The sequence below is a fragment of the Paenibacillus glycanilyticus genome, assembly GCF_030161375.1.
In the GTDB taxonomy this organism is placed as follows: domain Bacteria; phylum Bacillota; class Bacilli; order Paenibacillales; family Paenibacillaceae; genus Pristimantibacillus; species Pristimantibacillus glycanilyticus_B.
Window position 1 is genome coordinate 172,146 of record NZ_BSSQ01000011.1, and the last position, 183,070, is coordinate 355,215.

General features: G+C 47.3%; 137 protein-coding genes and 1 tRNA gene (1 of these 138 running past the window's edge). 102 read left to right on the forward strand and 36 right to left on the reverse strand.

Features of this window, described 5'->3' with window-relative positions:
- A protein-coding gene (locus QQK89_RS13380; protein ID WP_284239067.1) for a hypothetical protein crosses the window boundary here: on the forward strand, positions 1 to 629 show its 3' portion. It extends 175 nt beyond the left edge of the window; the window shows 629 of its 804 coding nt (coding positions 176–804); the start codon falls outside the window, past its left edge; its stop codon occupies positions 627 to 629.
- Between the two features lie 341 nt (positions 630 to 970).
- On the opposite strand, the gene QQK89_RS13385 is transcribed toward QQK89_RS13380, so the two are convergent.
- Positions 971 to 1,043, reverse strand: a tRNA-Val gene (locus tag QQK89_RS13385).
- 145 nt (positions 1,044 to 1,188) lie between these two features.
- Here QQK89_RS13385 and QQK89_RS13390 point away from each other — a divergent pair.
- Positions 1,189 to 1,527, forward strand: a complete 339-nt coding sequence (locus QQK89_RS13390; RefSeq protein ID WP_284239068.1) for a cupin domain-containing protein — start codon at positions 1,189 to 1,191, stop codon at positions 1,525 to 1,527.
- Positions 1,528 to 1,577: 50 nt separating this feature from the next.
- On the opposite strand, the gene QQK89_RS13395 is transcribed toward QQK89_RS13390, so the two are convergent.
- The 4 genes from QQK89_RS13395 to QQK89_RS13410 form a co-directional block, all read right to left on the reverse strand.
- A complete protein-coding gene (locus QQK89_RS13395; protein ID WP_284239069.1) occupies positions 1,578 to 2,315 on the reverse strand; it encodes an anti-sigma factor in 738 nt (245 codons plus the stop codon).
- Positions 2,312 to 2,884, reverse strand: coding sequence for an RNA polymerase sigma factor (locus QQK89_RS13400; protein WP_284239070.1), 573 nt, complete (start codon positions 2,882 to 2,884; stop codon positions 2,312 to 2,314). The genes QQK89_RS13395 and QQK89_RS13400 overlap by 4 nt, the downstream gene beginning before the upstream one ends.
- A gap of 96 nt (positions 2,885 to 2,980) precedes the next feature.
- Complete coding sequence (locus tag QQK89_RS13405) at positions 2,981 to 3,655, reverse strand: cupredoxin domain-containing protein (protein WP_284239071.1); 675 nt, start codon at positions 3,653 to 3,655, stop codon at positions 2,981 to 2,983.
- A gap of 10 nt (positions 3,656 to 3,665) precedes the next feature.
- On the reverse strand, positions 3,666 to 4,925 hold the full coding sequence (locus QQK89_RS13410) for a plastocyanin/azurin family copper-binding protein (protein WP_284239072.1): 1,260 nt from the start codon (positions 4,923 to 4,925) through the stop codon (positions 3,666 to 3,668).
- Positions 4,926 to 5,133: 208 nt separating this feature from the next.
- On the opposite strand from QQK89_RS13410, the gene QQK89_RS13415 reads away from it, so the two are divergent.
- Positions 5,134 to 5,298 (forward strand): hypothetical protein, encoded by a 165-nt coding sequence (locus QQK89_RS13415; RefSeq protein WP_284239073.1) that lies wholly within the window; start codon positions 5,134 to 5,136, stop codon positions 5,296 to 5,298.
- 55 nt (positions 5,299 to 5,353) lie between these two features.
- Here QQK89_RS13415 and QQK89_RS13420 read toward each other — a convergent pair whose 3' ends face one another.
- Both QQK89_RS13420 and QQK89_RS13425 read right to left on the reverse strand, forming a co-directional pair.
- Positions 5,354 to 5,587 (reverse strand): DUF3892 domain-containing protein, encoded by a 234-nt coding sequence (locus QQK89_RS13420; protein ID WP_284239199.1) that lies wholly within the window; start codon positions 5,585 to 5,587, stop codon positions 5,354 to 5,356.
- Positions 5,588 to 5,756: 169 nt separating this feature from the next.
- Entirely contained in the window at positions 5,757 to 6,473 is a 717-nt protein-coding gene (locus tag QQK89_RS13425; protein ID WP_284239200.1) for an MBL fold metallo-hydrolase, read from the reverse strand.
- Between the two features lie 142 nt (positions 6,474 to 6,615).
- Here QQK89_RS13425 and QQK89_RS13430 point away from each other — a divergent pair, with 142 nt between their 5' ends.
- From QQK89_RS13430 to QQK89_RS13440, 3 genes are all read left to right on the forward strand, one after another.
- Positions 6,616 to 6,828, forward strand: a complete 213-nt coding sequence (locus tag QQK89_RS13430; RefSeq protein ID WP_284239074.1) for a hypothetical protein — start codon at positions 6,616 to 6,618, stop codon at positions 6,826 to 6,828.
- A 162-nt stretch (positions 6,829 to 6,990) separates the two neighbouring features.
- Positions 6,991 to 7,560 (forward strand): stalk domain-containing protein, encoded by a 570-nt coding sequence (locus tag QQK89_RS13435; protein WP_284239075.1) that lies wholly within the window; start codon positions 6,991 to 6,993, stop codon positions 7,558 to 7,560.
- A 122-nt stretch (positions 7,561 to 7,682) separates the two neighbouring features.
- Positions 7,683 to 8,003, forward strand: a complete 321-nt coding sequence (locus QQK89_RS13440) for a DUF1292 domain-containing protein (protein WP_284239076.1) — start codon at positions 7,683 to 7,685, stop codon at positions 8,001 to 8,003.
- 60 nt (positions 8,004 to 8,063) lie between these two features.
- On the opposite strand, the gene QQK89_RS13445 is transcribed toward QQK89_RS13440, so the two are convergent.
- Entirely contained in the window at positions 8,064 to 8,474 is a 411-nt protein-coding gene (locus tag QQK89_RS13445; protein WP_284239077.1) for a DUF1885 family protein, read from the reverse strand.
- A 113-nt stretch (positions 8,475 to 8,587) separates the two neighbouring features.
- Positions 8,588 to 10,057 (reverse strand): aminotransferase class I/II-fold pyridoxal phosphate-dependent enzyme, encoded by a 1,470-nt coding sequence (locus QQK89_RS13450; RefSeq protein ID WP_284239078.1) that lies wholly within the window; start codon positions 10,055 to 10,057, stop codon positions 8,588 to 8,590.
- 198 nt (positions 10,058 to 10,255) lie between these two features.
- Here QQK89_RS13450 and QQK89_RS13455 point away from each other — a divergent pair, with 198 nt between their 5' ends.
- Together QQK89_RS13455 and QQK89_RS13460 are read left to right on the forward strand one after the other, a co-directional pair.
- Positions 10,256 to 11,446, forward strand: a complete 1,191-nt coding sequence (locus QQK89_RS13455; RefSeq protein ID WP_284239079.1) for an MFS transporter — start codon at positions 10,256 to 10,258, stop codon at positions 11,444 to 11,446.
- Positions 11,447 to 11,568: 122 nt separating this feature from the next.
- Positions 11,569 to 12,177 (forward strand): YitT family protein, encoded by a 609-nt coding sequence (locus QQK89_RS13460; protein ID WP_284239080.1) that lies wholly within the window; start codon positions 11,569 to 11,571, stop codon positions 12,175 to 12,177.
- Between the two features lie 56 nt (positions 12,178 to 12,233).
- Here QQK89_RS13460 and QQK89_RS13465 read toward each other — a convergent pair whose 3' ends face one another.
- From QQK89_RS13465 to QQK89_RS13475, 3 genes are all read right to left on the reverse strand, one after another.
- A complete protein-coding gene (locus QQK89_RS13465) occupies positions 12,234 to 12,893 on the reverse strand; it encodes a TetR/AcrR family transcriptional regulator (RefSeq protein ID WP_284239081.1) in 660 nt (219 codons plus the stop codon).
- A gap of 63 nt (positions 12,894 to 12,956) precedes the next feature.
- On the reverse strand, positions 12,957 to 13,973 hold the full coding sequence (locus QQK89_RS13470; protein WP_284239082.1) for an ABC transporter permease: 1,017 nt from the start codon (positions 13,971 to 13,973) through the stop codon (positions 12,957 to 12,959).
- A complete protein-coding gene (locus QQK89_RS13475; RefSeq protein ID WP_284239083.1) occupies positions 13,970 to 14,716 on the reverse strand; it encodes an ABC transporter ATP-binding protein in 747 nt (248 codons plus the stop codon). Before QQK89_RS13475 ends, QQK89_RS13470 begins: the two co-directional genes overlap by 4 nt.
- Positions 14,717 to 14,960: 244 nt before the next feature.
- Here QQK89_RS13475 and QQK89_RS13480 point away from each other — a divergent pair, with 244 nt between their 5' ends.
- The gene (locus QQK89_RS13480) at positions 14,961 to 17,978 is read left to right on the forward strand and encodes an efflux RND transporter permease subunit (protein WP_284239084.1); all 3,018 of its coding nucleotides are present in this window, start codon (positions 14,961 to 14,963) and stop codon (positions 17,976 to 17,978) included.
- A 248-nt stretch (positions 17,979 to 18,226) separates the two neighbouring features.
- Here the strand turns inward: QQK89_RS13480 and QQK89_RS13485 are convergent, their stop codons facing one another.
- Positions 18,227 to 18,871, reverse strand: a complete 645-nt coding sequence (locus tag QQK89_RS13485; protein ID WP_284239085.1) for a DUF1054 domain-containing protein — start codon at positions 18,869 to 18,871, stop codon at positions 18,227 to 18,229.
- Positions 18,872 to 19,273: 402 nt separating this feature from the next.
- Here QQK89_RS13485 and QQK89_RS13490 point away from each other — a divergent pair, with 402 nt between their 5' ends.
- The 3 genes from QQK89_RS13490 (at position 19,274) to gndA (ending at position 23,438) form a co-directional block, all read left to right on the forward strand.
- Positions 19,274 to 20,989, forward strand: coding sequence for a proline--tRNA ligase (locus QQK89_RS13490; protein WP_284239086.1), 1,716 nt, complete (start codon positions 19,274 to 19,276; stop codon positions 20,987 to 20,989).
- A 181-nt stretch (positions 20,990 to 21,170) separates the two neighbouring features.
- Positions 21,171 to 21,767 (forward strand): hypothetical protein, encoded by a 597-nt coding sequence (locus tag QQK89_RS13495; RefSeq protein ID WP_015845381.1) that lies wholly within the window; start codon positions 21,171 to 21,173, stop codon positions 21,765 to 21,767.
- A gap of 258 nt (positions 21,768 to 22,025) precedes the next feature.
- Positions 22,026 to 23,438 (forward strand): NADP-dependent phosphogluconate dehydrogenase, encoded by a 1,413-nt coding sequence (gene gndA, locus QQK89_RS13500; RefSeq protein WP_284239087.1) that lies wholly within the window; start codon positions 22,026 to 22,028, stop codon positions 23,436 to 23,438.
- A 10-nt stretch (positions 23,439 to 23,448) separates the two neighbouring features.
- On the opposite strand, the gene QQK89_RS13505 is transcribed toward gndA, so the two are convergent.
- Entirely contained in the window at positions 23,449 to 23,745 is a 297-nt protein-coding gene (locus QQK89_RS13505; RefSeq protein WP_284239088.1) for a hypothetical protein, read from the reverse strand.
- Between the two features lie 143 nt (positions 23,746 to 23,888).
- Here QQK89_RS13505 and QQK89_RS13510 point away from each other — a divergent pair, with 143 nt between their 5' ends.
- The 5 genes from QQK89_RS13510 to ptsP all read left to right on the forward strand — a co-directional run bounded on the left by QQK89_RS13510 (position 23,889) and on the right by ptsP (position 30,044).
- Complete coding sequence (locus tag QQK89_RS13510; protein WP_284239089.1) at positions 23,889 to 24,401, forward strand: shikimate kinase; 513 nt, start codon at positions 23,889 to 23,891, stop codon at positions 24,399 to 24,401.
- A gap of 51 nt (positions 24,402 to 24,452) precedes the next feature.
- The gene (gene aroA, locus QQK89_RS13515) at positions 24,453 to 25,745 is read left to right on the forward strand and encodes a 3-phosphoshikimate 1-carboxyvinyltransferase (protein ID WP_284239090.1); all 1,293 of its coding nucleotides are present in this window, start codon (positions 24,453 to 24,455) and stop codon (positions 25,743 to 25,745) included.
- 30 nt (positions 25,746 to 25,775) lie between these two features.
- On the forward strand, positions 25,776 to 26,210 hold the full coding sequence (locus QQK89_RS13520; protein WP_284239091.1) for a CoA-binding protein: 435 nt from the start codon (positions 25,776 to 25,778) through the stop codon (positions 26,208 to 26,210).
- A gap of 202 nt (positions 26,211 to 26,412) precedes the next feature.
- Positions 26,413 to 28,299 (forward strand): glucose PTS transporter subunit IIA, encoded by a 1,887-nt coding sequence (locus QQK89_RS13525; RefSeq protein ID WP_284239092.1) that lies wholly within the window; start codon positions 26,413 to 26,415, stop codon positions 28,297 to 28,299.
- Entirely contained in the window at positions 28,296 to 30,044 is a 1,749-nt protein-coding gene (gene ptsP, locus QQK89_RS13530) for a phosphoenolpyruvate--protein phosphotransferase (RefSeq protein WP_284239093.1), read from the forward strand. The genes QQK89_RS13525 and ptsP overlap by 4 nt, the downstream gene beginning before the upstream one ends.
- An 18-nt stretch (positions 30,045 to 30,062) precedes the next feature.
- Here ptsP and QQK89_RS13535 read toward each other — a convergent pair whose 3' ends face one another.
- On the reverse strand, positions 30,063 to 30,590 hold the full coding sequence (locus QQK89_RS13535) for a type 1 glutamine amidotransferase domain-containing protein (protein ID WP_284239094.1): 528 nt from the start codon (positions 30,588 to 30,590) through the stop codon (positions 30,063 to 30,065).
- A 56-nt stretch (positions 30,591 to 30,646) separates the two neighbouring features.
- On the opposite strand from QQK89_RS13535, the gene QQK89_RS13540 reads away from it, so the two are divergent.
- From QQK89_RS13540 to QQK89_RS13555, 4 genes are all read left to right on the forward strand, one after another.
- Positions 30,647 to 31,063, forward strand: coding sequence for a VanZ family protein (locus QQK89_RS13540; protein WP_284239095.1), 417 nt, complete (start codon positions 30,647 to 30,649; stop codon positions 31,061 to 31,063).
- Between the two features lie 120 nt (positions 31,064 to 31,183).
- On the forward strand, positions 31,184 to 31,597 hold the full coding sequence (locus QQK89_RS13545) for a hypothetical protein (protein ID WP_284239096.1): 414 nt from the start codon (positions 31,184 to 31,186) through the stop codon (positions 31,595 to 31,597).
- 131 nt (positions 31,598 to 31,728) lie between these two features.
- Positions 31,729 to 32,739 (forward strand): catabolite control protein A, encoded by a 1,011-nt coding sequence (gene ccpA / locus QQK89_RS13550; RefSeq protein WP_284239097.1) that lies wholly within the window; start codon positions 31,729 to 31,731, stop codon positions 32,737 to 32,739.
- Positions 32,739 to 33,437 carry a 5'-methylthioadenosine/adenosylhomocysteine nucleosidase gene (locus tag QQK89_RS13555; RefSeq protein WP_284239098.1) on the forward strand — a complete coding sequence of 233 codons (699 nt, stop codon included), beginning with the start codon at positions 32,739 to 32,741 and terminating at the stop codon, positions 33,435 to 33,437. Before ccpA ends, QQK89_RS13555 begins: the two co-directional genes overlap by 1 nt.
- A 46-nt stretch (positions 33,438 to 33,483) precedes the next feature.
- Here QQK89_RS13555 and QQK89_RS13560 read toward each other — a convergent pair whose 3' ends face one another.
- Complete coding sequence (locus QQK89_RS13560) at positions 33,484 to 34,659, reverse strand: acetoin utilization protein AcuC (RefSeq protein WP_284239099.1); 1,176 nt, start codon at positions 34,657 to 34,659, stop codon at positions 33,484 to 33,486.
- Positions 34,660 to 34,685: 26 nt separating this feature from the next.
- On the reverse strand, positions 34,686 to 35,321 hold the full coding sequence (locus QQK89_RS13565; RefSeq protein WP_284239100.1) for a GNAT family N-acetyltransferase: 636 nt from the start codon (positions 35,319 to 35,321) through the stop codon (positions 34,686 to 34,688).
- 246 nt (positions 35,322 to 35,567) lie between these two features.
- On the opposite strand from QQK89_RS13565, the gene acsA reads away from it, so the two are divergent.
- Entirely contained in the window at positions 35,568 to 37,292 is a 1,725-nt protein-coding gene (gene acsA / locus QQK89_RS13570; RefSeq protein WP_284239101.1) for an acetate--CoA ligase, read from the forward strand.
- 263 nt (positions 37,293 to 37,555) lie between these two features.
- Here acsA and QQK89_RS13575 read toward each other — a convergent pair whose 3' ends face one another.
- A complete protein-coding gene (locus tag QQK89_RS13575; protein WP_284239102.1) occupies positions 37,556 to 40,636 on the reverse strand; it encodes a transglycosylase domain-containing protein in 3,081 nt (1,026 codons plus the stop codon).
- A 262-nt stretch (positions 40,637 to 40,898) separates the two neighbouring features.
- Here QQK89_RS13575 and QQK89_RS13580 point away from each other — a divergent pair, with 262 nt between their 5' ends.
- Positions 40,899 to 41,435 carry an NfeD family protein gene (locus QQK89_RS13580; RefSeq protein WP_349816729.1) on the forward strand — a complete coding sequence of 179 codons (537 nt, stop codon included), beginning with the start codon at positions 40,899 to 40,901 and terminating at the stop codon, positions 41,433 to 41,435.
- A 32-nt stretch (positions 41,436 to 41,467) separates the two neighbouring features.
- The gene (locus tag QQK89_RS13585) at positions 41,468 to 43,003 is read left to right on the forward strand and encodes a flotillin family protein (protein WP_284239104.1); all 1,536 of its coding nucleotides are present in this window, start codon (positions 41,468 to 41,470) and stop codon (positions 43,001 to 43,003) included.
- A gap of 50 nt (positions 43,004 to 43,053) precedes the next feature.
- Here the strand turns inward: QQK89_RS13585 and QQK89_RS13590 are convergent, their stop codons facing one another.
- Both QQK89_RS13590 and rpsD read right to left on the reverse strand, forming a co-directional pair.
- Entirely contained in the window at positions 43,054 to 43,827 is a 774-nt protein-coding gene (locus QQK89_RS13590) for a class I SAM-dependent methyltransferase (RefSeq protein ID WP_284239105.1), read from the reverse strand.
- A 153-nt stretch (positions 43,828 to 43,980) separates the two neighbouring features.
- Complete coding sequence (rpsD, locus tag QQK89_RS13595) at positions 43,981 to 44,580, reverse strand: 30S ribosomal protein S4 (protein WP_284239106.1); 600 nt, start codon at positions 44,578 to 44,580, stop codon at positions 43,981 to 43,983.
- Positions 44,581 to 44,930: 350 nt separating this feature from the next.
- On the opposite strand from rpsD, the gene QQK89_RS13600 reads away from it, so the two are divergent.
- From QQK89_RS13600 to QQK89_RS13620, 5 genes are all read left to right on the forward strand, one after another.
- Positions 44,931 to 46,874 (forward strand): sensor domain-containing diguanylate cyclase, encoded by a 1,944-nt coding sequence (locus tag QQK89_RS13600; protein ID WP_284239107.1) that lies wholly within the window; start codon positions 44,931 to 44,933, stop codon positions 46,872 to 46,874.
- 124 nt (positions 46,875 to 46,998) lie between these two features.
- Positions 46,999 to 47,679, forward strand: coding sequence for a hypothetical protein (locus QQK89_RS13605; protein ID WP_284239108.1), 681 nt, complete (start codon positions 46,999 to 47,001; stop codon positions 47,677 to 47,679).
- 95 nt (positions 47,680 to 47,774) lie between these two features.
- Entirely contained in the window at positions 47,775 to 48,890 is a 1,116-nt protein-coding gene (locus QQK89_RS13610) for an aminopeptidase (protein WP_284239109.1), read from the forward strand.
- Between the two features lie 102 nt (positions 48,891 to 48,992).
- Positions 48,993 to 49,235 (forward strand): HPr family phosphocarrier protein, encoded by a 243-nt coding sequence (locus QQK89_RS13615; protein ID WP_284239110.1) that lies wholly within the window; start codon positions 48,993 to 48,995, stop codon positions 49,233 to 49,235.
- 140 nt (positions 49,236 to 49,375) lie between these two features.
- On the forward strand, positions 49,376 to 49,663 hold the full coding sequence (locus QQK89_RS13620) for a YlaN family protein (RefSeq protein WP_251651536.1): 288 nt from the start codon (positions 49,376 to 49,378) through the stop codon (positions 49,661 to 49,663).
- 37 nt (positions 49,664 to 49,700) lie between these two features.
- Here the strand turns inward: QQK89_RS13620 and cax are convergent, their stop codons facing one another.
- On the reverse strand, positions 49,701 to 50,759 hold the full coding sequence (cax, locus tag QQK89_RS13625; protein WP_284239111.1) for a calcium/proton exchanger: 1,059 nt from the start codon (positions 50,757 to 50,759) through the stop codon (positions 49,701 to 49,703).
- A 183-nt stretch (positions 50,760 to 50,942) separates the two neighbouring features.
- On the opposite strand from cax, the gene QQK89_RS13630 reads away from it, so the two are divergent.
- A complete protein-coding gene (locus QQK89_RS13630; protein ID WP_284239112.1) occupies positions 50,943 to 51,326 on the forward strand; it encodes an Asp23/Gls24 family envelope stress response protein in 384 nt (127 codons plus the stop codon).
- 72 nt (positions 51,327 to 51,398) lie between these two features.
- On the opposite strand, the gene ftsW is transcribed toward QQK89_RS13630, so the two are convergent.
- Together ftsW and QQK89_RS13640 are read right to left on the reverse strand one after the other, a co-directional pair.
- Positions 51,399 to 52,571 carry a putative lipid II flippase FtsW gene (gene ftsW / locus QQK89_RS13635; protein WP_284239113.1) on the reverse strand — a complete coding sequence of 391 codons (1,173 nt, stop codon included), beginning with the start codon at positions 52,569 to 52,571 and terminating at the stop codon, positions 51,399 to 51,401.
- Between the two features lie 2 nt (positions 52,572 to 52,573).
- Positions 52,574 to 52,918: a YugN family protein gene (locus tag QQK89_RS13640; RefSeq protein WP_284239114.1), complete on the reverse strand. Its 345-nt coding sequence runs from the start codon at positions 52,916 to 52,918 to the stop codon at positions 52,574 to 52,576.
- A 189-nt stretch (positions 52,919 to 53,107) separates the two neighbouring features.
- Here QQK89_RS13640 and QQK89_RS13645 point away from each other — a divergent pair, with 189 nt between their 5' ends.
- The 9 genes from QQK89_RS13645 (at position 53,108) to QQK89_RS13685 (ending at position 61,739) form a co-directional block, all read left to right on the forward strand.
- Entirely contained in the window at positions 53,108 to 54,289 is a 1,182-nt protein-coding gene (locus tag QQK89_RS13645; RefSeq protein ID WP_284239115.1) for a M20 metallopeptidase family protein, read from the forward strand.
- 62 nt (positions 54,290 to 54,351) lie between these two features.
- Positions 54,352 to 54,774, forward strand: a complete 423-nt coding sequence (locus QQK89_RS13650; protein WP_284239201.1) for a CBS domain-containing protein — start codon at positions 54,352 to 54,354, stop codon at positions 54,772 to 54,774.
- 119 nt (positions 54,775 to 54,893) lie between these two features.
- Positions 54,894 to 56,558, forward strand: a complete 1,665-nt coding sequence (locus tag QQK89_RS13655) for a DNA repair helicase XPB (protein ID WP_284239116.1) — start codon at positions 54,894 to 54,896, stop codon at positions 56,556 to 56,558.
- 17 nt (positions 56,559 to 56,575) lie between these two features.
- Positions 56,576 to 58,351, forward strand: coding sequence for a hypothetical protein (locus tag QQK89_RS13660; RefSeq protein ID WP_284239117.1), 1,776 nt, complete (start codon positions 56,576 to 56,578; stop codon positions 58,349 to 58,351).
- A gap of 74 nt (positions 58,352 to 58,425) precedes the next feature.
- The gene (locus QQK89_RS13665; RefSeq protein ID WP_284239118.1) at positions 58,426 to 58,902 is read left to right on the forward strand and encodes a YlbF family regulator; all 477 of its coding nucleotides are present in this window, start codon (positions 58,426 to 58,428) and stop codon (positions 58,900 to 58,902) included.
- Between the two features lie 37 nt (positions 58,903 to 58,939).
- Positions 58,940 to 59,203 carry a YlbG family protein gene (locus QQK89_RS13670; RefSeq protein ID WP_284239202.1) on the forward strand — a complete coding sequence of 88 codons (264 nt, stop codon included), beginning with the start codon at positions 58,940 to 58,942 and terminating at the stop codon, positions 59,201 to 59,203.
- A gap of 234 nt (positions 59,204 to 59,437) precedes the next feature.
- Positions 59,438 to 59,875, forward strand: a complete 438-nt coding sequence (locus tag QQK89_RS13675; protein WP_284239119.1) for a hypothetical protein — start codon at positions 59,438 to 59,440, stop codon at positions 59,873 to 59,875.
- Between the two features lie 101 nt (positions 59,876 to 59,976).
- Entirely contained in the window at positions 59,977 to 60,888 is a 912-nt protein-coding gene (locus tag QQK89_RS13680; protein WP_284239120.1) for a selenium metabolism-associated LysR family transcriptional regulator, read from the forward strand.
- Positions 60,879 to 61,739, forward strand: a complete 861-nt coding sequence (locus QQK89_RS13685; RefSeq protein WP_284239121.1) for a PHP domain-containing protein — start codon at positions 60,879 to 60,881, stop codon at positions 61,737 to 61,739. Before QQK89_RS13680 ends, QQK89_RS13685 begins: the two co-directional genes overlap by 10 nt.
- Before the next feature lie 49 nt (positions 61,740 to 61,788).
- Here QQK89_RS13685 and QQK89_RS13690 read toward each other — a convergent pair whose 3' ends face one another.
- Positions 61,789 to 63,531 (reverse strand): Rqc2 family fibronectin-binding protein, encoded by a 1,743-nt coding sequence (locus QQK89_RS13690; RefSeq protein WP_284239122.1) that lies wholly within the window; start codon positions 63,529 to 63,531, stop codon positions 61,789 to 61,791.
- 158 nt (positions 63,532 to 63,689) lie between these two features.
- On the opposite strand from QQK89_RS13690, the gene QQK89_RS13695 reads away from it, so the two are divergent.
- The 11 genes from QQK89_RS13695 to QQK89_RS13745 all read left to right on the forward strand — a co-directional run bounded on the left by QQK89_RS13695 (position 63,690) and on the right by QQK89_RS13745 (position 75,585).
- A complete protein-coding gene (locus tag QQK89_RS13695; RefSeq protein WP_284239123.1) occupies positions 63,690 to 66,464 on the forward strand; it encodes a calcium-translocating P-type ATPase, SERCA-type in 2,775 nt (924 codons plus the stop codon).
- 138 nt (positions 66,465 to 66,602) lie between these two features.
- Positions 66,603 to 67,433, forward strand: coding sequence for a diaminopimelate epimerase (dapF, locus tag QQK89_RS13700; protein ID WP_284239203.1), 831 nt, complete (start codon positions 66,603 to 66,605; stop codon positions 67,431 to 67,433).
- 19 nt (positions 67,434 to 67,452) lie between these two features.
- On the forward strand, positions 67,453 to 69,351 hold the full coding sequence (locus QQK89_RS13705) for a bifunctional homocysteine S-methyltransferase/methylenetetrahydrofolate reductase (protein WP_284239124.1): 1,899 nt from the start codon (positions 67,453 to 67,455) through the stop codon (positions 69,349 to 69,351).
- A 303-nt stretch (positions 69,352 to 69,654) separates the two neighbouring features.
- Positions 69,655 to 69,915 (forward strand): extracellular matrix/biofilm regulator RemA, encoded by a 261-nt coding sequence (gene remA, locus QQK89_RS13710; RefSeq protein WP_005548256.1) that lies wholly within the window; start codon positions 69,655 to 69,657, stop codon positions 69,913 to 69,915.
- A gap of 13 nt (positions 69,916 to 69,928) precedes the next feature.
- Positions 69,929 to 70,546, forward strand: coding sequence for a guanylate kinase (gmk, locus tag QQK89_RS13715; protein WP_284239128.1), 618 nt, complete (start codon positions 69,929 to 69,931; stop codon positions 70,544 to 70,546).
- Between the two features lie 17 nt (positions 70,547 to 70,563).
- Positions 70,564 to 70,773: a DNA-directed RNA polymerase subunit omega gene (gene rpoZ, locus QQK89_RS13720; protein ID WP_284239129.1), complete on the forward strand. Its 210-nt coding sequence runs from the start codon at positions 70,564 to 70,566 to the stop codon at positions 70,771 to 70,773.
- Positions 70,774 to 71,138: 365 nt separating this feature from the next.
- Entirely contained in the window at positions 71,139 to 71,897 is a 759-nt protein-coding gene (locus QQK89_RS13725) for a DeoR/GlpR family DNA-binding transcription regulator (RefSeq protein ID WP_284239130.1), read from the forward strand.
- Positions 71,898 to 71,925: 28 nt separating this feature from the next.
- A complete protein-coding gene (locus QQK89_RS13730) occupies positions 71,926 to 72,654 on the forward strand; it encodes a (Fe-S)-binding protein (RefSeq protein WP_284239131.1) in 729 nt (242 codons plus the stop codon).
- The gene (locus tag QQK89_RS13735) at positions 72,651 to 74,165 is read left to right on the forward strand and encodes a LutB/LldF family L-lactate oxidation iron-sulfur protein (RefSeq protein WP_284239132.1); all 1,515 of its coding nucleotides are present in this window, start codon (positions 72,651 to 72,653) and stop codon (positions 74,163 to 74,165) included. Before QQK89_RS13730 ends, QQK89_RS13735 begins: the two co-directional genes overlap by 4 nt.
- Positions 74,158 to 74,898: a LutC/YkgG family protein gene (locus QQK89_RS13740; RefSeq protein ID WP_284239133.1), complete on the forward strand. Its 741-nt coding sequence runs from the start codon at positions 74,158 to 74,160 to the stop codon at positions 74,896 to 74,898. Before QQK89_RS13735 ends, QQK89_RS13740 begins: the two co-directional genes overlap by 8 nt.
- Before the next feature lie 87 nt (positions 74,899 to 74,985).
- Positions 74,986 to 75,585: a hypothetical protein gene (locus QQK89_RS13745; RefSeq protein WP_284239134.1), complete on the forward strand. Its 600-nt coding sequence runs from the start codon at positions 74,986 to 74,988 to the stop codon at positions 75,583 to 75,585.
- Between the two features lie 50 nt (positions 75,586 to 75,635).
- Here the strand turns inward: QQK89_RS13745 and QQK89_RS13750 are convergent, their stop codons facing one another.
- Entirely contained in the window at positions 75,636 to 76,547 is a 912-nt protein-coding gene (locus tag QQK89_RS13750; protein ID WP_284239135.1) for a DnaJ domain-containing protein, read from the reverse strand.
- A 207-nt stretch (positions 76,548 to 76,754) separates the two neighbouring features.
- Here QQK89_RS13750 and coaBC point away from each other — a divergent pair, with 207 nt between their 5' ends.
- The 12 genes from coaBC (at position 76,755) to spoVM (ending at position 89,631) form a co-directional block, all read left to right on the forward strand.
- On the forward strand, positions 76,755 to 77,990 hold the full coding sequence (gene coaBC / locus QQK89_RS13755) for a bifunctional phosphopantothenoylcysteine decarboxylase/phosphopantothenate--cysteine ligase CoaBC (protein ID WP_284239136.1): 1,236 nt from the start codon (positions 76,755 to 76,757) through the stop codon (positions 77,988 to 77,990).
- Entirely contained in the window at positions 77,987 to 80,488 is a 2,502-nt protein-coding gene (priA, locus tag QQK89_RS13760) for a primosomal protein N' (RefSeq protein ID WP_284239137.1), read from the forward strand. Before coaBC ends, priA begins: the two co-directional genes overlap by 4 nt.
- Positions 80,489 to 80,521: 33 nt before the next feature.
- On the forward strand, positions 80,522 to 81,007 hold the full coding sequence (gene def / locus QQK89_RS13765; protein WP_284239138.1) for a peptide deformylase: 486 nt from the start codon (positions 80,522 to 80,524) through the stop codon (positions 81,005 to 81,007).
- A gap of 4 nt (positions 81,008 to 81,011) precedes the next feature.
- Positions 81,012 to 81,962: a methionyl-tRNA formyltransferase gene (gene fmt / locus QQK89_RS13770; RefSeq protein ID WP_284239139.1), complete on the forward strand. Its 951-nt coding sequence runs from the start codon at positions 81,012 to 81,014 to the stop codon at positions 81,960 to 81,962.
- Entirely contained in the window at positions 81,959 to 83,455 is a 1,497-nt protein-coding gene (rsmB, locus tag QQK89_RS13775) for a 16S rRNA (cytosine(967)-C(5))-methyltransferase RsmB (protein WP_284239140.1), read from the forward strand. The genes fmt and rsmB overlap by 4 nt, the downstream gene beginning before the upstream one ends.
- A gap of 98 nt (positions 83,456 to 83,553) precedes the next feature.
- The gene (gene rlmN, locus QQK89_RS13780; RefSeq protein ID WP_284239141.1) at positions 83,554 to 84,600 is read left to right on the forward strand and encodes a 23S rRNA (adenine(2503)-C(2))-methyltransferase RlmN; all 1,047 of its coding nucleotides are present in this window, start codon (positions 83,554 to 83,556) and stop codon (positions 84,598 to 84,600) included.
- Between the two features lie 6 nt (positions 84,601 to 84,606).
- Positions 84,607 to 85,377 carry a Stp1/IreP family PP2C-type Ser/Thr phosphatase gene (locus QQK89_RS13785; protein WP_284239142.1) on the forward strand — a complete coding sequence of 257 codons (771 nt, stop codon included), beginning with the start codon at positions 84,607 to 84,609 and terminating at the stop codon, positions 85,375 to 85,377.
- Positions 85,374 to 87,545, forward strand: coding sequence for a Stk1 family PASTA domain-containing Ser/Thr kinase (gene pknB, locus QQK89_RS13790; RefSeq protein ID WP_284239143.1), 2,172 nt, complete (start codon positions 85,374 to 85,376; stop codon positions 87,543 to 87,545). Before QQK89_RS13785 ends, pknB begins: the two co-directional genes overlap by 4 nt.
- Complete coding sequence (gene rsgA / locus QQK89_RS13795) at positions 87,535 to 88,461, forward strand: ribosome small subunit-dependent GTPase A (protein ID WP_284239144.1); 927 nt, start codon at positions 87,535 to 87,537, stop codon at positions 88,459 to 88,461. The genes pknB and rsgA overlap by 11 nt, the downstream gene beginning before the upstream one ends.
- 5 nt (positions 88,462 to 88,466) lie before the next feature.
- A complete protein-coding gene (rpe, locus tag QQK89_RS13800) occupies positions 88,467 to 89,111 on the forward strand; it encodes a ribulose-phosphate 3-epimerase (RefSeq protein WP_284239145.1) in 645 nt (214 codons plus the stop codon).
- Between the two features lie 5 nt (positions 89,112 to 89,116).
- Positions 89,117 to 89,407 (forward strand): hypothetical protein, encoded by a 291-nt coding sequence (locus QQK89_RS13805; RefSeq protein WP_284239146.1) that lies wholly within the window; start codon positions 89,117 to 89,119, stop codon positions 89,405 to 89,407.
- 143 nt (positions 89,408 to 89,550) lie between these two features.
- Positions 89,551 to 89,631: a stage V sporulation protein SpoVM gene (gene spoVM / locus QQK89_RS13810; protein ID WP_010345573.1), complete on the forward strand. Its 81-nt coding sequence runs from the start codon at positions 89,551 to 89,553 to the stop codon at positions 89,629 to 89,631.
- Between the two features lie 305 nt (positions 89,632 to 89,936).
- Here spoVM and rpmB read toward each other — a convergent pair whose 3' ends face one another.
- The gene (rpmB, locus tag QQK89_RS13815; RefSeq protein WP_015845317.1) at positions 89,937 to 90,125 is read right to left on the reverse strand and encodes a 50S ribosomal protein L28; all 189 of its coding nucleotides are present in this window, start codon (positions 90,123 to 90,125) and stop codon (positions 89,937 to 89,939) included.
- 297 nt (positions 90,126 to 90,422) lie between these two features.
- On the opposite strand from rpmB, the gene QQK89_RS13820 reads away from it, so the two are divergent.
- The 5 genes from QQK89_RS13820 (at position 90,423) to QQK89_RS13840 (ending at position 95,958) form a co-directional block, all read left to right on the forward strand.
- Entirely contained in the window at positions 90,423 to 90,782 is a 360-nt protein-coding gene (locus QQK89_RS13820) for an Asp23/Gls24 family envelope stress response protein (protein WP_284239204.1), read from the forward strand.
- A 57-nt stretch (positions 90,783 to 90,839) separates the two neighbouring features.
- On the forward strand, positions 90,840 to 92,639 hold the full coding sequence (locus tag QQK89_RS13825) for a DAK2 domain-containing protein (RefSeq protein WP_284239147.1): 1,800 nt from the start codon (positions 90,840 to 90,842) through the stop codon (positions 92,637 to 92,639).
- A 34-nt stretch (positions 92,640 to 92,673) separates the two neighbouring features.
- Positions 92,674 to 93,528, forward strand: coding sequence for a DegV family protein (locus QQK89_RS13830; protein ID WP_284239148.1), 855 nt, complete (start codon positions 92,674 to 92,676; stop codon positions 93,526 to 93,528).
- Positions 93,529 to 93,539: 11 nt separating this feature from the next.
- Positions 93,540 to 95,594: an ATP-dependent DNA helicase RecG gene (gene recG / locus QQK89_RS13835; protein WP_284239149.1), complete on the forward strand. Its 2,055-nt coding sequence runs from the start codon at positions 93,540 to 93,542 to the stop codon at positions 95,592 to 95,594.
- Positions 95,595 to 95,670: 76 nt separating this feature from the next.
- The gene (locus tag QQK89_RS13840) at positions 95,671 to 95,958 is read left to right on the forward strand and encodes a stage VI sporulation protein F (RefSeq protein ID WP_284239150.1); all 288 of its coding nucleotides are present in this window, start codon (positions 95,671 to 95,673) and stop codon (positions 95,956 to 95,958) included.
- 253 nt (positions 95,959 to 96,211) lie between these two features.
- Here QQK89_RS13840 and QQK89_RS13845 read toward each other — a convergent pair whose 3' ends face one another.
- Positions 96,212 to 96,910: an SOS response-associated peptidase gene (locus QQK89_RS13845; RefSeq protein ID WP_284239151.1), complete on the reverse strand. Its 699-nt coding sequence runs from the start codon at positions 96,908 to 96,910 to the stop codon at positions 96,212 to 96,214.
- Positions 96,911 to 97,097: 187 nt separating this feature from the next.
- On the opposite strand from QQK89_RS13845, the gene QQK89_RS13850 reads away from it, so the two are divergent.
- Complete coding sequence (locus tag QQK89_RS13850) at positions 97,098 to 98,468, forward strand: DUF2515 domain-containing protein (protein WP_284239152.1); 1,371 nt, start codon at positions 97,098 to 97,100, stop codon at positions 98,466 to 98,468.
- A 47-nt stretch (positions 98,469 to 98,515) separates the two neighbouring features.
- Here the strand turns inward: QQK89_RS13850 and QQK89_RS13855 are convergent, their stop codons facing one another.
- Both QQK89_RS13855 and QQK89_RS13860 read right to left on the reverse strand, forming a co-directional pair.
- Positions 98,516 to 98,992 (reverse strand): hypothetical protein, encoded by a 477-nt coding sequence (locus tag QQK89_RS13855; RefSeq protein ID WP_284239153.1) that lies wholly within the window; start codon positions 98,990 to 98,992, stop codon positions 98,516 to 98,518.
- Positions 98,989 to 100,242, reverse strand: a complete 1,254-nt coding sequence (locus QQK89_RS13860; RefSeq protein WP_284239154.1) for a DNA polymerase IV — start codon at positions 100,240 to 100,242, stop codon at positions 98,989 to 98,991. Before QQK89_RS13860 ends, QQK89_RS13855 begins: the two co-directional genes overlap by 4 nt.
- Positions 100,243 to 100,943: 701 nt before the next feature.
- On the opposite strand from QQK89_RS13860, the gene QQK89_RS13865 reads away from it, so the two are divergent.
- Both QQK89_RS13865 and QQK89_RS13870 read left to right on the forward strand, forming a co-directional pair.
- Complete coding sequence (locus QQK89_RS13865; RefSeq protein ID WP_284239155.1) at positions 100,944 to 106,940, forward strand: hypothetical protein; 5,997 nt, start codon at positions 100,944 to 100,946, stop codon at positions 106,938 to 106,940.
- Positions 106,941 to 107,572: 632 nt separating this feature from the next.
- Positions 107,573 to 109,117: a serine/threonine-protein kinase gene (locus QQK89_RS13870; RefSeq protein ID WP_284239156.1), complete on the forward strand. Its 1,545-nt coding sequence runs from the start codon at positions 107,573 to 107,575 to the stop codon at positions 109,115 to 109,117.
- Positions 109,118 to 109,256: 139 nt separating this feature from the next.
- Here the strand turns inward: QQK89_RS13870 and QQK89_RS13875 are convergent, their stop codons facing one another.
- On the reverse strand, positions 109,257 to 109,589 hold the full coding sequence (locus QQK89_RS13875; RefSeq protein WP_284239157.1) for a helix-turn-helix domain-containing protein: 333 nt from the start codon (positions 109,587 to 109,589) through the stop codon (positions 109,257 to 109,259).
- Positions 109,590 to 109,739: 150 nt separating this feature from the next.
- Between QQK89_RS13875 and QQK89_RS13880 the strand changes: the two genes are divergently transcribed.
- From QQK89_RS13880 to QQK89_RS13915, 8 genes are all read left to right on the forward strand, one after another.
- The gene (locus tag QQK89_RS13880; protein ID WP_284239205.1) at positions 109,740 to 111,398 is read left to right on the forward strand and encodes a TniQ family protein; all 1,659 of its coding nucleotides are present in this window, start codon (positions 109,740 to 109,742) and stop codon (positions 111,396 to 111,398) included.
- Positions 111,399 to 111,833: 435 nt separating this feature from the next.
- Positions 111,834 to 113,909, forward strand: coding sequence for a helix-turn-helix domain-containing protein (locus QQK89_RS13885; protein ID WP_284239158.1), 2,076 nt, complete (start codon positions 111,834 to 111,836; stop codon positions 113,907 to 113,909).
- A 222-nt stretch (positions 113,910 to 114,131) separates the two neighbouring features.
- Positions 114,132 to 115,823 carry an extracellular solute-binding protein gene (locus QQK89_RS13890; protein WP_284239159.1) on the forward strand — a complete coding sequence of 564 codons (1,692 nt, stop codon included), beginning with the start codon at positions 114,132 to 114,134 and terminating at the stop codon, positions 115,821 to 115,823.
- A gap of 80 nt (positions 115,824 to 115,903) precedes the next feature.
- A complete protein-coding gene (locus QQK89_RS13895; protein ID WP_284239206.1) occupies positions 115,904 to 116,851 on the forward strand; it encodes an ABC transporter permease in 948 nt (315 codons plus the stop codon).
- A gap of 39 nt (positions 116,852 to 116,890) precedes the next feature.
- Positions 116,891 to 117,790: a carbohydrate ABC transporter permease gene (locus QQK89_RS13900; RefSeq protein WP_284239160.1), complete on the forward strand. Its 900-nt coding sequence runs from the start codon at positions 116,891 to 116,893 to the stop codon at positions 117,788 to 117,790.
- A 56-nt stretch (positions 117,791 to 117,846) separates the two neighbouring features.
- Positions 117,847 to 119,829 (forward strand): alpha-amylase family protein, encoded by a 1,983-nt coding sequence (locus QQK89_RS13905; RefSeq protein ID WP_284239161.1) that lies wholly within the window; start codon positions 117,847 to 117,849, stop codon positions 119,827 to 119,829.
- 420 nt (positions 119,830 to 120,249) lie between these two features.
- Positions 120,250 to 128,886 carry an immunoglobulin-like domain-containing protein gene (locus tag QQK89_RS13910; protein WP_284239162.1) on the forward strand — a complete coding sequence of 2,879 codons (8,637 nt, stop codon included), beginning with the start codon at positions 120,250 to 120,252 and terminating at the stop codon, positions 128,884 to 128,886.
- A gap of 206 nt (positions 128,887 to 129,092) precedes the next feature.
- Complete coding sequence (locus QQK89_RS13915) at positions 129,093 to 130,574, forward strand: RICIN domain-containing protein (RefSeq protein WP_284239163.1); 1,482 nt, start codon at positions 129,093 to 129,095, stop codon at positions 130,572 to 130,574.
- Positions 130,575 to 130,665: 91 nt separating this feature from the next.
- On the opposite strand, the gene QQK89_RS13920 is transcribed toward QQK89_RS13915, so the two are convergent.
- Genes QQK89_RS13920 through QQK89_RS13930 form a run of 3 tightly spaced genes read right to left on the reverse strand, consistent with a single transcriptional unit; the run spans position 130,666 to position 135,602 of the window.
- A complete protein-coding gene (locus tag QQK89_RS13920) occupies positions 130,666 to 132,189 on the reverse strand; it encodes an exo-alpha-sialidase (RefSeq protein ID WP_284239164.1) in 1,524 nt (507 codons plus the stop codon).
- A 24-nt stretch (positions 132,190 to 132,213) separates the two neighbouring features.
- Positions 132,214 to 133,797, reverse strand: coding sequence for a response regulator transcription factor (locus QQK89_RS13925; protein ID WP_284239165.1), 1,584 nt, complete (start codon positions 133,795 to 133,797; stop codon positions 132,214 to 132,216).
- Positions 133,779 to 135,602: a sensor histidine kinase gene (locus tag QQK89_RS13930; RefSeq protein ID WP_284239166.1), complete on the reverse strand. Its 1,824-nt coding sequence runs from the start codon at positions 135,600 to 135,602 to the stop codon at positions 133,779 to 133,781. The genes QQK89_RS13925 and QQK89_RS13930 overlap by 19 nt, the downstream gene beginning before the upstream one ends.
- A 216-nt stretch (positions 135,603 to 135,818) precedes the next feature.
- Between QQK89_RS13930 and QQK89_RS13935 the strand changes: the two genes are divergently transcribed.
- The 18 genes from QQK89_RS13935 to QQK89_RS14020 all read left to right on the forward strand — a co-directional run bounded on the left by QQK89_RS13935 (position 135,819) and on the right by QQK89_RS14020 (position 171,598).
- Positions 135,819 to 136,706, forward strand: coding sequence for an ABC transporter permease (locus tag QQK89_RS13935; protein ID WP_284239167.1), 888 nt, complete (start codon positions 135,819 to 135,821; stop codon positions 136,704 to 136,706).
- Between the two features lie 18 nt (positions 136,707 to 136,724).
- Entirely contained in the window at positions 136,725 to 137,624 is a 900-nt protein-coding gene (locus tag QQK89_RS13940) for a carbohydrate ABC transporter permease (protein ID WP_284239168.1), read from the forward strand.
- 26 nt (positions 137,625 to 137,650) lie between these two features.
- A complete protein-coding gene (locus tag QQK89_RS13945; RefSeq protein ID WP_284239169.1) occupies positions 137,651 to 139,384 on the forward strand; it encodes an extracellular solute-binding protein in 1,734 nt (577 codons plus the stop codon).
- A gap of 35 nt (positions 139,385 to 139,419) precedes the next feature.
- Positions 139,420 to 141,540, forward strand: a complete 2,121-nt coding sequence (locus tag QQK89_RS13950) for an endo-alpha-N-acetylgalactosaminidase family protein (RefSeq protein ID WP_284239170.1) — start codon at positions 139,420 to 139,422, stop codon at positions 141,538 to 141,540.
- A 25-nt stretch (positions 141,541 to 141,565) separates the two neighbouring features.
- On the forward strand, positions 141,566 to 142,882 hold the full coding sequence (locus tag QQK89_RS13955) for an alpha-L-fucosidase (protein WP_284239171.1): 1,317 nt from the start codon (positions 141,566 to 141,568) through the stop codon (positions 142,880 to 142,882).
- Between the two features lie 49 nt (positions 142,883 to 142,931).
- On the forward strand, positions 142,932 to 144,914 hold the full coding sequence (locus QQK89_RS13960) for an alpha-amylase family protein (protein ID WP_284239172.1): 1,983 nt from the start codon (positions 142,932 to 142,934) through the stop codon (positions 144,912 to 144,914).
- A gap of 51 nt (positions 144,915 to 144,965) precedes the next feature.
- Positions 144,966 to 148,682 (forward strand): glycosyl hydrolase, encoded by a 3,717-nt coding sequence (locus QQK89_RS13965; RefSeq protein WP_284239173.1) that lies wholly within the window; start codon positions 144,966 to 144,968, stop codon positions 148,680 to 148,682.
- Positions 148,683 to 148,773: 91 nt separating this feature from the next.
- A complete protein-coding gene (locus QQK89_RS13970; protein WP_284239174.1) occupies positions 148,774 to 152,985 on the forward strand; it encodes a LamG-like jellyroll fold domain-containing protein in 4,212 nt (1,403 codons plus the stop codon).
- Positions 152,986 to 153,238: 253 nt separating this feature from the next.
- A complete protein-coding gene (locus QQK89_RS13975) occupies positions 153,239 to 155,356 on the forward strand; it encodes an AbfB domain-containing protein (protein ID WP_284239175.1) in 2,118 nt (705 codons plus the stop codon).
- 179 nt (positions 155,357 to 155,535) lie between these two features.
- Entirely contained in the window at positions 155,536 to 156,420 is an 885-nt protein-coding gene (locus tag QQK89_RS13980; RefSeq protein WP_284239207.1) for an ABC transporter permease, read from the forward strand.
- 19 nt (positions 156,421 to 156,439) lie between these two features.
- Positions 156,440 to 157,321 carry a carbohydrate ABC transporter permease gene (locus tag QQK89_RS13985; RefSeq protein ID WP_284239176.1) on the forward strand — a complete coding sequence of 294 codons (882 nt, stop codon included), beginning with the start codon at positions 156,440 to 156,442 and terminating at the stop codon, positions 157,319 to 157,321.
- Positions 157,322 to 157,386: 65 nt separating this feature from the next.
- The gene (locus QQK89_RS13990; RefSeq protein ID WP_284239177.1) at positions 157,387 to 159,150 is read left to right on the forward strand and encodes a sensor histidine kinase; all 1,764 of its coding nucleotides are present in this window, start codon (positions 157,387 to 157,389) and stop codon (positions 159,148 to 159,150) included.
- Entirely contained in the window at positions 159,128 to 160,798 is a 1,671-nt protein-coding gene (locus QQK89_RS13995) for a response regulator transcription factor (RefSeq protein WP_284239178.1), read from the forward strand. The genes QQK89_RS13990 and QQK89_RS13995 overlap by 23 nt, the downstream gene beginning before the upstream one ends.
- 101 nt (positions 160,799 to 160,899) lie before the next feature.
- The gene (locus tag QQK89_RS14000) at positions 160,900 to 162,573 is read left to right on the forward strand and encodes an extracellular solute-binding protein (protein WP_284239179.1); all 1,674 of its coding nucleotides are present in this window, start codon (positions 160,900 to 160,902) and stop codon (positions 162,571 to 162,573) included.
- A gap of 74 nt (positions 162,574 to 162,647) precedes the next feature.
- Positions 162,648 to 165,377 (forward strand): alpha-L-rhamnosidase, encoded by a 2,730-nt coding sequence (locus tag QQK89_RS14005; RefSeq protein WP_284239180.1) that lies wholly within the window; start codon positions 162,648 to 162,650, stop codon positions 165,375 to 165,377.
- Positions 165,378 to 165,401: 24 nt separating this feature from the next.
- Positions 165,402 to 167,771, forward strand: a complete 2,370-nt coding sequence (locus QQK89_RS14010; RefSeq protein WP_284239181.1) for a glycoside hydrolase family 95 protein — start codon at positions 165,402 to 165,404, stop codon at positions 167,769 to 167,771.
- A gap of 148 nt (positions 167,772 to 167,919) precedes the next feature.
- Entirely contained in the window at positions 167,920 to 170,676 is a 2,757-nt protein-coding gene (locus QQK89_RS14015; protein ID WP_284239182.1) for a family 78 glycoside hydrolase catalytic domain, read from the forward strand.
- 298 nt (positions 170,677 to 170,974) lie between these two features.
- Complete coding sequence (locus QQK89_RS14020) at positions 170,975 to 171,598, forward strand: alpha/beta fold hydrolase (RefSeq protein WP_284239183.1); 624 nt, start codon at positions 170,975 to 170,977, stop codon at positions 171,596 to 171,598.
- Positions 171,599 to 171,770: 172 nt separating this feature from the next.
- Here QQK89_RS14020 and QQK89_RS14025 read toward each other — a convergent pair whose 3' ends face one another.
- Entirely contained in the window at positions 171,771 to 172,646 is an 876-nt protein-coding gene (locus QQK89_RS14025) for a helix-turn-helix domain-containing protein (RefSeq protein WP_284239184.1), read from the reverse strand.
- Positions 172,647 to 172,765: 119 nt separating this feature from the next.
- Here QQK89_RS14025 and QQK89_RS14030 point away from each other — a divergent pair, with 119 nt between their 5' ends.
- A complete protein-coding gene (locus tag QQK89_RS14030; RefSeq protein WP_284239185.1) occupies positions 172,766 to 174,268 on the forward strand; it encodes an L-fucose/L-arabinose isomerase family protein in 1,503 nt (500 codons plus the stop codon).
- Positions 174,269 to 174,430: 162 nt separating this feature from the next.
- On the opposite strand, the gene QQK89_RS14035 is transcribed toward QQK89_RS14030, so the two are convergent.
- Both QQK89_RS14035 and QQK89_RS14040 read right to left on the reverse strand, forming a co-directional pair.
- Positions 174,431 to 175,219 carry a response regulator transcription factor gene (locus QQK89_RS14035; protein ID WP_284239186.1) on the reverse strand — a complete coding sequence of 263 codons (789 nt, stop codon included), beginning with the start codon at positions 175,217 to 175,219 and terminating at the stop codon, positions 174,431 to 174,433.
- Complete coding sequence (locus tag QQK89_RS14040; protein ID WP_284239187.1) at positions 175,194 to 176,813, reverse strand: sensor histidine kinase; 1,620 nt, start codon at positions 176,811 to 176,813, stop codon at positions 175,194 to 175,196. Before QQK89_RS14040 ends, QQK89_RS14035 begins: the two co-directional genes overlap by 26 nt.
- Before the next feature lie 325 nt (positions 176,814 to 177,138).
- On the opposite strand from QQK89_RS14040, the gene QQK89_RS14045 reads away from it, so the two are divergent.
- The 5 genes from QQK89_RS14045 (at position 177,139) to QQK89_RS14065 (ending at position 182,748) form a co-directional block, all read left to right on the forward strand.
- Positions 177,139 to 178,098: an ABC transporter permease gene (locus QQK89_RS14045; RefSeq protein WP_284239188.1), complete on the forward strand. Its 960-nt coding sequence runs from the start codon at positions 177,139 to 177,141 to the stop codon at positions 178,096 to 178,098.
- An 11-nt stretch (positions 178,099 to 178,109) separates the two neighbouring features.
- Complete coding sequence (locus tag QQK89_RS14050; RefSeq protein ID WP_284239189.1) at positions 178,110 to 179,000, forward strand: carbohydrate ABC transporter permease; 891 nt, start codon at positions 178,110 to 178,112, stop codon at positions 178,998 to 179,000.
- Between the two features lie 58 nt (positions 179,001 to 179,058).
- On the forward strand, positions 179,059 to 180,714 hold the full coding sequence (locus tag QQK89_RS14055; protein ID WP_284239190.1) for an extracellular solute-binding protein: 1,656 nt from the start codon (positions 179,059 to 179,061) through the stop codon (positions 180,712 to 180,714).
- Between the two features lie 161 nt (positions 180,715 to 180,875).
- Positions 180,876 to 181,379, forward strand: coding sequence for an RNA polymerase sigma factor (locus QQK89_RS14060; RefSeq protein WP_284239191.1), 504 nt, complete (start codon positions 180,876 to 180,878; stop codon positions 181,377 to 181,379).
- A gap of 373 nt (positions 181,380 to 181,752) precedes the next feature.
- Positions 181,753 to 182,748: a nucleotidyltransferase domain-containing protein gene (locus tag QQK89_RS14065; RefSeq protein ID WP_284239192.1), complete on the forward strand. Its 996-nt coding sequence runs from the start codon at positions 181,753 to 181,755 to the stop codon at positions 182,746 to 182,748.
- Positions 182,749 to 183,070: the final 322 nt, after the last annotated feature.

Genomic DNA, 183,070 nt, shown 5'->3' on the forward strand with positions numbered 1-183,070 from the left:
AACAAAAAGGTGCAGGCGGGTATACGCTTTGTGAAAAATGCAATAACTTAACAGGAACATGGTACGCTGATGATTTTGCTGATTGGGCTTATGAGGGAATGAGATTACTTACCGTTTCAGATGGTAATTTAAGTTTGCATTATCCCTTCAAGATTTTTCCATTAAGAGTAATAAAACAAATCATTACAATGTTTTTCTCTGTCGTCAGTGCAGAGTTTCGGAAAAAGAATTTTGAACTTGAAAAATTCGTTTTAAATAAAGAGGCAAAGTATTTGCCCCCATCATATAAAATTTATTGTTCATTTATGAAAGGTAATTGGGCTCGATCGAGTGGTATAACGGGGAGAGGAGGATTATCTTTATCGGGCGAAATACTTCAACCAATTATAATGAGTGAGATCGCTTTTCCTCCATTTGTATACGTTATGACAATAGATTCTCCGCCACCTGATGAAAGATTGACGGATATTACATGGTTTTCGCGTTTTGAGTACGACGAATTTGAAATTGTTTACCCAAAATTCACAGTACTTCCTATTAATTATTATTTGCCTGGTGACTATCGAACTATTGAACAAATGGAGAAGGATAGGGTTAGAAACCAAATGTACGAAACGTTTGAGGAATAATTTTTTTGTATGATAAACTAACTTTTAACCATAGCTTAAAACCGCCTTTTCAACAAGGTGGTTTCTTTTTTCATATGGTCAAAAATCAACATTAGAATTTAACAAGCCAATAATTAATAGCATGAGAAACCTTTGGTGTATTAGCCCCGGTTTTTTTAATGTAAATGCAATTGAAAATGAATTTTCAAGGATCATAAATTGGAGAGCGTTAGAGTGTAGGTATAGTCTGAAGGGGTTCCGTGACCAATAGGTGACCAATCGAACAAAATGCCACTATTTTGTTGTATAACAAAACCTATAAAAAAGGAAAAAACCCTTGGTTTCCCAAGAGTTTTTCAGTATGATCTGTAGTGGGCTCGAACCACTGACCCCTACCCTGTCAAGATAGTGCTCTCCCAGCTGAGCTAACAGATCGTGTGAAGTGATGAATATTAATATAACAGCATGTAAAATGATTGTCAATAAATTCTTTGCATATTTTTAGGACGAATGTCCTTTCGCTATTCAGATAAATCCAATAAAATATTAACCACATTAATTCATACAAGGAGTGGCAGCTATGATCACTAGCAAACAAAACGCGGAGCATTACATTTGGGGCGACCAATGCGACGGCTGGCATCTGCTGAAACAGCAGGATTTGAGCATAATACATGAGCGCATGCCGGCGCATACCGCCGAAACGAGACATTCTCATGAGAAGTCCCAGCAGTATTTCTTTGTGCTTGAGGGGACGGCGACGATTGAGATTGCCGGCGAATCGTTTGAGCTCAAGACGCATGAAGGGATTCATGTGAAGCCGAATACGCCACATCAGATGTATAATCGATCAAGTGGGGACATTCAGTTCCTCGTGATCTCAGAACCTACGACTAGGGGAGACAGATTCCCAGCATAATCTAAAAACCCGCCGTTCACATGACTTCCTGCGAACGGCGGGTTTTTAGATTACGACACGGAACTATACATTCGGGTTCCCCTCGGCTGATTGCCGTGTTCATCCGGCTCAAGCGTTATGCCTATGGAATCGAAAGCAAGCGTATTGCCGGAAATCGGCATCGCCAGCACGCCTATTCCTTGCTCGTCTACCCGGAAAGTGCCAGCGCTGTCTTTTTGCCCGGCATGATTCAGCCATACTTGATAGACGGAGCTGTCCTTGGAGGCTGGCGCGCCAAATACATAGACGACAAATTGCTTGTTGCTACCGTTATCCACAATACAAGCGACAGCGTAAGAAGTAGCGGCATCCTCCGATACGGGTTTCAGCGAGATGAGCTCGCTGATTTGAGAGGCTGAAACCGATAACGCCTGTTCAATAGGAACTACAGCCGATTCGGAGCGGTTGTTATACAGGTTAATATTCCATGCGGTTCCCGCGACTAAGACGGCCAATACGGCTGCGGCAACGGCACCGTAAGTCAGCTTTCGGAATGAGCGAATAACGGCTGGTGGGGGAGTAGCGGCAAGCGCGGCGTCCATGACCTGCTGCTTCAATTCTGCAGGAGGTTCGATCAACTCCATGTCGGAAGGGAGGGAGTCCCATACAAGCCGGAGCTCTTCGATCTCGGACTGGCAAGCCGGGCAGCCTTGAAGATGCCGTTCGAAAGCTTTTTTCTCTTTATCGGAACAAGCGCCGGAAATATAGTCAAGGGCATTATAGCAAACCGTCACGTTTTGCTGTTTCATGATTGCTCTCCTTCGGCCACGAGATGCCTGCGTAAAATTTTTAACGTCTGGTGCAGACGGTTTTTTACCGTTCCTATCGGTTGGTTATAGATGGCCGCAAGTTCGCTAATGCTGTAGCCCTGCCAGTAGAAATGCTCCAGCAGATGGATTTGCTGAGCGGATAAGTCGCGGTATGCGCTCCTGATTTGATCCTTGATCAATCCGTTAAGGGCAGCGGTCTCTGGCATTGTGGTAGCATCGTCCGGAATTTTGGCGAGCTGCTCAGGCTCAATCTGGACGATGGGAGCCGAATCTCTCCTTCTTTTGCGCAGCCAGTCGGTTGTAATATTGCGAGTAATCGTCAGCAGCCAACTGGAGAAGCGCCCTTGTTCGGGATCAAAAACGGATTTTGTCGTCCATAACCGCATAAATACGGCTTGAACGATTTCTTTTGCAACGTTCTCGTCTTTCAATGTTTTCCAGGCAAAGGAATATACGAGAGAAGAGTAACGGTCATATATAATAGAAAGCGCCTCGCTTTGCTTGCTCTGGATGAGCAGCATCAATTGGTGATCCGTAAGCTCCCGCATTGGATAATAACCTCCAAAAAGTTGAGGATAATATAACTCTATTCTACCAAGCATTGCGATAAAGGGATAACCGAATTTGGTTATCCCTTCAATCGTTTATTGGTCCGAGACGACAATCGTTGCCTTCATTCCCGGGTGCGGCGTGCAGTGAAGGGCAAATTCGCCCGCTTTATCAAAAGTTACCGTCTCGTCTTCGTTCTCCGCGAGCAGACCTGTGTCGAAGGAGCCGTCATCGGCCGTTGCGCTATGTTTGATGGCGTCCTTGTTAATAAATTTGACGCGATCACCGGCCTTGATCTCGAGCTTCGCTGGAGCAAACGCGAAATTCGAAATCTCGACGACATATTCCTTTCCGCCATCTTCAGAAGCCGCGGATGTCGCTGCAGCAGAAGGAGTACTCTTCGGAGGCTTTTGGCTGACAGCAGGGGAAGCCTTCGAATCATCATCGTTAGAATGACCGCCATGATGATCATCATGGGAGGGAGATGGCGAAGGATTGGGAGATGGCTTAGCCGTTGCCTGCGGCTTGGCGGTGGATGAAGCTTCCGGCGCTGTTGTTGGAGATGCTTCCGGCGCTGCCGAAGGCGCAGCAGACTCGTGCTGCTCATGCTCTTGGCTTGCTGCCGCCGTTGCAACTTCCTCGGGTGTCGGAGAAGCGGAGTTGCCCGAGTTGCCCGAGTTGCCCGTAGAATTGCCGCATGCCGCCAATACCCATACAAATAGCACTCCGGCCAACGGCAACAAAAGACGTCTGTTCGTTATGAACCTCATGGTAAATCCCTCACTTCACAATAATCTGTCCGGTCATAAATGATTTGTGCAGCTCGCAGTAATAGTTGTAGGTACCTGGTTTGTCGAGGGTAATGGTATAGGATTCGCCCGTTTTCAGCACAGGGATTTTAAAGCTGCCATCGACGGCTACCGCGTTATGCTCCATCTCGTCATAATTGGTGAACGTAATTTTGGAGCCTGCCTCAACGGTCAAAGGCTCGTTCCCGAACGAGAATTGTTTAATGTCTACTTGATAGGTTTTGGTATCTGGGGTATTTCCCTTGAAAGTAGACGGGTTAATGACAAACCATACTTTGTTTACGTTCTGGCCAAGCACATCGCCTGCTTGTTTATCTTGGATGAAGGAATAGAGCGGGTAACCTTTGTAAGCCCATTGCTTTGTTCCGTCCGCACGGGTAATACTCGAGAAATCCGATTTGTTCAGGAAAGCGGGAATCTGAAGCTCGTCGGACGAGAAGGTCGGCCAGTTCACCAGGCATTGCCCTTGGCAAGCGTTTATATTCTCGGCATCCTTCGTGAAGTAGTACAAGGTCATGCCTTTATCGTCAGTCAAATATGTGCCCAGCTCTTGATGGCTGCGCAGCTCGATTCTTTTCCCTTGAGGAAGAGCGGCCGTTTGCGGAAGCACGCCTGATTGCTGAAGTTCAGCAAAGAAGGAATGACCTTCCGGTGTCGGGACCGTTAATGCCTCGATCAGCGCAGTCGCAAGGTGGGCGTTAGTAAGCGGACTGGCAGTCGCTATGGAAACCATGCCTTTGGTAGCGGCGAAAGCAATCGTATCCGCATAAGCAAAATCTTTGCCGGAACGGAAACCGATATTCTCGAGCAGTACTTTGTACAATTGTTGAGGGCTGACGGGGTCATTCGGATGAAAGGTGCCGTCCGGATTGCCGGACCAACCAAGCTCGGAATGCTGCTTCAAATAAGCGAGGATAGGGAGATTAGTTTTTCCTGCTTGATTCGCATCTTTAAAGTTGGAAGAGGTACCGCCTGCCATTGCCTCCTTTAAGTGGCCGTTTAATCGCAAGGAGATTATTGCGGCTTGCATGCGTGTTGTCCGTTTGGCCAAGTAAGGTTCGTTAACGCCGCTTCCGTCTCCGAGCAATAGACTCAGTTTGGCCGCGGTGTCCGCATCGCTCGTTACGGAAGCGGGCTGGGGTTCGGCTGCGGAAGCTCCGATTACGGACGATAACAGCCCCGTTAAGAGTAAGGAAATGAACATAAACATCGTTAATTTTTTGCTTATCATGAATAATCCTCCTTCAAGAATAATGGTCTCTTATAGGAGGTAACGACGGAAATGGCGAAGCGGTTTGAAGGGATACCGTTTTTTTTAGGCGGATTATGCTTCGAGTCTGGAATTATGATGGAAACTTGTGACAAAATCAGCATATTTGCATGAAGCCGCTCATATGAGTATAGAAAGCACTTGCATAACTTATAGGAGGCGGTATCGTTTGGCAGAGGAGATGGCCTATCTGGCCGTATGGCTTCTAGGCTTGTTTGGCATCGTGGGTACGGTAAGCGCTTATGTGGCAAAGTTTGTCGTGAAGGATTCCTTGTCGTATGATGAAGCATTTGTATGGCGTAGAAAGCTGCCTCCTGAAACGAAACAAAAATAACAAAAACAAAAACAAAAATCGGCTGTCCGCTATTGCGGCAGCCGATTTGCTGGTATTAGAAGGTTGGCAGATTATCGAGATTGTTATCTGTGCGGCCATCGGGGTCGGAGCGGAGATGCTCTTCGTGATCGCGGCCTCTAAAGACGTTCAATCCGGCAATTTCATTGTTTTTAACCATGGATTGGGCGGTTTTGTAGTCGACTACCCGTCCAGACGTTAACTGCAGTTCTACAATAGAACCGTCGCCGTTTTTTCTTACCGCAACGACTTCTTCTTGCGTGTGATCCATCATTGTATCATCCTCCCATTGGCTAGTATGGTTCGATTCGGTGCAATAAATGCACGAATAGGGAGATGAACGTAAGGACCTGTTGGCTGCGGGTTGCATAAACTATACCAAGAGCGGATGTTTGCAGCGCCAGTAGCGCGGTGAATATCTGCTTGTTTTTGTTAGCGGCTCAAGGAATCGGATAGATAGCGAGCTGCTGCACAAATCTCATTTTGCCGGTATGGCCCGTGTACTCTTCCATATTATCGTTGTAATGCATAAGCCATATCTTCTCTTGAATTTCCTCGGGCAAGGTCAATAATTCGTCCAGGCAAGCATGGACTACGCCGGGAGTGATTAACTGGCAGTCGTGGAAGATCGTCGTTACGCCTTCCGCGATCAGAGAGTGAAGCAATGCCCCGTTAAACTTCATATCCGCGGAGTAGAAGAAGGTGTTGTTAAATAGGAAAGAATAGCTTAGCTTGCCTTCAATATGTTCGGTTCGAATGAGCTTGACGTTCAAGCCGGGATGAAGCTCGTAAATCTCGCCTTCTTGAATCGGCCGCACATCAAAGAAATCGGCTAGGGAATTTAACGGATCCTGCGTAAGGCCTCCTCTTAACGTTTGTTCCCATAGAGGCTCGACTAGCGTGTCCGCGATAAAAAGAACAGGTTTCTTCCCATAGCGGAACATCATCTGGAACGCGTATTCCTCCAAACCCCCGACATGGTCCCCATGCATATGGCTAATTAATACGGCATCCAAATCATCAAACGAATAACCCGCATCATGCAGCGACCGTGGCAGCGTAATGCCGCAGTCGACTAGCAGCTTGAAGCCGTCCATTTCGATCAGCGCGTTGTTATTGGCGTATTTTTTCGCAAAAGCGTTGCCGGTGCCTAACATTTGAATTTGCAACTATAACGCCTCCCATTCACATTTGCTTTCACTTTAACAAAAGCCCATCTTGTTGACAAACAACAGATGCACATTGACCTCAGCCTACATATAATGCTTAAAGCATAAATGCGGGAGGATGGAAGAAGCGATGAGTGCAGCAGCGGCTAAAGGAAAAGGTAAAGTAGTTAAAAAGAAAACGACCTCGGAAAGAAAGCAGTATCATTACAAACTTGTCATGTCTAGTACATGCGCGGTATGCAAAACGCCATGCGAGCGGGGCATGCGCTATTGGAAAAGGATGCAGGAGCCAGGCGCAATGGGGAAAGGCGTTCCGTGCATTTTGACCCGCACGTACGGGTAATAATCCGCTTTTCATTTCCCGGGCAAGCGCATGATTCAACAGCTTTTGACAAGGCTTTCCACTTGAAAGCGGCTCAAAAAACTTTTATTGCTTGCGCGCAACTTTGGGCCAAAACCCGAGTATAACCAAACATCCAGACAAACCGGATGGAGGTTAACAGCAATGAAAGTCAGATTTAAGAAAGTAGCCATTTTGCTCACGATATTGTCGGTGTGCGGAGGCACACTCATGTTTGCCGACGCGGCGTCCCAGAAAGTACGGGTCATTGTTAACGGCAGTGAGCTGGATGAGGGCGGCATTATTGTGGACGGCAAAACCTACTTGCCTCTTCGCCAGGTGGTTAACAGCCTGAATGCGCTTGTTGACTGGGATAATACGAACAAGAAAGCTACAATTAATAAGCCTAATGTTCATATGATTTTGTTCCAGGATAAAGTAATCTTTGGTAATGTGGACAAAGGCAATAAATATACGTTTAATGTCTTCTCCCAGATTGACAATTTGAAGACATCGATCTCGGCGGTCAAAGTGTCGATCACAGACCCTTACGGCACCGAAAAAGTGATTCAATCCCAAAATGTAAGCATCTCGAAAGATAACTTCTGGTACCGCACAGAGGACATCAAGTACAACTTTGAGTATGCCGGCAAGTATGCAGTCCGGTTCTACTTGAAAACATCTCCAACGGATGATTGGGCGGTTGTATCCGAGAAACTTATAACCTCTCAATAGTCTTATCGAACCTCACGCCATCCGCTCGCGAACGCAGCAGGATGGCGTGTTTTGTTTGACCGACGTTCCTTCGCATGGTACGATACGTAAGTATGTATAACTAACTGAAATGGGGTAATTCCATGAGCGAGCATCAACATCAGCACGGCGAAGACTGCGGCTGCGGACAAGATCATGAACATGATGAGCATGTGTTCATCGTGACAGACGACGAAGGCCAAGAGCGTGAAATGGTCATGGTCTATACATTTGAATCGGAGAATAATGTATATGCGGTATTGCTGGATCGTAACGATACGGAAGCGGACGGCGTAATCTTCCGTATCGAAGAAGAGAACGAAGAGGCATTCCTCGTTGGGATCGAAGACGATGCGGAATGGGATCGCGTAACGGCGATTTACGAAGAAATCGCACGTACGGAGAACGAAAGCAAAGAAGGTTAATACCATAAAACACCCGTCTTTCCGGTAGGCTGCTGAAGCCGACGGAAAGACGGGTGTTTTTCATTTGCGCGGGTTATAGTAGATGGTCCGACCATTAAACAGGGTAAGTTCGGCCTGAAGTTGTTTAGCTAAATATTTGCATAACTCGTTTGCTTTCGCTTTGTCGCCATGGGTTGAACCGTCGGGCAGCACCACTTGAATCGTGGAGAGGCCGCCTTCGCCATTGCTATTGCCATTGCCGAAAATAATGTACTTGTACTGCGGAGTAGTGCCTTGCAAGTAAAACCAGCGGTCGTCTTGCTTGGACTCAATCGTGTAAGGGAACGCCGCTTCCGCATAATTCCAGTCGAGCTGCTTGCCCGTCAAGGCAACCTGCTCGCGATAATGCAACAGTTTCTCCTTCAACTGGTCAAGCGGAAGCTCGCTTACGGCAGATCCTTGAACAAGCTTTATCGTTGCGCTTTGACTCATTCGTCCCACCCCCAAACTCATAATAGCATGCCTATGAGAAGGTTTACAATAAGTGGAATCCTGCGAAAAAAAGCCAACAGCATGGCCTGAAGGCTCTGCTGTTGGCTTTTCGTTTAGAAGATCGCGTTTTCTTCCACGATGACTTTGACAAATTGAATGCTGCGGTCTTCCGGCCCTTTGACAGGCAAGCCTACCTCAACATGATCAACGATATAGTCGATGTTCTTCTGTGAAATAACCTCACCCGGGAGCAAGATTGGAATACCCGGCGGGTATACGTAAATAAATTCAGCGATAATCCGTCCGGCCGATTCTTTGAACGGAACAATCTCCGTTTCGCCGTAGAAGGCATCGCGCGGCGTCAGGGAAAGCTGCGGAATGTCCGGAATTTTGACGACCAGCTCGCGGGCTTCGGCGCCTTCATGATACGTTTCCGACAGACCGCGAAGAGAATGAAGCAATTTATCGATGGATTCGGACGTATCTCCAGGCGTAACAAGGCAAAGAATGTTATACATGTCGCTCATCTCGATCTCTACGTTGTAGTGATCGCGAAGCCAGTTCTCCACTTCGTAGCCGGTAACGCCCAAATGGCGGACATGAATCGTAACTTTGGTCGGGTCATAGTCATAAGTTGCTTCATCGCCGAGAATTTCTTCTCCGAAACAGTAGAGACCCGGGATCTGATTGATTTGCTCGCGCGCGTATTGGGCGAGTTCAATGGCGCGATCCGCGATCTCATGGCCGTTAATGGCCAAGTTGCGGCGAGAGGTGTCAAGCGACGCCAGCAAGATGTACGACGTTGACGTTGTAGTCAGCATGCTTAGGATCGTCTGGATGCGGAACGGGTTGATTCTTCCTTTGCGCACGTTCAGAACCGAGCTTTGCGTCATCGAGCCGCCAAGTTTATGTACGCTTGTTGCCGCCATGTCGGCTCCGGCTTGCATAGCGGACATCGGAAGTTTCTCGTGGAAGTGAATCAGCACGCCATGCGCTTCGTCGACAAGAACCGGAATATCGTAGCTGTGAACGAGATCCACGATTTCTTTCAGGTTTGCGCAGATCCCGAAGTAGGTAGGATTAATAACGAGCACGGCTTTCGCGTCCGGATGTCGGTCAAGCGCGCGTTTAACCGAACGGGTCGTAATGCCATGATCGATCCCGAGGTTGGAATCGCGCGCTGGCGAAATAAAGACCGGACGCGCTCCCGCGAATATAATGGCTGACATGACCGATTTGTGGACGTTGCGCGGTACGATAATTTTATCGCCCGGATTGCAGACTGTCAGAATCATCGTAATAATCGCGCCGCTGGTGCCTTGAACGGAGAAATAGGTGTAATCCGCTCCGAAGGCATCCGCCGCAAGTTTTTGCGCTTCTTCAATAACGCCGGTTGGTTGGTGCAAGTCATCAAGCGGAGCTATATTTATAAGATCGATCGACAAGGCGTTGTCGCCGATAAATTCGCGAAACTCAGTATCGCTGCCGAGACCTTTCTTATGCCCCGGAATATGAAATTGTACCGGATCGTTCTCCGCATGGCGGCGGAGTGCGCTGAAGAGCGGGGTTTTGTTATGATCCATCGCTTTCGTCCCTGCCTTTCGACTTTCGTCTAATGTCTAATGTACAAACAAAGTTGAGTATAGCAAAAACAAGTCGGAATGCAAGCAACAATTTATTATTGAAGTCCGGCATTCAGAAGCTGGACAAGCAATGTTCTCCATTTGTTCATAACTTGGGGTCAACTTGATATGTTACGATTAGGGATGGGGTGAAACATAATGCGAGACAAACGACTTCTTATAGTAATGGCCATTCTAATGACCACTTTCATCGGGTTTGGGATTATTATTCCTGTTATGCCCGAAATGATTAAACACGTTAACCCGGGCAATGCCGAAAAACATACAGGCTATATGCTGGCGCTGTATTCTGCGGTATCGTTCATACTCTCTCCATATTGGGGCGGCTTATCCGACCGGATCGGCAGAAGACCCATTATTATCATTGGGGTAACAGGCTTTGCAATTAGCTTCCTGCTATTTGGTCTATCCGCGGACAATTTGACGTTGATGTATCTATCACGGGTGCTTGGTGGATTGTTCTCCGGAGCGGTCACTTCGGTAATCGTCGCTTATGTAGCAGATATTACGCCGCCTGAGCAACGGACGAAAGGGATGGGACTTGTCGGGATGTCCATCGGCTTTGGCTTCACGATTGGTCCGGGCGTTGGCGGTCTGCTTAGTCAGATTTCCCTGGCTGCGCCTTTCTATGCAGCATCCGCAATGGCGTTAATTACATTGTTTTTTGCGGTGACGATGCTGAAGGAATCGCTGCCGCCCGAGAAGAGAAGACAAGCAAGCGAGAAGCGGGAATCCCGTTGGACGGCGTTTACCGGTCCGCTTAAGTTTCTGTACGTTCTTGCGTTTTTCGTAACCTTTACCTTGGCGGGCATGGAAGCAACGCTTCAGTTTTTTGGCATTCAGCGCTTTGACGTAACGCCGCTTCAGGTAGGGATCTTGTTCTTCGTTTGCGGTTTTGTTGGTGCGCTTGTACAAGGCGGCGTTGTCCGCCGCAGAATCAAGAAGGGACAAGAGCCGCAATATATTGCGATTGGACTTGTCATCTCGGCCATAGGATTCTTTATGCTGCTGGCTGCCCATTCCTTATGGTGGGCGACGCTGTCGCTTGCGGTATTTGGAATTGGCAACTCGCTCATTCGTCCTTGCGTCACTTCCTTGATTACGCAGAAAACAACCGTGGGACAAGGAGTCGCCTCCGGCCTCAGCTCTTCGATGGACAGCTTGGGACGAATTCTTGGTCCGCTGGTTGGAACTTTCTTATTTACGCTCGATTTGCGATTGCCTTATGTATCAGGCGGCATTTTGTGTTTGGCAGCTCTATTCCTGCTTATGCAATTCCGGAGAATGGACAGCGCCTCTGGCGCAACAAATACGGTTGTACAAGAATAAATGGCGACTCGCAGCCGGCTTCTCATCATTTGATGGGTAGCCGGTTTTTTGTGTTTTTCCAAAGAATGGCATGTACAAGTCCGGCATATAGATAAGGTAGTGCAAAAGAGGTGAAAGAAAGAATGGGAATCCTGTCATGGCGCAGATGGGCGGCCATTATATTGGGGAGCTTGCTCATATCGGTCGGAATCAATTTTTTTCTAATTCCGTTGATGATCTTGGATGGCGGTCTTATCGGAATTGCCCTAATCGTCAATTATCTGCTTCATGTTCAAGTTGGATTAACCATGTTGTTATGCAGCATTCCGATCTTCGCGTTGGTATGGTTCCATAGCCGGAACATGATTTATCAAAGTCTAAACGGGCTGTTGTTATCCAGTTATGTGATTGACTTGCTTGGTCCTTACCGGTTTCATTTCTTGTATTATATCGAGTGGACGCCGTTCACAAGAGCCGTCCTTGGCGGCTTTTGCATCGGGACAGGCATCGGCATCATGCTGAGGAATGGCGCCAGTACGGGCGGGACCGATCTGCTTGCGCATTTTCTATCCCGCTACATCCCGTTAAACGTAGGCGTTATTATATTTATAACGGACTTCCTCATCATTGGAACGGGGGCTGTCTTGCTTCCTGAAAATACGTTTGTGTTGTCTCTAATTACCGTAGCGGCAGGAGGGGTAGCGACAAGCTTATGCACTTGGAATGTTCCTCACAACCACCATTTTGCCTAGAACGCAAAAGGCCGTTCCCGTTCAGCCATTGGCTTTCCGGGAACGGCCTTTTGTTGTTAAGGAGCCAGACCTTTCATTATAAAGGCGATCGTTGCTTCGCGCTCTTGCTCGTCATCCCAAATGCTGCCTTCCCGTTTGCCGTATACGGTTCGAATGGCCACATAACCGATCAAAGACGAGATTGTGAGACGGATAATCGTATAAGGCGACCAGTCCGCAAGCGTACCTTCATTCTGAAATCGGCGAATGTTAGGGGTAATTTTCTCGAATACCTTTTGCAGCACCAGCTTTTCGAATTGCTCCTGCAGCTCCGGATGAAAGGGGATTTCCTGGATAAAAATTTTGAGCACATGCATATGTTTCTCCAGAAAAACCAGCCTGTTCTCGAGTATGGCGCGCAACATCTGGTCAAAGCTGTCGTATTGGCTGTCCAATACTTTGTAGAACTCCCGCATGACAAAAGGGGCGACCAGTTTGGCCATGACCGGGGCTACGATGGATACGAGAAGATCCTTTTTGGTTTTATAATGCCGGAATATGGTGCCTTCCGCGACGCCGGCACGTTGGGCGATTTCATTCGTGGATGAAGCGGCGAAACCTTTTTCGGCGAAAATCTCAGAGGCGGCTTTTACGATTTTCAGCTGCTTATCCGTCATGTTTTTTTCGTCGCTTAGCTTATTTAGCTCCTCGAGCCATTCCTCGATTGGTTCTTTCATGTCTTACACTCCCTTTGCCGGCACAACCCATTTCCAGCATTATAACAGAAAAATATAGGCTGCTTACATTCGGCGATGCTTTTTGAGCGCGATCACATTAAGTATGGCAAATAGAATGGACAATCCGGCTAGCACGTAAATATCAAGCTGAATATCGGATATCCCTTCGCCCCGGATCATGATGCCGCGCATGGCGTCCGCTCCGTAATAGAGAGGCATGATGTAACTGAGTTTTTGCAGCACCGGGTTCATCGCATCCAGATTAAACAATCCGGAGAAGAAAGCTTGCGGCACGATAATGACCGGAATGAACTGAATGATCTGAAATTCGCTGCTTGCAAACGACGACAATAAAGTTCCAAGCGTTAGTGCGGTCAGCGACAACAGCAGGTTAATGAGCAGCATGTTGACGATATGGCCAGTCATGGACATGCCGAGCACCTGCACGGAGAACCAGGCAATCAAGGAAGCTTGAATGAGAGTGAAGATGCCAAAGCCTGCCAGGTAGCCAAGAACAATCTCGGACCTTCGAATGGGCGTCGCGAGCAGGCGTTCCAAAGTGCCGCTTGTTCTCTCGCGCAGGAACGATACTCCGGCCAGGAGAAAGACGAAGAAAAACGAGAAAAAACCGATGAGTACGGGACCAAAGGAATCAAAAGAAGCCATATTAGGTCCGCCATATAAATAATGAACGGCTGGAGCGTCGCCAGTTGCGCTCTGCTGCATTGCTTTCTGCAGAACGAGCTGCGTACTGCGGCTGACAGAAGGATCGCTGCCTTCCAGCGTAACGTCTGGTTTGTTGTCCTTGAGCTGAATAATAGCATCGAGTTTGCCGTTCTTAAGCTGCTGGTCGGCTTCTTCGAACGTATCGAATACCGTAATGTCTGCCTGCTCCTCGAGCTTTTCGGCAAGTGCCGAAGCAGAGCCAACCAGACCAATATCAGGGGATACCGTTCTCCCGTCAAATACAAGTTTGGTTAAGCTCAAGATCAGAAGCGGGGCTAGGAATAGCAAGGCAAGCGTCCGTTTATCGCGGACGAATTGGCGAATAATCCGAATGACAAGAGCGCGAATTCTCATGACCGTTCCTCCTGTCTGCCGCCTAGGGTGATGAAGGCTTCTTCAATGGTTTGAACGCCTGCCATGTCTATTATGGCTTGAGGAGTATCCACCGCAATCAATTTACCGTCGCGGATCAGGCCAAGCCGATCGCATTTCTCCGCTTCGTCCATGACGTGGGTCGTTACGATAATCGTAACGCCTTGTTGCGTCAGGGCAGTAAGTTCATTCCAGATGGCTTTCCTCAGCACCGGATCAATCCCGACGGTAGGTTCATCCAGGACAAGCAGCTGCGGTTCATGCAGCAGAGCAATGGCAAGCGATAAACGCCGTTTCATTCCGCCGGAATACGCGCTTGTCTGTTTATTCAAATGGTCAGTTAAGTTAACCAGCGAAGCTGCCGACTGAATGCGGGATGCCAGCGATTTGCCGGAAAGCCCGTATAGGGAGCCGTAAAAAGCCATGTTTTCCTTACCGGTCAACTCTTGATAAAGCGCATCGGATTGGGCCATATAACCGAATGTTTGCAGCATCTTGAGCTGCGGCATCAGTTCGCCAAACAATTCGACCTTGCCGGAGTCGGCCTTGTCTATGCCGGTTATCAGCTTGATCATGGTCGTTTTGCCGGAGCCGGACGGACCAAGAAGGCCAAACAATTCTCCGCGCGGGACGGTAAGCGTAATATCGTCCAATACCGTACGGTCGCCAAATCGTCTCACGATGCGCGATACGTCAACGGCTGGCTTTGTTTCGGATTTCTCCATCTTGAAACACCTCTTTTTTAGAGTGAGTAATTACTCATTTTCAGTATATTTCCGTTCTTGAAGGATGTAAAGTGAGTACTTGCTCACTTTTGTATACTGGACTTAAGTCGTAGAAACCCTCCGACTTGGGGCGAGAGCAAAGAACCGCCTCGAGACGTTTTTACATTATTTTGGATGCAGGTATGCTTAGTACTGTCAAATACACAAAAAAGAGAATTCCGAATAGGGAGAAGGAGTAATCGTAATGAACAAGTTAACCGAATGGTCGTTCCGCAACAAGGCGGCCGTTATCCTGATCGTCATCATGTCTTTGACGGTTGGGGTCATCAGCTACTTGAAGCTGCCAATGGAGTTTCTGCCGGAAGCGGATAATCCGCAAGTTATGGTTACCGTGATCGGACCAGGCATCGATGCCAAATCCATGGAGCAGCAAGTAACAAACCCGCTTGAAGAAGCGGTTATGTTCACCAAAGGGAAAACAGACATGTTCTCAACCTCAGGGAACGGATATGCTCAAGTCAATGTCAATTTCGATTCAAATACGAATATGAAGGAAGCAAAAGCCGAGATTGAGCGTTCAGTCGATCAGGTGCAGCTGCCTCAAGGCGTAATGAAGCCGTTTGTCGTTCAGTTCAATACGTCGATGATTCCGATATCTTGGATTGTCTTAACCTTTGACGAAGGCTTAAGCGAACAGGAGAAGGAAGCAAAAATCAAGCTTGTGAACACGGAATTGCAGAAATCCGAAGGCGCGGGACAAATAAGCGTAAACGGCAAAACTACGCCGACGGTTCATATTACTCCCGACACTAGCAAGCTCGCGCAAAAAGGTCTCCCCGTGCAGTCGCTGCTCGGCGTGCTTCAAGGACGCGGCGTTTCGGCTTCGATCGGCGAACGCAACGTAGACGGCGCGGCAGGCAATATTAACGTTTATGACGAGATTACGAGCATCGATACGCTCCGCAATCTTACGGTTGCCCCTGGCGTGAAATTATCCGATGTTGCAATCGTCGAAGAATCCAAAGACCAAGAAAGCATCAGCCGGATGAACGGGAAGGACGCGATTTTGTTCACCATCTCGAAATCCGCTAACGCCAATGCCGTATCCACGGGCAAAAATATCGAGAAAACCGTTGAACGGTTGAACAAGGATGTAAAAGGCGTCGAAGCCGTTGTTCTATTAAGCACGGCAGAAACGGTTGTACATTCGGTCGACAGCATGCTTCGTGAAGTACTGTTGGGCGCATTGTTCGCCACCATTGTCATCTTGCTCTTCATGCGTAATTTCCGGGCAACCATCGTAACGATCGTATCGATACCATTGTCGCTTGGCATTACGCTCTATCTTCTGGATCTGTCAGGGGTAACGCTTAACATCATCACGCTTGGCGGCGTGGCCGTAGCGGTTGGCCGTCTTGTTGACGACAGTATCGTTGTCATCGAGAACATCTATCGCAAACTGCAAAAGGAACCTTTCTCTGTCGCGGTTATTACGGGCGCTACGAAGGAAGTGGCAACGGCGATTACTTCGTCCACGCTCGTTACGGTAGCCGTATTCCTGCCAATGGGCTTGCTTCGCGGCTCCCTGCAGGCGTTCTTGTTGCCATTCGCGCTGACGGTTGCATACTCGCTGCTGTCCTCGTTGCTTGTCGCTCTAACCGTTGTACCGCTGCTTAGCTCGATTCTGCTGCGGGGCACCAAAGAAAAGCCGCATAAAAGTTCCGAGAAATTCTCTTCGTTTATTCGTTGGAACCTGCAGCACAAATGGATTACGCTTGTCATTGCTTTGCTCCTGTTTGTAGGCTCGATTGGCGCATACGTGATGATGCCCAAAGGCGCACTCGATTCCTCCAGTGCGGAGAACTTGAACGTTTCCCTGCAATATCCTAGCGATACGCCTGCAGAGAAGGTAGAGCAGGGCGGAACCCAACTAGAAACGTATCTGAAAGATAACAAAAACGTGGAATGGGTCATCATGCAGCTGGGGAACAGCTCGGACAACGCGCAATACGGCGGCGTTTCATCGCCAACGCTTGTCACTTATATGATTGATTTGAAAAAAGGCGTAGACGCCGAGTTGTTCATGAATGAAGTGAAGCAACAAAAAACGAACTTTACCGATGCCGAATTGTCCGTTAACGCAACGGATTTGATGATGGGCGGCGGAGGTTCGCAAGTATTCGTCGATATTACCGGCGATGATCCGGAGAAGCTAACGCAAACTGCCGATCAACTGATGGCCAGCATCAAACCGATTGAAGGCGTTCTGAAAGTTCAAAGCAACCAGGAAGAGAAGAAACCGGTGTATACGTTCCAGGTTGATCCTGCGAAGGCTAATGGCCAAGACGTATCGATGCAGCTCCAGAGCATTCTGAACCCGGTTCCGCTTGGCAACATTCAGGTAAATGGCCGTGATACGGCAGTTGTCATGCAGCCGGTCGTTAATCCCGCAACGGAAGCTGATCTTAATAAGTTAACGATTGCTACCGAGTCCGGTGCCGTGCCGGTATCGAGCGTTGCGAAGCTGGTTCGTACCGAAGAGCCAAGCTTGTACTACCACAAAGAAGGTAAAGTCTATGTCCGGATTACGGCAGAAGCCGACTCGGAGAAGTTGTCGGTCGTGGGCAAAGACATTCAGAAAGCCGCGGATAAATTGACGCTACCGGACGGCGTTGAGCTTTCGGTTGGCGGCGCGTCTGCCGATCAAGCAAGCGACTTCGCGGACATTGGCATGACGGCTCTGATCTCCATCGGCATTGTATACTTGATCATGGTGCTCACGTTCAAAACGTTGCGAGCTCCGCTTGCCATCATGTTCTCCTTGCCGCTTGCAGCCATCGGCGCGATTGTGGGTCTGATGGTCTCGGGCGTAACGCCTGACTTTACGGCGATGTTTGGAGCTCTCATGCTCATAGGTATCGTTGTCACCAATGCTATCGTATTGATCGACCGAGTGAAGCAAAATGAAGAAACGATGCCGATCCGCGATGCGCTGGTGGAAGCTGCGACAACGCGTATGCGTCCAATCATCATGACAGCCGTGGCAACAATCTGCGCGATGCTGCCGCTCGTATTTGGTTCAAGCGAATCGGGCAGTATCGTATCGCAGAGCCTTGCGATCGTCGTAATTGGCGGCCTGGCCGCAGCGACTCTTCTGACTCTGATCGTGGTCCCTTGCATGTACGAATTGATGTTCTTCCGCGCTTCCCGCAAACAGCGCCGTGCGAAAGCGCAAGCTGCCAAAACGGTTTCAGCGGTCTAATAAATTCAATCAAAAAAAGCTGTGCGGACTTTCATCCGCACAGCTTTTTGGTCTTCTCCAGCCTTTGAATCGTTTTTTGCTTCTGTTTAAGGTTAATCGGCAAACGAAGCATGAAATGATTCTGGAGAAACGCAGTGGTCGCTTTTGTGAGTGGATTCCCTCCATGTACAATCTAATCGAAGGAATCCACGAGCAATGGCGATCGGAAGAACATTTCATGCGTAGTGTGCCTTATTAACCTGATCTTCCTAAACAGTAGCAGCCAAACGATACAAAGGCATCAACGTTTCGTAGGTGTCCTGAGCCAGCTTGTACAGCGCGTCTCCATCCTGAAGCAGCGGGTCGCCGGCGGGAAGGTGGCGGCCGATCAGCAGCTCGGCTTTTTGCACGTCGCGCAGGCGGGTCAAAGCGTTGGTCCAATCCTGCCTGTTCATGTCGCTGACCGGCTTGGATTCTTTCTTCATATGGTCAAGGGACAGCACATAATCGGAAGGGACGGCAGCAATGACCTCGTCCAGATGTTCCAAATAGGTTGAAGCGATTTTCGATTTGTTGGGCGCTTCATAAATAAGGGCAAACCACAAAAACAGGTGGTCGTCAAACAATCCCATTTGGAAATGCGGATGTGCTTTGTAACCGCGTTTATTGTTGCAGATGGCTAGCCAAGTGTCTTTTGGCGGATTAACGGTGCGGCGCGCGTGTTTGGCAATGTGCAGGAACATTTCATCGCCTGCCTGCACGGCGATATCGCCCGTCAATTTTTCGCCCAGATAGCGGAATTTCGGACGGATTCTTTCCTCGATAGCGGTCATCCGCTGTTCCAGGCCGTCAATTAGAAAGGTATCAAAGTCCTTTTGTTCAAAGCCGGTAAAGCCGGTTGTCGTAGTTGTCATCTATATTTTCTCTCCTCACAGGTAATAATCGATAATAGTAAGGTTGATTATAGCACATTTGTTCCTATTCAAACATCTATTGACGGGATATGTCCACTTGTTATAAAGTTATCTAAATATTCAAACAGCATTGAACGAGGTCGATTTCCTAAGCATACGTTCATTCCAGAGAGGGAGCCCTCGGCTGCAAGGCTTCTATGATCGCTTACTTCATCATCCTGCCTTGGGAGCTGCAGCGGCTGCTTATTGTATTGCCAGCCGGTTGCCGGGATCTATTCCCGTTATCAGTTAAGAGCCGATGGCAGTAGATCAACTATTCGGCTAATTAAGGGTGGTACCACGAGCACATTCGTCCCTTGCGAATGTGCTCTTTTTTTTCACATAAGTCAGGAGTGAGAACCTATGCGTCAAAGTCAACTATTATTACCAACCTTGCGCGAAGCGCCGTCAGAAGCGGAAGCCGTAAGCCATCAGCTTATGCTACGGGCGGGATTAATCCGGCAACTTGCGGCCGGGATTTATACGTATCTGCCGCTTGGACGGCGCGTGCTGCGAAGGCTGGAGACGATTATCCGGGAAGAAATGGACAAGACCGGCGCGCAGGAAATTTGGATGCCGGCGATGCAGCCGGCGGATCTATGGCGCCAGTCGGGCCGTTACGAACGATACGGTCCCGAGCTTGTCCGGCTAAGAGATAGACATGACCGTGAATTTGCGCTCGGGCCTACGCATGAGGAAGTTATTACGGATCTCATGCGCGGAGAAATCAACTCCTACCGGCAGCTTCCTTCCACCTTGTATCAGATCCAGACGAAATTCAGGGACGAGAAACGGCCTCGGTACGGGCTTCTTAGAGGCAGAGAGTTTTTGATGAAGGATGCCTATTCCTTTGATGAATCGTGGGAGGGGCTCAATACCAGTTACGACAAGATGTATGAAGCGTATCACCGGATTTTCTCGCGCTGCGGCTTACGCTTCCGTCCGGTAGAAGCGGATGCGGGGACGATCGGCGGAGAGGGCGGCACTCATGAATTCATGGCGCTGGCGGATATTGGGGAAGATACAATTGCAGCATGTACGCATTGTCAGTACGCGGCCAATCTGGAGAAAGCCAGTTACAGATTTGTAGAACTGCCTTTACAAAACGAAACTTCGGATATCGCGGAGCTGGAAAAAATCTATACGCCAAACGCGAGGAAAATAGAAGAGCTCGTTCAATCGCTGAACATTCCGTCCGATCATATATTGAAGACGTTGCTATTCCAGGCTGACGGCAAGCCGGTTGCCGTTGTTGTCCGCGGAGACCATGAAGTCAACGAGATCAAACTAGCCGGTTTGCTCAAGGCAAGTGAGCTGGAGCTGGTTGACCAGGCAACGGCGGAGCAGTTGACGGGCGCAAAGCTTGGCTTTGCCGGTCCAATCGGACTCTCAATTCCGGTTATCGTGGATTATGCCGCTGCCCAAGTGCAATCTGGCTTGGCAGGGGCGAACGAAACGGATTTTCATTGGAAGAATGTCCGCGTAGGCATCCATTTCCAAATTGCTTTGCTCGGGGATATACGAAATGCCGTCCCGGGAGATGGTTGTCCGAATTGCACGGAAGGCCAGCTCCAAATGTACCGGGGGATCGAGGTTGGGCAAGTGTTCAAACTCGGCACGAAATACAGCGAAGCGATGAACGCCTCCTTTCTGGATGCAGAAGGGGTAGACAAACCAATCATCATGGGCTGTTACGGAATCGGCATATCGAGAGTCATGTCCGCCGTTGTAGAGCAGCATTATGATGAGCAGGGGATTAGATGGCCGCTGGAACTTGCCCCTTACCAAGTTCATATCGTACCTGTGTCCGCCAAAGACGAGACGCAAATGAAAGCAGCCGCCGAGCTTTACGGCAGCCTGATTGCGGCAGGGATTGAGGTATTGCTGGATGACCGGGACGAGCGTGCGGGAGTCAAGTTCAAGGACTCGGATCTCATTGGCATTCCGGTTCGGATCGTGGTCGGAAGACAGGCGGCGGAAGGTGTGCTGGAGCTGAAATACCGGCACGAGAAGGAAGCGCAGCAGTTATCTTCGGAAGAGGTACTGGCCGCAATCACAAACTTTTACCGTTCCAAATAGCTTTTGGAGGGCGGTCAGGTCGGCCAATTGGACGGCTTGACCATTTTTTTTTCGAAATAGGCGAGCAATACTTTAAAATTAGTCAATAATCCAAGTTGCCAGAACATAAGATGGAGTATAAGATAGAGGTAAGAACAAATTGTCAGACTATTTCGTCAAATGCTTGAAAGGAGGGATTGCCGTGAATAAGAGCTACGAAGTCGAATATTGTAATTTGGAGCTGCGTTTTGACCGCCGGCAAATCCAGAACCTCATCCGTGATCTCATTCAGGAAGGGTACTCCTTGTATTGGAGCGAGACGGAGGGGCAGTTCCTCATTTCTATTCGTACAGGTCGTAAGCTCGTAAAATTAAGGTTTCAGCGGATGAAAAACCGTTACAAGATCGTTGGGGATTACACCATTAAGGACGAGAAGCTGTCGGAGTTGCTTGAAAAGCTTATTAATGACACACGTGGGCATGCGATAGTCAAGCGGATCAAAGATCGTCAGATCGTCATTGAGAACATCATGTTTGGTGAAATAATACGACTTGTGGAGGTGTCCGGAATGGAACATCGGATCATTTATCAAAAGAAGCCATTCGTAACAATAGAGGAAATGATTAAGGCTTTTCAATCGAAACGCGCCGAGGAACGCGCAGTGGTGCTGCGTTATGAGCTGGATTACGAACTGACCGTATTGTATGACGCGCTGCAGGAGAATAATGAAGAAGCCATCGCAGAGTCGAAGGAAAAGCTTGCGTTGCTCCGTTCGGAGATGCTGCAACTCGAACTTTAGAGCTCTTGATATAAAAAAATAACCCTTAAAAATGCGAATCCATGGATTGATTCTTTATGAATCACGAAATGGGTTCGTTTTTTGCTTTTTCTGGTTAGCATTTCTTCGCAATATAAGGTAAACTTTCTAAAGCGGTCAGGAAATCTAATGAGAGATTAGCGACAAATTCCGCGCAAATGGTTTTCATCTCCTTGCAAAAGGAGTAATATAAGACTATTGAAGACCAACATATTATAAAAAAAAGGATGGAAGAACCAAATGGCAAAACAGCAAATCGGCGTTATCGGCCTTGCAGTCATGGGTAAAAACCTTGCCCTGAACATTGAGAGCAGAGGCTTCACAGTATCGGTTTACAACCGTTCCCGCGAGAAAACAGACGAGTTGATCAAAGAATCCGCAGGCAAAAACCTTGTTCCTGCTTATACGGTTGAAGAATTCGTGCAATCGCTCGAATCCCCGCGCAAAATCCTGATCATGGTACAAGCTGGCGCAGGTACTGACGCAACAATCGACGCGCTTGTTCCTCATCTGGACAAAGGCGACATCATCATCGACGGCGGCAACGCATACTTCCCTGATACGGTTCGCCGCAGCAAAGCTCTTGAAGAGCAAGGCATCCGCTTCATCGGTACCGGCGTATCCGGCGGCGAAGAAGGCGCGCTGAAAGGTCCTTCGATCATGCCTGGCGGCCAAGAATCCGCGTACAAGCTGGTTGAGCCTATCCTTACTGCAATCTCGGCAAAAGTCGGCGACGACGCTTGCTGCACATATATCGGTCCAGACGGTGCCGGCCATTATGTAAAAATGGTTCACAACGGTATCGAGTACGGCGACATGCAGCTCATCTGCGAAGCTTATGACCTGCTGAAAAACACGCTTGACCTGAACGCTGAAGAGCTTCACAGCATCTTCACGGAGTGGAACAAAGGCGAACTCGACTCCTACCTGATCGAGATCACTGCTGACATCTTCTCCAAATACGATGCTGAGACTGGCAAGCCTATGGTTGACGTGATCCTTGACTCCGCCGGCCAAAAAGGCACAGGCAAATGGACAAGCCAAAGCTCCCTTGACCTTGGCGTGCCACTGTCGATCATCACAGAATCCGTATTTACTCGCTTCCTGTCCGCTATGAAAGAAGAGCGTATCGCAGCTAGCAAAGTTCTGAACGGTCCTGAGAAAAAACCTTTCCAAGGCGACAAAGCAGCATTCATCGAATCCGTTCGCAAAGCGCTGTTCGCTTCGAAAATCTGCTCGTACGCACAAGGCTTCGCTCAAATGCGCGCAGCATCCGAAGAGTATGATTGGAACCTTCGTTACGGCGATATCGCTATGATCTTCCGCGGCGGCTGCATCATCCGTGCACGCTTCCTGCAAAACATCAAAGACGCTTACGACCGCGACGCTAACCTTCGCAACCTGCTTCTTGATCCTTACTTCCAAGGCATCGTTGAGTCGTACCAAGGCGCATGGCGCGAAGTGGTTGGCACAGCAGTAGCAAACGGCGTTCCAGTGCCTGCATTCGCAAGCGCTCTGTCGTACTTCGACAGCTACCGCACAGAGCGTCTGCCTGCGAACTTGCTTCAAGCGCAACGCGACTACTTCGGCGCACACACGTTCAAACGCGTGGACAAAGAAGGTTCGTTCCACCACAACTGGATGAATTCCTAATCCGGATCAATTATTTTAGTCCGTATGAGGCTTCAATGAGACATTGGCGCAGGCGACTTGCTTCCTGATCGGAGTAATGCTTGCGCCGAATGAGCAACATGGAAGCTTCGGCGAAATAATGAAAGTTTCTTAATAAGCGTGGCTGCGAAAGGCTCCTTAATGCAGGGTCCTCGTCAGCCACCTTTTTTTTAATGTATTCCAGCATCCAAATCACGTCTTCGCGGCATAACGGGTGATCAGGGCTTAAGATTCGATCGATTCTAGCGCTCGTTGGGTGGGAAGCATGCAAATTCGATTCACTGGTCATGCCATCTTCACTCCTATTTGTGATATAAGCATCAGTATCATCCATACGGCATATGCAACATTTTTATACCCTATTCCTGAGAAAAAATGATATGATGTTGTGAGGCCGTTAACCGTGAAATGACAAACAGGGGAGTTCTTGCATTGGAACAGCGCATAAGCAAAATTATATTGGTAGGCTTTATGGGGACAGGCAAGTCAACCGTCAGCCGATTGCTTGCGGAGCAGCTGGGCTGGTCCCGATATGATTCGGATGAAGTGATCGAAGAGACGGAAGGAACCATTTCCGTGTTGTTCGATACGCATGGCGAGTCCGGATTCCGCAACATTGAGAGCAAAGTGCTCGTCTCGCTGCTGGAGTCGGAGGAGCGTTCGATTATCGCGACAGGCGGCGGTTGCGTTCTAATGGAGCAAAACCGCGAAGCTATGCTAAAGCATGGTTTTGTTGTCGCTCTTACGGCAGATGCCGGGCATATTATTGAACGAGTAAAAGCCGATACGTCCCGCCCGCTGTTACAAGGGGATATTGCGGGGAACGTTCACCGGATCATGGAGCAGCGCAAACATGCGTATGATTTTGCGCATCTCAGACTGGATACGACGTCATTATCGCCGCAGGACGCGGCAGATATGATCATACAAGCTTTGCAGAAATAATCAGCATGCCCTAGCAACCCTAACCTATACGAGAAGGAGAAATGCTGCACAATGGATGTTATCGTTACACCTACTCCAACACTTCAAGGGGAAATTCAAGCGCTTTCCTCTAAAAACTATACGACTCGCTACCTGCTAGTTGCCGCGCTTGCAGAGGGGACAAGCACGATCTACTATCCTGCTCATAGCGAAGACAGTGACGCGATGCGCCGTTGTATTCGCGATTTGGGAGCGATTGTAGAAGAAGATGACGAGAAAATCGTCATTACCGGTTTTGGCAGAAATCCGAAAGCAGTGGATCAACTGGATGTAGGCAACGCCGGCGCCGTTCTTCGCTTCCTCATGGCGATTGCTTCGCTGTGCCCGGATGTAACGTTTATTAACCGTTACCCGGATTCGCTTGGCAAACGTCCACATAACGATCTGATCGATGCGCTTGGCCAAATGGGCGTAAAGATTGAACATAATGAAGGCAAGCTGCCGATCCGCATTCAAGGCGGAGCGCCAAAAGGCGGCAAAATTCAAGTGTCCGGCAATGTTAGCTCGCAATTCTTAAGCGCGCTTCTGTTCCTTACTCCGCTGCTTGAGGAAGACAGCGAGATTGAAGTGCTTCATGACCTGAAATCCAAAGTTGTCGTTGGACAAACGCTTGAAGTGCTGGAGCAGGCGGGTATCGTCATCCATGCAAGCGAAGACCTGATGCATTACCGCGTGCCGGGCAACCAGAAGTACGCAGCGAAGAATTATGTTGTTCAAGGCGATTATCCGGGCTCCGCGGCTATTCTCGCAGCAGCTGCCGTAACCAATTCGGATGTTATCGTACACCGTCTGGAAGAGAACAGCAAACAAGGCGAACGCGCCGTAGTTGACGTGCTTCGCATGATGGAAGTGCCTATGACGCATGAGAACGGCATTGTGCACGTGAAGGGCAACGGCAAGCTTAAGGCTGTCGAGTTCGACGGCGATAAAGCTACGGATGCGGTACTCGCTATGGTTGCTGCGGCTGTATTCGCTGAAGGCACGTCGCGGTTCTATGATGTTGAGAATCTTAGATACAAAGAATGCGACCGGATTACGGATTACCTGAACGAACTGCGCAAAGCAGGCGCAAACGTGGAAGAACGCCAAGCGGAAATTATTGTTCACGGCCGTCCGGAAGGCGTGGAAGGCGGCGTGGAAATTAATGCGCATTATGACCATCGTGTCATTATGGCGCTTACCGTAGTTGGACTGCGCGCCAAAAATCCGATCCGGATCCGCGACGCGCATCATGTTGCTAAATCTTATCCGATTTATTTCGATCATTTGAAAGCGTTAGGCGCTAACGTGGAATGGGTAGAATAAAGGAAAAAGGATGAAAGCGAGGCGCTGATTATGGCATTTGAGAATCCGACCCGAGATGAGATTAAGGAAATCCTGCTGGCAAGCCATACGATTGCCGTAGTTGGTTTGTCCGACAAACCGGACCGAGTGTCTTATATGGTATCGGAAGCGATGCAGAAGAAGGGCTACCGCATTATTCCGGTAAACCCCGGGGCAGAGACGATCCTTGGCGAAAAAAGTTACGCAAGCTTAGCGGATATTCCAGAGCCGGTGGACATCGTTAATGTATTCCGCCGTCCCGAGCATACGCCGCCGATTGCCGAGGAAGCAGTAGCGATCGGAGCGAAAGCTTTATGGCTGCAATTAGGCATCGCTAATGATGAAGCGGCCAAAATTGCGGCAGAAGGCCGACTTCGAGTAATTATGGACCGATGCATTAAGGTAGAGGATTCCAATCTGCTGCCAAGCGGGAAGCAAACGTCATAAACAGTGTCTTTACGTTATACCTTTTACAATGGCGGGCCATCTGGCCCGTCTTTGCTTTGACAAAAAAGCATGAACACCGTACCATCGATATAGAGATTACGATGCTTACGAAGTAAGAATTGCTTTGCAATTCTTTAAGTCCATGCTTACGAAGTAAGAATTATCGCAAAGAACGCGCTAATTCTTTTCAGGAGGTGACAAAGTGAATTTTCTAGGAAGGTTTCAGCAGCTTGGACGCGCGTTTATGCTGCCTATGATCGTACTACCGGCTGCGGCAATCTTTTTATTCCTAAGCCAGCTGCCTTGGGATCTTCTTGGCATTCCGGATACGGCCGATTATTTGCAGGCGGCAGGCCATGCGATTTTTACCTTCCTGCCTTATATTTTTGCGCTTGGCGTATCGCTAGGTCTTACTGGCAATGCGCTAGCAGCCGGTATGGCTGCGCTTGCGGGCATGGTTATTTATGTCGGAGTAACCGGAACGGCCGATGCGCAGATTGAACCAACCGTGTTTGTAGGCTCGATAATAGGTATGATATCCGGTTTCAGTTACGAACGTTTTAAGAACTTGCGATTACCGGAATACATACAGTTTTTCGGTGGGCCGCGATTTGTGCCTTTATTCGTCAGCGTTGTAACGGTCATCCTGTCGATGGCGATGATCGGCGTCGCCCCTTTAATCCAGCGAATGCTGGAGGGACTTGGTGATATCGTCGCTTCCGGCGGCGGCTTTGGCGTGTTTTTGTTCGGGTTTCTATACCGGATTCTTGTGGTCTTTGGCTTGCATCACTTGCTCAGCCATGTGTTCTGGTTCCAGGTGGGTGGCTATGAGACCGCTGACGGAACGATGGTATATGGCGATTTGCCGCGGTTTTTCGCCGGAGATCCGACAGCAGGGGCGTTTATGGCCGGCATGTACCCGATCGTGATGTTTGCTTTGCCGGCGATTGCGTTCGCCATTATTCACGAGGCTAGGGAAGATTTGAAGCCGAAAATCCGGAAAACGTTTCTATACGCTTCGCTTGCTTCGTTTCTGACAGGCGTTACGGAGCCGGTGGAGTTTGCCTTCTTGTTTGTTGCGCCTTATTTGTTTGTCGTGCATGCGTTGCTCTCCGGCATCATTATGTGGATCACTTATGAGCTTGGGATTCGGCATGGCTTCTCTTTTTCCGGAGGAGTCATCGATTACATTATTAATGAACATCTGGCGACCAGAGGCTGGCTGCTTATTCCGATTGGTATCGTGGTTGGCGTTGTTTATTACGTCTTGTTCCGCTGGGTCATTAACCGTTTCCGCATTCCGACTCCGGGACGCGAGGAAGGTTCGCAGCTGGATGAATGGGCCGGAGATATTCCTTACCGCGCTCCCCTAATCTTGCAAGCGATTGGCGGCAAAGACAACATCGTTCAGATGGAATCCTGTATTACAAGGCTCAGGTTAAAAGTAGCCAACGAGAAGCTGCTGGACAACAACGCGTTAAGAAATCTTGGCGCTGCTGGTGTTCTTAGACTTGGCGGCGGCAATGTTCAGGTCGTATTCGGCACTTATTCGGAGCTGATCAGAGCTGAAATGCTGAAAGCCATTGAGCGGGATCAGGAGCAAGTGCTCTTCAGCTCGCCGGTTCAAGGCCGGATGATTCCATTAGAGGATGTTCCGGATCCGATATTTGCAGGGAAGTTGGTCGGACAAGGCGTTGCGTTTATTCCGGACAAAGGGGAACTTGTGTCGCCGGTAAAAGGCACGGTTATCATTGTGTATCCAACGATGCATGCGGTAGGTTTGCGTACGCAGGAAGGTTTGGAAGTTCTGCTTCACGTCGGAATCGACACGTCCAAACTAACGGGGAAACAGTATTTCAAAGCGGTGGTACAGGAAGGGCAAGAAGTGATGCCAGGCGATATGCTAATTCGCTTTGATCTGCAGCGCGTGCGCAAGGAAAGCAAGTCTCTTGCCACGCCAATGGTCATTACGAATTCGGATCTTGTTCATTCTTGGAGGTTTGCACCATTCAAAGCAGTGAAGAAGGGGCAGTCTTCGGTATTGTCGGTTGTACTTAAAGAGAGAAATGGTGGAGGGGAAAGACCATGATACAAGGAATTGGAGCTTCGGCGGGCATTGCGATCGGGAAATCGTTTGTGCTCCCGAACTGGGAGTGGGAATTTCCTGAGCAACCTGTGGATGTAGCTGATTTTGCCCGTGAGTTTGAACGGGTCTATGAAGGGATTCGCACATCCAAACACGAGATTGAGCAAATCAAAGACGAACTGAGAGAAGTGGTCGGCGCGGACGAGACGCAAATTTTTGACGCTCATCTGGCGATTTTGGACGATCCGGTCTTCATGAATGAAATCCAGGGCATCATCCAGCGTCAGTATAAAGCGGCGGAGGTTGCTGTAAAAGAAGCCATTGACCATTTTGTAACGATGTTTGATTTGCTTGATGACGAGTACATGAAGGAACGCGCTCTTGATATTAAGGATGTCGGCAACCGACTGCTCAAACATTTGCTTGGGGCGCCGGAAATTACGCTGCCATCGGATACCCAGCCTTTTATTCTTATCGCAAGAGAACTTTCTCCTTCCCAGCTTGCCCATATTAATCCGAATAACGTGCTGGGCATTGTAACGTTGGCGGGCAGCTCAACATCCCATTCCGCTATTATGGCCCGGGCTTTGGGCGTGCCGCTTGTTGTTGGAGTGGAGAGCAAGCTGGAAGAGCCGATTCAGACAGGGCAAACGCTGATCATAGACGGTACGGAAGGCCTTTTGTTCCTTGATCCTAATGATTCCTTGATCGATCACTACAGTGAACTTCAGAACCGCCAGGCGGAGGACAGACAAAGGCTGAACGTAATAGCCGACATTCAGTCGGTAACCCCGGACGGCAAGGTGCTTGGGCTTGCCGCGAATATAAGTTCTCTTAAGGAACTTGATGTGGCGTTGTCTAGCGGAGCCCATGGCGTGGGCTTGTTCCGGACGGAGTTTCTTTATATGGACCGGAACCGGTTTCCGAAGGAAGAAGAGCAATTCGAAGTGTATAAGAATGTTGCGGAAAAGCTGGCGGGAGAACCGCTTATAATCCGGACGCTTGATATCGGCGGGGATAAGCAACTTGATTATTTCAATATTCCGGAAGAAGATAATCCATTTCTTGGTTATAGAGCGATCCGGATCTCGCTGGACCGTAAAGATTTGTTCAAGACCCAGCTTAGAGCTATTCTGCGTGCAAGCAGTTACGGACAAGTGAAGGTGATGTATCCGCTAATTTCATCGGTTGAGGAAGTTAGAGCCGCCAATCAAGTGCTGGAAGAAGCGAAGCAGGAGCTGGAGCAAGAAGGACATCCTTTTGATGCTCGAATCCATGTGGGCATTATGATTGAAGTTCCCGCGGCCGTTATGCTGGCGGACCTGCTTGCCCAGGAGGTTGATTTCTTCAGTATTGGAACCAATGATTTGGTTCAATTTACGCTGGCGGTTGACCGGATGAACGAGGAGATCAGCTATTTGTATGAGCCGTTCCATCCGGCGGTGCTAAGAATGCTGAAACAGACGGTAGAGGCAGCCAAAAGAAACGGGATTAAAGTGGGGGTTTGCGGCGAGCTGGCAGGCGATTTGCGTGCCTTGCCGATCTGGCTGAGCCTGGATGTGGATGAGATCAGCATGTCTTCCCATTCCATTCTCCAAGTAAAAGAGCGGCTGCTCTGCACTTCGCAGAAAGACAGCCGCCTGTTGCTGCCGCAGCTGATGGAATGCCGCACGAGCGCGGACATTCATCAGAAGTTGAAGCAATTTATGGATTCGGTGGATGAACAAGGGGCAGCCTCCGCTAGTTAGCGGAGGGCTCCTTTTCTATTAGGCCTGCTGTTCCAATGCGTCAACGAAAGCCTTTGCATATGGAGGGAGATCCGGCGGCCTGCGGGCGGAGATTAGGTTGCCGTCTACAACAACGGCTTCATCGAACCATTCGGCGCCGGCGTTTTCCATATCGTCCCGAATGCCAGGCGTGGAAGTAACTTTGCGACCGTTAAGAATCTTCGCTGAGATCAAAACCCAGCCGGCATGGCAGATTTGCCCAATCGGTTTGCCCGCGGCGTCAAGCTCCTGAACAAGCTGGAGAACCTTCGGATAACGGCGGAGCTTGTCCGGTGCCCAGCCTCCGGGAACGAGAATGCCTGCAATATCGGCACTGTTTACTTCGTCAAAGGAAAGATCCGCAACGGCAGGAACGCCATATTTGCCGATATGCTTCTTGCCTTTCTCAGGGCCGGCATACAAGACCGTTGCTCCGGCTTCGCGAACGCGATAGACCGGATACCAGAGTTCAAGATCTTCGAACTCGTCATCAAGAAGACAGATAACCGTTTTATTATGTAAAGACATTTTTGATTTCCTCCTGTACTTTATTATTTCTTTTCCATTGTAGCGAAGGAGAACCTATGAATCAAACAAGCAAACGACGTTTTCCCCGATTTGCGCCAGCCGTGATCTGGATGATCGTCATATTCGGATTTTCTTCCCGGACGGGCGATCAAATGAACACCATGCTGCCGTTTTTCCAAAAGTTATTCCCGCATATGGCGAGTTTTGACTGGGGCCATTTCCTGGCCTACTTCATCCTGGCTGCTGCCATTGATTACGGAATAGGGAGAAAGGCAAACAAAATTTCTTATAAGTTGCTGATTATTATCGCCTGCGGAGTTTACGGCATAACCGATGAGTACCATCAGTCCTTTGTTGGCGGCAGGATGACCGATATTATGGATATCCGAAATGACATGATAGGAGCGGCAATTTGGGTCATTCTGGCATCGATTCCAATGATCAAGAAACGTTGGCGGAAAGCTGCTCCATAGTAAAAATTACATAGTGCGGATAAGCAGGATTTTTTGCAGAAAAGGTCGAATCCATTACGCATCTCGAAATAAAAAGAAATAGAGGAACGGAAGAGAAGCGCGTAAAGGGAGTGGACCAAAGTGCAGAAAAGGTGTCATTGCGGTGACATCATGAAGATGAAACTGCGTACAGTGATCTATTCGGGGAAGGTCGAAATCGATAATGTCCCGATCTATTCATGCTCGGTATGCAGCCGCAGCGAAGTACTTCCCGATGTGAAGCCGGATCTGACCGGTCTCATCGCCAAGCTTGGACAGGAGCCGCCGAAGCAGACATTTCTATTTAATGAATGCAACGAATGGGCCGACCTGCTCGTAGAAGCTAGCGAAGACAAAAATCATCCGGATTCTTATCAACTCGAACGGCTGACAGAGGAGCGGATTAATAATCTGCTGGATTTGCATCTAATTGCGCAATCACTTCATGATGAAGAATGGATTGCTGATATTAACAAAAGGCTATCTCAACTTAGCAGGCGGTCTTTGCATACATAAGCCACGGCCTAATATCACTCTCCATTCTGCTGCAACTATGCGCTAACATTGCGAAAAGTAATATTTTGTCGTATGATTACGTTAATATGCAGCGAACGTAAATAAAATTTGAGATATTGGAGAGAAGTACCGTGACGGTTACCATTTATGATGTAGCAAGAGAAGCAGGAGTATCGATGGCTACGGTTTCCCGGGTTGTAAACAACAATCCGAATGTGAAACCGGCAACGCGAAAAAAGGTGTACGAGGCTATTGAACGACTCGGGTATCGTCCAAATGCGGTAGCGCGAGGCTTGGCAAGCAAAAAAACAACTACGGTAGGCGTCGTTATTCCGGATATTTCGAATGCGAATTTCGCCGAAGTTGCACGCGGTATCGAAGACATTGCGAATATGTATCACTATAATATTATCCTTTGTAACGCGGACAAGAAAAAAGACAAAGAAATCCGCGTTATTAACACGTTACTCGAGAAGCAGGTGGACGGGCTTCTCTTTATGGGCGGCGCTGTGACGGAAGAACATATGCAAGCTTTCAAGACGGCTAACGTACCGATTGTTCTTTGTGCTACAACGGATGAGAACGGTCAAATTCCGTCTGTTGACATCAACCACGAAGAAGCGGCTTTTGACGCTGTGCGCAAGCTGGTTCAACAAGGACACACGCGCATTGCGATGATCAGCGGAACGTTGCAGGATCCTGCGAACGGTTTTGCCCGTTTCCAAGGGTACAAGCGTGCGCTTGAAGAATCGGGTATTCCTTATGAGGAGACGCTTGTCCGTACAGGGAATTACCGTTACGAATCGGGCGTAGAAGCGATGAAATATTTCATCGAGCTGTCCGAGCGTCCAACAGCCGTATTTGCGGCAACGGATGAGATGGCGATTGGCGCGATTCATTGCATTCAGGACTCTGGCCTGAAAGTGCCGGATGATATCTCGGTTATCAGCGTTGACAATACCCGCATGGCTTCGATGGTTCGTCCTCAGCTGACGGCGGTTGCCCAGCCGATGTATGATATCGGTGCGGTATCTATGCGACTTCTAACGAAGTTGATGAAAAAAGAAGTAGTAGAACACGCCAAAGTGGTTCTGCCGCATGAAATTGTCATTCGACAATCCGTTGGAGGTTTGCAAGCATAATGGCTTTTAACAAAATCGGAATTATTGGTGCAATGGTTGAAGAGATTGAACTGTTGCATCAGAACGTAAACGTAACAAACAGCGTAACCAAAGCAGGCATTACTTATCATGAAGGTCAACTTCATGGCAAGACGGTTGTCTTTTGTAAATCCGGCGTAGGCAAAGTCAACGCTGCTGTATGCACGCAGATTCTAATTGATCTTGGTGTTGATAGCGTCTTGTTCACCGGTGTTGCGGGAGCGCTTGATCCGCGTCTCAATATTGGCGATATCGTGGTTTCTTCCAGCTGCGTACAGCATGATATTGACGTTACGCCTCTAGGTTTTGCAAAAGGGGTTATTCCTTTCCACGAGCGTTCGGAGTTTGTGGCTGACGGAGAGCTTGTTAAGCTAGCTTCGGAAGCTAGCGAGCGTTTATTTGAAGGACGCAGCCTGATCGGCAAAGTATTGTCCGGTGATCAGTTTATCGCTAGCCGCGACGCGGTTCGCGAGTTGTACGAAACGATGCAAGGCGCATGCGCGGAGATGGAAGGGGCATCGGTCGCCCATGTATGCGATATGAACGAAATTCCGTTTGTTGTCATCCGCTCGATGTCGGACAAAGCAGACGGTTCGGCTCATGTTAACTACGCGGAGTTTACGGTAACTGCAGCGAATAATTCGTATGCGATTATTGATGATATGGTTCAGCATATCTAAATAGAATGAACGTCCGTACCTGTGGGTACGGACGTTTTTTTGCTTCTTATAGATCTTGAATCGCGATGGCGGCTGTTTGCCGGTTCTTGAGCTCAATTTCCGCTCTGCGCGGGATGGGGAGGACTTGGCTCAAATCATCCAGCCAGCAAGACGGCAGTGGTTCAGGGCTTGCGGATGACCATTTCTCGAGCCAGGCTGTAGGCAACGGAACCTCTTCACGACGATTGAGTTGTTCAATGATAGGATGGTCCGTCATCGTCAGCCAGACAAGCGACCAGGCTCTAGGCACGACACGCCACCAATCATAACCGCCGCCTCCTAGAGCCATCCAACGTCCTTCTGTATGCTCATGAGCAAGATCATGTATAATGCCTGGCATCTCATGATAAATTCGCATGCTGCAGTGTATATGAGACAAAGGGTCGTAAGCATGGGCATCGCAGCCATGCTGACTGACGATGATGTCGGGCTTGAAAGCTGCTGCGATTTTTGCAATAGAACTGCGGAAGCACTCCAACCAGGAATCATCCTCCGTATAAGGTTCCATCGGTACGTTAAAGCAGGAGCCAAATCCGGCATCCGTTCCTTTTTCATGAACAAAGCCTGTACCCGGGAACAGAAATTTACCGGTTTCATGAATCGAATACGTACAGACGTCGGGGTCGTTGTAGAAGCTCCATTGTACGCCATCCCCATGATGGACATCCGTATCGATATACAGCACGCGAGCGCCATAAGTTTTGCGTATGTATTGGATAGCAACCGCTGCGTCGTTATAGACGCAAAACCCGGCTCCTCGGTCGGGAAAAGCATGGTGCAGCCCGCCAGCCATATGATAAGCATGTGTAGCGGCACCGCTCATCACAAGCTTGGCAGCATAGACAGATCCGGCCGTTATGGTCGCGGCTGCGTCATGCATGCCTGGAAAATATGGCGTGTCTTCGGTATCCAGTCCGTATTTCCCAGCGGCAGAAGCCGTTTCCTGCGCAGGGTTGTCCAAGCTTAGCTGCTGAACGGCCTGTATGTAATCCGTCCTGTGGACGAGCGACAGTAGCGCCTCATCTGCCAGTTCGGAGGGAGATGTTGTCTGCTCCTCTTGCAATGCGCCTGCCGCATACAGCAGATCCATCGTTAAGGTCTGGCGGACCGGGCTGAATGGGTGCTGATCGCCAAATTGATAACGCGTACTGTCAGAATGATGAACAAATATAGCGTTAGTCACTTCTTAACCTCCCAAATAGAAACACACTAATACATGAAGCGCTGCCGGAAACGGATCCGGTCGAACTGCTCCTCGGATTGTTGCGGGACTTCCTTGCCGATTCGTACCATCAGACAATTGGCGGGATGCGAGCAAATCTCGGGATCATCCGTGGCGTACCAGACCATACCGACGGATTTCATAAGCTTCTCCATAATGCCCCGGTATTCCCATACGCTCAGCTTTGTCCCTTCCAGATCCCAATGCCAATAATATTCGGTTGTAAATACGATCATATTTTCAAGCTGTTCATCAGCAAAAGACAATTGAATCATCTTTTTGCCAAGCCCGTAGGATCGGTACTGATCTGCTACCTCGATGGCTCCAAGCTCGATTAAATCCGGCATCCCGGCTTCATACCAGCGTTCCAGTTCATCCGGATAATGAAAGGTGACGTATCCGACGATCACTTCGTCAACACGGGCCACAATAATTCGCCCTTCTTCCAGACCGGCAATCTCAACCAGCGCTTCATGTTGGTCCTTCGGCCGCCGGAAGGCGTCCAGATCGGCATGCATCCTAAGCAGTTGCAGGTCTTCGGGCGGAATCGGACCTTCAATAATACAGCATTGTCCATCATTTAAATCGATCTGCTGCCGGTGATACATTTTGCGATGCTCCAATAACGAGATCTCCTTTCCGAGGCTGCGTGCTCCCATACCTTTTATATTTATGGTTATATCAGACATCGAGAGAAATGAAAAGCATAGTCGAACGGAAAGTCGTTATGCTATAATTGTTGTGGCGGTTGAGTAACTGTAAGAATCGTTTGCGAGATATCCGGCTTGTTTGCCTGCAAGTAACGGTTAGTATTTGTAAGCGTATTCTTGACGGTTAATGTTTAACAGATTTGATGGGAGAGTGATAGAATGATCAACTTGCATCAAGAACGAATTCCAGCGGTGGCAACAAATCCGAACCTCAAAAATTATGAACAAGCAACGGTTGATTTTGATTGGAAAGAGATCGAGAGCCAATTCAGCTGGCATGAAACAGGGAAAGTAAACATGGCGTACGAAGCCGTAGACCGTCATGTGGAGTCCGGTAAAGGAGCTAATATTGCTCTTTATTACAGCGACAACACGAGAGATGAATCTTATACTTATGAACAAATGAGCAAGCAGTCGAATCGTTTCGCAAACGTATTGCGCAAATTCGGCGTCAGCAAGGGCGAGCGGGTATTTATTTTTATGCCGCGGACACCCGAGTTGTATTTTGGGGTTCTTGGCGCTTTGAAGGTAGGCGCGGTTGTTGGTCCGCTCTTCGAAGCATTTATGGAAACAGCGGTGAAAGACCGTCTGCAGGACAGTGAAGCAACTGCAATTATTACGACTCCAGCTTTGCTGGGACGCATCAAACGCGACGAGTTGCCTAACCTGAAGCATATTTTTGTATTTGGCGACAATGTGGCAACCGACGATGTGATTGTCGACTTCAATGCGGAAATGGCACAAGCTTCGGAAGAAGCGGAGATTGAATGGCTAGAGCGCGAGGACGGCTTGATTCTGCATTACACTTCCGGTTCAACCGGCAAGCCAAAAGGCGTGTTCCATGTCCAAAACGCCATGATTCAGCATTACTACACAGGTAAAATCGTGCTTGATCTCAAAGAAGGCGATATTTACTGGTGTACGGCTGACCCAGGTTGGGTAACGGGAACATCGTACGGGATCTTTGCGCCATGGCTGAACGGAGCGACCAACGTGATTCGCGGCGGACGCTTCAGCCCAAGCGACTGGTACGGCACGATCCAGAAATACGGAGTAACGGTATGGTATAGCGCTCCAACCGCGTTCCGCATGCTGATGGGCGCCGGCGATGATCTGGTTCAACAGTTCGATCTGTCGAGCCTTCGTCATGTTCTTAGCGTTGGTGAACCACTGAATCCTGAAGTTGTACGCTGGGGAATGAAAGTCTATAACCAACGTATCCACGATACTTGGTGGATGACGGAGACGGGCGGACAATTGATCTGCAACTATCCGTCGATGGATATTAAGCCCGGCTCCATGGGCAAGCCGCTGCCTGGTGTCAAAGCAGCAATCATTGATGATCAAGGCAACGAATTGCCGCCTTACCGAATGGGCAATTTGGCGGTACAAACGCCATGGCCTTCGATGATGCGCAAGGTTTGGAACAATCCATCAAAATACGAAGAGTATTTCCGGATTCAAGGCTGGTACATTTCCGGCGACTCCGCTTATATGGATGAAGACGGCTACTTCTGGTTCCAAGGCCGGATTGATGACGTAATCAACACGGCAGGAGAACGGGTCGGTCCGTTCGAAGTGGAAAGCAAGCTTGTAGAGCATCCAGCGGTCGCTGAGGCGGGAGTAATCGGCAAGCCGGACCCAATGCGCGGTGAAATCATTAAAGCGTTTATCGCGCTTCGTGAGGGCTATACGGCGACGGACGAATTGAAGGCGGAAATTGCCCAATTCGTCAAAGTCGGATTGTCCGCCCATGCCGCTCCGCGCGAGATCGAGTTCAAAGACAAACTTCCGAAGACGCGCAGCGGCAAAATCATGCGCCGCGTTCTGAAAGCCTGGGAACTTAACCTCCCAACGGGCGATCTCTCCACTATCGAGGACTAATATATATAATAAAACGGCTATGATGGTTGTTATCCATCATAGCCGTTTTTCGTTCTTCCTTAATAAATACCGTTTAATGTGAGCGAAGCAATTCGAATGATTCTGTAGAAGCGATAGCATATGCTTCCGAAGCAGCTTTCTTGCAGAAAGCTTTCAAGCGGTCGCTTTTGCTCGGGGATTCCGACAAATTTGCTTGTTCATGGAATCCACGAGCAATGGCGATCGGAAGAACATTCGAATGCGTAGTGAACAATTAAACGAATTTATGCTCCCACCTTCACATTTTGCGAAGGAGGAGATTTGCCCGTATCATTTTCCGCGAGTACATAGAATGTACCGGTTGTTAATGGCGATGCGTATTCGAAGCTTGGATGTTTCGTTGTGCCAACCTCGACAAATTGCCCATCGTTATTGGCGCTGAAATAAACATGGTAAGTTGTGACGTATTCCGCATCCGGGTTAGCGTTCCAGCTAAGCAGTACGCTTAAATCCGTCGGCGTTGCGACTAATCCGTTAGGAGAGGACGGAGGAGCTAAATCCGGATGCTCCGTCCCCGAGTTGCCGCCATTGTTATCGCCAGGCAAGCCTGGGATTTCCGGGTTAACCGGACCTTTGCCAAACGTCGCGACCAGGCTAGGCGCAGATTCTTTGCCAGCCACGTCTACCGCAGTTACATAGAAGCTGTAGCCTTGGTTGCCGGATACGTTGATTTTGGCTTTCAGTTCTTCGCCAACCAGGATCGATTCTCCAACCTTTTGAGCCGGCTGGCCATTGACGGATTGATAAATCCGGTAGCCGACAATATCTTTCTCCGTGCCGCCCGTAAAGGTCAGCATGACTACGCCGGAGCCGATGGATTGAAGCCTCACATTGCTTGGAGCATTTGGTACATTGCCGTCATCGACGCGCGGATCCACTTTGGAAGGCGCGTTGGAATCGGCATCGGCTGGCAGATACGATTCCATTGGTTTTCTGCTGCTTGCAGGAAGCTTTTCTTGTGCCGCTCTTATCTCATCCATCAATTGATCAAGCGGTTTCTTCCGTTTGATGACGATTTGTTCGCGAACCATATCTTGCGGCGTAGAAGGTTTCGGTACATAGTTGACGCCGTTGAACGGGATATAAGCCATTTTCACTAAAGCGTCATCCGTTTCTTTCGGCAAATATTTCTGATTGAACCAATCTGTTACCAGCATGCCGGACTCTTTGGTCAACTGGCTAGGAAGCTTGCCGCTCGCGCTCGATACGGTAGCTTTCACAAGGCCGGAAGGACGTTCGAATTCCTTTGTCGGGAACAAATCAGGTTTTGCTTTTGTAATTTGATTCATCATAAGAGCCCAAATGGAACGCGCGCGTTTCTTGCCCGGGTCGGAGAGGGTGTGAATCTGCTCTTCGTAACCGGCCCATACGCCAAGGGTAACATCCGGAGTAAAGCCCATGAACCAGACGTCGCCATAACTTTGCGTTGTACCGGTTTTGCCGGCGATCGCGATTTTACCGTATTGTTTGAAGTCTGAAGTCAAGGAGTGAGCCGTACCTTGGCTGCTCGAAACAACCGTCTTCAGCATATCGGTAACCAGGAATGCCGTTTGCGGCGAGAATACCTGCTTAGGCGTAGCCTTATGCTCGTAGACCGGTTTGCCTTGCGCATCGGTAATCTTCGAGATCATATACGCATCGTTAAAGACGCCTTTATTCGGAATTGCGCCATACGCATTCGTAAGCTCTTCAACCGAAACCCCGATGCTCAGACCTCCGATTACGCCGGTTTGCGCGCTGTCGTCTTGCGGCTGCAGAGTCGTTATGCCAAGGTCGCGGGCAAAGTTCCAAGCCCCTTTGATCGTTACGTCATCCAAGAATATCTTGATGGCCGGCAAGTTAAGCGAGCGGTTAAGCGCTTCGCGGGCCGTTACAAGTCCTAGGAATCTGTTTGTCGAGTTTTTCGGGATATGGAAGCCTTTTTGTCCGTCCTTGAGCACGACAGGTGCATCATCCACGATACTTGCCGGCTGGATGAGTCCCTTATCAATGGCTGGCAAATATGCTGCTATGGTCTTCATCGCCGAACCCGGTTGGCGCGTCATCTGAGTGGCAAAGTTCATTTGCTCCTCGTAGAAGTCGCGGCCTTCCAACATACTGAGAATGGCGCCTGTCTTGTGGTCGATCATGACGGCTGCAGTCTGCTCGAGACCTTTCTCCTTGCTAAACGCGGAGAAGTTCTTAGGATCCGCTGCAATATCGTGCATGATCTTGTAAATATCCTTGTCTATCGTTGTATAAACATGGTAACCGCCATTGAGAAGACGAAGGCGAGCATCTTCGACAAGCGAAGAGTTTTCCTTTTTCTTCAGGTCAGCCTGGGTAAGTTTCGGGTTTTCTTGAAGCACCAGAATCTCGGCTGCCTGACGTTCGGCTTCCAGCATCAGATAAGGGTAAGTCGTATAGGCTTTTTCTGATGGCGGCGCTAGGGAAGAGCGAAGGTCGAAGGCTTTTGCCTCGTCATATTGCTCTTTCGTAATCCGGCCGAATTTCAGCATCTGCGACAAAACAATGCCTTGGCGTTCGACTGCCAACGTGAAGCCTTCTTCATCGAATTGTCCTTTGCTCGTAAACGCGGTATAAGCGGAAGGCCGCTGCGGCAAGCCGGCCAGATAAGCTGCTTGCGCAATGTTTAATTGATTGAGGTCCGTAATGTTGAACAGACCGCGCGCCGCTGATTTAATACCGTATAAATTATACCCGCTGGAGCCATTGCCAAATGGCACTTTGTTCAAATAAGCGGCGAGTATTTCGCCTTTGGTCAAATATCGTTCCATGCGTAGCGCCAGGAACATCTCTTTTACTTTGCGGCTGTCGGTCTTGTCCAAGCTGAGGAATACTCGGCGGGCAAGCTGCTGGGTCAATGTACTGCCGCCTGTCTGCGTATCTTCGTTAAGCAGCTTCTGCTTGACAGCCCGTCCAAGGCCGCTGATGTCTACGCCTTTGTGATGCATGAAGTTGTTATCTTCAATAGCCAGTACAGCATCGATTACCTGCTGAGGCAGATCCTCGTATTCGATTGGCGTCCGGTCTTCTTCGGTCCGGAGTTGTCCGACCAGCGTCTCGTCATTGAAATACACATATCCTGTAATCGAATTTTCGTTTACTTTATCCTCAATTAATGTTCGAGGACGTACGACTTCATCCTTAACGAGCGAGGCGACGTAACCGGTAACGGCACCGCCTGTCAATAAACCAATAAATATGCCGAAATAAATGAGCCATTTGACAGTCATCAAAGATATGATTCCGAATGTACGCCATCCGCTCCTGCGGGGCGGCGATTTGCGATCTTCTTCTTGCATATGTATAAATTCCCCCTCTAAATGACCAAATCCTATTATAGCACAGAACGTGATTTTGAAGCACTAGCAGGAGTGAACCGGCATAGGCACTACGGTAGGATACGAATATTGCCGATTTTGTCGATTATGGATATATAATGCCCAATCCTTGGCCGAGTTTGAGCGGAATCATCAGCTGAATGAGAATTATGATAAAATTTCCGCAACAAAATGGGTGGTCCTTGCGTATGAATTAGCAGCATATGGATGCTGTGAGAGGAGGATGGAATTGGAGGCGATATTTTGGGGATGTTTCGTTGGCGGAGCTTTATATGCCATCATCAGCGCTTTGCTCGGAGATTTAATCGGCCATGCGCTAGGCGGCATCCTTGACTTCTTATCGCTGGATGGCCATCCGTGGCTGAATCCAACTACGCTGGTAGGCGGGCTAACCGCGTTTGGCGGTTCGGGGCTGCTGCTCGTCCATTACACGGCACTGAGTTTGGCGATTGTATTTCTGCTGGCTGTATGTTGCGGGGTAGTCGTTGGAGGCGGCGGTTATTTTCTGTACGTGAAACCGATGAGCGAAAGCGAGAATTCCGTCGCGTTCTCCGAGAAGGATTTAAGCGGCAGGATTGCGGAGGTCATTACGGCGATTCCTTCAGCGGGATATGGAGAAGTTCTGGTGAAGGTTGGGGCTGGCCATACAAACCAGATCGCTGCAAGTTTTGACGGCGAAGAGATTCCCGGCGGGTCTCGGGTTGTCGTCGTGGAAGTAAAGGACAAAACGTTGTATGTATCAAAGCTTGACCCTTATTAATGTAGAAACGAAAAGCTGAGAGGAGAAAGTTCATGCCAGAATATCTTATTATTCCCATTATTGTCGTAGCTGTATTAGTAATCCTCGGTATTGCCTTTTGGGCCCGTTACCGGACGGTTAGTCCGGACGAAGCCATGATCGTAACCGGTTCTTTCCTTGGCAGCCGGAATGTCAGCACGGACGAATCCGGCCGGAAAATAAAAATCGTTCGAGGCGGGGGAGCTTTCATCCTGCCGATCTTTCAAAAGGCTGAATTTCTATCGCTGCTGTCCCATAAGCTGGACGTGTCGACGCCGGAAGTATATACCGAGCAGGGCGTTCCGGTTATGGCGGATGGCGTAGCGATTATTAAAATAGGCGGTATTGTTGAAGATGTCGCAACGGCAGCCGAACAATTCATGGGTAAACCAACGGAAGCGTTGAAAAGCGAAGCGCAAGAAGTTCTTGAAGGCCATCTTCGCGCGATTCTTGGCACGATGACGGTAGAAGAGGTGTATCGGAACCGGGATAGATTCGCGCAAGAGGTTCAAGGGGTTGCAGCCAAGGATTTGAAGAAGATGGGACTTCAGATCGTCTCCTTCACGATCAAAGATCTGCGCGATAAGCACGGTTACCTGGATGCCCTAGGCAAACCGCGGATAGCTGCCGTTAAGCGCGACGCGGACATCGCGGAAGCCGAAGCGGTGAGAGATTCTCGGATTAAGAAGGCGCTCGCCGAAGAAGAAGGGCAAAAAGCCGAGCTTCTACGCGATACGAACATCGCCGAAGCCGCAAAAGAAAAAGAGCTGAAGGTAGCGGCGTTCAAACGCGAGCAGGACATGGCCAAAGCCGAAGCCGATCAGGCTTATTCCGTTCAGGAAGCACGCGCGAAGCAAAGCGTTGTCGAAGAGCAGATGAAGGTAGAACTGGTGCGCAAGGAGCGCGAAATCGATCTCGAAGCAAAAGAAATTTTGCGCCGCGAGAAACAATATGATGCGGAAGTGAAGAAAAAAGCCGAAGCCGACCGTTATGCGGTGGAACAAGCGGCTGAAGCGGACAAAACAAAAAAACTCCGCGAAGCGGATGCGTTGCAATACCGCATTGAATCGGAGGCGAAGGCACTTGCGGAGCAGAAGCGTCTGGACGGTCTTGCAATCGCTGAAGCGGAGCGGGCGAAAGGTACGGCCGAAGCGGAAGTTATCCGTCTGCGCGGTTTAGCGGAAGCCGAAGCGAAGGAGAAGCTGGCGCAAGCGTTCGAAAGCTTTGGCGAAGCGGCGATTCTCGATATCATTGTGAAGATGCTTCCAGAGCTTGCCGGCAAGGTTGCTGAGCCAATGAAAGGCATCGACAAGCTGACTGTCGTCGATACCGGCAACGGTGAAGGCGCTGCGCGCCTTAGCAATTACGTAACAAGTCTGATGGCGACGGCACCGGAAATGCTGAAAAACGTATCGGGTATCGATGTTAATTCCTTAATGAAAAGTTTAACGTCGAAGGTATCCGGCACATTAACGGCTCCGGCGGCAGCGGCTTCCGAGCTGCCTGTCCAAATTCCTCAGCCTGCAGAGCCCGTAGAAAAGAAAGAGTAGCTGAAAGTTGAAATCCCGGAGAGGATCCGATCGTCCTCTCCGGGATTTTTTCATTTCTTTACCGCATAGACGCGAATACGTCTGTAATCCGCTTGATAAACGCCATCGATGGCCTGAAGTTTTTGTTTGGCATTCTCATATACCTGTTGTTTGGCTGACTGCCTGTTTTCTTCATCCAATCCTTTGAAAAAAGCATCTCCAAAACCGTCCAGCCAATGCATGACTCCTTTTTCGCCTTCAGGGAGTGGTGTCGGCCGGTCAAAATGTTCGGCGATTCGCACCTCAAAGCCATATTGTTCGAGCTTGCTCGAATACTCGCCGATAGATGGGAAAAACCAAGGATTTCGTTCTGCCGGATCAATGCCGTAATGGGGCATCACTTCGTAAAAAGCCTGCACCAAACGATCAACATTGCCTTTACCGCCAAACTCGGCGACAAATCGGCCTCCGGTTTTTAAACCATTTCTAACGGACTTGATCACGCCATCCGCATCCTTCATCCAATGAAGCGCCGCGTTCGAGAATATGGCGTCAAAGGGATGATCGACTTCAAATTGTTCGCCGTCTCCTACGAGGAAATCGATGCCGGAAAACTTCGTTTTGGCGGTTGCGATCATCGATGCTGACTGGTCCATGCCAATAACCTTGGCGCCTGAACCCGCGATTTCAGCAGCCAAATCGCCAGTGCCGCAACCCAAATCCAGAATGAATTCATTAGGCTGCGGATTCAGCCATTCCAGAATGCCTTTGCCGAGCTTGGATACAAATCCAAGTTGAGTGTCATAGGTTCCGGGATTCCATGCTTGTGTGCCTTGTTGTTCCATTTCAACCGCCTCCGTTCTAGTTATATCTTAGTTGTACTCCTGTTAGAGATATAAGTAAAATATATAATAACTATTCACTTTATAGGTTTAAACTATGAACAGGCGCAAAAAAACCTCGGGAGAATAAGCTCTCGAGGTTTTCCGGTCAAACGATTAGCGGCTGTAGAACTCGACGATTTGTTTCTCGTCGATATCTTGGGACAGCTCAGCGCGTTCTGGAAGACGGATGTATTTGCCTTCAACAGCAGCATCGTTGAATTCCAGGTAGTTAGGCAGGTGATGACGGCCTTCCATAGCTTCTTTGATCGATTTTTGACCGCGGCTGCGCTCGCGCAGGCCGATTACGTCGTTAATCGATACAGTGTAGGAAGCGATGTCGACTTTTTTGCCGTTAACTGTTACGTGGCCATGGGAAACCAACTGACGTGCGCCTGCACGGGAGTTAGCGAAGCCAAGACGGTAAACGAGGTTGTCCAGACGGCTTTCAAGAAGGATCATGAAGTTCTCGCCGGAGATACCTTTCAGTTTAGTCGCTTTGTCGAACAGGTTGCGGAATTGCTTCTCGTTCAAGCCGTACATGTGACGAAGTTTTTGTTTTTCTTGCAATTGAACGCCATAACCGCTAAGCTTTTTGCGTTGGTTAGGACCGTGTTGGCCTGGAGGGAATGGACGTTTCAATTCTTTGCCAGTACCGCTCAGGGAAATACCAAGACGGCGGCTGAGTTTAAATTTAGGACCTGTATAACGTGACATGAGTTGTGTAACTCCTTCAAAATTGTATTTTTGAGGATGGGGTTGTGTTTCGCGGAATACGCTCTATGCTTGATTTCTCAAAGCCTGATATACAGTTCAGCCGCTGGTCTATCAGAGAACGTATTCTCGAGGGTGACACAAAACCGTTCGCCCATGCATTCATTAATAGATAATAAATGAAAATGAGGACCTTTGTCAAGGCGCTTGGTACTTGTCTCATTAGGTTCTAAAGACCTAAATACTGGCATTTTGAGTAGTGCAAAATTCTCACAAATAAAGTATTATTATTTATAATAGAATAGCTTGATAGACTCGTCTCCTTTGATGCAGGGAAGGGCTGGGTGTTGCTGATGGCGGATCTATATAATTATCGTCAGGCGTTAGATGAGGCTGCCTTCGCAGCCCATCTTGTAGAAGAAGATACAAGAACCATATGGTTTGAACACGAAGATATTCAGGCTGCGGACGAGCCGTATTTGCTGCCGCTGCTTGGCGAGACTTTTACAAGCTGGCGGAAAGATACCGATGAACAGGGAATGTCGGCGAACGGATTTTTTGTATTGACGGATTTGACCGGCAACGTGATCGGATCAGCCGGAACGTTAGGAATGGACCGGTTATCGGAGGCATTAGCAATTGCTAAGCGAGCTGCGTCGGTTGCTACAAAGACGGCGGGAACGACAGAAGATGAGCAAGGGATGGTTGCCGTTCCCATCTTAACTCGTTCGGATCGTCGACCTTTTTGTGTTCTTGTATATGTAACGGAACACATCGCTAGCCAGCAAGCTGACACGGTGGCACAGCTAAGCGCCATGCATTTTCGGACATGCTTTTACCGGAGATTTGAGCAGCTGTTTATTAAAGACCTTCTATTATATCAGAAGCGAACCGATAAGGAAGCAAGCAGGCGCGATGCTTTGTTTCTGGCCGCGAAGCGGCTGTATGACCAGTTTGACGTGTCATCGGTCTTATCTGAAATGCTCAGCAGTCTGGAACAGTTGTATCCGGAATCGGTAGCCCAATTATATCTGTCGCAGGATCATGTGAACGGAGATCCCCGCGTGAAGCCGCTTGTATTCAAGAACGCTGCCCATGATCTCGTCGCCAAATCGTTCCTGGAAGGCAAACTGGTGACCGAGCTGGACCGGGACGGGACAAAACGGCTTGCGGTGCCTATGACAGGCAAGCAATCGGCTTACGGCGTATTATGTTTGACCGTTAACGCTACCCGTTGGGACGATGCGGATTTGCCGGCCTTTCTATTATTGGCCGACACGGCAGGCTCGGCCTTTGAGAATGCGAAGTTATACGAGCAGTCGAATCTTCTTATTAATGAGCTTAGGCTGATTAATGAACTGACGAAGAGGCTTAATCAGTCGCTGAAGCTGAAGGAAATTTTTAAATTTGCATCATCCGAGCTTCTTAACGTATTTAAAGCGGATTATTGCTGCGTGCTACAGCTTAACAAAGAGAAAAATCAATTTGTCGTCACGGCAAGCAACATTCCGGTCATGGCAAATGAACACTTCTCGCCGGAATACGGGTTCTGCGGGATCGTCTATCGGACGAAGGAACCGCTCATTATTTCGGATTATTGGCACACGAGAGTGGTAAGCTCTAAGCTTATGGATAATACGGGTGCCCGTTCGCTCATCGCGACGCCGATTATGGTCGATTCAGAAGTTGTTGGGGTCATAATGGTTGCCCATAAGAGCGCGAATTACTTCTCTTACGACAATTATAAACTTCTCCAGGTGATGTCTACCCATATTGGACTTGCGATCACGAACGCTTCCCTGCACGCCGAAGTGCGAAGAATGGTTATTACGGATAATTTAACGGGGCTGCATGCACGACATTACTTGAACGAGCAAATTCAAAGCCGTCAACGGAAAGACCCGCTTGGAGCGCTTATTCTCGTAGATATCGATCATTTCAAACAAATTAATGATACGTATGGCCATCAGGTAGGCGATCAAATTCTGGTGCATGTTAGCAATATCATCCGGAATTCTATCCGACAGGGCGATATCGCGGCAAGGTGGGGCGGGGAGGAGCTGGCAGTATATCTGCCAGGTATCCGTTCCGACCAGGCTTATCGCATTGCCGAGCGAATCCGGACACATGTAGAAGCAGAGACGCAACCGGTTGTAACGGTATCTTGCGGTGTGTCCGAATGGACCTTCGAGAACGAGAAGATCAGTGTTGAATCCTTGTTCTACCGAGCCGATATGGCGCTGTACGAAGCGAAGAACAACGGCAGAAACCGAATTTATATCGGACAGGCTAATTAAATCCACAATGGAAGGACACCTAACGGGTGTCTTTTCTTTTTTTGTCAGCATTCGAATAAGGCTCTGTCCGTTAAGGGGACGCTAAGATCATGCGTAATGTTTCAATGAAAGGTGATGTGGTTAAATGAGAATCATCAAACATACCCTTGCTGGCTTGCTTCTTGCGGCACTTGCTTGTTCCTTGGCAGGGTGCGCAACATCCAGCCGCCCGCCGGAGGAATGGCTGAACATGTCGATCGCAGGTTTGGCGGGCACGGATCAGTATGCTTTTTCCGGTCAAACGACCATATACTCAGCAGAGGGCTGGGCATATGCTCCACGTACCTTTCAAGGACGCATCGAAGAGCATACGAACCTTCATGCCAAAGGGGATGATGGCAAAGATCTTGCGTGGAGTCCGATTGAATTGCTGAACAAGGTGAAAAGCGCGGATAAAAAAGTAAGCTTCAACAAGGCGGCTACAACTGCGGATACGGTAGCTTTGCTCGTTCAACTAAATGAAGAAGATGCTAATAAGCTTTGGAAAGAGCAACTTCAACAGGAGATGAATGTGCTTGCGGCCAAAGCTCCTTTGGAGGATGGCGCATACAAGAAAGCCTGGACGAAGGAGTATAACCAATCCCGCGAGCAGATGGAGCAAATGCTGAAGTCACTGCAAGTTCAGTCCCAATATGAAGTTTTGATCGACCGCTCTAGTCTTGTTCCGCTTAAGCTGGCTGAGCATACTTCGTTTAAATATTCTCTTTCCGGGCAAAAGAAGCAGGAGAAACGGGATACAAGCGTTACATTTGGTTCTTTTCAATAAAGGAGAACTGTTCAACAAAGAAGCAACATGCTAATATGTTCGAAGGCTGTTTTTTGCAAAAAGCAGCGCTGATAAGTAATGGAGGTTAGAGAAAGATGCGTGATGCAAGACTACAGAAGCTGGCGGCTAATCTTGTCGGCTACTCAATTGATGTACAGCCTGGTGAAAATGTCCTGATTGATTTGATCGGGCTTGAGCTTGAGCTTGGGAAATGTTTGATTGAAGAAGTGACCAAACGCGGCGGAAGACCGTTTGTAGAGCTGAGCGACCGTTCCGTTCTCCGGACGATGCTGACGCATGCAACGAAGGAACAGATTGAGATCTGGTCGAAGCATGATCTAGCCCGCATGGAGCAAATGCAAGGTTATATCGGCGTGCGTTCGGGTTCGAACGTAAATGAACTCTCCGACGTGCCCAAAGAGAACATGCGTTTATACGAGCAATTATATACCCATCCCGTACATATGGAGGAGCGGGTGAAACGGACGAAGTGGGTTGTACTCCGTTATCCGACTCCATCGATGGCGCAGCTGGCGAATATGAGCACAGAAGCGTTTGAGGATTTCTATTTTGATGTTTGTAATCTTGATTATGCGAAGATGGACCGCGCTCAAGATCCGCTGCAAGCTTTGATGTCCCGTACGGATAAAGTCCGCATCGTATCGCCGGGTACGGATTTGACGTTCTCGATCAAAGAGATCGGCGCGAAAAAATGCTCCGGCCAGCGCAATATTCCGGACGGCGAAGTATTCTCCGCACCGGTTCGGGATTCGGTGAACGGTGTCATTACCTATAACGCGCCTAGCGTATATTCCGGCACTACGTTCCAAAATATCTCGTTTACTTTCGAGAACGGCAAGATCGTTCAAGCAACAAGCAACGATACGAAGAAGCTGAACGAAATTTTGGATAGCGATGAAGGCGCCCGTTATATCGGGGAATTTGCGATCGGCTTTAACCCGTACATTATGCATCCGATGAATGATATTTTGTTTGATGAGAAAATCGCGGGAAGCCTGCATTTCACGCCAGGCCAGGCTTACGAAGAAACGGATAACGGCAATCGTTCTTCCATTCATTGGGATTTAGTATTGATTCAACGTCCGGAATACGGCGGCGGTGAAATTTATTTCGACGACGTATTAATCCGCAAGGACGGCGTATTCGTGCTTCCAGAGCTGGAAGGCCTAAATTCCGAAAATTTGAAATAAATGAAAATGAAGCGTTTTTGAACTTTACACTTGATGGATGATATATTTCAGGTTATCATGAGTTCAAGGAAAGCTTTACTAATTTATCTGGAGGGATTACCCATGTCCAACAATGCAGCTATCGTAGAAATTTCTCAAGCGGCTAGCCAATTCCGCTCCTCAATCGTTCTGCAAGCCGACAACAAATATATCGATGTGAAGAGCATTCTTGGACTGTTTACGACGCTGGTAGGCGGCCACGCTTACGAGCTTCATGTTCATGGTCCGGATGCTGAAGAAGCAAAAGCAAAGATGGCTGAAATTTTCGCCAAACATAATTTGAACATTACGGTTATTAGCGAATAGTACCGTTTAGATTCACAAAAAAAGCGTTTCTTCTTCTGAAAAGAAGAAACGCTTTTTTGTTTTGTCCTTGTGTATTAGCTCTTTTTCGTCTAATATAAAAGATATAGACGACGGCGGGTACACGCACAGGGGGGAAAACGATGTCTTCACCGGAAGTCACGATTCAATTGCATGAGAAAGCGCTTCGTCTCCTAACGGAAGATGCAAGTAAAATAGAAAAACTTATCGAAGTTCAGATGGAGAACTTGACGACCCGTCAATGTCCGCTGTACGAGGAAGTTTTGGACACGCAAATGTATGGATTCTCGCGGGAGATTGACTTTGCTGTGCGCGCGGGATTGATTGCCGAGCAAAGCGGGAAAGAGATGTTAAGCCGGTTGGAACGTAACTTGGCTCAATTGTATGAAGCACTAAATAATAAAGAGTAGACTCCAACGGGAGCCTACTCTTTTTTTGTTTATTCGATCATACGAGATAGAAAGCAACGCCCAAAATGACATATACCATAAGAAGCAGGAAGCCTTCATACCAGTTGGTCGTACCGTCACGAGATACGGATTTGGCAATAAAGACGGATACGCCAATCGCGGTTAGCTCGATCGGTGTGAAGATTATGTCCATCGTATTGCCCATAAACGTACTAATGAGGATCAGAACAGGGGCTACGAACAAGGCGATCTGCAAGCTGCTGCCGATGGCAATCTCTACGGCTGCGCCGATTTTGTTCTTCATCGCGAGCATAACCGCTGCGCTATGCTCAGCCGCGTTACCGATAATCGCAATGACAAACGCACCTACAAACAGTTCAGAGAGACCAAACTTCTCCGTAAAGCTGTCAAGCGTATGAACAAGCCATTCGCTGACGAAAGCGACCATTACGGTTGCGACAATCAGCATGATGACGGATACGCCTTTGGACCAGGCTGGTTCTTCGCCATGATCGGCATTCATATCTTTATCCGCAAGGACATCCTTGTGCGTGATCATAGAGAAAACAAGCCACAGCAGATAAGAAACGATCAGGATGCATGCAACCGTAATGCTGAGGAAATGATCTTTGTTCAAGGTGAAATGCTCTGCGCCAACAAATACAGCGGGTACAAATAAACCAATGACAGCCATAATCATAAGCGTCGCGTTATGTTCCGCCAATTGATTATTGAAAAATTGCTGTTTAAACTTGATGCCGCCCGCTAAAAGACTAATACCAAGTACAAGCAAGAGGTTGCCGATAATCGAACCGGTAATACTTGCTTTAACGGTTTCAAACAAACCTTCTTTGACAAGGAAGATCGCGATGATCAGCTCAGCCGCGTTGCCAAACGTGGCGTTAAGAAAGCCGCCAAGCCGCTGTCCGGCGTAATGGGCAACACTTTCCGTCGCTTTGCCAAGAAAACCTGCTACAAATACAACGGCGATGGCGGAAATGATAAATTGGAGCGTCATGTCCCAGTGGGCAAAATGCCCGAGGGCGCTCAGGGCGAACGTCAAGATTAATCCGCCAAAAAACAGTTTCTGTCTCACCAATTCCACCTCTTCAAATTATGTAGATCTAAAAATCATTATTAATCATAACGAAAAAAGACAACCATGTAAACTTTTCCAAAAAATATGAGAGGAGGTTCGTTTAGTTGAACTTCCTTTCTTGCTTCAAGTTGAACCATCCATTACAATAATGGTATATGGCAAATTGAGGAGTGGAATAACATGAACGAGGACCTTCAAACAGGCATTATCCGTATTTCAGACGATGTAGTGGCAACGATTGCAGGACTCGCTGCGCTTGAGACTCCAGGCATTGCCGGAATGTCGGGCGGTATTTCCGAAGGACTGGCGAAACGCCTTAGCGGTAAAAACGTGCAAAAAGGTGTTTCCGTGGAAGTTGGCCAGCTGGAAGCGGCAATCGACCTTCGCGTTATCGTACATTATGGCATTCCGATTCAAGAGGTCTGCAGACAGCTGCAGCTGAATGTTAGAGAATCGGTTGAGAATATGACCGGTCTTAATGTAGTGGAAGTAAACGTAAAAGTTGAAGGCGTAGCTTTCAAAGAAGAGGAAACATCGGAAGAACCGCAGCTTCGTTTGAAATAATTAAACATGCGGGACTACATAAAAAAGGCTGAACCGTTATTGCTAACGGGTTCAGCCTTTTTTAATTTCAACTTAGTTGCGTCTATTGCGTTCGGGCTTGTCCTGCTTGTTAGCCTCGCGCGAAATACTGAGAAGCACGCCGATACACATCAGGCAGACTAACAGGGAGGACCCCCCATAGCTGACAAAAGGCAGCGTAACGCCGGTCAGAGGAATCGCGCCGGTCACCCCGCCGACATTGATAAAGGCCTGTATGCCGAACAAAGCGACAATTCCAACGCCAACAATGGTTCCGTAAGTATCCGGACAGCGCAGTGCTACGATAAGGGCGCGCCATAGGAACAAGAGGAAGAATAGGAGGAATAGACTCGCTCCAATAAATCCAAGCTCTTCCGCAATGACAGAGAAAATAAAATCATTATAAGGATAATCCAGGTAGTGCAGCTTTTGAACGCTTTCACCAAAGCCGGCTCCCGTAAATCCTCCATGACCAAGCGCCTGAAGGGAAGATACGAGCTGAAACCCGGTATTTTGCTGGTCGGCCAGCGGATCGGCGTATGATGTAAACCGTGCTATCCGGTATCCCCATTGCGTCGGATTGGTCGCCATTCCAATTGCGGCAAATATAATGGCAAAGATACCAAGTATTCCGCCTGTTACCGCTACTTGCTTCAGATTGGCCCCGCCGGCAATGATCATAATGCCCGCGCATGTAACGAGAACGAGACATGAACCTAAATCCGGTTGTTTCATAATAAGGACAACGAATATCCCTACCACGACCATGACCGGAACGAGTCCTTTCTTGAAGTCCCGGAATTTCTCGCCCTTCTTGGAGATCAGCGCTCCGAGGTAGAGAATCACTGCCAGCTTGGCCATCTCCGTTGGCTGGATCCCAAATGAACCGATGTAAAACCAGCTATGGGCGCCGTTAATATCGGGAGCGGTGAATGGCACGATCATCATCATGATGAGTACGGGAATAAAAAAGAAAATATATCCCCGTTTAAACACCTGATAAGGAAGGTTCATCAGAAATAACATGGTAAAGACCCCGATAACGGTCCACATCAGCTGTCGTTTTGTAAAGTATAAGGCATCATTGTTGAATTTTGAGTTAATAAGGGCAATGTTCGAGCTTGCGCTGAACACCATGACCAGTCCAAATCCAACAAGCAATAGCGTTAAGATAAGGAGCAGAAAGTCCGGCCTGCCACGACTGCCATTCTGCTGAGTTTTCTTCATCGTTAGGCAAGCAGCTGTTTCAGTTTCTCAAGTCGTTGATTCGCAACAGACATCAGCGGCTGAGGAATTGGCGATTCGTACTCAAGGCCATGAGGGAATGTAGCTTTGCCGATGTATACGTGTTCAATCTCAAGTACGGTATTCGGATTCTCCAGCTTTCCTTCAACCGCACGCGTATTGATGCGCAGGAAGTACTCCGATTTCGTTGCTGCGTCTTCCAGTTTCAGATCGTATGTAGCGCGATAGTACTCCCACTGCCAACGTACAAATCCAAGTTGCTCGGCAGACTCGTCCAGATGAGCCAGATCGCTTTGAAGGCCGTTAAGACCCGTATTCTCAATAATCATCGTCATTTCCTCCTAAAAGTTGCTTGTGTACATTCTTTTCCCATGATAGTATGTTTCCCCAGTCAGCGCAAGACTTACTCTATCCCCAGACCATGCATTCCCTATGCCTCGCCGTTTCATTCTGTTAAAATAGAAGGTAATCGTTCTAACCTATTAAGTTAACCTAACTTTGCTGGAGGTGTTCTCTATATGAAGACAAGTGGCTATATCGAAGAGAAGCTGCAGCGTCTTTATCCGGAGATGGTCCGGTGGCGCAGACATCTCCATCAGAATCCGGAGCTGTCTTTTCAAGAGGTACATACATCACGCTGGATTGCGGAACAATTAAAGTCATTTGGCTGCGAAGTGCGGGAAGGCGTAGGCGGGCATGGACTGCTCGTAACAATTAAAGGGGCGTTGCCGGGACCCGTAGTTGCTCTGCGGGCCGACATTGACGCTCTGCCGATTCAAGACGAGAAGGAATGCGAATACCGTTCGAAGGTGCCCGGTGTCATGCATGCCTGCGGCCATGACGGGCATACGTCGGCTTTGCTTGCGGTAGCTAACTATTATCAGCAGCATAAGGATGAGCTTGCCGGCGAACGCCGGTTGATCTTCCAACCCGCCGAGGAGCAGACGCCAGGCGGCGCCATCCGGATGATCGAAGACGGAGCGTTGGAAGGCGTAGACGCGATCTACGGAGTTCATCTGTGGTCGCCGCTTGCATATGGGCAAAGCGCAACGAAGGCGGGACCGTTTATGGCTGCAGCGGATGAATTCACGTTAGAAATCGTTGGTCTTGGCGGTCATGGGGGAATGCCCCATAAGACGGTAGACACGATTGTAATTGGTTCGGCATTGGTGCAGTCGGTGCAATCGATTGTTGGCCGCAACGTTGATCCGCTAAAGCCGGCAGTTGTTACAATCGGCTCTTTCCAAGCCGGAACAACAAATAATGTCATTGCTGAACGTTGCGTCATGAAAGGCACGGTCCGCACCTTTGACGACGAGACTCGCAAGTTGACCCATGACCGGCTTGAGCAGTTGATCAAGTTTACTTGCGGGATGCATGATGCGGAATATCACTATCATATGCGGATCGGATATCCGTCTGTCGTGAACGACGAACAGGAAGCAGACCGTTTCTTCCGCGTGTCAGGCGAGCTGTTTGGCGACGATAACACCATTCATTCAGAAGCAATGATGGTTGCGGAAGACTTTTCTTATTATTTGGAGAAAGTACCGGGATGTTTCATGTTTGTTGGAGCAGGCAATAAGGAAGCAGGAATTGTGCATGCCCATCATCATCCCCGGTTCGATATCGACGAGCGGGCTATGGTGAATTCAGCCCGGCTGCTTATCCAAATGGCGGAAGATTTTGCGGCAGGATGATGGAGCTTAAGGGAGGACACCCTAACGGAACAGATTGCGATAGGGAGGGTTCCGCCTTGGGCTTGAATAAACAGATCAGCGAAGTGATGTCCTCGCCGTGCATTACGGCGACATTATTGGACAACGTGTACGAACTTGCCGTATTAATGAAAAAGCATGATATTGGATTCATACCTATTATCGAAGATTCGAAATTGATTGGCGTTGTAACGGACCGCGATCTGGTTGTGCGGGGTTATGCCGATAAACATTCCGGCTCCACTGCCGTGGAGAAAGTCATGACTGCCGATTTCTTGACGATTACGCCGGACGCTACGGTAGCAGATGCAGCGGAGCTTATGGCCAGGCATCAAATACGACGCCTTCCTGTCGTGGAAAGCGGCCGGCTAGTAGGCGTCGTTGCGCTTGGAGACTTGGCTGTGCGGGATGCCTTCATTCATGAAGCAGGTGCGGCGCTAAACGAAATATCCGAACATATCCATTAGTTTGTTGAACGGGATTCTTCCGGGGTTACCCCATGGGAGAGTCCCGTTTTTTCGTATAAAAAGGTGGATAATTCTGCATACTGGGAGGTGAATGTCTTATCGACGCAGGAGGAGATATCATGCTGGAACGCCAAAACGGTCCGTTAATCGTCCAATCGGATATGACAGTGCTCCTCGATTACGAGCATCCTTTGTCGGAGGAAGCACGGAGCAAGCTGATTTTGTTCGCGGAGCTGGTGAAGCGTCCGGGTAATTGGCATACGTACAAAATATCCTCATTATCCCTATGGAATGCGGCTTCAACGGGCATGGACCCGTCTTCCGTTATTGAATCGCTTAGAGCTTACGCAAGATACGGCATGCCTGGTGTGCTGGAGACGAATATTCGTGTTCTGATGAACCGTTACGGCAAACTGCGGCTCGAAATTCATGAAGAGGTCCTTCTGTTATACGGAGAAGAGAGTCTTCTGAATGAACTTGCGGGTCATGTCGCGATCGCGGAATGCCTTGCGGAGCGAAGAGACGGCACGGCTTGGGAAGTAAGTCCCGCTCACCGCGGACAGCTGAAGCAGGAGTTGATCCGGCTCGGGTATCCCGTAATTGACTTGGCCGGCTATCACACGGGGGAAGCGTTGTCGGTGGAACTAGCACCGGTAACGAGACGCGGACAGCCATTTGGTCTAAGGGATTACCAGCGGCAAGCCGTTGATCTTTTTTATAAGGAAGGAAGCATTCAAGGAGGCAGCGGCGTTGTTGTTCTACCATGCGGAGCAGGGAAAACCATTGTCGGGATTGCCGCGCTCGCGCGGTTAAACAACGCAACATTAATTTTGACTTCGAGCGCTACCAGCGTACAGCAATGGAAGGAAGAACTTCTCGACAAAACCACGCTCCAACCTTCCGAAGTAGGGGAATATACCGGAGCTACGAAGGAAGTTCGCCCGGTGACGATCGCCACGTATCAGATTTTGACCCACCGCAAGTCGAAAAACGATCCGTTCAGCCACATGAAGCTGTTCTCGGAGCGGGATTGGGGACTCATTATTTATGATGAAGTGCATTTGCTTCCAGCACCCGTATTTCGGATGACAGCCGATATTCAAGCAACGAGAAGGCTTGGCCTCACGGCAACGCTGGTCCGGGAAGATGGCTGTGAAGAAGATGTATTTAGTCTAATCGGGCCCAAGCAATTCGAATTGCAATGGAAAACGGTTGAAGCGGAAGGGCATATCGCTTCCGTCAAATGCACGGAGATCCGCGTACCGCTTGACCAAGGGATTTCAGAGTTGTACCACTCTGCAGAGAAACGGTCGCGACTTAGGCTCGCTGCGGAAAATCCGGGGAAAGTCACGATCGTGCGCCAGCTGCTGGAACGGCATCAAGGTACGCCTACCTTGATCATCGGGCAATATCTGGATCAGCTTCATGCGATAGCCGATAGTTTGGAGGTGCCCGTTATTACGGGAGAGTTGCCTCAGAAGGAACGCCAATCGTTATATGAGCAATTTAAAGCAGGCGACGTGCGGGTACTTGCCGTATCGAAAGTGGCGAATTTCGCCGTGGACTTGCCGGATGCCGCTGTTGCCATTCAAATATCGGGAAGTTATGGCTCAAGGCAGGAAGAAGCGCAGCGCATCGGCCGGATCCTGCGGCCTAAAGAAGGACTTAATGAAGCCTGGTTTTATACCATTGTGACAGACGATACGAAAGAAACCGAGTTTGCGGCCAAACGGCAAATGTTCCTGCTTGAACAAGGCTACCAGTATGAGCTTGAGAGAAGATAGTTGAGGGGAGGCAATACATGATGTTAGCAAAAGAATGGTCAGAGAAACTGACAAGCGTTGCGAAGCAGCAATACATGAGGTCTCCCTTCTGGCTCGAAGCGGCAAGCCGGAAGCTGACTTGGGAAGAAGCGGTTATGGACAAGCCATCGATTCAAGAAGCCGTTAACCGATTGGACGAAGCTAGCGCCGGCGTCCTGCGCGCCTTTTATATTTGCTTTGGAGCCGGTCCTGTTTCGGAGGAACGGCTTTTTTCATCAGGCGTGCAGCGGGCAGGACTGTCCGGCGCGGAATTCCGTTACGGGCTGATCCAATTGCAGAACGCAGGAATCGTATTTGCGCTGCGCAAAGGTTGGGGCGAGAGGCTGTACGCGCTGCCAAGCGACGGCTATATGCTCTGGCATGCGGCATTGTTTCCGATCCCGCAACTGTCGGCGGCTGACACCGGATATGGACAATGGGAGCAGCGGCAGGAAGATACGCCGCATAAATCCCTTGGCAGACAGCTGCTTAGCGTATGGGCGGAATTAGCCCGCAGCGGCCTTGGTCTTACGGCTAAAGGAACGTTGCCCAAAAAAACGGCAACCAAGCTCATGCAAGCCGTTACGATCACGGAAGAAGAGATGATGTCGGCTGGCTGGAAGACAGAGCCCGAAGCATCCTACAATATCGTATTAACTTTTATACTCAAGCTCAGCATGCATCTTGGCGTTGTGACAACGCAAGAGAACCGGATGGGCTGGAACGAACAAATTTTGACCAAATGGCTGTCAGAGCCGGATTATAGGCAGGAATTTTTGTTGCTTCAATGGTGTCAGAAAGAGCGGTTTGAAGGGAAGCCGGGGATGTGGCATGCCATGGCTGTGCTTGCTCGTCTTGAGCCGGGCATCTGGTATGCTGAGCGAGATTTAACGGAGCAGATCAAGCGGCATGGCTTGGATGCAATAGACTGGGATCGCCATTTGCATAGCTGTTTGGATTTTCTCCGCCTATTCGGATGGATGGAGCTGGGGCGAACGGAACAGGGGACAATGATGCGGTTTACGATGATGCCTCTGTTATTGCAAGAGCCATTCGTAAATTTAAAGGCGGTACACGAGCCTATATTCATCGAACCTAACGGAGATTTGTTTGTGACGCCGGGTTGTTCCCCGCTTATTCGCTGGGAGCTGGAACTTATTGCGGATAAGAAAAGCGATGATTTGTTGTCCATTTGGCAAATAAACCGTCAATCGGCCATGAGGGCGCTCGCGCACGGCCGGACAACGGACCAGATCCTAGCCTTTTTGCATGCGGCTGCCGGCGGCGTGCCGATTTCTCCCTTGCTGGAATCCAGTCTCTTAGACTGGGGCAAACAGGAAGACGGCTTGAAGGCTGCCGCGGAACCGTATCCCCTGTTGCCATTTGATCCTCCTGCCGATTGCCAATTCCTACTTCGATCCTCGGCAGGCGCGCTTGCTTCTTGCGAGCTGATGAACCACGAGGACTTCACCGTTGAGCGGTTCCTTCCCGAGCTGGACCGGGTACCTTTAAGTTGGCTTCAACAGTTAAGGTCCTACCATCATTCAACTCGTCTCGAGATCCTCGAACAGGCATTAAGCTGGCAGGCACCGGTCCAATTAAGCATGGATGAAGCTGTTGTTGCGTTTGTCCCGGCGAGAGTAGACAAATCGGACAACGGCTGGAGAGTGACCGGCTTGTTGCGGGAAGCGGCGACCATCCGGGAGGTTTGCTTGACGCCGGAGATGTGGCAGGGGATGAAGCTGGTTGCGCCGGGAGTGAGTGGATTTGTGTAAAATTGTATCTATTCCTTGAATGATTATGATATGATAGGTTTAAGCAAGTTTATAAGAATAAAGAGGGTGAACAAATGCCAATGACTTCAGTACTGCCTAACCATGGTGCAGACGGCGTTTCTTCGCTGGATATGGCGTCGCTGCTGCTGTGCGCGTACGAGCTAGGTGACTTTATTAATCAGTCGGCGGAAGTTGCCGATTATCTATATTGGAAAGAAGCTGTAAACGAAGACGAGCAAGTGAAACAGCTGTCGAAGCAATTCGCGAAAGCGAAGGAGCTGTTCTCGGAATGCGAGCGCTTCGGCAGATTCCATCCGGATTATCATGCGGCTAAGGATAAAGTGAAGCATATCGAGCGTGAACTAGACCAGATTGATGCCGTGAAACGGTTTAAGCTGGCGGAACAGCAAGTGGATACGATGCTCTTCGACGTATCGCGCATGATTGCGGAATCGGTATCCGATACGATAAAGGTGCCGAGTAATGAAGGGAAAACGGGCGGCTGCGGAGGCGGCGGATCCTGCAGCTGCGGAAGCGGCGGCTGCGGCTAGCCCTTTGCTTGATTCGACTCGACGGAGGGAATAGATGTTGTTACCGGAACGGACAGGTTATATCATATGGGTCAGTGATCTGAAAGCGGCCAGAACGCTGGAGAAATACGGCACCGTTCATTATATGTCGCGCAAGATGCATTACGTAGCGATGTACATGAACGCAGAACGTGCCGAAGAAGCGGTGAAGACGATTAGCCGCTTGCCGTTTGTACGCAAGGTTGAGCGATCTTACCGCAATGAACTAAAGACAGAATACAGTAAAGATACTGAGGATAAAACTAGATTCTATAGCATGTAACAAGGTTTTATCGATCAAGTGTGGAATATAATTGAATAATTATGCGGAAGATCGCCAGTACAAAAATTAGTCCTTGTACGGCGATCTTCTTTCTTTTATTATATTTTACATATAATTACATTTATGGGCTGAGTTTATTTTATTGTTGAAATCTCGGACAATCATGGTTAAAATAACCTTATACATAATTGTGGTAAAAAAGACCTGGTTCCTAAGACGGAGGTGTGGTTGGCGATGAAGGACAAAATGACTAGAAGATGGAGCACTTATGAAACTTTTTATGTCGAGTTGGGAGATAAGAAAGTAGCAGACATCGTGATTACAAACCATGCCAGGAGCCGGTGGGTAGATAGGGTTGAAAGCGAGAAGACCGGTTACGAGGATATCGCGGAGTTTTTATGGGAATGCCTGAAACAAGGGCGGGTCGAGCCTTATTACAGAAATGAAGAAGATGTCTATTTAATTGATGACGATCTGGTGTTTGTAGCTGAGTTCGCCGCATCCGAAACCGATATTGATCTGCTCGGAAATCCGTTGCACAAGATGATTGTGGTTACTTTTCTAGGACGTATGTCTGAGACGATCGAGCTGCGGGATTTGAAATCTTATTATTCGTGGCTGCGCCATTCCAGACGTATGACTTTGGTAAAAAACAGTAGAAAAAGAAAATAAGCTAAGCATTGACAAAGCGTGGCATCCTACTAAAAGGGGCTGCGCTTTTTTGCGTTTATTTGTAGTATAATAACCGCTAAGAAGAGAGGATGGTCGGTCAGATGGCGCTTAATTTTCATCAATTGCATATCTTTTATACGGTAGCGGAACGGGGAAGCTTCTCGGCGGCTGCCCAATCGCTTCATATGACGCAGCCGGCCGTTACGATGCAGGTTCAGTCGCTTGAAGACTATTTCGGAACCAAGCTGCTGCAGCGTTCAACGAAACGGATTGACCTAACCGAAGCGGGCAAGGCGTTAATGCCTTATGCGCGCAGAAGTATTGAGCTCATCCGCGATACCGACCAGGCGATGTCGGCATTTACCAAGCAGCTAAAAGGAAGACTGCAGCTTGGAGCCAGCCTGACGATAGGAGAATACATACTGCCCCGGCTGCTTGGCCCTTTCGGGCAGACATACCCGGATATATCAATTAGCATGAAAGTCATGAACTCTGCGCAAATCATTGAAGAAATTATGAATCATCAGCTTACCTTCGGGTTGATCGAAGCACCGGTGAACCATCCCGATATGCAGATGGAAGCAGTAATGAGCGATGAGCTCAAATTAATCGTACCGAAGGATCATCCCTTGTCGAAGCAGCCGGCAGTTATGCTGGACGAAGTAAAGGAGTATCCATTTGTGCTGCGGGAGCAGGGATCTGGCACGCGCTTAGTCATGGAGGAACAGCTGAAGCGGAAAGATATCGACCCCGCAGACCTGAAGATCGTGATGGAGCTGGGCAGTACAGGCGCGGTCAAATCGGCGGTAGAGGCAGGGCTTGGCGTTTCCTTCCTGTCGGAATCTTCCGTAAAACATGAAGTCGCGTTAGGTTTACTGCATGTCGTGCCGATTGAGGACACCCGGTTCAAACGGCAATTTTATTCGATCTACTTGAAATCAACGCTTTTGCCGATTTCGGCCGTAACGTTCCTCACTTTCTTAAGAGAGAAGGATTTGCAGCAATGGTTGTAGGAAAAGCGGATTTGCACAATCACACGACCGCATCGGACGGAACGATGTCTCCGGCTACCGTAGTTGCTCGCGCAAAGGCCGCCGGCCTTGCCGCCATCGCGATTACGGACCATGATACGATGGCTGGAGTAGAGGAAGCGATGGCTGAAGGCTCGAAGCTTGGCCTAATCGTTGTGCCCGGGGTCGAGTTAAGCACCGTGGCGGACGGACGGGATATTCATATATTAGCCTATTATCCGGATTGTCAGGATAACAAGTGGCAGGAGCGATTAGCCGGCCTGCGCGCGACACGCGGCAAACGCAATGAAATGATTGTTGAGCGTTTGGTCCAGTTGGGCATAGCTGCCACGATGGAGGAAGTAGAGCAGATTGCCGCTGAGCAAATGCGCGCCGGAGGCGGCACAAGCAAAGGGAAAACGATCGGACGGCCGCATATTGCAGAGCTGTTGATCCGTAAAGGCGTTGTTGCCACAATGGCAGAAGCTTTCGACCGCTATTTGGCGGAAGGCGGTGCGGCATACGTAAATCCTCCTCGCCTCCATCCGTTTGAAGCGCTGGAATGGATCCGTGAAGCGGGAGGAACAAGCGTGGTCGCCCATCCGGGCTTATACGGCCGTGACGACCTTGTGGAGCAGCTTATCCAGAAGGGCGTTCAAGGAATCGAAGTCTATCACTCCGATCACGGACCCGAGGAAGAACATCGCAATGCGGAGCTTGCAAGGCGCCATGGGCTCATAATGACTGGCGGATCGGACTTCCATGGGGAGCGCCAAGGAAAAGTGTTCCACGGCGAGATTGGCAGCAGAACGGTAGATCTTGCCGTGCTAGACCAGCTCAGCAATAAAAGATAACGAAATAGGGGCAGCCCTAAGCCATTGGCTTGGGGCTGCCCCATTTGTTTTAGTTCACGCTGCGGGATGGCAAGGCTTTGATCCGTTGTTCGTCCGGCGTGATGAATAGCGTTTTCTGGTGGTCATAAATGACGAATCCGGGTTTGGCTCCGCTTGGCTTGCGGACATGGCGGATGAACGTGTAATCCACGGGAATCAGGCTCGACTCTCTGGCCTGGCTGTAATAGCCGGCTAGCATCGAAGCTTCCTCAAGGGTGGAATCGCCAAAATCGCCGCCGCGGATCACGACATGCGATCCCGGAATATCTTTTGTATGCAGCCAGACGTCCGAAGGAGAAGCCAGGCGGTTCGTCAGGTATTCGTTTTGCGTATTGTTTTTGCCTACATAAATACTTGCGCCTTCGGATGAGGTATAACACATTAAAGTTGGCTTTGCGGGTTTTTTCCGTTTCGGTCCCCGTTTAACCCTGCTGCGAAGATAACCTTGCTCGACAAGCTCGTCCCGAATCTCCTCGATGTCCGCAAGAGAAGCATTGTCCAACTGCTGCAGAAGAGTCTCCATGTAGGCGATCTCGTTCCGGGCAATGGTCATTTGCTCCTCGACAACGGCAATGCTGTTCTTCTGCTTCGTATATTTGCGGAAATAACGCTGGGCGTTATCGGATGGAGTAAGCTGCGGATCCAGTTCGATCGTGACCGTTGCTTGTTCTTCATCATAGAAATTGATTAACTCCACCGACTTGTCCCCTCTGTTGATCTGATGCATGTAGGCGGTCAGCAGCTCGCCAAGCACCCGGTATTTATCGGAGTCTTGTGCTTCCTCGATCGTTTCTTTATGCTTTTCCATTTTCTTTTCGTTTTTGGCTTTTTCGTTCTGAACAAACCGGATCAAATCTAACGCGCGTTGTTTGACGGTATCGCGCTCTGCTTTATCGCCGTAATAGGCTTCCAGACATTCGCTTATCGTGCCGTAAGTCTCGGAAGAACCTTGAACGTGGGTAAGCGGCGTGATAGAAAAATAAGCTTTGCCGTTTGCGTCCGTTGCGATCGTCGGGGTATAAGAATTAGCCCGCACATCGTTCATTAGCGCCTGGAAGCTGTCCCAGAGGCTGCCGCTGCCATGATCCGCGCGGTACGCGATCTCCCTGGCTAGCAGGGGGCTTAGACCGCTGAGCGCGTTTACGAGCTGCTTTTGCGGAGCAAGAGCCTCTGCGCCTTCAGTTGCAGCAGAATGCTCGAGCGCCGCGTTAAACGCCGCTTCGCTGGCGAGACCAAGCGGATCCGTTTTTCCTTGGTCGGGAGGTGCCGTGTATTGGCTGCCGGGCATGACAATCCGGAAGGTGCTGATCGCCGGCGTAACATGATGGATCCCGTCATGAATCGTTCCCGCCACAGGGTCCATCAATATAATGTTGCTGTGCCGTCCCATAATCTCAATGACGATGGTCTTAAGGGAAAGATCGCCAAGCTCGTCGCGGTGGCGGACATCGATATGAATGATCCGTTCGCGTCCAATCTGGCGCACGGCCTCGATGGTTCCTCCTTCGCAATATTTGCGCATAAGCATGCAGAACATCGGCGCCTCAAGAGGGTTCACATAGGTCGCATTTGTCCAATGAACGCGCGGATAGGTCGGGTTAGCGGACAGGAGCAGCTTGCCCTGCACTCCGTTGCCGCGGATGCTGAATACCAGTTCATTGTCCGTCGGCTGATGAATTTTATGAATGCGTGCTCCCGTGCAGCGCTGAAGCTCGTCAACAATAGAGTGAATAACAATGCCGTCTAAGGCCATGGGGTATGTATCTCCTTTTGATAATGTCACTTACTATCATGCCATAGTTAAAGCAAAAACTTAAGTCTTTAGGTGGGATATTTTGCGGTTTGTCCGAATACATTTAGGCTTGAGAGGCTGTCCGAGAGCGCTCGGCATATACGGGAGGGAGTCGTACAATGGAACAAATGAAATGGCACCAAATGGAAGCGGGCGATCTGGCGAATAAGCTGAGCAGCTCACTTGGGCAAGGGCTGTCTGCATCGGAAGCAGATGAAAGACTGTCGAAGAATGGGCGAAATGAGCTGGCAGAGGGCGTACGGGTTTCACCGGTTGTACTTTTTCTAAATCAATTCAAGGATTTCATGGTTCTTGTGCTTATGGGCGCAACTCTTATATCTGGCCTTCTTGGCGAATATTTGGACGCCGTTACGATTGTAGCGATTATTGTCATTAATGCGGTTCTTGGATTCATTCAGGAATTCCGGGCAGAGAAATCGCTGAGTGCCCTTAAAGAATTATCAGCTCCTACGGCTAAGGTGATCCGAAACGGGGAGCAGCTCATGATCGCGGCAAAAGAATTGGTCCAAGGGGATATTATTCTCCTCGAGAGCGGCGACCGGATTCCGGCAGATATCCGTCTGATCGAGGCGAACAGCTGTTACGCGGAGGAATCCGCGCTTACCGGGGAGTCCGTGCCCGTTGGCAAACATGCTGCTGCCATTAGGGAAGACGAGCTGCCGCTTGGCGACCAGCGCAATCTTGGCTTTATGGGCACGATGCTGACCCGCGGAACGGCAAAAGGCGTCGTTGTCCGGACAGGCATGGAGACGGAAATGGGCAAAATCGCCGGACTCATCCAGCAGACCGAGTCGATGGAAACGCCGCTGCAGCACAGACTGGAGCAGCTTGGCAAAATTCTGATCGCGGTTGCGATTGGTCTAACGATTATGGTCGTTGTTGCCGGCATATTGCATGGACAGCCTGCTTATGGCATGTTCCTTGCCGGAGTTAGTCTTGCGGTTGCCGCCATTCCGGAAGGGCTTCCTGCTATCGTGACCATTGCGCTTGCCCTTGGCGTTCAGCGGATGATTAAACGAAAAGCAATTGTCCGTAAGCTGCCGTCCGTAGAAACGCTGGGATGTGCTTCGGTAATTTGTTCCGATAAAACGGGTACGCTGACGCAAAATAAAATGACGGTTACCAATCTATGGCTGGGCGGCCGCCATCTACAGATAACAGGCGAAGGATATGAGCCAAGCGGCGCTGCCTACGAAGACGGCGCATTGGTTGACGTCAAGCACGATATATCCTTGAAACGCCTTCTGCAAGTTTCGGCGCTTTGCAATAACGCAATTGTCACGCAAACCGATCAACAGGACCAGAAGAAACGGAAGAGCAAGGAAGTTCAGGAAGAATGGGTGATGAAAGGCGATCCTACGGAAGGGGCTTTAACCGTCCTGTCGGCCAAGCTGGGGATGTCCGCCAAATCGCTGGAAGGTTTGTATAAGAGGGAGAAGGAATATCCGTTTGATTCCGAACGGAAGCGGATGAGCGTTCTTGTCTCGCATCAAGGCGGGCGGGCTGTCTATACAAAGGGCGCTTCCGATGTGCTGATGGATTTGTGCAGCTATGTGTTATGGGACGGGAAAGTGGTTCCATTCACGGCTACCCTGAAGAAAAAATGCGCCGAAGCCGCCGAAGGCATGGCTCAAAACGCTTTGCGCGTGCTTGGCCTTGCTTACCGCGATATCCGCAGCGGCGATGCAACGGAGACGGAAGCCGACGTGGAATGCCAGCTTATATTCGTTGGCTTGACCGGCATGATCGACCCGCCGCGCCGCGAGGTGCGCGATGCGATTGCGACCTGCCGCCGCGCGGGAATCAAGACGGTCATGATTACGGGGGACCATCAATTGACGGCCGAAGCCATTGCAAACCAGCTGGGCATTATGCCTCGCGGCGGCGTTGCGATGAGCGGCCGCCAGATTGAGAATATGACGGACGAACAGCTGGACCGCCATGTCGATAACGTATACGTGTATGCGAGGGTATCGCCGGAACATAAGCTCCGGATCGTCAAATCGCTGCAACGGCAAGGTCATGTCGTTGCGATGACCGGCGACGGCGTGAACGATGCTCCCGCGATCAAAGCGGCGGACATCGGCATCGCGATGGGCATTACCGGCACGGACGTCTCGAAGGAAGCTTCTGCGCTCGTGTTAAGCGATGATAACTTTGCAACAATCGTATCGGCCATCGAGGAAGGCCGGAGCATCTACGAGAATATCCGCAAGTTTATCCGTTATCTCCTTGCCTCCAATGTAGGCGAGATTCTGACGATGTTCCTGGCGATGATGGCGGGACTTCCGCTGCCGCTTGTGCCGATTCAGATTTTGTGGGTTAACCTGGTTACGGATGGATTGCCGGCCATGGCGCTTGGCGTTGACCAGGCCGAGAAGGATCTGATGCAGCAGAAGCCGCGTTCGGCAAAGGAAAGCGTGTTTGCGCGAAGACTCGGTTGGAAGATCATCAGCCGCGGCGTCTTAATCGGCGTTTGTACGCTAGGCGCTTTCTGGATTACGCTGAAGATGGCTCCGGGCACCGCCGCGGAACAGCTTACGAAGGCGCAGACGGTTGCTTTTGCGACTCTCGTTCTCGCTCAATTAATACACGTCTTCGACTGCCGCAGCTCGCGTTCGATTTTCCATCGTAACCTGTTGCAGAACCGTTATCTCGTGCTAGCCGTATTGTCGTCGCTGATTCTGATGATCGGCGTGTTGTATATTCCGATGCTGCAGCCAATCTTCAAGACGGTTCCGCTTAACTTCCGCGAATGGTGCCTTGTCTTTGTAGCCGCGGGAATCCCGACCTTCCTGATGGGTATCGGCAGCGTGCTGGGCACAACGAAACCGAAGAAAAAACCGGCTAAAATGGCGTTTAGAAACGTATAGTTTAACGGGGCTGCAATTGCGCAAATAGTACAAATCATGATCGGAATTATGAATAGCGTTTCCCATTGCTTTGCGGTATGCTAAGGGAAAAATGATAGCTTATTTATCCATTGGCTGCAGCAAAGGGGGAACACCATGATGAACTTTACAAAAATGCATGGTTTGGGAAACGATTTTATCGTCATTGCAGGCGAACGGGAGCTGCCTGTCAATGTTGCAGAGCTCGCCGTTAACAAATGCAACCGGTATTTCGGGATTGGAGCAGATGGGCTGGTCTTCATTCTGCCTTCGGACGTCGCGGATTTCCGCATGCGGATTATTAATTCCGACGGCTCGGAAGCCGAGCAATGCGGCAATGCGATTCGCTGCGCGGCGAAATACATCTATGACAACGGGCTGACGGATAAGGATGAGCTGACGATCGAAACGATTGGCGCTGGCGCGCAAGCGGTTCAGCTGCAGGTGTCGGACGGCAAAGTGCGGCAGGTGCGGGTGGACATGGGAGAGCCGATACTGAATGGTTTGCAGGTACCCACGACGGTTGACGCAGAGCGTGTCGTCGAGCACCCGATTGAAGTGGACGGCCGGGAATTCCGCTTCACGGCGGTATCGATGGGCAACCCCCATTGCGTCATTTACGTTGACGATGCGGCAAACTTCGATCTTGCGACATGGGGGCCAAAGCTGGAGACGCATCCGATGTTTCCGCGCAAAATCAATGTCGAGTTTGCAACCGTAACATCCCGGCAGCATGCGGAGATGCGTGTCTGGGAGCGCGGTGCAGGACCTACGCTCGCGTGCGGTACCGGCGCATGCGCAACGGTTGTATCCACCGTGTTGAGCGGATTGACAGACCGTACCGCCGTTGTGACGCTTAAAGGCGGGGACCTGACGATTGAATGGAACGAAGCGGATAATCATGTATACATGACCGGACCCGCGGCTGAAGTGTTCCGCGGCGAGTGGTAAAAAGGTGAGATGAATAAATATGAAACCGGATCTAAGTGCAATGCTTAAGCAGCGTATCTTAACCGGGGACGGCGCAATGGGAACCTATCTGTATCAGATGGGGTTCCCTGTCGGCGTTTCTTACGAAGAATTAAATATGACCCGTCCCGAAGTCATTGAGGCTGTGCATAGCCGGTATTATGAAGCAGGCGCCCGGGTGCTGGAGACCAACACGTTCTCGGCTAATCTCGTTAAGCTTGCCAAATACGGCCTCGAGCCTGCGATGGAGGCGATTAACCGCGCCGGAGTCCGGATTGCGAAAGCGGCTGCAGGCGCAGACGCTTACGTTGTGGGGGCTGTTGGTTCGATTCGGGCAGGCAAGCTGAAGGATGTCAAGGGCGTAGAAGTTGCGGAAGCCTTTGAGCGTCAACTTGATGCTTTGCTTGCCGAAGGGGTAGACGGAATTCTGTTTGAAACGTTTTATGAGGTTGACGAGATGCGCCTTGCATTAGGAATCGCAAGAAAAATGACAACCCAGATGCCGGTAATCTGCCAGTTTGCGGTCGAAGATGCCGGTCGTACCCTGGACGGTACCGGTTTGATTGACGCTTTCGCCATGCTCAAGGATGAAGGGGCTGACGTCATTGGTTTCAATTGCCGCAGCGGTCCAAACGGGATCATGCGCGCGGTAGACGCAATTGGCGGTTCTATAGAGCTGCCGTTGTCCGTTTTTCCGAATGCCGGCATTCCGGATTACGTAGACGGCAAATACGCGTATACGGCAGGACCGGAATATTTTGCCGAGACCGCATTGCGGTTTGCGGACCGCGGAGCTCGGATTATCGGCGGCTGCTGCGGAACGACACCCGAGCATATAGCGGCGATGGCAAAAGCGCTGGAGAACTACAAGCCGCAGCATGACGCAACCGCCGTAGTTGTCGCGGATGCACCTTTGGCAGAAGTCATTGTAATTGACGAACCGTCTGAAGTGGTGATGAATGCGACAGGAGACCGCACGGGCGAGGCGAATTTTCCGGAACCATCTCTTATAGAGCTCGTACAAGTAAGGCATACGGTCATCGTTGAGCTGGATCCTCCGCGCGATCTGGATATCTCGAAGTTTATGGACGGAGCCGCTGCTATCAAAGCTTGTGGTGTCGACGCCATCACGATGGCGGATAATTCGCTTGCGGTTACGCGCATGAGCAATATGGCATTGGCCGCGCTTGTGAAGGAAAAAGTCGGGCTTCGCCCGCTTGTTCATATCGCCTGCCGCGATCGGAATCTGATCGGCACGCAATCCCACATGATGGGGCTGGACGCGCTGGGCATCGATCATGTGCTGGCCGTAACGGGTGACCCTGCCCGGTTCGGAGATTTGCCGGACTCGAGCTCGGTCTATGATCTTACTTCATTTGAGATGATCCGGATGATCAAGCAACTGAACGACGGGATTGCCTTCTCGGGCAAGCCGCTTAAGCAGAAGGCGAATTTCGTCGTTGGCGCCGCTTTTAATCCTAATGTCAAGCATCTGGACAAGGCTGTGCAGCGGCTCGAGAAGAAAGTGGCTGCCGGTGCGGACTACATAATGACACAGCCTGTCTACGATCCGGTACTGATCCAGAAAATCGGCGAAGCGACAAAGCATCTGCCCATTCCCTTGTTTATCGGCATTATGCCGCTGGCTAGCGGCCGCAATGCGGAATACCTGCACAACGAAGTTCCCGGCATTCAATTATCCGATGAAGTCCGGAAGCGGATGGCGGGCTTGGAAGGCGCCGCGGGCAGGGCGGAAGGGATACGGATCTCGCAGGAGCTGCTCGATGCGGCCGTCCGGCATTTCAAGGGAATTTATTTCATGACGCCGTTTATGTTCTACGATATGGCCGTTCAATTAACGGATTATGTTTGGGCAAAAACAGGGGTACAAAGACATTAAATCGTCCGTTTTCGCATTTTCTCTTGTTCGTTTCTTCAAAATCCATTAAAATATATAACAATGGATCGGGCTGCCTGTTTGGCCCACTTCTTTGTTTGCGGGACAGGCAGTGAACAGAGCAGCGGGGGAGCAGGCGTGAAGGCGCGGCGCGAAACGTATGCTCCGGACTTTTTTCGTCAACAATAGTGCAATGGTTCTGTCGTTATTTGGCAGGATGCAGCAATTCATCAGGGTCCAATACATTTATAAATAGATCTAATTCATTCGGGAGTTGCACGAGGAAGACCGGAGGGGGAACCTGACTTGGCTATTAAACTTATTAATATCGGCTTCGGCAATATTGTTTCGGCCAATCGCATTATTTCAATTGTAAGTCCGGAGTCGGCACCAATTAAAAGGATTATTCAAGAAGCACGTGACAGACATATGCTGATTGACGCGACTTACGGAAGACGCACGCGTGCTGTTATTATTACGGACAGCGACCATGTCATTCTATCGGCCGTGCAGCCAGAGACGGTTGCACATCGTTTGTCGACCAAGGATGACGATAACGACGAATAGTACGGGGAGTAATATGGATAAGGGATTGTTGATTGTATTGTCCGGGCCTTCCGGTGTGGGCAAAGGAACGGTATGTTCCGTTCTTCGCCAGAAGGTGTCTGAGCTTGTCTATTCCGTATCGGCAACGACGCGGAAGCCAAGACAAGGCGAAATCGATGGCATTAATTATTTCTTCAAGTCAAAAGAGCAGTTCCAGGAAATGATCGCTAATGATGCCCTCCTGGAGCATGCCGAATACGTCGGCAACTGCTACGGCACTCCGCGCGATTTCGTGGAGAGCACGCTTGCAAGCGGCAAAGACGTTATTCTAGAAATCGAAGTGCAGGGCGCTCTGAAGGTGAAAGAGAAGTTCCCGGAAGGCGTGTTTGTATTCCTGCTTCCGCCTTCACTTGACGAGCTCAAGTCGCGTATTACGGGTAGAGGAACGGAAACGCAGGATACGATCAATAATCGGATGACGGTAGCCGTTGAAGAGATGAGCTTGATCCGTCATTATGATTATGCGGTTGTCAACGATGAGATCGATGCAGCCTGCCATCGTATTCAAAGTATTATTGTAGCTGAGCATTGCCGCAGAGACCGGTATTATTCGCACTTGGCGGATTTGCCGGCTGCTACCGAGAAAGTCTGAGCGAGAGGTGAAGAATAATGTTATATCCATCGATTGATGAAATGGTGAAAAAAGTCGACAGCAAATATACGCTAGTCGTTGCTGCTTCGAGACGTGCGCGCATGTTGCGCAACGGCGAGAAATCCGAGCTTCGCAATCCAAGATCCCGCAAATTTGTCGGTGTTGCTCTGGAAGAGATTTTCCACGATATCGTGATTGTTGAACAAACAGAGGGCAATCAAGACTAATAAGACCAAATGAGAAATAGGATGGAGCGACGAGCTCCGTCCTATTTTTTTTACCATTATAGAATTTCAACTTCTAAACGCGGTCGCTTATCTTCGAATGGCCTCGGTAGAGGTTTTCTCATTTTAATCGCCTAAGACATGTCCGTTTTTGTTTGAAATAGATGTTTTCAAAAATAAACAAACATGTTAACATATAAACAAACATAAACAAATCTAAATCGGAGGGAAAACAAAATGACTCGCAAGTTATGGGATTCCTGTTAATCCGGCACCATTTCCTTTTGATTTCGTTGTATATTGGGCAGCTTGGCCTTAAAATATCGATAGGTGTGGAAAATATAAGAAGTTAGAGAAAGAGGTAGGCTATGCTGGTTGCGGAACGGTATGAAACGATAGTTCGATTGGTGAATGAGCGGGGCAGCATCCGGGTATCGGAATTGAGTGAGCTTTGTCAGGTAACGGAGGAAACGATCCGCCGCGATCTGGATCGTCTGGAGCAAGCGGGACGGCTTCGCCGCTCTCATGGCGGTGCGGTAAGCGTCAAGGATACGCAGCCGGAAACGCCGGTAGCGGAGCGCGAAATTATGCACGCGGACGAGAAGCGGCGCATTGCGGAAGAAGCGGTCAAGTTGATTAAGCCAAATGACCGGATTTTGCTGGACGCTAGTTCTACTGCTTGGTATATGGCATCGATTCTGCCGGACATTCCGCTTACTGTCTTGACCAATTCGATTAAAGTTGCCATTGCGCTGAGTAACAAGGAGAAAATCGAAGTGATCTCGACCGGCGGCATATTGGCTTCGCGTTCTTTATCTTATGTAGGGCCGCTCGCGGAACGGTCGCTCGAAACCTATCATGTAAACAAGCTGTTTCTATCTTGCAAAGGCGTACATCTGGAGCGCGGAGTCAGTGAATCCAATGAGCTTCAGGCGCGCATTAAACATAAGATGCTAGGTATTGCGGAGCAGGTGATCCTGCTTGCGGATTCCAGCAAGTTTGGCGTTCAGGCGTTTACCCATGTAGGCGATCTATCTGAGGTGGACGCCATTATTACGGACCGCAGGCTTTCCCAGGAAGCAGCAGCTCTATTAGCTGAGCGTTCCATAAGTGTAACGATGGTATAAAGAATAGATACGTTTGTGAGGTGACGAGGTGAAGGTATCTTTATTTATCACCTGTCTTAGCGACACGATATATCCCCGCGTGGGAGAGGCAATGGTTAGATTATTGGCCAAATACGGGATTCAACTTCATTTTCCAAGCGTTCAAACCTGCTGCGGCCAGCCCGCATTCAATAGCGGGTATTGGAAGGAAGCGCGGGAGAGCGCCAAGACGATTCTGGACGCGTTCGAGGACAGCGACTTTGTCATTTCGCCTTCCGGATCCTGTACGGGCATGATTCATCATTACCCTAAATTGTACGAGACGGATTCCGTGATGCGCGAGCGGGCGATTAAGCTCCAGCGCAAATCTTACGAATTCACCCAATTCCTGGTTCAAGTGCTTGGCGTGAAAGATATAGGCGCCGTATTCCCGCATAAAGTAACTTACCATCCTTCCTGTCACGGGAGTAGGCTGCTTGGCATCAAGGAGGAGCCTATGGAGCTTATGCGCCATGTGAAGGGCCTTGAATTGGTACCGCTTCCGTTCGCGGAGGACTGTTGCGGCTTTGGCGGTACGTTTGCGGTGAAGATGGCCGATATTTCCGGGGCGATGGTCACCGAGAAGGTCGATCATGTGCTGGAGACGGAAGCCGAAGTGCTGGTTGGGCTGGATTTGGCTTGCCTGATGAATATTGCAGGTAATTTGCATTACCGCAATCAACCTGTTAAGGTGATGCATTTGGCAGAACTCTTGTATGAAGGAGTGAAGCAGGCATGAGTACGGCTCATACGGCATCAACGGTGAAGGAACGCGCCGATTTGGCGCTGAACGACGAGTTTCTGCGCAAAGCGGTAAAGTTTACGACCGAACGGCTTCGAAATGGTAAAAAGCAAGCTTCTGAAGAGCATGGCAACTGGGATGACTGGCGGGAGAGAGGCAGGCAAATTCGGCTGCATACGATTGCCCATCTGGATTATTATTTAAATTTATTCGCAAATAATGCGCGGGCAAACGGCGTTCATGTCCATTTTGCCGAGACGTCCGCCGAAGCGGTTAAGCTGTCATTGGAAATTGCGCAGCGGAAGCAGGCAAAGTCGGTTGTGAAGTCCAAGTCGATGGTTACGGAAGAGCTTCATTTAAACCATGAGCTCGAATCCATCGGGGTAGAGGCGATCGAGACGGATCTTGGCGAGTACATTATTCAGCTTGCCGGCGAGACCCCGTCCCATATTATTATCCCGGCGATTCATAAGAACCGTTATCAGGTTGCGGATCTGCTGTCGAAAGAGGCCGGGGAGACATTGGCGCCGGATACTTCGATTCTGGCGGGTTTCGTGCGGAAGAAGCTTCGCGAGAAGTTTCTAGAAGCGGATATCGGAATGACGGGTTGCAACTTCGCGATTGCCGAGACTGGCTCGATGGTGCTCTTCGAGAACGAAGGAAATGCGCGGATGGTTACGACCGTTCCCAAGACGCAGATTACGCTGATGGGGATGGAGAGGATTATTCCGTCCTGGGCGGACTTGGAGGTTATGGCTACCTTGCTGCCGCGTTCGGCGACCGGGCAGAAGCTTACCGTCTATATGTCCGGTATTACCGGTCCTAGACGCCAAGCGGATGCCGACGGTCCGGATGAGATGCATATTATCATCGTGGACAACGGCCGTTCGTTGCAGCTTGGCGATCCGGAGTTCCAGGAGCTGTTGAACTGTATTCGCTGCGGAGCTTGTCTGAACGCTTGTCCGGTATACCGTCACATCGGCGGACATGCGTACGGCGGCACTTATAGCGGTCCCATCGGAGCCGTACTGACGCCTGCTCTGCAGAAAAACGTAGCGGAGTGGGATGATATCGCGAATGCTTCGAGCTTGTGCGGTGCCTGTTACGAGGCTTGTCCGGTCAAAATTCCGCTGCACGAGATGCTTATTTATTTGCGCCGCCGGAAGCTGGAGCAAGGCCATGGCAACGCGGCGGAATCGATTGGCATGAAGGGGTTTGCCGCCGTGATGGGCAATGCGAAGCGTTATGCCGGCATTGTAAAGCTGGGCAAGCTTGGGCAAAAGCTGGTTGTGCGGGATGGCGGAATCCGCCTGAAGTTAGGTCCGCTGAAAGGCTGGAACACGTACCGGGTAACGCCAAGTTTGCCGAAGAAGTCGTTCCGCGATCAATGGGGGACGCTTGAGCAGGAGTTGCGGCACGGGCTGCAGGAGCTGGATCCAAACGTGCGCAGCCGGATGGAGTCCATCATGCGGGAGCGAGACAACAAGGGAGGCAACGGTCATGGCTAAGCAGGTTGATTCCCATGAGGAATGGTTGAAGCAGCTTGCGGAGGAGTCGAGGCGCAAGCAGGAGACGTTTATGAACGGGATTGCAGAGAAGCTGAGACGTCCTAGGATCACATCGGCGCCGGAACATCCGTTTCGCGGCGCTCCGGATTTCTGGAAGGCGTTCGAGTGGCCGCTTGAAGAGCGGATTGACCGGTTCGAGGCGAACTTCAAGGCCGCTGGCGGTCATGTGGAGCGGCTTGCCGACATGGAGGCGGCGAAGCGGTTTATCGCGGACAAAGCGGAAGCGCTAAGCGCGAAATACGTCATCCGGCAAAATCAGCCGGAGCTAAACGAACTTGGCCTAGAGGGAGCGCTTGAGCCATTAGGAGCAGCCGTTCGCGTCTGGAACAACGATCCGGAGGAGAATTGGAGGGCGCGCGCAGCGGAATCGGATTTCGGCGTTGTCATCGCCGATTACGCGGCCGCTTATACCGGCTCCGTAACCGTATTGTCTTCCAAAGACAAGGGGCGCTCGGTAAGCCTGTTGCCGACAGTGTTGTTTGTGCTTATTCCGCTGGAGCGTCTGAAGACGCGCCTTGGCGAGATATTGCCGGACTTTGACGCCGCAGGGCGCGAAGCGTTGCCCGCAGGGATTCATTTTATATCCGGCCCAAGCCGTTCCGCCGATATCGAGAATGATCTCACCATCGGCGTTCATGGACCGGGTGTCGTTTACGCGCTGATGATTGGATAATGGCAGTTAAAGCCCGCAAACTTGGCTTGGCGATTATTGCGCCGCGAAGAGCTGCGGGTTTTTGATTTAGACAAGGAGTGTTTTCTCGTGAAAGTAAAACTGGAACTGGTTCTTGACGCAGCCGGTGTTATCGTCTCGAATTTTTCTCCGCTGTTTTGGCAGGGTCTTGTAACGAGATATGGGCTTCCTTATGACAAGCTTACTACGTTCAAACATGAAGTCCGGGCAAGATTGTGGACTGGGGAAATAACAGAGGAGGAATTTTGGGATGACTTTTGTGCGCTATTTCCGGCGATCAATAAGAATGAGGCCAGGACGGCGCTGCTTTCCCAGATTACTCCATTGCCAGGCATGCAACGGATCCCAGCCTGGAGCCGGCATGCAAATATCCATCTGCTAAGCAATCATCGGGAGGAGTGGCTGGAATCGGTAATTGCTCCGCTTCGACCCTATCTAAGCAGCCTGACCATCTCGAGTGCCGCTCGGTGCCGCAAACCGGATGCTCCAATATACGGAGTTGTTGAGCGGCATTTCAATAGTGAAGCTCCGGTACTGTTTGTTGATGATCAAGCGAAAAACTTCAAGGAACCCGCATTGCGCGGCTGGACCACCCTGCTGGCGGATGAGCAAGGGGAATGGATCAAACAAGTGAATCATATGCTATCCGATAATAACGAAAACGCGTAAAAAAGAAGCAGCAGACTCATTTGAACTTGAGCCTGCTGCTTTTATTATCCCTACTGTTCCTTTGTCGTTAGGAATTTCTCGATAAACTGAATGGCTTTGTCGGTGTTCTTCGAGCCTTCGCGGACGCTGGCGATATAATTGTCCTTCGCTTGGATTGGAACGTTTCCAATGATGGAGCTGCCCGATATTTTGACGCCGTACGTGTGCTCATCCGGAACATCTTCCGTCTTCTGTTTGTAGGCGTCGCCTTGCTTAAGAAGCTTGGTGAGATCCGTTTGCGAATCCAGATTCATAAACGCGCCTTGCGGGCCAACCCAGTTGAAGGCCGCGGTGTCGGTAATGTAAATATCCGGACGTTCGGTTGCGAGCACGACCATCGCTTTTTGCTGCGAGGCAATGTCCATTTGATCTTTCGCATCAAGCGGAACGTACGTGAAGTTGACTTTGAAGCGCTTAAACTCAGGGAATTGCTTCAGTAAAGCTTCTTCAATATCAGCCTCCGTAGATTCCTTGCCCGTGCTGTCGCTCATGTAGTACTCGCCCAAATACATGATGGACAGATCAACCGGAGGAAGCTTGGCAAGACGTTCCTGCTCAGCGCGGTGATCCAAATAACTGTTAATGCCTACAATAACAAGAATGATAGCAATAATGCCGCCTAGCACGTGGAACTTGTAGTAGCGCCAGAAATGGTCCACTTTCTCCGCGGAGCCGGCCATTTTTTTATACTTGCCGTATTCCTGCTGGTTGAATGCTTCATTCGCTTTCCGGTTATCCTCGTCCAGGATATAGCGGTAAGCACGGTTTACTTCTTCGAAATCTGCTTGATCGGTTCCGTTCGGGTTTTCTCTTTGTCTTGCCCGAGATTGACGCATCAGGGTGGTGTAACGCTTCTCGACCTCTTCTTTAGAAGCGTTTTCAGGAAGACCCATCTTGTCGTAGGCTCTCTTCAGTTCGTCCATGGAGTTGCTCTCACCTCTGTTAGGAATAGAAAAAATAATAGCTACTCTCTAGTATACGGATTTGAATAGAAGATTTCCAATCCTCCATCTGGTAATGAGGCAGGCTACAAATTGCGATGACCTATGGTATGATAGGAAAAAGCGCGAATGGGCCTCACAGAAACGGTCAATACATAGATTAACAGCATTGTATCGGGGGAAAAAAGCATGTTGAGAGGGAAAACGATTGTACTAGGCATTACCGGCGGCATTGCAGCTTATAAAGGAGCGGCGCTGTGCAGCAAACTTGTGCAAGCAGGGGCTGAGGTCCATGTGATCATGACGGAGTCGGCGACTCAATTCATTACGCCGCTCACGCTGCAAACCTTGTCCCGCCATCCGGTACATATCGATACGTTTGATGAGAAGGATCCGTCCGTCGTGACCCATATCGATCTGGCCGATCGTGCCGATCTGATTGTCGTTGCGCCGGCAACAGCCAATATTATCGGAAAAGCGGCGAATGGCCTTGCGGACGATATGTTAAGCACAACCCTGCTTGCCGCGACAAGTCCGATTCTGGTTGCTCCGGCGATGAACGTGCACATGTACGAGCATCCTGCGGTTGTCCGCAATCTGGAACTGCTCGCATCCCGCGGCGTGATGTTCGTGGAGCCGGGCACCGGTCAACTTGCTTGCGGGTATGTGGCAAAAGGCCGTCTAGCGGAACCGGAGGATATCGTCATTGCGGTCCATTCCTTGCTGAAGGCGAAGGAGAATGGAACGCTTGCGGGCAAGCGCGTATTGGTGACGGCCGGCGGAACGGTGGAACGGCTGGATCCCGTCCGGTACTTAACGAATGATTCTTCGGGCAAAATGGGCTTTGCGATTGCCGAGGCGGCCAAAGTAATGGGAGCGGAAGTAACGGTTGTTGCAGGGAGAACATCGGCTTCTCCTCCTGCCGGCGTGAAGGTAGTACGGGTGGAATCGGCGCAGCAAATGCTTGAGGCGGTGCTGGAACGGTTCGACGAGGCAGATATCGTTGTCAAGTCGGCAGCGGTTGCCGATTATCGCCCAGTGACCAGACATGGCCAGAAGATCAAGAAGTCAGGCGAGACGCTGACGCTTGAACTGGAGAAAACGACGGATATTTTGCAGACGCTTGGCGAGCGGAAGACGCATCAGCTGTTGATCGGGTTTGCCGCGGAAACGGAGCAATTAGAGAAATACGCCATGGATAAGCTGAAGCGCAAAAACGCGGATCTCATCGTGGGCAACGATGTCAGCCAGGAGGGCGCCGGCTTTAACGGCGATACGAATATCGTACAGCTGTATGGGCCAAGCGGTCTGATTGAAGCGATGCCGCTCTTATCCAAGCGGGAGACGGCGCAGCGCATTATGACGATTGCCGCGCAGCGCCTCGCGGAGGGAGATGTCCGCAGCGGAGGTCGGGGCGTAGAATGATTGCCAGAGTGATCGTAGACGTGCCGAGCCGCCAGACGGACCGGCCGTTTGATTATAAAGTGCCTGCCGACATGGAGAACTGGATTGAGGTCGGCAGCAGGGTAGGCGTTCCTTTTGGTCCTAGGACGCTGCAGGGCTTTGTTATTGAACTTGCCGAGACGGCGGATGTTGATCCCATGAAGCTGAAGCCGATAGCCGAGCTTCTGGATCCGGTTCCGCCGCTGCTGCCCGATTTGATCGGGCTTGCCAAATGGATGAGCGACAAGTATTGCTGCTCGTGGACAACCGCGCTGCAGGCGATGATTCCGGCAGCTTTGAAAGGCAAAGCCGAGCGGTACATCAGCTTAAATGACGATCCCGAGTTTGAGGCCGCTGATTATGGTCTCACGGCGCTTCTGCCGGAGGAGATGCTTGCGTGGATTGGCCGACAGAAGCAGCTTAAGCTGGATACTTTGCAGCAGCGTTATCCCGAACATGCCGCGGCAATCAAGGAAGCGCTTCGGGATGGGCTGCTTCAGGAACAGACTTCGATTCGCGACCGGCTGGCGATCCGCAAGGTATTGACGGTTTTTCCGCCGGATGACAAGACCGCGGCGCGTGAGGCACTGGAGTCATTCCCGGCAAGATCGGCGAAGCAGCGGGAGCTGCTCGCCTTCATGCTGGAGCGCGGGGAGGCTATGCCGCTGCAGGCGCTGCTTGCGGAAGCGGGCGGCTCTCCCGCGAGCGTCCGGGCGCTGGCAGACAAAGGCTTGCTTGGGCTTCGTGAAGTCGAGCAGGAGCGTGATCCATACGCCGGCCGGGATTTCGAGCGGACGGAGCCGCTGCCGCTCATGCCGGGCCAGCAGGACGTGTACGAGCGAATTGCCGACACGGTGAGCCGAGGCGAGCCGCAAGCCCTTCTCCTGCACGGTGTTACGGGAAGCGGCAAAACCGAGGTCTATATGCAGTCGATTCAGCATTGCTTAGAATTAGGCAAGCAAGCGATCGTGCTTGTCCCGGAAATCTCGCTTACTCCGCAAATGGTGGAACGGTTCAAGGGGCGCTTCGGCGATGCCGTGGCGGTGTTGCATAGCCGATTGTCGAACGGTGAACGGTACGACGAATGGCGCAAGATTAGAAGCCGCCGAGTGCAGGTAGCCATCGGCGCGCGTTCGGCTATATTTGCGCCTTTCGAGCGGATCGGGCTCATCATTATTGATGAGGAGCATGAATCCTCGTACAAACAGGAAGAGAGTCCGAAATACCATGCGCGCGATGTGGCCGTAAGACGCGCAAGGCAGCATGGAGCGGCCGTGGTGCTTGGCTCCGCGACGCCGTCGCTCGAATCGTTCGCGGCAGCCAGCCGACCGCCTGCTCCCGGCAAGTCGTCGGCGCTCTTGCCGATGCCGGAGCGGGTAGGCAGCCGACCGCTGCCGCCGGTTCAAGTGATCGACATGCGCAGCGAGTTGCAGGACGGCAACCGCTCGATGTTCAGCCGGAGGCTGCATGCGGCGCTTGCCGAGCGGCTGGAGCGCGGCGAGCAGTCGGTGCTGCTGCTGAACCGGCGCGGGTATTCGACGTTTGTTATGTGCCGCTCGTGCGGGTACACGGCTGCTTGTCCGCATTGCGATATTTCGCTGACCTACCACCAGAAATCGCGCGCGCTGCGCTGCCACTATTGCGGGCATGCGGAGCTAGCTCCGAAGGAATGCCCTTCCTGCAGCAGCGAGCATATCCGTTATTTCGGCACCGGTACGCAGCGGGTGGAAGAAGAGCTTGCGAAACTGTTTCCCGGAATCCGGGTCATCCGGATGGATGTGGATACCACCACCGAGAAGCATTCCCACGAGAAGCTGCTGAAGCAGTTCGGCGAGCGGAAAGCGGATGTGCTTCTCGGTACGCAGATGGTCGCGAAGGGACTTGATTTTCCGTTTGTCACGCTCGTAGGCGTTATTGCGGCTGACACCTCGCTTAATTTGCCTGACTTCCGTTCGGCGGAGAGGACTTTCCAGCTGCTTACGCAGGTGGCGGGACGCGCGGGTCGTCATCATTTGCCGGGTGAAGTCGTGATCCAGACGTATTCGCCCGAGCATTATGCGATTACGACCGCCCAGCAGCATGATTATGCCGCCTTTGTACGGGAAGAGCTGAAGCACCGGAGCGTCATGGGGTATCCGCCTTATTGCCGGCTTGTGCTGGTGACGATGTCGCATGAGCAGCTGCCGCTGCTTGCTTCGGTCAGCGAACAATTCGCGGAACGTCTCCGGGGACTGGCGGGAGATGAAGGAGTTCTGGGTCCGCTGGAAGGCGGGCTGCCAAGGGCGATGGACATTCTTGGACCGGTCGCTTCGCCGATTTCAAGAATGAAAGATCGCTACCGTTTTCAATGTGTGATAAAATATCGTGGAAACATCGACGTACCCCTGCTGCTACGGCAGGCTATGGCGCCTTTTGTGGAGGGATCCCAGGCAAAGCTAGTGCAGTTTAGTATCGATGTCGACCCACAAGTCATTTTATAAAATAGATAACGATTGTAAAGGAAGGTAACGGCTATGGCCATTCGTATTATTGTGAAAGAACCCGATCCGGTGCTCCGCGAGACGGCTAAGGAAGTAACGAAATTCAACTCCAATCTGCAAAAACTTCTGAAAGACATGGCGGAAACGATGTATGACGCTGACGGCGTAGGACTGGCGGCTCCGCAGATCGGCATCTCGAAACGCGTAATTGTGGTGGATGTCGGGGACGAGACGGGACTGGTCTCGATGGTCAACCCTGTCATTGTGGAAAAAGAAGGCGAGCAGGTTGGTCCGGAAGGCTGCCTCAGCATTCCGAATCTGAACGGCGACGTCAAACGTTACGAGCGCATCGTAATCAATGGCCAAGACGGCGAAGGCAATCCGTTCACCGTTGAAGCAAGCGGTTTTCTTGCGGTTGCGTTCCAGCATGAGATCGATCATTTGAACGGCATTTTGTTCACGGACATCGCGCAAAACGTATATGACATCACGGCAAGACAAAGAAAAGGCGGCGAGTAAAGGAATGCGTATTGTATTTATGGGAACGCCGGAATTCGCCGTTCCTTCCCTTCGTCTCTTGATGGAGCAGGGCTACGATGTAGTCGCTGCCGTCTCGCAGCCGGACCGCCCGAAAGGCCGCAAACGCGTATTGACGCCGCCTCCGCTCAAGGAAGCGGCTCTTGCGTTTGGTCTGCCCGTTTTGCAGCCGGAACGTATGCGCAGCCCCGAGGCTGTTGCGGCCATTGCCGAACTCGAGCCGGATCTGATTGTTACAGCCGCTTACGGGCAAATCCTGCCGAAAGCGCTGCTGGACATTCCGCGCCTTGGCTGCATTAACGTGCATGGTTCGCTGCTTCCGCGCTACCGTGGAGGAGCTCCGATCCAGCGCTCGATCATTAACGGCGAGGCGGTTACGGGGGTAACGATTATGTACATGGCGGAAGGCCTCGACACCGGCGATATGATCAGCAAAGTAGAAGTGCCGATTGCCGATGAAGATACGTCGGGTACGTTGTTCGAGAAGCTAAGCGCCGCCGGCGCTGAACTGCTGGGACGTACGCTTCCCGCTCTCCTGGCAGGCGAACTTCAGGCCGAGCCTCAAAATAACGAACTGGCTACGTATGCGCCTAACCTGACGCGCGAGGATGAGCGGATTGACTGGAGCAAGACGGCACGCGGCATCTATAACCAAGTCCGCGGCTTATCCCCGATGGCAGGCGCTTTTACATACCTGAACGGTGAAGTATTCAAGGTGTGGTCCTGCGCGAAACCGGAAGGGCGGAAAGGTTCGGCTTCTTCTGCGCCAGGCACCGTAATCGGCGCAACATCTGCCGGAATTGAAGTGCAGACGGGTGACGGCGTATTAACGTTGCTTGAGATTCAGCCTGCGGGCAAACGCGTTATGACGGTTGCCGATTGGCTGCCGGGTGCGAGACTGTCTGACGGCGCGGTATTTGACGGAGGCGAAGCATGAGCGATCGTAATCAAGTAAAATCGAACCCTTCCGCTGGGAAGCCAAAAAAGAAGCCTGGCGGACAAGGCCAAGGCAATAGCCGTGGACAGCAGCAGGGGCGCAAGGAACAGCGCCCAGCGCGGATCCGCACGCCTCGAGAGCTTGCGCTTGATACGCTGGTGAAGGTTGCGGAGACTGGCGCTTACAGCAATCTTCAGCTCAATCGCGTCCTGCAAGACGCGCAGCTTCAGCGCGCAGACGCAGCTCTTGTAACCGAGCTTGTGTACGGCACCATTCAACGCCAATTGACGCTCGACCATTGGCTTGGCAAATTTGCCTCCAAAGGGCTTCGCAAGCTGGAGCCATGGGTGCATCAGCTATTGCGCATGAGCGCCTATCAATTACTGTATCTTGACCGTATTCCGGCCCATGCTGCGGTGAACGAGGCGGTAACCATTGCAAAACGCAGAGGACATCAAGGAATTTCAGGCATGGTGAACGGCATTCTTCGCAGCATTGACCGGAACCGTGCAGAGCTGACGGTTGACGCTATTCACGATAAGAATCCGGCCTTGCAAATTGCGGTTAGACATTCTTATCCGGAATGGCTCGTAGAGCGCTGGGTCCAAACATACGGCGCGGATATAGCCGAAGCGATCTGCGCGGCCGGCAATGAACCGCCTCATGCAAGTATTCGCGTCAATCCGCTTCGCGCAACAAAAGCGGAGGCGCTTGCGATGCTGACCGAACAAGGCGGCGAGGCGGAGACGTCGAAGCTTGCGCCTGCAGGCATTGTCGTACGGCGCGGCGGCAACTTGGCCGACACGGCGGGTTTCCGCGAAGGCTTGTGGACGATGCAGGATGAGAGCTCCATGCTGGTAGCCGAAGTCGTTGCGCCGAAAGCCGGCATGCAAGTGCTCGACTGCTGTGCGGCGCCAGGCGGCAAAACAACCCATATGGCGGAGCAGATGGGCGGCAAAGGCAAGGTGTACGCCAACGATCTTCATCCCCATAAGCGTCAGCTTATCGTAGACCAGGCCGTTCGTTTAGGCCTTCAGAATATTGAAGCTATTACCGAAGATGCCGGTGAGCTTGGCAACCGCTTTGCGCCGGCATCCATGGACGCGGTGCTGCTGGATGCTCCTTGTTCGGGCTTTGGCGTCATCCGCCGCAAGCCGGAGATCAAATGGACGAAGACAGCGGGCGACGTTGGCGAGATCGCTGCCATTCAGCGCCGCCTGCTTCAGGCGGTTGCCGGTCTCGTGAAACCGGGCGGCACGCTTGTGTACAGTACATGTACGATTGAAACGGCGGAGAACGAAGCTCAGGTTAACGCCTTTCTTCAGGATCATCCGGAATATGAGCTTGATGCCGCTTGGCCGGAGGAAGCAATTCAGCCCCTGCTCGAGAGAGGCGTTGTTGACGAGGCTTCTTTTAGGGGCATGGCACAGATACTTCCGTATCATTTTGGAAGCGACGGATTCTTCATTGCCCGTCTACGCAAACGCTCCTAGGGCCGCTTGTGGCTCGACATGGGCGTTTGTGGTAAAATAAATCATCAGCGCAGGCATAACAGGCGCGCTAGTTCAGAGTCAGGTGTGATAATAAGAAGATGAAACCAATAATTTATGACTATAACCTCGACCAGCTTCAAGACTGGATGAAAGAAAACGGGGAACCTGCTTTCCGCGGAGGCCAGCTGTTTGACTGGCTGTACGTGAAGCGGGTAAAAAGCTTTGAAGACATGTCGAACTTGCCGAAGTCGCTTCGCGATAAGTTGGAAGAATCATTCCAATTCGTGACGCTGTCGGAAATTACAAAATTCGAATCAAAGGACGGCACGGTCAAATTCCTGTTTGGCCTGCATGACAACCATGCGATCGAAACCGTTATTATGCGCCATGAATACGGCAACAGCATCTGCGTAACAACGCAGGTTGGCTGCCGAATCGGCTGTACCTTCTGCGCTTCAACGCTTGGCGGTCTGAAACGCAATCTGACCGCGGGCGAGATTGTTGCCCAAGTCGTAACAGCCCAGCAAATGCTGGATGCTACCGGCGAGCGCGTATCGAGTATCGTCATTATGGGATCCGGCGAACCGTTCGAAAATTATGACGCCACGATGACATTCCTGCGTATTATGATCCATGAGAAAGGCCTTAACATCGGCCAGCGCCATATTACCGTCTCAACGAGTGGTATCGTGCCGAGCATGTATAAGTTCACGGAAGAGAATACGCAAATCAACCTTGCCATCTCCATCCATGCGCCGAATGATAAGCTCAGATCCAAGCTGATGCCGGTTAACCGCCGCTTCCCGTTCGAGGATGTAATGGCTGCATGCCGCAACCATATCGCGAAGACCGGCCGCCGCATTACGTTCGAGTATGCCTTGATCGGCGGCGTCAACGACCAAGCCGAGCATGCGCAAGAGCTTGCGGACGTGCTGCAGGGCATGTTGTGCCACGTTAACCTGATCCCGGTCAACCATGTACCGGAGAGGAATTACGTCCGTACGCCGCGCAATGACATTTTTGAATTCCAGCGCATTCTGGAGAAGAACAAAATCAATTGCACGATCCGCAGGGAGCAAGGTCATGATATTGCCGCTGCATGCGGCCAATTGAGGGCGAAACATATGGAGTCCACGACGAGGTGATCATGGTTGATTACGGCAAACCGAAGCGATGTCGGACGAATTCGTCACATTAACGAAGACCGTTCGTGGGTAGGACAGCTGGATAACGGCATTACGCTGGCGATTGTCGCCGATGGGATGGGCGGCCATCAAGCCGGGGATGTAGCGAGCCAGCTGGCGGTTAATACGTTTAGAGACATGCTTGAGAAAAGCGCGTCGAAGGCGGATTTATCGATGCAAGAGGGGAAGATGCTAATTCGTCAAGCGCTCGTCATGGCTAATGACGTCGTGTACGATATGGCATCGCGCAACGAGCAGTACTACAATATGGGAACGACAATCGTTGCCGCCTTGTACAAAGAGCAGCAATTGATTATCGGGCATATCGGGGACAGCCGCGCCTATCTCATTACCGCAGATGGAATTGCGCAACTGACAGAGGATCATACGCTTGTTAACGAGCTGGTCAAGTCCGGCCAGATCAGTATCGAAGAGGCGGCGCATCACCCGCGCCGCAATGTAATTACGCGTGCTGTAGGTACAGACGCGCAGGTAGAGGTTGATATTTATACCGCAGCTTTGTCCGACAACGATGTGCTGTTGCTCTGCAGCGACGGATTGACCAATATGGTCAGCGACGATGAGATGCTGCAGACCGTGCGCGAGGATGGGCTGGGATTGGATGATAAAGCGGATCGCCTCATTCAATTGGCGCTTCAAGCCGGAGGGGACGACAATATTACGGTCGTTCTGCTTCAGGAGGAAGGCGCTGTTTTACGGGGAGGTGACAACGGATGATCGGACATCAACTTGGTGGACGCTATGAAATTTTAACGAGAATTGGCGGAGGCGGCATGGCGCTTGTCTATAAAGCGCATGATATTCTGCTGAACCGCAACGTCGCAGTAAAGATACTGAGGCAGCAATTCGTCCATGACGAAGAGTTTATTCGGAGATTCCGCAGGGAAGCGCAGTCGGCTGCGTCGCTGTCCCATCCGAATGTCGTCAGCATCTATGATGTAGGGCAGGAAGAAGATACGCACTACATCGTGATGGAATATATCGAAGGCCATAATCTTAATGAAATTATACATGAGCGTGCGCCGCTCCAGGCAGACGAAGCGGTGCGGATTGCCATGCAGATTTGCGATGCGCTTGAACACGCCCATCAGAACCATATTATTCATCGCGATATTAAGCCTCATAACATACTGATTGGCAAGAACGGCAGAGTAAAGGTGACGGACTTCGGCATTGCCCGTGCCGTTACCTCCTCTACCATTACGCAGACGGGCTCCGTTGTTGGATCTGTCCATTATTTCTCGCCGGAGCATGCCAAAGGGATAAGCACGGGGGAGAAATCCGACCTGTATTCCCTCGGGATCGTGCTCTACCAGATGTTGACCGGGAAACTTCCGTTCTTCGGGGAAAGCCCGATCAGCGTTGCGCTCAAGCATTTGCAAGAGGAATTCGAGGAGCCAAGAAAGGTAAATCCTCATATTCCGCAAAGCGTGGAAAATGTCATCTTGCGAGCGATGCGCAAAAATCCGAATGAACGTTACCAATCGGCTCGCGAGATGCTGATAGATTTGGATACTTGCCTGAAACCGGAGCGCGTCAACGAGCAGAAGGTCACCTTCAACAGCGGCAGCGATCTCGACGAGACACGCGTAATGCCGGCTATTCGGGGCGATCTGCGTCCATCCATGCCGCAGGCTGAATTAACTCCCATTCCGCCTTCCCCGCTTGAGCGGGCGAGTAAGACGGCAGCGGCCTCCAGCCAGCCGGAAGTCGAATGGAAAGACGAGACAACGGCCGGAAAGCAAAAAGGTTGGAAACGTCCCACTACGATTGTAGCGGGAACTCTGGTTGTGCTTGCTTTGATTATATGGGGCTTCTTTGCCCTGTTGAACAAGCTCGACGTGCCGGAAGTGGACGTGCCTTATGTTGTCGGCGAACAATTGGAAGATGCCCGGGCTATTCTTGAAGCCAAAGGACTTAAGGTCAAGGAGCCGGTTATCCATGAGTTTATGGGGGATATCCCTGCCGGACAGGTGTTTGAGCAGGATAAGTCCAACATGAAGGTGAAGGAAGGCTCCTTTATTCAACTGTCTGTCAGCGATGGGGCTGTGCTTGAGAAAATGGCCGATTACAAAGGCAAACAGATTCAGGAAGCCAAAGATGACCTGACTGCTCTTGGCGTGGCTGCGGATGGTCAGATTGCCGTTGAACAAGTATTCAGCGATCAGGATCCGGGCACCATTCTTAATCAGACGCCGGAATTTGGCGCGGAGTTTGATCCGAAGTCGGCTACCTTCACATTTATGGTGAGCAAGGGACGGGAAACCGTCGAGATGCCGAATTTGATCGGCCATACCGTAGCCGAAGCGAAGGACATGCTGAAGGCGAGCGAGCTGACGCTTGACGATGAGGATATTCTGGAAGAGCCAAGCTACACGCAGAGCAAGGGACTTGTTATCGACCAAGACCCGTTCAAGCCTAAGGATTCCGTGCCTAAGGGTTCGAAAATCACGCTCCGCGTCAGCTCCGGTCCTCCTAAGGATGCGAAGAACCATACGTTTAACGTAACGATCTCGCCTGCCGAGGCAGGGAAAACAAGCGAGATCCGGATCGTGTATTCGGATGCGCGCGGTCAAGACATTGAGTGGGGCAAACGTCAAATTCAAGATACGCAGTCTTTCCCTGTCCAAGTTATTCTTGCGCCAAATTCGGAAGCTAGAGTGACGGTATACCGGGACGGCCAGTTTGTAGATACGCGCACGATAACCTATGAAGAGCTTGCCCAAGGTTCGGATTCTTCATCGCTAACCATTCCGGGAACCGGCGGTACGGATCCAAGCAATGATCCAGGTACAACGCAGGAAACGAAAGAACCGGATCAGCCTGCAGACGCTGATCCGAAAGAAAGCACTGACAATAACGGAGGCACCCAAGATGAGCAGTAATAGTGAAGCCAAGGGGAGAATCGTCAAGGCGCTTAGCGGTTATTACTACGTATTGCCGAATGAGGCGGAATCGACGGAGCGAACGGTGCAATGCCGTGCGCGCGGCGTATTCAAGAAGAGGGGATTAACACCGCTTGTAGGCGACGATGTGGTGTACAGCTTAACTGAGAACGGCGAGGGCACGGTGGAAGAACTGTTGCCCCGCTCTTCCGAGTTAATTCGTCCGCCCGTTGCTAACGTGGATCTGGCTATTCTCGTCTTCTCCGTGACGGAGCCAACCTTGAATTTGCAGCTGCTTGACAAATTCCTCGTCCATATCGAGCATGCCGGGATTGAGCCCGTGTTATGTCTTAGTAAGCAGGATCTGGAGCAGGATGGCGAAGAGACGGAAGAAGCGATTGCCGCTGCCGCGGCAGTGAACCGGATCTATACGGCCATCGGCTACGAAGTGTACGGCACAAGCTCGCGGCAAGGGGTTGGCGTAGAAGAGCTGCATGGGCGTCTGAAAGGGCATGTAGCGGTCTTCGCCGGCCAGTCGGGCGTAGGGAAGTCTTCGCTTCTGAACGCGCTTGTTCCGGGCCTTGAGCTTGAGACGAACGCGATCAGCAACAGATTGGGCCGGGGCAAACATACGACGCGTCACGTTGAGCTCGTTGAGATTGGCGGCGGTTATGTGGCCGATACGCCTGGCTTCAGCCAACTCGACTTCACGGAGCTTGGCATTGAGGATTTGGGGTATTGCTTCCGTGAGATGCGCGAGCTTGCGCCGGAATGCAAATTCCGGGCGTGCACCCACGTTCATGAACCGGGATGCGCAGTGTTGAAGGCGGTGGAGGAAGGCCGTATTGCCGAAAGCCGCCATCAGAATTATTTGACGTTTATGACGGAAATGAAAGATAGAAAGCGGAGGTACTAAGAATTATGGCAATTATCGCACCATCTATCCTGTCGGCGGATTTCGCCCGGCTGGGTGAAGAGATCAAAGCAGCGGAGCAAGCTGGAGCGGACTGGATTCACGTTGATGTTATGGACGGTCACTTTGTGCCTAACTTGACGTTTGGACCTCCGGTTATTGCGGCTGTACGCTCGGCAACAAAACTTCCGTTCGACGTACATTTAATGATAGAACGCCCAGAGCTCTCCATTCCGGCTTATGCGGCTGCTGGAGCGGACCGGATTACGGTCCACGCCGAAGCGACCGTACACTTGCACCGTACGATTCAACAGATCAAAGATCTGGGTCTGCCTGCCGGCGTTGCCCTCAACCCGGCTACGCCGCTATCCGTGCTCGAGCATATTATAGGCGACGTTGACCTTGTTCTGATCATGACGGTTAACCCCGGTTTTGGCGGACAAGCGTTTATCGAGGAGTCGCTGAACAAGCTTCGCCAGCTGCGCAAGATGCTGGACGAGCGGGGGCTTAGCCATGTGCACGTTCAAGTGGACGGCGGCATTAACTCCGTTACGGCGAAGCAGGTAGTTGACGCCGGCGCTAATGTGCTTGTGGCAGGCAATGCCGTATTCGGGGAAAGGGACCGCGCGGCTGCGATTGCTGCGCTTCGGTAACGGCGATGGAAGAAGATTACGAGTTAGAGGATAGCGTCTGGAAGAAAATCATGTGGATTGCTTTTTACGCGATATCGGCAGGCATTCTGCTTGGATTATTTACGGCGATCAGTTCGCCGATCAAGTACGTTTGTTCCTTGGTGGCCTTGTATATCGCCATTAAATGCTTCAAGCGGTTTTCCGCTTGGGGACCGCGTATTTCCTTTATCGTTTCTGCCATAATTGTTTATTTTGCTACAGCTCTCGTGATCGCAATCGTTATCTATATGCGGGATAATCCGATGCCCGCGGGTTAATAGAATACGAGCTGGCTATTGGAATAGGACAGCTCAGCATCGCATAGGATGGTTACATGAACGAAGGTTCGTGTAGCCATTTTTGCGTTTAAATTGATTGGTACACTTTCCATTTCGATGAGCGTGTCTGAGGAGGGATGGGCATGAAATTTTACACGATCAAACTGCCGAAATTTCTGGGCGGATTCGTAAAAGCAATATTGAATACCTTCCAAAAAAACTAGGTCCGATGCACGGCTTAACGAAGATCGTGGGTAAGAATCCGGGGAGGATCGTCCTATGGCAGGGGGCAGATTTGACTATCGGAGCAGGTCCGCCAAATAGAATTTCAGTTATCGGCTGACATTTGACATCTATAAATTCTATGCGGTAAACAAAGAAAAGCACCTGAGCTCAGGTGCTTTTTGTCTAAATATAAGAAAGTATAAACAATTATACGACGCTTATATTTCATAGCGAAACGTTTGCTGCGCCGCCAAATTGACGGCGTCAGCCGTTTGCGCTAGACCGCTTGGTTGGAATCGGGCAATTAAACGCGAGTTACTTTGCCGGATTTCAGTGCACGTGTGCTGACATAAACGCGTTTCGGTTTGCCGTCTACCAAGATGCGAACCTTTTGCACGTTTACACCCCAAGAACGACGGTTTTTGTTGTTTGCGTGGGATACATGGTTGCCTGTACCAGGCGATTTACCAGTAATGAAACATTTGCGGGACATGAGTACACCTCCTTAAGTTTGTGCTGCAAAAAAGTCGGACTTTCTTGCAAGCATGCGCTTAGAGTTTGCTTTAGCTATTAGCTGCATAGTTAGCACAAGCCGTAAATAAAAGACTTTGGTCAAGCCTGCACAAAAACATACTTGATTATCGTATCACAATTGTCGTGTATCAGCAACTTAAAAGTAAATGAAATGATGGATTTTGTCATCGTTTTTGCCTGTACCCTTCTATAATGTGACGGTTTATAGTACAATAATCCTTAGTCCATATTATTTACGGTAAAGGAGTGTATTCCCATACCACTGCAAATTAAGAACGAGCTTGGACAGATAATTGTAAATGATGACTGCCTTGCAGTGATTGCAGGCTCTGCAGCCATGGATTGTTATGGGCTTGTCGGAATGGCTTCCCGCAAACAGCTTAAAGATGGCATCGCTGAGTTGCTCGGCAGAGAGAACATGTCGAAGGGCGTCGAGGTACGACGGGAGAATGACGAGCTTCATATCGAGTTGCATATTATCGTAAGCTACGGCACGAAAATTTCCGAAGTAGCGCATAATATACAAAACAAAGTTAAATACGTCCTAAATGATGTAATTGGTCTGCAAGTGGACCAGGTCCATATATTTGTTCAAGACGTAAGGGTATCTACTTAGTCATTGCTTACGAAGTTAGAATTGCTTTTGCAATTCTTTTAGGAAGGGGAATTGTCGTTGAGTAAGCGCTCCATTAACGGATCTGATTTTACCGCCATGGCACTGCTCGGTGCGGAATATTTAGAAAGAAATGTAGACCGGGTGAATGCATTAAATGTGTTTCCGGTGCCAGACGGAGATACGGGTACGAACATGAATCTAACGATTGTCTCGGGGGCTCGCGAACTGCGGAACAAGCCGTCCGCTCATCTGGGTAAGGCTGCTGAAGCATTGTCCAAAGGACTTCTGATGGGAGCAAGGGGCAACTCGGGCGTAATTTTGTCCCAGTTATTCCGCGGCTTTGCCAAATCGCTCTCTAACCTTGAAGAAGCAGGGACGCTGCAGATTGCCGCCGCATTCCAGAATGGCGTCGACATGGCTTACAAAGCGGTCGTAAAGCCGGTAGAAGGTACCATTCTTACCGTAGCGAAAGAAGCGGCCAAACATGCCGTTCAATATGCCCGCAGAACGAGCGATGTCGTAGAACTGATGCAAGAGATTCATGCGAAGGCGAATGAAGCGCTGCAGCGCACGCCGGATCTGCTGCCGGTATTGAAGCAGGTTGGCGTCGTTGATTCCGGCGGACAAGGTCTCGTGTTTATTTACGAGGGCTTTGTTCAGTATTTAACGCATAGCGGTACGATTGACGAGAAAGTATTCGCCTTCCATTCGGAAGCGGCAGCTCCGGAAGAAGTAGCTGCGCCGTCCAGACCGGCGGTAGCTCTAAAACCATCTGTGCCCGCATCGGCACAATCGAAGCTGGCGACAGAAGACATCGAGTTCCTGTATGATATGGAATTCTTTATCAATCGCAAAATTAGCGGAAAACCTACGACGTTTTTTAATGAATACGCTTTCAAAAAGGCGCTTGAAAAAGACGGCGATTCGATTCTCGTTATTGCCGACGACGATATTATCAAAGTACATGTCCATTCCCGCAAGCCTGGCGACGTATTGAACCTTGCTATGGCTTACGGCGAGCTGACGGACTTCCACATCCTTAACATGCGCGAACAGCATCGTGATCTACTCACGCATGAGGCACCGGCTGCGCCATTTGCTCCACTGCCTGAATATGCGCTTACCGGCGATATCTCGTCGACGGAACTGCTTGCTGGACCGGCTGCCCAAGTTGTGGCGCCCGAGCAGCTTCACGAGCTTGCGCCGTTTGGCATTGTGGCTGTCGCGCTTGGCGAAGGCATTGCGAACATCTTCCTTAGCAACGAGGTAGACGTCGTATTGTCTGGCGGCCAGACGATGAATCCAAGCACGGAGGACTTCGTTAACGCGATTGAATCCTTGCCTGCCGGACATATCTTCCTGCTGCCTAACAACAGCAATATTATTCTCGCGGCCGAACAAGCTGCCGAGCTGAGCGGCCGTCAGGTAACGGTCATTCCGACCAAGACGATCCCGCAGGGGCTTGCGGCGATTCTGGCCTTCAAGGAAGAGGAATCCGCTGAACGCAACGCGGCATGGATGAAGAGCGCGGCGGAGCAGGTTGTCTCCGGCCAAGTGACGCAAGCGGTACGGAATACGTCCATCGACGGCGTTGATATTCAAGAAGGCGATTATATGGGGATCAAAGAGAAGACGATTGTCTCCTCGAAGCCGACTTTGCTCGAGGCTTGTCAGCTGCTGATGTCCGCTATGGCCGAAGAAGGCGGCGAACTCTTGACGATTCTGACCGGCGAGGACGCCGTGGGATCCGACACGAGAGCTTTGTGCGATTGGATTGAAGAAGCCTTCCCGGATATCGAGATTGAGGTTCATGACGGCGGCCAGCCTTTGTATCCTTACTTGTTCGCCATGGAATAGGCATTATATGCATGAATAATGTGGGAGGGGACGTATGGGGAGCATACGCATCGTGACCGACAGCGCATCGGATATTCCACCCGAGCTGAGACAAGAGCTTGGCATAGAGATGGTTCCGCTGAAAATTCTGTTCGGAGAAGAGACTTACTATGACGCCGTTACGATCAATACCGAGCAGTTCTTTGAGAAGGTAGCGGCGGCAACGGAAATGCCTACTTCGTCCCAGCCTTCACCGTTGGAGTACCAAGAGGTCTATGAACGTATTTTGCAGGAAGACCCGGGGGCATCGATTATTTCCATCCATTTGTCGGGCGCGGTAAGCGGGACTTACCAATCGGCTGTCATTGGCAGTTCGATGGTGGACGGTGACCCGGACATTACGGTTATCGATTCCAAAACGGCTTCTTATGCTATCGGCATGCGTGTTGTCGCAGCGGCCAGAATGGCTAGAGAAGGCGCTTCGAAAGAAGCGATTATGGTCGAGATCGAGCGGATGGAGCGGGAAACGCAGCTGTATTTCCTCGTGGATACGCTCGAATATTTGCAACGGGGCGGACGGATCGGCAAAGCTTCCGCTCTTATCGGATCTATTCTTAACATTAAGCCGATTCTGTCGCTCGACAAAGAAGGCATGGTATATGCGGTAGACAAAATGCGCGGTACAAAAAAAGCAATGGCGCGGATTATGGATTTGCTGAGCGAGTCTTGCGGTCAGGATCCGGTTATTGTGACAATCGCCTGGAACACGAACAAGGAAGCGGCATTGGAATTCCTGGAGCTTATCAAAAGCCGCTTCAACGTCCAGGGGGTTGAATATGCAACCGTTGGCGCCGTAATCGGAACCCATGTGGGTCCGGGCACGATGGCTGTGTTTGTGCGCAGAGTGTGAGGTAGAGAACAATGACGCTGGAACAATATCCGGTCCGGCAAATTAAAGGCGTGAGCGCTCCTAAGGAAGAAGAGCTTCACGCCTTTGGCGTTCAGACAGTCGCCGATTTGCTGGACTATTTTCCATTTCGATATGAAGATTATCGCATTCGAGAGCTTGCCGATGCGAAGGACGGCGATAAGGTAACGGTGCAAGGGACAATCCGCGGGAACGGGATTTTGCAGCGTTACGGCAAAAACAAATCGCGCCTCACCTGTAAGATAGAGGTGGAGCACATGCTGGTGACGGCGGTGTGGTTCAACCGCCAGTTTCTGCAAAACCAGCTAGTGCCCGGCCGTGAAATCGTGCTTACGGGCAAATGGGAGCAGCAACGCCTGCAGATGACCGTGTCGGAGTCCGAATTTGCGGACAAGGCGTCCGGTATGGTGAGGTCCGGTTCGCTGCAGCCGGTCTACTCGGTAGGCGGAGGCATAACGCAGGCCTGGATGCGCAAAACGATCAAGCAGGCGCTTCTTCAGTATGGCGCCATGATTGAGGAAGTGCTGCCGCATGAGCTTGTTGAGCGTCATCGGCTGATGCCAAGACGCGACGCGGTACAGCGGATTCACGATCCGGGAGAAGTGAAGGAAGGGCTGGAGGCTCGCCGGCGGATGGTGTACGAGGAGTTGTTCCTCTTCCAGCTGAAGCTTCAGGCTTATCGCTCCTTAACGCGCAGCCGCGGGGACGGGATTGTTCATCAGGTGAACGGAGAGACTATCCGGAACTTTGCCGCTACGCTTCCTTTTGAACTGACGGACGGACAGAAGAAAGTGGTTAACGAGATTATGTCGGACATGCGCCAGCCTGCTGCGATGAACCGTCTGCTTCAAGGCGACGTGGGATCCGGCAAGACGGTGGTTGCGGCTATCGCGCTCTATTGCACGATCAAAGCGGGGCATCAAGGGGCGCTAATGGTGCCAACGGAAATTCTCGCGGAGCAGCATTTGCGTTCGCTGCAGAAGTTGTTTGCGGATACGGGGATTGAGGTTGGGCTGCTTACCGGCAGCCTGACGGAGAAGAAAAGGCGCGATGTGCTCGCGGGACTACAAATGGGCATGATCGATATTATTGTAGGCACGCATGCGCTTATCCAGGATGATGTCTTCTTCCGTAGCTTAGGTCTTGTAGTAACCGATGAACAGCACCGGTTCGGCGTGAATCAGCGGAGCGTTTTGCGTCGCAAAGGGATGAATCCCGATGTCTTGACGATGACGGCTACCCCAATCCCGAGAACGTTAGCCATTACGGCTTTCGGAGATATGGATGTCTCCACGATCAAAGAGCGTCCGCATGGACGGAAGCCGATTAAGACCTATTGGGTCAAGCATGGCATGATGGACCGCGTGCTTGGTTTCATCCGGCGCGAGGTTGGCGAAGGGCGGCAGGCGTACGTGATTTGTCCGCTGATCGAGGAATCGGACAAGCTGGACGTGCAAAATGCGATTGATCTGTACGTGCAGATGCAGCAGGCTTTTCCGGATATGAAGGTAGATCTTCTGCACGGAAGGCTATCGGCCTCGGAGAAGGATGAAGTTATGCGCGGCTTTGGCGCTAACGAGACGCAGCTGCTAGTGGCGACGACGGTCGTGGAGGTTGGAGTAGACGTGCCGAATGCCACGCTGATGATCATTATGGACGCGGAGCGGTTCGGTTTGTCTCAGCTGCATCAGCTGCGCGGGCGCGTCGGCCGGGGGGCGCATCAGTCGTTTTGCGTGCTCGTGGCGGATCCGAAGTCGGAGAACGGCCGTGAGCGGATGAAGGTCATGACGGAGACCGATGACGGCTTCGAAGTGTCGCGCCGCGACTTGGAGCTTCGGGGGCCCGGGGATTTCTTCGGAACGAAGCAAAGCGGCTTGCCGGAGTTCAAGGTCGCCGACATGGCGGCGGATTACGAGATGCTGGAGCTGGCCCGCGATGATGCGGCGGAACTGGCCAGGCGGGAAGATTTCTGGACGAATCCCGCGTTTGAACGGGTGCGTGTCCAACTGCTGAAGGATCAAATTTTTAAAGGGGAACAGCTCGACTAAGCAATATCTCACCTCTTGCGGCATATAGTTAAACGATCGAATCATCATCGGAATGCCGGATGGAGGTGTCAGGCGAGTGAGTTACCAAAAGTACGGCATTCGGCCGCAATTGGTCGAACGCGTCAAATTCAAATTGAAAAATCCGGTCGTCAAAGACCGGATACGGCTGTTGCTGGGCAATGTCACGAAATATGATCTGCAGGACCGGGTAAAGGTGCGGAAGCTGGTGAAATCAGCGACGTCTATTTTACAGGAACCGATGACGGATATTCAGGAAGAACAGATTATTGATTTTGTCCTTGCGCAAAAAATAGATCCAAACAACACCTTCCATTTGCTGAAGCTTTGGGGGATGTTCCGCTGACCGCTTGCGGTCGGCTTTTTTTTTATTGGTCTGGGGAAGACGCCTGCTGCCTACGCTGGAGGTTATACAGCAAATTGGTGCGTTTAGGCCGATGAGTGGAGGCTACGTTGGATTTCACGAAATCCTGACGTTTGAACAAAAATAAGGAGGATCGAGGGATAGTTACTGTAACGAATCCAATCTAGTACGGAGGAGCCTGCCACGGTGGCATTGTACACTGGATGATATCCAGCGTACGGCGCCCACTATAGTTCTACCACAGATGAAGCTGGCCTCCGGGTGTTATCGGTTCAATGCATTCGGCGGTGTCGTTCTTGACGCTCCCGACGACCGAGGATACGGGGTATGCTTCGAGCTCTTCCGCTGCAAACGGATGGAAAAGACGCTGCAAGGCCTGCGGGTCTTGTACGTTACGATCAAGCCAGAAGGGCTCGTCCTCCTCACGCAAAATGACCGGCATCCGGTCATGAATCGGAGCCATCAATTCGTTTGGCGAGGTTGTCATAATGGTACAGGTGCTGACCGTTGTTGTGCCGTCCGGCGCGAGCCATGACTCATACAGACCTGCCATGCTGAAGATCGAGCGGTCTTTGCGCACAATGCGCATCGGCTGCTTGCTACTGCCTTCCTTTTTCCATTCATAAAAGCCGTCTGCCGGGATCAAGCAACGTTTCTTGCGGAGCGGCGTCTTGAAAGCCGGCTTCTCGGCGGCCGTCTCGGAGCGGGCGTTCAGCATTTTATTACCGATCTTAGGATCCTCCGCCCATGGCGGAATCAAGCCCCATTGCAGTTCGCCGAGCCGGTTGCGCTCTCCGTCGCTAATGATGGCAAGAACCTGTTGCCCGGGCGCTACGTTATATTTGGGACGGTGGTAGGGTACCTTCGTCTCCCCGATCATATAACGGATCATCAGCTCCTCCAGCGATACGGTGATGGTGTATCTTCCGCACATGGTGAGTCCTCCTACAAAGTTTTTTGGATTATTTGAGTATTGTGAAACAAAAACACAGCTCCAAAAAACTTTGCATCGAAAGCATACGCTTAAAGTTTTTTGATTGAAGCGAGTTTTGCTTCTATTATGCATGAATAGGCGGTCAGACGGCAAATACTTGTGTTACCAGGACGAAGGAGGGCGGTCGATGCATAGTAGCGGGAAGAGGCGCGGCCGCTCCGGTTTTCGATTCGGCAAGATCAAGCAGCTCTTCTTGCTGCCGGCTGCCGCATGGGATTATGCGGTAGGCAAATGGCATGGCATGGAGGCTTCGCAGGAAATGCTCGCCGAGGCCGCTCCGCTGCAGTTAGAGAAGGATGCCATTGCCGAATTGTCGGCGGCATGGCTGGTGTTGGAGCGACAGTCCGCGGGGGCGGGGGTGAGCCAGGGAGACGGCCATGCCACAAAAACGACTGCGGGAAGCGGGTATATGGCAGGAGCGAGCTGGAACGGTAGCGGAAGCGGAAGTCAAGCTGAACAACCGTTAATCGAACGCATTATTGCAGAGACAGCCCGCCATAACCGTAATAACGTGACTCGCACGGAAGCCTACCGGCAGATGTATCTGCGCCATTCGGAGCTGCATTGGTCCATGTTGGCCCATCTTGTCTCCCGAAATGGCGGCTGGAATATGACCGATCTGGCAGGGGAATGGCTGCCGCAGCTGCTTACGGGCGATAAGCGCCGGTCGGTTTTTCTGCTTCTGGAGCATGCGAACTCGTTTATATTTGCCGATGCTTATCCGCAGCTGCTCTTGTATGAAGAAAGTCTCCGAGTACAGCGGCCACTGTTCCATTTGCTGCCGGCCTTTGGCGTGACGCGGTTTATGAGGCCGGTATGGGAACAGTTCTGGAGAGAGCGTGACCCTGTGCCGCTTACGGTTGCGCTTATTGTGAATGAGCAGCATTTCATTGAAGAGCGGGTTGTGCAAGACGAGTATTTTCGCAAAGAAGTAATCGATACCTTCTTCTTCGGGATGCAGTCGCTGCTGCAGCTGAACGCGGTTATGTTCCCGTACCATACGGATGGTCAGTTGCGGCTGGCAGGGCTGATCATGGAGCATTTCGACGATTTGTCGGAACGAATCGAGTTCGGCAAATGTTTGTATGCGATTTTGTTTGGCGTGCCGCGCGTGCGCGAAGGGACGTTGCAGTTCGTAGCGAAGATGCGCCATACCGGCTCCAGGGCGGACTATGTGCCGCATCTCTTTACGCGAGTTCGTCGCGACTTGCCAACAACGCTGTACAAGGAGCGTCTGCTCGGCGGCAAGTTGCTGCCCGGGGCTATGCCTCTCTACAGCCCGGAGCTCCGCGATGCATGGGCGGATCAGCAGCTTGAGAAGGCGAAGCGGGAAGACTGGTTCCGCTCGGCCGCGGACATCGCGCCTTATTTCCGCAAGCTGAAGCTGCCGCGCAGCTTCGAGCTGACGAATGAATATAGCCTCTTGCTCAACAAGATTGAACTGGCCGTACTTGCTGCCCAGCAGCTTAGGCTCGATGAACTCGGCAAGCAGAAATAAAAAGCACCGCCCCGTACGCCAGCGGGCGGTGCTTGCCGGAAAGAAGGTTACTTAAACAGGAGCGATATATATTTGGCGATCCGCACGCTAATCTCGGCGCGGGCGGCGTCGCGGATCATGGAGAAGCGGTCCTCGTAGCCGCGGCAGATGAACTTGTAATGAATCGCGCCATGCTCGCTGTCGCTCTCCTCGAGAAAGACGCGGATGTTCCGTTCCTTAAGCGCTTTGCGAACCGCGGTCAGATCATTATGAATATGTCCCATTAAGACGCGGGAAGCTTTCATATACAGTTGCTTCATGGTGTAGAAGGACAGCTCGATGTCCTTGCAGTTCTTATCTACGATGGTGAGTATCATGGGAAGCAGCACGTAATCCCGGATCAGCTCAAGCTCCTCTTTGCTTGGGACGGGGACAGGTCCGGAAGCTTTCGCCGGCTCGCGCCGTTCTAAATATTGCTCGCGGTGTTCGGGCAGCATCATGCGGCTCGACTCCCAGCGGCCGTTGCCTTCGAGTTTCTTGCTCATTTGTAGTGTCCTCCAATTTTGACGCTGCGCTCACGGGCCTGGGCTGATTCGAGCAGCGAGGACGCCCGGAGAATCGAGGTCGTTCCGAATTTATGGCGGATCGCATCCGTAACGCGGTCCAGCTTTCTTTCCTTCTCCCTGTTGCCGAACAGAGTAAGCTGATATTGATCGTCGGGCACCAGCTTTGATAAGGTCACGCCAAGCTTGCGAACGGGGAGGCGGTCCCAATGGTCGTAAAATAACGTTCGTGCCGCGGCAAATACTTCTTTCGTAATATTGGTCGGATCGGGTACCGTCATTTGACGGAAAAAACCCGTCGGGCGGTCGAAGTCCGCTCCTTGCGCGCCCGCGGCCACAACGCTGCCCATATAGCCCTTCGCGCGGCTGCGGCGGCAGACCTCTTCGCTTAGCTCCAGCAGCACAACGTCGATTTCATGCGGCTTGCTGTAATCTCGCGGCAGCGTCATCTGGTGGCCGACAGCTTTCTGCGCATCATGCGTGCTTGGCTTCACCGGACTCGGGTCAATGCCGTTCGCCGTCTGCCAGAACAGTTCCGCTTGAATATCGCTGTTGCGGCCCATCCGGGCTTGCAATTTGCGCTTGAAGTCCGGAAGCGGGAGGCGGCCAAGATCGCCAATCGTGTCAATCCCCATTCGCTGGAAATGTGCGGTCATCCGCGAGCCAACGCCAAACATTTTGCTCACGGGAAGCGGCCATAAGAGAGGTTCTACGTCGGTCTTGGGGAGCGTGAACACGCCGGTCTCGTTTTTTTTCGCCCAAATATCGGTGGCCATCTTGGCTAGAATCTTGTTGGAGCTGATGCCAACCCGCGCCCATACGCCGGTGTAGAGCATAATCTTGGTCTGGATCTGCGTTGCAATCTCATCGGGCGAGCCGAAGTAAGACAAGGAACCGGTAATGTCCAGAAACTGTTCGTCGATGGAGAAAGGCTCCACCAGATCGGTAAACGAACGGAAGATGTCGGTGATCATAAGCGATACATCGATGTAGAGCTGCATACGTGGTCTAATAATGACAAGATGCGGACATTTGCCAAGCGCTTCGCCCAGGGTCTCGGCGGTCGTGACGCCGTACTCTTTCGCAAGCGGGCAAGCTGCAAGAATAATGCCCGAACGCCTCGAAGGATCGCCGGCTACAACAACCGGATCATTCTTATATTCGGGATGTGCGGCCTTCTCAACGGACGCGTAGAACGACTGGCAGTCAATCAGCATAATGACACGTTCCATAATCCCCACTCCAATACAAATACGAATGTATGTTCTTATATTATTATATACCGAATGTACGTTCGCTATGCAAGGGATATTTGGAGGTAATTTCAAACAGTTGGGGGCAGATTGTGATTTTTCATAAATAGCTGTAAATGTTTCAACTTAAGCTGTAAGTATTGTTTCAAGAAACTTGATATTCACTATTATGTATATTTATACAATGATCAACCCGGCATAACGGTAAGGGGAAGGGTAATGCTTGCTCCGGATTGGGAGAAAAACCGACAGTCTGGAATGCGAACCGGCCTGACGTCGGTTTGATACAAGGTTAATGAGTGACTCGGACAGTACTGATAATTGGGGCGAGAATGCAGGTATTCACAACTAGTGAAAACCAGGCGTTATTTAAGTTTAAATACTTATGATAAAAGGAGCCGGTGACGAGCTCCTTTTTTAGTTGTATTTTCAGGAAGGCTGGTTAAGTAATGAAATGAGTCAACTCTTTTATGGTTGCGTCCCATATTATTGAAATAATTTTTATGATGTTCTCTCTTGTATTGGTATTATGATGCGCGGTGCGTTTTTACCTTTGTATAATAAAGATATTTATATGCAACTATGCACATCGTATCGGTATAATGAAGATATGTATAAATTTTCAAATTAATCTGTTCTAGTAGATTAAATATGGACTAAAAAAAGTAAGAGGTGATTGAATGACAATAGGTGATCGGAATCCAACAGCAGGCATTGGCGATCCTTACTGGTACGAATGGACTGTTGGTCAAAGCTATGTAATTGATATGCTGAATCCAGATAACAACATCACATCAGTAACGCTGCAAGCTACACAAGCACAAGGTCTCGATGATGTTGTAGTTGGATACATCAATAATAGTTCCGAATACGTTCAGGTAAAACATACACGTGTGGAAGATACGATTACATTTGGAGAAATGTTACCTCTATTACGAAGTATGTCTAAAGCTTGGGCATCTCAAAAAAGTAAATGGGATAGATGTGTGCCAGTTCTATTTACTAATCGAATAGTCAGTACTAGTTCTACAACTATGCGACCTGGGAGGGCGAATTCATATATTAGACCAGCATTAAATGTTTTTTTGGAGGATATGAAGCTGAGGCTCGACGCAGCTACCACACTTACAGACATTCAAGTACCGCAGGTCTGGGAAACAGCATGGGAAGAATGGTGTGAAGAGTTAACTGATTTACCAACTGACGAAGAGAGAGTGGATTTTCTAAAACTATTAGAATTAAGAGGGAATCAACCTGAATTAGATCAGCTAACTAACAATGTCATGGATAAGATAGCCAGTACTTTTGCTGTCTCGATTGAAAAAGCGCAGACTGTATTTAGTCAGTTAGATCATGCACTAAGGATATGGGGGACAACGTTTCGCGGTAGCAAAGAATTAATCAATATTGAAGATGTTTATGAGGCATTGAGTGTGAACTCTCGTGAATTGGTAGGAGATCATATGCTTAGACCTCCTGCGCTGTTTTTTCCCAGCCGTGAACAATTTATTGAAGAAATAGCACAGGAACTGTTAAGCGGTCCTAATCCAATCTTATTTCTAAGTGGTTTACCAGGACAAGGTAAGACGAGTATTGTAAGTACCTTAGCCAATCGTAATGATCCAGTTGTGGACTTAAGATATCATGCATTCAAACCAATAACACCGCAAACTAAATGTCTCCCAGCTGATGCAGGTCTTACAACAAAACCAGAAGTGCTCTGGGGTGATTTATTGACCCAACTACGCACGTACTTCTTTAGAGGACGCCTTGCAAAGTTCAAAGTTCCTGTAAAAAATGAATTCTTGAACCTTGAACAACTTATCACTGAAGTTTTGAGGCTCGCAGATATCTTAGGTAAGGAACGCGGCCGACCAACCGTAATTGCTATTGATGGGATTGATCATGCTGCACGAGCTGGAGTAGATCATTATTCATTTTTGGATACGTTAATTCCACCTGATGATGTACCAGAGAATGTAAGATTCTTAATTTCAGGACAACCAACTGAAGCTTACACTAAGTACCCATTTTGGTTAAGGCAACAGACAGATGGAGTCTTACATCGGAATGTTGAAGGCATCCAAGAGGAAGATATATCTCAACTCATTAAAGCAGAATGTGAATTGTTACCTGCAGACCAAGTGGATACGACCATACGATTAATACAAGAGGTTGCTCAAGGTAATACTTTGGCAGCTATATTTGCAGTTGAAGAAGCAAAAGTATTTCGTAATGTTGAGGAGTTATATGAGCGATTAGAGAGCCGAAAGCTGAGTAATGGCGTTTCTGCGTATTACGAAAACATATGGTCAGCCGCGATTGATCGTTTAGATAGACGATTCACTTTTTTCGGATATAGATTGGCTGGTTGTATGTCTTTAATAAATGAGCGAGTTACCGGTCATGATTTAACGGCAATCTTTACCGATCTGCATAATGTTACTTCGCATGACTGGACCGAGGCTCTTCGCGGTTTACGCCCGCTGGTAATTGAAGAGCCGGGTGGGTTTCGTGTAACGCATAATGATGTCAGGGTTCATTTAACCAAATTAGTACATTCCCAGCCAGAAAGACTTCGTGAAACAGCAAGTCTGATTGCAGACTACTATTGGAGAGAACCTGATATGGTAATGGCTCGTCATAATAGTCTCTTTGAGTTGCTTCGAAAGAGCGAACGCCATGAGGATCAGGCAAGAGCTTTCACCCCTAAGTATGTAATGGAGGGGTATGCAAATGATCAATCACTATATGAACTCTATGGGCAGTATGCATTTGCTATTCAAAACGTTGTTGATACTAGAGACTGGGAGTGTGTACATACATTATCCTGCGCCGCAGCGACACTTTCTCAATTAGATAAGTCAATTGATTGGATTGGCGGTAAAAAACGTCAATACTTATCAGATGTGCCACCAATGCTTTTCTCAGAAGGTAGGGTTCAAAGTAAAGACATATGGACTGTTGATTTAGTGTATCAGGTGATGTCAGATGTGCTCTTTCTTTTGAAAAATAGGCAGCAAGATCGTGCTTTTGGATTAATACGTCGATGGTTTACTGGTATTACACCAGTCGAAATGAGAAAATTACTTAATAAGGAACTGATGGAAGATTCGCATTTAGAGAGTGCTTTCAAAGATAGCTTACATATGTGGGGACAAGTTAGCTATCACACTGGACTATTGTGGGAAGGAAATAGAGAAGAATTTGAGACGCCGGACAGGACAGAGAAAGAGCAATGGACATATATCAGTAACGGCATGTTAGAGGAAGCAATACGAGTAGGGGGAGTAAGAGATTGGATTAGATCGAGTAAGCTTTCAGTTTATCACTCGGTTGTTAAGTTAGAGGCCAATCTGATGACTTTAGTTGACAAAAGAAGATGGATTGAAATTGCTTACAGCTTAAAGATTTGGCAGGAGAGTAGGAGCAGTTTACCTATTTCATTAAAAATAAAAGCAGCCGCTTTGAGTTTATTTACAGGTCGGCTGGATTTATTTCGCACATGGGTTCAGCCATTAATAAAGGAAAGATACACCAATTTAGAAAGCATTGATCTTAAAGATCAGACTCTTCTATACTGCATGGTTAGTTTTGTTCTTGGTTGGGTTGAACCCCATCGTGAAAACAGTGGGATTGGGCAAGAGGCTCTTGAAGCGTTCTATAATAAAACCAGAGTAGATAATCGAAGAGCACATTTTGGCCTATTACTTAGTGGAAGTGCGTTAGTAGGCAAGTGGATGGGGACTTATAAAAGGAAAGGTGACGAAACGGCAAGTTTAATTGTAACATCAACAGAAGTCAAGATATTGCTAGAAGGATTACTGCTACAAACAAGGAGCTACAATGATTCGGCTCATTATCATAATTCTGCAACAAAACTAATTGTCGAGCTGTTAATCGAATGCTCCAGTGGTATCGGCGGTGAAGTTGATCAGATAGTATACACATTAATCAGTACACACTGTAAAACACATCCTGCTAATTATATGATGGAAATCGGTTGGCGTTATTTATGGAATCGAGGAGATGTAGAGTTACTTAAGGACTGGTTTGAAGCATTATGTGGACCTGAGGGGGAAGCTTGGCACATCGAGCTTGCTAATCGGGTGGATATAGTGAATCGTTTAGTCGAGTTGGCAAATGAAGTTGGATTCGAAGAAGAAGCAAAAAATGCTCGTAGCTTACTAAAATGGGGAATGATTGGTTATTCAGGGCACAAAGAGTATGTACTAGATAGCCCGGTTGAATGGTATAAGGACCTTACAAAGGTTGACTCAAATATATGGGAATATGAAGGCAAATTATTATTAGAGATCAACCAGCAGGCAACAGAAGTTGGAGATAATAGATCAGCATTGTATGCAGAGACAGCCGTAAGTAATTCAGTTGCTAGTCAAGGTCCTGGAGCTTTATGGCGACTCTTGCATGCAACCAATATGAGAGTATCTATGATTGACAACGAACTAATGTTATTCAACGGAGTAATAATGGCTCTTGAAACATTAAATGTCTCAGAGGAAGATCTTTTGTCAATCTGGTCATTTGGGATTGGGATCTTAAACTGGCAAGATGGAAATGAACGTTGCTACCTAGAGGACTTAAGAAAGGCTATCGTTTTGGCGGCAAACAGAGCTAGTATAGTTTCAATTGAACAAAAGTTAAAAAGCTTAGGAGAGGCAGAGTTTGAAACAAAAGGAGATTCCGATCGATATCGAATACCGGGTAGGTGGTTTGAGGACACAAGTAGATCAGATAATAGTGATGCGCCATCAGGATTTTTAGAGTTTATCAAAACACTTCCATTTGATTCAGCTAAGCTAAGTCTAGCTGGCTTGTCAAATTCGAGCGATGATTCTGTAAAGTTCTCTAAGGGAATTGAATTTTTAGCGGATAGATTGAAAATAGAAAAGCCACATGGTTATCCAATTCATCTCCAAAGCTTGGTGAGTTATGTTCTTACTCGGGACAATTCAAATTCTTGGGGTAAATATAAGTTAGACCTTGCCTACAAAGCGCTTATTCCTCTTGTGAATGACAGCGTAAAATTTGATTTACTAAGTAAAATTATCTCAGACTTAGATATAGAACATCAAGAAGCTTATACCCTTAATGCTACTGCAGAAATTTTGGATGATTTTTGCAGATATAGGTCAACTACTATTGAAGATCTGACAGAAGGTCTACGCAGGACACTGTTAACAAATGAGGTTTGGATTCTCGGAAATGGATTTTTGCCAGATATGCCTCGTATTGTAGTTCCTACTCTTGATGAAATCGGCGAACGGCCTGAAAATTGGTCAGGTTTAGCTGTTCGGTACTTCTTTAAGATTATTAATTCAAATAACCTGACAAGGATTAATCTTGCGCTTCGTGGATTGTGGAGCATTGCTAAATGTGCACCAGATGATTTGAAGTATATCGCTGATCGGTGGGGTGAACTAAACACAAGTGCAAAGGAGCGAGTCCTGTTATTAGTTGAACGACTAGCGGCAGAAGTCCCGTCAGCTTACGAATGCTTTATCGGTGTAGTAAACGAATGCTACAAAGGGCACGATCTTATTTTGAAGTTACAAGCTTGGGTAATTCTCCAAACAGTAGAACTAAGTACCGGGGAGGAGTGTCCAGAGTTTCAAATATCGGAACATCCCGATCACCAGAGACTAGCAACACTTATGCGGAGGGATAAAGGTCTTCTAGATGTTCCTAGTATTGCCCGTGGATTAACTTACGAACTTCGAGGGAATGATATTGTTCGAAGTTTGCTCAATAAACTCGAAGTAGTTACCATGGAAGACCTCAGTGACGTGGAACGTAAAGTTGCAGCATTTATTCAAATAGAAGATACTATTTTGGACGAGTATTACGAACCTATCGCTTGGAAACGAGGGCAAATGAAGGCTCGTAACTTGCCTCAAATAGCTAGCGTTATGAGGGTGCTTTACCATGAAATGTCTAGAGGGAGATGGGGGGATATCCCGGTAGGATTATTTGCACAAGCTTTATTGAGATCTGACGAGCCATTTGTATTATTGAATAGTTCCCCTTCTGCATCAGATGCCGAGATGTGGCCTGTTGATTACGAGTTAGAGCAATTCGATGGAGACAAGAGAAAAATTGCAGAGCGTATTATACCTCATATTCATTCAGGCTTGTCAGACGATGAGATAGTGATTGGGGCAATATTGCAAACTTACTCTAGATCAATGGATGTCGAACTTGTCTACGAAAGTGTTCTTCGTAGTAAAGGATTCGAATTATTCAATGTGGATGGAAAATCAACTATGAACGGCAGGTCCTTTTCTCTTTATGATATCGATCGCTATGATCCGCTCGATGTAACAGACCCTGTGCTAACTATGACATGTAAATCAGGTGGCTACGGTGAGTTCGTAAACCAGAGTATATTGTGCTATCCAACTCTAATATGGAGCGAATTGTTTGGATGGTATCCATCAGATAACAATCCATTTGTATGGCTAGAGGATGATATACCGGTAGTACGATTTGAGCAACTGCATGGAAAGGTACGGAACATTATACAGGATCAACTGTACAGACAGCCATTCATCCAGAGATGGGTATGTAAAAAACAGACGCTTGAAAAGCTTGAATCTAGATTAGGAGTTCCAGTCAATTCAGTTAGTCGAGTTAATATTAGAAGAATTGAACAGTAATGTATTTGTAGAAATAGTACTGATAATATCAAAGCATGATACAGAAAAACCGGAGCCCTTTAAAGAGAGCTCTGGTTTTTATTTAAATCCTTAAATCAGACCGATCCATTCGCATAGCATCATTGCCAGCAGTTTATGAATAGTTAATTCTTTGCTTATGTCTATTCCTTTGAGTAAGAGAAGAAATAATGTACCTTCACATCTAATGCCTCTGCTATTTTTTGAGGTTGAGCAGGTACTATACTATTCACCGCGTTCGACACTTCCGATATACGAAAACTTAACGCCGGCTCTCTCTCCAAGCAACTCCGAGAGCAGTCAAATTGTCTGCGAATCTTACGAATCTATTGCTGCTAATGTTGAGATAATGACTTGTACGTTACGTCTAGTCAATTTTTATACAAGATCGTCAGCCCTAACCGAAATTGTGACTCCTAGTGTAACAGCTCAGAGGATGAGCTTGTGTGATTTTCGTTGAAAAGTAGCGAAGCGACACAACTGATGATGCTAGCAACAATATATTGAGTGACACTCTCATATCTATCAAAAGCTAAGTTAATATTTTACAATTTAATGGTGGAGAGCTATAATCGTTTTGGTGCTTAATACCTAAAAACAGGAGGTTTTAGTTAATGATTATACAACCAAACTCTATTGTATATGATTCAGAAAAAAATGATTACCAGGTTCTAGAACCGCTGGGGAATGGAGCATTTGGTTACGTTTATAAAATTCAAAAGCAATCTGATAATTCTATGTGGGCTTTAAAAACCCTGCCTTCTAATTTCCCTAGTAAAGAACAGTTGCAGGCATTTATTAATGAAAGTTCGATGGCTTTAAATGTTAGTGGAGAAAATGCTGTAAAATACGTCTATGTACATGATGGAAGTACATATTCACAATTGCCACCTTACATAATTATGGAGTTTGCCAACGGTGGTACATTGTTTAACGTAATAGAAAATGCTAAAAAGAAAGGTGATTTTTTTTCCAGTTCAGAATTATTAAATTATTATAATCAGCTTATCAATGGAATGGAACAAATAAACTCTGTTCTTGTACACCGTGACATAAAACCAGATAACATTCTTTTGAATGAAGGTGTTGTTAAAATTTCTGATTTTGGATTATCCAAAATAGTTCACGATAGCACAAGACAGCTTACCTTTAAAGGTTTTGGGGCTTTAAAGTATATGTCCCCTGAAGGATGGAAAAATGAAAGAAATACGATTCAGATGGACATTTATGCAATGGGAATTACTTTTTTTGAATTGGCTACATTACAACATCCTTATAATCTAAAACCAGATGCAGATATGCAACAATGGCAACAAGCACATTTATTTTCTACTGCGCCTTCTCCAAAAACAATTAATAATGTAATAAACTCAACAATTGCTCAAGTTATTTTAAAAATGATCGAAAAGAGCCTTGTTAAGCGGTATAAGACTTGGGATGAAATTAGAAAAGATTTGATGATTCAAGATATACCTGTTACTGAGAATACTGAAATTATAGAAAACATGTTAAATATCCGATTAGCTAAGGATAACTCAATTAGAGAACGGCAATTGGCAGAGCAAAAAGAGCGTGAAGAGAGGCTTCTACACTTAAATACAATAAACTATCAATATACAAGTGATATTTATAATCCACTGAAGAGTTTTATTGATGAGTTTAATTGGAGGTATACTCAAGGAAAGATTAGAATGTCAGATGTAGGTTTAATGGATTCTGATGAAAATACAACAAAGATTCATTTACCATCTGGCAATGTTTTAACAATTAATTTAAGGGCGCTGCTTGATGAGAGTTTTATGAGAGAAGTGCCTACGGAATTTTCTTTTCCTGGAGAAAGAAGTACTTTTAGAAAATTGGCTAGACCTCAACTGGACAATAAGAAAGTGCTTGCATGGGGGTATTTAAAGGATCATAGTAGTAGAGGATTTAACATTCTTCTTGTTGAGAATCCAGAGGATAGTACATATGGTGAATGGTATATTTTAAAAAATACGAATAGTGGCTTAGGGAGATCGAATAGACCAGAGCCATTCCCATTTGAATTTAATGAATTAGAAAAGGAACTAAAATTAATAAGAGCATTGCATATATATAACACAGAGGTTCTTGCGATGAATCTTCAAGTATTTCAAGAGTTTATAGTTCTGAACGTATAAAGTAGTTAGTTTTAGTGAGTATGTTCAAATTAGAAAAGCAATTGCTGAGAAAGCAAAGAGGAAGCAACGGTAACCTCAGTTAGTAAAAACTATAAACATAAAACAGTAAAAAAATGGAGCCTATCAAAAGCTCCATTTTTTAATTAAACTCTTTAATAATGTTCCGTATCTTCTTTAAATCAGACTGATCCATTCTCAGCATCATTTCAAGCAGCTCATGAATGGTCGATTCTTTGCTTATGTCTATTCCTTTGATTTCCCTCGAGTAAGAGAAGAAATGATGTACCTTTACCTCTAATGCCTCTGCTATTTTCTCAAGGTTGAGCAAGGTGATGTTCTGCTCACCACGTTCGACACTTCCAATATACGAAAACTTAACGCCGGCCTTTTCGCCAAGCAGCTCTTGAGACCAGCCTTTTTGCCTGCGAAGATCACGAATCTTAGCCCCAACTAACTTTAAAATTGAAGTCATATCCTACACCTCTTGGGAAAAGTGTAGTCAATGCGGAAATGAATAAACACACCTATATAACTTTCAAAATAAAAATTGAAATCTATAAGTTTCAATTTGATAGATTTGGTAATACTACTAGTATGGCAGAAGCCAAATCATTTGATAGAGGTGATGAAAGAGATGTATCTCATCAGGCCTTCCATCATACCGGTCGAGAGTCTAACTAGTTATTTATTTCGATTAGGGAAAGAGAACGGCTACGAAAGTGCATGTGATTTATTTAATACGTACAAGAATACTGCGGAAGCATTTACTTGGTTTTATCTAATCCGAAACACCTTCACAGAAGAAAGCCTTGATGGCATTAGCCGAATGACAAGACGGTCAGTATCTGAGCTAAATTCTTTGACGTTTAACCGTTTGCTGCAAGAAATAGGTGCAGATAGCTTGAGCAAGTTAACCTATCGTGAAACGGCACAGTTTTGTTCAATATGTCTGAACAAGACATTTTTGTTGAACAGGATGTGGTCCTATCGTCCAGTAGATATGTGTTCTCTGCATCATATTGAATTGACTAGTACTTGTACCCAGTGCGGCTGGCGAATTAACTTAAGGGACCTGTATAAAGAAGAATGTAGAAAATGCGGTGCTCCTCTAAATGAGGGTAGTGTAAATAAGAGATTCGATAGAGCTACAACCGAGCGTAAGATTCGGTTAAATGAAATTATTGCTGAAAATGATGCATTTAGATTAACTCCCGAGGGAAGAAACTATAAGCTACAGGAGTTCATGACCCTTGTTCATCGAAGCCTCTTTCTTATGCGTGGAGCGGGAAGTCTAACAGAAGACGCGGATGATAATGCCGCTGCAGAACAGAGAGTGTCAACGCAATACTGTAATGTCATCTGGATGTATGATAACTTTCCGAGGAACTTCATTACCGTATTAGAAGGGTTCTATAGTCGACGAAGTGCGCCTGAGCGATACGTTGAAAAAGGGGAGTTTGAACAGTTATTTCGGACGAATCTATTTCCCGAGGTGAAAGAAGCTTATTTTAATTTTTGGGATAAGACTACACGAACAACTGTGAAAGTAACAAAACATCTTGCAGATAGTTATATTTCAAAACAAAATGCCGCGACAATATTAGGCATTAGTTATCGCTATATAAATGCGTTAATAAGAGTGGGTATTATTCAAAAAGTTAATCAGCAGCAAGTGAGTCAGAAGGAAATCAAACAGCTTTTGACAGCCTGCACTGGTAGAAGATCGGAAAACCCGCAAGGTAGGATTACGATAAGGGATATGCTCAGGAAGTATCCAATTAGAGGGTTCAGTCTTGTAAATATCATCAGTTTTATCGTCAGCGGTTTTCTGCAGCCAGAGAAGACTGATCAGTTAGCGACAATAATGGAAGCTACATTCAGTGAGCAGGAAGTGAATTATTGTCTGCAATTGTTTCGAATGACTCCAACAATAAAATTATATGAGGTGAGCGTAATGCGTAATGATCATGTTCACATGGGGATGGCGACAATCACAGCGAAGGGTTTAATTCATAATGGCAAAGCGTATTCAAATCCGGCGATGATTAAGTATCAATGGTTCGAGCATGCAGAGAAGTTTGGGGAGTGGCAGTGTCCCGTTGGGTACTTCCCAGAGAATCCTGATCATATTGTATTGTTTGATGCTCAGGGCTTGGAGGTTGCTTCAAGTATTGAGAATCAGCAGCATCCAGATGCTGCTGTGCTCGAGGCCTATTACGATGCCATAAATAACTTGAAGGAAAGGTTGTCACAGGCAAGGGGACAGTTGAAGAGTGAATGAAGAAAGGAAGACCTTTGTTTTGCGTTAATTATAATATAGAGGTTTTCACAATGACTCCTGAAGGAGTCATTTTTTTGTATTGCTTCGGTTCCGCGCGGGGCAAGCTTTCTTTGCGCAAGCATGGAAATATGCATGCATGAAGAAAAATGTTTGTTCCGGTTTTATTCAAACGAATTCAGTTTGTATAGTACAATACTAGGCAGTGATGGCTTGAAATATTGGTTGGTGCATGGAGACGTTCATCGTCCACAAAAGAAGAAGGGAAGATAATGAATGAAATTCGCAGTTGCAGCTAACAATCGGCAAGGAAAAAGAACGCATAAGTGGTTCTTTCAGCTTCTCTTTTCATATCTTCCTCTTTTCATTATTGTTCTAGCACTGATATTTACCTCCTTTTTGCAAACGTTTTCACAGCGAAATCAGAAAGAGGTCCGAATGGTAAGTCAATACATCAACCAAAGCATTATGCAGACGATAGACAATGATCTGAAGTCGATTTTTCGACAGACAAGCAACGAATTGATCGTAAATAACGCGATTATGAAATTTTACTCATCCGACAATGCAGAGAATGAGCTAATCAACTACGAGGTCATGACAAGACTACAGGATATCAAGAATACATACCCGCTAATCGATTCGCTTTATACTGTCCGATATTCCGACAATACTGTCGTAGGTGAGGATATCATTACGGACGTTATGGATCACCCCGATCATGCTTTTATCGAACAGCAAAAGAACGTACCATTTGCATCGGGATGGTCTTCCGTTCGCCATGTGGAATCCGTCGAAGGAGCGGGCGGGAAATGGGTGATTTCTCTCATTCGAAAAGGTAATCCGTTCTCGGGAGATGCAGGCTTGCTCATCATTAATATTACGCTCCCTACTGTCAATAACATAGTGGAGGAATTGGTTGGAACTAATTATCCCTATGTTTCTATCCAGGATAAAGATGGCCAATCAATTGTTGGAGAAGGGCGAATCGGAAGCGCCAAATCTACTCTTTCGGAAGCGACATCGAATTATACGGGTTGGGTATACAACATTCAATGGATGGATAGTAACGCGCCGTTTGTCTACAATACGATACCGATGTTATGGATTCTCGTCATGGTGATCGTCGCGTTGGCTGGCATTGCGGGCATGATCTATATGACTTATCGCAACTATAGGCCAGTAAAGGCGATTACGTCCATGATTGATGATTTCATGCGTAATGAAACCATTCGAATAGCGAGAAATACGAATGAGATCAAATTCATCGAGAATGCGATGCACACGTTAATCGATAAGTCGCTCCAAAGTCAAGAACTTGTGAAAGCGGACAAGCAGTCGAAGAAGCTGCGCTTTTTTCTCGATATGCTGTCTGGCAGCGAATTCGTTCCAAGTAACTGGATGAGCGAGTTGAATTCTCTGAACGCAGTTTCCTTTGATAGCAGGTTTAAAGTAATTGTGATTGAAATTGACCACGCTGCCAAATTTGCTAAAGAATACTCCCAGCGCGATCAGGAGTTATTGAAATATGTGCTGCGGAGTATGGTGCAGGAAACACTTCAACAACATGATCGGGTAAATTGGGCGGAATGGACGGATCATCGTCAGTTGACATGCGTAATTGCCTCTGCAAGCAAGCAAGACGAGGACGCTTTTGGGGAATATTGCGGTATCGTGGATTGGGTCCAGCAACATTTGAGTTTCACAGTTACGATTGGTGTGGGCCTCGAGGTGATTCAAGCAGATGGGATCCCGCGCAGCCTTGAAGCTGCAACAAGAGCGCTGTCCAGCAAAACAGCAATGGGCATTAACCGGGTGCTCGAAGGGGAGGGAATTGAGTTCTCAAATGCCGCACCACTTAGCCTCTATTATACTCTAACCAAGGCAGTGGCCGCATCGCTCCGCGGAACTCGTAAAGAAGGGGAAGAGAAGCTTCAAGCATTGTTTGTGGAAATCAGACGCCACTTTGTCGATCATCATTCCCTGAAGTGGATTATTCACTATTTTTTCATTCAGCTCGATCAAGAAATGAGCATGTTATCGGAAGGTTACCAAAGCGCATGGTCGGATATTCGGAGCGGCTTCCAGTTGGAGGAAGCGGAGACGGTAGATGAGGCGCAAGATTTAATTGCTTTAATGATGAATTTAATTTACAACCAACTGGAGAAGATGCGGGATTCCCGCCTCCACCGAATCCAGCTGGATCAAATACGAAGTTACGTCATGGAGCATTTCGAGGATCCCGCTATGTCGCTCGATTTGCTCAGCAGTCATTTCAATTTGAATGGGAAATATATCAGCAAAATGTTTAAGGATGAATTTGGTATCAATTTTATGGATTTCGTGATCGGATTGCGGGTAGATAACGCCTGCGAGCTACTAGTGAAGACAGATAAACCGATACAGGATATTGCGGAGTTGTCGGGGTATACGAATTCCATCTCGTTCCGAAGGACATTTAAAAAGGTGACAGGCTTGACGCCAGGCGAGTACCGACAGCAGAAAAGATTGTGAATATTCGGCCCCCTCACTCTCATAGAAAACAGTGCCCATGACGAAAGATGTTTGTTGTGCAGTAGATTCATTAGCAACAATGCTGTCCTTATGCGCCTGTTGAATTTAGTTTGCCATCCCGAAACGTATTTGTTGTGAGCTCGGTGAGATTGCTTTACATTGAGAACGTCATCGGTAACGGCCGTCCGAGCGACAGAAGATTCTATCCAAGGGGGTCATGTATTGAAGGCAATAACGAAGAAGTGGGTGCTTGTTAGCGTTCTTGCTATTCTAGTTTTGTTGATCAACGCTTGCTCTAATGCGAACAGTACGGACAACGGGACTCCTTCAACAACAAATTCCGGTACAGACGGTAACAGCGAGACCAAAGCGGCTGTCCAGAAAATTACGTTCCTGGCAGCTCCTTCAGGAGACATCGTTGATCTGAAAACGAATTCGTTTACTAAACTGGTCGAAGAGAAATTCGGATTAAAAATTAATTGGAATATCACAACAGGCGCCGACATGGTCACCAAGCAGAACCTTATGCTAGCTAGTGGGGATTATCCGGAAGTGATCTGGAACGGAAACTTCAGCCCATCAGATATTCTGAAGTATTCCAAACAGGGGCTTGTCGTTCCGTTGAATGACTACATCGACAAGTATGCGCCTAATTTCAAGAACGCACTCGAGGAAGCGCCAGGATTAAAGGAAGCATCAATTGCGCCAGACGGAAACATATACGGGGTTCCCAACTACAACTGGTGTTATCACTGTTATTGGATGTCAAAATTCTGGATTAATACAAAATACTTAGATGAGTTGGGCCTAAAAATGCCGACGACGACCGAGGAGTTCGAGAATGTCCTGCAAGCCTTCAAGGAGAATGGCTACGTTCCACTGACTGGAGCGATTGACGGCAATTATCCGGACCCGACGACGTTTCTGATGAATGCGTTCGTCTACGACGACCGAAGCACCTATTTTAACGTAAACGACGGGCAGTTGTCTTTCGCGCCGGTAACGGATGAATGGAAAGCCGGCTTGTCCTACATTAACGGACTATACACCAAGGGATTAATTGATCATGCCGCATACACGCAAAAATGGGATGATCTCAATAAGGAGCTGCAACAGAAGAAAGTGGCGGCATTCTCGACGGGGGGAAGCTTCTTCATTCTACCGCAGGGGACGGCCAACCCGGATTATAAATATTGGAAGACCGTTCCTCCGCTTAAAGGGCCAAGCGGCGTCCAATATGCCGCCTTTTATGGTAATGGTCCGGGTGGAGCGACCTTCGTTGTCACCAATAAAGCAACGGAAGAGCAGAAGATTGCTCTTGCCAAGTTGCTGGATTACATCTATACGCCGGAAGGAACGCAAACGCTAGACTTCGGCCTGGAAGGGAAGTACTGGAAGAAGTCTGATGCTGGTCAGGTTGGCTTAAACGGTCAAGCGGCGCTGTTTCAAACGGACTTCGGCGCTTTCTATGCAAACGGAGCCAAGCAAAACGAAGGATGGAACCAGATGGGACCCATCTTCCAATCGGCCACATGGCGAAACGGACAGGCGGCAACGTCGGCTGACATACCGGAAGGTCAGGAAACCATGCTCCATCTGGAGACGCTCAAGAACTATACCGGCAAACAGCCGGCGCAGGTCTATCCGGGTGCTATATGGATCTCAGAGGAAGAGAATCAGAAGTATTCCATGCTCAGAACCAATATAAATAAGTACGTCAATGAGTGGATGGCTCAATTTATTGTAGGCTCCAAGTCCATCGATAAGTCCTGGGATGAATACAAGAAAGGGTTGAATAAGCTCGGTCTCGACGAATATCTTAAACTTTCGCAGCAGTATATGGGTAAGCCATTTGATACAAGCCCGTTTGCTCCAGATCCGCAAGCGGTAGCGGCGCTCGAAGCCTTGAAATAAAGCTTCTTCTTGTGGCGGCGGCATAGCGCTTCGCGCTCTCCCCGCCTTTTCATTCTCGTAGTAAGGGAGGACTTACGTTGGTGGAAGCTTCTGAGAGACCGCAACGATATCATAGAAAAGGGCGAACGCTCGGTCGGAAGATCGCGATGAATTGGCAGCTCTATGTGCTTCTTGTCATTCCGACGTCATTTCTTGTCCTGTTCAATTACTTGCCTATGCTCGGAGCGCAAATTGCGTTCAGAAATTTCAATCCGATAGATGGAATTTGGCACAGTCCTTGGGTAGGCTTTGATCAATTCAACCAGTTTCTCAATTCTCCTTATTTCTGGCCGATTCTCAAGAACACACTGCGTATCAGTCTGTATAGTTTGGGAGTCGGTATTCCGTGCGCTATAATACTGGCCATCGCGATAAATGAGGTCAAGCATGTTAGGTTCAAGAAGCTCGTGCAATTGGCCACATACGCACCTTATTTTATATCGACAGTGGTTATGGTAGGCATTCTCCAAATTATTCTGAATCCCAGCACGGGGCTTTTCGGACAGTTCGGCCATGCACTGGACATTAAGAATCCGTACGATATGCTCGGCAGTCCGGGGGCATTCCCGTCCGTATACGTATGGTCAGGCGTCTGGCAGGAAACCGGTTATGCTGCGGTCATTTACCTGGCTGCCTTGTCGGGCGTGAACCCGGAGTTATACGAAGCGGCGAAAATAGACGGGGCTACTCGTATACGTAAAATCTATCATATCGATCTGCCTTCTTTGATTCCCACGTTTACGGTCTTACTCATCTTAGGCGTTGGCGGAGTTCTGAGCGTCGGCTTTGAGAAAGTATTCCTCATGCAAAATATGTTAAACATTAGCTCATCTGAAATCATCTCCACGTATGTATACAAAGTTGGGCTTATCGATACGAATTACAGCTTCGGTGTAGCGGTTGGATTGTTCAATTCTGTAGTGGGACTGATCTTGATTCTGATCGTCAACACAGTGGCAAGGAAGATATCCAATGCCAGCTTATTTTAAGCATGAGGCTACGGCCGGTTTGAAGGAGGATACCTTTACATGCAAAAAGCAATCATTCGCGAATCGCTGCCCGATCGGATTTTCCTGCTGTTTATCTACCTCATGCTGATATTAATTCTGATTTCCGTAGCGTATCCGCTTATATTTGTTATAAGTTCGTCGTTCAGTTCGTCGAGTGCCGTCATCGGAGGGAAAGTCTGGCTATGGCCGGTGAATCCAACGTTAAATGGTTATGAAGCAATTTACAATTATCCGGAAATCTTAAAAGGTTTTCTGAATTCGGTATTTTACACCGTACTAGCTGTCTTGATTACCGTTTCGCTAACGGTTCTGATGGCATTTCCGCTGTCGAGGCCCAATCTGCCGGGCAAGGGAATCTGGATGTACGCGCTTCTCTTCGCGATGATATTTAACGGGGGACTAATCCCATTTTATTTGGTAGTGAGAGACCTTCATATGATTAATACAATTTGGTCGCTGCTTATTCCCGGCGGGCTGAATATATTCTCCGTGTTAGTGGCAAAGACATTCTTTCAGAACGGTATACCCGGGGAGCTTTACGATTCTGCCCAGGTTGATGGCTGCAATGATTTCCGTTTTCTTGGGATAATTGCGCTCCCGTTGTCCAAGCCTATCCTAGCGGTTCTTGTCCTATGGGCGGCTGTAGGGCAATGGAATTCCTATTTCAACGCCATGATTTTTCTGAATAATCCCGATCTGTTCCCGCTGCAGCTCATTTTGCGAAAGATTCTGATCTTGAACAACGTGGAGATGACCTCCATGACGTTGTCGCCTGAACTTCTCTTGAAATTTGAGGACATGAAGAACCTACTGAAGTATGCGCTGATTGTCATAACAAGTGTGCCAATGCTCCTGCTTTACCCGTTTGCGCAAAAATACTTCGTGCAAGGTGCCATGATTGGTTCCATTAAAGGATAAACGGTATTTAGCAATGAAATGTACCAAATTAGTGAAAAGGGATGTGTATTGTTGCAATGAATGAGAAACTGGATTTTCCTAAACGAACGATTCATTTGGATTTTCACACCGGTCCATGGATACCGAATGTCGGCAAGGATTTTGATCCTGAGGCTTTCGCACGGACTTTCAAGGAAGCACATGTAGACAGCGTAACCGTGTTCGCGATGTGCCATCACGGCCATCTTTATTACAATACGCCGCATGAAGCGCGTCATCCCGGGTTGGAAGCGGACTTCGGCTTATTGGAGCAGCAAATTGATGCGTTGCATAAGGTTGGCATTCGCGCTCCGATTTATATCAGCGTCCAATGCAATGAATATGCCGCCAACGAGCATCCGGATTGGATCGCGCTCACGCCGGAATTGCAGCAGGTGAAATGGGGAAACTCCGCGTATAAGGCTGGTTGGCAGATCATGGATATGTCGAGTCCTTATCAGGATTATTTGGCGGATATTCTAGCAGAAGTACTGCAGCGCTTTGCACCGGTTGACGGCATTTTCATGGATATGACCTGGGATCAGCCGAGCTCATCAAAGTGGGCGATTGAAGGCATGCTGAAGAAAGGTTATGATCCGAGAAAGGAAGTTGACAGGCAACTTTATGCACGAGAAGTAGCCCACCAGTATATGGCCCGCTATCGAAATATGGTCGAAGAAGCACAGCGCAAGCATCGTCCAGCAGGCATATGGTTTAACAGCCGTCCGAAGACAAACCTGCATGTGGAGAAGAAGTTTCTCAGGCATGTCGAGATCGAAGCGCTGCCCACTGGCGGTTGGGGATATGCTTATTTTCCTTATGTATCGAGGTTTGTGCGGCCGCAGGGTTTGCCCACGCTTAGCCATACGGGGCGCTTTTTCAAGAGCTGGGGGGACAACAGCTCCTTGAAGCCGGAGATGGCTTTGAAATACGAATGTTGCCAGATTTTAAGCCAAGGCATGACGAATGGGGTAGGAGACCTTTTGTATCCCAACGGTGTGCCGAGCGAGGCTGTTTACGATTTAATTGGTAACGTTTACAGGCATGTTGAGGCTTGCGAACCGTATGTGGATGGCGGGGTATTAGTAAGCCAAATCGCTGTCATCGTCAATCCCGAGCTCGGCGACAATCCGGGTCCATCCGGGCTAGGCGTCGTACGCGCGTTTCAGCAGCTGCGGCAGCAATTTGATATCGTACCGCCTGAAACGGAATTGAAGGATTACGAATTGGTCGTTATTCCGGAGTCGACGCCTGTCACGGAAGAATTGAAATCCAAGCTGCAAGCTTATGTGGCTGGCGGAGGCGCATTAATACTGAGCGGCCCAGCCGCAATTGATACTAACAGGCAACCAGTGCTTGAAGAACAGGGCATAACGGTTGAGGGACCCTCCCCGTATTCACACACATTCCTGCATGCTTTAGGCGAGGTATCGCAGGGCTTGGCAGACTACGGCTATGTCATGTACGAACCTGGCTTCCGGATGAAACCGAAGACAGGCGCTATGAGTCTTGTGGCAATAGGAGAGCCATATTTCCAACGGGAGTATAACCAGTTTAGCGGACATGAGTATACGCCTGAGGCACGAATCTCAGACTATTCGGCGGTCGTTAAAAATGGCAAGGTGATCACATTCTCCGTACCGATTCTGGAAGCTTATGGTAAGCATGCTTCGCCCAATTATCGAATTCTGCTTGGTAATTGCATCTCGCAGCTTTTACCGGAGCCGATCATTCGCGATGAAGGTCCGACAAAGCTTGAAACTACGGTCATTCGTACGGCAGAAACCACGGTCGTTCATCTGCTGAGCTTTATACCGGAACGGCGGGCAGACGGTCTCGATATAGTGGAGGATCCGTTCCCGCTAGTCGATATGCCGATTGCAGTCAAATTGGATCAAGCGCCTTCGAGGGTATTTCTGGCACCAACGGAGATGGAGTTGCCTTTTGAATATCGCGATGGTTACGCCCATACGCGTGTAACTATGATGGAGGGTCATGCGATGCTGGTTCTCCAGAATTAAATGAGCGCTCACGAGAATTGATGGAATGGCTTACAGAGCACCTATATTAAAAAACATATCAAATAAAAACAAGAAAAACCCGCGTAACTTTTCGCGGGTAATTGGGAGAACAGGTTTTATGATTATTATATGTCGTAAATAAACTTTAGGTGAATAGGGAAAGAGGCAAGTAAAATAGCTAGTATTCTTATAGAACGCGGTATCATAGTTCAATGTATACGACGGCAGTTGACTAACTTCATAGTCAACTGCCGTTTTTAATTGCAATAATTGTAAAGGTAATAAAATGATACCGTAAAGTAAACAATGCCCACTAGCTGGAGAGGCAGCACTAGCCATACAATTTAAATAAAGCGCTTACATATATTCAGTCATCCTAAATATAGCGCCTACCATTTTGGTTAGGGAAGAGGGAATCTCATGTACAGAAGATGGTTTACTATGCTCATGGTCGTCACTTTACTTGCAAGTATGTTTTCAGGGATGACGGCGAACAAGGCAATTGCAGCAACAGACCCTAGTTTGAAACTGTGGTATGAATTCAATGAGAGTTCAGGCACAGTTGCTGCTGATTCATCGGGGAATGGTAATGACGGAACATTATCTGGAGGAGCTACTTTATCGGAAGGTGCAGTCAATTTAGATGGTTTGAACGGAAATGTTCACATGCCGAATGATATATTAGCTAATATTTCAGAAATTACGGTTATTACGAACGTTTATGTTGACCCGGGTAATCAAGATCCCTCATGGTTCTTCAGCTTCGGTAACAGAAGTACAGAGAACACGGGATGGGGCGCAAACTACTTGATGGCTACATCGTCTGAAGGCAATCCCAAGGCCGCCCGGTTTGTTATATCAAAAGATAAATGGACAGATGAACAGTCCGTTAGGAAGCAGGGGACTATTCAGTCAGGCAATTGGAAAAACATTGCCATTACAATTAAGAAGAATAGCAATGATGCGAAATATACAGGTACATTCTATGAAGATGGAGTTGTAGTAGGTACAAAATCAGATATCGTCACTTTGCCTAAAGATTTGGGCGGGGGGAAGACAACGGAGAATAATATTGGCCGCCCGGCGTATAACGCAGACAAATACTTCAAAGGTAAAGTCTCAGATTTTCGCTTATATGACAGAGCGCTTAGCGAGTCTGAGATTAATACAATTGTTTATGAGAATTTGTCAGACAATGAAGCAGTTCAGCGGTTGAAGGAGAAACTTAGCCTTGGTGATTTATCAGCGGTTACAGGAAACTTGCAACTGCCGAATTCTTTCCAAGGCGGCATGGAAATTACTTGGGAATCAAGCAACACAGCGATAATTGAGAATAACGGAACGGTACATCGCAGCCCGGATGCAAACACAGTGGTTCAATTAACCGCAACAATCAGCCGCAATGGTGTCAGCGATACAAAAACTTTTCAAGCTACGGTCTTAGAGGGTAAAACAATCGTAACGGTAGATTCAACCTCTTACACACTTCCTTTTATCCATGCTACTCATAATACCGTGCTGACGGCATCCTATGTGGACGGAACAACTTCAGATGTAACAAGTCAAGCCACTATTACATCTTCAGACCCGACGATCGCTACCGTTTCAGAGAATGGAATTGTAGAAGGGATAAATGAGGGTAGTGCAACCATTTCTATTGATTACCTAGGAACGGTTTATAACGTGCAGGTCAATGTCGTAAAAGAATCAAACTTGAAATTATGGTACAAGATGGACAACAAGACCGGCTCAATTGCAACTGACTCGTCTGGTAATGGTAATGATGGCGTTTTAAGTGAAGGTGCTTCTTGGACTTCTGGTAAAGGGGGAGTAGGAGCGGTTGCGCTAAACGGTTCGACCGGGTCGATTAAAATGCCGGATCAATTATTAAAAGGCATGACCGAAGTTACTGTATCCGCAAACGTATTTGCTAATTCCGTCAGCCGTCCTTCGTGGATTTTCGGTTTCAGCAGTGTAACGGACGCAGCTGTCAATAATTCAAAATATATGGGGCTTTTGGCGGCGGATAACCAAGGTAGTAATGGCAACTTCCGTTTTGCTATTTCTACAGATAAATGGACGTTAGAGCAGTCCGCAACTCGGACGAATGTACCTTTTGGTGCTGGTGATTGGAAGAATGTAACGGTAACGATTGCTAAGAATAGTTCTGATGCTAAGTATACAGCCCTCTTATACGAGAATGGAGTTGAGGTTGGCCGTAATACAGGACTTACAATCTTACCAAAAGACTTAGAAAATACACTCTTTAACTATATCGGTAGGCCTCCATATGCAGGAGATCGCTGGTTTAACGGTAAAGTTTCTGATTTCCGACTTTATGATCGAGCTTTAAAAGCAACAGAGGTTCAAGGGCTTGCGGGGCAATTGACATATCAAGATATTCTAGAGGATGCCGAAGCGCTTACTTTAGGCGATATAAAAGAGGTGAAATCGTCACTTGAGCTGCCACATACAGGCGGCAATGGCACAGTCATTACATGGGCTTCGGAGAACGATATTATCGTCAACGGATTAACGGGGGAAATTAATCGTCCAGAAGCAGGTGCAGGTGATATTCAGGTCAAGCTTACGGCCACTTTGAGCAAAGAGGGAATGTCAACTACAAAGACATTTGTAGTAACGGTTATTGAACAAGTAAGTGATGAGTTGTCTGTAGAACTGGATAAAGCTGCGCTTAGCCTAGGCGATGATTTACATGCATTAAAGCATGATCTGTTATTACCGGCAAAAGGTAAGGAACAATCGACGATCGTCTGGTCTTCGAGTAATCCGGAAACGATTAATACTGAGACAGGTGTAGTAATCCGACCAGCACAGGGTTCACTTGATGCGCAGGTTACACTTACAGCTACTATCAGCAAAGGGAGTATACAGGATCAGAAGACTTTCGTAATCACTGTGAAATCGAAAGATAGGTTTGCAGGATATCTGTTGTCTTATTTCAAGACTGCCGATGAATCGCTTTATCAAGCATACAGCAGGGACGGTCTTCATTGGACGACATTAAATAAAGGCAATCGTATCCTTAAACCAATCATTGGTAATAAATCGATTCGTGATCCATATATCATACGTGATCAAGAAGGCAAGTATCACCTTTTCTCCACAGACTCTTGGACGAGCAAAAACCTATTAATCTATGATTCTGAGGATTTGGTGAACTGGACGAACGGACGCGCGGTCCCATTCTCTCCAGAAAATAGTACGGACGCGTGGGCTCCAGAGGTTTATTATGACGCTGCGAAAAACAACTACGTTGTTATTTATTCTGCTAAGGTTCCAGGTAATCCAGTATCTAGCGAGCATCGGCCCTACTATCGGACGACAACGGACTTTGTAACCTTCTCAGCACCGAAGATGCTCTTTAACCCAGGGCATGATGTTATCGATCCAACTGTCATCGAGGATGGTGGCAAATTCTACACGTATTATAAGGATGAGAGGGAGAATAGCTCCGCAAATCCTACGGGTAAAAGAATTAAAATGGCAGTATCCGGAGATGGATTAATCGGAACATATGACACTGCAAACTATCCAAATGCAGTAATCCCGGCTGAAGCAGAAGGGCCGACAATTCTTAAGTCTTTTAAGGATAACAAATGGTACATGTATACCGATGAGTATAACAAGGGGATTTATTCGGGATACAGCGCAACTGATCTTGCTTCAGGAGTATGGACGAAACTTGAAGCGGGAGAATATCAGCTTCCAATAAATGTCCGCCACGCAAGCGTTATGGAGATTTCAGAGGATGAAATTGCAAAGCTGCTTGACGGCTACGCAACAATGACGAAAATAGAACCAATTGAACTGGCGATAGATACAGGAGAACAATTAAAACTGCCAGCAGAAGTTGATGCTCAGTACAGTGATGGCACAATCGATCGCGTTAAAGTGCAGTGGGATGAGGTCGATCCACAAATTTATGCGGTGCCAGGTACGTTTGATATTTACGGAGTTATAACGAATAGCGCAATTAAAGCGAAAGCTACGGTCACGGTTGGAGGAAGTGCAGTCAAACGTCCAAGCGGTGTTATCGTAATGGAGAATGGCACCCACACGATGAATTTAAAGTGGAATGCCCTTTCAGGTGCAGAGAGTTATAACATTTATAGATCAAATTTGCTATTTGGAACTTACACGAAGCTTAATAGTAATGAAATAAAGGATACTTCTTTCAAAGATACGGGATTAATTGAAAATACGACTTATTATTATGCGGTAACTGCTGTAACTTCTGAAGGAGAGTCTGCGAAATCAGATCGGGTTACGGCAAGAACGGGAACTGCCTTAATTACGAACGGAGATTTCTGGTATGCTGACAACGGGGATAAGATTCAAGCTCACGGGGGCGGCATGATTAAAGTAGGAGATACGTATTACTGGTTCGGTGAAGACAAAACGAAGGATGAACCCCACTTCTACAATATTAAAGTGTACGCCTCAAAAGATTTGAAAAGTTGGACATTTCGGAATAATGTGTTGACCCAGACCTCCAAAGGAGAAAATGGTCAACCAGCACCTGATTTGGCAGACAGCAATATTGAACGTCCGAAAGTGTTGTATAACGAAAAAACGAAGAAATACGTATTATGGATGCATTACGAGAATGGTAAGGACTACGGTCTAGCTAGAGTAGCGGTTGCTACTTCAGACACTATTGACGGCGATTATACGTACATCGCTAGCTTCAGACCAAATGCTGAAGATCCGTATCATACTGGAGATCCGAATATTGGAAAAGATTCGCGTGATATGACGGTATTCAAAGATACCGACGGTACAGCTTACTTATTCTCCTCTTCCAGTGTCAATGCGGATATGATTCTGTATAAGTTGACAGATGATTATACGGGCGTGGCATCTGAACTTGGGAAAATTTATTCGGGACCATACCGAGAAGCGCCTGCAATTGTGAAAAAAGGCGAGATATACTACTTAGTTACTTCTGCAGCAAGCGGTTGGTATCCAAATCAGGCGATGTATTCGACAACCAGGACGATAGCGGATGTGTCGTCGTGGTCACCATTGAAAAACATTGGTAATACATCTGCTTTTTATACGCAGTCTTCTTATATTTTTACCGTTGAGGGAACAGAAGACACTTCATACTTCCTTCATGCAGATAGATGGAATCCAGCAAAACTTGGCGATTCCAAATATATTTGGCTGCCGTTAACACTTAATGGAACTGAAGCTTCTATGGATTTCTATGAGCAGTTTGATCTGGATGCGGAGAAGGGAACTATTGTTGTACCTCCTGCCAACCCGCTTATTTCTCAAGGGAAACCTGCTATTGCGCAATCAACCAAGCCAGTAACGGCTCAAGAGGACTATTCAGCAGGAAAAGCAAACGATGGCAACTATGATACTTCGTGGATGGCATCCGCAGGAACTTGGCCGCATTGGTGGCGCGTTGACCTTGGAGCTGAATACGATCTAAGCAATATACAAATTTCATGGTTCATGTACAAAGGATCAGAAGCTTACTATCAGTATAAAATTGAAACTAGCGATGATGACATTAATTATAAAGTGACTCTAGATCGTACTAATAACTCAATATACGGCTTTACGTCCGATAAATTGACCGGCAAAGCAAGATATGTAAGAGTAAACATGGTCAATGCGGTATTGTTTAACAATCCAAACAACTGGTATACGCCTCAATTATATGAAGTTAAAGTATACGGTACGCTGCGCACGCCTTCCGTACCACAAGGGCTCGGAACGATTGGAGTCCAAACTCCAGGCGCAGATGTGTCCAAGATTAATGTGAAATGGAATTCAGTTTCGGGAGCTACGCTATATAAGCTCTATCGGGCGGATAATGCGGTAGGTCCATTCACGGAAATCTATAGCGGAAGCACCGTTGCGTATACAGATGTAGGATTGCAGTCTGGTAAAACTTATTATTACAAGATTCGTTCACAGAACGACGCAGGAGAATCAGAGCTATCGAGTGCAGTAAGTGCAACAACGTTCAGTATTCCTACAGATTCGATGACATTTACGAACGGAGAGAATTGGTGGAAGGATGACGAAGGAAAAAGTCTGGGTTTAGGTGGTTTCTTCAAAGCAGGTTCAGCTTATTATTTTCTCATAGGTTCTAAGGAAAACGGAAAATTCAAGAAACTGGATATGTATAAATCGTTAGATTTGAAGACCTGGACGTTCAGCAACACTGTCCTCGAATCAGAGGATCATCCAGAGTTGGCACTGGCCAATCTGGAAGGCGTACAAATTGTATATAACAAGAATACGAATAAGTATATTATGTGGATGCATTACGAGAATGGAATCGATTATGGCTTGGCAAGAGTGGCGACTGCTTACAGCGATACACCTGACGGAAAGTACACGTTTACTAAAAGCTTCCGGCCAAACAACAATGAATCTAGAGACTTAACGGTTTATGTGGATGATGACAATTCCGCCTATTTAATTTCTACAGCCAATGTAAATTCAGATATGAAGCTCTACAAGCTGACATCAGACTATTTATCGGTTGAGAAAGAAATCACGACCATTTACAGCGGAAAGTTTAGAGAAGCGCCTACTGTTGTTAAAAAGGATGGTGTCTATTTCCTGATTACTTCAGGTGCGTCGGGCTGGTATCCAAATCAAGCTATGTATTCAACAGCAACATCGATGAATGGTCCATGGTCGGAGTTGAAAAAGTTGGGTAATGGATCTTCATTCAGCGCTCAGAGCGGTGGTGTCGTCACGATTAAAGGAGATACAACGACCTCTTATATTTGGAACGTATATAGATGGCTAGGTGATGCAAAACAAATGTGGATGCCTCTTGTATTATCTGGTACGACAGCCTATGTGGATTACACGGAACAACTGTCAGTGGATTTTCAATCTGGTGTAGTGGCGCCTATCTCGAACGGGGATCTCTTATCCCAAGGCAAAACGGCAACAGCCGAGAATGAAACACTGGCTAACCCAGCAAGCAGCGCAAATGACGGAGATTATTCGACCAACTGGTCGGCGACAAGTAATTATTCATGGCCAAAATGGTGGAAAGTAGACCTTGGTGCAAATTATGATCTAACGAATGTACAAATCTCTTGGCCGATGGTGCAGGGTTCTGAGGGATATTATAAGTACCGAATCGAAACGAGCAATGATGATGTTCATTATGAAGTGGCATTGGACAGAACCGGCGTCACGGAATATGGCTTCACTACAGATAAGATTGCAGGGAATGCGAGATATGTAAGAATAGTTCTAGTAGATGCCGTGCTCCAGAATAATCCGAATAACAATTGGTATACGCCGCAAATATCGGAAGTGAAGGTTTTCGGTTATCTCCCTGGTAAAACTGAAGGACTAACAGCTGAAGCATTAACGGCATCATCTGTACGGTTAGACTGGGCTGCGTCTTCGAATACGCAAAGTTACAATGTATACCGCAAGGAGGCGACGGACGCCAGGTTCAAGAAAATTAACAGCTCTCTTGTTCGTTCGGGAACCTTTATGGACACTGGATTAAATCCTGGTACGGACTATGAATATAAGATAACTGCAATAGAAGCTGGTGTAGAATCGGTCCTCTCGGACGTTGCTGAGACAAGGACGAAAGATGCAGTCAAGGTAACCTCAATAACTGTAAAAGGTAAGGATGACCAATTAAAAATTACTACAAATAGAGGCTCATTGCAGTTGATTGCAGAGGTTCAGCCGTCTAAGGCAACAGATCCTACAATTCTTTGGTCTGTCAGCAACGAAGAAGGTACATCGACAGACGTGGCTGTAATTAATGAAGATGGATTATTAACAGCAAACAAAAACGGCAAAGTAAGGGTTACGGCGGCAGCAAGAGATGACTCGGGTATTACGGGCAGTGTTGTAGTAACGATTAGCGGACAGGGAAGTGAAGGTGGTTCAGGCTCCGCTACCAATCCTGGAGTTGGACTAACGGATGTGAGCGAGCAGGAACTTCGCAACTTAGAGAATGGCAGCATTGCTGAGATTAAGCTGAACTCAGGCAAGAATGAAATTTCGTTACCTGGGAACACAGCTGCTATTCTCGGCCAAACTCCGTTAACTCTTAGTACTGAAGACGTTAAGATAATAATCCCGTCTGAAGTGTTGAAAGCATTGCATACATTAGCGGCACAAGCAGGAGAATCTGCGGGGGCTCAAATCATTGTTAGTTTAAAGCCATTAAACGAACCGATGGACGATAGCAGTCATCCTGGTTTAGCAGCCGCAGGGCATACTTACGATCTTGGTCTATTCCTTCGTACAGCAGAACGGAAGGAATACCGTTTAAGCGAATTTGATAAACCAATAAGGGTTGTATTCAAGTATGAAGCCGGCAAGGTAGATGATCAATTAATTGGAGTATACTTATACAATGATGTCACTAAATCATGGGATTATGTTGTTAGTACGACTAATAAAGAGAACACTGCAATTACAGCAGATTTAACTCATTTCAGCAAGTATGCCGTGTTTGAATTCAAGAAATCGTTTAAAGACTTGCCTAGCGATCATTGGGCTTACCGGACAGTGCAGGTACTGGCGGCTAAACATATTGTGACCGGTGTGACGAAAGAGGAATTTAAACCTGATGGATCTACAACACGCGCGGAATTTATTGCAATGCTGACCAGAGCGCTTGGACTAAGCAGTTCGGTTACTACAAATGCTTTCTCTGATGTTAGGCCGAATGCATGGTATGCTACTTCCATTGCGGCAGCCTATGAAGCGGGATTAATTCAAGGTACTACGGATAATGCTTTTGAACCAAATGCAGTCATCACAAGGGAGCAGATGGCGGTATTGCTGGTCCGTGCTTATATTTATATGTCTGGTAATACCCTTCAATCTGAAGCTGGTCTTGGCAGTATCAAAGACACAAATAAAATATCCGCATGGGCATTTAACGAAGTTACCCAAGCAATTTCAGCGGGGCTTATGAAGGGAGATACGAATCGAATGTTTAATCCGGGGACATTTGCTAGCCGGGCAGAAACAGCCCAAGCTGTATATAACTTATTGCAGCTTGTTGTGACTTAATCTAATGCGTGCAAGAAAAAGAAGACCAGGGTTCCTGGTCTTCTTTTTCGCATTTTTTAAACGATTTCCGAAATTTTTAGTGTATATGGCTATCTTGTCCTAGAGTTACACTAAGTTTGCGCGAATACAGATGCTTGCCGGCAAGCGATATCGTACATGATTAATGTTATTGGATACAGTTAACCAATGAAAGGTGGCAAACCGTCATGATAAGAATGGGTACAAGGAAAATATTTATGTTTATCATCGCATTTATGTTAGCGCTCACATTTTTTGTTCCTTCAATAAAAGTTGATGCTTATGGTCCTTCCGTGATGTACACCGGAACGAATCCGGCTCCAGGCTACCCAAGAGCAATACAACTTCAATATAACGGTGCCAATAATGGTAAGATGCTCGCTGTATTTGATCACAACGTGGCGACTATGCCTACTTTCAAAGTGTTTGAAAGCACTGATAGCGGGGCTAACTGGGCTCAAGTTGGTTCTGTGTCCGATACACAGAATGGTTGGGGGATGAGGTACCAGCCGCATCTGTATGAGCTTCCTCAGGCTATAGGCAATATGCCAGCGGGTACACTCCTTATTGCCGGAAACTCCATTCCTTCGGATTATACTGCAACCAAGATCGATATTTATAAGAGCAATGATCTGGGGAGGACATGGTCCTTCTTAAGTTCGGTAGCAACGGGTGGAGACGCTAACCCGGACAGTCTCCATGACCCGATATGGGAGCCATTCCTTCTAGTGGCTAATAATAAACTGATTTGCTACTATTCTGACGAACGTGATCCAGCTTATGCTCAGAAGCTTGTTCATCAGACTTCGACCAATGGTACATCTTGGGGCAGTGTTGTCAATGATGTTGCTTTAACGACACAATGGTATCGACCTGGTATGGCTACGATTGCCAAAATGGCTAATGGGAAATATATTATGACCTACGAAATGGCGCCGTTAAGTGGATGGCCGGTTCATTATCAAATCTCTTCAAATCCTGAGGTATGGGACACTGCAAATATGGGGACATATATTGGGGCTGGTGGAGGCACACCGTATGTCGTGACGATGCCTAACGGAAAAATCATAGTGTCCATGCTGGAACATCCTGAAATATTCGTAAACTCGAATAATGGGACCGGAAGCTGGACAACACTTTCAACTCCAATGGTAGATTCCTATAGTCGAAGCATGACCCCTTTAGCAAACGGCCGATTATTCATTATTACGTCCAATGGCAATAACATTGAATATGGAGATATGGATGCAGGTGGGACTTTGGCGAAATTTATTAATCGGAGCACAGGTAAAGCATTAGATAATACGGGATCCATAGTCGATGGGACGGACGTAGCTCAATGGACAAACGTAGCCTCCAATAATTTAGTCTGGGAGGTACAGAGGGGGAACGATGGCTATTATAAACTTAAGAGTGTAACAGGCCAAAGAAATTTGGATTCGTTGAATCGTACAGCAAACGGTCAGAATGTGGGGCAATCTACCAATTCCAATTCTAATAACCAACAGTGGAGAATTAACTATACGAGTGACGGATATCTCAAGCTGGTCAACCGGGCTAATGGCTTAGCTGTGGATACAGGGGGACTTAATTATAATGGAGCGCTCATGCAAATGTGGACTTTATCATCGAATTTCAATCAGTTCTGGACAATGGTTCCACAAAACTAAAGAATAATTAAGCACCTTCTAAAAGAAATGGCTTTCCTTAGTTGTTTATCAACTTAAGGAAAGCCATCTTTTTCTATTATTCTGACTAAGCTTAACCTTCCTGATCTATCTCAATACAATCAATCTCAACTTCACCAAATGTAGTATTGAACTGCAAAGTATTCACACCTTGGTTAAGAGAAATGAAGAGAGAAGCCCACAAAAATCGTTCCCAGTCTACAGCTGGAGGATAGCTTATGGGTAGGTTGACTTCATCATTTATTAAAACCGTTTGAATACTGTCTGTCTTAGTACCATTTGAGTATCGTATACGCAACTTATACGTTCCGCTAACTGGTACATGAATGTGATCGAAGCGAATGGAGCTGTCCAGAGAGATGAACCGAACTTTTTCGCCGCAAGAAGCATCTATATTGGATAAAATTTGCACGTTGCAGGTTTTGGCATGTCTGGCTTCATATCTTTGAGCGTGCAGAGGCCTGATTCCTACACGAATTTCATTGAGGTTAGTAACCAGATTTTCTACAGACGTTGCTTGATAAAGAATTCTATGGTCAAGACTAGTATCAAAGCTATGGCTATAACCTGCCAACTGATGATGATAAGTAACGGCCAGGGGTAACCTCTCCCATTTACCTTCGCCTAAATTGTAATTGACAAAAAAATTCTGTTCTCCAACAATGTTGCCATCGTTATTTACGCCCCATTTTGCTGAAACAATAATCATCCCATTGGGATGTTCGGTAGGAACCCATTTGCAATAAGGAGCAGCACCTATACCTACTCCATCCTCCAGAAGTAGTGGTGTTCCGATATCATCAGCATTCCATGTTAATCCATCATCAGAAAATTTAAAGTAAATCGGCCCAACATTATGGGCGTTACTTGGAAGATTAACGACCTCGTATGCAGCAAAAAATCGTCCATTGGGCAATCGGGTAACAGTAATCATACCTGGTCTATCGTTATTATTCGCTATTGCTACATCATTTACCAGCTCTCCCCAGCTCAAGCCGCCGTCTAAGGAAACGCGGTGTACCAGCGCTTGGTGAATACCATTGCTCTTCTGGCGTTCGTCGGAATAATAACAAACGAGGTTATCATAGGCATCAATTCCAAAGAAGGGTTCCCAAATGGAGGTTGTAGCCGCTTCTGCGCTTGCGTCACAAATAGCAGGTCCTCCGTGATCGACAGTGCTTAAGTATGTCCAGGAAGCACCGCAATCTTGGCTCATATAGACGACAATAGAGGTACTTGAACCGTCATTTGGAATACAATCTCCAGCGAGAAGGAGCGTGCCTGCAGGCAAATTTCCCAATTGAACGGGCAATTCAAATAAAACCGGCTGAAGTTTGTTTCCCAGTCCATATTGCGTGTCTCGAACGTTAGTAACAAATTGCCAGGTCGCGCCATTGTCCGTGCTTTTGTAGATGGGCCATACCGTCTCCTTATTAACAAAAGCATATAATTCATAGGTGCATAATAAAGTGCCGTTGCTAGGTCCATTGTGTCGTAAGCATAGGATGCGCGGATAGGCGGCACCTCCTTCTGCATAACTATGCGAGGGATCTGGCGTACCGACTAAGGATCCATTCAATGAGTATGGTAATGGCATAATCCTATAACCTCCCTGTACTTGTTAAGGTACGCTTCTTCTGAATTCCGCCGGAGAGATATTCTCCGTCTTTTTGAAAGTTGTGAAAAAATAATTCGCGTTCGTATATCCTACCTGCTCTGAAATTTCCGTTATCCTCAAGTTCGTCTCGATAAGGAGTTTTTTAGCCCATTCAATCCTAAGTCCATTGACATAGTTGGTGAATGATTCTCCCGTTTCTTTTTTGAATAAATACCCGAGGTATCCTGGACTGACATTGAACTTCTCCGCAAGAGTGGAGAGATTGATGTTTTCGGAGAGATGCTCGTCGATGTAACGGATTAATTTAGTCGTTATAGGGCTTACGTTCTTAAGGGCATGTTCAAACAAATCGAAGGCTTGATGAATCAAGCCTATTATGTCTTCCCGTATCTGATAGACCGATTGATTGACATATAGGGCAGTAAGCAGCTTAGGAAAAGAATCGAAAATAGGGAAGGAATCATGCTGCTTCTTTCTTATGGCATATTTAATCTGGTACACAATATCGATCACTAATTCTTTTACATCCGAAGGTTCATAAATCGTACTGTCTTGTAATTGGGAAAAAAAACTCTCGACGAAACGAATAGTCCGTTCACGGTCCAAAGCCATGATAGCGTCCTGAAGTTCTGTTCCATCGAAGGTAAACCTTTTTTTCATGATAGCTGCTGCTTGCATAGTCTCATCGTAGAAAAGAATACTGTTGGATGGACGGAGCATTTGATAATCTTGCAGTTGTTTGGCGCGGGTATAGCTCAGGTGGACATTCTGAAACATAGTCTCCAGACTGCCGACGGTAATAAATACGTCAACTCCAAGCAGTCTATTAATAACGGACACGCTTTCTTTGAGAATGGCTTTAATAGCATCAAAGTCTTGCTTCTTGGCGTTCGAGATAATGAGAGTGACGTCTTCTTCCGGACCGCAAAAGATTTGGAATTGGAGAATGCTGCCGATGATGTCCGTGCAAATGTTCTGAATGGCGAAACGCAGCAAATTTTTCTGTGGGATTTTGCTTGCTGCATGGTGCTCGTTTTGGCCAGCAACTTTTATGATCACCGTGATAAAGCTTGAGCTGTCGATGGACATATGGAGCAAAGATGCTCTCTCCAAAAACTCTCCCTTTTCGATATCGCCTGCTACCCACCGGTACAATATGTTATCTTTCAGAATGTTCATTCCCTGTCTAAAGTCGATCTGCTTATAGATTTCACTTTCAATTTTTTGAATGATATTTTGCAGGGTAGATTCAAGTTCAATTACGGACACGGGCTTCAGTAAATAATTCTCAATACCAAGGGCAATCGCCTTCTTGACGTATTCAAAGTCATCATAGCCGCTTAACACGATATATTTGACGTTCATCTGTTTCTCATTCATAGTCTCGATTAATTCAAGTCCCGTTAGAACCGGCATTCTAATATCAGTAATAAGGATATGGGCTGATGTGCGAGACAATAACTCGAGCGCTTCTGCGCCGTCCGAGCATTGACCGATCACCTCCAACCCCATTTCATTCCAGTTAATTAAATTGACTAAGCCGAGTAGAATGAGCGGCTCGTCATCGACTAGGATGACCTTGTACATTGCTGCACCTCCTGAAGAGTTAAGACTGGGATAATAATGGTCACTGTTGTGCCTGTTGCTTGATCGCTTTTAATGGACAAGCCGTAATGTTGACCGAAGGCGATTTGTATTCGCTCATTTACGTTAATTAATCCAATGCTGTCAGAAGGCAGAGGTTCTCGCTCTAAATTGCGATTGATTTCATTCAGCTTGGTTTCTGTAATGCCGCTGCCATTGTCTTCGATTGTGAATAGTAAGTGATCGCCTTCCCGAACTCCTCTCAGTAAGAGGTGATTGTTTTCTTTTTTAGGAAGAAATCCGTGAATGAGGTAGTTCTCAAGCAAGGGCTGCAAAAGATGTTTTATTATGCCGAGCTCAACAATATCACTATCAATCTCAAAGGTATAATCAAAGTTGTTCTCGTACCTGATTTTAAATAAGTTAAGATACAGGTCGCAAAATCCGATTTCTTCCTCTATGGTAACCGCCATCTGTTCCTTGGCGGAGCTTCGGAGCAGCTTCGCGAGAATATAGATCATATGCGCCGATTCCCTATCGCCCGACAGGACGGTCTTCATTCGAATGGCTTCCAGCGTATTGTATAAAAAATGCGGATTAACTTGAGCTTGAAGGGCTTTAAGCTCCGAGCTTTTTTGCTTTAATTCGAGTACGTAGAACCGGTCAATATAATCGACTAATTTCTCGCTCATGCGGTTGAAGCTAATCGATATTTCATCAAACTCATCCACATTCTGATTTTTGACAGGAAGGCGAATAGACAAATCTCCCGCTCCGATTTTCTTCAGATGTTTCGTGATGCGCAAAACCCTCTGAGAGAATATCTTAGAGCCAATATACATAAGCAGCATGCATCCCGAGATGCAAGCCAACGCAAGGAGAAGGATTTTGTCTCTAATCTCGTTCGCTTGGGAAAGTAGCAACTTCTCGGGAATGAGACTTACAACCATATTGCCTGTCTCGGGATCTGTTAATTTATACATGACGGTTGGCGTATGGTCGATGTTCACAGTACTTGAGCTAGTGACTTGTTGGATCTGATTAAAGGAAGTAAATTCTTTACCGTAATAGCGGTTAGAGGAATCGAATATCACCTCGCCGGAACTCGTTAATACAATGAAATCGCTTGCCAAATCATTTCTTTGCGAGGAAATGATATCCTGGAAGCTTTGCGTATCGAAATCGACCAGTAAAATACCGGCATCGTCTACAAGGTTATCCGCTTTTAATTTCATGGAAACCGTAAAAACAAAAGAATTCGAAATGCTGAGGTAAGCCGGATAATGAGCGGGATAGATTTCCGAAAACGATGACGACTGTCCGCTATGTCTAATAAGGTCCGGATAGCGGTATTCGTTGAGCAGATTATTCGTTACTGCTGTCTCAGAGTACTCATAGATGCGCTGATCTCTAATCTTGTAGACGGAAATACCGGTTATATCCCGGTCACGGCTTAGAGCAGAGGACATATAATCGTCGAATACCCACTTGGTTTCAATGTAATCCATGTTGAACGGACTGTAATCCTGCTGCAAAAAGTAATAAATATCCTGCACGAATTCCTTATCGATTAGAGTCTGCTTCAGCATCGTTTTTACGATATCGTATTTGGAATCAAGATGTGCCATTATTCGGTTTAACACTACGTCGTTATATTTAAGTTCTTTTTCTTTGATGAGGTCGGAGGTGTTGTTAACGGTTACATAGGCAAGGGTACAAAAAGTTACGATCGTGATAAACATATATACGAACAAAATTTTGTTGAAATATTTACGGCTGAAATAGCTTCGGTAAAGGTTTTTTATCATCGGCTTCTTCCTTCTTGGGTCCGTATTATGGTGATGATGATTATAAACGGAATTATAACACGCGTGCGCTCGTTGAGAGGCGGAATGAATGAGATTAATTGGATTCGTTACTAAATCGTGTATTTTTAAACTACAAGAAGGAAGAAACGGGAGGTAGAATGAAGACGAACAAGAGGTCGTTGAAGCGGTGTTGAATATCAGGAGAGGAGGGAATCTATGAAACCAAGAACGTCGCTGTTATTAATGGCTTTGCCCTGTTTTATTCTACTGATTGCATTCTCGTATGTACCGCTTTATGGGTGGATTTATACATTTTTTGAGTATAAGCCCGGTGTTTCACTGTCTGACAGCGCTTTCGTAGGCTGGAAATACTTTGAGATTGCTTTCTCTGACCGTGAAGTATTCAATGTGCTCCGGAATACGTTAGTCATTAGCTTCTTGTCTATTATATGTTCTCCTTTGCCCGTATTTTTCGCGATCCTGTTGTCTGAAATCCCTGGAAAACGGTACAGAAATTTTTTGCAGACCGTCACGACTCTACCGAACTTTGTCAGCTGGGTGCTGGTGTATTCTATTTTCTTCTCTATATTTGCGGTAGACGATGGTTTGCTAAATCAGCTTCTGTTCCAGTTAGGTATAGTGAACGAGCCAACCAATCTTCTCGCTAATGCGGATATTGCCTGGTATTTTCAAACGGCGGTAGGGATATGGAAAGGATTGGGCTTCTCGGCCATCATTTACTTTGCTGCGATAACCGGCATCGACCCCGAACAATATGACGCTGCAAAGGTAGACGGAGCCGGGTTATTTCAAATGATCAGGCATATTACGATTCCTGGCATTATCCCGACCTATCTTACCCTGCTGCTTCTCGGAATCGGCTCTCTTCTCTCAAACGGGATGGAACAGTTCTATGTGTTTAACAACGCGTTAGTCGAAGACAAAATACAAGTACTCGATCTTTATGTTTACAAAATCGGGCTCACGCTTAGCGATTATTCGTATTCAATTGCAATCGGTATGGCAAAGACTTTCGTGAGTCTGGTGTTATTGTTTATAGCTAACTGGATCGCCAAAAAAGTAAGAGGCGAGTCCATTCTGTGATCTCGAGGTGAGCCTGAAATGAATCTGAAAATGACGTGGAGACTCCGGTTATTTCATTTATTCAATTACGGTATTCTCAGTCTGTTTGCCCTGCTCTGCATGTATCCTTTTTATTATATTTTTATCTATACGATCAGCTCGCCGGATGCAGCGGGGAGAGGCAAGGTGACCTTGCTTCCGATTGAACCTACTTTGAACAATTACATTCTGATGTTTCAGAACGATGGTATTGTGTCGGCATTTGCCGTTTCGTTATCAAGAACGGTTATCGGTACCTTATTAAGCGTCTTTGTTAGCGCTCTGTTCGCTTATGTATTAAGTCGCAAACAAACGCCTTTACGTTCCTTCATGTACCGGGTAACGATCGCGAGCATGTACTTAAATGCAGGATTAATTCCTTGGTTTCTCGTCATGAAGGCTTACGGTTTGAACAACAACTTTCTCTTGTATGTGCTTCCTGGCGCGGTTTCCGCTTATTTCGTTCTATTAGTAAAGGTGTATATTGAGCAGCTTCCCTCTTCGCTTGAGGAATCAGCTATTATTGACGGAGCAGGTTATTTTACCGTGTTTATTAAGATTATTATTCCGCTGAGCATGCCCGTGCTTGCCGCAATAGGCGTATTTGCTGCCGTAGGCCAGTGGAATTCCTGGTTCGACAATATGATACTGGTAGATAATCAGAAACTGCAAACCTTGCAATATTTGCTATGGAGAGTGCTCAATCAATCGGAGGCGATCGCTCAAGCGATGCAAAGGCTGGATACATCGAACTTGAATAAAATGGACCAAGTTGTCATCACGCCCATGTCCATCAAGATGACGATTACGATGATCGTAACGCTCCCTATTCTATTGGTGTATCCGTTTATGCAGCGATTTTTTGTTAAAGGAATTATGCTAGGTGCGGTCAAGGGATAATTTATTAGAAAATTGGAGGTTTTCCTATGAAAAAGAGGGGTTTGATTCGTGTCAGTCATCTTCTAATTTTTATTATGCTGTCAACGCTGGTCGCTTGCTCGGGAAACAATGCCGTTAATTCTCCCCATGCGCAGAATACCGGCTCTGATCCTGCAGTCACCAATACGACCGGAGACAGTAATGCTGCTCCACCAACGGATTGCACCCTCAAATTATGGGGCATGATCGGCAATGGCAGCGTGAAGGAACCGGGCATTCAAGATGATGCGGTTGCCAAAGAAATCGAAAGAGTGGTAGGCTGCAAAATCGAGCTGTATCCGCATGAGAGCGACGAGATATTCGCAACGAAACTTGCGGGCGGGGAAATGCCGGATGTATTCGCAGTCAACCGGAAGTTCGCGAAACAATTAATTGATGCCAAAGCGGTCAAACCTTTGGACGAATTGATTGAAGAGCATGCGCCGAACATCGCGAAGCTAGACAAAGTTTTACAATATGATAGGGATTTTATGAGCGACGATTCCAAGCAGATTTATTTTACGACGAGAGCGGCGGAAGACTTCGTCTACAACTTTGACGTGGGCATGATGATCCGTTGGGATTACTACGAGGAAATGGGAAAACCGCCAGTCAACAATGTAGACGATTATATTAATGTGCTTGCCGAGATGATGAAAAAACATCCTACGACGGAAGACGGGAAAAAGGTTTACGGATTATCTCCTTATTTTGATTGGGGAATGTGGAGCTGGACGACGCCAGCCTACATTTACGGCATGTGGAATCATGGCATTCTGGATTACGACATGGCCAACAATCTGCAGCCAAGCAATGTGGTAACCAATGAGCAGAGCAGCTTCTGGAAGACAGTAGAAATCTATTATAAAGCGAAGCAAAAAGGGATACTGGATCCGGATTCCTTTACCCAGAAATTCGATAATGCGATGCAAAAAAACCGCGATTTGCGGGTATTGGGTGGTTTTGCTTCTTTCTGGTTCGGAGATCCGAATACGAAATTCCAGACTGCCGGCGAAGCCAAAGGCTTCATGCCAATCCCGCCTGCTGAAGGGACAAAAGCTTTTTGGGCAGGCTACTGGCAGCCGCTTGGCGCCGATTCTCATTACGCGATTTCATCCCATACCAAATATCCAGAGCAAGCGATCAAGCTGCTCGACTATTTGTACAGTCCCGAAGGCAACCGAACGCTTCGTTCGGGTGTAAAAGGCGAGCATTGGGACGAAGTGAACGGGGAATACGAGATTAAACCCGAGGTGCTTGAGCAGCGGCAGAAAGATCCGGATTTCAGCTTGAAAACGGGAATCGGCCGTTACGGCTTCCTGACGGGACTGCCCAATGAATTCCGCGGCGAGCAATTCGATTTGTTCAGCTTGCCGAAGTATCAAAAGCAATCTCCGCTGCAAAAAGAGTATTATGCGGAATACGGCGTCAAAGACGGCAAAGAGCTGTTGGACCAGCGGGTTGAGAATAAGGTTGTCAACACTGCCGTTCTGTTGCTGCAACCTCTGCAACCGGACGATACCAAGCGGATTGACGATAAAATTATCGACTATATTACCAAAGCAGCCGTAAAGGTTGTGTTGGCTAAATCAGATAAGGAATACGAGCAATTAAAGAAACAAACGATCGAGGAAGTCAAAAAGATGGACTTCGATCAGTCCGATGCTTACTGGACCAAGGTATCTCAAGATATCAAAGACTATATGGACAAGAACGATCTATCGGGAGTACCTGCTAAGTAAGGTCGGAAGCTAAGAACGTAATCGGAGGGATAGACATGGGCGAAACATTAGATCGAATTGGTATTGGAGTTCGAGGCGCTCCTTCAGAGCCTTTGTTCATACAATCAGACGAACTTGAAATCTTACTGGACAATAGGGATGGACTCCCTTATTCCTACAGGATGAAGCTGCAAGAAGAAACTTTCTGGGGAGAGCCGTACGGCTCTCCTATCCAAGCCACCTTATGCAGGCTGCAGCCTCGCCGATATGCAACCATGGAGGTGTCCGTCGCCAGATCGGAAGCGCATGAATCAAAGGTTGATTTTTATTTCAACGCTTCTATGGAGGGGAAGCTCGCGGCTACGTTCGCGATTCGTTATTGCCTTCAAGGGGCGACGGTCACGGTGACGTTGGAAGACGTTAAGGAACAGCCAGGCTACGAACTCATAGATCTCTCCATCCCCGGACTTGTCAGCATAAGGGAGACAGACGGCCATTCATGGCTCGCGCACGGCAATGAAGGAGGAAATCTGGTATCGCTGCATGAGGCAAAGTCAGGTACGCTACCTGAAAATAGCTATTTCGGCAAAGTGCTGGCTACGCTGCCTGTCGTTATGGCCGGAAAAGAGAAAGGCGCTTGTACCCTTGAGGTTCAATCTTTTCTCGATGGCACTCTGCTAAGCGTGGAGGAACAGAAGCAGCAGCGAACGGCGCTTCTCGGTACCGTGAAGACCTATAGGGTGAACGGCAGCCTTTCTTACAATATGAATGACGGCGGAGAGCGTATTTCAGGCAATGATCAAACGCCTAATCTGCTTGCTGACCAGCCATCCGTTTGCCGTCTGGATTTTGTCGGGGATTATGACGGAAACGGCGAAGTCGATTGGCTGGATGGGGCCAAGTCGGTAAGAGACCGGATGCCCCGCCGCCCGACAGACTTTTACAATGATAAATTATTGTACTTAATCGGATGCGACAATCCGACCTATGATCGGCCGAGGACGACTTTTGCCGAGTGTGAAGAACTTATCCGCAATATATCCATGCTGACCGATAACGCGCCGCAGATTGCATATTTGGCAGGGTTCCAATATGAGGGGCACGATACGGGATATCCGGCCGTTGATAAGGTCAACGAACGTTTGGGCGGTCATGAGGGTTTTCTTCGCTTGCAGCGTAATGCTCTCGAGCGGAATTGCTTGGTTAGTCTTGACGATAATTATGACGATGCCTACATGACAAGTCCGCAGTGGGATGAAGCGTATATTGCCAGACGTCCGGACGGCCAATTGTGGAGCAGCAGAAAGTGGAGCCGCGACATGTCCTATATTATCGGGCTTGCCAAATACATGAAAGGACCTGGCCCGGAACGCATCCGGTTTACGTCGGAGTTCTACAACCTCCAGCAGACGGTATTGGTGGATGTGCTGTCGTGGTTCGGAATTCGCAATGACTGGGACCCCGAGCATCCGGCAAGCGGAGTGAAGAACTTTATGGAAGGCAGAAGCAAGGTGTTTGATGAATATGCCAAATATGGCATTAATGTCGTGTCCGAGCAGCTGCGCTATCCTTGGGTAGGTAAAATGTCGTTAAGCGTAGACGGCGTACACGGCAGCCCATGTCCGTTCGGGGGGAAAGCCATTCCGATGCTTCCGCTTATATACAGACATTCCGTTGTTTATGGAGGCGAAAGCGGTCCTGCGCCTAAAGATCCTGCTTCCATTCTGTTCTATAACAGCCGTCCGGGGCCTTGGTTCGGAGCGGATTCCTCTTATGGCGATATTACCGATTTCTACTATTTAAACTTGATTCCATGGATGAAGCTTCATGATCTGGATATCGAGACGTTCTCACGCAATGGAGAGCTTGCTTCTATCGGATTATCAGGAGGAGCGGGTATCTTGATTGATGAGGAGCTTCATCAGCATGAAGCGATCTATAACGGCGCAACCATTTTGCAGAATTGGAGCTTGACCTGCCCGCTGGACGACAATCGCATCGTCTTTTATTCAAGGGAGGAGAAAGAGCTGAATTATCCTCTTCCGCCGGGCGCAAGGGTCGTTGACGTGCAGGCGCTCTATTCGGGCCATAGGGAAACGGCAGCTTACGCGATTATCGATAATCGCATTCTTATTCAAGTGCCTGCGCAGCGTCCAATCTTTGTTTATATAGACTAGTCATTGGATAAGAGAGGGAATAGCCATGAAGCAGCATAACACGGTTGAAGCAAGCAGAGAACGTACACGTTGGTTCCAGCGGGACCGGTTCGGCATGTTTATCCATTGGGGGCTTTATTCCATCCCTTCACGGCATGAATGGGTCCGCAGCCATGAGAAAATGACGGTTGACCAGTACCAAGTCTATTACGATGAATTTAATCCGGTAGATTATAAGCCGAAGGAATGGGCACGCCTTGCCAGAGAGGCGGGGATGAAATATGCGGTTCTGACGTCCAAGCATCATGACGGGTTCTGCCTGTTCGACAGCAAGCTGACGGAATATAAGTCTACCAATACGCTTGCCGGGAGAGATCTGGTAGCCGAGTTTGTAGAGGCATTCCGGGCGGAAGGCCTGAAGGTAGGCTTATACTACTCATTGATTGACTGGCATCATGAAGATTATCCGGCGTATGGCGATCGATATCATCCGATGCGCGACAACGAGGAGTATCGTCGCGATCCTCAAAACTTCCATCGTTATGTGGATTATATGCATGGGCAAGTGCGAGAGCTGCTGCAGAATTATGGAAAACTTGATCTAATGTGGTTCGATTTCTCTTATGACGATATGAAAGGCGAGAAATGGCGGGCGAGTGAACTGATGGAAATGATCCGTTCCATACAGCCTCATATCATCATGGATAACCGCTTGGAAGCTAATGGGGAAGAATTGGGCAGTATCTTTACGAAGGAACCAACTAGCTATGCAGGTGATTTCGCGTCACCCGAGCAGATTATACCTCCTGAAGGCGTGGTAGATACGGATGGGATTCCGATTCCTTGGGAGGCGTGTATCACGCTAAACAACAACTGGGGCTACACTTCAGCCGACCATCTGTACAAATCCGCTAGAACCGTAATCCGAAAGCTGGTTGAATGCGTGAGTAAGAACGGTAACATGCTCCTGAACATAGGACCGGATGCGAGAGGGAATATCCCAAAGGCGACTCTAGATATTCTTACGGAGGTTGGGGAGTGGCTCAACTTAAACGCCGAGAGTATTTACGGCTGTGGCCAATCGGAATTCCCTAAGCCGGATTGGGGACGGTTTACCCAGAATGGCAATCAACTATATGCCCATATTTATGAAGAGAGCATCGGGCCTATCCATATGCCTGGCCTTAAGGGGCGGGTAAAAAAAGCACGCATGTTAGCTGATGCGTCAGAAGTGTTCCTGTCCAATCCTTGGAATACGGCGATGTTCCCAAATGATGCATTCATTAGTCTCGCCCGTCCCGAACACTTCAGCTTTCCTCTGCCTGATGATAGGGTAACCGTGGTGAAGTTTGAACTGATTTAAGGTTTGACACACTCCTTGTATGGCAAGACGGGAAGGATAGGATAACTTAATGAATGAAAAATTGGTATTTCCCAAAAGAACCGTTCATTTGGATTTTCATACTGGCCCTTGGATTCATGATGTCGCGAGGGACTTTGACCCTGACTCATTCGCTCGTACGTTCCAAGAAGCGAATGTAGACAGCGTGACCGTATTTGCGATGTGCCATCACGGACATCTGTATTACAACACCAAGCATCCTTCCCGTCATCCCGGTCTGGCTGGCGGAATGGACTTGCTGGAGCAGCAGATTGACGCGTTGCACCGGGTCGGTATCCGGGCTCCTATTTATTTAAGCGTTCAGTGTAATGAGTATGCCGCCAACGAGCATCCGGATTGGATCGCGCTTAAGCCTGATCTGCAGCAGGTGAAATGGGGATCATCCGCCTTTACTCCCGGCTGGCAAATCATGGACATGTCGAGTCCTTATCAGGATTATCTAGCCGAAATTCTTGCGGAGGTATTGGATCGCTTTGCTCCCGTTGACGGCATTTTCATGGATATGTGCTGGGATCAACCAAGCTCGTCTAAATATGCAATAGAAGGAATGCTTAAGAAAGGGTACGACCCTCGCTTAGAAGAGCATCGATTATGTTATGCAAGGGAAGTATCGCTGCAATACATGGAAAGGTACCGGCAAATGGTTGAAGAGGCACAATCTAAGCATAAACCGGCTGGCACCTGGTTTAACAGCCGACCTAAAACAAATCTGCACCTTGAAAAGAAGCTGCTGCGGCATGTGGAGATCGAAGCTCTGCCGACGGGAGGTTGGGGATATGCGTACTTTCCGTATGTAGCCCGTTTCGTCAGACCGCTGGGCTTGCCGACTTTAAGTCATACCGGAAGGTTTTTTAAAAGCTGGGGAGACAACACTTCTCTTAAACCCGAGATGGCTTTGAAATATGAATGCTGTCAAATTCTGAGCCAGGGAATGACCAACGGCGTAGGCGATCTCCTCCATCCGCGCGGCGTTCCGGATAAATCCGTTTATGAGCTGATTGGCGGTGTTTACAGTCATATTAAGGCGTGTGAGCCTTACGTGGAAGAAGGTACATTGGTCAGCCAGATAGCGGTAATCGTAGATCCGGAGCAAGGGGATAATCCGGGACCTTCCGGTCTGGGGGTAACCAGAGCCTTGCAGCAGCTTCGTCAACAGTTCGATATCGTCCCACCGGAATTCCATATAAACGAATATGAGCTGGTCATTATTCCCGAATCCACCAAGGTGGATTTATCTTTGAAGAGCCGTCTCCAAACTTATCTAGCAAGCGGAGGCGCGCTCATCGTGACGGGGGCTGCGGCATTGGACGAATCAGGCCAGCCCATTCTGCGTGAAATGGGCATTGAAGTTCACGGATTAAGTCCTTACAGCCATACGTTTCTTCATGCTTCACCCGAGGTCTCTCATCGACTAGCCGACTACGGATACGTTATGTACGAGAAGGGCTTCAGGATGACGCCGGTAAGCGGAGCGGAGAGCTTGGTTACCATCGGCGAGCCGTATTTCCAGCGGGAATATAACCGGTTCTCCGGTCACGAGTATACGCCGGAAGCTCAGCTATCCCCTTATGCCGCGGCAGTTAAGAACGGCAAAGTCATTACTTTCTCTGTGCCGATTCTGGAGGCTTACGGCAAGCATGCCGCTCCTAATTATCGGCAATTGCTGGGTAACTGTATTGATCTATTGATCTCTCAGCCTTTAATCAGGGATGAAGGGCCATCCTCGCTGGAGACTACCGTCGTTCATAAAGACGATACCGTTGTCGTTCATTTGCTTAGTTTCAGTCCGCAAAGAAGAGCTGACAATCTGGATATCGTGGAAGATGCTTTTCCGCTGATCGATATGCCGATTTCAGTAAAGGCAAAGAAGAAGCCGCAACGCGTATTTTTGGCGCCTAATGAGCAGGAGCTGGCTTTCGATTACGACGGGGGATATGTTTCAACCCGAGTAACGGTGCTTGATGGCCATGCTTTATTAGTAATCCAGCAGTAGATTGGAGTAAAGGAATTCTTATTCCGATTCTATACAAGGGGGTGTACCGCCGTGCATTCGGGTGAAGAGGTATCTGTTCAAGAGGTGGAGAGCAAAGTCGGTAAATTAAAGTCTAATGGCTACAGCATTGGGTTTCCTAGCAGGGACCCCGATCTGGATGTATATCCCGGCTTTGTGCAACCACCGCAAGGATACGGCGAAGTGGCTTTTTACTGGTGGGTAGGAGATTCGCTCACCAAAGAAAGATTGGAATGGCAGCTGGAGCAATTAAAAGACCACCATGTAACCGCGCTTCAAATCAATTATGCGCATACTGACCAAGGAGGCGATTCGTTTGGATTGTCCATCGTCAGCGATCCCCCGTTATTTTCTGAAGAATGGTGGGAGCTGTTTGCCTGGTTCGCAGAAAAGGCAGGGACGTACGGTATCGCGGTCAGCTTGAGCGATTATACGCTGTGTTCGCCAGGTCAAGGATGGTATGCGGATGAAATATTGGCTAAGAAACCCTCGTTGGCCGGCTCGATTCTTAAATATGAGGTATGGGATGCGGAAGCGGGTCATGCGGAGCAGGTACTTCCTTCGCAAACGTTAAGCGTATCCGCCTTCCGGACAGATACAGAAGGCAAAGATCATGGAGAGTGGCTGGAGCTGTTATCTCATGTGGAGGGATCTAGCCTCAGATGGCAGCCGCCAGCAGGCTCTTGGAAGGTAATAGCTGTCTATTCGGAGACGGTTTCCCGTTCGATTGATCCCATGCATCCGGAGAGCGGAGCTATGGTGATTGAACATTTTTTTCAGCGATTCGAAGATCGGCTGTCCTGCGTACCATCGGCGCGATTGGGCTTCTTTTTCTCCGATGAACTGGAATTTGGCGTTAAGGGCCAGCTATGGAACGACAGGTTCAGGAGTGAATTCAGGCAGCGCAAAGGCTATGACATCGTTCCCGAGCTTGCCGCCCTATTTATGGATATCGGGCTGAGGACATCCAAAATCCGGCTTGATTACGGGGATGTCATGGTGGCGGTGTCAGAGGAGCATTATTTCATTCCGGTGTTCAATTGGCATCAGGAGCGTGGGATGATTTATGGCTGCGATCATGGGGGCAGAGGCAGGGATATAACGGAATTCGGCGATTATTTCCGTACACAGCGGTGGAATCAAGGTCCCGGCTGCGATCAGCCGGGCTTTCAAAGCGATCTGATCAAAAACAAAGTGGCGAGCTCGATTTCCCATCTCTATGAGCGGCCGCGGACTTGGCTGGAAGGCTTCTATGGGACCGGCTGGGGCACGAATACGGCGAGTGTGACCGACGCCGTGTTCCGAAACTTTGTGTCCGGACATAATTTATTGACGCTTCATGGCCTTTACTATACAACGTATGGCGGATGGTGGGAGTGGGCGCCGCCGTGCAATCATTTCCGAATGCCTTATTGGGAGCATATGAAATCGCTGTTGGCCTGTACGGAAAGACTCAGCTATCTGCTCAGCCAAGGCGTACATGCATGCGATGTTGCTGTCGTCTATCCGGTTGCAAGCATGGAAGCGGGAATTGACGGTCACGCTTCGGTTCAGTCTGCGTTTGGTATAGGGGAGTATTTATACAAACGGGGTATCGATTTTGACTTTATGGATTTCGAATCGTTGGACCGCGCGATTGTAGAGAACCGGGAGTTGCGCGTAGCAGGAGAAGCATACCGTGTTTTGGTGCTGCCTTCCATGCGGGTGCTTCGCTATTCAACGTTGCAAAAAGCGCATGACTTTCATAAAGCAGGAGGCATCGTCATTGCGCTTGACCGATTGCCGGAAGCCAGTGACCGGCTAGGTGCTGCAGATCCGGTTCTTGATGAAATCGTTCAAGCCGTGTTCGGATGGTCGGCTGCAGATGCTGCGGCAGCGGCTGAAGCTCACGTTGGTCGCACGAATCGAAATGCAGCCGGCGGCTTGGCAGTGACGGCCTATTCGTTCGAGGAAGCGGCTGACCTGATCAGCAGCGCGTTTCCGCGCGACTTCGCGTGTATGGGCGACATTACAGACAGTGATTTCCCTTATGTCATGCATCGCCGAATCGGCAATCGTCATGTCTATGCCGTCTATGGCGGACCCGAGCATGAGGAATGCTTCTTCCGCTGCCATGGATCCATAGAGCTTTGGAATCCATGGGATGGATCGGCTGAGTCTATTAAAGCTGCGCGGACATCACCGGAGGGGACTTTCCTACGGCTTCCCCCTGGACGCAAGCAAATGCAGCTGGTCGTATTTTCGCCGGTACGGGCAGAACGGAACGCTCATGACGATTTGCTGCCGGAACGTCGCGTGATAGAAGCGGAGCAAATGGAATTGAACGGTGAGTGGGAATTCGTCTTGCAGCCGACTATGGACAATCGCTTCGGTGATTTCCGTCAACCTCCTGACCATACAATCATTGGTGCCGAGGCAAGACAGTTCCGTTACGCATTGGAAGAAGAGGGGACCGTACAATGCTGGAGTGATCCCGGGCTGGATGATTCGTCATGGAAGCGGGTGACCTGCGGGTACGGTCCCTATTTCTGGAAGCTTGGCCCGATACCGGATTCATGCTGCTCCGATAAGTTGGAAGCGGAATTAAGGGCAATGACGAGCGCTCCCGAGCGACAATTCGTTACGGTACAAAGCGGCCATTATAATTGGGAGCTGTATGAATTCTCGATGCGGTACGGCATGGAAGGAGATCCGGGCCATCAAGGGTATCACGGTTTGAAGGGAGAAATGTCGGATGACTTCCTTGCTGTAGGGAACCGGCGGTTTACCCAGACGGATACGCAATATGAAGCGGAAGAGGAAGGGGAAGGGGAAGCAACTTACTTCTGGTCTACTTTTGACGCGTACGAAGATACTGCCGTGAAAATGCGCATTGGAGGCAATCGTCCCGTAACCATCTGGCTCAATGGCAATCCGATTAACGGGGATGAAGGTGTCGTTACCGTTGAGAAAGGCGTTAATCGAATTCTGCTCAAGTACGATCTTCCGGGCCGGGGCCACGTCGTGTTTGAAAGAACGACAGCGCCGGAAGATTGGAAGCAGCCGATTCCGCTCGCCATGTCATGGTACAACAAACCCGGCGTAATTCCCTATCAAGCTTATCCGGGAAATCGTAGTCCCGTAGCAGGATGGTACCGGTTTACCGCTCCGCCGGGATTGCATGAGATGAACATCACTGCGCATGGAGACATTAGCGTATGGGTGGATGGCGAGGAATATGCCGCTGAGCAGCAGCATTCTCTCGATGACGGGGCGCGTGCCTACACGGTAAGAATAGCTCCGCATAGGAAGGGAACCAGCTCGATTGCTGTACGCATTTCGTATGATATATCAGCCTATGCCGGAGCTGCCCTGCCCGTACCCATTAAGCTGCAATGCGGAGAGGGAACGATCCAGCTTGGAGACTGGTCCGCTATCGACGGTCTAACCTGTTATTCGGGCGGAGCTGTCTATCGCAAGGAAGTAGAGTGGACTCGGGAAGACGATCCGCATGCTTATCAAGTGAAGCTCGATTTGGGCGCCGTCTCGGCTACAGCCGAAATCCGTGTAAATGGGCAAAACGTTCAGACATTGCTTGCTCCGCCATGGCATGCGGATATTGCGAAATGGCTTGGGAAAGGAAGCAATTTGATTGAGGTAAAGGTGTACAACACGCTAGCGAATCACTATGTAACCATCCCTACCCGTTATCGAGGGGATTTGATCTCCGGACTTCTTGGTCCGGTCCGGCTCCATATTAGCAATAAATGACTAATAGGCGTTTGCTGCAGCCGTTAACCAATTGCATTAGCGGCTGCGGCAAGTCCTTGTGGATTAACCTTAGGAAAAAAGGAGAATGCATATGCGATTCAGTACCAATCGTAGAGTATCTTTACACAAATCTATCATTTGGTTATTAGTCATCATATTGGTTCTGCCGGGGGCCGTATTTGCTTCCAGCCCGGAGAGTTCTTCATCATCATCTTCGCAAGATACCGAAGGCCATTGGGCAGAAGATACGATAAATAAATGGAAAACCGAAAACTTTATTTCGGGGTATTCCGATGGAAGCTTCAGGCCGGACGCTCCAATATCCCGAGCGGAATTCGTCGTTCTGTTAGATAGAATTTTTAATTATTTACAAGTATCTAGCAACGCAGCATTCAAAGATGTTTCAAAAGAAGCCTACTATTACGAAGCGGTGCAAAAAGCTGTAGAAGCGGGAATCATTACGGGTTATGCAGATGGTTACTTCAGGCCAGTACAGCCTGTTAGTCGCGAAGAAGCGGCAGTCATGCTGTTTCGAGCATTCAAATTGAAAGCGATTGCAGACAAGGGAGAGTCTGCATATAAAGACCAATTGCAGGCTTGGAGCAAGGAGGCTGTACGAACGCTTCGAGGCTCGGGTTATATTCTTGGATATAGCGATGGCACCTTTGGCGGCAGCCGATCCATAACGCGTGCCGAAGCGCTGACGCTGATCGATCGAATGGCAGGAACGGTTATTCATAAAGAGGGAAAATACAGCGCCATTAAGACAAGGAATGCCATTGTGAATACAGACCATGTGGTGCTGAAAAACACGATTATTGATGGCAATCTGTATTTGACGGAAGGCATCGGAGAGGGAGAGGTTCAGCTAGATCACGTTACGGTCAAAGGGGAAGTTCACATCTATGGCGGGGGGAACAATAGCGTAATACTCGATGGCGTAGCCATTAATCAATTAATCGTAGACAAGAAGAATGGCAAAATCCGTATCGTAGCCCAAGGCGGCACAACCGTACAGGAAGTGAATCTGTTATCTGGAGCCATCCTGGAAGAGAAAGCGCTGGAAAGCTCCGAGGGCTTCATCGACGTATGGCTGGATGGTCAGATGCCTGCTCAAGCGAGAGTGGAATTAACAGGAAGCTTCAATCACGTACGAAGCGAGTCGAACCATTCCCCGAGCATCACTCTAAATAATGGGCGAATAACGTTGCTGGAGCTGCTGTATTCTTTAGCATTAAAGCTTAATGACGGTACGGTTATCGATCAGCTTGATGTAGCGAAAGACGCCATTATTCACGTGAATGGCAAAGGGAAAATTTCAAAGAGCAAGCTTGGCAATGACAAAGCTGAAATTATTTATGATGATCAACCCGGTTCTGCGGGTTCTGGATCTAATGCTGGTTCGAATCCAGATCCCAATAATGGGATACCGACTTTTACGAATGCGTCCGTGCATGATCCGTCTGTCATAAGAGTGGGCGATATGTTCTATGTATTTGGTTCCCACTTGCAAGCGGCGAAGTCTAGCGATTTGATGAATTGGCAGATGGTTGCATCGGGTGTAACGGATGGCAATCCGCTCTTTCCAAACGTAAAAACGGAGCTCAAAGAAACGTTCGATTGGGCTCAAGCCGACACGCTGTGGGCTGCAGATGTCATTCAGCTCACCGACGGCAAGTTTTATTTCTACTATAACGCGTGCAAGGGTGATTCACCGCGGTCAGCACTTGGCGTTGCGGTATCGGATAATATTGAAGGGCCGTATAAAGATCTCGGTATTATCCTGAAATCTGGCATGTGGGGGCAGCCAGGAGAAGGCGGAACGATCTATGACGCCAACGTTGATCCTAACGTCGTTGATCCAGATGTCTTTTATGATAAAGATGGGAAGCTGTGGATGGTATATGGCTCTTACTCCGGCGGGATATTTATTCTGGAAATGGACTCTGCTACTGCTAAGCCTAAACCAGGACAAGGTTATGGGAAAAAGATCATGGGCGGTTACCATGCCAATATTGAAGGACCGTATATGCTTTACAGTCCGGAAACCGACTACTATTACTTATTCACCTCGTTTGGAGGATTGGATGCAAACGGTGGATATAATATCCGAATTTCACGTTCGCGTACGCCGGATGGCCCTTTTTATGATGCAGAAGGCAACAATATGATTGATGCCAAGATCAAGCCAAATACATCCGGTAATGAGAGTATTTCTCCATATGGCGTCAAATTAATGGGTAACTTCCTGTTTGAACGCAATCTTGGCGAGCCAGGTTCGGGAAGCGGCTTCGGCTATGTTTCACCTGGACATAACTCAGCTTATTATGATGAAGCTACCAAAAAATACATGCTTATTTTCCATACTCGGTTTCTGGGTCGGGGAGAAGAGCATGAGATTCGCGTACATGAGATGTTCATGAACGAAGATGGCTGGTTAGTAGTTGCTCCGTACCGCTATGCAGGAAATGCGGTCAACACCAAAAACATAGGCAATCCGGTTGGAGATTATAAATTCATTAACCACGGCAAGGATATAACGAAGCAAATCAAAGGTTCACAGTCGATTGCTTTGAATGAGAACGGTACAATTACCGGTGCGGTTAGCGGTACTTGGACTAGGAACGGTGACGCGCAGGTTGAGTTCACCATCGATCAAATCGTATACAAAGGTCTGTTTATTCGGCAATGGGATAATGCGGGCAATCGTGAAGCGTTGACGTTTAGCGCGACTTCTGATAAGGGGGTAGCCATCTGGGGAAGTCAAATGGCCGAGCTGACGGATCAGGAGATCGTAAATAATGCGATGAAAGAGCTAAGTCTTGGCGATACGCATAGCGTATTTTCCGATATCAGTCTCCAAGTAAAAGGCTTCCGAAATCTGAACATCGAGTGGTCCTCCTCCGATCCGGCTTATGTCACTAATACAGGTGAAGTGAACCGTCCAGCTTCAGGTACTGGAAATCAGACAGTTGTTTTGACAGCGACAATTGCGAAAGGGACAGCAAGCACGACCAAATCCTTTACGGTAGTCGTCGAGCAGTTACCGGCATATGCCCCCCTAACCGGCTATTATTCCTTTAATGATTGGACTGACTCGATCGCGAAGGATGATTCCGGAAACGGCTATCATGCAAGCCTGCATGGCGGCGTAAGCGAGAATACGCACGGCAAGGAGGGATCGGCCCTTGCATTCGACGGGAAAGACGGATATGCACAACTCCCAAGCGTAGCGACCGCTGCAGAAGAATTCACCTTCGCTGCTTGGATTAACTTTAAAGGGGGAGCAGCTTGGCAGCAAATCTTCAACTTCAGCAATGGCGAGGAGAACTTTATGCTGTTAACCCCGGATACGGGCAATGGTTCGGTACAGTTCAATATTCGAAGTTTAGACAAGGATTATTACATGGTATCTCCAACGCCATTGCCTAAAAATCAATGGACCCATATCGCTCTTACCATCGCGGACAATACAGCAAAGTTGTATGTCAACGGCGAACTCATGGTACTAAAAAATAATATTATGCTTAGTCCGGTTGATTTACAGGTTAACAAAGCTTATGTAGGCAAAAGTGTATTCGATAGGGATCCTTATTTCAATGGTAGCCTGGATGAGATGAAGCTGTATAACCGTGCGCTTACCCAGCAAGAACTGCTCGATTTGATGGGAGGTACACAACAGAATAAGGAGAGAGCAAAATATACATTCGATCGAGACGCTGTAACGGATGCGAGTGATCATCACTACGATGCGGAATTGTTCGGCAATGTCTCCGTTACAAGCCCGACTAATGGTAAAATCGGCTCTGCAGCGCAATTTGACGGTTCTTCGGATTATCTGAAACTGCCTGCAGGCGTTATCGCTACGGAAGATATTACGATATCGGCATGGGTCTATTGGCGTGGAGGCGGAGCCTTCCAACGCATATTCGATATGGGCGGTCCAGGCGGTTTCATCTGGCTTGCGACAAGCGACAATTGGGAGAATCCGAGCTCGGGACTCGTGCATTTCAGTATGTATGATGGGGCAGATCACCCCCTAGTAAGCAAGCAGCCTCTTCCACAGAATGAATGGGTTCATATCGCGGTAACGATTAGCGGGAAAACGGGCAGTTTATACGTCAATGGCGAACTTCAGGATACGGATGATTCCTATGTCACCGCGCCAATCAGTCTCGCTGCCAATGATAACTACATTGGTAAAAGCCGGTTTCCAGACCCTCTGCTGAATGGCATGATTGATGAGTTTACCATTTATAATTATGCGATGACAGCAGAAGAGATTATGGCTTTGCAGACTTAATGGGTTAATAAAGACCAATCGTCGGGAATCAACCGGCAATTGGTCTTTATTCGTAAACGGAAGATACCTAAAGTAAAAACAGTCCACTAGTAGAACGAATTGGTAAAACCATACAATTAAAGATGGATGTGATTAAAACGATGGGAGGGTGGATGCATCGTAAAAATACCAAAGTTGGGCTATCATGCTAGACATTGCTTCGTTATTTTATTCCAGGACTAATATCACGTTAGTACAAGGGAGAGTGATTTTTATGTTAAAACGTAAAATTGTTTTCATCCTAATAATAATGACGTTGCTAGTATCGAATTTTCCATTTAATAGAGGGACTGTATACGCGGATTCACCTGCAAGTTTTGCTGTTGCAGCAACTTTATTTATAATTAAAAACGAAACGACTGTCTCTAATGCTAAGATCAATTGGCCTACAGTTTCAGGAGCTACCAGTTATGAAGTTACGAGATCAGTGAATAATGGCTCTTTCTTATCCCTTCAAACGTTAACAGGTACAACACTAGATGATTATGGTCTAACGGTTGGCAGTAGTTACAAATATCAAGTAAAAGCTTATTCCGGAAGTACATTAATTACCTCGGCGATCTCTCCTCCGTATACTCCCTATGCGCTGCCATCTGGCTTAACTACATTTGATAACTTACAAAGCTCCACCTTGAAAACACCAAATGAACTTAAAGTAGGAAATATTTATTATAGATTTAATTTCACCTCCAAAACTGGCGGTGGATTTGGACAAATCATCCAGCAAACCTCTACAGATGATATTAACTATGGGAATGACACAGTTGTTCTCTCCTATACAGATAATCCGGATCTAAATAACTGTAAATTTGAAGGGATAAGCATTTTGTACCATGCACCTACAAATAAGTTTGTATTTTGGGCTCATTATGAAAATAGCACAGACTACTCTCTTGCCAGACTGTCCGTTGCATCAGCGACACCGGGACAACCTTTTACGTTTATCAAAAGTTTTAGGCCTGCGGGAAATGAATCGCGAGATATGAGTATATTCAGAGATGATAATGGTCTGGCTTATTTGATCTCTACATCTAACAATAATTCGGATACGATATTATATCAGTTGACTACTAACTGGCTTGATATTGACCATCAAGTTTCGGTCATTTATTCAGGACAGCACAGGGAAGCCCCATCCATGATTAAGAAAGATGGTGTTTATTACTTATTTACCTCTCAGGCAGCAGGGTGGTATCCAAGTGTACCTATGTACTCATCTACTGGTAATATTGAAGGTCCATGGTCGGAATTAAGAACGATTGGCAACACCTCAACTTTCTCGGCACAGTCAGGTGGTATTGTACGGCTAAAGGCTAATACGGGGACAAACTTCGTAATGGTTGCATTTCGATGGATGTTCGGGTGGTCTGGGATCGTAAATGGCCAGACACAACAGAGGCTGTTGCCATTTACTTTTTCTAATGGCTTTGCTTTTTATGATTACTTTGATCAAGTCCTATATAGTGCTGCTAACGATGTTGTTGTGCCCGTGCAAAACGGAAAGCTGTTATCGCAAGGCAAACCAGCAACTGCTCAGACCGCTTTATCGACAAATCCAGCAAGTAATGCAAATGACGGCAATTATCAAACGATATGGACAGCGACAGGTGTAACATGGCCGCATTGGTGGAAGGTTGACCTCGGTTCCGTTCAAGATATTAGAAATGTCCAAATCTCTTGGAATATGGTAAAGGGCTCGGAAGCATTTTATCAATACAAAATTGAAACAAGTACAGATAACGTTAATTGGTCAACGGCTCTCTCCCGAACAAATACAAGTAATAATGACTCCTATGGGTTTACCTCGGATCCCATATCATCCAAAGCTAGGTATGTAAGAATCAACATGGTTAATGCAGTGCTCATGAACAATCCAAACAATTGGTATACACCACAGTTGTGGGAAGTGAAGGTTTTTGGAGAACCTGCAGCTGCAACAACCCGATTGCAGTCTCAAAATTATGCAACGAGATATATTACAAATGACAATGGTACGGCTAGAGTTCTTGAAAATCCTACTCTAGCAAATTCGGAGTGGCTGATGGTTCCTGGCTTGGCCGATCCTGCAGGGGTTTCATTCGTCCTAAAGAGCAATCCGAGCATATATCTACGTCATAACAATTATATTCTTTACGCGCAATCTGGTTCAGGCTCAACTTTTGCGGCTGATGCAACTTTTTATAAAGTAGCAGGATTGGCAGATAGTAGTAAAGTTTCATTCCAGTCTTATAACTACCCGTCCATGTATATTCGGCATTATAACTTTAACTTGAGAATTGATCCTATTAGTACAAGCACAGAAAAGGGAGACGCAACTTTTCTATCACTTTAATATAATTAATACAGTAGCCATTTCTCAGTCATTATTAGTGACTGAGAAATGGCTATAGTCTTTTTAGACAGGTAATAAAAAGATACCCTGTGTAAAGACGTCCCACTGTCCTCGTTGCATCAAGTTTATTTATACTAAATAGCAAGGAGGGGATTTAAGTGGGAGGACGCTTAAGCCGGATGAAGAGAAATATTCCACTGCATTTGATGTTGATCCCGGGAGTCATTATTGTTCTGATTTATTGTTATATACCTATGGCTGGAAATATTATTGCTTTTCAGGATTTCACGCCGTTAATGGGTTACGCCAAAGCCGAATGGGTAGGCTTGGACAATTTTCAATACATGATGGATCTCCCTTCATTTTATCAAGTGGTGTGGAATACCATATTTATTTCAATCATGAAGATCGTTTCAGGTTTAGTAGCTCCAATTACGATTGCACTCATGCTGAACGAGGTTAGAAAATCAGTATTTAAGCGTTATGTTCAGACGATCATTTATATGCCGCATTTTTTCTCGTGGGTCATACTAGGCGGCATTGTCGTCGATATTTTGTCCCCCTCAGAGGGTATAGTCAATCAGATTATTAAGGCGTTTGGATTCCAGCCCGTTTCATTTTTATCAGATAATAAATGGTTTCCTTATGTGATGGTTTTATCAAATGAATGGAAGGAAGTTGGTTTTAGTACGATCATCTACTTGGCAGCTCTGACGTCTATTGACCCTACGCAATATGAAGCTGCCATCATAGATGGGGCTAACCGTTGGAAGCAGACATGGCATGTCACACTGCCTGGCATACGCCCGACGATCATATTGCTTGCTTGCTTAAGTCTTGGCAATGTGTTGAATGGTGGATTTGATCAAGTATTTAATCTGTATAGTCCAGTTGTCTACCAGTCAGGCGATATTCTAGATACTCTTGTGTATCGAATCGGTCTTGTTGATAATAATTATTCAGTCGCAACAGCGGTTGGATTAGTGAAGTCGGTCGTTTCCTTAGTGCTTATTAGTGCGGGTTATTGGTTGGCTTACCGATTTGCCAAATACCGCATTTTTTAAGGGAAGGAGTGACAAAGAGATGTTATCGAAACCATATCGCATATTTTTAATTGGAAATGCTTTTCTACTGATTCTGCTTACATTGGCCTGTTTATTTCCAATAGTGAATGTTCTTGCGATTTCGTTCAGCTCAAAAGCTGCGGTAAGTGCGGGTCAGGTTTCCTTGTGGCCGGTGGACTTTTCATTGAAATCATACTCGTATGTGTTCAATAATGAAAACTTCCTCACTTCTTTTGTTGTCAGCATTAAGCGTGTGTTGCTCGGAGTAGGAGTAAATATGGTACTTAGTATACTGGTGGCTTATCCGCTGTCAAAGGAAGTACAAGATTTCCGCAGCAGGACTTGGTATGCATGGTTTTTCGTGTTTACGATGCTCTTCGGAGCAGGATTGATTCCTGGATTCCTTGTTGTCAAAGAAACGGGAATTATGGATTCCGTTTGGGCATTGGTTTTACCAGGAGCGATACCTGTGTTTAACGTGCTTCTTATTATGAATTACATGAGAACGCTGCCGAAAGCGCTGGAGGAGTCGAGCTTCATGGACGGAGCCGGACATCTCCGAACATTATGGTCTGTTTATCTTCCTCTAACCTTGCCTAGTCTGGCAACTGTAGCCTTATTTTCATTAGTAGGGCATTGGAATGCATGGTTTGATGGCATGGTTTACATGAACCGTCCCGAGCATTATCCGTTGTCAACCTATCTGCAATCACTTCTTAAATTCGATAGTATGAACCAAACAAATATGAGCTTGGAAGACGCCAAGATTCAGCAATTCGTATCTAATCGAACTGCAAGAGCATCTCAAATCTTTGTGTCTGCATTGCCCATTCTGCTCATATACCCGTTCTTTCAACGATATTTCGTTAAAGGACTTGTTGTTGGCAGCGTTAAGGGGTAAATTTAATAAAAACGAGAGAGCCGATATACGGCTCTTTTGTCGTATGTGGATAGGTAGGGATACTCGTGAAATTTCGTTGGAACTCTATTTTTACAAAACTGTTTATTGCTTTCTTTCTCGTTATTATTCCACTTTACGGTCTAGGTATATGGTCAACCTTCATTGGATCGGATCAGATGAGGAAAGAAGTTGACAAGTCGAACATTTCTAAGCTCTTGTTTCACAATAATCACCTTGAATTCGAGATGACGAGAATATCAAGTCTCATTACGGAATACTCGAATGATTACGAGTTGGTTGGTTTTCCGACTGAATATCCCGTATTAAGCCCGTATGAGGTTTCTGTACGAATGAACGATATTCATCGCAAGCTGCGTCAAGTTCAACAGTCGAGTCCTTATATTGAAGATGTGATTTATTATGTGCCTGAGCTAGGTAAAAAAATTAGTGCGCTTACGTACATTTCGAATTACGAGAACAGAGAGTTACAAGGTTTATTGCAAAGTAGAGGCAATTTGCAGAGTTCGATTTCCTTGTATGCTGGAAGTCTATATTACACAATGAGTGTTCCTTATATGATTGACAGCTCAATGGAGCCTAACTTTCTGCTTGCATTTAAGATAAACGCGAAAGAAATGATCAGGACACTGAACGGATTCGCTGAAGCCGGTTCTGGAGGAGCGACTCTTCTATTCGGAGATGGAATGTACACTTTGAATTCTCAAGGCGTATCAGAGACGGACATTATGGCTCTATTATCGGATGACTTGCATGAGACAAAGCATCTGCCGGATGATGTTCGAAGATTGGAAACGGAGAATAATCGAATATATTCGATTAATAATGAGGAGTTTGGTATTCAACTGGCTGAAGTTATTCCGAAATCGATGTTGCGGCAGCCTATCGAAATCTATACCCGATGGCTTTGGATTATTACTTTCTTCTCTATTTTTGTTATCGTGTTGTTTTCTTATTGGATTATAAGGTTGATTTATAAGCCACTAGGTAAGCTGACTACTGCTTTTAAAGTAGTGGAGTTCGGACGAAACGGTAAGATACGGCATTATCGCAAAGATGAATTTGGATTTTTGTATACCCGATTCAACGACATGCTTGAACGTTTGCACATGCTGATAGAGGACAATTACTTGCAGCGTATTCGTTCGCAGGATGCAGAGTTAAAGCAGCTTCAGTCACAGATCACACCTCATTTCTTATATAATAGCTTATTTACGATCAAACAAATGGCAGAGCTCGAAGATGTAGATGGAATTAAGGAGTTTTCTGGTTACTTGGGTCAATATTTTCAATTCATTACCCGCAACGCAGAGCTGGACGTTTCATTGAAAGAAGAAGTCATGCACGCTGTTAATTACATGTCTTTACAGGAAATTCGGTTTGCTCCAAGAATATCGGTATTCTATGAAGAGGTTCCGCAGTCGTTGCAACGTGTCCGAGTACCAAGATTAATATTGCAGCCCATTGTTGAGAACGGTTTCGAGCACGGATTGAAAGAAAACAAGAGCAAAGGGCTATTGAGTCTGAGCTTCCAATTACAAGAGAACAGCGCGACCATTATAGTAGAGGACAACGGAGAAGGATTAACGGATATGAAGTTATCGGAAATAATGCGTATGCTTAATGACTCTTCACTATTATCTACCCATCAGGAAATCACCGGGCTTTTGAACGTGCACAAAAGAATGGTTATTCGTTATGGCGCTCCCTATGGCGTTTCGATATCGAGAAGCGATTTGGGAGGAATGAGGGTAGAATTAAAGTTTCCATTAGAAAGGGAAGAGACAGATGTTCCGACTGCTGATTGTTGATGATGAAGCGCATATCGTGGATGGCTTATATGAGTATTTTATAAAAGAAAATCGTTATGATCTGGACGTGCTGAAGGCTTATACGACTTCGGAGGCGATGGATTGGCTGGATGAGGTTAAGGTAGATGTCGTACTGAGCGATGTATGCATGCCGATCATGAATGGTCTGGAGCTCGTGAAAGAAATCGAGACGAAATGGTCGCGCTGCAAAGTGGTATTGCTTACTGGGCACAATGAGTTTGAATATGCGCATCAAGCGATAAGAAGCCCTGTTGTTGTAGATTACTTGCTGAAGACAGAAGGGATGGATCGCATAAAAGAGACAGTCTTGCGCGCTATCCAGCTTGTAAGGGATGAACTTGAAATAAGCCATCAGAGGGTCCTTCTTAAAGAGAAAATGCCTAAAGTGATTATTGGTCTACAGAATCAATTGTTGAAAGATATTCTTAACTCGTCATATGGTTCAGCCCGCTTGGAGCAGGCTGCCTTTGACGCGCTGCAAATGCCGTTTCGTATGGAGAAACCTATCCTTCTTGCAGCAATTACAATAGAGGACTGGGGGAAGTACGAGGGAGACGAAGATCGTAGGTTAATGATGTATGGGATTGGCAACATTGCAGAAGAATTGCTTGGGGAGAAAGCAGTTATTAGATGCACGGATATCGACCATACATCGCTGGTTTGTTTCATTCAAGCAGCAGACTGGTACGTGAGTATGAAGGAAAATGAACATCACTTGCTTCGATTTATTCACGGTACGCTAGAAACCTTCCAGGAAGCTTGCCGGGAGTATTTGAACATATCGGTATCGGTCGCTCTAAGTGACAGTTTTGTAAATTGGGGACGTGCATCCAAAACCTTGAGTCGAATTCAATTAGCACTTTTACAAGGACCAAGCGCAGGTATGGAGAAGTGGATGTTGGTTCCTCTAAACAATCAGGAATATAGTGAGATGACGGATAAAGAACGGGATTATAAAAAAGAGGCCATGCAGCGTATTCAAATGATATTCCAAGCTTTAATGCAAGGAGATCGACTGGAAGCAGATAGGCATTTTAAAGATTTTTGCGGAGTTTATAGTGAGGAAGGACCGGAAGATCCATTCGATAAAATGCAAATCTTGCATGTTATCTCCAGTCAGTTGCTGATGACTATTGATACCTTGGACCTTAAGGAGCACGCTGAAAGCCGAGAGGATTGGCTTTTATTTCTTCGATTTGATGCCCAGATTGCTTGGATGAAAGCATTAAACAGATTTCAACGATGGATGAATCTTATATTTGAACGAGGTTTTTGGGAGAGCAAGCTTGCAGGAGACGAATTGCCGATGCTCGCAAATATCCACCACTATATTCATACCCATCTGGAAGACGATCTGTCATTGACCCGAATTGCCGAAAAAGTGGCGCTCAATCCCTCTTACTTATCCAGATGGTATAAGAAACATACCGGTGAATCGATATCTGACTACATTATCCGGTTAAAGATTGTGAAAGCCAAGGAACTACTCAGCTTGAGTTCAATGAAAATTCATGATATCTCTTCTAAGCTTGGCTTTGCTGATCCCCATTATTTTTTTAGGTTTTTCAAAAAAACGATGAAATGTACGCCAACGGAATACCGGGAGCTTATGTCTGTGAAAAAGTAAAAGGAAGATACCTAAAGTCAACACAGCCCACTAGTAGGATGGATTGGTCAAACCCTACAATAATAGAAGAAAGTGATTCATACATTGGGAGGGTTACAAGCGTGCAAAGAAAAAGAATGAAACGTGTAAAATGGATTGCTCCGCTAGTCGTTGCTTCATTAATGTTGGTAACGGCGTGCAGTAACAATTCAAACAAGGAAAGTAGTCCAAACAGCAGCCCTAGTGATTCTGCAACGAATGCTCCTGCGGATACCGGTCCTCTATCGAAATATGATCCACCGATTACTCTTACCTCTGTCAAAGATGAGGCAGCTAAGAGCTTCCTGCCAGAAGGCGATACGGTAGACAATAATTCCTGGACAAGAGGATATGAAGATGAGCTGGGTATTAAAGTAACGTATAACTGGATCGTACCCGCAGCCAATTTCGGTGATAAGATGAATGTCACACTGGCTGGTGGAGATTTGCCTGATTTGATGACGGTTAACGGGACACAATTGAAACAGCTCATCGAAGCAGACAAAGTGGAAGATTTGACTAGCGTTTATGAGACATACGCTTCCCCACTCCTGAAGAGCATGGTTGAGGCTGATAACAAATTGGGTATGAAAGCAGTTACATTTGATGACAAACTATATGCGATTGCTAATTATACAGGGGTGCTTGATTCTGCTCCAATGATCTGGATTCGCCAAGATTGGATGAAGAAGCTAAATCTGGAAGCGCCGAAGACGATGCAAGATGTCATTGCTATTGCAAATGCATTCACGAAAAACGATCCTGATGGTGACGGTAAGAACAATACGTATGGATTTGTTATCTCCAAAGGTCTTTATCAAGATGGTATGCTTCAGCCGACGGCATTCTTCAACGGATACCATGCCCAATTGGGAAGCTGGGTGAAGGATGCATCAGGTAAGTACGTTTATAGCACTATTCAGCCTCAAGTGAAAGAAGCTTTGGCACAGCTTCAACAATTTTATAAAGAGGGGATCATTGATCCGGAATTCGGCACAAAAGACGTTGATAAAGCACTTGAGACCGTTAACAATAGCAAAGCTGGTATGATTTTCGGGCCGATGTACGCGCCATTTAATCTGGGTGAAGTGATTAAAACGAACAAAGAAGCGGATTGGGTTCCATACCCGGTCGTTTCAATTGATGGAGAAAAGGCTTACGCTCAGACGCCTGCACCAAATTCCAATGCTTATGTTGTCCGTAAAGGCTATGAGCATCCTGAAGCCCTAATAAAGCTGTTGAATTTCCAAGTCGAGAAAATGTATGGAGAGAGCTCTGCAACGGAACGTAAAAAGTACACAGGCGAAAGTGACCAAGCGTGGCATGCTGCAGTTGTTTCGGTGCTCCCTCCTAATAAAAACGTAAAAGCGCAAGTGAACGTGTCGGAAGCGCTCAAAGCTAATGATCCTTCCAAGTTGAATACGGAGGAAAAGGGCTATTACGAAGGAATTCTTAAGTATCGAGCAGGCGATATGACACAATGGTGGAATGAGCGGATATTTGGTCCAGAAAGCTCCCAAGGGGTGCTTAAATATTACATGGATAATAATTTGACCATTGCTAATGATTATATCTTTGCGAATACCAAGACCATGGATACCAAGAAAGCAACCTTAGATAAGCTGGAGCTTGAGACATTCACTAAAATTATTTATGGTGCAGAATCTATCGATGCATTCGATAAATTCGTTGAGAATTGGAAGAAGCTTGGTGGCGATCAAATTACACAAGAAGTCAATGATACGTTAAAACCGTAAGTTAATTCGAATAAACACTTGCCACTGGTGTTAGTACCAGTGGCAAGTGTTTATTAATCCTTGGAGGGATTATCATGTCAATAAGTCCAATACAAGTTATATCCTTACAGGCAGAACATGCGACCAATCCACTTGGAATAGAGGCAAGCCATCCGGCATTAAGTTGGAGATTCGAAATTGATTCCGAGGAACGGGGTTTGTTTCAAAAGGGTTATCAAATTTTGGTGGCAAGCCAAATAGATGATTTGGAGCCTGAGAAAGCTGACATGTGGGATAGCAGTTTTATCGTTTCGGATGAACACACTTCCATTTGCTATCAAGGACAAGAGCTTCAGAGCGGAGCTCGTTACTTCTGGAAAGTACGGATTCGTGATGGAATTGGTCGAAACAGCGAGTGGAGCCAGGCCGCTTCATGGAGTATGGGATTGCTTCGTCCAAATGATTGGCAGGCAAAATGGATCGGTCTTACTGAGCCAATTGCCACTGCATGGACACCAGAAGGTGTTTCACCAGGCACCTATCCTATGCCTCTGCTGCGTCATGAATTCGAAGTTGGCAGCGCTGTCATCCGAGCTACTGCTTATATATGCGGATTGGGCCAATTCGATCTGCATATGAATGGTGATCCTGTAACGGACAATGTACTGGAGCCAGGCTGGACCGACTATGATCATACCTGTATGTATTGCACCTACGACGTCACGGAGCATATACGCAGCGGTCGCAATGCAATTGGTATCATGCTGGGCAATGGATTCTATAATATAACTGGTGATCGGTATAAGAAATTCAAAGATAGCTACGGACTGCCTAAAGCGATTATGCAGCTTGAACTTGAACTGGTCAATGGCGATACTATACTGGTGACAAGCGGTCCAGAGTGGGAGATGGCACCAGGGCCCATCTCTTTTTCTTGTGTATACGGAGGAGAAGATTACGATGCAAGAATGGAGAAGCCAGGGTGGGATAAGCCTTATTTCAAACCTACGGGAGACTGGGATAATGCAGCATTAGTTACACCGCCAACAGGCAAACTCCGATCTTATCCAATACCTCCTAACAAAGTTATGAAAAGGTACGAAGTAAAACATATTTCAGAGACAGTACCTGATGTACGTGTGTATGACTTTGGTGTAAATTTCTCGGGAAGACCCCATCTTCGGGTAAAGGGGACCCGCGGAACAACGATCAAGCTAATTCCAGGAGAGTTGCTGGATGACCAAGGCAAAGTTAGTCAGGAGTATACGGGAGCTCCACAATCCTTTTCTTATACGTTAAAGGGTGAAGAGGAAGAAGTCTGGTATCCGAGGTTTAGTTATTCTGGATTCAGGTATATACAGATTGAGATCGAAGATTCGGCTATTACGGATTGTACCGACACAGAACAGGCTCCGATGCTGACTATGTTGGAGCTGCTTGGGGAAATGATTTACCCTGATTTAACTGCGACCGGGAGCTTTGAGTGTTCAAGAGAGGATTGGAATGGCATTCATAAACTCATCATGCAAGCGGTTCTTAGCAATGTTAAGAGCGTGCTAACGGATTGTCCCCACCGGGAGAAACTAGGTTGGCTTGAGGAGTACCATTTGATGGGGCCTTCCATTATGTATAACTATGATCTGTCTGCTCTCTATTTGAAAATGTTTGAAGATATGAGAGAAGCTCAAACGACGGACGGTCTTGTGCCTAGCATAGCTCCTCAGTATGTGGTCTTTGAAGATGGTTTCGTAGATTCTCCTGAATGGGGAAGCGCTTATATTATTGCTCCTTGGTATTATTACAAATGGTATAAAGGAAATATTCGCGTATTGTCTGATCATTATGATTCCATGAAGCACTACATGGACTATTTATATTCCAAATCATCTGATCATATTGTTCGTCATGGATTAGGGGATTGGGGTAATGTCTGGCAGAATCTTGACGGGGCTTCGGATCAGACGCCGCTAGGCATTACAGCAACGGCTACCTACTATTATGATTGTATCCTAATGTCTAAAATCGCTAGTGTGCTCGGCAAAGAGCAGGATGCATACAACTATGAGCAGTTGGCAAATGAAGTGAAAAGGGCTTTCGAGCAAGAGTGGTTTAATGTAGAGCATAAACATTTTGCCACGGGCACTCAGACATCAAACTCATCTCCTCTTGCAGTTGGACTTACAACGCCAGATACGGATGCGGCAGCAATTGAAGCGCTTATTGAGGATCTTAAGCAGAGGGATTATGCGATTACGAGTGGTGAAATCGGGCATAGGTTTACACTGTTAGCATTAACTCGTAAAGAGCGGTCGGACATCATTCAGAAGATGCTTGAACAAACGAAGAAGCCTTATTACGCTTATCAAGTAGCGCATGGTGCTTCCAGTTTAACAGAGTACTGGGATGGACCAACAGATGGTCATTCCCAGAATCATTTTATGATGGGACATATTGAAGAATGGTTTTATTCCGCTCTCGCAGGCATTTCAATTGACTATGACGGGACCAAAGAGTATGAGCTCCTGATTAAACCTTATTTGGCAGAAGGGGTAGAATGGGTCAATGCATCGCAGATACTGCCGCAAGGGAATTTGGACGTCCAATGGAACAAAGGTGCGGATGGAACACTCTCCTTGCATGTAACCATTCCTGTTTCCTCTTCCGTCGTGATTGCGATTCCAACAGCAAATGCTTATAACATCAAGGAAAACGGTATATTATTGACTGCTGTGCGGGATTTGGAGCTTATAGAGGAGAAGGACGGACATGTATATGTACGTGTTGGTTCCGGTACTTATAGTTTCCATTCTGCACTGAAAGTCTAGCGAATAGAGAATTGGAGGCTACCCATGTCGATACAACAAAGTAAACCTACAAAATTATGGTATCAAGAGCCGGTCAATGAGTGGGTTGAAGCATTGCCGCTAGGGAACGGTAGAATAGGCGCGATGATCTACTCTCAGTCTGATCAGGATATTATTATGTTGAACGAAGATACCCTATGGTCCGGTTATCCTAAGGATACGAATGTTCCGGGAGCTAGTAAGTATTATTATAAAGCAATGGAACTTGTAAACCAGAAGAAGTACAAAGAAGGCCAAGAGCTAATAGAAGACCAAATGCTTGGTCCATTTACCCAGTCGTATATGCCTTTAGGGAATTTGAAGCTGACCTTCAACAATATTAATAAAAGTCTGGTTTCCGATTATTATCGGGATCTCAATCTGGATAGTGCCATATCAACAACATCCTTTGTCCATCAAGGAGTCTGCTATACTCGCGAAGCGTTTATATCAGCAGTAGACCAGTCTATGGTCATTAAGCTTAGCGCTGATCAGCCCCAATCGATTAGCTTCCATATGACAATGGATAGTCAACTTCAATATTCGGTACTTGCACAAGACAATAAGGTTATACTCGATGGACTCTGCCCTTCGCATGTAGATCCCAATTATGTCGATTCGCTAAATCCTATTATTTATGAAGCTGATGATCGGAAAAAAGGCATAGCTTTTCGTACGATTGCTTCAGTAGATCCTATTGGGGGTATTGTAACCACAACTGAGAATGGCATTGAGGTTGCTATGGCGAACAGTGTAGTTATTAAAGTATGTATCCGTACGAGCTTTAATGGATTCAATAAGCTTCCGTATCTGGAGGGGCAAGATTATCAATTAAACTGTGAGATCGACTGGCAGCATGTTCGGCTTCAAAGTTATGATGAACTTAAACAGAAGCATGTAGTGGACTATCAATCGCTATATAATAGAGTGGATATTCATCTTGGTGAAGATATTTACTACGATATCCCAACGAATGAAAGATTGAAGCGATTTGGAGAGACACAGGATGATAAGGGGCTATACACACTCATTTTCCAATACGGAAGATATTTATTAATTGCAAGCTCAAGAGAAGGAACGACGCCAGCAAATTTGCAAGGGATTTGGAATAAGGAACTTCGTGCACCTTGGAGCTCCAATTATACCGTAAACATTAATACCCAAATGAATTACTGGCCTGCCGAGATAACTAATTTATCCGAATTGCATCGACCACTATTTGATCTTATTGAGGTGCTCAAAGAAACAGGCTCAGTGACAGCTCAAACACACTATGATGCTGGAGGTTTTACCTCTCATCATAATGTCGATATTTGGGGGCATTCAAGTCCAGTTGGTAATAAAAGCCGAAATACAGCAGGGTATGCATTCTGGCCAATGTCGGCGGGGTGGTTATGTCAGCACTTATACGAGCATTATGAATACTCCCTGGATAACACTTTTCTACAAGAGACAGCATATCCAATTATGAAAAAAGCAGCACAGTTTTATATTGACCTTTTGGTTCAAGACGAGGACGGTTATTTAATGCTGTCGCCTTCAACATCACCGGAGAACGCATTTATATATGAGGGGCAAAAAAGCAATGTGGCCAAGACATGCACGATGACAATGGCCATAGTGAAAGAAATATTTATAAATTGTATTCAAAGCTCTAAGTTGTTGAGCATGGATGTTGCGTTTGCCAACCTTTTGCAGGAGAAGGTAGATCGTCTCTATCCCTATCAGATTGGTAGTAAAGGCCAACTTTTAGAATGGAATGAAGAGTTCGAAGAAGCAGAGCCGGATCATAGACACATTTCTCACCTTTATCCACTTCATCCCGGACATGAAATCTCAGTTACGGATACTCCTGAATTGGCAGCTGCCTGCCGAACTTCGCTTAATCTAAGAGGTGATGACGGTACTGGCTGGAGCTTAGGATGGAAGATAAATGCTTGGGCAAGGCTACATGATGGTAACCGAGCTCTAAAGCTGCTAAAGCGCCAGCTTCAATATGTCCATACCGATGAAACCAACTATCTTGACGGAGGAGGGACATATCCCAATCTATTTGATGCTCACCCTCCATTCCAGATTGATGGTAATTTTGGTGCTTGTGCCGGTATTGCGGAGATGTTCTTACAAAGTAACAATCATAAAGTTTGGCTATTGCCAGCATTGCCAGACGAATTTGAAAATGGTTATGTGAAGGGGCTTCGTGCTAAAGATGGACTTCTTGTCGATATCCACTTTAATGAAGGAAAGCTTACGAAAGCCTTATTTACAGCAACAGCAGATCAATTAATTAAATGTACGATTATTTATAAAAATAGTTCGACTTCAGTTCAATTGAACAAAGGAGAAATTTTTACTTTAGAAGGACAATTTGTATAGATAGATGGGCATTATCAGCAGGTGTTCCTTTGCCGGACATGCTTAAGATAATGCCTTTTTTCTTCCAAGTCACCGCATCAGCCTCGGATGTAAGAATTCAGTCCGGGGATGTTGCCTATATTGAAAGTAAATAATTGGAGGCACAATCATGACAATGAAAATCAGCGAACTCTTAGTACAGTATTTAAGCAATCCAATAGGGATTGACAGTAAGCGTCCAATTCTAAGCTATAAACTTGAATCAGACGAAAAGGATCAGTATCAAACCGCGTATCGTATAATAGCTTCTTCTACGTTTGTATTATTACAGAACAACAGTGGGGACTTATGGGATTCGGGAAAAGTACAGAAAGAAAAAAATTATGCCATCGAGTATGAAGGAATCCCACTTTTATCAAGACAGACAGTTTTCTGGAAAGTGAAAGTATGGGATAGAAGTGGTATTGAGGCGGAATGGAGTTCTATTCATTCATGGGAAATGGGGCTTCTGGATGACAGTCAATGGATTGCTAGCTGGATTGGTCAAGGTGATAATGCGGATTGTAAGAAGTCAGCAGCTCCCCAGGTGGCAATCGATTTCACTGTCGACAATATTGATCGTATCGTGAAAGCCCGGGCGTACATTAGTGGATTGGGATTGTTTCATGCCAGCATTAATGGTGAGCAGCTGGATGATTCTTTCTTTAGTCCTGGCGAAAGTGATTATTCCAAGACAGTCTATTATGCTACTTATGATATTCTCGATAAGTTGCATAATGGTTGCAACGCCATAGGAATCATTATCGGTAATGGGCAGTATGTTAATTTTCTTGTTGATCCAGTCATGCTGCTGGATGATCATACCGAAGCTCCAGAACATCGCTATCAGAAAAACGACGGCGGATATGTGAGACAAGGGCTGTACGGTGATAAAAAAGTTATAGCACAGTTAGAAGTTACATATGCAGATGGAGAGGTTCAATATATTGCAGCTACGGATGAGAATTGGAGACTAACAGATAGTCCCATCACATTTAATAACTGGTTTGGTGGCGAGGATTATGATGCGACAGCGGAAATAGACGGCTGGAATATGCCAGGCACTGACAGAATGGGTTGGAGTAAAGCAGTTGTAATGAAGAAACCGCTAGGTAAATTAAAGGGTAGGGAATTCAATCCTGTTAATATAATGGAGAAATTTCCAGCTGCTTCTATATCAAAACTGGAGAACGGTAATCTGCTAGTCGATATGGGGCGAAATGTATCCGGGTTCCCGGAGCTAATATTGCGGGGCATGACTGCGATGGATCGAGGAGCGACCATTCGGATGCTGCCGGCAGAAACGCTATATAATGATCATTCAGGCGTAGATCAATCTTCCTGTACACAGAGCTGGTCGGAGAAATACCATTGTACTATCACGAACAGTTATACGATAAAAGGAACGGGAGATGAAAGCTGGCATCCTATTTTCTGCTATCAAGGGTTTCAGTATGTTGAAGTTTCTGGATTTGTTGGAGAAGCAACTGTTGAGAATTTCAATTGCTGCGTACTGCGCGTAGCTAATAAGAAAACCGGAACATTTAAAACCTCGAATGTAGTATTGAATCAGATAAATGAGATAACGGAACGTTCTATTGAAAGCAACATGTTCTTCTCGTTTACGGATTGCCCGCAAATTGAAAAATTAGGATGGCTTGAAACCATACATTTAATGTTTCGGTCTATTACAGCGGGGTATGATATCCGTTCATGGATCCCAAAGATTACGCAAGATATGATTGACTCTCAAACAAACCTAACCGACATAGACAACGGCGATTCCGAAGGTCTTGGTTATATACCTGCCATTGCACCTGAGTATCATCGTATCGTAGGCTTGCATAGAGACCCGAACTGGAGTGGCTCGTGTATTCTCACCCCATGGGAATATTATCAGGTTTATGGGGATTCTACTGTATTGAAGAAAGCGTATGCCACCATGAAGAATTACATGGCTTATTTAGAAACTCAGACGAAAAATGGACTTTTAAATGACTATGCTCAGATGGGTGACTGGGGACAATTAAATGAGACAACACCGAAAGTGCTGGTAGAGAATTGTGCTTATTATTATTTGTTAAAGACAATGGCCAACATTGCAGCTCTAACAGAACATCACGATGAAGTTGAACATTACTCATCCAAAGCGGCAGATGTACAAGAAAAATTCCATAGCCATAAGGAATGCTACCAGCCCGAGAACAGGAACTACGGAAATTCCAGCCAAACAAGTTATGGCTGTGTTCTTTTTAGCGGAATTATTCTTGAGGAAAATAGAGAGAGTTCAATTAATAAACTTCAGGAAGCAGTCGAAATTAGAGATTATCATTTGTCTTCGGGTGAAGTAGGATTAAAGCAAGTATTTGCATCATTAGGGCAATATGGTAAAAGTGACGTCGTCTATAAAATGGTTATGAATGATACACAGCCAAGCTATAAATATTTTGTTGATAAAAATCTCACTACATTGCCGGAGTATTGGAATTTCGAGGAACTCTGGCTTGGTACTATGGTGCGTTCAAGAAATCATGCCATGATGGGTCATGTGAAAGAATGGTTAACGAGCTATGTGCTGGGAATCAGAATGGCAGCGCCAGGCTATAAGAAAATAATAATTGAGCCTGCCCTTATGCAGACAATAGAAGAAGTAGAAGGAAACGTAACCTCTTCGTATGGGGTTATAAGTGTGAAATATTACCGCAATAGTGAAGGCTTGCATTTAGAAGTTCAAATACCTGTAGGGACGACCGCAGAAATAGGTATGCCAGCAATAGGTGATGAGCTGTTATCTTACGATGTTGGCGAGTTAAGTGTACGACAGCAAGATCAAGCCTATTGGATTTCTGGCATAGGATCTGGCAACTATAAGTTTACGGTTAGATGATAAGTAAAGAAACAATCCGGAGCCATGTGCGCCGGATTGTTTCTTTGTTATGTCTAGGTTGGTTTCTCATGCGAGAGCATAGGCTCGAGTAGGTTTAGAATGAATCAGATTCGGGAAAGTATATCAATGAGGGGTACGGTAAGCTCAGTAATTAAAGCTAATCATAAAGAAAGGTGTGTTTCTTTTGTTGCGTAGGAGGCTGCTCTGGGGAGTAGTAATTGTATTATTAATTACAATATTAATTGCAATTATTCTAAATAGGATTACATACAAACCCCTGCCGGAAGCGGTAGTAAAGTTGGAAAGTAATACTCAAGTAACCGTTCATAATATTCACGGTGGATATCGTTTTGAACCAGTAAAGGGAGCAGTCCTTCAACCAGATGTTATTTTTTATCCTGGTGGACTAGTAAAGCCGGAGAGTTATTCTACCATTGCTCAGAAGCTAGCCATAGCGGGGCACCGTGTATATATAGCGAAAATGCCATTCAATCTAGCTATATTGAAACAGAATGCCGCAGATAGTTTTATTAAAGAGCATCCAAATGATAACTACATCATAGGTGGTCATTCCATGGGAGGAGTGTTTGCATCTCGCTATGCCTCCAAAAATTATAAATCCATTAAAGGTGTTTATTTTTTGGCCTCTTATGCAGACGATGAAGGGGATTTAAGTAAGACAGACATAGCGGCCTTACAGATTACTGGAACAAATGATGGTGTCCTTAACCTTAAACGCTGGGAGGAAGCGAAAACAAATTTGCCCGAGCAAACCATGTATGTTTCGATCAAGGGAGGAAATCATGGTCAATTTGGTACTTATGGCTTCCAAAAAGGTGATTATAACGCTGCTATATCTAGAGAAGACCAACAGCAAGCTGTAACGGATGCATTAATAAAATGGATGAATGGACTGCGTTAGAAGAAAAATGGATACTCTTTGTATGCTGGTGGTGACGTTCGGTAAAGCCTAATAGTTTAATAAGGGGACCAAACAGCCCTCTGAGATGAACCTTTAAGATTATAGGTTCATCTCAGAGGGCTGTCATTGTACCTGTTTTTCGAGGGAGAAATGTAACTGATTGCTTTATAGGTTATTTTGGAACTTGCCAACTCTTGCGAAACGAAAGCGGGGTAAGACCGGTTCGATCTTTAAATAGATTGATGAAATGGCTGACGTTATCAATACCGATTAGATGCGAGATTTCCAAAATCGTATGGTCGGAGTATTTGAGCAGTTCCTTTGCTTTGGTTATACGCGTATTAATTATAAAATCGCCCGGAGAGAACCCTATATATTTCTTGAATATTTTTATTAAATGGTATTTATTGACGGCGAATTGTTTAGATAAAGCATCCAACGTTATTTTCTCGAAGTAACGATTTTCAATGAGCTGGAGGATCTCTGTAATGTATAAAGGGATATCCTTATCCTCCGATTCGAATACAGAATCAGATAGGACCAACTCGGTTAATAGCTCAACTATTCGTTGTGATGCCATAATTTCGTGTCGGACACTTTTGACACGGTGTAGTTGAATCAACTCATGTATGATAGATGGGATAGTGGAATCTTGGGAGCAAATATGAACAGGGTTCGCCCGATCGGTAAACTGTTCATAATAAGCACGTACAGAAACACCATTCAAGTGAACCCATAATATCTCCCAATTCTGCTCCATCTCAGTGGCGTAATATTGATAAAGCTTGCAGTCGATGAAGAAAAGTTGCCCAGGTAGAAGAGTATATGTTTTGGAGGCATAATGGAGTGTACCTTTTCCTGATACGGTATACACAATTAGAGTAGAATCTAAATGTTCTCTTTCGGTAAAATAAGAGGAATGGGTAAAGAAATGGCCAACTTCCTGTACGTAAAAGAGAGCGGATTTGGCGAAATCCGATGGTGTATTGATGATTCGAATTGAATCTTTTGTCCATGCATGCAAAGCTCTTTCTTGATATATTCCCATGCTGAATAACCTCCCAATATTCTATGATAATTAAACAACATTGTTGGATGAATTATTGTTTGAAAGCCCTTACTATACAACTATATTCTATTATTGCATAGGCAACTGGAGGGGTAAACATGTCTTTATATCCGGCATTGAAATCGGCGAAGAAACCACGAATTGGTCTTTATTCAGTAGGGCTTCGCGCTTATTGGGATCAGTTTCCCGGGCTACGCGAACGTTTGATCGAATACGGACAGTTTATAGAAAAGCGAATGTCGGCCTGGGGAGAGGTGTACAACTTTGGCTTGGTTGATACAGAGGGTGAAGGACGACGGGCTGGTGAATGGTTAAACGAACGTCAAGTAGATCTTGTTTTTTGTCACGCTGCAACCTATTCGACTAGCTCGACCGTGCTGCCCGTTCACCAGATCAATAAAGCACCTGTCATCTTCTTGAATTTGCAGCCTACGGAACGAATAAACTATGAGCAGTCTACGACTGGAGAATGGTTAGCTCATTGTGGAGCATGTCCGGTTCCTGAGTTTGCGAATGCTTTTAACCGCGCGTCTATTCCTTTTCGTGTGGTCAATGGTCTACTCGGACTCGATTATACCCCAGCCATTTCAATGACGAACGAAACGACGAATGAACGTAAGGAAGCGCAGCGTGCTTGGAAGGAAATTGAAGAATGGGTTCGTGCAGCAGCCGTACCGCGTACGCTGCAACATGGCAGGTTCGGTTTCTTAGGAAACACGTACAGCGGCATGTTGGATATGTATAGTGACTTTACTATGGTTCAAGCTCAAACGGGCCTTCATCTCGAAGTGTTGGAGATGTGTGATCTGGATAGGATGTTAAATTCGGTAACACCTAAGGAAGCGAAGGTGAAATTAGAAGAAGTCCATTATATGTTTCAAATTAGCGGCGATTCACCTAGCGATCCAATTGCAAAACGCCCGACGAAAGAGCAGCTGGACTGGTCGTGTAAAGTAGCCGTAGCACAGGAGAAATTGGTTAAAGAGTATGATCTTGATGCACTCACTTATTATTATCATGGTGCACCTGGTGGTGAGTATGAGAAGTTGCAAGGAGGCTTTATCGTCGGTCACTCCCTCCTAACGGCTAAAGGTATACCGTGCGCTGGAGAAGGAGATCTCAAGACGAATATCGCTATGAAAATATGTGATATTCTGGGCACTGGCGGCAGCTTCTCAGAAATTGTAGTTGTAGATTACGTTGATGAGACGATACTCCTTGGTCATGATGGACCTTTCCATGTAGCTATTTCGGATGGAAAACCAATATTGCGAGGCATGGGACTGTACCATGGCAAACAGGGGACAGGAGTTTCTGTGGAAGCTAAGGTAAGAACCGGACCAATTACAACTCTCAATCTGACGCAGACCGGAGATGGGAAAATGAAGTTGATTATTAGTGAGGGCCAATCCAAGAATGGACCGATTATGCGGATCGGAAACACACAGACGCCAGTCAAATTCAACCAACATCCGGATGAATACATGAGCAAGTGGTTTAATGAAGCACCGACACATCACTGTGCACTGTCAATTGGGCATAACGCTTCGTTGTTTCAGAAGGTAGGAGAACTAATGGATATGGTGCATGTTACTTTGTAATTTGTAAATGAAGGGGAATTACTTTCGTGCGTTAAATGGAATAAAAAAGGAGCTTACTTGAATGTAAGCCCCTTTTTTGTTTGGTTATTTAATAATCAGTGGCATGATTTCAGAACTAAAGGTATTCACGTAGATTGACCATCCTGGGGGACGATCATCTACTCAAATAATGTTTGTACACTTACGATAATCTTTTGGAGATAAACCTGTATAATTTTTGAATGCTCTGGAGAAATGATAAATATTATCATATCCAATCTTTTGAGCAACTTCACTCACGCGAATGGTTGGATTCTCAAGCAACTTTTTGGCTTGTTCCATTTTTAATCGCATGATGTAGGCGGAGAAAGTAAAGCCCGTTTCTTCCTTAAACCAAGTACTGAAGTATGTGTAATTCATGGATGCCAAATTAGATACTTCCGCTAGTGTTACTTCTCCGTAAGGACGTTCTTCAATATACTTCTTGACGATGCCAATTAAAGATTTTGAGGATATATGGCTTTGACTATTAATGGGATTAGCTTCGCTAATTGATAAGTTAGTTGTTGCCTTTATATCTTCTTTGGATGATGAATCTAAACATAGCTGGACGGCAAGATTTAATTGATTTTCCAGCTCCGATAGACGGACGGGCTTGAGAAGATAGTCAACTATTCCATATTTAAATGCCTCACGGACATATTCATAATCGCCATACCCACTAAGCACAATGAACTTTACATCCGGGGAAGTTTGGAAAGAATCGCGTATAAGGGAAAGACCGTCTAAACCAGGCATACGAATATCTGAAATAACAATTTGCGGTTTAAAATCATGAAGCAGTTGTTTAGCCTCTTGGCCGTCGGCTGCCAGCATGATGCCTCCGATTAAAGGGTGTGCTAAGCGAGTTACTTTTGATTTGATTTCTTCGCGAATCAATTCTTCATCATCTACGATCATGAGGTTCAGCATTATCATAAGCCTCCTTTTCCAACTGGCAAGGTATTGTGAGAATGGTCCTAGTAAAGAGGTCTTCGACACTTTCCATCTTGATGGAATAAGCTTCTCCATAAAAGAGCCGTAGACGGTTATTAATGTTGGACAATCCTATTCCATTACCTGTTTGTTGAACAGTTGATAGTGGCGGTACAACATCCTGACCGTGTTGAAATAACTCATGAAGTACATATAATTTGCCCTCAGAAATACCTGTCCCGTTATCTGTTATGACAATGACCATTTCATTCTGATCGTTAAGATTTATATCAAGAGAAATAAGTAGTTGGTCACGTTTACTGATTCCATGTGTAATACTGTTCTCTACTATCGGCTGTAGAATAAATCGGATCATAAGCATTTGCAGCAAGGAAGAAGAACCGGACCATTGAAACTGCAGACGTTCCCCGTATTTCATCTGCTGAAGCCTGATGTAACTTTCTACGTGATCAATTTCTTGTTTTACGGTCGCGAATTCGGACTGACCATTCATATTGTATCGAAGCATTTGGCCAAAATCGGCAAATGCTTCTGATACGTCATATAGACCTGCTAATTCCGTTTTGGCACTAAACAAGTTAATCGTATTGTAGATGAAATGAGGATTAATTTGAGCCTGAAGTGCTTTGAGTTGAGCATCCTTGTGTATGGTTTCGCGCTTAACCATATCTGTAACCAGCCTATTGATCTGAACGAGAAGCGTGTTAAATTTCTCAGAAATGACTCCGATTTCATCATTTCTTTCCACAGGGACCATTTCAGAAAATCCAGTCCGGATGGAATGATCCATGGCACGCATACTAGCTTTAATTTTGACAAACGTCATTTTAAGTACTTGATAGAACATTAGTATGGATAAAATGATTGCGGCAATGAACCCTGCCATCGTCAGAAGCTGATAGGAACCTAGGGAACGCGGAATCCGCTGGGACATGCCGACCTGAAGGTTTAATCTATCAATTGGGCTTTGGATATATAAACTCCCTTTCCATTCCATTTGCTCATCTGCGACTGGCTTATTTACCAATGCCTGTCTTTTGCCATATATGATAAGTCCGCTGGCATCCTTGATGTATACACCTGAAGTATCAGCAGACGAATCATTAAGAGTTACAAATAAGTCTTTCTTGAGTATAGAGACACGGGAAACACCAAGAAACTCCCCTTCCATTGTTACTATTTTTTGGAGGAAGGAATAAGCCCCTTCTTCAGGAATGAAAATCCAATATGACCTTTTGTTGGATTTCATAAATGAGTCGTACCAATCTTTTCCTTTGGCCGCCGTATCATAATTAAAGCTTCCAAACCCTTCTGGAATACTGTGATTGTTCATGTAGATCATAATACTGCTTATATCTACCTGATTGTACTGAAGGCCATAATATACAATCGGTTTGATGGACTGGATGTACTGATCCATAGAACCATTTTCAATCACAAAAGGTTCACTTAGAAAGTTTTGCAGCTGGGTATTGTAGCTGATATTATGGCTAACACTTTCGACCAGGTTAAGCTTACCTTCGAGTCCGCTCTTCAGAATAGAGATAGTTTGGTCCATATTGCTCTTCATTTGATCCTTCTGGAGTGTCCGAGTTTGATGATAAGAATTAATAGAAAGAAGACAGAAAGGGAATAGGATGAAAACAATATAAGAGATAGTAAGTCGCTGCTTAATGCTTAGGCGATTATAGGTAACACGATACATGGGTGAGTTCCTCGTTTAATTTTTATTCATTATACAATAAAGAGAATGTGTTTTTGCAGAAACCTGAAATAAGGGTATCAATTCTGAAACGATGATATTTTTTTGCACATCTCCTTCGAATATGATAAACACATCGAATGTAAGCGGTAACAAAAAAAGAAATGGAATGAAGGTAAGGGGATGTGAAAGGATGAACGGTACGTTTGATACAGCAAGGGAGACAAAGAAGATTGGGAAGCGTTCAATACGATGGTTCCGGTTAAAAGCACAATTTGAGCAACAAAGTATGGTGTGGCCAGGAATCATTTTTTTATTCATTTTTGCTTACTACCCCATGTACGGCATCTTAATTGCATTTAAAGATTACGACATGTTTGCTGGAGTATCAGGTTCACCATGGGTAGGCTTTTCTCATTTTAAAGAGTTTTTCATAGACCCAAACCTCTATACAGTTTTGCGAAATACGCTAGCTATTAACGGCTTAAACCTGATGATTGGATTCCCAGCACCTATTCTGTTTGCCCTGTTGCTGAATGAAATTACAACACAGAAGTTTAAACGGTTCGTACAGACAATCTCCTATTTACCTCATTTCGTATCATGGGTCGTATTCGGAGGCTTAATTCTTACCATATTATCACCAACAAATGGCATCCTTAATTATTTACTTGTATCGATGGGTGTGATTTCTGAACCGGTGAATTTCATTGGCGAAGCCAGTAACTTTTGGGTCATTCTCGTTTCAGGGGAAGTGCTGAAGGGACTCGGATGGGGAGCAATCATCTATATCGCAGCTATTTCCGGAGTGGATCAGGATATGTATGAAGCTGCTACGATTGATGGAGCTGGCAAATGGCAAAAGATGTGGTATGTCACACTGCCAAGTATTATGGGAACCATAGTGATAATGCTCATCTTTGCGATAAGCGCCATTCTGAATACAGGGTTTGAACAAATTCTGGTCTTACAAAACCCATTAAATTTGGACACGAGTGAAACAATTGATACCTACGTTTACAAGACCGGTCTACAGCAGATGAGATATTCCTTCTCAACAGCAGCGGGATTAGCTAAGTCTGTTGTTGCTGTTATCTTACTATTCGGCGCTAATTATTTATCCAAGAAAATCACAGATAATGGTTTGTTTTAGGGGGAGCGAGAATGACAGTACAAAGCAGAGGAGAAAAATGGTTTTCCGTATTTAATACAATTGTGATGCTCATCATTATGTTTTTGACACTTGCGCCATTTTGGTTCACTATCGCAGGTTCTCTAAATGAAGGAATGGATTATATGAGAGGAGGTGTTTATTTTTGGCCAAGGAGTTTCACTTGGGGCAATTATATCGCTGTATTCTCAGACCCTACAATTTATCACGCTTATTGGATTACAGCTGCTAGAACTCTCCTGGGCACTCTGACACATGTGTTATTTACAGCGCTGATTGCTTACGGCATTTCAAGGCCGAATTTGAAGGGGAAATCGGCCTATATGATTTATATTATGATTCCTATGTTTTTCGGTGGTGGACTAGTTCCTACTTACTTGCTGTATCGAGATATTGGCTTACTGGACAATTTTATGGTCTTTATTATACCGGGGCTGTTCAGTGTATGGGACATGATGATACTATTATCGTTCTTCCGAACCATTCCAGAATCGCTTATTGAGTCAGCGAAGATCGATGGAGCTGGAGAGTACCGAATCTTCTTGAAATTTATTATCCCACTGTCTATGCCGGCGCTTGCTGCCATTGCGCTATTTAATGGTGTAGGGCACTGGAATTCATACTACGATACTTTAATGTTTACTTCGTCTGATTCACTTCAAACGATTCAGTTATTCCTGATGAGAGTCGTAACCGATGCAACCTTTGCCCAAGGGATGAGCTCTCAGGCAGCAGCGCTCGTGCCGGAGCAAGCGAAGAAAATAAGTCCAGAAACGCTCAAACTCGCAATGATGATTGCAACGACTGCTCCGATCTTATTGATTTATCCATTCTTGCAGCGGTATTTCGTAAAAGGGATCATGATCGGTTCGATTAAAGGTTAGTCTCCGCCAAACAAGCGGGTTAACAAGATATAAACATTATAAGGGGAGGTAACAAAGAATGTTTAAGTCAGGTAAGTTAAAAATGATGCTTGGTCTAGTCATGCTTACTACAATGTTATCGGCATGTTCTGGAGGGAATGATGGGAATTCTGGAAACAAAGAGACCAACAGTGCTACCCCTACCAACAATGCAGGTACCGAAGGAAGTAATGGTACAAAGGAAGAGACAGTAGACAAAACACCGGTTAAAATTAAGTGGTTTGTTGATGGTGATTGGTACAAGAAGCAATGGGATGCTGAAAATGTTCTTGTTGATAAAATGATTACGGACGCTACAGGGATCACAGTTGAAGTAACAAGTGGGAATGATGAGAAGCTGAGTGCTATGATCGCTTCGGGTGATATTCCTGATGTTGTTACCATGTGGAATGTTATTCCTCAAAGAAAAGTGTTGGAGAAGTCAGGACTTGTTGCTCCGCTTGATGAACTGATTACGAAGTATGCGCCAGATTTCAAAGTTCCACAATCCATCCAGGACTGGTACGGTAATGAAGACGGACATTTCTACGGGCTGCCTAACTACTTCTATGCCAAGGAACAGATGCAAGAGGGCGTAGACTCATTAGCCACACATACGGATGTAGTAGCCCGCAAAGATATTATGGATCAGCTTGGCATCAAGCCAGAAGACTTTAATACAAAGCAGGGCACGATTGAAGCGCTGAAAAAAGTAAAAGATGCCAAAATTAAATACAATGGCTTTGATATCATTCCAGCTTATTTCGATCATACCAATACATTAGAATTCTTCGGAGCATCTCCAGAAGCGAAGGATGGCAGTTGGCAGGACACGATGCGGACACCTGAGTCGCTGGAAGCGTTCAAGTTCCTGAATCAATTATATACAGAAGGTCTCTTACCACAGGATAGCGTGACACTGACGGACGATCAGAAGAAAGAGAAGGTTGCTGCGGGCAGCGTGTTTGCTAAGATGGGCTCGTTAATCACTTGGGATGCGCTTTACCAAGCGGACAACAAAGCGGTTTATGTTCCTGTTGGTCCAATGAAGGGCGATGCAGGCAATGAGTGGCATTTCACACCAAGTCCATTATCTGGATGGACGCTCTCGATGATTTCCAGCAAGAGCAAATATCAGGACCGTATTATTCAATTATTTGAGTACCTATCTACTGATGAATCTTCCCTCAATGTTCTATACGGACCAAAGGGCATCGCATGGGATTTCGACGAGAATGGTAAAGTTAAATTCACGGAACAACGAGTCAAGGATTTCGCTGCTGACCCGGATGCTGCTAAACGCAAATACGGTAATGATTCGTTCGGTTGGCTCATTAACTGGGTGCCGGTCAAACGAACTTCCCCAGCACCGACCAATGATTTCGAGCAATTAACGGTTGAACATGACCAATTCTTTGAGAAACATGTGTATGATGATCTCGCCTTCGAAGCAACAACGGTTCAGGGGGGGACTACTGAAGCAGGTATTGATGCAAAGATCAAAGATTACCGCGCAAAAATGACGGCAAAAATCATTCTTGCCAAGAATGAGCAGGAAGTGGAAAAACTGTTCCAGGAAATGCCGGCACAAGAGAATAAGCTTGGCTATCAGCAGCTTTATGATTATAAGAATAAAGCATTCCAAGATGCGAAAACGAAGCTTGGCATCAAGTTTGCTTGGCCGTCTAACCAATAGGTCTTGTGCAATTGTTACACATTTAAAGAGAATAATATTGCAAGAGTTTAAAGGTGGAATATGGCATTTAGCAAATTTGAAAACAGCATCCCTTGGAGACAAGGAGTGCTGTTTTTGTTTCAAAATAGAGATTGATCATATAGAGAGAAGAGTTGCAGGATATGAATGAAAAGACTGAAACTATACTTATGAATTATATTGCAGAGAACAAAGAAAACATTTACCGGCTTGCATATAGCTATGTCAAAAATAAAGAGGATGCACTCGATATAGTGCAAGATGCCATTTATAAAGCCATAAGAAGTTTTGATCTTTTGAATGATAAGGCAGTGGTCAAGAGCTGGTTCTACCGTATCGTAGTCAACACTGCTTTGGATTTTATACGCAAGTATAAGAGAGTTAATGTAATGTGCTTAGACAATCTGGAATTTTACATTCCAGGAACGGAAGACACATACACAAATATCGATCTGGTCAGGACAGTCGAGGATATGCCCTCTCGATACAGAGAAGTTGTGGTCCTTCGTTATTTTGAGGATTTAAAGATAGAAGAGATAGCTGATATACTTCAACTCAATGTAAATACCGTAAAAACTAGGTTGTATCTGGCGCTAAGGCTGCTTCGCGTGAGACTAAATGATATATCCTTAAAGGACATTATGTAATAAGTGATTTACTGGAGCACCGTTTGAAGGAGTAATATAACGTGTTGTTCCGCATTCGTTTAGCAATGTATCGCAGAGTTTTAACATGTGGAGTGTTGGACATATTTTTGTCCGAGCTCTATTTTTTATGCAGAAGTATGGAAATTACAAAATAATTGCAGTCGGGTTGGTAATATGGCGAATATGTACAGGTTCTGAAATGATACCTAAAAATAAACAGAGCCCACTAGTAAAAGAAATAGTGCGAACCGTACAATATAATTAAATCGCTAGCTGATGTTTTGTTACGCATTTTTTGATCTAAGCATAATTCATTAGAGTTATAAAAAAGCGGGAAGCGTGAATCTAATTCAATGAAATAAGGTGAGCGAATATGAATTGGAAACAGCAACTTTATGAATCCGTAAACCGAATCGCTACTCAGTATGTTGACCATCCTGGCATTTTGGGAGTTGCAATTGGCGGGAGCGTGGCTCGAGGCATGGCTTGGAAGTATTCTGATTTGGAGCTATGCGTGGTCGTAGAGGACTATTTGCAAGATCTCGACTACTTTAATTATTTGAATAATATTGGAGTGGAAATTATTCAAATAAAAAAGCAAAACATACAAGAGTTTCTGGCAGATGGAGATTCACTAATGAACAATGTACTGCAATTTCCAATTCAAATCTATAAATGCCGCATTGTGCACGATCCATCGGGGATATTAATGCGGTTTAAAGATGTTTATGATGCAACACTATTCCATCCCGAAGTTACTCAGTCCAAAAGGGACAACTCCTTAACTGCTGCCGATCAAAGATATAAGCAAGCTATGGAACTTTTGGATTCCGAGAACGATATAACGGCGTTAGCTCATTTACGATTAGGAATGAACGACCTATTGTTGGCTTATTATTGGCACTATAATATTTTACCTAGAAGTCAAAACAGGACCATTTACTTGCTGAAGCAAAATGCAAAAAAATTTGGTTTTGAGTCTTTTTATAAAGCTTTTATCCAATTATTCTGTCTAAAGAATCCCCTACCTGAGATGAAGAAAAGATTGTTTCAAGCACAACCAGCTATTTACCATCTGGCTCAATCAGGCTGGGGTAGTAATTCCGTACCTTTTCTACAAAACGCTGTAGATCAGAATCTTGAATGGGGTTATGAGACTAGCATTCTTTACGTGTATAAATGGTGCGTACATCTTCTTCAATCTTCCGATAATGAGAACCAGGAAATTATGAATAGGGAGTTTTTCTGTCTTTCAAATCCTGAGCTGTACAGGTTTCTTGATTATGACAAGGTGACAAAAGATAACATAAGGGATATGGCGGCTTTGTACCGTGAACAATACAATGCATTGATCAATGACAAAGTATAACTTTGTGAGTCTGAATAAATAGTTACCTGCTAGAGAGAAGCGGTTTCCGCTGGCAGAGTCGGATGACAAGAACAATACTTCATTAAAGCCGCAAAAATTGCGGGCTTTTTTATGTTATGGTATAAAGTTGTTGTCAAATCATGATGACAAGAACTCATAATGACAAGAACTTAATGTTATTCCCGATTTTGACAAGAACATGATCTTATTCCCGACAGAACTAATTTATGTAGAAATCTTTGCATATAACAGAGCATAACATTCCCGGCAGGAAGGCAATTTGTTCAACTATACCAGCTAATAGCTTGTCAACTTTACCAGC

Coding starts and splice junctions, on each gene's coding strand:
- QQK89_RS13390 (WP_284239068.1), top strand. CDS start 1,189: ATGATCACTAGCAAACAAAACGCGGAGCATTACATTTGGGGCGACCAA.
- QQK89_RS13395 (WP_284239069.1), bottom strand. CDS start 2,315: ATGAAACAGCAAAACGTGACGGTTTGCTATAATGCCCTTGACTATATT.
- QQK89_RS13400 (WP_284239070.1), bottom strand. CDS start 2,884: ATGCGGGAGCTTACGGATCACCAATTGATGCTGCTCATCCAGAGCAAG.
- QQK89_RS13405 (WP_284239071.1), bottom strand. CDS start 3,655: ATGAGGTTCATAACGAACAGACGTCTTTTGTTGCCGTTGGCCGGAGTG.
- QQK89_RS13410 (WP_284239072.1), bottom strand. CDS start 4,925: ATGATAAGCAAAAAATTAACGATGTTTATGTTCATTTCCTTACTCTTA.
- QQK89_RS13420 (WP_284239199.1), bottom strand. CDS start 5,587: ATGGATCACACGCAAGAAGAAGTCGTTGCGGTAAGAAAAAACGGCGAC.
- QQK89_RS13425 (WP_284239200.1), bottom strand. CDS start 6,473: ATGTTAGGCACCGGCAACGCTTTTGCGAAAAAATACGCCAATAACAAC.
- QQK89_RS13430 (WP_284239074.1), top strand. CDS start 6,616: ATGAGTGCAGCAGCGGCTAAAGGAAAAGGTAAAGTAGTTAAAAAGAAA.
- QQK89_RS13435 (WP_284239075.1), top strand. CDS start 6,991: ATGAAAGTCAGATTTAAGAAAGTAGCCATTTTGCTCACGATATTGTCG.
- QQK89_RS13440 (WP_284239076.1), top strand. CDS start 7,683: ATGAGCGAGCATCAACATCAGCACGGCGAAGACTGCGGCTGCGGACAA.
- QQK89_RS13445 (WP_284239077.1), bottom strand. CDS start 8,474: ATGAGTCAAAGCGCAACGATAAAGCTTGTTCAAGGATCTGCCGTAAGC.
- QQK89_RS13450 (WP_284239078.1), bottom strand. CDS start 10,057: ATGGATCATAACAAAACCCCGCTCTTCAGCGCACTCCGCCGCCATGCG.
- QQK89_RS13455 (WP_284239079.1), top strand. CDS start 10,256: ATGCGAGACAAACGACTTCTTATAGTAATGGCCATTCTAATGACCACT.
- QQK89_RS13460 (WP_284239080.1), top strand. CDS start 11,569: ATGGGAATCCTGTCATGGCGCAGATGGGCGGCCATTATATTGGGGAGC.
- QQK89_RS13465 (WP_284239081.1), bottom strand. CDS start 12,893: ATGAAAGAACCAATCGAGGAATGGCTCGAGGAGCTAAATAAGCTAAGC.
- QQK89_RS13470 (WP_284239082.1), bottom strand. CDS start 13,973: ATGAGAATTCGCGCTCTTGTCATTCGGATTATTCGCCAATTCGTCCGC.
- QQK89_RS13475 (WP_284239083.1), bottom strand. CDS start 14,716: ATGGAGAAATCCGAAACAAAGCCAGCCGTTGACGTATCGCGCATCGTG.
- QQK89_RS13480 (WP_284239084.1), top strand. CDS start 14,961: ATGAACAAGTTAACCGAATGGTCGTTCCGCAACAAGGCGGCCGTTATC.
- QQK89_RS13485 (WP_284239085.1), bottom strand. CDS start 18,871: ATGACAACTACGACAACCGGCTTTACCGGCTTTGAACAAAAGGACTTT.
- QQK89_RS13490 (WP_284239086.1), top strand. CDS start 19,274: ATGCGTCAAAGTCAACTATTATTACCAACCTTGCGCGAAGCGCCGTCA.
- gndA (WP_284239087.1), top strand. CDS start 22,026: ATGGCAAAACAGCAAATCGGCGTTATCGGCCTTGCAGTCATGGGTAAA.
- QQK89_RS13505 (WP_284239088.1), bottom strand. CDS start 23,745: ATGACCAGTGAATCGAATTTGCATGCTTCCCACCCAACGAGCGCTAGA.
- aroA (WP_284239090.1), top strand. CDS start 24,453: ATGGATGTTATCGTTACACCTACTCCAACACTTCAAGGGGAAATTCAA.
- QQK89_RS13520 (WP_284239091.1), top strand. CDS start 25,776: ATGGCATTTGAGAATCCGACCCGAGATGAGATTAAGGAAATCCTGCTG.
- ptsP (WP_284239093.1), top strand. CDS start 28,296: ATGATACAAGGAATTGGAGCTTCGGCGGGCATTGCGATCGGGAAATCG.
- QQK89_RS13535 (WP_284239094.1), bottom strand. CDS start 30,590: ATGTCTTTACATAATAAAACGGTTATCTGTCTTCTTGATGACGAGTTC.
- QQK89_RS13540 (WP_284239095.1), top strand. CDS start 30,647: ATGAATCAAACAAGCAAACGACGTTTTCCCCGATTTGCGCCAGCCGTG.
- QQK89_RS13555 (WP_284239098.1), top strand. CDS start 32,739: ATGGCTTTTAACAAAATCGGAATTATTGGTGCAATGGTTGAAGAGATT.
- acsA (WP_284239101.1), top strand. CDS start 35,568: ATGATCAACTTGCATCAAGAACGAATTCCAGCGGTGGCAACAAATCCG.
- QQK89_RS13575 (WP_284239102.1), bottom strand. CDS start 40,636: ATGCAAGAAGAAGATCGCAAATCGCCGCCCCGCAGGAGCGGATGGCGT.
- QQK89_RS13580 (WP_349816729.1), top strand. CDS start 40,899: ATGGAATTGGAGGCGATATTTTGGGGATGTTTCGTTGGCGGAGCTTTA.
- QQK89_RS13585 (WP_284239104.1), top strand. CDS start 41,468: ATGCCAGAATATCTTATTATTCCCATTATTGTCGTAGCTGTATTAGTA.
- QQK89_RS13590 (WP_284239105.1), bottom strand. CDS start 43,827: ATGGAACAACAAGGCACACAAGCATGGAATCCCGGAACCTATGACACT.
- rpsD (WP_284239106.1), bottom strand. CDS start 44,580: ATGTCACGTTATACAGGTCCTAAATTTAAACTCAGCCGCCGTCTTGGT.
- QQK89_RS13600 (WP_284239107.1), top strand. CDS start 44,931: ATGGCGGATCTATATAATTATCGTCAGGCGTTAGATGAGGCTGCCTTC.
- QQK89_RS13605 (WP_284239108.1), top strand. CDS start 46,999: ATGAGAATCATCAAACATACCCTTGCTGGCTTGCTTCTTGCGGCACTT.
- QQK89_RS13610 (WP_284239109.1), top strand. CDS start 47,775: ATGCGTGATGCAAGACTACAGAAGCTGGCGGCTAATCTTGTCGGCTAC.
- QQK89_RS13615 (WP_284239110.1), top strand. CDS start 48,993: ATGTCCAACAATGCAGCTATCGTAGAAATTTCTCAAGCGGCTAGCCAA.
- QQK89_RS13620 (WP_251651536.1), top strand. CDS start 49,376: ATGTCTTCACCGGAAGTCACGATTCAATTGCATGAGAAAGCGCTTCGT.
- QQK89_RS13630 (WP_284239112.1), top strand. CDS start 50,943: ATGAACGAGGACCTTCAAACAGGCATTATCCGTATTTCAGACGATGTA.
- ftsW (WP_284239113.1), bottom strand. CDS start 52,571: ATGAAGAAAACTCAGCAGAATGGCAGTCGTGGCAGGCCGGACTTTCTG.
- QQK89_RS13640 (WP_284239114.1), bottom strand. CDS start 52,918: ATGATTATTGAGAATACGGGTCTTAACGGCCTTCAAAGCGATCTGGCT.
- QQK89_RS13645 (WP_284239115.1), top strand. CDS start 53,108: ATGAAGACAAGTGGCTATATCGAAGAGAAGCTGCAGCGTCTTTATCCG.
- QQK89_RS13655 (WP_284239116.1), top strand. CDS start 54,894: ATGCTGGAACGCCAAAACGGTCCGTTAATCGTCCAATCGGATATGACA.
- QQK89_RS13660 (WP_284239117.1), top strand. CDS start 56,576: ATGATGTTAGCAAAAGAATGGTCAGAGAAACTGACAAGCGTTGCGAAG.
- QQK89_RS13665 (WP_284239118.1), top strand. CDS start 58,426: ATGCCAATGACTTCAGTACTGCCTAACCATGGTGCAGACGGCGTTTCT.
- QQK89_RS13675 (WP_284239119.1), top strand. CDS start 59,438: ATGAAGGACAAAATGACTAGAAGATGGAGCACTTATGAAACTTTTTAT.
- QQK89_RS13680 (WP_284239120.1), top strand. CDS start 59,977: ATGGCGCTTAATTTTCATCAATTGCATATCTTTTATACGGTAGCGGAA.
- QQK89_RS13685 (WP_284239121.1), top strand. CDS start 60,879: ATGGTTGTAGGAAAAGCGGATTTGCACAATCACACGACCGCATCGGAC.
- QQK89_RS13690 (WP_284239122.1), bottom strand. CDS start 63,531: ATGGCCTTAGACGGCATTGTTATTCACTCTATTGTTGACGAGCTTCAG.
- QQK89_RS13695 (WP_284239123.1), top strand. CDS start 63,690: ATGGAACAAATGAAATGGCACCAAATGGAAGCGGGCGATCTGGCGAAT.
- dapF (WP_284239203.1), top strand. CDS start 66,603: ATGAACTTTACAAAAATGCATGGTTTGGGAAACGATTTTATCGTCATT.
- QQK89_RS13705 (WP_284239124.1), top strand. CDS start 67,453: ATGAAACCGGATCTAAGTGCAATGCTTAAGCAGCGTATCTTAACCGGG.
- gmk (WP_284239128.1), top strand. CDS start 69,929: ATGGATAAGGGATTGTTGATTGTATTGTCCGGGCCTTCCGGTGTGGGC.
- rpoZ (WP_284239129.1), top strand. CDS start 70,564: ATGTTATATCCATCGATTGATGAAATGGTGAAAAAAGTCGACAGCAAA.
- QQK89_RS13725 (WP_284239130.1), top strand. CDS start 71,139: ATGCTGGTTGCGGAACGGTATGAAACGATAGTTCGATTGGTGAATGAG.
- QQK89_RS13735 (WP_284239132.1), top strand. CDS start 72,651: ATGAGTACGGCTCATACGGCATCAACGGTGAAGGAACGCGCCGATTTG.
- QQK89_RS13740 (WP_284239133.1), top strand. CDS start 74,158: ATGGCTAAGCAGGTTGATTCCCATGAGGAATGGTTGAAGCAGCTTGCG.
- QQK89_RS13750 (WP_284239135.1), bottom strand. CDS start 76,547: ATGGACGAACTGAAGAGAGCCTACGACAAGATGGGTCTTCCTGAAAAC.
- coaBC (WP_284239136.1), top strand. CDS start 76,755: ATGTTGAGAGGGAAAACGATTGTACTAGGCATTACCGGCGGCATTGCA.
- priA (WP_284239137.1), top strand. CDS start 77,987: ATGATTGCCAGAGTGATCGTAGACGTGCCGAGCCGCCAGACGGACCGG.
- def (WP_284239138.1), top strand. CDS start 80,522: ATGGCCATTCGTATTATTGTGAAAGAACCCGATCCGGTGCTCCGCGAG.
- fmt (WP_284239139.1), top strand. CDS start 81,012: ATGCGTATTGTATTTATGGGAACGCCGGAATTCGCCGTTCCTTCCCTT.
- rsmB (WP_284239140.1), top strand. CDS start 81,959: ATGAGCGATCGTAATCAAGTAAAATCGAACCCTTCCGCTGGGAAGCCA.
- rlmN (WP_284239141.1), top strand. CDS start 83,554: ATGAAACCAATAATTTATGACTATAACCTCGACCAGCTTCAAGACTGG.
- pknB (WP_284239143.1), top strand. CDS start 85,374: ATGATCGGACATCAACTTGGTGGACGCTATGAAATTTTAACGAGAATT.
- rsgA (WP_284239144.1), top strand. CDS start 87,535: ATGAGCAGTAATAGTGAAGCCAAGGGGAGAATCGTCAAGGCGCTTAGC.
- rpe (WP_284239145.1), top strand. CDS start 88,467: ATGGCAATTATCGCACCATCTATCCTGTCGGCGGATTTCGCCCGGCTG.
- QQK89_RS13805 (WP_284239146.1), top strand. CDS start 89,117: ATGGAAGAAGATTACGAGTTAGAGGATAGCGTCTGGAAGAAAATCATG.
- spoVM (WP_010345573.1), top strand. CDS start 89,551: ATGAAATTTTACACGATCAAACTGCCGAAATTTCTGGGCGGATTCGTA.
- rpmB (WP_015845317.1), bottom strand. CDS start 90,125: ATGTCCCGCAAATGTTTCATTACTGGTAAATCGCCTGGTACAGGCAAC.
- QQK89_RS13830 (WP_284239148.1), top strand. CDS start 92,674: ATGGGGAGCATACGCATCGTGACCGACAGCGCATCGGATATTCCACCC.
- recG (WP_284239149.1), top strand. CDS start 93,540: ATGACGCTGGAACAATATCCGGTCCGGCAAATTAAAGGCGTGAGCGCT.
- QQK89_RS13845 (WP_284239151.1), bottom strand. CDS start 96,910: ATGTGCGGAAGATACACCATCACCGTATCGCTGGAGGAGCTGATGATC.
- QQK89_RS13850 (WP_284239152.1), top strand. CDS start 97,098: ATGCATAGTAGCGGGAAGAGGCGCGGCCGCTCCGGTTTTCGATTCGGC.
- QQK89_RS13855 (WP_284239153.1), bottom strand. CDS start 98,992: ATGAGCAAGAAACTCGAAGGCAACGGCCGCTGGGAGTCGAGCCGCATG.
- QQK89_RS13860 (WP_284239154.1), bottom strand. CDS start 100,242: ATGGAACGTGTCATTATGCTGATTGACTGCCAGTCGTTCTACGCGTCC.
- QQK89_RS13865 (WP_284239155.1), top strand. CDS start 100,944: ATGACAATAGGTGATCGGAATCCAACAGCAGGCATTGGCGATCCTTAC.
- QQK89_RS13870 (WP_284239156.1), top strand. CDS start 107,573: ATGATTATACAACCAAACTCTATTGTATATGATTCAGAAAAAAATGAT.
- QQK89_RS13875 (WP_284239157.1), bottom strand. CDS start 109,589: ATGACTTCAATTTTAAAGTTAGTTGGGGCTAAGATTCGTGATCTTCGC.
- QQK89_RS13885 (WP_284239158.1), top strand. CDS start 111,834: ATGGTAAGTCAATACATCAACCAAAGCATTATGCAGACGATAGACAAT.
- QQK89_RS13900 (WP_284239160.1), top strand. CDS start 116,891: ATGCAAAAAGCAATCATTCGCGAATCGCTGCCCGATCGGATTTTCCTG.
- QQK89_RS13905 (WP_284239161.1), top strand. CDS start 117,847: ATGAATGAGAAACTGGATTTTCCTAAACGAACGATTCATTTGGATTTT.
- QQK89_RS13910 (WP_284239162.1), top strand. CDS start 120,250: ATGTACAGAAGATGGTTTACTATGCTCATGGTCGTCACTTTACTTGCA.
- QQK89_RS13915 (WP_284239163.1), top strand. CDS start 129,093: ATGATAAGAATGGGTACAAGGAAAATATTTATGTTTATCATCGCATTT.
- QQK89_RS13920 (WP_284239164.1), bottom strand. CDS start 132,189: ATGCCATTACCATACTCATTGAATGGATCCTTAGTCGGTACGCCAGAT.
- QQK89_RS13925 (WP_284239165.1), bottom strand. CDS start 133,797: ATGTACAAGGTCATCCTAGTCGATGACGAGCCGCTCATTCTACTCGGC.
- QQK89_RS13930 (WP_284239166.1), bottom strand. CDS start 135,602: ATGATAAAAAACCTTTACCGAAGCTATTTCAGCCGTAAATATTTCAAC.
- QQK89_RS13935 (WP_284239167.1), top strand. CDS start 135,819: ATGAAACCAAGAACGTCGCTGTTATTAATGGCTTTGCCCTGTTTTATT.
- QQK89_RS13940 (WP_284239168.1), top strand. CDS start 136,725: ATGAATCTGAAAATGACGTGGAGACTCCGGTTATTTCATTTATTCAAT.
- QQK89_RS13945 (WP_284239169.1), top strand. CDS start 137,651: ATGAAAAAGAGGGGTTTGATTCGTGTCAGTCATCTTCTAATTTTTATT.
- QQK89_RS13950 (WP_284239170.1), top strand. CDS start 139,420: ATGGGCGAAACATTAGATCGAATTGGTATTGGAGTTCGAGGCGCTCCT.
- QQK89_RS13955 (WP_284239171.1), top strand. CDS start 141,566: ATGAAGCAGCATAACACGGTTGAAGCAAGCAGAGAACGTACACGTTGG.
- QQK89_RS13960 (WP_284239172.1), top strand. CDS start 142,932: ATGAATGAAAAATTGGTATTTCCCAAAAGAACCGTTCATTTGGATTTT.
- QQK89_RS13970 (WP_284239174.1), top strand. CDS start 148,774: ATGCGATTCAGTACCAATCGTAGAGTATCTTTACACAAATCTATCATT.
- QQK89_RS13975 (WP_284239175.1), top strand. CDS start 153,239: ATGTTAAAACGTAAAATTGTTTTCATCCTAATAATAATGACGTTGCTA.
- QQK89_RS13980 (WP_284239207.1), top strand. CDS start 155,536: ATGAAGAGAAATATTCCACTGCATTTGATGTTGATCCCGGGAGTCATT.
- QQK89_RS13985 (WP_284239176.1), top strand. CDS start 156,440: ATGTTATCGAAACCATATCGCATATTTTTAATTGGAAATGCTTTTCTA.
- QQK89_RS13995 (WP_284239178.1), top strand. CDS start 159,128: ATGTTCCGACTGCTGATTGTTGATGATGAAGCGCATATCGTGGATGGC.
- QQK89_RS14005 (WP_284239180.1), top strand. CDS start 162,648: ATGTCAATAAGTCCAATACAAGTTATATCCTTACAGGCAGAACATGCG.
- QQK89_RS14010 (WP_284239181.1), top strand. CDS start 165,402: ATGTCGATACAACAAAGTAAACCTACAAAATTATGGTATCAAGAGCCG.
- QQK89_RS14015 (WP_284239182.1), top strand. CDS start 167,920: ATGACAATGAAAATCAGCGAACTCTTAGTACAGTATTTAAGCAATCCA.
- QQK89_RS14025 (WP_284239184.1), bottom strand. CDS start 172,646: ATGGGAATATATCAAGAAAGAGCTTTGCATGCATGGACAAAAGATTCA.
- QQK89_RS14030 (WP_284239185.1), top strand. CDS start 172,766: ATGTCTTTATATCCGGCATTGAAATCGGCGAAGAAACCACGAATTGGT.
- QQK89_RS14035 (WP_284239186.1), bottom strand. CDS start 175,219: ATGCTGAACCTCATGATCGTAGATGATGAAGAATTGATTCGCGAAGAA.
- QQK89_RS14040 (WP_284239187.1), bottom strand. CDS start 176,813: ATGAAGAGCAATATGGACCAAACTATCTCTATTCTGAAGAGCGGACTC.
- QQK89_RS14045 (WP_284239188.1), top strand. CDS start 177,139: ATGAACGGTACGTTTGATACAGCAAGGGAGACAAAGAAGATTGGGAAG.
- QQK89_RS14050 (WP_284239189.1), top strand. CDS start 178,110: ATGACAGTACAAAGCAGAGGAGAAAAATGGTTTTCCGTATTTAATACA.
- QQK89_RS14055 (WP_284239190.1), top strand. CDS start 179,059: ATGTTTAAGTCAGGTAAGTTAAAAATGATGCTTGGTCTAGTCATGCTT.
- QQK89_RS14060 (WP_284239191.1), top strand. CDS start 180,876: ATGAATGAAAAGACTGAAACTATACTTATGAATTATATTGCAGAGAAC.
- QQK89_RS14065 (WP_284239192.1), top strand. CDS start 181,753: ATGAATTGGAAACAGCAACTTTATGAATCCGTAAACCGAATCGCTACT.